Raw genomic sequence first — 192,854 nt, 5'->3', positions numbered from 1 at the left:
CTTGGTGAGCCGTTACCCCACCAACTAGCTAATGCGCCGCAGGCCCATCCTCAAGTGACAGATTGCTCCGCCTTTCATTATCTCACAATGCTGCAAAATAAATTATCCGGTATTAGCTACCGTTTCCGGTAGTTATCCCAGTCTTGAGGGCAGGTTGCCTACGTGTTACTCACCCGTCCGCCGCTAACCTTCAGGAGTGCAAGCACTCCATCAAGTCCGCTCGACTTGCATGTATTAGGCACGCCGCCAGCGTTCGTCCTGAGCCAGGATCAAACTCTCCAATAAAGTTTGACTTGCTCATTTCAAAGCTAACGTATTAACGTTTGCTTGTATTACATTGACGTGATCCATTTGTTCAGTTTTCAAGGAACTTGTTGGCTGCTTTGCCGATCAAATCTCAATCAGCAGCGCAGGTTTATATCTTATCAAGTATTTAACTTGATGTCAACACATTTTTTCGACGCCGTTCGACAAGCTTCAAAAGCTTTCGTCAAAAGCGACAGTTAGTAATATACCACGACCCAAAAGATATAGCAAGCATTTTTAAAAGAAAATATGTAAAGTTTCGCATAACATCATTGATGACATGATTAATGCCTGTTGTAGATCAATATTCATTCGAGTCTGTCTACCTCACCCGTATAAATTTGCTTCATCATGGAGCTCATTTTGATTTAATTATCATCTCGAAATGTAATTGATTTCCTATTCAAAAGGTTTTAAGGTTAGTTCATCGCTTTTTGCAGACCGACTATATCTATTAAGAAAGGAGTTCGCCGCATGGCAGACAAAAGCATCGCTCTCCAAAAGCCCAAAGACACACCAAGTCCTGCACATGGAGAGGCTAATCAGGCTACAGTATACAAAATTCTAATCGCCATCAGTTTCGTGCATTTGTTTAATGATTCGATTCAGTCCGTGATCCCTGCTATCTTTCCCATATTAAAGGATAATCTGCTGCTTACCTTTACTCAGATCGGTTGGATCTCCTTTGCTATCAACTTCACATCATCTATCATTCAGCCGGTTATCGGGTATGCCGCGGATCGAAAGCCGACACCGATTTTGCTTCCGATCGGTATGTGTTTCACGTTTGCAGGCGTATTTATTCTTGCATATGCACATACATATCTCCTGGTTCTATTCGCGGTCGTTCTGATCGGATTAGGCTCGGCGACCTTCCACCCTGAGGGAATGCGGGTCGCTCATATGGCTGCAGGTATGCGAAAAGGGTTATCCCAATCGATCTTTCAAGTAGGGGGCAATGCCGGACAGTCACTTGCTCCGCTACTAACAAGATACATTTTCGTACCGTTCGGACAGTTTGGCGCGATCGGTTTCACCTTCGTTGCTGCGGCTGGTATCATCGTGCAATCCTATGTTGCGCATTGGTATCACGGCATGCTGAAGGCTGGTTACACATTTAAAAAGAAAGCTGCCGGGCGCATGCTCGATCCCGCCCGCCGCAAGAGCGTGCGCAATGCAACGCTGGTGCTCGTCATTCTCGTGTTTATCCGCTCCTGGTATGGCGCAGCCATTAGCAGCTATTATGCCTTCTACCTCATGGATGCATACAAGATCACGATTGATAATGCTCAGATTTATATTTTTCTGTTTCTCGCTTCCGGAGCTGTGGGCACCTTCTTCGGCGGTCCGCTGGCCGACCGCTTTGGCCGCCGCAATATGATCATGCTCTCCATGATCGGTACGGCACCCATTGCGTTGATTCTGCCGTTCGCCTCGCCATTCTGGGCGGCTGTATTGCTGCTCATCGGCGGATTTGTCCTATTATCCAGTTTCTCGGTCACCGTTGTGTATGCTCAAATGCTGCATCCGGGCAATATCGGTACGGTATCCGGGCTGATCACCGGGTTTGCTTTTGGCATGGGCGGGGTCGGTTCGCTTGTGCTCGGTAATCTCGGGGATGCTTGGGGAATCGGCAATGTGATGATCGCCATCGGCTTCTTGCCGCTGCTAGGTCTGCTTGCCCTGCTTCTTCCGGGTGATGACAAGCTGGATCAGTGGGCACGGGATTAACTGTCTCCGCCAGGTCTCTGTAATCGATCAGGTTGTTTGTATGCTTTAAACATAGTTCTGGTCCTCATAAGACAGGCGCCCAAATCATCCCGCACCGTACGGATCGACTGGGCGTCTGTCTTTTACATTTACATAAAACGGATATCTGCGTCTGTATCGCTAACCTTTCATTCCTTTGATAATCCCAGTCTATAGACATGATATACTAAACAAAATACAAGCCATAGTACGACATGCCAGATACGAGCATACGAACAGGCTAGACCAAAGGAATGTGCGATATGTTGAAAATCCCAGGATATACGATCACCGGCATCGTCTATGAGGATTCATATATAACGGTGGCGTATGCCCGTTCCGAGCGAACCCGGAGAACGATGCTCCTAAAAATTGTAAAAGAAGGTAGCCGTACAACGATCGAGAATGCGAAGCTCATCCACGAATATCATTTCCTCAATGATTTGAATGTGGACGGGCTGTTCAAGCCTGCATCCTACTTATCGTTCAAGACAATGATCGTATTGGAGTTTGAACCCATTCACGCTATAACCTTAAGGGAATATGTACGAATCCACGGCTCCTCGCCCTCGGTATTAATCCCAATGCTTGAGCGTGCTGCCCGCAGGCTGCAGGATCTGCATACCCACGACGTTCTGCATTTAAACATCAGGCCAGATACCCTTCTTGTTCAGGAAAGCACGCAGGACATTTATTTAACAGGCTTCGGATACGCCGTTCGCCGGGATCAATTGAATTTACAGGGGCATGGCAGTCTGGAAGCCAATCCTATCTATATGTCTCCGGAACAAACCGGGAGAATGAGCCATCGCCTGGATGGCAGAGCCGATATCTACTCGCTTGGCGTGACATTCTACGAGCTATTCGCTCATAGACTTCCCTTCACCGCGAACGGTGCACTTCCTTGGGCTCACGCCCATCTTACCATAAGGCCTGATCCCTTCCATGATATTCAGCTGCCTCAATGGATTTCAGAACTTATCCTGAACATGCTGGAAAAAGACCCCGATGACCGCTACCTCGACATGAGGAGCATTGCTGAGAAAATAACTCGGCATCGATTAGCTGCTGAATCAGATCCGGATGCCAAGCGCTGCAGGTATGAAACCAGGCAAAATCCTTCCGCTTCCCATTCATTTCAGCAGCATGAAACACTCACTGATAAGGACGAGGGGGATAAGTCCTTCCAGGAAACCATTCCCTCCATGTCGCTTTCGGGCCATATCGTCAACTATCCGCAAGTGTTGGATTTGGCCGCCATCATGCAGGCATCACATATTTTTAACTCGGAGATCGCAACGGGGCGAGTAGCTGAACGTTTCATGCAGCTCCTGGTCATGAACGCCGGCGCCCATCGCGGTCTGATGCTAATGTTGCAGGACGGCAAATGGTATGTAGAAGCTGCGGCAAAGATGGACGGCAGGCGATGGACAGCTTCTTCTCAACGAACTCTCCTGGAGGATGCCCATGGAGTCAGCCGTCGTTTGCTTATTCAGACAGCGGAATCCCAAGCTGCCCTTCACGGGCCGACTGCCACACCAGGGATGGTTGAGTTGAACTCAACTTCTTCCGCTCAATCGACAGAAGGTTCCGTGCTTTATTTTCCTATCGTTATTCAGGATCAATTGCTAGGAGTATTGTTTCTGCAAAATGAGATGAGCAGAAAAGCGTTTGCCCCCGATCGTTTTCATGTGTTGAGCACCATTGCCTCCCAAGCTCTATTTGCCGTTCATGCGAAAGTCCGCTCCCGTACCGAGCTGCCGCTTTCCGAACATGGCCTCCAATCGGCAAAAAAGCGTGCGGGAGGAGTGCATGATTTAACAGGACGGGAGAAGGAAGTGCTTCGCCTGATCTCGAAGGGTCTCTCGAATAAAGAAATCGCCGCGGCACTTACCATTACCAATGAGACAGTAAAGACCCACATCAAGAAAATCTTCGAAAAACTGAAGGTTGACCGAAGAGGAAAAGCCGCAGCCATCGCTAATACGCTCGGTTTGCTTCACGAGGACCATCCCTTTCCTGAGTAGCCCCTATATCCAGAAGGGACTAAACGCCAGCTATAAGCTGCATTTCTTCGCCTCTACGCTTCTGTTCCACGATCAGTATGCTTGGGCAGCATGTGAATGCTCTTATAATAGATCTAAAAAGCTTACTTAAGGAAGAGACCTTAAGTAAGCTTTTTCGTTTATATGCTCTGTTCAATTACATTTTTAAAACGGTATATAACCGCTGCTACCTCTGCTCGTGTTGCCAATCCTCGAGGCAAGAACCTTCCTCCGGGGTACCCGTTCATCAGCTCGTTCTCGACCACGTCGGATACCTGTTGCTTTGCCCAGGCGGATATGGAGCCTTGGTCTTTGAAGGAAGTTAAGTTTGTACCGGAAACGCTGGAGGAAAGACTCACAAGCTGGCTCGAGTTGGCCAGCATGACAGCCATTTGCTCACGTGTGATCGGATCATCGGGGCCAAAAGCTCGGCTGCTGTACCCACCAATAATTCCATGGGCTAGAGCAGTACGAATCGCGTCGCCAGCCCAGTGATTTTTAATATCCTGGAATGCAGCGCTGTATTGCCCCTTTAATCCCAGGCTCCGTATCAGCAGCGCGACAAATTCGGCCCGGGTCACCGGACGGTCTGGTTTGTAGCTTCCGTCAGGATAACCTTTTACCAGCTTCAGATCATATAGCGCCTGGATGTCAGACTCGGCCCAGTGTCCGGTAATGTCGGTAAGGGCAGGAGTCTGTTTGCTAGGGGGCGGCTGTGCAGCAGACGAACCGCCGTCATTTCCTGGAGCTGGTGTTGTTGGGGTTGAAATCGATCCTGGAAGTCCTTCGTTCTTATCCCCCTTATCTACTGGAGCAGGATTCGGCTCGCTCCCGCCGCTTCCCGGTGTAGGATCAGTCGATCCTGTATCTCCACCACCTGGCCGAGGCGTAACGTTAACCGTTCGAACAACCTCTTCCGCCTCATTGCCGGCACGATCGGCTACCGAATAACGGAGCGTGTATTGTCCCGGTCTGGAAGTATCGACTTTACCTTCAACCTCGATACGATCCGTTAGATTTCCGTCTAGATTGTCATTGGCCATGGCCCCCGGATCCATATAGTCAGAACCTTGCACCAATGAGATTCGAGATTCGCCAAGCAGGGTAATTACCGGCTTTTCACGATCGATATTCGTGATTTCCACCAGTTTCACCGACTCATTGCCTGCATGATCCCGGACATAATAAGTAATCCAGCCATTGTCATGGACCTCCAGCCTATCACTCCAAGGCTCGCCGCCACCGTGTGCGAAATAGGAAGCATCCTGTTGCCCGAAGGCAAGCTTACTCTCAACCAACGGATTCGGAGCATAGACCGAGGCGGTCACCGTGACGTCGGTTTGCGTCGGAACAGACGGTGACACCGCAACCTGAATGACTGGCACCTCTTTAAAAATGTTCATGATTTCAATGGTCTCAATTGTTTTGTTGCCCGCTGCACTCTCGGCGTATACGGTATACCATCCATTCAACTCCGCTTCGAAGGTTCCGTTAAAGTCGTTCCCTTCCGCGTCAAAATAGGACAACGGCTGGATTCCCGGCGCCCACTTCGTAGACATAATCGGACTTAACGTACCGTACACATCAGCCGTTACGGCCACATTCTGGTTTGTCGGATCCTTGATAGAAGGCTGCAGGTGGATGATCGGTTCTTCCCTATCGATGTTGCTTACATGGAAGGATCTAACATTCCCGTTACCGGCACCGTCTTTTGCATATACCGTGTATTCTCCGTTCGCATCCACCGTAAATACATCCTGGAACACGGTGCCCCTTCCTTGCTCGAAGTAAACTTCGTCCTGCACACCGGCGCTCCATTTCATAAGTGAGATCACGCCGGAGTTGTCCATGCCGGATACCCACACTTCGACATCCTGACTCGTCCACGTACCGGGCGTTAGCTTGGGCTCCGATATTATCGGTCTTTCGTTATCCATTCGGGTAACCTCAATGACGGCCACGGCCTCGTAACCAGCATTGTCTTTGATATAAACGGTATACATTCCATTGCTGTCAACGGTAAAGCTGCTATCGGTAAACGGAGTGCCTTCATTGTTGAAATAATCGGGATCATGATGTCCGGCAGCCCATTTCTGCACCGCGATCCCGCTGCCGTTGTCCGTTACATCAAGTTGTATTCGAACGGGGCTGTTCGCCCAATCGGGGTTGTCGAGTGACAGCCGGAGGTTTGGGCCGCTTTTATAAATATTGGTGATTTCTACAGTCTCGATCTGTTCGTTCCCGGCCTTATCCTTGGCATAGACTGTGTATATACCATTCTCTGAAACCGTAAAGCCTGTCCCTTGCAAGGTGTTCCCCTCTGCCGCAAAATATGAGGCCGGCTGCTTGCCCACTGCCCATTTGACGATCTCGGTGCCGCTTTCCTGATCGGAGGCGTCTACAGTAATAGCGATATCCGTCTGCGTCGGCTCTGTCGTGAAAGGCGTCAACGAAATCGCAGGGGGGATATCGTCCAGATTGTCAATCGTGATCTGCTCTGTTACCGCATTCCCCGCTTGATCTTCTGCATAAACGGTGTAGATCCCGTTATCCGTCACTGTAAAAGAATCGCTAAACATAGTTCCGCCGCCATTCTTGAAAAATGCAAGCGGCTGGTTGCCGGCAGCCCACTTCGTGAGCTTAACCCCGCTGAGATCATCTACGGTTGATGCGGTAATTTGGACAGACCCAGCTGTCCACCCCGTCGGCGATGACGTCAGGGTAAGCGAAGGTGATACTCGATCAATGTTCCCGATTTCAATGAACTGCACCATTTCATTCCCTGCACGATCCTTTGCATACCAGGTATACCATCCGTTATTGAACGCGGTGAACATGCTGCCGCCTTGCGGCAGATGGCCGTTATTATGGAAAAGGGACACCGGTTGGCGGCCTTCCGCCCATTTCTCAATCTGGACCCCGCTACCCGTATCATATGCTCGTCCGTTAACAATAACGTTGCCCTGTGTCCAATCTGACGTAGATTGCGACAGAGATACCGATGGCGGGCTATTGTCGAAAAATACGGAGCTTCCATCCGTGGTCGCCGATACGGTCATAGGAATCCCTTCGTCTTGGTATGCAATGCTGAAATGGATCTCCCCTTCCGGATGGTTAGCATCCAGCGTCACAAAGGCCCTCCATTCGTTTCCGACCGCGTTCGGTATAGCGATTGCTTGCATTTGCTGTCCAGCCAGTGTGACACTTGGGGATTGGAGCGCTCGAAGCGATGAAAAGGATAACGTAACCGTATCGCCTGCCCTTGCATAACGCCGATCTGCCCCATGGGACTGAATCGAAGTGCTGCGGATGAGGTCGGCATTCAGGTTGTAACTCACCCGGGAAAGGCTGTAGTTTAATGCCTTGTTTTCGCCGCTCCAAGTTGTCGTATAATAGCTTATTGTAGCCCATAACGCGTTAGCCGGCACCTCTGGACCGCTTAAAATATTGACGCCGTCCACACTGTACGTATACTGCTGATTATCGATGGGTTGATTCTCAAAGACCGCTCCATCAAAGTTACTTAACGTCAGCCACCTCACATCGGCAGGCAGGTCATTCAACCCTCTAAGATTCATCAATTTCTTCTCGGTTGTAATCCCGTCTCGGCTGTAGTAAAGCTCCACCCCGTCAAAATTGATCGGCATGAACGTGACCCAGCGCGCGTTAAAAGGGACTTTATTAAAGTCGTCCAGAACCCTGACGGTGGTACCATCGCTATAGATAGAATGGACTCCGGCAAATCCTCTTGGATCATAAGCGATGGTACCAATCGTCTCGGCCTGCACCTTGAATGCGGAGGCCTGATCTTTCACTGGAATGACCAGGCTGCCTAATAGAAGCGGTACGATCATGGCCATCACAATGAATGTTTGTGCTACACTGCGCTTAATGGCTCTTATCCTCCTTTTTTTCATTTTTTAAACATACAAACTTAGTGAAATAGGAATGTATACCTATATAAAATAGTAGCTTTTGCCTGGGTTGATATGTATCCCCCGTATGAGGGATCTTTGGCGAAAAATGAAAAAAAGACTCGGGTAATCACCTGAGTCTTTTTTGGTATTTCATATGAGTTTGTTTTCACTTTATTTTACGAACCAGCTTAATAAACCAATAAAGGAAGATCCACGGCAAAATATAGGTCGTTAACCATTCGACGCTTCGCTGGATCGCACCGCCTTCCGTCTCTTTGGCAATCCCCCCAACACGGTGAAGATGATGAATAGAGGTACGAGTGCTATGGTAAAATAAATGACGGCTTTTTGGGCTTTCATCTTGGTTCGCCTCCCCGTTTGGCTCATCCATTTCCTTTATATTACAAACGTTCACGCAGCACGCTGTCAAGAAAATAAAAAAGGACTCGGTTGCTAACAGCCGAGTCCTCTATAGTTAAAGCTCTGTCTCTGCCTATCCTTGATTAGATTTTATTCAGATAATCCAGCAAACGGTACACAATTACGGATACCTGTGCCCGAGTGGAAGTCTCGCCCGGTGCGAAGCGGTTGCCACTCACTCCCTTCACCAGTCCTTCGTTTACGGCAAAGGCTACAGCCGCACGCGCATCCTCCGAAATCAGGTTCGTATCGTTAAATGACAAGGAGCCTGCGTCGGAATCCATCTTCAACGCATCCGCGATCATGACTACCATGTCCTCACGTGTCAGCGGATTCTTCGCCCCTGCTTCTTTGCTGCGTGTTTCCCAATCGATGCCTGTCTCGAAAATGCGATCAAGCAATGTAGCAAATTCAGCACGGGTCACCGCATTGTTTGGAGAGAAGCGGCCAGCACCTGTACCATTCGTGATATGCTGCGAGGCGGCAACCTCGATCTCATCCTTAGCCCAGTGGCTGACGATGTCGTTAAAGGTCACGTTATTCTCGGCGGCTGCATAAGAACCCGGTCCGTTGATACGGAACGTGATCGATCCGCGTGCGGCCGATTGCAGCAATCCTGCGGATTGCAGATCGCCTTTGTCCGACTGCACGTAGGCACCCACCTTGCGGGCATCCTTCACTTTGGCCGGATCGTAGTTCAATGTCAGTAAAAGCGGATGTTTGAACTTGTCCCCATGTTTGACTGAAACGATTGGGGATACAGCGTTCAAAGTGTTCCCGGATCCCGCTTTGCTTGCAGCTACGGAAACCGTCAAACTGAATCCGCTGCTTGTCGTGAAATCATCCAAGGCATCGGCAGGCACCGTCAAGGCAAAGCCGTTACCCGTGATAACAAGCGGTTTGCCTGATGCTTTCAGTTTATCGATAGCTGACTTGCCAAGGGTAAGAGCTACGTCGCTGTATTTGCTGAAATCCAGCTTCGATACGTCCAGTTTTACTTCCTTGCTGTCACTAGCAATTCCAGACGCAACCACTGCTTCCGACAGAGCCGCCGTTGCGGACTCGGTGCCATCCGCATTTTTCTTCGTCGTTACTTTGGCATCTCCCGATACTTCGGGAGCCGGAGTGGACGGAGTTCCTGTGGAGCCGCCGCCGGAGGACGAGCCGCCACCGCCTCCTCCGCCGGATCCGCCACCTGGGTTACCTGGGTTACCTGGGTTACCTGGATCCGGGTTCCCTGGTCCAGGCGCGCCTGTCAGCTGCAAGGATACGGAAGCCGTTCCTTGGAGTCCTTGACGGTCTTTGACGGAAAGCTCAACGGTATAGTTGCCTGAAGACAATCCGTCTAAGGCAATGTTAAATGCACCATCCTGCCCGACATCAAAGCTGCCTTCCTTCGCCACTGTTTTATTGGCTCTCTTAATCACATAAGTGGCATCCAGCCATTCGCTGACGTCAAAATCGATGGCCCATTCATCCCACAATGCTGGAACAGCCGTTACGTAGAGATCTTCGATCGTACCGGTAAGAGCTGGATTGTTCTTGCCGGAGATTTTGACATCTGTATTCGTTTGAATCGAAGGTGCTGATCGCTTCACAAAGAAAGGAATCGTGGCATAATCCGAGTGAACCACGAAATTCGTATCCAAGGAAAGAAGCTCGATTGAATATAATCCATCCTGAACCTCTACCTCTTGCCCAGTCGCATAGTCGGCATACTTCCCGTTCCAACCGATCGTAAACGAGGTGTTGGCATCAAAATAGGCTTCTCCCCCAAATATTTGACCGATAATCCCGTCACCGTCAACACCTGCTTCCGGATTAAGGCTGTCATACAAGTCCACGATGACGATCTGCATCGGATTGTAGAATTCAAAAGCCAGGTTGAGCTTGCCCAGCTCACCGGTCTCGGTTAACGGAACATGCGGCAAGTAGGTTTCGGTGTCACTATAGGCTTTTGTATATTTCACGCCCTTGATTTCAAGATTAAAGTACGCAACGTAAGGAACAGAATAGGTATGGGTTCCATTCGAAAACGTGATGTAGCCTTGCTGTTCCGATATCCCGTCTATCCCTTCCGGTACTTGAAGCGTTACGATAATCTCCTCTTGACCGTTGAGGGTGAAGGTGCTTTTATCGGTTGTAACACTTACTCCCGGCGTGACCTGCGTGTTATTGATTTGCACATTAAACGTGCCGCCCGCGTTTCCAATGCTCTCTACCTTTATTTTTTTCTGAACGGTCTTGGCAGACTTGCCGGTAAAGTTGCCGAAATTTATGCTTCCAGTGATGTTTTCCTTTTGGTTGGAAGTTCCGTTCTCTTGATACGAAGTCTTGTCCAAGACCTTCACCAGCGCCTCCGCCTGGATGGTCTGGAGCGCCTGGACGCGTCCGGCCCCTTGATCAGTCACATCGTAGGATTCGGTATTCAGCACTTTGGCGTTATTCATCAAGGCGACTTTGACATCGAACGGAGTCCAGTCGTTGTGCTTCTCCAGGATGAGAGCCGCAAGCCCTGCCACATGCGGGGACGCCATACTGGTGCCTGTTAATCGGTCATAGGACTGACTGTAGTCCGCATCTGCAATGTCCTTCCCGTATGCCGGAACGGATGACAAAATGCTCGTTCCCGGCGCTACCACGTCAGGCTTGATATCCAGCGTCTTTTTGGCTGGGCCTCTGGAGCTGGAATCATTAATCTCATCGCCTGCGGTTCGGTTTTTAATAAAATCGGTGAAATTCACTTTCAGATCCGGGTTGGCATCGAGCAGCGATTTGATATAATCGCCGTCTTCTTTGCTCATACTAAAGGTTGGAATGAAGGCAAAGCTGTCTCCGAGCAAGACGCCGATCGGGCCAGGGTTCTGGTTGAATACGATGGCACCCGTCGCGCCTGCTGCCTTAGCATTCGCAATTTTATCGACGAAGGCGAGTTCGCCGCGTTTAATCAATGCGATTTTGCCCGCTACGTCTTTGCCAGCGAAATCCTCTGGTTTTCCCAGATCCGCATAAATCAGTCCGAAATCCCCATCCAGGACGACTTCCGGGTCCTCGGCGAGATTCCACGCCATTAATTCAAGCTTATACGTAGCATCTACCACGGTAACCGGTGCGGCATCGTCAGCCTGAGGGGCTGCTTCATTGTTGGCAGATTCAACAGGCACTTCATCAGTGGCTGGCTCTTCTGCTGCGCCGTCACTCAATTGAACTGACTCCTGCTCCGGATTGACGGAAGGTGCTGTCTCATCCATAGCAGCCGCGTCGTCGGTCGATGCCGCCTGGGCAGCTTCATCGAGCTGTGCTTCTGCCTGCTCGTTAGGCGTGACAGATGGTGTTGGCCCTGCTCCAAGCTCAACCGTGCCATCATTGTTTTCAATGGGCTCGCCCGGCGATTCCGCGTCCGTGAAAAAGTGCGATGTTGCCGCCATTTCGTCGCTTGGCCCCGTGGAGTTTCCTACCGTAATCGGAAAAGCCGCCGCCCCCGGCGATCCAACCGTCCAGCGGTTTGGCCCTGTATTGCCGCTTGCAACGACTGGCGTGACGCCAGCCAGCGCAGCATTGTTAAGTGCTACGGACGTTACATAGTCCGGATCATTTCGGGAATTGCCCAGGGAGAGGTTGATTACATCCATTCCGTCCTGAACGGAACGGTCAATACCTCCCAGCACCCAGCTGGAATAGCCGCTTCCGTACGGCCCAAGAACGCGGTAAGCATAGATATCCGCTTCGGGTGCAATGCCCACGACTCCATATTCGCCGGCATCGCGTGCTCCGATGGTACCCGCTACGTGCGTTCCATGATCGGTCCAGTACGTGCTCCCCCTGTCATCGACCTGTGGGGGATTGGAAGGATCATTCTCCCAGTCGAGCGGAGTCGTCTCATAGGGATCATTATCATTGTCAACAAAGTCGTACCCGCCTTTATAAGCATCCTTCAAAACCGGGTGAGCGTAATCAATACCTGTATCAATAACGCCGACTTTAATGCCTTTGCCCGTATATCCGAGATCCCAGACATCGGGAGCACCGATGAAAGGCCCCGTGTCTTTCATGTATGGATTCACTTCGCCCTTCGGGCCAACCGTTACCTCCAGATCGGGATAAACGCCTAGAACGCCAGGGATATCCAGCAGCGCTTCAACCTTGCTGCCGTCGATCTCCATGGACACCCCGTTGAATGCGTAGCTATATTGATCGGAGATTTCATGCGTGATGTTCTTCGTGTTCAGGCTGCGTATAAAAGTCTGCTGCTCCAACTCTACCTGTGCCTCGACCTTCGCCTCTGCGGAAGAACTAAAGGATTGGCCCTGTATAGAGGAAAGCCCTTTGGCCAAAGCCACTGGTTCGGTCGACAATTCTACGATGACCCTTGTAGGACCCCCGGCCGATTTTTGCAAGCTTTGATCAAGCGTGGGAAACTCCGCAAGCTTAGCTCGCTGTTTCAGCATATCCTTTAACTGCCTAGCTTCTTCGGCACTGAGCGGATTGTCCAGCTCGATCTGCCGTTCAGACGGAGCCGCCCCGGCCGCTGGTGCAACCAATGATAACGTTAAAACAAAACTTAGTAGTGCAGACCACAACTTTTTACTCAAGGCTTTGCCCCTCCCATAAGGTAGATTTCCCAATCAAATCAGGGTCCGGGATGTCATCAGCATATCTGCGCTGCCTAACGATGGTATCCACTCCTTTCCGCATAAGACTGACCCGTGGTAAATTATTCTAGAATGCAAAATTAGATTCCTTCATCCTTTTCTGTATGTTTTTGTTAAATTCAGTCGAAAGTTTAGGAGCTTTTGACGAATGATCGAAAACGTCATAGATTCAAGGAAAATATGGCTTACATCGCAAGTAAGGGAGGAGAAAGGAATTCAGGAAAAAGAAAGAACCGAGGCTATCGATAGCCTCGGTTCTTAGGGAGTTGCAACTAATATTGAAAATATATCCAGGGTGTGCTGTTATTCGTTCAGCAACCGCACGAACTCTTCTTCATCCTCCAGGATGTCGATGCCGAGCTGCTGGGCTTTGGCCAGCTTGCTGCCGGCTTTTTCGCCTGCTATGAGGAGGTCGGTTTTCTTGGACACGCTGCCGGTGACTTTGGCCCCGAGCGCTTCCAATCGTTCGGTTGCCTCTTCGCGGGTCAGCAGATGGAGGGTGCCTGTCAGCACGACCGTTTTGCCGCTGAAGTAGGAATCCGTGCTGACCGGCTTCGGCGCTTCCGGCGCTTTTGCTTGGACGCCCAGCGAGAGCATCTTCTGGATGCTCGCTTGGGCAAACGGGTCGGCGAAGTATCCCGCGATGCTGTCGGCCACGATGCCGCCTACGTCCGGCAGCTCCACCAATTCTTCCGCGGACGCTGCCATCACGCGGTTCAGATCACGGTAGTGATCGGCCAGCATTTTGGTTGTGGATTTGCCGGTGTTCGGTATCCCCAGCGCAAAGAGGAACGATGCAAGATCCCGCTCCTTGCTCTTCTCGATGGCATCCAGCAGATTCTGGGCTTTTTTCTCGCCGAAGCGCTCCAGCTTCAGCAAACTTTCAAAAGATAGCGTGTAAAGATCAGCAGGTTCTCTCACGCCCAGTTCATCATATAACTGGATCGCGGTTTTATCGCTGAACGTCTCAATGTCCATGGCGTCCCTGGAGGCAAAATGCGTGATCCGGGCTACGATTTGCGGCTTGCACCCCGTCTTGTTGTTGCAGAAGAGGTGGGCGCCGCGCTGCTCCAGCGGAAACCCGCAGGATGGACACTGTTCCGGATACAGGATCTCTTCGCCATCCTGCTCCTCCGTCACTTTGCCGAGGATCTCGGGAATGACGTCATTCGAACGGCGAATGAAGACCCGCGAGCCCAGCGCGAACTTGAGATTTTTGCGCTCAATATCCCCGATATTGTTCAGCGTGCAATTCTGCACCGTAACTCCGGCAAGCTCAACAGGCTCTACACGGGCTAGTGGCGTGATTTTTCCGGTCCGTCCCACATTCCAGGTAACCGACTGCAGCACAGTCGTGGTTTCTTCCGCTTCAAATTTGTAAGCGACCGCCCAGCGCGGGAACTTGTCGGTATATCCGAGCACATCGCGGATGCGGAAATCGGTCACCTTCACAACCGCCCCGTCAATGAGGTAATCGAGCTCGGAGCGGCGTTTTTCGATATCGGCCAGCTGCTCCATCACATCATCAAACTGCTCGAAATAGAAGATGTACGGGTTGACCTTGAGCCGGTTCTCGCGCAGGAAATCCATCATTTCCTTGTGGTCGGCAAAAGTGATTCCATCCGAGTAGCCGACATTGTAGAAGTACGCGTTCAGCTTACGCTCGGCCGTCACCTTCGGATTCAGATTGCGAAGCGCTCCTGCAGCAGCATTGCGCGCGTTCTTGAGCGGCTCGGCCGCGGTTTGATTGTATTGTTCCAGCACGGACAGGTTCATGATGCCCTCGCCCTGCACTTCGATCGTGCCTTCCGTATATGGGATCGTCATTGGCACCGACTTGATGGTCTTCACCTGAGCCAAAATGCCTTCGCCTACCGTTCCGTTCCCCCGTGTCGATGCTTGAACCAGCTTGCCGTCCTGATAGGTCAGATTCAGCGTCAGCCCGTCAAACTTCAGCTCCAGTGCATAACAAGGCGCCTTGAGAGGATTGCCGGGATTCTTCGTATTATAGTCATTGACCAGCCTGACCACGCGATCATGCCAGGTACGGAGCTGCTCGATGTTCTGGGCTTTATCGAGACTCCATAACGGAGCCAAATGGCGGTGCGGGGCAAACCCCTTCAGAATCTCCCCGCCCACCCGCTGGGTCGGAGAATCCGGGAGCGTCACTCCGGTCTCTGCCTCCAACGCTACCAGCTGGTCGTACAGGGCGTCATACTCCTTGTCGCTTACAAGCGGCTGATCCAGCGTGTAGTAATGGTAATTGTAATTGTTCAGCTCCGCAATGAGCTTCTCCATCTTTTCCTTGAAATCCATGCAGGGGCAATCCTCCTTCAATATAATAAGGCCATCATGGGTTGTGTTTCGTTATGCATATTCTCCTAGTTCTATCCCTTATTCCACCTTCGTAATCGGCGCAAAGCCGGCAAGCAGGCGTTTCACGCCCACAGGCGCCGGGAATGCAATCTGCAATTCCATGTCGTTGCCGCTGCCCTTCACCGCTACGATCGTACCGGTTCCCCATTTGCCATGGGCGACTTTGTCGCCGGCCTTAAAAACGCCGCTGCCCGAGGCAGCAGCGGGACGGGATGACCCACCGGTTGTCATCGTCACCCGGCTCTTCGGCGCGGCTTGCGCGGAAGCGGTCGATCCGCTGAGGGAGAGGTCCACGCTGCGGCCGCCGCCAAAGTTGCTGCCTCCACCGCCGCCGAAGCCGCGTCCCGCATAGGATCCGCCCACATTGCTTCCGCCGCCTCGGCGGTAGCGGTCATGCGCCATCTGGGTGTCTTCCTTCAGCTCTTCCGGAATCTCCTCCAGGAATCGCGATGGCATATTCGCCGTCGTGCGGCCAAATAAGGTACGCATGCGCGCACAGGACAGGAACAGCTGCTTCTCTGCACGCGTAATCCCTACATAAGCAAGCCGGCGCTCCTCTTCCAGCTCCTCGTTATCCATAAAGGCACGGCTGTGCGGGAATACCCCTTCCTCCATGCCGATGATGAATACCACCGGGAACTCCAGGCCTTTGGCGCTGTGCATGGTCATGAGCACGACAGCATCGTCGCGGTCTTCCTCGTCATCGTTCATCGAGTCGATGTCCGCGATCAGCGCAAGATCCGTGAGGAAGGAGACGAGCGACTTATCTTCGTTGTTCTTCTCGAACTCTTGCGTCACCGACAGGAACTCGTCGATATTTTCGAGGCGGGATCTGGATTCGATCGTATTCTCGTTCTGGAGCTCGAGGCGGTACTCGGACATCTCGAGTATTTTTTCCGTAAGCTCGGTCACCGACAGAAACTCGACCATTCGGCTGAGCGCGGCGATCATGTCGTAGAAGCCCACCAGCGCATTGCGCGTCCGTCCGGCAAAACCAAGGTCGTCCACGATTTCCAGCACGCGGAAGATCGAGATGCCCCGCTCTCCGGCTGCTGCAGCCAGCTTCGCGACGGTTGTGTCGCCGATGCTTCTTTTTGGCACGTTAATGATCCGCGTCAAGCTGATATCGTCGTCCGGGTTGGAAATCAGGCGCAGATAAGCAAGCAGGTCCTTGATCTCTTTGCGATCGTAGAACTTGATGCCGCCGACGATCTGGTACGGAATATCCGACTTGATCAGAATTTCCTCGATCACCCGGGACTGCGCATTGGTCCGATACAGAATCGCGTGGTCCTGATAGCTCTTGCCGTCCTTGATATTCTTGCTAATTTCCGAGGTGACAAAATACCCCTCATCATGCTCCGTATCCCCACGGAATACCTTGATCTTCGGTCCTTCGCCCTGCTCGGTCCACAGATTCTTCGGCTTGCGGCCCGTGTTCAGGCCAATAACATTGTTGGCAGCGTTCAAAATGTTCGCTGTCGAACGGTAATTCTGCTCCAGCAGAATCGTGCGCGCCTCCGGGTAATCCTGCTCAAAATTCAGGATGTTCGTGATATCCGCGCCGCGCCAGCGGTAGATCGACTGGTCGCTGTCCCCGACAACGCAGATGCGGTGATGGCTGTCCGCCAGCATGCGACAGAGCATGTACTGCGCTCGGTTTGTATCCTGGTATTCATCCACGTGGATGTACTGGAATTTGCGCTGGTAGAAGTCTAGAACCTCCGGCACTTCCTTAAACAGCTGGATCGTGGTCATGATCAGATCGTCGAAATCGAGCGAATTGTTGCTCTTCAAGCGTTTCTGGTATTCGGTGTAGACTTTGGCTACGAGGGTTTCAAAATAGTCCCCGGCTTTCTGTTCATACTGCTGCGGGGAAATCAGCTCATTCTTGGCCGCGCTCATGGCCGCTTGGATCGCCTTCGGCTCGAATTTCTTCGGATCGATGTTGTGTTGCTTCATCACGTTCCGAATTACGGACAGCTGGTCTGTCGAATCCAAAATACTGAAGTTCGAAGTAAAGCCGATCCGCTCAATGTCTTTGCGCAAAATCCGTACGCACATGGAGTGGAACGTCGATACCCAAATGTCCTGGCCTTCCCGGCCGACCAGCTTGGATACACGCTCCTGCATCTCGCGGGCTGCCTTATTCGTAAACGTAATCGCTAGGATGCTCCATGGTGCGGCTTTGCGCGTGGCGATCAGGTAGGCGATCCGGTGCGTTAGCACCCGTGTCTTGCCGGAACCGGCTCCGGCCATAATGAGCAGCGGTCCGTCGGTTGCTTCAACGGCCTGGCGCTGCTGCGGATTGAGACGTCTGACGGCGTCGTGTATGTCAATGGAATGCATAAACATTGCCTCCTAATAGGTGTAGATTTGATAAGGGGAAACTTGAGTAAAAGTAAAAATCCAATAAAAAATGGGATATAGTCTAGCAGATGGATTTGATTAAAGATGATGAATCGCACTGAATGCTGCCTGTCTATGGCACGTTACGTTCTGCATGGATATTCAATGAACCATATATGCTTAAAAAAGCGACTATAGAGCCTGAGCTGGCCGGCTTAACGCGACTCTATATTTTTCAGCAGATCAGTTAATAGTTCCATCAGCCCTTCACGGCCTTGACCGTCTCGAGCGCCTGCTCCAGATGATCGTACACCACGTTGCCCACAACGATCGTGTCCGAAATAGCTGCAGCCGCCAACGCCTGCTCGGCATTGGTTATTCCGCCACCGTAGAACAACCGGGCGTTATCCAGCGACCTTCGAACCGTACGGACCGTTTCCATGTCTCCGAACGCGCCGCTGTATTCCAGATACACGATCGGCAGATTCATCAGCTTGTCTGCAATCTGGGCATAAGCGGCAGCCGCACTCGCTTCAATCGAAGTCTCTGCACCGGTCAATTTCGCCACTGCAGCGTTCTCGTTCAACACGATATACCCCTCGGTCACGACCAGATCCCACGGGATCATGTACCCGTAGCGTTCGATTCCCTCGCGATGCCGGCCCATGATCCAGGTCGGATCCTGCGTATTCAAAACCATCGGGACCATATATAGATCAAATCCGGGTACAACGGCTTCCAGATCGGATACTTCCTGCACGCACGGCAGCTCGTAACGCCGAACTCGGGACAGCAGATCCACGGTATTTTCATAAGTGACTCCGGTTGAGCCTCCGACCATAATGGCATCGGTTCCTGACAAGCATACCGCATCAAGGGTCTCGTCATCGATCTCCTTGTCGGGGTCCAGCTTAAACACATGCCTCCAGGATTGTATCATCTCTTTCAAGCGTCATTCCTCCACGTTCACGGGTTACTATCATACTAAAATAAGTCTATGCTAGCACGGTAAGCAAGTCAATTTATGTTCGTATAAAATGCGAACATTTTTTTGGTAATTGCGGTTTATCGGATCAGCCGATATACGTACCGCGCCGCTGGAAAGGGATCCGGGCGGATGCCTCGTTAAGAAAAGCGTCTACCGACGTACTATCCCAGACATATAAATGGTGGCTTTCTGTGATATCAAGTAGGCCAAGCTTCGAAGTTTATACTTTCTGATAGCTTGAAAAAGCCCGCGATCTCTTATGGAGATCACGGACTTCCATCCCAGCATTATTATGGATGCAAACAAACTTTTCCGCAGACAGACGCGATATGAGGCGTGCCATGTAAGGTACGTCTACTCCAGTCGCTTTGTCATGGTATATCTCAGGCTGTTCCGCTCCAGTTCCGGCTCCGTCAGCAGATCCGAGTAGACTCCGTAAACGCCCCATTTTTCATAATTGTTCACGGTGTTCGTGTCATTGATGGTGTGGACATAGGTCACGGCTCCCGCTTGCCTTAGTTTGGCTACAAAATTCGGGCTGACCTTGTACTCCGGCATGGTAACCGCGTCAATGTGGTTATCCCGGACGAAGGCTGTGATCTCAGCAGGTGAGTCCTGCGTGGCATACAGCGTATATATAATCGATTGAAACGGGTAGATGTCCTGAACCATATCAAGCATCGGCTCATTGTAAATTTGGACGACGACCCGATCCAGGAGCTTCGGATCCCGTTCTTTAGCAGCGTTTACAATCTCCGCGAACAGGTACTGTATATCCGGGTCCTTCTGCTCCTTCGTATCCGTCACGATGTAGATATCGGGATGACGCTCCATCATATCCATAATCCCCTCAATATCCATCGGCTGGTATTGTTCCAAAATCGGCGTGTTAATGAATTCCTCATGGCTTAAGCGGGCGGCCTGCTTATCGTCCGGAAGCTTCTCCTTCTGACCCAGCTGCTGCGTCATGCTCTCCGTCCACTCATGCCTGGCTACGACTTTGCGATCCTCCGTCAGCATCAAATCAATCTCGAACACCCTGGTGCCTTTCTCATAGTTAACAACCATGGCTTCATAAGCGTTCGTATAGGACTGTTCGCCGATGCTTCCCATGGCATGGGCAATCAAGCGATAGGCCGCGAATCCTTGCGGCGCTTCCTCTTCCATCTCCAGATGGGTCAGAAGCAGTATCATAATGGCGGAAAATAATAGTAGGACAGCTGCGATCCGTTTCATGGTATCCCCACCCTTTGTTTCGTTCATTGCTGTTGCTAGGTAAATACCCGGTTAATGGAGGGGCCAAACAAAAAAACGCCACTTGGCGGCTGCCAAATGACGGAACGATTTTTGTAAATACTACGGATCACTAGCTCTTGGCCTTCAAAAGGTGAATATACCATTTCAATCCCGCGTTGTGGTTAAACACGCTGACTTTATCTACGACGTCAAACCCATCACAGCTCTCGATTTCGCCGATCTTATGCTCTACCATGAGATAATCGGGATCCTGGATGTTCTTATGTGAATATAGGGAAGAGATGATGACGCCATCCGGGGTCAGATAACGGGCATATTCCAACAGCTTGCTAGCGGTATTGGGCACGTACTGCAGCGATTCATTAAAAACGATGACGTCGTAGCTTTTATGAGGAACATAATGATTGATGTCCGCGCGCTGAAATAAGTCCCTTGACGTTTTGCCGGATGCGATTCTGATCGCTTCCTCGGACAGGTCTACACCGGTATAATTCGATTTCTCATCTTCCAAGAGCATGTCATACAACAGGCCGGCCCCGCATCCCATATCCAGAATGCCCTCTTCCCCAAGATACTTTCGGATGTAACCGTACACGACCGAGTATCTGGCATATTCCGTGATATCCGATAAATAATCCCACATGCGGGATCTGTATTCTTCGTCCCATTGCTCTTGGCTGCTTTCGATGAAATCCTGGACCTTGGCGTTTTCCATATCAATTCCTCCCCTAATGCGTATTGGATGTGATCCTTCCGTTAGGCAAATGAAGCGGCAAGATAAAAACACGGTTATTTTGAATACATTAGAAATCTCCATAACACTGAGATTGGACCATCATAACCAACCTGCGACTCTAGTAATGAACAAACTCTAGCAACACATTGACGAGCCCATTATTTCATTATAATAGTGTTATAGTTATATTTTGTAAATCATTCCAGACTACTATTGTCCGCTGTGTTGTACATGCATACTTTAGTGAGAGGAGTGGATCGAATGTCCGAAGTTTTTCTCGGGTATGTCACAGACTTACAGGAAGCGACAACATTCGGTATCTCTACAAGAGGCGAGGGGGACTTGGTAAGCAGCTTTAGTCGAAATATGCTTCTAGGACAGGTAGATAAAAGACGCCATCCGGCTCATGCCGGATGACGTCATCATAAATTACTATCAGTATGCGTTTTTGAATCCGTTGCGGATCGTGCGCAGAATGATTTTGATATCAAACAGAATGGACCAATTCTCGATGTAGAAAATATCGTGCTTGATCCGCTCCTCTATCGAAGTGTCCCCGCGCAGGCCGTTGCTCTGCGCCCACCCCGTGATGCCCGGGCGTACGTGGTGTTTCACCATGTACTTCGGAATCTCCTCTTTGAACTGTTCAACGTAATAAGGTCGTTCCGGTCTTGGGCCCACCACGCTCATATGTCCGAACAGGACATTAAAGAACTGCGGCAGCTCATCCAGACTGGTCTTCCGGAGAAACGAGCCGAACTTGGTGCGGCGCGGATCATTCTCCACCGTCCAGCCCGTATCCGGGGCCCCTTCCGGCAGCGGCTTCATCGAACGGAATTTATACATATAAAAGTTCCTGCGGTTCAGCCCGACCCGCTCCTGCTTGAAAATGACAGGGCCCCGGGAGGTCAATCGGACACCAAGGTAAATCCCGATCATCACCGGCAGGGTGAGGATAATCGCCACTAACGAGAATACGATATCAAACGCCCGCTTGAACAGTCGGTTTGCCGCTAGATCCAGCGGGATATCGCGCACGTTGATCATCGGCATGCCCGCAAAGTTATCAAACACCGGCCGTGCCGGGAGATAATCGAAAAAGTCCGGGATGATTAGCGTTCGGACACCGGCTTTTTCACAAGCAGCAATGATCTCCGGATACTTGTGATGCGCATTCAGAGGAAGTGCTAGTACGACCTCATCGACAAGCTTTTCGTTTAGCACCTTATGTAGATCGCCGACCGAGCCCAAAATGGGTTTAAGCCGTCTCGCCTCGATGTCGTCCCACTTCTGGTAATCATCCAGGAAACCGATGACTTCATACCCCAGCTCCGGGTATTGCTTCAGATTTTTGAAGAAGCGCTTGCCCAGCGACCCTGCACCCACGATGAGCACAAATTGGCGGTTGTAGCCTTTTTCCCGAAAATGCTTGAGGGATTTCTTGAGGAAATAACGGTATAGGATGATGAATGCTACGTTGAGAATCATGTAGATGGCGAGATACCAACGGGAGATATTAATCTCCTTCACATAGAACATCAAACTTAACAATATAAACATCCCAATGAAATGTGTCTGGAATATTTTCAGAAACTCATCTGCAAAGCGTTTTTTCCGTTTGGGTGAATACATCGAAATCATGGTACCAACTACCACTGCTATCGCACCATAAACAATACTCCATATTGCATAAATACCAATTGGAAGCGGGTTATGGAACATGAGCCATCCACTCTCGAATTTAATCCACCACGCAAGCAAAAAAGAAAGTTGAATAAAAGCAAAATCAGTGATCATGTATAGTTTTGGCAGGAAGGCTTGATTCTTACGGATCATGATTTCACCTCCACTCCACCTGAAGATTGCGCTATCGTTGCTGGACGAATGGGCTTAAGCCGGTTCGTAAGCAGGGATAAGAGCAATTTCAGACCAACGCCCGCATACACGGCTCCATTAACGAATATGTTGTATTTCTGCCGGTAATGCTTCCGATGAAAAAGAATCATCGCCCGATGGAACTCATAAATGATTTTGAACGGCCGGCGCCGGGCGCTGCCGCCTTTATAATGGATAATCGTCGTCCGAGGATAATAGTGAATGCCCCATCCCGCCTGCTTGATGCGATAGCACCAGTCGATATCCTCCCCGTACATAAAAAACGTCTCGTCCAGCCCGCCCACCTGCTCAATCGTCTCGCGGCGTACCAGCATGAACGCACCGACCAAACAATCCACCGGATACTCTACCTCCGGATTCAAATACCCCAGCTGATACTGGTTAAACTCCGGCTTGTTCGGGAACAGCTTGCTGAACCCAAAAGCATAATAGAAGGACGCCGAAGGCGTTGGGAACCCTCTTTTGCAGGCCTTATCCAGCGAGCCGTCCGGAAGGACGATTTTGCAGCCGGAAGCGCCTATGATCGGATTGTAGTCCATAAAAGCGACCATCGTCTGGATCGTATCCTGCTGGATAATCGTGTCGGAATTTAGCAGCAGCATATAGCGGCCTTCCGCCACTTCCATCCCTTGATTATTCGCTTTGGCAAAGCCGGTATTCTCCGTGTTCTCGATCAGCTTGACCTGCGGGAATAACTCACGGATTATCTGAACGGACTCGTCCTTCGAGTGGTTATCTATCAGAATCACTTCGTATGTATATTCCGTCTCTGATGCAAACACGGATCGCAAACAGTCCACCGTCAGCTGACAGGTATTGTAGTTCACGATTAAAATGCTTAAATCCATTGAATAACGTCTCCTGACAAATATAGTAATCTATCGACATTATAACATATCATTCTTAAAGATGTGTGCATATCCTAAGGAAAGGATGAGAACTGAACTCCCCGTTAAAACGGGAAGATTTGGAGTTTTTCTGCATATATATCGATGAGGGACCATCCCGCGCTGAACGCTGCATAGCAAGGCACTAATCCTAACGACTGTAAAGAATACTATGTCATCGTTGGGTAAGGGATATCGCCGACACGCCAAATTCGTTCTATCAAGTTATCCACGGCAAATTAACCGAGACCTTTCGGCACCCGAAGTTCCCGAGCCGGGATTCCTCAGGGATCCGAATATTTTTATGGAGTACATGATCTGGAAAACGATCCGCTTTTATACGAAGGCGAAGTCGTTTTTCATTACGGACTGTTCTGGGAAGCCTTGTAGTGGATCCAAGGACAGGAACCGGGGATTACCGAGAAATATGGGGCCATGGAGGCTGATTCGGGGGACGCCGCCGGGATTAATCGGTTTCGTTACAATAGTTACATATGGTATGATAACAGTACTTAGGGACCGGCAGCGATGATCCGAGCGCAATCACCGCGAATGAAGCGGTAGCAATACACAGAAATAGACCGCTGTCCTGACGAAAGCGGTCTATTTCCATTAGTATACAGAGAGAACTGTACAAAGAACCCGGGGGGCTTATTCTTTGAAAAAAACAACATGTCTCGTACTTTTATCCACCTATAACGGCGAAAAATACATAGCAGAGCAATTGGATAGCTTGCTGAAACAAGAAGGAGTTGAGTTTCATATCCTCATTCGGGACGATGGCTCACAGGATTCCACGGTTAATGCCATTAGTAATATAAGAGAACATGTATCCGTGCCCATAAAAATGCTTGAAGCAAAGAATTCAGGAGCAAAGACCAGCTTTTTCGAGTTGCTAAGAATCGCTTCCAACGAGTATTCCGAATTTGAGTATTTTGCTTTTTGTGATCAGGATGATGTATGGAAGCCCAATAAGTTACAAAGAGCCGTCACTTTATTGAGCCAAGAAGATTCGAATAGTCCCTTAATGTACTGTTCAGCAACCCAAATGGTAGATGCTAAACTCTCTCCTCTGAAGGTCTGGCCATCGCCCCCCCGGAAAAAGTTAACCATGTACAATGCTCTTGTTGAAAATGTAGCCGTCGGCTGCACGACCGTTCTGAACAAAAAGGCTTTCGATCTCATCGCCTCATCCCTTCCTTCCAACACAGATAAAGTTATCATGCATGATTGGTGGGCTTACTTATGCGTTTCTACATTCGGAAAGGTGATATTTGATGAGGAGCCGTTTATCCTATATCGACAGCATTTAAGTAACGTGCTTGGCGGTCAGACCGACAACTGGATCACAAAATGGAAAAAAAGATTCCGACGCTATTTCCAAGGACAAAATCACTATATTATTAGCAATCAGGCCAAAGAATTTTTTTACAACTTTCATAATCAGCTGGATGAGGACAAACGCATTAATTTGCAAAATTTCATTCAAATGAATGCAAAACATAGATTAGCAAGACTTATCTACGCAATACACACGCCTTTTTTCAGACAAACAACAGCCGATGATTATATACTGAAGCTTATAATTTACACGGGTAAAATTTAGTTTGCATGTAATAAAAAGCACTGTAATGAACAGTGCTTTTATAGTTAACCCGTTCTCATAGGCAATAGTTCCATATAACGAGCCCTTGGTTGTATGTTGCCCTACTAAGCTAACTTTAATCTTTGAGAAAGTTTACTAGATGCCCTGTACAAATACATAGATAACCAAAAAATAAGAATAGAAACTATTGTAAACAAAGCATACGTCTCGATCTGCGAGAGGGACAGCGTATCAAATCTAACCAAAAACTGTCCTATTAGATTATGATGAATGATAAATGCTGCAAAAGAGTACTTGCTTATAAAACTAAATGACTCTTTTAGTTGATTCATCTTTATGAACTGTGTAAGGTAAGCAAGAACAATAAAGAGCGAAGATCCCAATATAAACGTCACGTAGATATGAGGAATGTCTACCTTAACGATAAATAATAATAAACTAACTATTATAGCAGGAATGAGATACCAAAGTCGTTTTAATTTTTCAGAGTACTGAATATACATCATACCTAACAACATTTCTGGTAATCGCGTTAAGGGGTTGTGTACTACATCAATTCTGAAAAGAGTATTATAGTTCTCCACTGTTAGAATATAGATTACTAAGGTTACAATAGTAGTAAGTACAGGATATTTAAGAACTAAGTACCTTAAGACAGGGAATATTAAATACATAATAATAATAAATCCTAAGAACCATTCCCCTACTAGATAAAAATTCGGAATCTTATAATATAAAAAACCGTCAAAACCAATTAACGTAAAAATCATTTTCCATGGCTCCACATTATGGTGAAGCCCCTTATTAATAACAAACAAAACAAAGAAAGTAACAATATAACCTATCCAAAACAATGGGAAAATCGATAAAAATCTCTTTACAAGGAATTTTTTTAATGAAAAATTTTCTTTGTAACTATACATCAGTGACGCACCGGATAAGATAATGAATAAAGTTATACCTAGTGAACCAATATTATCATTCTTAAAATTTTGAATAAAAACTCCTGATGAATTGATAGCATGGAAACCCAATTGTTGATTGAAATGATAAATAATAATCATGAAAATCGATATTGCTCTTAAAAAATCAAGATAGAACAACCTTTTATTCTTGTGGGACATTCGATAATCACCTTTCAGATATGGTTTATCTTTTATATTTTCAACAATAACATATTATAGATGAAAAGAGCTCTGTTTCAACAGAGCTCTTCTAAATGACTACCCTTTTGAGGTAGACGAAAAATCCCTCAAAAAGTCACGCAACCCTTCACGCCAGGGGCGCAAATCCGTTAGCCCATTCGTTCGAATTGATAAATGATCCATTATGGAATTCCGGGGGCGGCGAGCAGGCAAAGGAAATTCCTCAGTTGTACATGGATTTACTCTAACAGAATAGCGCTTTTTGGAGGTTGACTCCAACTCGACAAAAATGGCCTTGGCAAACTCATACCAGGTACATGATTCCGTATTGGATGTGTGATAAATCCCGTATTTCTCCGTCTGAATCAGCTCGAGCAAAAATCCTACTAAATCCACTGTATAGGTAGGCGATCCCTTTTGGTCATTCACCACATTAATAACAGGACGTTCTTCAGCTAACTGCAACATTGTTTTCACAAAGTTTTTACCGTGCATACCATACACCCACGAGGTTCTCACGATAAAATAGGCCGACGACAAACTCTGAACCAGAATTTCGCCAGCTCGCTTAGACTTACCGTAAATTGTCTGAGGATTCGTATTATCATATTCATGGTATGGGCTTTCGGAATTTCCATCAAATACATAATCAGTGCTGATATAACAAAATTTGGCCCCCACCCGTTCACTGGCAAGTACCATGTTTCGTGTTCCCGTCGCATTTACAGCGTAGGCTGCATCCACCTCTTGCTCTGCCAAATCAACAGCGGTAAATCCCGCACAGTGAATAACAGCTTCTGGCTTATGTTCATTCAATGTCATTAAACATGCGGCTTCATCTGTGATATCCAGCAAATTCCGGTCGCAGGCAATAACAGTATGCCCCACTTTTCGAAAAAGCGAGACCACATCCGATCCAAGTTGTCCTGCCGCCCCGGTTACCAGCACTTTCATTCTTGATCACCCAATCGCTCTCCATACTGTTTCACGAAGTAATCTAGATAGGCCCCGGTTTGTATCCGTGTCCACCAGTCTTTATTATCTAAATACCAGCGAATCGTCTTCTCAATCCCGGTCTCAAAAGAATGCTTTGGCTTCCAGCCAAGTTCGGTCATCGTCTTAGTCGGGTCTATCCCATAACGGCGATCATGACCTGGGCGATCCTTGACATGAGTAATTAGTGATTCAGGCTTGCCAAGCTGCACCAAAATTGTTTTCACAATCTGCAAATTTGTCCGCTCGTTATTTCCGCCAATGTTGTACACTTCGCCATTACGCCCTTCATGGATAACAAGATCAATCGCACTGCAGTGATCTTCGACATATAGCCAGTCACGGATATTTAATCCATCCCCGTATACAGGAAGCTGTTCATCCGCCAACGTTTTAGAAATCATCAGGGGTATTAACTTCTCAGGGAATTGAAACGGTCCGTAATTGTTGGAGCAGCGCGTAATATTGATTGGTAGTCCGAAAGTCTCGTGATAGGCGCGAACCAGCAAATCTCCACCCGCTTTGCTTGCAGAATAAGGACTGTTCGGGGCCAGAGGTGTTGTTTCGCTGAATAACCCTGTTTCACCAAGTGTCCCATAAACTTCATCCGTTGAAATCTGTACAAACTTCTTAATGTTATGCTTCCGGGCAGCATCCAGCAACACTTGGGTACCCAATACGTTCGTCTTAACAAATATATCCGGTTCCAGAATGCTTCGGTCCACATGGGATTCAGCAGCAAAATTAACTACAATATCAACTTCTTGACCGATTAACTCCTCCATTGCCTTGGCATCAGTAATATCTGCTTTAACGAACGTATGATTTTTATTATTTTCGACCAATTTCAAATTCTCCAAATTTCCTGCGTATGTTAAAGCATCAACATTAATAATCTGGTACTCAGGGTGCTGCTTAAGCATATAAAGTACAAAGTTACTTCCTATAAATCCGGCACCGCCGGTAACAAGCAATTTCATGAAATATTTCCTCCTGATTAAAGACATATGGTTTCCACAAACCATTTAAAAATTCAATTCTGCCTTCGCTAAAATAGGTTGTTTCTCGTCTTTTACCGAAAGTAAAGGATCACTCACAGGCCAATCGATGTTTAAGTCAGTATCATTCCAAAGTATGCCTCTGTCATGTTCAGGTGAATAATACTCATCAACTTTATAGAACACTTGAGTGTCTGGCACCAACGTACAGTATCCGTGTGCAAATCCTTTAGGCACCAATAATTGTCGCTTATTTTTCTCGGAAATAATGACACCGACCCATTGGCCAAAGGTAGGTGAAGAGCGGCGTAAATCAACAATTACATCATATATAGCCCCAGTTAGTACCCGGATAAGTTTTGTTTGGGCCCTAGGATTTAATTGATAATGTAGTCCTCGCAATACCCCTGCTTCTTTTGACAATGCTTGATTGTCCTGAATAAACGATATTGATATTCCGTTCTTCTTCATAACATTTTCATTGTAACTTTCCATAAAAAAGCCCCGATGATCTTCATGTACTACCGGTTCAAGCAGATAGGCCCCTTCTAGTTTTAAAGGAGTTACATTCATTTACGTTCCCTCCTTTTATCTTTACTGAGCGATTAAATTTTAATCCCCAGTAAATCGGCTTATGCGCTACTTATAGATAAATTATATGCCTTAGATTAGGTTTAATCTCTGGTCTTTTCCTATGCCCCTCATCATTATTTCACTGATTTTGAATTAGCAACGCGAATTAAATACTGACCATAATTGTTCTTTTTTAAAGGCTCGGCTAATTTCAGTAATTGCTCTTTTGAAATATAACCCATGTTATATGCAATTTCCTCCAAGCAGGCTACCTTCAAACTTTGACGTTTCTCTATAGTCTCGATAAATTGAGAAGCTTCCAATAATGACTCATGAGTACCTGAATCAAGCCAAGCAAATCCTCTTCCAAGCACTTCTACACTCAACTTGCCCATATCCAGATAAATTTTATTTACATCGGTGATTTCAAGCTCCCCCCGGCTTGATGGAGAAATTCCCTTAGCAATACCAACTACATCGTTATCATAAAAATACAATCCTGTTACAGCATAATTAGATTTTGGGGTTGGCGGCTTCTCCTCGATGGAAGTAACCGTACCATCCTTCCCGAAATCTACCACTCCAAATCGTTCAGGATCACTGACGTAATACCCGAAGACAGTAGCTCCCGATTCTTTTTCCCGGGCTTTTTTCAATAGTTTGGTAAAGCTTTGACCGTAAAAGATATTATCCCCTAGAATCAGAGCAACCTTATCGTTTCCAATGAATTCCTCACCGATTATAAAAGCTTGAGCTAACCCTCCTGGATGGGATTGCACTGCATATTGCAATTTGATTCCGAAGCTAGTACCGTCACCTAATAAATCCTTAAAACGAGGAGTATCTTCTGGTGTTGAGATAATTAATATATCCTGAATCCCTGCTAACATCAGAACAGAGAGGGGATAATATATCATTGGTTTATCGTACACTGGGAGCAATTGCTTGGACACGGCTAATGTGAGCGGATAAAGCCTTGTCCCGCTTCCTCCTGCTAATATAATTCCTTTCAAGGCAGTTCTCTCCTATCCTAGCTAAGTAAAAATGATTAAGCAGGCTCTGACTTCATTGTCTCTCTTCATCAGTTCATTTTTGGATAACACAATCGGTTTTAATAACCGAATCCTTATCATTCCGAATGACAATAGAAACCTTATATTTATCTTCATCATTCATTTCATTGTAAGGAATCCTTGTGACAAAACCGGTGTGATCCAAATTTTCATGTTTATATTTCTGTTTTACATCATCTCTAATGATTTTAATTGTATCAAAAATTAATTTTTGATCCTTGCCATTGTCCAGAAGAATGAAAATGGAAGAGTTTTTCATATCAATATTCTCAGCAAATGACCAACCTACCAGTTCTATTCCGAACTTTTTTTTCTCTGCAGCATCGATAGAATATTTCATATCGCGCTTCTCAAGATTCAATGTTAAATCTACTTTGCTGGATAAATGCTCCAACTCAACCCTACCACCATTTTTATACATGATAGATCCTGTATCGATAAATGCAGTTCTATCTCCATTCTCCAAGTAAACACCGACCTTATAAATACTATCCTTTAACTTGGAGGGTTTAAATTTAACTAAAAATCCAGAATCATCGTAATTGACTTTGTTATCAAAAGATTGCGTCACATCTTTTCTTTTAATCGAACGCGCAAACAGGTATTGGGTGTCATCATCGGACTGAGCTAAAATAACCATTTTCTGTTTAATGGCCGGCACTTCATTTATAAATGCCCAGCCCGTCAGTTGCATAGTACCATCGTCAGTTACTGAGAGGTTATCGAGACTAAATGATATACCCTTATCCAACTTGCTCATTTCAAGCGCCTCTAATTTATTTTCAAACCAAATATTTTTAAAATGATACTCGTAAGAATACATGCATACTAAAGCAATAAAGTATATAAAGGAGAATAATATAACAATTTTAACTTTCTTATTCCGAAACATAGAATACCTCATTCCTCAAAACAAACTTGCTTACTAAGGAGTAACTTCGATTAACGCTTGGCAGACTTTGTCAACCTGCTCCTCTGTCATACCAGGCCACATCGGTAAACTTAGCACTTCGTTTGACAAGGTTTCCGTCAACTTCAATTCACCTTTTAAATAGCTGTATTCTTTATACGCTTCTTGCAAATGAATCGGAATAGGGTAGTGCACTAAAGTTTGTACACCTCTATTTTTAAGATCAACTTGTACTTTTTCTCGGTTAGAAACTCGGATTATATATTGATGCCATACCGGCAATGCCCATACAGGTACTTCAGGGAGTATTAATCCAATACCGGCAAGCTGGCTATTATACCGTTGTGCAATCATATTCCGCTCTTTATTCCAACCATTTAAATATTGCAATTTAATTCTTAAAACTGCCGCTTGTATTTCATCTAACCGAGAATTTGTGCCTTTACTTGTGTGGGTATATTTTATTGATGAACCATAGTTCCTTAACTCTTTTATACGATGGGCTAGTTGCTCGTCATTTGTTGTGACCATCCCCCCATCACCAAGAGCACCAATATTCTTGCCGGGATAGAAACTAAATCCAGCCGCATTACCCAGTGAGCCTACCTTCCTTTGCTTATAATGGGCTCCCTGAGCTTGCGCAGCATCTTCGATAACCACAAGCCCGTACTTTTCGGCGATTTCATTAATTTCATCCATATCTGCCGGCTGACCATACAAATGCACAGCTATAATTGCCTTTGTATTACTCGTTATACTTTGTTCAATTAGTTCGCTATTGATATTATAGGTTCCCACAATTGGCTCTACTAGAACAGGAGTTGCTCCAGCGTAATTTACCGCTAATGCTGTAGCAATAAATGTATTGGATGGAATAATTACTTCATGGCCCGTTCCAATACCATAAGCCTTAAGTATTAAATATAAAGCATCTAGTCCATTTCCTACACCAATCGCAAATTTACTACTGCAGTACTCAGCAAACTCAGCTTCAAACTGTTCTAACTCACTGCCCATAATAAACCAATTAGAATCGTAGACCTTTTCCAAAGCACTTAAAACTTCATTTCTAATCGCCTTGTGCATAGGTTCCAAATTTAGAACTGGTATCATAACCTACTCATCCTTTTATTCATATTCATATCTCATAAGCTGGCTTATGTTATCAATCACATGGATCTTTGAAATAGCCTCATCTTCTGAAAAACACTTCTTTAATATCCATTCTCTTCGTATTCCGGATTTTACAAAAAAAGTTTTCGCACCTAATTTTAATCCAGCCCTTATATCGTCTTCCGTATCCCCAACAAAAATATCTTTCGAGGAAACTTCGAACTTCTCCAGGATCTTCACTGATTTACATTCATTACCTTTGTGTTTAATTACAATGATTTCTTTGAAGTATCTGGAAATACCATTATCATTAATTTCTTGGATCAAATTTCCCAGATTGCTCCTCCTAGTTACTAAAAAAAGATCAAACTCTGACGTAAGTTTCTCCAATACTGGAATCGAGTACGTGAACAACTCATTGTGTTTCAAATATTTCATTTCTTCTATATTCTTTGCTTTACATTCATCAAAATCACGTTTATCTATACTTAAATTAAAATTTCTGTTTATCCAATCTATTTCGTGAACACCTAACACTTTAAGATGCCAAAATTCTTCTTCGGTTAGAACATTTTTGTAATCCTCTGGTAAATGGTCGATAAAAAAACGAAATAACCTCTTTTGATTGGATACGATCGTTCCGTCATAATCCATAAATATTTTAGTCTTCATCATAAAATATCATTTCCTCATAATACCTTGTCACCACAGAATTCCATTTAACCATTTTCATATACTCACTCATATCGGATAATGATTCATGCTTAACAAAATGATCCACAAAGAGCTGCATTACATTAACACTTGCCAGAGAACTGGATATGCTCATGCCTCCATATCTAGGGTTTAATTCAATAAAAAATGCCCCCTTTTCATTAACTATAAATTGAACATTACAAAATCCGGGTATAGGGTACTTGTTCAATATTTTTTTCGTCAAATATATAAGCTCTTGCTGATAGACTATTCTTACTTTTGTCGCAACTCCCGCCTTAACCTCAATACGGGAACGAGGAATGATAAATTTAGGAGAGCCTGATCTATCCGAAAAAACATCTACTGTATATTCATCTCCAGTAATAAACCGCTGTACAAATTTCTTGTTTTCATCCAATCCATTCGAAACTTGTAGATAATCTGCTCCGCTTAATATCTGTATTCCTGTGCTTCCGACGCCAACACGATCACGTATAATAACTTTTTCATGATTTTCAGCTAATGGGGAATCTAATTTGATGATTGGCGGAACGGTAATTCCTATTTCCTGCATTGACTTGGCTGAGAGAAGTTTATCTCTAAACAACCCAACAGTCGCTTGATCTGGAAGAACCATGTTAACATCTAATTTTTGTTTGGAAAGTCTATATATTTCATAATCATGAATAGGAATTAACATATCTACTTTCTCATTCGCAATTACGTTTTCCATGAATTGAAAATATCTTTCTTCAGAAGCTAATGGGGATTGGATAAATTGATCAACTAACAGGCTGCCGCTTGTATATCCGAAATGATTGGAATCAAGTCCAATGATTTCAACATGATACTTCGTTTGCTTCCTTAGCAATTTTATTAAATTTAACGCTGTAGCAGATCCGATTGAAGTAATACATATTCTCAATATTTTCACCCCTTTTTAAGACTACTTAAAGGTATTCCTCTGACTTCTCTCACAAACTCGTCATAATCATAAATATAATCGGCAGTATCGTAATGTTCGCTTGCTAGAACCATTAATACACAATCATCTGAAAAATCCATCATTTCTCTCCATACCAATCCTTTAATATAAATAGCTTTTGATGGACGGTCAATTTTTATCATTTGCTGTTCAAATCCATTATCAACATAAAAATTGCACTCACCACTTACAGCTATCACAAGTTGCTCTAATTTTTTATGAGCATGTTTTCCTCTTACCACATCTTCTTTGGTATCAAAAATATAATATACTCTCTTTACGTCGAACGGCACGACTGCACTATTTTCCTCTAATGAGATTAATGAGCCTCTATGATCACCGAAAACATTAAGGTCTATAACTTCAACAAATTTCATAATTCCTCCTAATTCTTATCTCATAATCCTTCTCAATGAACTATCGATAAGGTTAACAAACCTAAGCAATTTATATTTATGAACAAAATTCTTAAGTTTTAGCATATAGCGGTATGAACGCGAATTAACGATAGCATGATATTCTATTTCCATAAAGGAATTATGTTGATATGGAACTACGTTGCTATATATATTTGATGAATAATAAGAAAATGGTACATAAACAGGGATAAATTCGCGGTTATATTCTATATTATCTAAAATATACAATTGATTATTAACAATGATCTTTTGTCCAAGTTCCATGCCCTCTTTAATTGACATATAAACATCACCTTGTGGGGTGGATTCAAGGATATAAATATTATTATCATTAGATAGAATATCTATATCTTCATCGAACGTCGAGAAAGTACAGTTTAGTTTAGATGGCAAATCCAAAATTTGTACTTTCCGAACTTGTTCACCGCTACTTGGACTTATTTTAATTTTTTTATATAATTGACTATCGATACTGCTGTTAAGTGTTTCATAATCAAAGAAAAAACCCGTTGCGAACATATTCGTTTTATCTTCAATATAGTTTATAATTTTCCGTTCTAATTGTTTTTTCGGTTCTTCATCAGAGATAATTAGCAGTTCTGGATGCTTTGTCTTTAACTCCTCTATTTCCTCTTCTTGGCAAAAAACAACAACCTTACCTTCTGTCCACTGCTGCATTAATAACCCATTATTCATAGCATAATCTATCAATGATGCCTCGATAAAACATATTGTATTAACATCAATATTAAAAAGATCAGAGTGACACTCAAACATCTCACTTTTCATAAGAAATTGTAAACTCGGATTATGAAAAGGTCTTAAAACATAAGCGTTAATTTTATGGTATAAATCCCCGTAATTTGAAATACATTTACTAAGAAGGCCCATCCTATTATAATAATCAGCCATAACAAATCTAAGGAGTTCGATTTCGAACCCTAAATTTAATAAGTACTCACACCACTCCACCAATAGCATAAAGAGCAACTTGGAATAGGCGATATTCAACTGAATCTTTATAATAATTGCTTTGAGGAGTTCTTCCTTCTTCTCCTCGTTTTTCAAAAATCGTAGAAACCCATCGGAGAACAAAACTCTTTTCAACGTAGCATAGAATTCATACTTACCCTGTACTATACGCTTTTCTTCTTTACTAAAATTATTTTGATGAATTCTATAGTTACAGATAGCCTTCTTATTAAAGCCAAATTTATAATAGCAAGCTAAATTCAGCCACAATTCAAAATCCTGCAATCTATCATTGTTATATCCCCAGAATTGTAAAACGACAGACGCTATTTCTTTATCGATCTTAAAAACAGAGGAAGGAGCACACAAAAAATTCCCCCCGATTAGTTCAGCAAAAAACTCACTACGATTTAGTGTCTCAATATTCTCATGTCTAAACATGGCTATATCTTTTAATCTTTGGCCATATTCATCTATGTATCTCACTCTGGAGAAAACTACGTTGCAATCACTGCTCTCAATATATTGAATTTGACTAGTCAAGTAATCCATAGACCATATATCATCTTGACCAATTTGCGCAATATAAGTCGAATTCGTTTCCTTAAACGCTTTTAATAATGCAAGTCCTACACCCCCGTTTTTCTCATTCTGTATAAAATTAATTTTTCCCTCGTATCTTTGTTTATACTCCAAAATAATATCTCGGGATGAATCTGAAGAGCAATCATCTATAATAACCAAATCAAAATTCGGATAATCTTGAGCCATTACTGAATCCAATGCCTCTCTCAGAAAAGCTTCTCCATTAAATACCGGAAGTAATACAGAACACTTATTCAACAAAAAAACCTCACTTTATAACTATTATATTTACTTGACTTTCATTTATATCCGGATTTGTTTTTACTATCAATCCATTTAAGTTCTTCATTGCAAAATTTAAATCTCGTTTCAAAATAAAAGGTACGTTGGACAGATGCTTTTGATAGCTTGGATCCGACTCAAGATGTTTATAACAGCATTTCGGCACTATTATTGTAGGTAATGTCGTATATTCTTCTAAATATTTAAATGGAAGTCTGTGTATTATATTCAAAACTTCAATTATTCGTTCAAAAGCAACTGGTTGATTTCCGAACCATGAAACGTTCTTATCATTGGATAACGATCCAAACCATCTTTCAATACCTTCTCGATTATTCGTAAGGGGGATATTATACAAGTCATGTCCGGAGAAAAACTCCGAACAAACCAAATATTGAATGCTTTGATCAATTGATACAATAGGAGTTTCCCCGAAACTCTTAAAAAACTCCTCCGTTTTTTTAATTCTTTCCATATGAGCTGTAGGCTTCTGATCTATATTTAAAGCGGTACTATTCTGATGCACTCTCCAACCATATGAAAACGAATCAATATGAGCGACCTTCATTTCGGAATTCCTAAACTCATTGATATAATCCAACATGAGACAAATATCAAAAATCGAACTGTATTTCCCTAAACTTCTCTCTTTAATGACACGTTTTACAATCGCTGTTTTCATCAGAGTAATATGATGACTGTAAAAATAAAATGCTGCACTTAAAATATCCAATTCAGGCTTATCAAAAAAATCAAATTTACGCTGCTCATCAAATTTATACTCATTCGAGTACAAAAGATCATAATCGTCTTCTTTTTCCAAACAGGCCAAAACCGCTCTCAAATCCATGTGATCATCATGATCTAAAATCCCGCAATAAACTCCGGACGCTAGTTCATAGCCAGCAACATAGCTTTTGTATATACCTAAGTTTTTCTTGTTTGTATGGACCTTAATAAATTTTTGATCAATCTTTAACTTTTCCACATAACCTACTAGTTCCTCATTAAAAGGAGAGTCGTTTACCAAAACCCATTCAGTTTGTTCACTATATGGTATAAGTTGCTCCTTAAGTTCTTCCAGGTAATTTATTGGAGTATTGTAGAGTGGAGTAATTAATGATAATATTTTACGCACGTAAGTCCTCCTACATATTGTTTCACTACTTACAGAACTTTGGGCAGGGAGGCGGAATACATATTATTTCCCGAAAATTTTTGATATAATCCCTTTCCTACTATTCATTAATTGAATTAATTGGTTGTTAATTTGATCATACCGTTGCTTTACACTTTGCAGTTCTTCTTGTAATACAGTCACTTCCTCTTCCTTGGAAGTTAATTTGGCCACAACATTTTCTTTCGATTGTTTAACTTGTTCTAACTCCAATCGAAGATCACTTAATTTAATGTTACTTTGTTCCATACTATCATTTAGTGCTCTTACTTGATTAGATAATGCTGAGATAGTATTATTCTTATCCATCAATACTTGTTCTTGTTCCGTAAAAAAACTACTACAATACTCAACAAAATGAGAAATCAAACTCGTGAAATCCGGGTTGTAGGCAAATAGTTCAAAAGCGATTTCTATTTTGAACACCTCACCTATCTGGGAAGTATCTATTAGTATTTGCGAGTCGTTTGTATCAAATACAAAAACTTGTCCCCATTCAATTGCTGAATTTGTTTCCCAATTATTTATTTCAATCTCGTTATTTATAACTATAGTTTTCAATTTTAAAATACACGGGGAATTCAGTGGGTCAATTCTTATTTGAGCAATATTATTGAAATTTGATAGATCAAATGCCATATCCAATTTTTTTTCGGTGTAGTTTACATACTGAACGATTGATTGAGATTCATTAAAACCGTTTCCATCATTTACAAATAACTGGGTGAAGTAATAGTTAGGAGTTGTTTGTATATTTCTTTCAATCAACTCCTCATTACTGGATCTCTTCAGTTCAAATACAAATTGATAAACCTCTCCAAATTGCTTATTCTTCAATAAAAACTTCAGCATTTCATTATCCAAAAAATCGTAATTGTTATTTAATTCAGTATCATGAGGACGATTATAAGTAGCCAAACTTTTGACCGGCTTCAAATAAGCCCTTTCAAACATTTCCATTAAACTATAGTAAGTAAAAAATCGGATATGAGTATTATCAAGCAGACCAATTTCTTGGTAATTAAATCTATTATTAATCAAATCAATGATAATAGAATTATGTGCAACATTTGGAATTGATATAAATATTGAACCGTCGTCCCTTAAAAGTCTCTTCGATTCTAGCAGAACCCTTTGGGGATAATATAAATGTTCCAACACATCAGCAAAAATAATATAATCAAATTTAACTCCATCAAAATATTCAAGCCAACCGAAATCTTCTATGTTCCCTATTAAGCAATCCTTTGAATATTGAGAAGCGGTTTTTGCGGATTCCGGATCTAATTCTACAATATAGACATCACAATTTAATTTTTCCTTTAAGTATTTCGTCATTCTTCCTGTCGCAGGTCCAAACTCCAATATCACCGAATTCCTCTTAACATTCCTTAATATTAGTGACAAAGAATTATCAGAGTTTTCATTTAAGTCGACATCATACTTCAGCATAATCTCACCCTTCCTTTATAAATTCGTCAACAACCTCTTCAGAAGGACCAATACGTCTAACGTAACCTTTTTGAAGCCACATAACTCTACTACACAAACTTTTAACCTGGTCAAGATTATGAGACACCAAAATGACTGTAGTACCATGATCTATCAACTGCTTAATCCTACTCATACTTTTTTCCTGAAACTTGATATCACCGACAGATAAAATCTCATCCACAATTAATATGTCCGGCCGAATTGACGTTGCAATTGAAAAACCCAGTCGTGCATACATACCTGAGGAATAATTCTTCACGGCGATATCAACAAAGCTTTCTAATTCAGAAAAATCAATTATGTCCTGGAATTTCCGATCCATGAAGTCTTTAGAATACCCTAGTACCGCACCATTTAGATAAATATTCTCTCTTGCTGAAAGTTCCGGATCAAATCCAGCACCTAACTCAATTAAGGGTGCAATTGAACCGTTAATTTTCACTGCACCTGTTGTGGGTTTCATTATTCCTGATACAAGTTTCAGCAGCGTACTCTTTCCTGCCCCGTTGTATCCGATTATTCCAAAAATCTCTCCTTTATGAATAGTAACCGACACCTCGTTTATGGCCCAAAACTCCTCATAACTCATCTTTCCTTGAAGCCTTTTAACAAAGTATTCTTTGAAAGAATTCACCCTTTCTTTATATAAATTGAATTTCATCGATACATTTTCTACTTCAATCATTTCTGTCTTCATATACTTTTTCCCCTTGCTTTTACAAGTGTAAAATGAACTTATCTTGACGTTTATAAAAAATAAACAAGCCAATAAGTAACGCAGTTACAGACATAGCAGAACATATCATTATTAAATCCAGCGACGGAAGTCTTTGCTCAAGAACAATCTCACGGAATGACAAAACGTAGTAGTATAAAGGGTTGTAATCATGTATAAACTTAAACTTCTCCGGTACAATACTTGCTGGATAAAAAATAGGGGTCATATACATCATCATCATCGTTAATACAGAATACAAATGTGTCATATCCCGGAAGAATACTGCTACAGAGCTAAGAATCAAAGAAATTCCAATAGAAAAGACCAGAATTAATGTGAAAACTAGAGGAATTGCAAAAATCGTATAGTTAATATTAATACCTGTTATAAGCATGATGATAAATAAAGCCACGAAACTTAAAACAAAATGCACAAATGAGGACAGACATTTTGAAAGCGGGAATAAATATTTTGGAATGTATACCTTACTAATTAAACTTGCTCCGCCAATTACTGAGGTCATTGCCACGCTTGTCGCTTCGCTAAAAAATGAGAACATCAAACTACCGCTCATAAAATAAACAGCAAAATTATCTATGTCGAATCTAAACAAGTTGCTAAACACAATGGAGATCACAACCATCGAAAGAAGAGGATTAAGTATACTCCACAGTATTCCCAATATAGAATGTCTATATTTTACTTTTAGATCACGAACGACTAGTTGCTTTAACAGCTCAAAGTATTTTAGAAAGTTATAAATGAAATTCAAAATAATCACCGACTTCTTCATTTTCTTAGTGTTTCCAATTAAATTATTTTGTGAAAATAATTAGTTAAGTTTTCAATCAAATAAATAATCCGAAATAGTCAGCAGCATACTTACCTCCATATAGGAATTCAAAACATCAGAATATCTTAGTTGATAAATGGTTTAGTCCTATCGATTTATGCTAAAATAATTCACGTATCATACGCAGATGAAGCGGGACATCTTTTTTCAATACAAGTGGTCTCTGTTACTAGAGTTATGCTAAAATATTGTCGTATCAACACGAAAAGGAGCAAATTACGTTGTCGAATCCAGTATACGGTAAAAAGACCGTTGAGTCGAGACAAGGGGAGACGAGAGCATCGGCTTTATTTTGGGTATTGATCTCAGGAATTATTCTGTTTCTAGCTTGGATCCCTTTCCAAACGGCTCTATTCAACGGACAAAAGTTAGAATATGAGAAACCGATTTTCTTGGCTGCGATCTTAGCATGTCTAATAATATTTCTCTGGATTGCTCATTCCTATAAAAGCATCCAATTAAAAGATCAAAGAGATTGGTTCGCTATAGGTGTGCTTTTACTTCCCTTAACTTACATACTCTCGCTCATTAGCGCTGCCTCCCATGTTCTTGCCATGAATATGGTTATCATTAATTGTATCTACGCCATTATGTTTATCATTGGACTGTACGTACTCCGTGACAAGTTAGGGAACCGAATCATTCAAAATACCATTATGACTGTAGCATATCTTATTGTTGGATTCGGGTTGCTCCATTGGTTTGGGCAGGGCAAGACTGCTGGTACCATTGCAAAATGGTTTTCCAATACCGTATCAAACGGCATATACACCCATGCGGTCATGACTGATTCTAACGGTCTTCGTTTGACTTCCGTATTCCAGTACGCGAATACTTATGCGGCATTTCTAATGGCATTCCTTTTCGCGGCAGTCTTTTTTGTTACGACGTCACGGAAATGGTACGGGCAAGCCTTTCATAGCTTCATGTTGGTACCCATCATAGTATCGCTACTCTTGACATTGTCTCGAGGCGGTCTGGTGATGTTACCTGTTGTGTTTGTTTTGTTACTCCTATTTCTGAAGCCAGCTAAACAATTATTATGGATCCTGTACTGCGGTATAGCAGGCGTGGTTTCGCTGATTATCTCTAAACCGGTTACTGAGCTAGGATTGAGTTTAAATGAAGCCTTCAGCGGCAGTAGTGCCCTTAAGGGCTGGGGAATTTTGCTCGGTGCGTCCGCTATTGTAGGACTCCTCGGATGGGTTATGCAAAGTTTTATCGCTCCTAAACTTGAACAAGCTTTAGACAGTTGGTCCTCTAAAAAGACATCCAACCTATGGATTCCGCTTGGTTCCGTTATAATTGGAGGACTGCTGATCTTCCTATTCATTGGTACTGGTTTGAAAAATATATTGCCACAAAACATTAGCGTCCGATTAGAGAATATTAACTTTAATCAGCACAGCGTTCTGGAGCGCTTTACGTTCTATAAAGATGCTATGAAGGTGCTTGCAGATTACCCAATCATCGGAGCTGGTGGCGGAGCGTGGGCTTCACTCTATGAGCAGTATCAGAACAACCCGTATACAAGCCTCCAAGCGCATAACTTCTTTTTACAGTATTTGATCGAGGTCGGAATTGTCGGATTTTTGATATTCATGTCGTTTATTCTGTATACTTTCTATAAGTATATCCGAGGTTATATCAAAGGCAGTGAGGAAGAACGCAATAGTCACTTCCTGTATCCCATAATCGTCCTTTCAATTTTAATTCATAGTATCTTGGACTTTAACTTGAGTTACGTGTTCATGGGAATTCTTGTATTCCTGGGACTTGGCGGAATGGCTGCGGTAATGGATAATAAACCAATGAAAAAATGGAGCGTAAAAGATTCTACGGCCAGAGGTACTTACAGTACAATCGTCGGTCTTTGCGCTATTCTCGTTATGATTACATCCATCCGGTATATACAAGCTGTAGACTCGGGGATGGAAGCACGTAGAGTCGTTCAGGTCAGCACTTCCTTTAAGGAAATTAAAGCTCCCCTTGATAAAGACCTGAGCATACGCCCAAGCCATCCTGACTCGGTACTGTTAACCGCAGCTCTCTATCAGAGTGTGTTTAAGCAAAATCAAGACGATAATTTTTATAACGCATCGGTTGCATTGCTTAACAAAGCATTAAAAGATGAGCCTTATAACAAATCGATGCTCAAGAGCCTAATCGAAAGTTATGAAATGAAACAGGAACCGGAACGGGCTTATGAAGTACTTATCAGCAACGCTCATAAATTTAAATGGGACATTAATTGGTACGAACAGATTATCAATAAAGGATACGATCTGGGAACTAAAGCTCTCGGTACAGGTGATACAGAAGCGAAGGACAAATACTTCACGCAAGCAACTAAGGCATTCACTGATGTCCAAGCCGGCATTCAACACCTTACCACACTACCGGAAGGGCAACTACAAGGTAATCCTTTTGAAAACACACCCGATATGATTCTCCATGCAGGCAAAATGTACTTCATGATGAATCAGCCCGAACAAGCTTCGGAAGCACTTAAGCTTGGCATACAAGAAGATCTCTCGCAAACAACCCAACAAGAAATTGTTCGTTGGTATCTGGCAGCATTGCAAAAGCAAAACTTAAGCGATGATGCCCTTATGGGGAAACTAACTCAAGTTGATCCGAATGCGAAGCAAAATGTTCAACAGCTTGCTGATCTTCAATTCTAATTAAAAAGGGACAGTTCGTGGTAGAAAACCTCTACCTAACTGTCCCTTTTTTCATATGTTATGTCTTATTAGGATACTCTACTCTACTGCACCTTCGCCAAAACCCCACTCAAATAAGCAATTAAATCATCTCTTAACTCTTCTCGCTGCAATGCATAATGAATGCTGGTCTCAATAAAACCTAACTTCTCGCCGACATCATGGCGCATCCCGTCAAAGTGATATGCATAGATCGGACTCCGATGAGCTAAGGTGGAAAGCGCATCAGTCAGCTGAATTTCTCCGTTCTTCCCAACCTCTTGATTCTCCAGCAAATCGAAGATATCCGGCGGCAAAATATAGCGGCCCATAATGGCTAGGTTGGAAGGAGCCTCGGCACGGGATGGCTTCTCTACCAGTCTCGATGTTTCATAGATTCGGTCTGATTTCTGAAGTCCATCTACGATCCCGTAACGATCGACTTCATTCCAATCGACGGGCTGAACGCCCACAATGGCAGATTGGTAGGAGTCGTAGACCTTCATCATCTGTTTTAGGCAGGGTACTTCCGACTCCACGATGTCGTCGCCGAGCAGCACCGCAAACGGCTCGTCCCCGATGAATTTGCGTGCGCACCAAATGGCATGGCCCAGCCCCTTGGGCTCTTTTTGCCGAATATAGTGGATATCCGCCATGTTGGAGGGTTTACGCACCTCTTCGAGAAGTCCCCACTTACCCTTCTCCGCTAAATTATGTTCCAGCTCAAAGGAAGAATCAAAATGGTCCTCAATCGCCCGCTTCCCCTTACCCGTTACAATGATAATGTCCTCTATACCGGAAGCGACCGCTTCTTCGATAATGTATTGTATGGTCGGCTTATCCACAATGGGTAGCATTTCTTTGGGCATCGCTTTCGTAGCCGGCAGGAACCTCGTACCAAGCCCTGCAGCCGGTATGATCGCTTTACGAATGTTCATCCTATCTTCTCCATTCCCATAAGTCTCCCAATATATTGATGCCATTGTACCATGAGTCCGACCAACCTTCGATTAAAATCGGTTATTGTCAAAATTAGACGACTTATGATTCGTGACTTTGCCGCTTTGGCCGCGTTGCCCTCTCTTCGCCAAGTTTGACGTTACTACAGTCGGTAAATTGGTTATTGGAACAGAAGATGCCAAACGCCTGCGAAGAAGGCGCTATTGAGAATCTGGAATTAGTATCGGCCATAACCTCCCTAGTAATCAGCGGTACGCCGGACATCAGCCGTTTGTGTCTTGCAAAATCCCTCTTCCATCTCGAGTCGTTATTCGGGAAACCGGGAATGGCTCTCTCGTCTTTTATCGGTTGTCAGTACAGCTTTAAACAAGTTAAATTCGATAACCCCAGATAACAAAATCCAGTTTTATCCATGGAAATGACCAAGACCCCTCCGATATACTAGTACGAAACTTCGATGGACCAAAAAGCCAAAGGAGCTGGTTGCTGATGAAAGCGAGAGACGCCTATTTCGATAACCTCAAATTCATACTGATCCTGTTGGTGGTCGTGGGGCATCTCATCGAGCCGTTTAACGGCGAAGCAGCGATGGGAGCGATCTATCAGTTCATTTACTCGTTTCATATGCCGCTGTTTATTTTTGCGGCCGGTTATTTCGCCAAGTGCATTCAATCCCCCAAACAATACGTCGGCCTGCTGTCGGGACTGGTCGTGCCGTATTTCATATTTGAGACGCTCTATACCCTGTTCGACTACTACATGCAAGGCTTGGATCGGCTCGACTTCACGTACTTTTACCCCAATTGGATCCTGTGGTTCCTGTTCAGCATGATGCTGTGGAAAATGCTTCTGCCGTACCTGCTGATGCTCAAATACCCACTCGTCGTCTGTTTCGCGATGTCCATCATGCTCGGGTACTCGATCGATGTCGACTATTATGCAAGCATTTCGCGCACGCTGTACTTCCTGCCCTTTTTTCTCATCGGATATGTTTTCAAAAGGGAATGGCTGGAGGCCATCAAGGCCCGGCCATTTCAACTGCTATCGATCATCCTGCTCTCCGCCGGATTTGTCCTGCTGTATGTCGTGTCGCGGATCCTGCCAACTAACTGGTTCTACGGGGCGATGCCTTACCTGGAGTTTGGCCTGAACTCGTGGTATGCAGGCCTCTACCGTATGATCACTTACGGGTTCACCGTCATCATGGGACTATGCGTCCTCTCCCTCATTCCGAGATCGGATACGCCCTTCACGGACCGTGGGGTGAATACCATGTACGTCTTTTTGCTTCACGGGTTCATCGTCAAAACAATGCAGCATCTGGGCTGGTTCGAAGCGTTCCGGTCCACGGGAGGCAAGCTGCTGCTGATTCTGCTCGGCGCAGTCATAACCTGGCTGCTATCCTCGTCCTGGATCAAACGCGGCTTCGGGTGGGTCGTCGAGCCGAACGTCGGGTTTCTATTCCATTACCGATCCAAGCACCGCCATGAACGAGCCGAAACGAAGCGTTCCGACGCAAAAAGGAGTGATGCCTAACTTGGCATCACTCCTTCATATTATCTCGATATAAACGCAATACGCGTGCTGCTTCCTTACTTCACCAACTGCCCCCGCGTAACGCCAAGCTGGTTGGTCGCCTTCAGCTTCTTCCACACCTGGGTGCCGCTGATCTCGCCGCGCAAGGCGCGGTTGTAGAGATCGATGACCTCGTGGACTTGCTCCGGCGTTTCCTCGAGGAACTCCACGCGGTAGCTGGATACGCCCAGCTCCATGAAGTTGGCCAGGTACTCGGCGCCGGATTGCTCAATGGCATTGTACACGGTGTTACGGCAGCCTTCGTCGACCCGTACCGGGTGGGACATGCCGATCCGGTCCTGCAGGGATACACGGCTCTCTTCACAAGGACGTCCACAGTTCGTGAAGTCCGTCCCTTCGCTGAGGAACGTACAGTACACGCAGTGCTCCGTATGGAACATCGGCAGATGCTGATGGATGACGATCTCCATCTTGGATGTGTCGGCCTTCCCGAGAAGATCCACCATCTGCTGGATGTTCAGGTCATAGGAAGGCGTGACGGCGTCGCATCCGGCTTCGACGAACAGATCAACCGCCTTGTGGTTGGCAATGTTCAGGGAGAAGTCGCCGATCAGCCGGGGATGCTTCGCCCCCGGGTTCTCCATCCGGTGGCGCAGGTAGAAATACAGCGCACCGGTATTGCGCACCAGCACAGCGTCCGGCTGGAGGCGCAGGATGTTGTTGTGGTAGCCGTTCTCGCCCGGCATGTGAATGCGCGGCGTTGCCAGCGCAATCTGTTTGCCGGCTGCACGCACGGCTTCCACCGCTGCCGGGAACTGCTTGATGAACTCGAAGTCGGCGTAGATCATCTCGACGCCGGCCTCAAGCGCAGCCTCAACCTGCGGGAGGCTGCGGCACAGCGCGGTGAGCTTCGCCTCACCGCGGGCCACGGGCGCTGCGGGCGCAGCCGCATCGCCATACACCGACACCGCCCGTTTCACGTACACGGGCGGCTTCGGCCGCTCGCCGGCGAGCAGCTCCACCGCACGGCGGCGGATGCTGTTGAGCTCGCGAATCGGCACGATGACGTCGCCGTACAGGTCGACGTCAAGTGCCTCAAGCTGGAACACCGTTCCGCCCAGGCGGCCAAGCTGCTCCTCCAGGATTTCCTGGCTCAGCGGCCGCTTCTGGGCAATCTCCAGTTCCAGCTCCGAATCCACCTGGACCGTCGTGCCCTTCTGCACATCGGTCCACCAGGTCGACAGCGGCTGCCCAGGACGGCCGCTGACGCGCACATGTACCGGGAATACCCGGTACGGCTTCTCCGTCTCGTACGTCTGACGAAGGCGCTTATCCAGCGCCGGATCATTCGTCTTCCAGATCCGATCGCCGACATGCAGCTTGCGCAGGTCCACGTCGCTCCGGCCGGGAACGATATCGACGATCCAGCCTTCCTGCGCCTCGCCCTCCAGCTTGACGCCTTTGCGGCGCACGTCGTAGACGCGTCCGCCTTCTTCTTTTTTCGTTGGGTCCCCGGCATCAAACACGATGCCGTCCCCGCGCTTCAGCGGCGCATCCAGCTTGCAGACGACCCCGTCGCGCAGAATCTGCTCCACCCGGCCGAGGTACACGCCGCGGCTTTTCGGGAACGTGCCTTCAACCAGCTTTTTATTGTTCGTTCCATCCAGGAAACCATGGGTAAAGCCGCGGGAGAAGCTCTGCTGCAGCTCACGAACCTCTTCCTTGCTCGGTCTCGCATCCTCGCCGTCAAAATACCGGTCGATCGCCTTCCGGTACTTGCTCACGACGTTAGCCACGTATTCCGGGCTCTTCAAACGGCCCTCGATCTTGAACGAGGTCACGCCCGCTTCAATCAGCTCCGGCATGAGATCGATCGCTGCCAGGTCTTTTGGCGAGAGCAGGTAGGCAACGTCGCCCATCGGCTTCTGCTCGCCATCCACGATCAGATCGTACGGCAGACGGCAGGCCTGGGCGCACTCTCCGCGGTTGGCGGACCGGCCGCCCCACATTTCGGAAGTCAGGCATTGGCCCGAGTAGGACACGCATAGCGCACCATGCACGAATACCTCCATCGGCAGCTTCGCCTGCTCCCCGATCTTCTGGATTTGCTTCAGATTGTTCTCTCGTCCCAGCACGACGCGTTCCATGTTGAACGGCTTCGTAAACTCGACGGCCTCCGGCGACGTAATCGTCATCTGCGTTGAGCCGTGGATCGGGAAATCCGGGGAAATCTCGCGAATCATTTTCACCAAACCCAGATCCTGCACGATCACCGCATCCACGCCGGCATCCACGCACGCATCGATCAGCTCCTTGGCATCCTCCAGCTCGTTCTCGAACACCAGGATATTGAAGGTCAGGAACCCCTTAACCCCGTAACTGTGCAAGAAGGCCATAATTTCGGACAGCTCGTCCATCCGGAAATTGTTCGCCCGTGCGCGCGCATTAAATTTTTCGACCCCAAAAAAGATCGCGTCCGCCCCGTTCGCCACCGCGGCCCGCATGCAATCCCAATCCCCTGCCGGCGCCAGCAGCTCCACGTCTTCTCTTCGTAGTGCTTTCGTGTCCATCTATATCCTCCCAGACCGGTCCAAGCCGGCGTGCTGTGTACTACTATTCTTCCATTGAAACCTGCTAGCCATACTCTATGTTCCTAGAACAGGGCATCCGACATCTATATCAATTGTTTGTAAACCATTTGAAAGCTTTTCAACTTATCTAGTGTACCAAAAGTCCGGCTTCTCTTCTACCTGCTAACTTGATTTCCACACATTTGATAGTGTTGCCATAATCCGCATGGCACTCGGTTTTGTGCAAAACAAAAACAAGCCCTCCCATCGGAAAACTTGCCTCACATTATCCTCTGTGGCTGTTACTGGCGCATGATCACCGTGCGGGGCTATTGCTCTTAACTCTCTTTTCTTTGCCTAAGGAGATTACTTTCCCTTACCTTTATGCCAGGGATACCGCATTGGGATTTCAAAATCCTGTGGTCAGAACCTCCTTAACATCTCAGCGGTCGACAGCCATCCAGGAACGCCCCAACGACCACGCACCGTGCGCACAGGGAGCAGTGCACACGATGTACAAAACTTTAAAACGGAATCGTCCCAATCCTTCAACTGGTTCCAGGATTCCTCCATTACAGGTTTGTCTGTGCACGACCTGCCCCCAGGTTTGCCACTACATCGTCCTGCACCACGCCCCTACTCTTACTCCGCGCCCTCCAGCACAAAATCCATGCTCGCCAACCGCTTGCCGTTCACGACGATGTGAAGGCGGTGATCGCCGGAATAGAAACGGCGGGTGGAGATCGGCTTAAACGATTGCTTCTTCTCGACCTTCCAGCATCCCGGCGCATAAATCTTGTCCGAGCATTTATAGCGTTTCGGCGCAAGCTTGCCGCTTGCCTTCATATAATCGATCTCGTAATCGATGCGGAGCGCCATCGGATAGCCGGTTTCGTTGACTACCTGAAAAGCGAACTCCAAATTGTCCCCCATCGTAATCACGGAACGTTTGATGCGCAGCTCGCGCACCTCCAGTCCTTCCAGCTTCTCAAGCTCCTCGTATCCGAAAATGGCCAGTGCCCGGATATCCCCTTTACGCAGCAGCGAACGCAGCGCATGACGTACGATCCAATCCGTTAGCGGATGCTTGCCGTACCATTTGGCGGCGATCTCCAACACAAGCTCCGGGTGATCCTTGGAGATGTCGTTCAGGTGATTGGCGACGCTTTTTCTAACATACAAGGAGGAGTCCTCTTTCAGCTGCTCCAGAATCGGCAGCGCCGGGCGCGGATCCTTAATCAGGGCCGGCAGCTGCGGCGCCCAAGGCAGGCGCGGTCTGCAGCCTTCGCTCGCCAATCGGCGCAGATGCTCGTCATCGGACTGCGCCCATGCCATCATCTGGGCCAGCATCCGATCCTGGTCCCGGATGATAAAAGGCCGGACGGCAAACTCCGCCGTGGAAGAATGCGTGAATACCGCCAATGCTTCCATCGACGTCTCCAGATCATCCATGCCGTTCACCTCGACATAGTCGGGAAAAAACACGTATTCCACGCCTCTGAAATGCGGAGCCACCTGCTTCAGGATCCCGACGGCTTCCCGGTAAGAAGCAGGCAGCGTGTCCGTTAAGGCCAGCGTAATATGCCGAATGCGCTGCTTGAACTCCTCCTGCTCCCAGGCTTCATTATGAATCAGCGTCATGAACCGGTCCGCATCGAATGCCGGATAAGCCTCCTTCAGCCGGTCGGTCACTTGTTGGAACAATGTATTCGAATATAGATCCTTCAGCGTTTCTCTCATATCAGATCTCCCCAAAAAATAATTTTTACTATCTTGCATCCACGTCTCATGGAATCCTGAAAGCCCTTTATTTATGCGATAAACCGGCGGTTCCGCCTCATCCCCAAATGAGTCGCCGACCGCTCTAACCCCATTCCCCGCCTCTTCCCAATCCAAAACATGTGGTGTAGGATGAAGTTGCACGCCTTTCGCTTTAGTGCGGTAGTCTGGTTGATTCCAGTTTACCAAATTGGGGGGGCGTTTTGCTTTATCCCCATCCGGATTGCCCTGTTGGGACCTCAACCGATGCACGGATGGACTGAACACCAATCGAGACCGCAAAGTCATACGTTTATCGACGTACTTACCCCAATGAAAGATCCACATGTAAAGGAAGCGGTTCTTCCAAAAATAAGGTGGGTAAGCCCATGAAGCTTACACTTTCTTTATTTCTGATACATGTAATACATACACCATTACTTATTTAAACAAGACAGGAGGCGAAGCTCGAAGGAGTACAACAAATCGCACATCAGGAGATGAAGAAGACATGGAAAGTTGGAAAAAGAATTTATGGATACTATGGTTCGGCTCATTTATCGTTTCATCAAGCTTCTCGATGGTCATACCATTTCTCCCGCTTTTTCTGATTGAGCTCGGCGTTACCAAGCATACGGAATTGTGGTCGGGACTGCTGTTCAGTTCCGCTTTTTTTGCGGGCGCCTTGTCCTCTCCCTTCTGGGGAGCCGTCGGCGATAAATATGGACGCAAACCGATGATTATCCGCGCGGGCTTAGTGCTCTTTGTCATCTATGTACTGATGGCATTCGTCACGAACGAGTATCAAGTGCTGATTCTCCGCCTGCTGCAAGGCCTGCTCTCCGGCTTTATTCCGGGCGCGATCGCGATCGTAGGCACCAATACCCCCGAGAAAAAAGTCGGCTACGCCCTCTCCATGATGTCCACGGCCACCGCAACCGGCGGCATCATGGGCCCGATGATCGGAGGCACCCTGGCCTCCCTGTTCAGCAACCGGATGGCATTCGGATTGGCAGGGATGCTGTGCTTCGCAGCCACGCTGCTCGTCATATTCTGGGTCAAAGAAGAGAAATTCGTACCCAGCAAAGAGCGCGTCTCCGTCATGAACACGTTTAAGGTCGCCGGGCACAACAAGGCGCTGATGACCGTGCTCATGCTTACGGTACTGACGCAGTTCTCCGTCATGACGATCGAGCCCGTACTGCCGCTGTATATCGCTCAGATCGGCGGCTCTTCATCGCATACCTCGATGATTGCCGGCTTTGTGTTCTCCATCGTCGGGATCGCCAGCATCCTGTTTGCGGCCCGCTGGGGACGCCTGGCCGATAAAATCGGGTTCCAAAAGGTGCTGCTGATCGGCCTGCTCGCCAGCGGAATCGGATCGCTCGCCCAGATCCTGTTCAGCAACATTTGGGCATTCTCGGCCATCCGCTTTGCTTATGGCGCGTTCTTTTGTGCCGTGTTCCCGGCACTTAACGGCCTTGTGGTCAAACATACGCCAAGCGAATTCCGCGGGCGCGCGTTCAGCCTCAACCAAACCGCCAACCAAATCGGCGGGATGGCCGGGCCGCTCGCGGGCGGCATGATCAGCGGCATCTTTAACATTCACTCGGTATTCTTAATGACAGGCGTCTTGATGCTGATTACGACCGCCATTACGTATTGGACGATGCGGCCATCGCGCGGTCAGCCTGTAGAAAAAGGCTCCCTCTCTTCATAAACGCCTCCCGTATGCGCACGCGTTAAGTTTTGATATGACGCGTGCGTTACTCATTACGGATATCAATAAACCCTCTCCCCGGTTCTTTTCGAGAAGATCCTCTTCATGAACCAGCATGTACATACACGAATCCCACAGCTATTCTCAATCACACCTTATTGAATGAATCCTCCAACTCCCTTACAACCGCGAATCTCTTGCCTCTACTTAGTCTCTTCCACCGCATCACACATGCATGTGGCGATCCGCTTCATCCCAAGGCACCGCATAACCGCTTCCCTTGGCGCAGAATATCGAAGAGGAGCTGTATTCCGGGTCTGCGTTCTTGTCGTATCCTTTGCGTTCAATGACCTCTGCCTCGTTATGGCACCGGTCATATCCGCCGTATACCAGCGATATCGTACCTCTTCCTTTGGTATACGCCGCTAATTCCATTCCATATTTCATCATGGTGGATACGGGTGCCGATCCCGTGACCGTTACCTTGTCTCCCACCGTTTCCGGAGGATCGAAGCTTGCTTTGGCCTGGGTCAAATCCGACATTAACCGTCCGATAAACTCGGCATCCACCTTTACCTTGAAATGATAGTATGGCTCCAACAGCAGACTGGTTGTTTTCTCCAGCCCCTGTCGCAAAGCGCGATACGTGGCTTCCCTGAAATCGCCGCCATGCGTATGCTTGTTGTGCGCCCGTCCCTTCAACAGGGTAATCTTGAGATCAGTGACAGGCGAACCTGTAAGCAGCCCGTGATGATCCCTCTCGCCAACATGCTGGGCAACCAGATGCTGATAATTGACCGGCAGCATATCCGGATGGCACGCATTGGCAAACACGATGCCGCTGTTCCGCTCTCCCGGCTCCAGCCGGAGGTGCACCTCCGCGTAATGCTTCAGCGGTTCAAAATGGCCGCTTCCCACAACAGCCTCCGTTATGGTCTCTTTATATAAAATCTCCGGCTCGCCGAAGGCAATGCGGTAACCGAACCGCTCAAACACGATTCGTTCCAGCACTTCAAGCTGAATGATGCCCATCACATGAATATGAATCGCCTGTGCCGGCTCGTCCCACTGCACGGACAGGGAAGGATCCTCCGCATCCAGCAGCCGGAAGCAGCGCAGCATATCCTTGGGATGAATCGAGGACTCGAATTGCACCTTGGACTTCAGCGTCGGCACCAGCTCGTACACCGTCCGGCCGCTAAGAGCCCCCATCCCGACTCCTGCCGCAGCAGCGGAAATGCCGGTAATCGCAAATAGGTCGCCCGCATGCACACGGTCGACAGGGGTTGCCCGCCCCCCATTGATCAAGCGGATATGCGTCACCTTCTCCGTGATCGTCTCCGTTCCGGAGACATACGTGATTTCATCCCGCACCTGCAGCGTGCCGCCAGTGGCTTTGATATAGGTCAGCCGGGCGCCCTGTTCATCATGGCGAATCTTATAAGCCCTCCCGGCAAATGCTGCCTCGGGATCGTAATCCGTTACCGTCAGCAGATCCAGCTGATGCATGAAATGGGTTACGCCCACGTTCTGCAGGGCGGATCCGCTGAAGCACGGAAACAGCTCCCCCTTCCGTACCATTGCTATCATTGCATCCAGCCACCGCGAAGCCTCATACCCTTCTTCCATATAAAGCTCCAGCAGCTTCTCGTTCCGCTCCGCAATAAACTCAATGAGCGAAGACTGCATCAGGCCTTCCTGCAGCACATCCTCCTCGGTGATCAAACAGACGTCTTCGGCAAGCTCGCTGCGAATCTCCGCCAGCACGCGCGGCACGTCTGCGCCTACCCGGTCGATTTTATTGATAAACAGGAACGTCGGTACGCCATGCTTGCGCAGTAACTGCCACACCGTCTCCGTATGCCCCTCGACACCTTCCACGGCACTGATGACGACAACGGCGGCATCCATGACTTGTATGGCCCGCTCCATTTCCGGCGAGAAGTCGACGTGACCCGGCGTATCGATTAAATAATACGTGGAACCGTTAAAATGCATGGTGGCCTGATCGGCAAATACGGTAATGCCCCGTTCTTTTTCAATGTCATGACGATCAAGATATGCGCTCTGGTGATCCACCCGGCCGCGCTCCTGAATCGTATGGGTCGTATATAGCAATTGCTCCGCCAGCGTGGTCTTGCCCGCATCCACGTGGGCGAACATGCCTATCGTTTTTTTCATCCGCTTATCCCTCTTCTGCAAGCCGGTTTCATGAATGATCCATTTGCTCTCACTTTTTAATTTTAACATATCAGGCTACCTGATCGGCACATATGTTCTACATTATTCGGATGAGGGCCCGTTATTCCGCTGCCTAAACCAAAATAGCTGCCCATCCGCACCCCATGAGTGCAGAAGGACAGCTATCGGTGTTATCAAACGTTCGCTTTAATCCATATGATATGAGTTCATAATCCCATTTATTTCACCAGCTCAAACGAGGAGAGCGTGCGCGCCAGCGCCGCTTGCTGCACTTCCGTTGCATTGGCGTCATTCAGCGTGGTCATGATCGTGTACGCGATATCCCCGCTTTCAAAGACAATCTCCTCGGTCGTATAACCAACGCCGTTCTTCACCTGATGCACCTTGAACGACACGGCAGGCACGCCGGCAAACGTGATCTTATCGACGCCCAGCAATTTCACCGACGAAGCCGCGCTGGCTTCGTTATAATACCGTTTCAGATTGCTGACGATGACTTCAGCTGTTGTATCCTTTTGGGCGGTAATTTCAAAGCCGCCCCCGGCAAAGCCGTATTCCACGATTCCCTGCTCGAACTGATCGTTCAGCGGCTCCCAGTACCTCGGAATATCGATATGATAGCGGTACGTCTCGGAGCTTTTGCTTCTCATCTTGGTTTTATCGGTCAGGTAGCCCTCTTCGCCGATGCGGCCGAAATTCGCCGGTACCACATCGTAATCGATCTCGATTGATTCGAGAACCTTTTTCCAGTTGGAAGCCGTCCGTTCCTGCCCATCCGGTATCGCATACTCCAGATAATAGCGGTAGCCGTTCTTCTGGACCATCACCTCATATTCCGTTATCCATTTATTCCCGAAGTTGTAGCGAACCTCTTGAATCTGCCCTTTGACGCCGGAAATCTCCACAGGCGTAAGTCCGATGTATTCGTACGATTCCTCGACAAAGGATTCGGCCAGCCAGTCTTTGAGGCGCTGCCCCCAAGCGGCGAGGGTACCATCGGCCCCCGTCGGAGCGGATGTCACCGAGACGGACAGATAGCCCTCTCCTTCGCTGCCGTATAACATATCCTTGTTGTTGATTTCCCAGCCTGCCGGAATGCCGAACCATATGCCGTATTCTTCGTTTCCTGCTTCGCGGAACCCATCCACGATGGAGGATACGTCTTTTACCGATTTGTCTCCTGCCCGATAGGCCGTTCGGAAAGAGCCCAGAAAGCTTGCGTGTTGGTCCATATCTTTATAGTGAACCGCTTCGGCATCGGCAAAATACAGTTCATAAACGCGGTCGTTGGCATAGTACTGCCGACCTTCCCACAAGACGCCGTCGACATCGCGGGAGATCACTCTGGCATACGGAACCGCTGCGCTTGTGACCTTCTCTTGGTGCAGCACAACGTCTCCGGAGTCGCCCACTTCCTTCAGGAGCCGTTCCAGCAGATCATCGGGACTCAGCTTCACCTTGTGGGAGGATGCGTGCACCTCCAGGTAATAGCGGCCCGTAGCATCATTGAAAGCCGAACCGCTCTCATCGTCCGTGCCTCTTCCAACCATCATCCAGGAGGGATAATTCAAACTCCATTCATAATAGCTGTTCCCGATTCGGGTCTTCCCGGTCGTGTTGTTGATTTCGCCCTCGTCCTGCTTCTCTTCCTTATCCGTGACCATGAGGCTGATGGCCAGCTTGCCCTGGGAGGAGCTTACCTTGGCGCCGATTCCCGCCGCAACCGGGCGCAGCGGCACCATCAGCGTACCGGACACCATGGTCGGTTCCACCGGCAGCTGCACCTTTTTCCCGTCGATCCATGCCGTCTTGTTGTCCATGACGAGCACGACCGTATGCGGTCCTTGCAGCAGCCGTATCCGGTTCTCGCCCTCCAGCCTGATCTCGCTGCCAAACGCTTTCTTGAATACGCCCAGCGGTACCATCAATACGCCCTGCTTCAGCTGCGGCTTGGCAATCGTGTAGGAAGTGCCGTTGACCGAGGCTGTGCTGCTGCCGTTTTGCACGGTCAGTATACGCTTCTCCGGCACAACCGCTTCATCTCCCCATGCGGGAAGCGACAACGTCGTAAATAACATCAGAGCCGATAAGGTTCCGGCTGTCACCTGCCGTAGGCGCCGACTAGTTTCCGTTCTTTCTCTCTTTTCCATTACTCGGCCTCCCCAACGCTTGACGAAGCAGCTCCGTTACCGTCCTGGCTGAGCGTCAGTTTTACGTTCACGATATCCCCATCCCGCTGCATCAGCAGCTGGACCTGCTGACCGGGCATATAGGGCTTTAACCGTTCGTTGATATCAACAACGGAATAAATGCGTTTGCCGTTAATCGCATATAATACGTCATCCTCTTGAATGCCGGCCTGCTTGGCCTGCTCGGACAACACCTTCGTTACGGTCAACGGATCGTCCGAAGGGAGACCCACGATGGCGGACCAGCTTTCCTCCAGCTCCAATCCGAGTCCGGCTCTAATCACCTCGCCGTATTCCAATAAATGACCCACCACATAGCGGACCGTTTCCGCAGGTATGGAGAAGCCCATATTTTCAATGCCGACGGCGGCGAACTTCTTGCTGTTGATTCCGATGACCTCGCCCTTCAAGTTGACGAGCGGGCCCCCGCTGTTGCCCGGGTTAATGGCGGTATCGGTTTGAATCAGGCGATAAGAGCCGTCTACGCTCCGGTTTAGCCCGCTTACCACGCCTACCGAGGCCGAGTTTCGCAGCGAGAACGAGATCGGCGTGCCAATGGCAACAACCGTCTCCCCGACAAGCGCATGCTGCGCTGTTGCCGCAAATTTGGCCGGCTTCAGGGACTTGGCATTGATTTTGACCAATGCAATATCGCTCTTGGGATCGCTGTATACGCCCTTGGCTTTATAGGATTTGCCGTCTGCGGTCACGACCGTGATTCCGGTAAGCCCGTCCACCACATGGGCGTTCGTCACGATCCAGCCGTCCGACTTCCAGATGACTCCTGTGCCATGCGCCAGGTTGTATCTGTCGTCCACTTCGCCGCTTCCTTGAGCGGCCTTCCCGATAATGCCGACCACCGACGGCGACATCCGGCTGATGACTTGAGGCACTTCGTTTTGCTCATATGTATTCTTAGGCTTCGCGCTTGCTGCACCCGCAACCTCTGCCTGTGTGAGCATGCCGCTGCTTCCTGCCAAAATGACGGTCCCCAGCAGTATGGCCGCGGATCTTTTTTGCCATTGTACGTTTTTCAATTGGTATGTTCCTCCCCCGGTTCCATCCTCTACCCAACTTGTACTCCTCAATTTATCATGTTTTTCCATTTGTAACCATTGCTTATAGACCTATTTCTTTTACGTTTTTCCTGCGGATCGTGTAACTTGCCCTCGAAGAAACAAAAAGACGCCTTCACACTGCAGGTAGCAGAAGGGCGTCTTGTTTGTATGTATTTCATTCCATTCGTCATGAAGCCGCTTTAATAGCGTGCATCACGCCAACCTAATTGTTAAACCATCCTGTAATCATGGCATAGTCAGAATACAAGAACACAAATAAGCTGACGAGACCGAAAGCGATTGCGAATTTATTTTTTTGACGGGCCATCAACAGGCGAACCACGCCAACAAAGATCAGAATCGTAAACAAAATCATGAAAATATCAAATGTCTTAAATGTCGCGGTCGCATCCGATGCTGCTGCAAGGATCATGAAACGTACCTCCTCGTGGGTTTCTTCTCGGGCAAATTTACATATCTTCTTCTATGTTATCCATGTGCCCGTCCAGATGCAAGCCCTCCGCCCCTAAAAATGAAAAAAAGTCATAGAAATTTCTCATTTTTAACCAAATTGTCAGACATTAGCATGACTTTCATCATGGCAGGGACTAGATCAAGCCTACGAAATGGAGCCTAACACAGGTTGTTCCGTTTATTCCAAGAGGTACCCGGGTTGGATCAAGAATGGGATCCTCATACTCCTCCTGATCCTCCTGATCCTTTTGTTCCTCTGGAGCCGACTCCTGCTCGGTTACCGTCTCCTCCGCCAGATCCTCGCTTGGCAAAGCCACGGAAGGATCCATGATTGTGATCCGATCCACGGGGTCCTTTCTGACATCCAAAGTTACCTCGTTGGACGTTTCGCTGCGGATATGCCATTCGTTCACGGCGACCACATGAATTGTATACCGGCCGGGCAGACCTGCCAGCATATGGAGATTCGGAATGAGATAAGCCGGGCTCTCTAACGGTTCATCGTTCAAACGTGCCCCCGTTCCGTCAGGTCCTGTGTAGTATACATGATAGGTTACGCCTTCCTGTGCATCTGACCAGGTTAAAGCAATGGATTCATCTTCCTCATTTAGGATGGCCTGAAGGCCCGACACTTTATTCGGGCGGCTCGAAACTTCGTTAGAATAACCGCTCTTGCCGAAGCTGTTCACAGCCTCGATCACATAGTAAGAGGGTTCTTGAAAATGTACATCCGTAATGGCATAAGAACCTGCGTCCACATTCGATCCCTCAGCCAATAAGGCATACCCCGCTCCCGATTGTCCGCTGGAATAGATATTGTAGGTCACGCCCTGCTGATGCGTCCAGGTTAATTGAGCCTGCCCCTTCACATGGTGGAACCTCAGATCATTCGGAGCTGATGGTGCCGTTGTCGGCAAAGCCTCCGATACGGTAGCTGAAGGTCCCGTCTCTGTCGGAGCTTGCGTTGGTCCGGAATGAACAGGAGTTGCCGAGGTTGATCCCGATGAAGAAGCAACGACGCCATGAATGACCGGAAGAGGGCTTTTCGGCGGTGTTTCCGTTTCGCCCACGGCAGCATTCAAATCGATTGACTCCACGGATTCCAGCCATTTGGCTGTAGCCCCGACAGCTTCTTCCCGAGTGACGATACCCTTGGGGTTCAAACCGTCAATGCTGGATTCCCGAAACAGTCCTAATTCCAAGGCCAGTGCCATAGCTTCCTTGGCATCATTGCTGGAGGATCCCTCCTGTAAGTTCTGCTGTGAAGGTTCCGCGCCGGATCCGATCTTATCGGAAATCCCTTGCAGAGCTCTTTGATACAGCATAGCCATATCCTGACGCGTCAGCGGCAATCCAAGCCCGAATCTCCCGCTGCCGACCCCTTTTACCAGCCCTTCCTGAACCGCAGTTTCGATCGCCGTGAAGGCATAATGATCCTTAGGCACATCCTTAAAGGTAATGACTTCCGGAGGACTATCCGCATTCAGGTTTAACGTTTCGACGATAAATATGACAAAATCCTGCCGGCTTATAGCCTCTGTCGAGCTAGACTCCCCCTGCCCGTCTAGGGGAAGGAACCCTTTATTTAATCGGGTAAGGGCTTCCTGTGCATCGAAGTGTTTCACATCCGAAACGGATACCCCCATCTCTGCCTGCTCGCGATCCGAAACGGGTACCCCTACCTCTGCCTGTACGCCGTCGGTTGAGTTTATGTATAAAGCACTTGCTGCCAAAACGATCAGAATGGAACAGGTGATCCTCTTCATACAATCCCTCCGTTTTAACGAAATCACCAAGATCATACCATATCCTGGAATGCGAAGATATTGGAGGATAGCATGAAAATAACGCCGGGGATAGGTGCATTCCTTGAAGGTTTCTCTAAAATTGCTTGGCACCGCTCCATGTCCGCAGGGTTCGTGATCCGGGGCATGCTTCGATGGCTGTCGACCATCACAAAAAGGAGCCCCTGGCAATTCCACCAGGGACTCCCTCTCATTTTCTTACCGATGCCGGCATTGAAAATGGCAACGCGCCATTCCATGGCTAGGCAATTCCCATGCCGACAAGGAACAGATTCACGTCCGCTAACACTTATTAGCGGGTTGCTTCCACCTTGTTCAATTCCTCGGTTCGCTTAGTATCGCGTTCCAGAATCGGCTTCAGATACTTGCCTGTGTAAGACTCAGGCACCTTGACCAGATCCTCAGGCGTTCCCGTAGCGATAATGGTACCGCCGCCGCTGCCGCCCTCCGGACCCAGGTCGATCAGATAGTCCGCGGTCTTAATGACATCGAGGTTATGCTCGATGACGAGGACGGACTCCCCGGATTCCACCAGGCGGTGAAGCACGACGAGCAGTCGATCGATATCGTCCACGTGCAGGCCGGTGGTCGGCTCATCCAGGATATACATCGTTTTGCCTGTGCTGCGGCGGTACAGCTCGGAAGCCAGCTTCACGCGCTGCGCCTCGCCGCCGGACAGCGTGGTGGCAGGCTGACCCAGCGTAATGTAGCCCAGGCCCACATCCATCAGCGTCTGCATCTTGCGGTGAATTTTCGGAATGTTCTGGAAGAACTCCGTTGCATTCTCCACCGTCATCTCCAGGACTTCGGCGATGTTCTTGCCTTTATATTTGACTTCCAGCGTTTCGCGGTTGTAACGCTTGCCCTTGCACACTTCGCAAGGCACGTAGATATCCGGCAGGAAGTGCATCTCAATCTTGATAATGCCGTCACCGCGGCAGGCCTCGCAGCGTCCGCCCTTCACGTTAAAGCTGAAGCGGCCCTTCTTGTATCCGCGAATCTTCGCTTCATTCGTCTGGGAATAGATATCCCGGATATCGTCGAAGACGCCTGTATAGGTTGCCGGGTTGGAACGAGGCGTACGCCCGATCGGAGACTGGTCGATGTCGATGACCTTCTCGATGTGCTCCAGACCTTTCATTTCACGGTATTGCCCAGGCCGTACCTTCGCCCTGTTCAAATCCCGAGCGAGCGTCTTGTACAGGATCTCGTTGACCAGCGTCGACTTGCCGGATCCGGATACGCCCGTTACCGCCGTGAAGACGCCAATCGGAATTTTCACGTTAATATTTTTCAGATTGTTTTCCTTCGCGCCCTTAATCTCCAGCCAGCGTCCATCGGTCTTGCGGCGCTTGCTGCTGACCGGAATGAACTTACGGCCGCTCAGGTATTGGCCCGTCAGCGAGTTGGGGTCGTTCATAATCTCCTTCGGCGTTCCTTCCGCAATGACCTGGCCGCCATGAATGCCCGCGCCCGGGCCGATGTCGATGATATAGTCCGCGGCCATCATCGTATCTTCGTCATGCTCGACCACAATCAGCGTGTTGCCCAAATTCCGCATATGCTCCAGCGTCGAGATCAGGCGGTCGTTATCCCGCTGATGCAGTCCGATGCTGGGCTCATCCAGAATGTACAGCACGCCCATAAGGCTCGACCCGATCTGCGTGGCTAACCGGATCCGCTGCGCTTCGCCGCCGGACAGCGTTCCCGCCGAGCGGCTAAGGGTCAGGTAATCCAGCCCGACATTAACGAGGAAACCCAAACGGCTGTGAATCTCCTTCAAGATGAGATTGGCAATCTGTTTTTCTTTCTCGCTAAGCTCCAGATGATCGAAGAATTTCAGGGATTCTCCGATCGACAAGCTGGTAACATAGGCCATGTTGCGATCATTGATCGTAACGGCCAGGCTTTCCTTGCGGAGACGATGGCCTTTGCACACATCGCACGGCTTGCTGCTCATATAGCCTTCGATGTATTCGCGTATGCCCTCGGAGTTCGTATCGCGGTAGCGGCGTTCCAGGTTCGGAATGATGCCCTCGAAGGTGACGTGCGCTTCCTTCCGCTGACCGAAGTCATTCTCATAACGGAAGTGAACCTTCTCTTTGCCCGTGCCGTACAACAGCTTGTTCATCTGTTCCTGGCTAAAGGTACTGACTGGCTTGTCCAGCGGAATGCCGAAATGCGCGCAGACCGATTTCAAAAACTGAGGATAATACGTGGATGTGCCCCCGCTCCATGCGGCAAAGGCGCCTTCCTCGACGCTTTTGCTCATATCCGGCACAAGCAGCTCTGGATCCACGATCATCTCCACGCCCAAGCCGTCGCAATCCGGGCAAGCACCGAATGGCGTATTGAAGGAGAACATTCTCGGCGTCAGCTCTTCCATGCTGAAGCCGCAGATCGGACAGGCAAAGTTGGAGCTGAACCGCAGCTCCTCCTGACCCATGATATCGACCAGAAGCTGGCCGCCTGACAGGTTCAATGCCGTTTCGATCGAATCGGCGAGGCGTGCTTCGATATCTTCCTTCACCACGATCCGGTCCACTACCACCTCGATCGTATGCTTCTTATTCTTCTCAAGCTCGATGCTCTCCGACAGATCGCGGAGCTCCCCATCGACGCGCACCCGAACGAAGCCCTGCTTCGCAATGTCGGCAAACAGATTCTTGTGCTCGCCCTTGCGGCCGGAAATGACCGGCGCAAGAATTTGCAGCCTCGTCTTCTCGGGATACTGCATGATGCGGTCTACCATCTGCTCGACCGTCTGGGAGGTAATTTCCACCCCATGATCCGGACAGTGCGGGTGTCCGACCCGGGCGAACAGCAGACGCAAATAATCGTAAATTTCCGTCACGGTGCCTACCGTCGAGCGCGGATTGCGGCTCGTCGTTTTCTGGTCAATCGATATCGCCGGCGACAGGCCTTCAATGGAATCGACATCCGGCTTCTCCATCTGTCCGAGGAATTGGCGCGCATAAGCAGACAAGGATTCCACGTAACGGCGCTGACCCTCGGCATAAATCGTATCGAATGCGAGGGAGGATTTGCCCGAGCCGCTAAGCCCCGTCAGAACGACAAACTTGTCACGCGGTATCGTGACGTCGATATTTTTCAGATTGTGTGCGCGGGCGCCTTTGATCACAATTTTTTCACTGGCCAAACGATATCATCTCCTACTCCATATGGCATGCATGTGGTGCTTATATTTCACAAAGAGAACGACCGCATAGGCCGTCCCCCTTGTCATTCGTCTCTCGATATTACTCGGCTTGCAGTTCCAGCAGCGCATCACGAAGCTCGGCCGCACGCTCGAATTGCAAATTCTTCGCCGCTTCCTTCATCTCGGCCTCGAGGCGCTGGATCAGCTTCTGACGCTCTTTCTTCGACATCTTCTGTCCTTCGCCCACCAGGTAATCCGCCTTGCCCTCGGCGACCTTCGTCGCTTCGATGACATCGCGTACCTTCTTGCGGATCGTCTGCGGCGTGATGCCGTGCTCCTCGTTGTAAGCAACCTGGATGCTGCGGCGGCGCTCGGTTTCCTTGATCGCCCGATCCATCGAATCGGTGATCTTGTCGCCGTACATGATAACCTTGCCTTCCGAGTTCCGGGCCGCCCGTCCGATCGTCTGGATGAGCGAGCGGTCGGAGCGCAGGAACCCTTCCTTGTCCGCATCCAGAATCGCTACGAGGGAAACCTCCGGCAGGTCAAGACCCTCCCGTAGAAGGTTAATACCCACCAGCACGTGGAATGTACCAAGCCGCAGATCGCGCAGGATCTGCATCCGCTCCAGCGTCTTGATATCGGAGTGCATGTAACGGACCTTGATTCCGATTTCCTTCAGGTAATCGGTCAGATCCTCGGCCATTTTCTTCGTGAGCGTGGTCACGAGCACGCGCTCGTCCCGGTCCACGCGGTCATGGATCTCGCCGATCAAGTCATCAATCTGCCCTTCGGTCGGGCGCACGTCGATGATCGGATCAAGCAGGCCTGTCGGCCGGATGATCTGTTCAACCATCGTATCGCAGTGCTCCATCTCATACGGTCCCGGCGTGGCCGATACGTAGATGATCTGGTTCACCTTCTCCTCGAATTCCTCGAACTTCAGCGGCCGGTTATCGAGCGCGGACGGCAAGCGGAAGCCATGATCGACCAGCACCGTTTTACGCGCCCGGTCACCGTTGTACATCGCGCGGATTTGCGGCAGCGTAACGTGCGACTCGTCAATGACGAACAGCATATCGTCCGGGAAGTAGTCGAGAAGCGTATAGGGCGTAGCCCCAGGCTCCCTGAAGGTCAGGGGACCCGAATAGTTCTCGATCCCGGAGCAGAATCCGACTTCCTTCATCATCTCGATGTCGTAACGGGTGCGCTGCTCCAGCCGCTGAGCCTCCAGCAGCTTGCCTTCCGAGCGCAGCAGTTCAAGGCGCTCTTCCAGTTCGCGTTCGATATTCACGAGCGCTACCCGCATCGTCTCTTCGCGGGTGACGAAGTGAGACGCCGGGAAGATGGCGATATGCTCGCGTTCCCCGACCAGCTCGCCCGTCAAAACGTCGATCTCCGTGATCCGTTCGATCTCGTCGCCGAACAGCTCGACGCGGACGGCATGCTCTCCCTTCGAGGCCGGGAAAATCTCGACGACATCCCCGCGCACGCGGAACGTGCCACGAACGAAGTTGATATCGTTCCGCTGGTATTGGATATCGACCAGCCGCGACAGAATCTCGTTGCGAGGCTTCTCCATGCCCACCCGGAGCGAAAGCAGCATTTCCCCATACTCGTGCGGCGAACCCAAACCGTATATGCAGGATACGCTCGCCACGATGATGACGTCGCGCCGTTCGAACAGCGAGCTCGTGGCGGAGTGGCGAAGCTTATCGATCTCTTCATTAATGCTGGAATCCTTCTCGATATACGTATCGGAGGAAGGAATGTAGGCTTCCGGCTGATAGTAATCGTAATAACTCACGAAATAATCCACCGAATTGTTCGGGAAGAATTCCTTAAACTCGCTGGCCAGCTGCGCCGCCAGCGTCTTGTTATGCGCGATGACGAGTGTGGGACGGTTTACCTTGGCGATTGTCTGCGCGATCGTAAACGTCTTACCCGTTCCTGTTGCACCTAACAGCGTCTGATGTTTTTTCCCTTGGCGGAGTCCTTCGACCAACGCATCAATAGCCGTGGGCTGATCGCCCTGCGGCTGGAATTCAGACTGGATCTCAAAGGATTTGGTACTGACAACTAAATCGCTCATTGCCCTTCATCACCCTCATACTCTAAAATGAAATTCATGCTAAAAGATATGTCGAAACTTCCCGATGATATACTATGGGAAATTAGTGGTGTCTGCGTAAGGAATAAGAATATTTGTTCCCGTCTCATTATACCCCTTACGTTTTTTTGATGCAAACAGTTTAATGAAAATATCAATAAGTTCCAGGGCAAATGTCTAAGTCCCAGGCTTCCGCGACATCGGGAGCCTTCAGCGTTCATGTCGAACTTGCGGCATATGAACCGATGATCTTAAATACTTCCTTAAGGAGATGATACAGCGTTATGGATATTACGATTATTCTTGGCATTCTCGCCGGTCTGGCCGCGTTGATCGGAGGGTTTTTATGGGAAGGCGGGCATCTGAGCGGCCTGCTGCAAGGCGCGGCTGCGCTTATCGTATTCGGCGGGACCATCGCCGCCGTCATCGTCAGTTTCCCCGCCACCCGGCTCCGTACGATCCCCGCTGCGCTCAAGCTGGCCTTCGGCCGCAGCAACCGTTCGACGGACGAGCTGATTGATGCCATCGTCGATATGTCGGTAACGGCCCGAAGAGACGGGGTGCTGGCGCTCGAGCGCATCTCGGCCGAACACGAGGATCCGTTCCTGCGGGAAGGCATGCAGATGGTCGTGGACGGCAACGACCCGGAAATGGTGCGTCAAATCCTGGAGCTCGATATCAATGCCGCCGAGCAGAAGCACGAAGGCTATGCCAAAATTTTCGAATCCGCCGGAGGCTATGCCCCTACCATGGGGATCATCGGTACCGTCATGGGATTGATCCACGTGCTGGGCAGCCTGCAGGACCCGACCGGTCTCGGCCCGTCCATCGCTGTCGCGTTTACCGCCACCTTATACGGCGTCGCTAGTGCCAATATTATCTTTTTGCCCATTGCGTCCAAGATTAAAGCACGTTCCGAAGAAGAAATTGTAAAAATGGAGCTGCTGCTCGAAGGAATCATGGCCGTTCAGAACGGAGAGCACCCGCTGTTGGTTCGCAAAAAGCTAGCCTCTTTCGCTTCAGCAGGCACCACGGACATTCCGTCCTCAAGGGGGATCGCGCATGAGACAGCCGAATAGACGGCGGCGTCAGCGCAAACAGGCCGAAGGCGAACAGCGCGACCGCTGGATGATCACTTATGCCGACCTGATTACGCTGCTTCTGATCTTTTTTGTTGTGATGTATGCCATGAGCCGGCTCGACACGGAAAAATACAAGCTCGTCACCCAATCCCTGCAGGCTACCTTCCAGAGCGGGGACAGCTTCCTGGAGATGGGCTCGGGGATTACCGGAACTGCCGATACCGAGAATCATAAAAATCCTCCGCCGAAGCCTGCTGCCGACGAGGAAGGCGAGGACAAGGATAACGGGCAGGAACCGCTAACCGAGCGCGAGCTCGCTTTCCGGGCCCAGGAGGAAGAGCTGGCCAACTTTATGGGGCTCATTCAGCAATACGTGAAGGACAACCAGCTCGAAGAGGACATCTTCATCTCGGACGAGCCGCAGGGGATTGCCATTACGTTAAGCGACCGCTTCCTGTTCGATGTCGGCAAGGCCGAGCTTAAACCTGGAGCCGCTCCGGTTCTGGGCAAATTAGCCAGCCTGTTCGGCGATTTAAACACCACGGTGAGCATCGAGGGGCACACGGACAACGTGCCGATCGGCCGCTACTCCAGCTACAAGGACAACTGGGAGCTTTCCGGCGCCCGCGCGATGTCGGTGCTGCGATTCTTCCTCGAGCACAGCAAGCTGGACCCGGAAGGCTTCCAGTATGCAGGCTATGCCGATACGAGACCGGCCGCGGATAACGCGACCGCCGAAGGCAAGCAGAAGAACCGCCGGGTTGAAATCACGGTGTTACGGCAGCTTAAGGAGTAGGCAATTGCTGCAATGACCACCCCATGAACTTCCATGCTTTGCGTTGAAGGCATTCCGCAACACATCCGGATAAACCGAATAAGCGCCCGGCAGACTGAATCAGCATGGATTCAGATCTGACCGGGCGCTTTTGTGTGTAAAAAGGGGGCGATCACTGACGGCATTCCTGAGCGTCGCAAGGTTTACGGCAAATTCGATTTACAACTTCCGGTCGAAGCTCCAAGAGCTTTACTCCGGAGGAAACCCTGGAGTGGAGCGAATAATTTAAGCGCCGTGCCCAACCCCGCTCTCGCTCGGCCGCAGGACAGCGGAACCGACGGCCAGCAGAATGACCGCCATCAGGCCCAGCACGGCCAGCGGCAGTGCGATATCGGATAACGTGCCGCCCGTAGCCGCGGTCTCCACCGCCTCAATGGCCCATTTTTGCGGGATGAAATTAGCGATCTTCTGCATGAATTCCGGCATGATGGCAAGCGGCCAGAAGCACCCGCCCAGCATGCAGGTCGGCGTGACGATCATGGAATTGATCATGGCAGCATTTTGCCCGTTCCGGATCAGCCCGGCGACCGTGCTTGCCACGCCTAACGATACGAGCATAAAGGCCATCAGAATAAGGAAATGCAGCACGAACGGAACTCCGTAATCGTAGCGAAGGACATACCGGCTGAGCACGAGGACGATGATCACTTGCAACGAGCCGACCACCAGGCTGCCCAGAAAATTACCTAAAGCGATCTGATAGGCGCGCACCGGCGCCGTATACATGCGGGACAGCGTTCGCTGCCTGCGGTCATCAATCATCATCGACACCACGCTGGAGATAAGGGTCATCATGAACATCAGGGTAAATCCCGTTACGTTCGAGAGCCCCGGCTTCGCATACAGATTCAAATCCGTGACCTCGGTGTCCACCCGATTCAGCGCGGATTGCTTGAGCACCGTTTGCAGCGCCAGCATACGATCCGCGTCCGGCTCCGAGGTCTCCCGGATCAAGGCAGCTGTACCGCTTAGTCTCGTAACCGCGGAGTCCGCCGTCATTCGGATCATTACCGAGGCCTCCGAGGTGGAGACTTCGTATATTTTAACCGCCGGCCGTTGGCCTTCTATTAATCCGTCGCTGAACCCCTGCGGAATATAAACGCCCACCGTGCTTTTATTCTCCACCAGGTCTTCCCTCAGCATATTCTCGGACCCGGACTCCTTGAGCACGTATTGGCCGCTTCGCTCCAGTTCATTCATCAAGTACCGCCCTGCAGGTCCCTCATCCTCGTTCACGTAAGAGACCAGAATGCTCGCGGCCGTGGTCTGCCCCAGAAGAAACACCGTCAAGGTAACGACCACGCAAGGAACCAACAGATAGACGATCCAGCCTCTTTTCCGTCCCAGCGTGCGTCTCACCATATGCCAGGCAATGGTTAAGCTATGCATGGTATCCCACCTTCCTGTACGTAATCATGGCTGCAGCCGACAGGGCCGCGGTAATGGCCGCCAGCATGCACACGCAAGTGACAATCAAATGCACGTCGCTGTCCAGCATCATCCGCAGCATGCTCTGCATCGCCCAATGGTTGACGGTGAAGGCGCCGAGCTTCTGGAAGAACTCCACGGGCAGCGGCATAAACCCTCCGCTGACAAACGTCATGGCGATAATGATCGCCTGCATCAGCCCTCTGGCTCCTGCTGCCGTGGAGGAGACCAGGGTTATGAACGTGGCTATGGTCATGGACGATAACGTGATCAATACGCAGACCATGATGAGCAGCAAGGGGTGCGGCCCCCATTTGACGCCGTACAGCCACATGGATCCAAGGACGATAGCGGCGGCCTGTGCCAGCGTGATCAGGCTGCATCCGATAATTTTTCCGGCAAACACGGTTCCGGGGTGAACGGGCGCGCTTTGCAAGCGATATAAAGTCCGGCTTTCCCGCTCGCCCAGCAGGCTGCTGCTGGCCATCAGACCGGAATACAACAGGAACATGATCAGCATGGAGGCTGCATAATATTGGGCTGCGGAGTACGTCGCTCCTTTCTCGCTCAGTTGCCCGATCGTAACGTTAGGTCCGTCCGACGCATCGACAGGCGCTGCCGCTTGAGCCGCAAGAACTTGGTCTCCGCCTATAACGACTACCTCCGCCTGTTTGTGATTCGCATCTGCGATAAAGGTCTTGAAGACAGTGTCTGCCACGAGGTTTAGATCACGGTCTCTTCCAGGCAGCAGCTCAAGCTTCACGTCCGCTCCCTGGCCCATTCGTTCATCAAAGGAAGCCGGAATCACCACCGCGTAATCGACCTCGCCCCGGCGCAGCTTTTCTTCAGCCTCTTCCCGGCTGGATACCACCTCAGGTTCCAGTAGGTCCTGAATCTCCGGCAAGCCGGTCAGCGCCTGCATGCTCCCCGGCAGCTGTCTTCCAGCCTCGGCATCTAACACCATTCCCACTCGGACCGACGGCTGTTTAAATTCCTGATCATTGCCAAACCAGCCCGACAGCGCGTTACCCAATATGAAAATAAGGATCAGCGGCAGCACAAATTGGTTGATCAGCACCGATCGGCTGGTGGCCATCCGCTTCAGCTCGAACCAGGCGATAATCATCGTATTCATCTTCGGTATTCCTCCTTCATGGATTCCTCTGCTCGTGTCCGTTATGATCAATCGCGAAGCGTTCGCCCAGTCAGGCTGAGAAACAGCGTTTCAAGCCCCGGCTCCTCGCACTGCAGGGAGCGAAGCGTCGTATGGTGTTTACTGCAGATGAACAAAATATCCTGCAGTTCATCCTGAGCTGACGGTACGTAGACTTCGACTTCGTTATCATTCTGCGCAACGCGCCTAACGCGCGGGTGAATGGTCAGTTCCTCCACCAGCTCCGGTGTGATCCCATCAGCAGTAAGAATGATTTTCTCCTCATGCGCCACGCGTGCCCGAAGCTCCTGCTGCGTCCCGCAGGCGATAACATGGCCTTGATCCATGATGGCCACCCGGTCGCTGATCGCGGCAACTTCCTCCATGTAATGACTTGTATAAATAACGGTAGAACCCATGCGGTTCAACGTCTTCACCGATTCCAGGATATGATTCCGGGACTGCGGGTCAATCCCCACCGTCGGCTCATCCATAATGATCAGCTTCGGACGATGCGTAATCGAGCATGCAATATTCAGTCTTCGTTTCATCCCCCCGGAGAAGGTGGACGGCCTTTCTTTTGCCCGATCCTGCAAACCGACAAACGCCAGCGCCTCCTCCACCCGTTCCTTCAGCAGCTGGCCGCGCAGCCCGTACAATTTCGCGAAAAAAGCGACATTATCCCAAGCCGTCATCTCTTCATACAGAGCCAGATCCTGTGGCACCAGCCCGATTCTCCGCTTGACTTCCAGCGGCTGCTCCTCGATGGAAATACCGTCTACCTTGATGACGCCCTGATCCTTGGGAAGAAGGCCACAGATCATATTGATGGACGTGCTCTTGCCCGCTCCGTTCGGTCCCAATAATCCAAAAATCTCGCCTTCGTGCACTTCCAGGTTCATATGATCCACCGACAGCTTGCTTCCATATCGTTTTACGACATCCTTCATCTCCAGAAAGACCGCCATAATCATCATCTCCATTTCCCTCGTATCCATCTGTTGATTACATTCTATCTGGAATCGCCGGATTTTTAAGGTAGAGGAAGTCACCTTATAGGGTGACGAAAGTCATCTCCTTGCCGAAAACATCCATGTGCTATAATGAAGCCAATCGTTTGAACGGTTTGACTTCACAATGGAAAAGGGTTGGATCGCACGTGACATCTCCACTTGCCTATCTCAGGTACGGCCTCATTCTCCTGCCCGCCGCAGCGGATATCTTTTTGCAGCAGCTCGACGATTACGGGGAATATATGGTGTACACCCTGCTTTTTCTGGCGATTGCGGTGCTGAGCCGCTTCCTGCCTTCGCCTGCTTACCTTAAAGCAGCCATACTGCTGGAAATCCCGTTGTCCCTATGGCTATGCCACCAATACGGCTTCATGATGGTATTCCTGTCCATATCCTCTCTATGCGTCTATTTGCCCTTGTTCGAGCGGACTGTTAGGCTGTGGCTGGCATTCGGTCACCTTGGACTGCTCAACATCGCGATTACCGATTACGATGCGCTGCTGCATACGACTGCCAATCTGCTGTTTCTGTTCTTGGCTGTGACATTCCACCGCATCCATGAAATGAACCAGAAGGAATTGGATCATATTCATTTATACGACGAGCTGAAAAGACTGCATTTCCAGCAGGACGAGGCAGGCAGACAGCTGCTGCAGTTCGCCCATCAGGTGGAAAGCGCGGCCCAGGCCGAGGAGCGTAACCGCATCTCCCGCCAGCTGCATGACGATATCGGCCATCGGCTGATTCGCGTCAAAATGATGATGGAAGCCGCTCTTCATATCGTGCCGCAGGATGCCGCCCGGGGCATGGATATGCTCCATCAAGTCCGCGACCAGCTGGGGGAGAGCATGGAGCAGATGCGGACCGCCGTGAAACAGATGAATCCGTCAAGGCGGATCATGGACGATTATTCCCTGGATCGGCTGCTGGAGGAGACCGGCAGGGAGACCGGAATCGAGACCGAGCTTGTGCTGCAGGGGATTCCTTATCCACTTTATCCAAGCCAACAGGTGGTGTTATACAAAAATGCCCGCGAAGCCATCACCAACGCCATACGTCACGGCGAAGCCAAGCAGGTCCAAATTTTTCTCCAGTACGGAGACGAGGAAGTTCGAATGGAGGTCTCCAATGATGGCACGGTCCAAGAGGAGGCGAACCCGATCGCTGCGGCAGACCGTCATGGCATCGGGATAAGCGGCATGCTCGAACGAACCAAAGTGGTGGGAGGAACGCTGGAGGTCAGAAAATCCGTGCCTTTTACCGTCATCACCCGGTTGCCTGTCTACCGGAAGCGGGAGATTATGTAACTGACATGACGGCAGCATCCTAATTTATAGAAAGGATCGTGGCTATCCATGATATCCGTATTGATTGCAGATGATGACCCGTTCATCCGGGAAAGCTTGAAACTGTTGGTGGGGATGGATCCGGATATCGAAGTATCGGCTGTCGCGGAACACGGGGAGGAGGCTCTATCGTTATTGATGGACGGACTTCAGGCCGACGTCGTGCTCATGGACATCCGGATGCCGGTATGCGACGGCGTGGAAGGAACCCGGCGCATTCGCGATCGATACCCTGATGTACGGGTGCTGATGCTGACTACCTTCGATGACGATGATTATATCGTGGAGGCGCTGCGGAACGGGGCCAGCGGTTATCTGCTGAAAAACATTCCGCCCGATCGCATCATCCAGGGGATCAAAACGGTGCATGACGGTAACATGCTGATACATCCCGATATCGCCCGCAAGCTGACCGGCATGCTTCGTCCAACCTCGCAGCCAGTCCCGAGATCCGCTGAGCTGGAACAGTTCGGGCTCACCCCTGCCGAGAAAAAGGTCGTCGCCCTTATCGCGGAGGGCCTATCCAATAAGGAAATTGCCGGGCAGCTTTACCTAAGCGAAGGCACCGTCAAAAACTACGTCACCGATATTCTGGGCAAGCTGAATCTTCGGGACCGGACGCAAATCGCTATCTTTTATTTAAAAAAGGTGCAGGGCTAGTCCCGCCTATCCATTACATAACGGCATGAAGCTAAAAAACGGGCCCTTGTCCATGTTGGACAAAGGCCCGTTTGCCGTATCACGATGAAGGGAATCCCGCTTCTTCGGAACCGCCGGACGTCTTGCTGCCGGAAGCCCCCCGCTTGCTGCGAATATGAAGTTTATTCGCCAGCAGCGTGATCAAGCTTACCGGCTTCAGCCCCACCGCGATGCCATCCCTCGGGTCTGGCGCCACGATAGCTCCCAGCTGATGATGGTCCCCGGCGTAAATCGCACGCTGGAGAAATTTGCTCTCCCCTTGATGGTTCTGAACCTCCAGCTTGCAGAAGGCCGGATTCTGGCGCAAGGCGCTGTGCAGCTGCTCCTTGCTGTGAATCAGCTTACCGTTCACCTTGAGGATCGTCTCCCCTGCCAAAATGCCGAGCTCGCTCGCCGGACTGTCCGGCAGCACGGCGAGAACGCGTAATCCGCGCACCGGATGCACAAACATCGGGCTGCGCTGCTGTTCTTCGTACCTGCTGTACCATACCAAGCCCTCATGCAGCAGCAGCGCCGCTAATGCGGCCGCGATGGTAAGCGGCGACCACCACTCGGCCAGCAGGCTCAATGCCAGCACAATCGCCCCATAGAATATGAGACGCTTCCACGTAATCCCCGCTTTCTCCTGCGGGAGCATGCTCTGCGTCATCTCCCCGAAGCCGATTACGACCGGCAGTGCCATCATGGTAAAGCCCGTACTCCAGGCATCGCCGCCAAAGAACGGTGTCCATGGCAGCACGCTGCCTCCGCCAACCGCCGGAACGAGCAGGAACAACGGCAGCGGCCAGAAGCTCTGCATATGATAGCCGCCGACAAGCTTGCCACGCTTGCCCTCCAGGAACAGCGGCGTGGCAAATCCCGACCCTTGTATCCTTACCAGCAAAGCTTCCGCAAAATGCAGAACGGCGGACAACGCCAGCAAGGCCGGGATGTCCAAACCAAGGATCGTTGCCGTTACCTGATGAATCCAGCCTTCCGGCTGCCAATTCGGAAACCAGCCCAACACAAACTGAATGATCCCGAGCAGACCGATGGAATAGGCAAAGCATAAGTACCGGATATGAAACAGCATCAGGATCAGCGAAGTCACCCATATGCATATAATGGCTTCCAAGCTTAATGATATCCCCAAGAAGGCCACCACGATGGACACGCTAATGCCTGCCGCCAGTCCCCCCAGAAACGTGCGCCAGGTCTGCAATCCCCAGGAATGCAGCTTCACATGGAACAGCTTGCGCTCCACCAACACCTGCCTTCGGTAAAACAGCATGACAAACAAAATCGAAATATAATAAAAGGGCTGCGTCAGCAGTTGTATGCCTGCATCTATCCCATACATCAGCAGTTGTTTCAATGTCTCCAACGGCTTGCCACGCTCCTTTCAGTTCCAAGATGCTTCGAAGTGTACGCTTTCTGATATCTCCTAAGAAAAAAGAAGGCTAACGTTCAGCCTTCTTACTTGTTCGACGCCTTAGCGGCGATTTCCTTCCGAACCTCGGCAATTCCGCGATTCATTTGGTTATCCTCTTTCGGATCCTGAATCTTCTCGATCAATGCCCCTTCCAATGCCTCGGCTGTAGCGCTGTTAATGATGCCGTCCGCTTTCAGCTTGTGCTTGCTCTGGAAGCTCTTGACCGCCTTCTCCGTATTCCGGTCGAAGTAACCATCGGTACGTCCTGCCGCGTAACCAACCGCTTCAAGCATAATCTGCGCGTTCTTCACATCCGTGCTGTTCGTGTCGTACGCATAGGTTTTCTTCTTATCGATCGGCGCAACGGTAAAGTATTCAGGCTGCGACACCTTAATATCCGGCTCGATTCCCTTCTCATGGATCCAGGTACCGTTTGGTGTCAGCCATTTGGCAATGGTCACCTTGAGCAGGCTTCCGTCGCCAAACTGCTTGTCAAAGCTCGTTTGCACGGTCCCTTTTCCGAAAGAGTGCTCGCCCATTAGGGTAGCTCCGGCGGACTGCTGCAATGCGCCTGCCAAAATCTCGGAAGCGCTGGCGCTGCCCTTGTTCATCAGCACCGTAATCGGGTACGATTTGGCCACGCCATTGGATGGATGCTTCTCCCGCTTCTTATTCTTGTCCTCGACCTGAACGATCAGCTCGCCTTTAGGCACGAACTGCTCTGCGATGTCGATGACAACGGACAGCACGCCGCCGGGATTGTTCCGGACGTCGATCAGCAGTCCCTTCATGCCTTGGCTTTCCAGCTTCTTGAGCTCTTCCTTAAAGCGTTCGCCCGTATTCAGCGAGAATTGGGAAATCTCGATCACGCCGATTCCGCCCTTCTCCATCCGTGCCGACACGGTTTCCAGATCGACGTCATCCCGAACGATAACATACTCGATCGGCTGCTCGGATCCTGCCCGCTTGATCTGAAGAACGGCCTTGGAGCCCTTCGGACCGCGAATCTTGTTAACGGCCGCATTCAGCTCAAGGCCCTGCAAGGATTCGCCATTGACGGAAAGGATGGTATCCTTGGCCCGAATGCCGGCTTTGTCTGCAGGCGATCCCTTGATCGGGGATACAACGACGACGCTGCCGTCTACGGAGGACACTTCCGCGCCAATCCCCGTGAAGGAGCCCTCAATGCTTTCTTCAAACTGGGCCGCCGTTTCTTTGCCCATATAGTTGGAATACGGATCTTCCAGCGCTTCCATCATCCCGTTGATGGCGCCGTCGATCAGCTTCGACCGATCGATATCCTTGTAATAATTGCTTTCGATGAGGTCAATCGCTGTCCCCAGTTTCTTCGCTTCAGACTGCTCCAGTCCATTCCTGTTCGCGATGCTGGCCAGCAATCCCTCGCCGCCGTCTCCGGTCTGACTTGGAGCAGGCAGCTGGGTCAAAGCCATCGTTAACAGCCCGCCGCACAGCATGGCAGCGATGACCAGAAAGACAGCCGTTCGTTTTTTCAGCAAGTACTTCACCGCCTTTGTACGTTTCAACTGCTACACACAGGGGAATCCCGTCCACCTAGTATATGATTGGCTTGCCGGGGATATTTATACAGCGGTATTGAAGGTTATATGGTTTGCGTCATCATTTATGTTACAGATAAGGCGAAGGATTCACCGGCGATCCGTTGACCCGAACCTCAAAATGAAGATGCGGTCCCGTGCTCTGACCCGTGGAGCCTACTTCGGCAATCTTCTGCCCTCTGGACACCTTGTCGCCTTCGCTGACTTTAATGCCGCCGTTGCGGATATGCCCATACAAGGTCCATACGCCGCCCCCATGATCAACAATAACACAGTTTCCGTAACCGCTCCACCACTCGGCCAAGATGACGGTGCCGCTCTCAGCTGCCCGGATCTCGGTCCCTTGCGGAACCGCGAAGTCCTGACCCGTGTGCATCTTGCCAACCTCGCCCGTTACCGGATGGACGCGCGGTCCGTAACCGGAGGAGAGTCTGGCTCCGGAGACCGGTATCGCAAACGGTCCGCCGTTGCCGGTATACCCACCTCCGCCTTTGCTGCCGCCCAGCGTCGTCGCCTTGGCTGCTCTCTTCGCGGCAGCCGCTTTGGCAGCCGCCGCTTTACGGGCCGCTTCTTCGGCAGCAAGCTTATTCTTTTCCTTCTGCAGGGCCGAACGCTTGCTTGCCAGGGCAACCAGCATTTTATCCTGCTCTTCGGTCAGGATTTCCGCATCCTCGATATCTTGATCGTACTGGGCCAGCAGAACGCGCTTCTCCTGTTCCTTCTCGTTCAGGATGCTCTTGCGGTCCTCCATCTGGCCGTACAGGTCCTTGGCGGTTGCGTACTGCCCTTCAAGTTCTTTCTTCTTGTCGATAACCAGCAGCTTGTCCTGCTTATGCTGCACCAGCAAATCCTGGTCCTGATCGACGATGGTCTTCAAGGAATCGGCACGCTCAATAAAATCGCTGAAGCTGGTTGCGGAGAGCAGCACATCCAGATACGATACTTGACCATCCATATAGATAAGGCGAATCCGGGATTCCAGCAGCTTCTCGCGGGATGCGATGCGCTCCTCCGCCGCTTCAAGCTCCTTGGTCGTTGTTCTCAGCAAATCCTCCGTCTCCTCGATCTTGACGGAAATCTTGGTCAATTCATTGCTGACGATGTTGATTTGCTCCATTACGTATTTCAGGTTCTTCGTCGTTTTATTCTTATAATGCTGGGCTTCTTGTTTATCATCCGCTGCCTTGCTCTTCTGCGCCCGCGCTTTCTTGACCTGCTCCTGAAGCACCCTCAGCTCTTTGTCTACATCGGCTGCGGTCTTCTTCTCGGCTTGTCCGACGGTCGGTTGGATCATAACAGTGGCCAGTAATAAGGCTGCTACTCCTGCGGCGATTTTCTTCAAGTTTCGCTCCCCATCCTTTACCTTGTTTTATACTTTCAAAAATTTACGTATCGACATGGTGCTGCCCCAAATGCCAATGACGATGCCAAGGGCCACGATGATGGTCCCGAGCAGCAGCCACAGATCTCCCAATGGAATCAGGCTCTTCGCCAGCGTCAAATCCGTCTGCGACGCGGCGTACAGGCGATTGTAGCCTATAAACAGCAGCGTAACCGTAATGATCGAGCCCAGAAGGCCGATCATGGCTCCTTCCACGAAGAACGGCCAGCGGATGAAGTTGTTGGTCGCGCCGACAAGCTTCATGATGCCGATCTCGCGGCGACGGGCCAAAATCGTTACCCGAATGGTGTTCGAAATCAGAAACATGGACATCAAGCCGAGCCCCGCTACGAAAATAAAGCCGATATTCCGCACCGTTTTCGTAATCTTGAACAAGGTTTCTACCGTGCCCTCCCCGTATTTGACGCGCAGGATCGGCTCTTCCGCATACTTCTCGTTCAGCGCGGTAATCTTGTCGGCAACAAACCCGACCGTGGTCGGTTCGATAACGGAAACCTCGAATGCGTCCGGAAGCGGATTCTGGTCCGCTTCGCTGAAGCCTTCCACCCATTCGGAGCCGAGGCTTTCCTCAAGCTCCTTCATGCCCTCTTCCTTGGACACGAATTTGATGGCGCTGACTTCCGGCATGGCCTCGATCTCGCCTTTGATGGTTTCGCGCAGCTTCTCGTCCACATTGAGATTCAAGTACGTATTGATTTGCACGTTGCTATCTGCTTTATCGGCTAATGCGTTCACATTCATGACTAACAGCATGAAAACGCCCAGTATAAATAATGACACCACGATGGACGTAATCGATGCGACCGACATCCATCCATTCCGGAAAACGCTCTTCGCCCCTTCCCGCAAGTGCCGCAAGAAGGTTCTAAAATTCATACCCGTACTCTCCTCTCTGCTGGTCGCGGACGATCTGTCCGTGCTCAATCGCAAGTACGCGCTTACGCATCGTGTTCACGATATCCCTGTTGTGGGTAGCCATCACGATGGTGGTTCCCCTGAAATTAATTTCGTCCAGCAGCTGCATGATGCCCCAGGAGGTTTCCGGGTCCAGGTTGCCCGTAGGCTCGTCCGCAATAATGACGGACGGGTTGTTCACGATCGCCCTGGCGATGGCGATCCGCTGCTGCTCCCCGCCGGAGAGCTGGGAAGGCTCGCGGTTCGCCTTGGCTTTCAGGCCCACCAGATCCAGCACCTCCATAACCCGTCTCTTGATGAGACGCTGCGGCGCTTCGATAACCTCCATGGCAAAAGCAACATTTTCGTAAGCAGTCAGCTTGGGCAGCAGACGGTAGTCCTGAAAAATAACCCCGATATTTCGGCGAACATAGGGGATTTTGCGCTGCTTCAGCTTCCCGATATTAAATCCGTTAACGGAAATTTGGCCTTTGGTCGGCACTTCTTCTCTATAGATAAGTTTCATGAATGTCGATTTGCCGGCACCCGACGGTCCGACAACATAGACGAATTCATTGCGGTTAATGGTAACGGAAACTCCTTGAAGCGCATGGGCGCCGCTCGGATAAGTCTTCCATACGTCCTGCATTTCGATCACTTCATCACTTCCCAATCCATAATTAGCCATTATACTTTCGACAGTTTCCATCGAATTCCTTTAAAATCCAAGAAAAATCCTCACGACATCGTCTATTGTAACAAATTTGTTACCTTTTGAGTACCCGAAAGTTTAAGCCCACCGTGACATATACATGAACAAGTGCATGTACTGCGGCCAATACGAAGTTAAGAAGGTGGTTTCAAATGAAAAAAATTCATCTCGGTCTCATCTTTGTCATCAGTATCGGTCTTCTCCTCTCCGTCGGTTTCGGTCTATTGACGATGTACGCAAACCAAAAGGAGCTGCCGAAGGGAGTCGTTCTCTCCGGCTGGCAGGTAGGAGGGCTACCCGCCGACGAGGTATTGTCCGAGCTGGAACAGCGGCTCCACGCCATGACAAGCATCAAGGTGACGCTGGAGTCGGAGGCCCTCAAAGGGCACACGGAAAACTTCAGTCTCCAAGAAGCCGGCGTTCGGTTCAGCGCAGCCGAATTCAAGGAAGCCATCGCCAAGCTGTCCGAAGGATCGCTATGGGAACAGGTTCTTTACCGGCGGCAGTTTCAGCTGGAATGGCATATATCCACCGACTGGAATCGCGACGTATTGAAAGGGCGGTTAAACGAAGACTGGCAAAAAGAACGCTTTGGAGAGCCTGTCAACGCAGTGCGGAGCATTTCCGAAGATGATGTGGTCCGGTATACCCCGGAGAAAACCGCGTACCGCATCGATTGGCCTGCTTTCTATGAAGGGTTCAGCGCAGCGTTTCCGAACGAGTCCCACTTCACGGAACCGTATCCTGAAGAAGCCATTGCGGTGCAGCTGCCTCTTATCCGTCAAAAGCCTCCCGTTACCGTAAAGTCGCTGCAGGACGAGGGCATTGAGCGAAAAATCATTGAATTCTCCACCGGTCTCGGATCCAGCGGGCCCGGGCGCGTACATAACGTGACCGCTGCCGCCAAAGCCGTGGACGGCATGATTCTGAAGCCCGGCGATGAGTTCAATTATGCTCATATCATTGATGTTGCGAAGAAGGAGTATGGATTTGAGGAAGCTCCCGTTATCGTAAACGGCAAGCTGGTGCCCGGTATCGGGGGCGGGATCTGCCAGGTATCCAGCACGGTATATCATGCCGCCCTGCTGATCGGGCTGGAGATCACCGAAAGGCGGAATCATTCCCTTCCGGTCAGCTACTTGCCCAAGGGACAGGACGCCACCTTTGCCGAAGGGGCGATCAACTTTCGCTTCCGAAACAATACAGGCAAGCATCTGCTGATCCTGTCCGAGGTATCGCACGGCAATTTAACGCTGAAGATGTTCGGCACCTTCCCGGAGAATACGGAATACGAGCTGGTATCAACCACGATCGAAACCCTGCCGTCCCCGGAAAAGGTCATCCACAACAACTCGCTGCCGCCGGGATTGAAGCAGGTGGTTCAGAACGGGAAACCAGGTTATGTGGTTGAAACCTACCGAACCAAGAAAGTGAACGGGAAGGTCGTGGAGAACGTGAAAATATCCAAGGATACCTACCGTCCCCAGAACAGCATCGTTGCCATCAATCCGACCAACGAGGTCCCGCTGCCGGATGCGAACGAAACGCCCAAAGAGGAAGTCGTTGAGGACGGTATCAGCGCCCCGTAAATCGAAGCTGACACGAAACAGCCCGCATTCGCGAATCGAACCGCGAATACGGGCTGTTTTCCTTGCCGTTATTTTAATGTCGTGCATCGATTTTATAATAGCTTCCGATTTCCGCCTGGGCATCTGCGCTGAACGTCTCGGTATATTCCACCCGGCCGATAGAGCAGCCCTTTCCGATACGGACTCTACTGCCCCTGACAATGGCCGCGCTCGTATTCTCCAGACGGATATCCTCGCCTTCAACCAGCTCGGCGTTCAGATATCCGATCCGTGAGGAACGGAACCATTTGGCCAGCACCGTAGGCGCTACGGAGACCGTTCGACTCCGGAGTTCGTTGACGCGCGAGGCTTGCGTAACGAGCCTCAGCGTCAATTCCCGAGCTATCACGGACCCGCTCACGCGTAGTATGCCGCGGACCGTCATCTCTTCGGCTTCCAGATTGCCGCCAACATCCAAGGTACCGTTCACGACGCCTTTGACCGCAAACAGATCGGCTCCCGTGCTCAAGCCGCCATTGATTCCGATGCGGCTGATCCTAACGCTTCCGCCGGCATCCAAGCTTCCATTCACCCGGACGTGCTCCATCTGGACATGATGGGACACCTTCACATGGCCGTTCACTCTAGCCTGCCTTCCGAGCAGGCTTCCGTTTATGACCGCGCTCCCGTTGCAGCGTAGCAGATGGCAATCCGTGTCGCCATGAATGACGCCTTCACCGTTTATCCGAAGCTTGCCGATAATACCGCCGCCAACGACACCGTCACCCGTTATGGAAACACCGGGTCTTTCTACAACTGTTCCGTTATGCGCCATATCGCTGCCTCCTTGCCATCTATTCGGCCTATGCCCGGATGTTTGACCCGATGTCGCCCTTAAAACCGCCGGGATGCTCTGACCTGGGCTTCCGGGTGCTGCGTCAATTCATCCCGGTATTCCACTTGCCGAATCTCGCAACCTGGGCCGAGAATCACCCGGTTGCCGCGAACGATATCGGCTTCGACATACTCTAGATCCAGGACATCGCCCTCAATAATGCGTGCCTCCAGCCGCGTTCCCCGTAATGGAAGGGACAGCATCTCCCAGAGACGCTTTCCTTTTTTGCGGATCGTGATCCGGTCTCCGACGATTTCCTGCGCAAGGCAGCGGCCCAACAGCCGAATATCCGCTGTTCCTACATGCAGGCGGCCATCGATCTTGAAGCCCCCATGAAACGTGGCCGTTTCACTCCGCACGTCACCCTGGCTTCTCAGGTTTCCGGTTACATCAAGCCTCTTCGATTCGGAATCACCGTGAATGCTGCAATGCCCCCCGATAAAAATGGACCGGCTGCGCACGCCTCTCTTCACGCTCAGGCTGCCGGCTACATGCAGCTCCTCCGCGTCCACCGTCCCCTTAACGGTTCCCGAACCGTTCACGCGAATCTTGTCGGCAGCTACGTCGCCGTTCAAACTCATCGTTCCGTTGCCTGTTAATTCCCGGCAGTCCAGATCTCCATTCACCTGACCGGCACCATCGATTCGCACCTTGCCGTATTGGCCGCCGCTTGAGCTGCCGGTTCCCGTAATCTTCAGATCGGACAGTTTATCGTCATGTGGTATCATGAGCATACTCCTCCAGATTCACAAATAGGATCATCATGCTATATCTTAACTGGACACTCGCTGAACTTCTAAATCTATGCTATTGAATCCTTCACCAGATGGAGCCATAATCTCCCTCTAAGATAACACAACGCAGCGCATCATAGAACAGCCCGATGGCTGAACCCCGCCTCGGTCTGAAGACCGAGGCGTTTTATGCACTGATTCATTCCATCCGATTCAATTCGGTCGCTGACCGCCTTTATGCTCCTGGAGAATGGCGAAGCTTCCGAACGCAGCAGACTTTAAATCCGTTTTCGCCCGCCGCAGACGATGACTTAGATTTACTTGGAGCAAGGGAGATCGATTGTGATATGATCCTAATAGGCTCGTCATTTTGATCTCTCAATTTCAAAAATGAAAGGGGATACATAATCCATGGCACTTATGCAATGTCACTTTTACTCGGAGGTGCTCGGTCTCAGTACGTCCATGACCGTCATTCTCCCTCAGCAAACCTCTTCACAAATCGGCATGACGAATCATGCCAAAAGCGGTCTGCACCCGACGCTCTTTCTCCTGCACGGCCTGTCCGACGACGATTCCATCTGGCTGCGCAGAACCTCCATCGAACGCTACGTGGCCGAGATGGGCATTGCCGTCGTTATGCCGCAAGTGCATCGCAGCTTCTATACCGACATGGAATACGGCGGCAAATACTGGACCTTTATCAGCCAGGAGCTGCCGACCATCGCCCGTTCCTTCTTCCCGTTATCCCACGCGAGGGAAGATAACTTCGTCGCCGGGTTGTCCATGGGCGGCTACGGGGCGTTCAAGCTTGCCCTTCGCTGTCCCGAATCCTTCGCCGCTGCTGCAAGCCTGTCGGGCGCGCTCGACATGGCGGGTCATATTAATAGAAACGAGGCTTTGTTTGAGCATCGTTTAGTCTACGGAGATCGGGACATTACCGGCACCGACAATGACCTGTTGTGGCTGCTTCAGGAAGTGGACCGCTCCGAGGGACCGAAACCGCTGCTGTATCAATGCTGCGGAACGGAAGACTTCCTCTACCAAGACAATCAAGCGTTCCGCAAAGCCTGCGAAGCAACCTCCCTGGATCTCACGTATCAGGAAGGGCCGGGCGGCCACGATTGGGGATATTGGGATACCCATATCCAGGATGTTCTGAAATGGCTTCCGTTGAAAGCCTGATGAACCCATAATATGCACGCCATGAACGTGTTTGCGGTTCATTCGCGGTTCCATGGGGTGTACTTGGTGTACTTCTCTTCGCGAGAGAATTTTAGGCCATCCCGCATTCAACGGATCTCATCGTTACACAACAAAAGGTGGATCAGCAAATGTAACATTTGCCGGTCCACCTTTATTTTTGCTATGTCAGGTTTTCTGTATCCTTACTCTACATTCCCCTGGCGGAGACTCAGCCATTCTTCCGTGACCTGCAGGGTTTGGACGCTGCGGTCGATCGCCGCTTTCACCTGCTCGGTTGCCGTGCCGCCGTAAACGTTACGCGCATTGACCACCGTCTCGGGTTGAAGCACGCCATAGATGGAGTCGTCGAACAGCTCAGAGAACTGTTTGAATTCGTCCAGCGTCAGGTCCAGCAGATATTTGTTGTTCTGGATGCAGTACAATACGGTCTTGCCGATCACTTCGTGCGCCTGGCGGAAAGGAAGCCCTTTGCCGACCAGGAAGTCCGCAATGTCGGTTGCATTCGAGAAGTCGGTGTTCACTGCTTCGCGCATGCGGCCTTTGTTGACCTTCATCGTGGCGATCATCGGCGCGAACAGCTGCAATGCGCCTTCCAGCGTAGCCACCGTGTCGAACATGCCCTCTTTGTCTTCCTGCATGTCCTTGTTATAAGCAAGCGGCAGCGACTTCAGCACGGTGAGCAGACCCATCAGGTTGCCGTATACCCGTCCGGTTTTGCCGCGGACAAGCTCCGGCACGTCCGGGTTCTTCTTCTGCGGCATAATGCTGCTGCCCGTGCAGAACGCATCATCCAGCTCGACGAAGTTGAACTCGGTGCTGCTCCAGAGCACCAGCTCCTCGCTCAGGCGGGACAAGTGCATCATGATGATGGAAGCATCCGAGAGGAATTCCAGAATGAAATCGCGATCGCTGACCGCATCCAGGCTGTTCTCGTAAACGCCGTCGAAACCGAGCTGCTCGGCCACGAAATGGCGGTCGATCGGGAACGTTGTGCCCGCAAGCGCGCCTGCCCCGAGCGGCAGCACGTTAATCCGCTTATAGCTGTCGATCAGGCGGTCGATATCCCGCTGGAACATGGACACGTAAGCCATCAGATGATGCGCGAACAGAATCGGCTGCGCACGCTGCAGATGCGTATACCCCGGAATAATCGTATCCAGGTTATCCTTCGCTTGCCCGATCAATGCGGTTTGCAGCTCGTGCAGCATGCCGGTCAACGCCACGACGCGGTTGCGCAAATACAAGTGCATGTCCGTTGCCACCTGGTCGTTGCGGCTGCGGCCCGTGTGGAGTTTGCCGCCGACAGGTCCGATTTCCTCGATCAGATTCTTCTCGATGTTCATATGGATATCCTCATCCGATACGGAGAACTCGATGCTGCCCTCACGGATGCGTTCCAGCACTTTGCCCAATCCTGCCTTGATCGTCTCCACGTCTTCTGCCGGCACGATGCCGCATTTGCCCAGCATGGACACATGCGCAAGGCTTCCCTGGATGTCCTCCTCGGCCAGTTGCTTGTCAAAACCGATGGATGCCGTATATTCCTCTACCAATGCGTTGGTCTGCTTCGTAAAGCGTCCGCCCCATAACTTGCTCACAACACTTGCCCCTCTCTGATTTAAGGCAGAGGGCCGCTTCCCGCTTAAGAGGTTCCGTTCATCCCGTTGCACGAGAATCGACGGAGCTCTCCAGCATGAAAACGGCCTTCAGCCTGTTCATTACTAATACGTTCATACCCTTACGCTTCTATTCGATCTATTACCGTACCAGTTATAAGACATAAGACTTCATATCGTGTATCCTTCGGCCGCGTTCGGTTACTGCGCTCTATCCGATGCACTTGTTCCGTTACACGGGCCCTCAGACTGTTTTATTGGTTCTGATTCACGCCGGTTGCCACTTTCAAACGCAATGCATTCAAGCGGATAAAGCCGGTAGCGTCGCCTTGATCGTAAGCTTGAGTGGGATCGGCTTCCATCGTGGCGATGTCCGGGTTGTACAGGCTCACCGGACTCTTCACGCCTGCGCCGATGACGTTGCCCTTGTACAGCTTCACGCGCACCGTACCCGTAACGTTCTTCTGGCTCTCGGTCACCAGCGCCTGCAATGCCAGACGCTCTGGCGCAAACCAGAAGCCGTTATAAACCAAGGTGCTGTAGCGGGTAATCAGGCTGTCGCGCAGGTTCATCACTTCGCGGTCCATTGTGATGGACTCCATTTTGCGATGAGCGGTGAACAGGATCGTACCGCCTGGTGTCTCATAGACGCCGCGGCTCTTCATGCCGACGAAACGGTTCTCCACCATATCCACGCGACCGATGCCGTGCTTGCCGCCCAGCTCGTTCAGCTTCTCCATCACTTGCAGCGGACTCATCGATTCGCCGTTCAGCGCAACGACATTCCCTTGCTCGAACGTAAGCTCGAGGTATTCCGCCTCATCCGGCGCATCCTCAGGCGATACGCTGAGCAGGTACATATCCTTGCTGTCCTCCGCGCTTGCATCGAACCAAGGGTCCTCCAGCACGCCGCTCTCGTAACTGATATGGAGCAAGTTGCGGTCCATAGAGTAAGATTTCGCAGCGGATGCCGTTACCGGAATGCCGTGCGCTTCCGCGTAAGCGATCATCTCCGCGCGTCCCGGGAAGGAGTTACGGAACTCCTCGATGCGCCAAGGCGCGATCACTTCAATGTCCGGTGCCAAGCCGGCAACGCCCAGCTCAAAACGAACCTGGTCGTTCCCTTTGCCCGTAGCGCCGTGCGCAATCGCCGTCGCGCCTTCGGCACGTGCGATATCCACCATGCGTTTCGCGATCAACGGGCGCGCGATGCTGGTGCCGAGCAGGTACTGCCCTTCGTACATGGCACCCGCTTGGAACATCGGGAAGATGAAATCATTCGCAAATTCGTCGCGCAGATCGTCGATGTATACTTTGGAGGCGCCGGTCGCCAGCGCTTTTTCCTCAAGTCCGTCCAGCTCTTCCTTCTGGCCGATATCGGCCGTGAAGGCAATGATCTCCGCATCGTAGGTTTCTTTCAGCCACTTCAGAATGACGGACGTATCCAAACCGCCGGAATACGCCAGTACGATTTTTTGTTTTGCCATGGTTTAACTCCCTCTCTTTGTTACTAACAACCCTGTCCTTCATTATACTAAAGAAAACGTCCATTGACGCATTTTCATAGAGAATGTTCCTTGCCAACAACGGCTTTATGCCATCAAAGCAACCATCAAAGCCTTCTGGGCATGGAGACGGTTCTCGGCCTGATCGAAAATGACGGAATTGGCACCGTCGATCACGCCTTCGCTGACCTCTTCGCCGCGGTGGGCCGGGAGGCAATGCAGGAACAAGTAATCCGGCTTCGCCGCTTTCACCAGCTCCTCATTTACCTGGTAGTCCGCAAAGGCGGCTTCCCGCTGTGCCTGCTCCTCTTCAAAGCCCATGCTTGCCCATACATCCGTGTAGATCACGTCCGCATCCTTCGCGGCTTCGAGCGGGTCTTGGGTAATCGTGATTTTGCCGCCCGTTTGCGCCGCGATTTCCTCGCTCAGCTTCACGATGCTGGCATCTGCCTCATAGCCCTTCGGACTGGCCACGGCCACATGCATGCCCATCTTGGCACCGCCGATCAGGAGCGAATGCGCCATGTTGTTGCCATCGCCGATAAAGGCCATTTTGAGGCCTTTCAGCTTGCCCTTGTGCTCCAGCACCGTCTGCAAATCAGCCAGCACCTGACATGGATGCGCCATGTCGCTCAGGCCGTTGATGACCGGAATCGAAGCATATTTTGCAAGGTTGACCACGTTGTCGTGCCCGAAGGTACGGATCATCAGGCCGTCCAGATAACGGGACATCACCTGAGCCGTATCGCTGATCGGCTCGCCGCGTCCGAGCTGAATATCGTTTTTGCTCAAAAAGAGTGCATGTCCGCCCAGCTGGAACATCCCAGCCTCGAACGACACCCGCGTCCGCGTGGACGACTTCTCAAAAATCAAGCCGATCGTCTTGCCTTTCAGCGGCTGATAGACTTCGCCTTTCTTCTGCTTGCGCTTGATCTCGATTGCCGAATCGAGCAAGAACTGAATCTCTTCCGTCGAGTATTCGTCCAGCTCGATCATATCCCGCCCTTTCAGGCTTAATTCCTTCAATTGTCCGCTAGCGGCCATATTCTTCAGTCCTCCTTAACCATGCTGTTATTGTCCATAATGCTGCTGTACGATTCTTCTATGCTTGGCTAACCGCCGTATGCTCATGTATAAGTTCCGTAACGATCGACACCGCCTGGTCGATCTCTTGTTTCGTGACGTACAGATTCGGAAGCAGCCGGATCACGTTCGGTCCTGCGGTTACGAAGAGCAGCCCGCGGCTCTGTCCTTTCAGCACCAGCTCGCCAACCGGTTCGACGCATTCGATGCCGATCAGCAGGCCTTTCCCCCGGATCGCGTTCACAAAAGGATGACTGCCCAGGCTCTCATTCAGCTTCGTCATCAAATATTCTCCGGCTTCGGCCGCGCGCTGCGGCACGTTGTCCTCCAGCATCGTCTCGATGGTGGCCTGGATGACGGCGCTGGCAATCGGCGTGCCGCCAAACGTCGTAGCATGGCTTCCCGCCGTGAAGGCTTCGCGCAAGTAAGCTTTGCCCAGCATCGCGCCGACCGGGAACCCGGAGCCGAGCCCTTTGGCCACGGTGAAAATATCCGGCTCGAGGCCGTAATGCTCGTGCGCAAACAGCTTGCCGGTCCGGCCCATGCCCGTTTGCACCTCGTCCACGATCAGCAGCAGTCCGTGCTTCTTGCACAGCCCGGTGACGGCTTGAAGGAATTCCGGTTCCACCGGATGCACGCCGCCCTCAGCCTGCACCATCTCGATCATGATGGCTGCGGTATTGTCGTTAATGGCTGCTTCCAGCGCCGGAAGGTCATGCAGAGGAACGCTCTTGAAGCCTGCCGGAAGCGGAAGGAAGCCTTCCTTCACCTTATCCTGGCCGGTGGCCGTCAGCGTAGCCAGCGTCCGACCATGGAAGGACTGGGTAAACGTAATGACCTCGTAGCGTCCCGTTCCCTTCACCTTCTGATGGTAGCGGCGTGCCAGCTTAATGGCAGCTTCGTTCGCTTCGGCCCCGCTGTTGCAGAAAAAGACCGCATCCGCGCAGGTGTTGGCTGTCAGCAGCTCGGCTGCTTTTTCCTGGCCCGGAATGTGGAACAGGTTGGAGACATGCCACAATTCATCCAGCTGGGCTTTCAGCTTCTCTTTCACTTTTACCGGGGCATGGCCGAGATTCGTTACCGCCAGACCGGCCATAAAATCAAGATACTTGTTGCCTTGATCGTCCCATAGCCAGCTGCCCTCCCCTTTGACCAGGGCGATTGGGTATCTGGCGTACGTTTGGAACAACGAGCTTTCATTAGCTGCTTTAACACCGCCTGCTGCTTCTTTTCCCATAGCCTTCACACTCTCCTTTGCATTTGGCATAGCTTCGTGGTTCACATTTGAACCGTCCTACGATATGAACATCCATTAAGCTTAACCAGCACTGCGAATTGGGATCATTCCTCCGATCCCTGTTGCCCACAGATTTTCATGGAATCATGTAATCAAGGATAAATTCCGTGGACAAAGGGGCCCGCTTCGCTTCTCCGGAATGATGCCGCCTTCTCCGTTGAAGTTTCATAAGTTCTGGTATATCAAACCTGCCTGATTACATCCGCACGATACGCGTGCCCAGCACTTCGCCTCCAAGCACCCGGCTCAGCACGTTCGGCTCGCTTCCGTCCACGATGACGACCTCGCTCACTTTGCCGTGAATGCAGCTGATGGCTGCTCTTACCTTCGGTATCATGCCGCCATAGATTTCGCCCGTTCCGATCATATCCTCGATCTCCTGCACCGTCACGGTCGGGAGCACCCGCTTCTCGCCGCCCGATCCCTTCATGATCCCCGGCACGTCGGTGACAACGATCATCCGGTTAACGCCCAGATGAGACGCCACGGCACCAGCTGCCGTATCGGCATTGATGTTATAACGCTGACCGGATGGATCCACGCCGATCGGCGCAACCACCGGCATGTATCCCATCTCCAGCACGCCGCTCAAGATCGATGACTTCACCAACGTAACGTCGCCGACCCAGCCCACCTCCGCATGGTTCGTCACCGGTTTGGCCTCGATCAACCCGCCGTCCGAACCGGACAAGCCGATGGCAGAGCCGCCCACGCTTTGAATGCGTCGTACGATCTGCTTATTGATGGTGCCCGCGAGCACCATCTCCACGACGTCCAGCACATCCTCCGTCGTCTTGCGCAGCCCGTTCACGAACTCGGTCTCGATGCCGAGTTTCTCCAGGTTGCCGGAAATTGCGGGACCGCCGCCGTGCACGATAACAGGGTTAACCCCCTTATCCTGCAGATTCTTCAAATCCTCGAAGAAGCTGTCCGGAAGGGCCGCGAGCGTGCTGCCGCCGCATTTCATCACAAACGTATCCGCGCTTGAGGTTTGAACCGGCTGCGAATTCTCCTGATCGATCGTGCTCTTCATATCCATCTCCTCCGTCCTGATTTTTTAGTTATCTAAGTACGATAAGCCGCATTAATGCGGACATAGTCATAGGTTAAATCACAGCCCCAAGCCGTAGCCGACCCGCTGCCGATATGCAGCTTCACGTCGATATCCACGGCGTCGCCTTGAAGGTAAGCCAGCGCCGCATCTTCATCAAAAGCAACGGGCCTTGACTGCTCCAGCACCGAAATCGGGCCAATGGCAATATCCACCGTCTCCGGATTGACCGGACGGCCTGCGCGGCCCACAGCCGCAATGATCCGTCCCCAGTTGGCATCCGCACCGAACACCGCCGATTTGACCAGGCTGGAGCCGATGATCGTCTTGGCGATCGCTTGCGCGTCATCATCGCTTTCGGCGCCGTCCACGCGAACCTCGATCAAGCGGGATGCTCCCTCTCCGTCACGTGCAATCGCTTTTGCCAGCTGCTGGCACACATAGTGGAAGCCGGCTGCGAATGCATTCCAATCCGGATGCTCCGGCGTTAATACGTCATGCCCCGCCAGGCCGCTGGCCATCGCAACCAGCATATCGTTAGTGCTTGTATCGCCGTCCACCGTAATCATATTAAAGGTCAGGTTGGTCGTTTGGCGCAGCAGCAGCTGCAGCGCTTCCTGGCCAATGACCGCATCCGTCGTCATGAATCCGAGCATGGTCGCCATGTTCGGATGAATCATCCCCGATCCCTTCGCCGTGCCGGCGATGGTCACCTTCGTGCCGTTAACCTGTACGGTAACGCAGGCTTCCTTTTTTACCAGATCGGTTGTCAAAATCGCTTGGCTGAAGCTTTCAGCCCCTTCGCTTTCGCCGCTGAGCCGTGCAGGCAAGCCTGCAATACCGGAGGATACTCGGTCCATCTTCAGCAGCTCCCCGATGACACCCGTCGAAGCAACAGCCACATCGTTCACGTCCAGGCCGAATTGCGCAGCCGTGCTGGCGCGCATCGTGTAAGCATCCTCTTCGCCCTGCTTGCCCGTGCAGGCATTGGCATTCCCGCTGTTCACGACAATCGCGCGAAGTTTGCCGTCCTCTAAGCTTTCACGCGTTACCTTCAGCGGTGCCGCTTGGAACAGGTTCGTCGTATAGACGGCAGCCGCCACGGCAGGCACATCGCATACAATGACGCCCAGGTCGTTACGGTCGGTCTTTTTAAGTCCACAATGGAGCCCGGCAGCCTTGAAGCCTTGCGGCGTTACGATGCTGCCCCCATCGATAATCGCAAACGTATTCTCTCCCATGTCTGTATCCCCAGCCGCTTACGGATAAATCGGCGTAAACGTAAGTCCGAGGCTCTCCTCCCATCCCATCATCAAATTCAGGTTCTGGATCGCCTGCCCGGCTGCACCCTTCACCACATTATCAATGACCGATATAATGGTCACCCTGTTCGTACGCGCATCCACCGCAAAGCCGATATCGCAGAAGTTCGACCCGCTGACTTCTTTGGTTGCAGGCCATACGCCCAGGTCGCGGATTCTCACAAATTTGCGATCCTTGAAATACTGGCGGTACAGTTCAATGAAATCCTCTTCCGTGTAAGGACCGTTCAGCGTGGCATACATGGTGCTCATGATCCCCCGCGTCATCGGTACCAGATGCGTCGTAAAGGTGACCGTGATCGGTTCGCCCGCTACCTGCGTCAATACCTGCTCGACCTCGGGAATATGCTGATGCTTATTCACCTTGTAGGCTTTGAAGTTCTCGTTGATTTCGGCATAATGCGTCATCAGGCTCGTTCCCCGTCCTGCACCGGACACGCCGGATTTGGCGTCGATAATAAGGGATGAAGCATCGATCCAGCCCGCGCTGATGGCCGGAATCAGGCCCAGCAGCGTCGCGGTCGGATAACAGCCCGGATTGGAGATGAAATCCACATCGCGGACCTCTTCGCCAAACACTTCGCACAGGCCGTATACGGCCTTTTCCAACAGCTCCGCGCTTGGAGCCGTATGTTTATACCACTGTTCATATACGGCTCCATCTTTCAAGCGAAAATCGCCCGAGAGATCAATGACCTTCAAGCCTGCATCCAGCAGCTCCGGTACCAGCTTGGCACTGACGCCCGAAGGCGTAGCCGCAAATACCAAATCGGCAACCTCGGCGATTTCCGCCGGGTTAACGCCATCCAGGTTGCGTGTGATGATATTGGTCAAATGCGGAAATCCGTCCGATATCGGTACGCCTGCCGTCGATGAAGAGATTACCGATGTAATCTCAACGCGCGGGTGCGCTTGCAGCAAGCGGATCAGTTCCACGCCACCGTAGCCGGTAGATCCAACAATAGCAACTCTTACTGTATTTGTGTCCGTCATATTCTCATCCCTCTCCCCAAGGAACAGCTGAAGGACCTTATGCAAGGTCCCATTCATCCATCCTTCATCTCTACGCCATGCTCTTCCGTTTCCTTCTTCCGATCGATCCATGCCGCCTAAATTCCCTCTTCATCCTATGTTGGGTATCAAAAACCACGCGTGTCCGCTGATGATTCTTGGTATCGTTTTGCTGCAAGAAGCAGTCAGGCTGGTCATGAACTTCTACGGAAGCGTTCCGTTTCCTGCGTCAAAAGCGATATGTGCTTCCAAGGTATTCATTGACTTTATCCGTCTCATAAATATGTATTATTATACGACCATATTCATATAAATACAATGGATTATTCAAATTTGATCCAAACTGCTAACGGGCTCTAGGGCAATGTCTATCGAGAAGGATCGAATTCTTCTTTCAAAATGGAATAGAGCTTGAGGTCCCAATGCTGCCCCTTCACCTTGATCCCCTTCCTCACCGTCCCCTCATAGGACATGCCGATCTTCTCCATTACGCGCTGAGAGCCGATATTCTCCACCAAACATCGAGCCTGTACGCGTACAAGCTCCATACGGCCGAAACCAAGCTTGAGCAGCGCAGAGGCCGCCTCGGTCATGATGCCTTGCCCCCAACAATCCCGCGCCAGCACATAACCGATCTCCGCGGTCTGCTGCTCGGGCTTCCACCATACAAAATCAACCGTCCCGACCAGTCTCCCGCTCTCCTTCAGCTCGATCCCCCACGGGGCAATATCATGCTTGGCATACTGAGCCAGTATGAATTGAATAAACCGCTTGCTGTCATCGATCGAGCGATGGGTCTCCCAAGTGACGTATTTCGCCACCTCATCGTCTGAGGCATAGGCATACATCTGATCGGCATCCTGCATCGATACTCTGCGAAGTCGCAGACGGTCGGTTTCCAGCACCGGCAAACTGCCGTAGATCTGTTCGATTTCCATTCGTAAGTCCCCCTTACTTGTTCTATAAACTAAGACTTCACGCTCCCTATTACTTTTAACCTAATAAATATGTCTATCGACCTAAACTGCACTTTGATATAATCCTCTTTAGGAAATATGTTCCTACAACTTAGATTCCCGGAGGTAAAACCATGATATTCAAAAGAACGATGGGCCTATTATGTCTTCTCTTACTGATCTGCCTAACGTGGCAAGCTCCTCATCCCAGTTTCGCTGCCGCTTCAACCACCCAAGCCAAAACCAAACCTGCGCCCATGTTAATCCTCAACAAAAACACGGCGGCTTATTTGAAGAAAGGAGTCATCCCGGGCTTTGGCGGCGTCCAATTCGGCATGACCCAAAATCAGATCGCCTCGAAATTGGGAAAACCTGTGAGTTCATTCTACCACTACGGCGGCGAGTTTTGGAAATTCAAAAATATTTCGTATGCCGGATTTAATTTCGAAAACCCTTATACAGACTCTAACGGCATGTGGTGCTTGTTAATAGGTAAAGAAGGCTTGCCGAACCAAACCTTTGCGGACGTCAAAAAGCATTTAGGCGGCGCCTACGAAATGTATTATAACGACATGGAAGAGGCATACGAGATGGTCTATACTTTCGGCAAGACCCGCATCTCCTTCATGGCGGACACTTCCAAGGCAAAGATTACGCTGGTTCAGATCAGTCGGTAACGATCCCATTACAAAAAAAGAAGTAACCCATGTTCAGACTACGCCGTCTGACGAATGGGTTACTTCTTTTTTTATAGAGAGTATGCTGACGAGCCGCGAGGCTACGCCTTAATATTGCGGAATCCTTCGCCCAATACCTCACGGGCATTGCTAATGATGACGAAGGCATTCGGATCCACCGATTGGACCACCGTTTTGAGACGGGGAATTTCGCTCTGTCCGACGACAACCATCAGGACCGTCCGGTGTTCGCCCGTATAGCCTCCCTCTGCGGTAAGCTTGGTTAAACCGCGGTCAAGGTCCTCAAGAATGGCCTTGGTAATCGGCTCCGTATGATCGGATATAATGTAGGCCACCTTGGTAAAGCTAAAGCCCAGCTCAATGGCATCAATCACTTTGCCTGTTACGTACAGTCCAATCAGCGCGTATAACGCCTGCTCCAGCGACAATACGAGGGCTGCCGATGAAATTACGATCGCATCCAGCAGTACAACGCAGACGGAAAAGCTGAGGCCGCTGTATTTTTGCAGGAGCTGCGCCACGATGGTCAACCCGCCGGTTGACCCCCTGCCGCGATAGACCAGCCCCATGCCGATACCGACGCCGATACCGCCATAAATGGAGGCCAGAAGCGGGTTAGAGGTTGGAATCGGCCAGTCCTTGGTCAAAAAGACGAACAGCGGCAAAATCACGCTTCCCAGCAGGGAGCGGATGCCGTAGTCGCGTCCAAGCAGCCAAAAGCCAAGCACGAACAACGGAATGTTCAGCGCCCACTGCGTAAAGGCCGGTTCAATGCCGAGCCACGCTTGCGCAAGAACGGACAAACCCGAGACGCCGCCCGAGGCGATGTGATTGGGCAGGAAAAACAGATTAAACGACAGCGCCATAATAAAGGAGCCGACGATAATAAAGATTGCGTCCACCGTCTGCCGAAGCGGACCGTTGATCGGAATCAAGGGTTCTCTTTTTCTTTTGTTGATCGATGGATTGCCAGCGGATTGCGCCATAGTTCTATAAATCTCTCCTCAACGTCCTACTCGACTTCTTGCTTGATCTGGCTGCGCAAGTACCCGTCGATAAATCCATCCAGATCCCCGTCCATAACGGCTCCAATATTACCGGTCTCCACCTGTGTACGATGGTCTTTAACCATGCTGTACGGATGGAAAACATACGAACGAATCTGGCTGCCCCATGCGATGTCGGACTGCTCGCCGCGGATTTCCGCCAATTCCTTCTGCTGCTCCTCGATTTTGCGTTCGTAGAGCTTGGAACGAAGCATCGTCATCGCCCGCTCGCGGTTCTTGATCTGGGACCGTTCATTCTGACAGGTTACGACCACACCCGTTGGCAGGTGAGTGATCCGTACGGCCGAGTCCGTCGTATTGATATGCTGACCACCGGCACCGCTCGCACGGTAAGTATCAATCTTCAGGTCCTCCGTGCGGATGTCCAGTTCAACCTCATCGTTAATCTCAGGAACGACGTCACAGGACACGAAGGACGTATGCCGTCTGCCCGAAGAATCGAACGGCGAGATCCGAACCAGTCGATGAACCCCTTTTTCAGCCTTCAAATATCCGTAGGCATTAAAGCCTTTGATCAACAGGGTTACGCTTTTGATTCCCGCTTCATCGCCAGGGAGATAATCCAGCGTCTCCACCTTGAAGCCGCGCTTCTCGGCCCATCGCGTGTACATGCGGTGCAGCATTTGGCCCCAGTCTTGAGACTCGGTCCCCCCCGCGCCGGGATGCAGCTCAAGAATCGCATTCATTTTATCGTAAGGCTGGTTCAGCAGCAGCTGAAGCTCAAATTCCTCCACGCGCCCAACCAGGTCCTTGATCGTCTCTCCGATCTCTCCCGCAAGGGAGTCATCGCCCTCTTCATCCGCCAGCTCGATCATCACGACGGCATCATCGTAATCTGCCTGCAGCTTCTGATATTGATCCACGGATGACTTCACGGCATTCATCTCGGCGATGAGCGCCTGAGCTTTCTCATTATCGTCCCAGAAATCCGGAGCCGCCATCTTCTCCTCAAAATTCTCAATCATTTCCTGTTTGAGATCTAAGTCAAAGAGACCCCCTAAGATTGGTTAGTTTCTTGCTGATTTCACGCAGGTCCTGCTTCACACTTGGATCGATCATGAGTCCTCGTCCTTTCTTATCTACACGTAATAATTTCAGTATACCCTCTCCTCCATGGAAAACGTTCCATTTCAAGAGAAATTTACTTTGCTGTACCAGTAATTTCGCTGTTTATTCAGATAAACTCCCTTAAGCGCGGCAGGGGTATTCGGATCACCGTGGAAAAGACCACCATCACCCGGTTCATCTGCCGCTCTTAAGGGAGCTAGAAAAATCCTCGCCCATCACCTGGACGGGCTATTCTATATACGATTCATCGCCTTTGGGACGGATCGCTTACGCGTTCTGTCCATGGCAATGCTTGTACTTCTTGCCGCTGCCGCAAGGGCATGGATCGTTCCGGCCGATCTGCTCAGCCACCTGGACCGGTCGCTTCTCGGCGGGTTCGCTGCTGCTGTTCGTGGAGACTTTGTTCTCGTCCACGACCGCTTGACGCTCCTGGTTTGTTGCGATTTGAGCCTTCATGATGTAGGTCGCCACTTCTTCCTGGATCGTAGCGATCATCGCATTAAACATTTCGAAGCCTTCGAATTGGTATTCGCGAAGCGGATCGGTACCGCCGTATGCACGAAGGTGGATACCCTGACGCAACTGGTCCATCGCATCGATGTGATCCATCCACTTGCTGTCTACCGCGCGCAGCACGATAACCTTCTCGAACTCGCGTACCATTTCTTCGCCGATGGCTTGCTCGCGCTCTTCGTATTTCTTCATCACGCGATCGAAGAGATACTCGGTAAGCTCTTCGGCTTCTTTGCCCCACAGATCCTCGCGGGTAACGGCACCCTCGTCCAGCAGCTTGCTGTTCACGTAGTCTGCCACTTCCTGCAGTTCCCAGTTCTCCGGAATGTCATCGCTGCAGTGAGCCTGCACGACGCGGTCAATGACCGGCTTGATCATCTCTACAACGATTTGCTTGATGTCTTGGGATTCCAAGATCTCGCGGCGCTGCTTGTAGATAATCTCGCGCTGCTGGTTCATGACGTCATCGTATTGGAGAACGACTTTACGCATATCGAAGTTGTTGCCTTCTACCCGCTTCTGTGCGGATTCAACCGCACGGGTAATCATTTTGCTCTCGATCGGCTGATCTTCTTCAAAGCCAAGGCGCTCCATCATGTTCAGCACGTTGTCCGTACCAAAACGCTTCATCAGCTCATCGCCGAGGGACAGGTAGAACTGGGTAGACCCCGGGTCACCCTGACGACCGGCACGGCCGCGCAGCTGGTTATCGATCCGGCGCGATTCGTGACGCTCCGTACCGATAATGTGAAGTCCGCCAATATCCTGTACGCCTTCACCAAGCAAAATATCCGTACCGCGTCCCGCCATGTTCGTCGCGATCGTTACCGATCCCGGCTGACCGGCGCGAGAAATGATCTCCGCTTCCTCCGCATGGTATTTCGCATTCAGTACTTTATGCTGGACGCCTTTGCGTTTCAGCATTTCAGACAAGCGCTCGGAGTTCTCGATGGAAACCGTACCCACCAGAATCGGCTGGTTCTTCTTATGGCGTTCCACGATCTCGGCTACTACTGCCTTAAACTTGCCATCTTCGCTCTTGTAAACCACATCCGGCATGTCGACACGCTGATTCGGTCGGTTCGTAGGAATTTGAAGCACTTCAAGACCATAGATCTTCTTGAATTCTTCTTCCTCCGTCTTCGCCGTACCGGTCATGCCTGCCAGCTTGCGATACATCCGGAAGTAGTTCTGGAAGGTAATCGTCGCAAGAGTCATGCTCTCGTTCTGAACCTCAATGCCTTCCTTCGCTTCGATCGCCTGGTGGAGACCGTCGCTGTAGCGGCGTCCAGCCATCAGACGGCCCGTAAATTCGTCAACGATGACCACTTCGTCGTCGGTAACAACATAATCCACATCGCGGCGCATGATCACGTTCGCTTTCAGCGCTTGTACAATGTGGTGGTTTAATGTTACATGATTGTGGTCATACAGGTTTTCGATCCCGAAGGAACGCTCCGCCAGCGCCACGCCTTTCTCCGTCAAGGCTACGGATTTGACCTTAATGTCCACCGTATAATCCTCTTCGGCCGTCAGACGCTTCACGAACCGGTCGGCTGCAAAATACAGCTCGGTCGATTTCTGAGCTTGTCCCGAGATGATGAGCGGTGTACGCGCTTCGTCAACCAGAATCGAATCCACTTCATCAATGATACAGAAATAAAGAGGACGCTGAACCATCTGCTCTTTGTAGAGGACCATGTTGTCCCGCAGATAGTCAAAGCCGAACTCATTGTTCGTTCCATACGTAATATCGCAAGCATAGGCCTGCTGTTTATCCGGGTGCTCCATGCCGCTCAGGTTAACCCCGACCGTCATTCCCAGGAAGTTATATATTTGCGCCATCTCTTGGCTGTCACGCTGTGCCAGATAATCATTGACCGTTACAACGTGAACGCCTTTGCCAAGCAGGGCATTTAAGTAAACCGGCAGCGTACCTACAAGGGTCTTACCTTCACCGGTCTTCATCTCTGCAATTTTGCCTTCGTGGAGAGCCATCCCCCCGACCAACTGCACGTCATAGTGACGTTTGCCAAGCGTCCGTCTGGAAGCCTCGCGAACTGTCGCGAACGCTTCGGGAAGCAATTCCTCCAGCGTCTCACCTTTCTCGATCCGCGCACGGAACTCCTCGGTTTTGGCTTGCAGCTGCTCATCGGAGAGCTTCTCAAAATCCGGTTCCATTTTGTTGATTACATCGACCGTTTTCATGAGACGTTTGACATCACGCTCGTTGGTGTCGCCGAAAATCTTTTTGACAAGTCCTAGCATGGTTAACCCCTTTCGTGCAAAACAAGTGATAGAATCAACTTCATTAAATGCCAAAGGGTTAAATGATGAAATCGATTCATTGATTCCTTATGATGGTCCCATTTCATGCAGGCTAAAAAGCCCGTCCCATAAAATGAGGGTTTGCATAAATTGTAACAGTTTGTAAGGGATGCCGCAACAATATGTGCTATTACAAGAGATGTCTGTTACGCGAAGCCTTACTCTATAAAGACGCGGAGAGGCAGAAAAAAGTTGCGTGGAGCATTTCCCCAGCGCGCAACAATGGAATTATCTTCATCTCCTAAATGAAATTCTAAATCTAATGAGGACAGAAACATCGATGTCCATTGTAAGGAATAAGCAGAGGATGAAGCCTGAAGCCGTCGTCTGGAGTTATCGCTGAACAAGCGGCCAAATCGGCCGCGATCCGGCTATATAGGAAGTCCCTCAACGTGGTTGTGTCTGGTGCTGTTTAAGGTGGCCCCGTAGTCCCCTAAGAACTCCTTTATCTTATAAAAATGCACTATTCGGCATACTCCGATGGGCTTACCATCAAATCCCACCCTTTTTAAGATCCTTACGCGTCTCATAGCCGCATATCCAAATAAAGAGCCCCACCCGCTTACACGGATGAAGGCTCATCTTACATTTCGATTTCATTTTAAAATTCGAACCGGGCCAGCTGCCTCCGCATTCCCTTAGGAATACTGCCGCTTAAAATTTAGTCCCGCTCGATCAATCCGTACTTGCCGTCATCACGCTTGTAGACGACATTTACTTCTTGTGTGTCAATGTTGGAAAATACAAAGAAATTATGGCCTACCATGTTCATCTGCAGGATCGCTTCTTCCACGTCCATCGGCTTCATGGTAAAACGTTTCGTACGGACGACTTCGTATTCGTCCTCGTCATACTCCACTTGCTCGGCATCCACCTGACTGGTGGCCGCTGCCCCGTTCTCCGCAATGAGCGTCTTCAGTCCGCCCTCTTGCTTGATCTTGCGGTTCAGCTTGGTTTTGTGCTTGCGAATCTGACGTTCCAACTTGTCCACAACGGCGTCAATAGAAGCGTACATATCATCGCTTCGGTCTTCCGCACGAAGTACCACACCGGTAAGCGGAATGGTCACTTCCACCGTGTGCAATCCTCGAATGACACTCAGGGTGACGTATCCTTCAGAGGTGGGGGGTGCATCAAAATACTTATCTAGCCTGCTGAGTTTCTTGTCAACATAGTCCTTCAAAGCATCGGTCACTTCAATTTGTTGACCTCGGATAGTGAATTGCATTGGGCACTCCTCCTTTGCACCCTCATTATACCATTTTGTTATGGCTATGTAAAAAGACAGAATTGTGAATTTTAGCACAATATTTTTAGAAGGTCGGATACAAAAAAAAGACCCCGGAAGTTCCGGAGTCTTGGGCTAGCGAATCTCCAATTGTTAACCATCGATTACCGTTTATGTAGGTCGGCTATGCCGGGATGATTATAATTTGATTACGTTAGCTGCTTGCGGGCCACGAGCGCCTTCAACGATCTCGAATTCTACGGATTGTCCTTCTTCCAGAGTCTTGAAGCCCTCGGATTGGATCGCGGAGAAATGTACGAATACGTCGCCGCCGTCCTCAGTCTCGATGAAGCCATAACCTTTCTCTGCGTTGAACCATTTCACTTTACCTTGCATGCACTAACATTCCCTTCATTGTCAAATAAAGTGTGACACTAATTGTCCACATTTCCGACTATAGCACCCGACTTATCCAGTGTCAATTACCAAGGAAAAGGTTTTCTTTTGCAGAAAACCGGGAAAAATGTCGACTTGGCTTCACGACTGAGTTGGCGGGCGAAAATAGTTTGCGGACAAAATAGGTTTATGGATATTTAACCAGGGAGGGAAGGGGCTGAAACAGGGAACACGGATTTTTTATTGAACGAAATCCTTTATCACATCCAGGAGCTGATTATACGATTTTTCGTTAACTTCCTTCAGACGATCTATAAATTGGCTCGCATTCGAAGACTCACCAACGAAACATAGAAAATATGAAATATTATACAATATCTCATCATTATTATTGTCTAAATAAAATGCATTTTCAAAGAACGGCAATACTTTTTCATATGAACCTACAGAAAAGTGAGATACCCCAATGGTGTTTAATAATTCCGCTTGATTCTCATTTACCGATAGTAATACGGACTGAATAACTTCATCTGCAGTATAAGCACTAACCCTATTAACTATGGCTTGCGTCTCCTCAGTATGATCCATTATATACTCAAATGTTTCCTCTAGATCATGTTTTTTTGCGCTTACTAAGTATTGATAAACATTAAACTGCTCCATAACTGCTGGGCTCACTATCCCAGACAATCTATCAGTTGTGCCTTTGTTTTTATTAGGCAGAGTCTTAGCAGCTATATCAAGTTTATAATACCCCGACTGTAATATCATCTTCTTCAACTCTTGAAGCGTAAAGAATCTTAAATGTGTTCGATCAAGGATACCTGCATCTGTATAAGTAAAGGAGCCTTCTAGTAGACCATTGATTACAGTGTAATGCATAAGATTCGGAATGCTAACCAATATCTTGCCATCTGTTTTCAGATATCTTTTCAGATTCTTCAATACTTTCCATGGATCATAAAGGTGTTCAAGTACATCCGCAAGAATGATATAGTCGAAGAAGTTATCATCATATTTCATCACTCCTCTTTCAACATCATAATTCCGAACATCAGCTATAATAGACGCAACCGACGAAGCAGCCTCGTCTAGCTCGATACCATATAGATTGCTATTTGGGTATCGATGCTTGATATTCATAAGTGTTCCCCCACAAGCACATCCAACTTCCAAAACATTTAATGGAGCTTCAGTATAGCTATCCATCATATTTATGATGTCAAATCGAATACGTTGTGAGTAGATCGGATTAAATCCCCATTTCTCTTCAAATTTCTTGGCATTTTCTTTCATTAATTTGCTATATGAAGAATCTTCTCGAAAAGATACGCTTCCATAATGGTGGATGAAGGTATCTTTACACAATACTAGTTCATACCCTGCTATACGGATTCTAAGTGAATAGTCGTCATCTTCATAGTTGCCAGGGGTAAAACGTTCATCCAATAAACCAATCTCATCTACGACGGATCTTTTGATAAGGTAACAAAAACCGATTAGTTTAAGTCGTTGTTCCCACTTACTTTGGTCTGAAACGTTATGACTCGCTGCAAATGCATGCATCTCATGTAGATTGTTATAAGTTACAGGAATGGTTTGTGCATACGAACAGTTGTTAGTAATACAACTAACCGCTCCGAATCGCTCATCACTGTTTATGCAATACAACAAATTATTCAACCAATTCTTTGTAACTACTGTATCGTTGTTCAATAGAAGTATATAATCGCCTGTTGCTACTTCCATGCCTTGGTTGCATCCCTTAGGAAAACCTAAATTACTATCATTAAGAATAGTAATGATGTCCGATTGTTGCGATAACCAATGTCTTGTTTCATCTGTGGAATTATTATCTACAATAATAATTTCATAAGTATCTGGAGTCGTATATTGACGAATACTTTCTATACATTGAATTGTATAGTTAAGTTGGTTATATGTTAGTATTATTATGCTCGTTTTCAATCGGTAATCCTCCATCTCATATGCTCCCTCATCTACTTAAGAAATTATAATGTTCAAGTTTGTTTGCCCATTTTGATTTTGGTGTAAATTGTTTCATCGCTTGAATTAAATCAAACCGCTTATAATTGTCATTAATTTTTATGCATATTTGATACATGCTCTCAAGTACATTGAATGAAGCTCCTTGTTCATTTGCAAATTCATAAAAACGCATACTCTCGTTGTAATTTCCCATCATAGCTAATTGGTCTGCTATCCAAACTAATGCTTCCCTGTCAACATTCGGCAACTGTATGTCCATTATATTAATAGCAATATCAACAAACCCATAACTTGCCAAAGTTTTAGCAAAACTGAACTGTAGATTATATGAGGTCATCTGACTAACAAAATAATCTATCGTATCGAATTCATGCAACTGTATTAGTTTTTCAAAAAATTTAACTAATAACTGTTCTATATCTTTAGTCCAATGATTATTATTTAGTTCTTCTCGTTCAAGGCATCGAATAATAAGTTTATAGTCTTTCTCCCGTAAAGATAAATTATGTTTATATTTTTGAATTAATGTTTTGTCTTTTGTAAGAATAGAATAGAGTATCACATCTTCTAATTCATCTTCATCCACAATGCGCTCAATTTCATACCATATACTGGCTGCTTCATTATAACGTTTGCTATATAAATAGCCAGCAGCTAATATAGACTTGTCAACATTGTTGTTGTATAACTCACAAAATCCATAAAGAAATGGATGGCGTAATTTATATAGAACACCTATCAACTCTTTTAAATCCTCTATCGAGGTTATCCCCCATGTTTTAGAAATGAACTCAAACGCATCCTTAAATGGTGTATTCTTTGTAATATCTAACAATAACTTGATTGACGGCATATAATGTTTGTTAATTCTTAATGAATCCGTTAACTTCTGAACGGCTTGAGCCATATCTCCTTTTCTTAGAGATATTCCTGCCAAGGAAGTTAAAGCCATATAACTCCCTACTCCATGAAAAGTCATTAACTCATGGTTCTTTACATCACCCATCTTAAGGCAATGGTTAAAACTCTCACTTGCATCGTTAATATAATGAAGCGACTCATAGATTTGTCCTTGCAAATAATATAGGTCAGTATAATTCGGGTAAGCTTCAATCGATTCATGACATATAACTAGGGCTTTATCGAATTGTTCTAACTCCATGTAACACTGTATTAGACTAGTGATTAACTTGCACATATAACTATATTCAATACTTAGTGGAAATGCCCTTTCAAACATTTTAATAGCTTGTTCATATTCCGCCATCATTTTATACTGAATACCTAGGTTAAATAATCCAAATCCCGTTTCTTGCTCTTTCAAATCCTCTAGCAATATTTTCAAATTCCGTTGCTCTTTATTTTTCTCAGTTATAACATCCTTCATATATCCATCATGATTGATCGTTACTTCTAAATAATCTTGTGTAAAAAGAGAGTCTCCCGGAATTATAATTTGCTCATGTATTTTTCCGATAAATTTTAATTCTGGTACATTTCTAAACAAACGAATTACAGGATGTATTGTACTGATACCACCTCTTAAGAAACTTTTTATACTTAAGAAGTATACATCCTTTTGAAGAGACTCTAAAAGTAACAATAATTGATCCCGACTTTCTAAATATTCATCCGCATCTAAAACTAAAATATAATCACTCTGTGCATATTTTAATGCTTCATTGCGAGCCTTTGAAAAGTCATTTACCCATTCAAATGCATATATTTTAGCGCCAAAAGACTCAGCGATCTCTTTTGTGTTATCTGATGATCCTGTATCTACAATAATAATTTCTTCAACCAGACCTTCTACACTCTTTAAACAGCGTGCTAGAAATCTCTCCTCATTTTTGACTATCATACACAGGCTTATGGATGGTCTACTCATATCTTCTCCCCTATTTTGACAACAATTTCAACCTGACAGCCGCATTTTGATACCCTTGCTGAACGGCAAATAAATAATGAGAGTAAGCTTTATCAATCTCACCGATAATTTCCCAATATATCCCTAGGTTATAATGCGCTTTGTAACTGCCAACTCCCATTGTCGTCTCATATTTAGTCGAATCAGCTTCTCCCAGTTGTAAACAATAATTAAATACCAACGGCACCATTTTAATAGCGTCTGGATGGTTCATAGAAGTTAACGATAAACCATATATAAAGTATAAATCGGTATAATCATTGAAAAATTCAATGCCTTCTTCTATATATTTATTCAAAAGCTTAAAACTTTTCATATAATACAGGGAATAACATAAAGTAAGCCAAGCACTTGAAGCAAAAGTAGAGCTTGTTAAAGAATTCGAGGGTATAGATTTTATTACTTTTTCCAAATATTTAACTGCTTCAGGATAGTTTTTTGCTACAAAGTGGGTCTTTCCAATCTGATAAATTACATATAGATCATGCGGTGATGATTTTTCGATTTCCGTCAATATGGATAAATTTCGTTGGATTTTATTTCTCTCAGTTACTATTCCATCTTTATAACCTAAATGATCGATGATTATATTAGTTTGAAGACTTTTGGGTGTCCTCCCTTGATATTGAAGCTGTTCGTGTACTCGTCCAGTATAACGGTAATCTGGTAGGTTGGGAAATATCCGCGTAGCTTGTCCAAATGTTATATCATTATCACGAACCATATTTTTTATAACAACTTTGCCAGGATTAGTAGTTTCGTACTCAAAGAATTTTATGAGTTGATCAGAACTAGATTGATTTAAACGTTCATCAGCATCCATCACCAAGACGTACGGCATAGAGGCCCTCTCCAATACTGCATTCCTAGCATCTCCAAAATCATTCTTCCAATTCACTCTGAATACTTCGGCGCCATATTCCCTAGCTATACTTTCCGTCATGTCAGTGGATCCAGTATCTCCTATTACTATTTCTGAAACAAATTCCTTTACGGAGTCTAGGCAATCTTTAATGAATTTCTGTTCATTATTTACAATCATACATAGTGATAAGGGAAGCTTCATTAGATATACCTCCTTAATTTTAAAGATAATCAGGGTGCCTAAAAGGCACCCCGATGTTTTAGAGATACTTTGATATAAAATTCTAGTACATTAACGAACTCATCTGGCAACAAAGACCAAACCACAGATAGAATATTATAATTTAATGGGGAAATATCAGAGTTTTATATCATTCATAAATGTAATTAATAGATACCGATTGTTGATCTGTGTTGATCAGCTTGAGTTCGACAGGACCAGGAGCAGTCCCAGCCGGTACTCTAAATCGAATGGATCCCGTACTAAGATACGAGATGGTCAAGTTTGTTCCCCCCCATGTTGCAGTGATACCTGCGCGGAAATTACTTCCGTACACATATACGAGAGCTCCTCCTGACAAAGGCCCATGATCAGGGCTAATAGAGGTTATTGTAGGCGCTGGGAGTTGTGGTGGGGCTTCGTAAGTATAAGTAGTAGAGGCTGTTAAGCCACCGGAGCTTGTCAATACGATTGGAACATCGCCAGCAGTTGTACCTGCAGGTGTTCTGAAACGTATCGAACCAGCACTTAACAGTTCAAATGTTTGAGACTTACCATCCAATTGCATCGTCATTCCTGATTTAAAATTCGAGCCATAAATATAAATCAGTTGACCTCCAGCTAACGGTCCTTTATTTGGCGAAATACTACTTATCGTAATAGGTGCTTCCTGATAAGTGTATCCATTCGTAACAATTGCAAATTGTCCATCTGGATTTGTTACTTTGACATCAACAGAACCGATAGCACTTACAGCTGGAGCCAATACACGGATTTGAGTAGCATCAAGCAATGTAACACTTTTAGCTTCTACACTTCCGAATGTCACTTTTACACCCGCCTGATAATGTTCACCCTTGATATATACATAGTTGTTTCCATCTAATGGACCGGCATTTGGACTAATACTAGCTATAGTAGGTGCTGCTGGCTTTGGAGGTTCCGTGAATGTAAATGCTTGTATTGCGACTGCTTCCTGAAGATCTGGATTTATAACCTTCACATCTACTGTTTCGGCAACAGACCACGCAGGAGCGCGGAAACGCAGCATTTTATCAGATAGTAAGGAAACCGGCACCTCTGTACTGTTCAAATACAATTTAACACCTGATTTATAATCACTTCCATTAATGTACACCAATGTACCACCAGTCAACAGGCTTGTATTCGGATCTACACTCGTTATTTTTGGAGGATTTATTACAGGCTTTTCGAAAGTAAATCCATCTACTAAAATAGCTTCCCCTCCATCAGGATTCACTACCTTAACATCTACACTCTCAGCTAGGTTCCATACCGGAGTTCTGAATCTTAATGTGGTATTCGATACGAATGAAGTTGATATTAACGTATCATCAAGATAGATTTTAGCACCATTTACAAAATTACTACCTGTTACTGATATTAACTCTCCACCAGTAGTGAGGGCTTTACTTGGGCTAGCGCTTATCAATGTAGGTGCTGGAGCTTTGGCGGGCTCTGTATAAGTGAACCCTTGCATTAAAATAGCTTCCTGTTGGCTAGGAGTTACAACCTTTACATCTACCGTTTCAGCTGATGGCCAGGCTGGTGTACGAAATCTTAATTCCGTACTAGACATATAAGAAGTCGAGATCTCGATATCATTCAGAAAAACTTTCGAGCCAGCAACAAAATTTGTACCTGTTACAGTTATTAAGTCACTCCCTTTGATTTCCCCTTGATTAGGAGTGATTGCTGTTATAGTCGGTGCCTCTGGCAACGCTGGTTTAATATAAGTGAATCCATTATTCAACATAACCTCTTGCCCATCTGGATTCAAGACTCTTACATTCACTGTCTCATCCGTGCTCCAAACTGGAGTCTTAATCTTGAGCTCAGTATCTGAAACAAATGTGGTCGAAATCTCTTTAGTATTAAAGTATACTCTTGCTCCATTAACAAAATTGGAGCCTTTAATCGATACATTCAACCCACCCTCGATTAAACCTTCATTTGGCGTTAGACTTGTTACCTCTGGTCCTGGGGGTGAAAGATAACTGTACCCTTTTACCAATGATGCCTCTTGAAGATCAGGGTTAATAACTTTAATATCTACTGCCTCAACAACAGCCCATACTGGAGTACGGAAACGCATTTCAGTTTCAGAAACAATTGTCGCTCCTACCTCAACATCATTAAAATATAATTTAGCACCTGTCTTAATATTAGTACCTGTCAAGGTTACCAATTCATTACCCTTCAGTTGACCACTATTCGGAGTCACTTTTTCAATTGTTGGTGCTGGAGGTGCAGGTGGCTCCAAGTAAGTATATCCTTCCGGAAGCAACGCTTCTTCTCCGCTAGCATTTACTAATCGTACATCCACTTTTTCTGCAACAGGCCAGGCTGGTGCACGGAATCTAGCCTCAGTGTTATCTACAATAGTCAAATTAACCAATACATGATTAAAATAAAGTTTCGCACCAGCCTCAATATTCGTTCCTTTTAGAACAACACTTTCGCCACCTTCAAGCTGCCCTTGATTTGGTGAAAGACTTTCTATTGTTGGCTTTGGAGGAGCAATATAAGTATAACCGTTCTGAACTGTTACACTTCTACCATCAGGATTTTCAATTTTAACATCCACTGGTCCCGCTAGCGAAGATTTTGGCACAGTAACAGTTAGACTTGTACTGCTTTTATATATCACGGATTTGGCTTCATTTTCACCGATTTTTACTTTTAAACCATTCAGAAAATGTTGACCGGAGATTGTTATTTTCTCTCCCCCGCCCATTGTTCCACTTGAAGGGGTTATGGCAGTGACAATAGGGTCAGCATAGTATAAATACTTTGCTTTTACTTGTTGTCTGTCATCGTTTATTACCGTAAGATCAACTATTCCTTGATTACCAGCTGGTGCCTCAACTCGAATCTCTGTCGGACTAATATACTGGATATTCAAGGCATCCGCCACTCCAAACTTCACATTTGGATTCGGTCTAAAATTTGTACCTGTAATAACGATAGTTTCGCCACCATTAACATGTCCAGACTCTGGTTCAATCTTATTTAAAGTTGGTTTAGGGTATGTAACGGTAACATTCTCAGATGGTACACTAATCTTTCTTTCTGCTCCAGTATAATCTTTATATACTATAGAAGAATCCGGAGTCGAAACTCTAAATGTACCAACGGGTTTGTCTACTTTATGTCGAATTTTGTAAGTAAATGTTAACGTATCCGTTTTAAGTTCTAAAAAGTCCCATCGCAATGTATTCCCGCTCACTGTTGGCTTCGGAATATTGGAATCATAGGATCCTGGAATAATTTCAAATTCAGGAGAAACGATATCCTTTACGACAACATCGTAAGCACTTGCTAACCCGATTTCTTGGACAATAGCTGCATAAATATCAGCTAACCCTACGGATCCAAGGACAAAATGATGATGATGGGAAGTGGTCGCCATTTCCTTCAGAAGCAAGTTAGGGCCACTGGTATCAGGATTTGCATTCGCATTTAGAAGAGCGATAGTATAAAAAACAATACCTTCTTGTTTTGCCTCGTTAGAATTTAAAAGTGCATAGTTATATGCATTTCCACTAGGCTCCGTTGCATCACCATCCGTTAGCAAAACAATGACTGGCTGAGCATCAGGACGGTGATCTGCTAACAATTCCCTTGCTTTTTTGATAGCGTCACCTGTTGCTGTCCCACCATTTGCTCTTAAACCATTCACATAGTTTTTAACTGCATCTTTATCCGTACTCAGAGGATAAGAGCTAATATTGCTAGCTGAACTATAGTCTACGATACCTACACTATGCTTGCTAAGATCCATAAGATCTATGAACCCTTTGGCAGAATTTATTGCACTCTGCATTTTATTCTCGTCACTCATACTACCTGATCTATCAATAATCAAAATAACGTCATTAGGCCTGATAACATTTACTGGTGGTGTTCCTTTAATATTTAGGGTCACTAACGCTTCTTCTTCAGTAGTTATCGTTGTAGGACTAACTGATTTGGTTACGGATACATAATTATCAGCAGCTTGAGCTCCTAGCGGATATACACCCATCAGTATAAAAAGCACCAAGAGCAAAGAAGTTAATTTGCTTGCCTGTTTCTTCACTTGCGTTCCTCCTATATTTAGTTTTCTTTAACTTCTCTTATCGATAAAATAAGACTCATACTGCTGTACGGCGGAGCTGGAATATTGTTCGACACCAGCTTTTTGTCTTTCAAATGATCTTTTCTCCTGAGCTAAAAGCTCTCTCTCAATGGTAATTTGCTGAACCAACGATCGATTGAGTAGCTCCAATTCCTGCAAAAGAGGTTTCGCATTATCCTCAATTTCATGACCTTGAATACGGGTGAATAACGCATCCATTTCATTCTGTCGGGTTGAATAAAGTTCGAGAGAGTTCCCCTTCGTTACATCAATATAGAGTTCTTTCAATTTCTGAAGTAATTCCAGCACATTCCCACTCATTCTGCACTCCCGCCTTTTACAATCTGAAGCGCTTGTTTCCATGTTTCAAACATACCCTTTGCAAAATCAATCACTTCATCTAGCATATCGATTTCATGATTAATAATGACTTCAGCAATGCATTTTGCATAGAACTCATACAACGCATACAAGTCTTTTGAAATTTCGTATTTCATATCCAGAGTAGACATGAGTTCAAATAAAATGCTTCTACCCTTATGGAGAAGCTCATTACTTATTTGATAATCCTTTTGGATAACCATTTGTCGAGCCCTCATTAGAGTACGAACCAACTCTTGATACAATAGATGAGTGAGTTCTCCTGGTGAAGCTGTCTCAACTTGAACCTTTAAATACTTATCTTGTATGTTAGTTTGCATAAGTTCTATCATTCCATTCTTTACTATTATTCTTTATTACAATGATGAAAGCTGTGATGATAGCCATGAACCTTGATTATTTAATTTTTGTAACGCTTGTTCCATCATAGTAAATTTTTTATAATGGCGATTCTCAATATCTGTTAATCGACGTTGCAGATCTGCTACCCGATCGTTAATTCTTTTTAAGTCTTTACCTAGAATACTGTCATCAATTGATTCGACAGACCCCATACCTATTCTTTTATTAATCTTGTTTATCTGATTATTTATTGATTCGTATAACCGTTCTGCAAAACCAAGTTCCGATAATCGTTGTTTCTTGTTCTCAGGAGTATCACCAACGGTACTAGACGGCTTAGTGAATAGATCTTTAACTGCATCAGGATTTGTTGTCAATGCCTTCTTTAACTTTTCTTCGTCAATTTCCAACTTACCATTCTGCCTTGGGTCAGACATTACCTTTATGCCTATATCACTAAGAAACTTAAAAGTAGATCCCTCTAAGGGTTCCCGGAATGCAACACGGAAATCATCCAAAGCTCCTTTTAGAGTAGAATCATTATAAAGTGAACCTTGACGAGCTTTTGTCTCCCATTGTTCGATTTGCTTATCAGTCATTTGCGACTTTTCTTCTTCCAGAAGTGGCTGGTAAGAACGGTCCTGTTTTGTGCTAGTCACCGAATAAAACTGATCTACAATAGTATTATACTGATTGACAAACTCTTTAATTTTATCAAACGCTACTTCGTTAGATTTCGATACTGTTACAGAAACTGGCTCTGTAGTTGGAGATTTCAAGTTTATAGTAAGCCCATTTAATGTGAAATTATTCGTTTCACTCTCGAGTGCGTTAACACCTACAGCATCGTTAAACTCAAATTTCGCATTAACACCATTACTAGTTAATGAATCCATATTGAATATTGATTTAAAAGCATTGCTATTATCAGTGACAGTAATTTCTGACTTAGCGCCTGTAACATCGGTAGTTAGAAATAGTCTCTTAGTATTGGTATCATAGTTGGCTTTCACACCAGTTACCGTTGTTTGAGCATTAATGTCTTTAATGATTGAATCAATGGATGAGCTCCCAGATGTTATTGATATCGTTGTGGAAGTACCCTTCGGCCCCTTAATGGTGATATCTCCACCTGTACTCACTACCGCGTCCGTCTTTGTGTCTGCAGCTAATGCTTTGCCAGTGAGCGATGCAGAAGTTGCTAAATTCAGCACCTTGATTGTATTAAACCCCTCAGAAGCGCCACTAGATCCAGTTACATCCACAGCATTTGGATTGCTTGACACGACTTGCTTCGTTTCGAAAGAACTACCAAAGCGTAGACCTTCAGCCGCTTTTCGAAAGGAAGTTAACGCTGTGTTCATCGAACGGTAGTCTTCGCGTTGCCATATTAGACTGGTTTTTTGACGTGTTAACTTTTGAAGAGGCAGACGTTCAACCTGCATTAGATTCTTAACAATGCTGTCAATATCCATACCAGAGCTTAAACCTGTATACCTTATTGGGTTGTAAAGACTGGAAATGTTGCTCATCTTTTAAATTCAACCCCTTTCATGCTTTTTTATCAATGAAAATCCCCAGATTCTCACACAGGTTATATACCAAATCTATTATTTTCTCAGGAGGGATTTCCCTTAGCACTTCTTCTGTCTTGATATCAACGACCTTAACAACAATTGAGCGAGTTTTGTCATGTATACTAAATTTCAACGCAGTCCCATTCTCTTGCAGCGTTTGGTTGTACTTTTCCACAAGCTGATTTAATTCCTTGTCCTGAAATAGGCCAGCATCTACACTAACAGTGTCCAATTGCTGATGCTCTGCTATCTGATTAGGAATTTTATTCTCCGAGCGTCTATAAGAAGAAAAGGAAGGCTGGGTTGAATCCCCTGATATTCTCATATCTATTCCCTCCAATAAATATTAAAAAGCCAGCCGGAAAACCGGCCGGCCCATCCTAATTTAAGAGATTAGCGAAGCAACTGCAGTACACCTTGAGGTTGTTGATTAGCTTGCGCCAACATAGCTGTAGCTGCTTGTTGCAAGATATTATTCTTCGTAAATGTGCTCATTTCTTTAGCCATATCTACGTCACGAATGCGAGATTCTGCTGCCTGTAAGTTTTCAGCAGTTGTACCCAGGTTGTTGACTGTGTGCTCGAGACGATTTTGAACAGCACCCAGATCGGAACGAATTTTGGATACCTCGTTAATGGCATCCTGAACTTTAGTCAATGCTGTGTTAGCTGTGGCATTGGTAGGAGTAGTAGCCAAAGAACCTAATGCAGTAAAGTCAACTCCAAGTGTTGTAGCATCAGCTTTTTGCAAAGCAACAGTAATTGTTTCGCCAGCATTCGCACCTACTTGGAAAGTAAGGTTACCAGTTACGTCAGCAGCAATTAGTTTCTTACCGTTGAATTGAGTTTGGGTAGCAATGCTGTCGATTTGAGCAGACAATTGAGCGATTTCAGAGTCAATTTTCTCTGCATCAGAAGTAGTCAGGGTCTCGTTACCACCTTGAACATACAATTCAGCCATACGTTGCAGCATAGCATGAGTTTCATTCAATGCGCCTTCTGCTACTTGGATCAGAGAGATACCATCCAGAGCATTCTTGTTAGCTTGTTCCAAACCACGGATTTGGTTACGCATTTTCTCAGAGATTGCAAGACCTGCAGCATCGTCAGCAGCACGGTTGATTCTGTAACCTGAAGACAACTTTTCAAGAGATTTACCTTGTTGTGTGTTGTTAAAAGTCAGTTGACGCTGTGTGTTGTAAGAACTGATATTGTGGTTAATACGCATTTGAGAATTCCTCCTTGGAATGTGTTGGTGATTGCATCCTTGCTTCACCCTATTGTGATCGGGACATAGCATGCGGCCGTCACTACCATGTCTTCCGAACCATATTATATATATCGGCGTTCTGATGATTATGTTTATAGCAAATTATTAATTTCAATAAAAATTATTTGGTCTTTTGTGTTGTAACCTCCTGAAGGATATTTTGTATATCCTCAGTAAATTCAACAGCATCTTTATTTTGGCGCTGTATCGCATCATAGATCTCTTCACGGTATATGGTTACATTAGGAGGCGCTTCAATCCCAATTCTAACTTGATCGCCGTTTATTTCGATGATTGAAAGTACGATGTTATCGTTTAGCATTATCTTCTGGCCTTTATTCCTCGATAGGATCAGCATCGCTACCTTCTCCTTTCGCTTTTTCGAACAATGGGTGTCGGGTAGAATATTCCCTATGATCCAAGATAATCTGTGCTGCAAGTCGGTTTTTATTGTTCAACAAAATTGGAGCCTTCAGATTGCAAGTTATATCCTCTGCATTGCGTACGGTAACAATGACCAATATATCAACATCTCTATCGTTCTGGATGTCTAAAGACTCTAACCATTTAGAATCAAGATTAATTTCATAGTCCTCAAAAAAATGAAACGGGTTTATTACAATGAATGTCAAATTCTCATTTTCAGTCGATTGTAAAAAATCAAAAGGACTCTCATCATCCTGCTTATGCAAAACTACATACTTTGTTTCTGAAAAACCCAGTATAGGTCCTGTAAATGATATGACCTGTTTCTCTTCTATCTCAATTCGACCAAATCTCTTGGTGAGTATAAACATTATTATTCCTCCTCGTCTAACAATAATAGCTATAATGAATTCTCATTATAGCTATTGTATCTGCTACACTAGACAACTGCATCCAGTTGTCTGCCCGTAGCCGACATAAATATAAAGTTTTGTCTGATAAGATAAGGATTCACCTTCCCAGGATAATAATCAATCACCGGTTTGTGAACCTCAGGATTAATAATAACATTACCTGGAATGTACTCTACTTGTACCTGACCTGGATTATATGTCACATCTACGTTGTCATAGTTAGGTTCTCCCGCGATTTCTATAGGACGTTCCTTAAAAACATTTTGCCGAGCTATATCTGCAAATACATTGCCACCCTTGTGAAAAGCCATCATGCGATCTCCGTTTTGAGCCACCTCTGCAATATTCTCCATGGAGATCTGAAGTGACACTTGAGCAATCCTATCAGTGACTTCTTCAAATCTAGCCTTTCCAAGCGCGGACCAAGCTTTACGTGAATCAATCTCCAGCTTACCATTAAGTTGTTTCACTTCTAAAGACGCCTGTTTTTGCGACATATTAAGCACAGGCCGAGACTGCTCAATGCTTTGCTGTCCTTTTGAGATTTGCAGACCCACTTGGGAATAACCCTGTTGAATCTGAATTCGAGGAAAATTCATCCAACCACCCCTATCTCAAAAAGTCAAGTAAACTAGGTCGAATGATACGAGCCATCGTATCCAATGATGCCTGATATACACTCTCGGAGGTTTTCAAATCAATAATGACCTTAGAAATATCCGCATCCTCCACTTTAGATTGCAGATCCATATAGTTAATGTTTAGATCACCTAATCGACTCAACGTGAACTCAAGTCGATTTTGTTTCCCACCCATTTCCGCTTGCGCTGTAATAGTCGTCTCCAAATTTTTCTGAAGATCAGTTATGGAATTCTGTATAGCGTTAGTATCATTTGCCAGTAATGCCTTCTTGAAATTGTCAACGACTGCAAATATCCCGGATGCATCCCCAAATGCTCCAAACACTTGCTCTCCTGGCGTATTCACGGACACCGTAATTCCAGCTCCAACTTGATATCTCACTTCCCCATTATCTAAGGAATAATTAGTTGCAGTAGGGTCTTCAGGAAATGGCTTCTCATCGGTTCTCTCGCCATTAAAAATATACTTCCCCTTAAATTGGGAGTTTCCAAGAGAAACCAACTGCTGGTATAGCTGATCCACCTCAGCCGCAATATTCTCCCGGGCATCTTTCGGCACGGTATCCGTTCCGCCCTGCACAGCCAGCTCCGAAAGCTTTTGGATAATCTGTGTAACTTCGGTCATAACCGTATCTCCATACTTTAGCCACGCGTCCGCATCATCCGCGTTTTGCTCAAACTGCGTTGTAGCCGTAATCTGACCACGGTATTGGAGAGCACTTGCAACACCCACCGGATCGTCGGAAGGACGGTTAATCCGGCGCTGGGTCATCATTTGCTCCTGATATTTATCCAGTCTCTTATAGTTGCCTTGAAGACCGCTCATCATGGAGCTCGTCATCATGGATTGGGTTATGCGCATGATTTATTCCTCCTATCTGCCGACAATGCCGGTACCGTTAATTAATTTGTCTAGCATCTCGTCAATGGTAGTGACAACACGAGATGAAGCGCTGTAAGCATGCTGGAAACGAATGAGATCTGACATCTCTTCATCAAGTGATACACTGCTAATCGATAGGCGGAGTGTATCTGCATGTTCAACCAGCAACGTGCCGTTCTCCACCATCTTGATGGCATTACTGCTGTCCGTACCTAATTTGGAGATAACGGAATTAAGATATCCACCAAAGTCTGTCACGTTCGTTATAGCGCCATTGTTGTTATTCGGATTGAAATTAAACGTACGTTCTGACAGTTGCGCGATCAAAAGCGCCATGCCGCCGTTTCCTTTCAATACCACCTCGGAGGTCGTACCGTTCACCGGATCAGTCTTCATTTCGGTCCGCAGGGAGGCCCCGATGTTTTTCAGATCGGATTGAATGGTCTGGCTTAGCCTCATATTCCCCGCCGTAATCGGCCCTCCGTTAGCAGATACAAAGAAGTCGCCGCCGGTCGTCGCCGGCTCATTCAGAGTGTAACCCAGCTTATGCAGCCCATTGAGACCGTCTACGGTATGCTTGGTATCGTTGGCGAGTTTACGCGGATTATTCGCATCCATAACCGCATTCGGTATGTTCACGCCTGGAGGAAGAATCGTTCCAGCGGGCAGTGTCACTTCCACTTTTCCTGTAGCCAGTGTATTGGCCATAATGTTCAGCTGGGTGATATACCCTTGAACATGCACATCTCGAGAGGTCACATAACCGGCAATCTCCCCGCCGGTCAATGCCCCGGCAATGGCGTTAGTAATCGGGGTAAACGTCATATCATCAACCACAACTTGGTTGCCAAACGTCACTTGATAAACGTCACCGGTCTCCGTGACATTGACGTTTCCGAGCAATGAGAGCTGATCAACGAGCAGATCCCGCTTATCGCGCAAATCGTTTGCGTTATCGCCAAGACCCTCAATCCGTTTAATGCTTTGCGTCAATTCCGCCACTTGCTCAATATAGTTATTAGCTTCCGCTACCTTGGTGTCGATGCGGGACGTCAAGTTGTTGCTGAGCGTATCCAATTGGGAGTATATATGGTTAAACGTCTCCGTCAAAGCGATCGCTTTCTGCTGAACCGCCATCCGGGCGGACAAATCGGTGTCGCTTGGATTCTTGCTCAGCGTCTGCCAAGCCGTCCAAAACTCTGCAATGCTTGCGCTCAAACTGCTGTCCGAAGGCTCATTAAAAATTCCTTCAATATTTGAAAGAGTCTCTTGCTGAACGCTCCATGTCGACAAATTCGTGTTCTGATTGCGGTATTCGATATCCAGCAGGAAATCCCGAACCCGTTGAATACTCTCCGCTTCTACACCCATCCCGAGCTGACCAGCCGCTTGAGAGCGCTGCAATCCCGGAAAAGCGATCGGGTTAGCTGCAACCAGGCGGGTTGTCTGGCGGGAATATCCCGGCGTATTCGCATTCGTAACGTTATGACCAGCTGTGTTAAGTGCAGCTTGCTGGGCAATCAAGCCCCTCTTTCCGATTTCGAGCAAATGAAATGTGGATCTCATCTACATTTTCCTTTCTGCTTATGCCCTGGTATCAAACATGCTTCGGCCTTTGCCCGCCGGATTCTGATGTTGCGGATGCTGGTAAAGCATATCATCCTCCGGACGGCTGACTAATAAATTCAAACTATAATCTATAAATGCCAGAGACTGCTCAATCAATTCCCGGTTCATGGCATTCAGTTCTTTGAGCTCCATAAGTCTGTCCATCAATTGCTGTTGCACATCCTGCAGCTCTATTTTTTCATCCGGGTTAAATACAAGACGAGTCATTTCAGTAACCGTCAGCTGAAGCTGGGAGCGGATGCCCTTCTCACGCAAAAAATCATCTGCGGCACCTTGACGCAGCGCTTCCGTTTCCGCCACCTGCTTCAGCAGGCGGTTCTCCTTGGTCATGACCGCTGTAAGACGTTCCACATCATTATCCAGAATGGCTTGCCTTTTATCTTTCCCTGCCTCTATGAGCTGCTGATGCAGCTCATCCTGACGCTTCATATATTCGATTATGGATCTAGCACTCACTTGGACTCACCTGATTTATTGTAGGATTGAAAATACGGGAGTAATTTGTCTGCCAAACGATCAACCGGCACTTCATATGTGCCGTTGGTTACAGCTTCCTTCAAACGCTGAATTTTCTCCGCGCGTTCCGGATCCTGTACTTTACTCTGTGCACTCAGTTCCATCGCCTCCGGGGAGATTGATACTTCATCCTTGCGGCGTTTCTTCTTATCGATATGCTGCATCTCCCGAGATTCAATATTCCGTTGATACGAATTGATGCCGTTCACACGTCCCGATTCGTTAATCTTCACGCCCTATTCACCTCACTTAAAATAAAAGACCGATAAGCTTTACTAAGTTTATCGGCCGGATATGAAACATTGTTAATAGTTCAAAAGTTAGTATTTGCGCAGTTTATCGACTGCACTGTAAGTCTCTCTGTCTTTGCGGGACCCAGGCTGATGTTCCTGGTCGCCAGCAGCCGCCTGCCTTAGCTCCCTCGTTAATCGGGTCCGGCAGGACTCGCACATATTGCTCTCGCGAATCAACGTTCCGCACACTTCGCAAGGATACGCCAGGTTCGGCGCGTTCGCAATCGAGATCCGGCCTTCCTTGATAAACTTCGTAATCTGCCGCACGGATACTTCCGTAGCCTCAGATACCTCATGGATGGTTGCGCCTTTTTGCTCACGCAGGAAGGTTGCGCATTTCTCGTATTCCTTCTCAATTACTTTCATGCATTCGGGACACATTTCCCGAATATTCACCGTATATAACTTGCCGCACCGAGGGCAATTCCCCAAATTCATGCTCAACAACCTCCATGCCACATAGATCCTTTGATACCCCTAGATTACATTATCTGAGGGCTTACGTCTATCATTCGAAAGGAGAATCCACATATTTTTCCTATTTCGGTTGTTTATGAGCGGGCCCAGGTTAAACTATAAATCTCGATGGGCATTTCCAAGAAAGATTCATATCCTCGCAAAACCCGCGCGCAAGCGTTAATCGTACTCCCGGTGGTATAGATATCATCGACGAGTAATATACGAAGAGGCCCTATGATCGGTAAGATCTCCTCTGGAGAACCGGTATTCGCTGCGCCCCGCTTACTTATAGACGTCAACACTTCGGGTGCATGCTGTAACGCGCCAAAAACGCCCTCCATATCCTTTAGCCGGTCCATCCGGCTCTTAAAACTCTGTTTATCTGTGTGACGGTTACGTTCCAGCAACGGAACGTAAGGAGTTTTTATGCTAGCCGCAAGCCCCTTAGCCAGCACTTCTGCCTGGTTAAACCCCCTCTCTCGCAGCCTTTCCTGGCTAACCGGAACCGAAGTAACCGCATGTATGCTCCAGGGTACACTATGCGCGTTCCGCAAACGATGATCACCCATACGGACGTTCGCCTCTCGATGGAACATCGTAAAGGCTCGAAGCATCATCTCGACCAAAAGAGGCGCGTACCGTTCATTCCCTCTATATTTATACTGGGCTAACCACTCCCTCATCTGCGCGTCATAGGTTACCGCACTCCGATTCAAAACAAAACTTCGATCGTTCACGCCTAAACGAGTACAGTCAGGACAACCGATTCCCCGTCCGCATCGCAGGCATCGAGGTCTGTTGATCCATGGAATCTGCCGATAACAGGCATGGCATATCCCCTGAAGTTCCTGATTACATGAACCTATTTTCCCGCAAGTGAGGCAGATCTCGTCCATCGGTTTTAGCAAACGATGCAAGTGCCCGAGAAGTTGGCTTAAGACGTTGGATATCAAATACAAACTTCCTTTCTAGGATAGATTAAAAAATAATGCTGCTCTGCGGATAAAAGACTAAAGAGTAAACCGTGCGTTCATATCGCCAATTGTGGACCACTAAAATAACCTATTAGCATTTTTATTTCATTTATATTGAGTGAGCTATATGATTTAGGATTAATATTTACTGCGCTTTGACCGCGAACTCTCGATTCGGATGAAAATCAGTCACTACATCCTCCATGCCAGAAGCTGTTGAAGCACTCGATCCATTACCGTATCTCCATCAGTCATCTATGATCCTCGTGATGTAAGGATGATCTGGAATTATAAGAATCTGAGAACGATGAGAGACACTGGGTATCTAAGAGAATCTAAGAAATCCAATAGACTATAAGAATCTATGGAAGACTGCGAGTATCTGTGAGAGGCGAGAATGTATGGGAGCTAAAAGTATCTATGTGAATCTATTAGATTCCATAAGGTACCATGAGATTAACATCAGGAGGACGAGAACTATAATTAACGCTCATACGCTGGCTCACAGTCACCCTCTTATTTGCCCGACAGTTCTTGAACTGTTCGTAAATACCCACCCTTACCAGCAATTCGGTTCATCGCCTTGATTTGCCGAACTGCCGAGCTTTGGCACCTGGTCCATTGCGGCGCAGCAAACACTACACGTCCTGCCGGATCATCCTTGGATCGGCCCGCACGACCGGCCATCTGTATCAAGGCTGCTTCATCAAATAACTCGCTATCTGAATCCAAAATAAAAACATCACTCTTGGGAACCGTTACCCCGCGTTCAAGAATGGTTGTTGTCACCAGCAAGCGAATCTCGCGGTTTCGGAAGGACATCACTTTGCCCGCCCGCTCCGGGTCGATGGATGAAGTACCTTCAATCGGCATATGGGCAATCGCCTTGCGGAGCAGTTCCAGAATAGGATCAATATGCTTGATCCGGGAAACGAACAAGAACACCTGAGCTCCACGTCTCAGAGAGGCACTCAGGCTGCGAACCAGGAGTGGGGGAAGCTTTTTTTCTTGAAGACAGCGGTTCACCGCAAACATCTTCAATTTTTGAGGAACGGGTAACGGATGACCATGGAAGCGGGCGGGAACTTTCGCATGTGGCAATCGGCCAGCCGCTGCTTCGCGCTGTAGAGGCGTAGGCGGAGTAGCTGACAGATAGATATATTTCCCCCCTGGTTTGCAAGCACCCTTGGCCGCGTAATCCAGCACCGGATCGTTATGATAGGGGAAAGCATCAATCTCATCGATCACGACCAGATCAAAAGCTCCCCTGAAACGCAGCAGCTGATGCGTCGTTGCCAGCGTGATGCTTCCCCGCTTCCAACGGTCCGGACTTCCGCCATATAACGTGACCACTGTTTCCTCGGGAAAAGCCTTGGAGAGCCGAGGTGCCAGCTCCAGCACCACATCCCGTCTTGGAGCGGCAACCAAGACGCGCCCACCCGCATCCAGAATGGACTGCAGCAGCGGAAAGATCATTTCGGTCTTTCCGGCACCGGTCACCGCCCAGATGAGAAACCGGGCGGCGGACATCGCGGAGCCCCCTGCGGGCGGCTCCGCCAAAAACCGCAGCGCAGCGCCAGCGGCGGCGCTTTGCGCTGCGCTAAGCCCCCACCGGCCCAAGGCCGCGGTGGGGGAACCCCCAGCCGTGCTCCGCACGGCCGACCCTGCTGTGCCATGCAGCAGCAGGGCACAAGCGCGGCTGCGCCCCATCGCGAGGCAGGCCTCGCAATAGGCGCAAGCCGCCGAGCCGCACGCGGCGCATGCCGTGCGGCTCTTGGCCTCGCTGCCGCAACGCCGGCAGCGGGGGGCCATGGCCCGGCGGCGGAGCCAGCCAGGCCCACCGCGCGGGGCGGGCTGTGCCAGCCCCGCTTCCAAGCGCAGGCGGCCCAGCAGGACGCCGAGCTGGGCCGCAGCGCGCCAGTCGCCGGTGCCCACGGCGACCTCCCCCAACAATGCCTCGACCTCGCCGGCAAGCAAGGCTCGTCCGGACATGCACTCGATCAGCAGCTCCGCCTGCTGCACCAGTGCATCCAAGCCCACTAGCACGGTTTCCTTTTCGATCAGGGAACTTAGGTAAGTCCCATCCAACAATTGGGTTTCCTGCAACAAGGCGCTCCATTTCGACCTGCTGCTCTCCGGCTCTTGCAGTAAAAACGGGCTTAATGCCTGATACATATATCTCTGCCAATCTGGCCTCTCCCATCGATCCATGTCTGGAATCGGCTGAAATCTCGCTTGGATTTCAACGGCCCATCCCAGTGGTACTCGAGAGGACAGCAGCACCAATAACGGTGTACCAGCCCTTTCATCCTCCAGTCCCATTCTTCCATACCACCATTGAAGATCCACCCTCATATCCAGCGAGAGATAGCAATTCCATTTCTCTGCTTCCGGAATGGCATAAATGGCAATCTGCATGACATCAACTCCAATATCGAGACATATAAACAACTTTAAGGATCATGTAGGGGTACTGGAACTAGGTAGTTCACAACATGCTTCAGTTGCTTTTAAGATCCTCGTTTAAAAAATTGGGTAGATCTAATACCAGTCGGGGAAGCATTATATGAAAGATTCGATAGAGTTCCGTGAATAACAATTTAATTAGGTTTCTTTCTCAAATACCTATCGTCCATTATCCTCAACCACTCCAAACCATTAGCCCGCACTGCTAATAGAAGATAGATTTTCAAGCCAGAGTTTGAGTTAGTTCCAAATCAATATAGATGCACAATCGTCCTGATCTAACTGCAGTGACTTCCATTTCCTATTTGTTTCTCTCCTCAACGCTCAGATCGTCCAACTTAAAACATCTCCGTTTCACAACACCTTTTGTCGAATACTGTCATAGTTGCAATTTTAAAGAATCCGATCTCTGCATCTTCCACCCCAATACACCAATAAACGCAAAAAGCACACCCCTCGCTATACGCTCGGAGTGTGCTTCACGCCTTCAACAATATGAGTGTCATCCCGGGAACCAAAACAACTTGCCGATGTTTATCCCTGTACATATGGAATCTGAACAGCCTCCATCGGGTTTCTCAGATCGACCCGTATGACTTCGTCTTCATTCGGATCGACATCCGTTTCTTGTGACGCCGGATCACCGGATCTCCAAGTCCCGTATACCAGTTCAATTCCGGACAAATGAGTCAATCTCTTGACAATCTTTAACGTATCATCATACGACTGGTCATCAAGGACGGTGACGCGCACGCGCGTCCCGCTCAGCAGGGCATACCAGGAAAGGGCTCTCAAATACCATTCCACCTGCCGCTCATGGTTGGACGTGATCAGCACATAATGCCTGCGCCGCCCCGTGCCTTCACTAGCTCTTCGGAGATGACGGGCATGCACGATATGAACCAGAGCAACAGCGATCCCGTACACCGCGAGTATCCACAGCAATTGGGCAACCATGAGACTCACCTCCTTCTCTTATCAACAATATATGCTGACCAGGAAAGGACGGTGACAGTTATGTAACCGTCGCCCACACGGAACTTGTCGGGAACGGCTTATTGCCATAAGGAAGACGTTTATCGACATTCCCTCTACAAGATAGTCCGCCCGTTCTTGCGATATCAAGAAAGCCCTCGCACTCTAATCAAAAAAAGCAGCGTATAAGCAGTTATTTATTATGTATGCTTGTTAGCGAAAGGTTCAACCATGCTATAAATCCCTAATGATCATAACAAAAAGGAACCGCCCTTGGCAGTTCCCTCCCTATGTAAGACGCGTCCGTGCATTCGGATCGGCGATTACAACGTCACCCAGCCATACTTGATCGAGTTGATAACCGCTTGCGTACGGTCGTCCACTTCCATCTTCTGCAGGATGCTGCTGACGTGGTTTTTTACAGTTTTTTCACTAATGAACAGGTATTCTCCAATCATCTTGTTGCTCTTGCCTTCGGCCATCAGTCTAAGCACTTCCGCTTCGCGCCTTGTCAATGGGTTGTTCTCGCCTGCCACAAACTTGACTCCAGCTTCACGCGAACCGCTCTCCGCCATCGCGCCTGCCTCGTTTACATACGTCATCCGGCGGAGCTGGTGGATCAGCTTGCCCGTAACTTTCGGATGGATAAATGCATATCCCTCATGTACCGAACGAATCGCATTAATCAGTGACTCGGCTTCCATATCCTTCAGGAGGTAACCGTTCGCTCCCTTACGGAGCGTTTCAAACACATAACTTTCGTCGTCATGAATCGACAGAATAATAACTTTGATCTCAGGAAACATTTCACGTAGTTTCTCAGTCGCTTGAACGCCGTTTTCGGTCGGCATGTTGATGTCCATCAGCACGATATCCGGCTTCACTTCATTGCAGAACTCAAGCACTTGAATGCCGTCGCCGCATTCGCCGATTACGTCAATGTCATCCTCCATATTCAGTATGCGTTTCAGACCCTCCCTAAACAGCTGGTGGTCATCCGCTAATAATACTTTGATAATCGTGTTCTCTTTCTCCAAATGTTCCATCCGATTACTCCTTTCTCTTTTCTACGTTCGTCGGGATATGAATCACGATCTTGGTTCCTTGATTCTCGGCTGAATCGATCTCCATTCTCCCTTCGAGCAGCTCAACCCTCTCCCGCATGCCAATTAACCCAAAGTGGTCCTTGCTTTTCTGCTCCAGCAAATCGACATTGAATCCCAGGCCATTGTCCTGTACCACGATTTTGACCAATTGCGCCTGGTACGTGATTTCAACAAGCACATAAGTCGGGTAAGCATGTTTTGCAGCATTCGAAAGTGCTTCCTGCACCAACCGGTAGATGGCCGCCTCCATCGCAGAAGAGAGACGATGCTCTTTCCCCCGTGTCTCGAAGATCGTGCGGATTCTCGATTTTTCTTCATAATCATGCACATATTTACGCAGTGTGGGGATTAATCCTAGATCATCGAGTGCCATTGGACGCAGATTGAAGATGACTTTTCGCATTTCCTCCAGGCTCGAACGCACTTGGCCCTTCAAATCTACTATTTCGTCCTGCACCATCTTAAATTCCTGCTTTGCCAGCATTCTTTCTACAATTTCCGTCCTAAGAACCAGATTCGCCAGCAATTGCGCAGGTCCATCATGAATCTCTCTGGATATGCGCTTCCGTTCCTCTTCCTGCGCCAGAATAATTTTGAGTCCAATGACCTGTCTGTTCTTCGCAGATTCGATAATTCGGGATACCTGGCCCAGCTCGCCGGACAAGTATTCCAACACCACGCCCATCTGAGATCCGATCGATTCTGCGCGCTCCACCGAGTTCTCGACATTCCGAACCCGCTTCTGCAACTCATCTCGTCTTGCCTTCAGATACATTTCCTTCTCCCGGTAGATCATGAGGTCAAGCTGAAGCTGCGTTGCTTTCTCATACGCCTGCTTGATGTCCTCTTCCTTGTACCGGACGAAATCCCGGCTGACCTCGGTCAGCCGGATCCGGGAACGGCGGTAGTTCAGCTCCAGCTGATCCACCTTCTCTAAGGTTTCCGTCGTTTCTTTTAATGTCCGCTGCAGTTCATGATTGAGAGACGCGAGCTCCTGCCGCGACGCCTCCAATATTTCGAACATTTGGTATTTGCTGTCCTCCATCACTTTGATGGCATTTTTTATGACACGGTCGATGGCATCGGCTTGATAATCCACGCACTCTACTCCATTTCTAACGTTTCATATACATATCATACCATATCATGATTCGATCGTAACGGTCTTCGTGTTCTTGTCCCATTTTACTTTAAGGCCTAATTGCTCGGAAACGAGACGAAGAGGGACCAAAGTCCTACCGCCTTGAACCATAGGTGCCACAGCCGCCGAACTGCGTTTACCGTTGAGGATGAATTCCTTTTTGCCTACCGTCAATTCCATGAGCATGCCGCCTCTCAGGACGCCTACCCGCTGTGCGGATTGGTTCCAGGTCGCTTGCCCGCCGAAGGCGTCGAGCACATGCTTAATCGGAACATAGGTCGTTCCGTTTTTCAGGATTGGCGCGGAATCGATTGCCACCTTCGAACCATTCAGCATGAGCGATTTTTGCCCGATGGTCATGACCGCTTTACCTGTTGGAAGTCCTTCATTTCCTGACAGGGACGGCATCGTGAAGCGAATATCGTCAAAAGACACAGCCCCGGTCAATGCACGCTCGTCCTGACCCTCTTCCACGTTCACGACATACAGCCGCTTCATCTGAGCCGGGAACGCAATGTTATATCCGCTCAAATCGATGCTCAGCGTCCTCCAGCCGCTCCAATCAATTGCCTTAGCCAGATCGACGTACACGGTTTTTCCGGTATTGTCCTTGAGCTCGGCACGCAGCCAGTTCAGGCTGTTATCTCCCTCCACGTCAATCGTCATGGACGTTGCCTGTGCAGGAATCGTTTTGCCTGTCGTGCCATTCAGCTCGGCATAAGCGTACATTTTTTGTCCCAGCCCGCCTGTCATATCATAGGTTAGGTTCAAGACTTTGGAGGTTGCCTTTGTTCCGCTGCCGTTTTGGATCGTTGCCGTCCCGGTAACTGCAGGCACGTTGGTCGTGAACTTCACCGGGTAATTCACATTCTCGAAGTTCTCCCACGTACTCTCGCCTGCTGCCGACAAAATAACGACCGTGCTAAATCCGTCATAACGTGCGATGGCATAGCCGACTTTCGTATTGCTGTTCACGGAGGATACGGTCAGGCGGCCGTCTTTGACGCTGCCTTTGAATCCGATAAACTCCCATTTCAGCGCACTGCTCGGAACCTCCAAACTTTGGCCGTTGCTCGTTACGGCAGTCACCGGCACGGAAACGCTTGTTCCAGCCTGCAGTGGTGCACTGGATACTCCTGTAGTCAAGGCAACGAGATCATCCGCTCCCAGCACCTTGACTTGCATCGTCGCTTTCGTGCTGCCGCTTACCGCCGTCAGGGTCGATGTGCCCGGCTTCGTTGCTTTTATGCTTTGGCCGTTAACCGCAAGGTTGCCATTGCTGGATTTCCAGGTCGGTTTAATCGAGCCAGCCTCAATGGGATTATAGTAAGTATCATAGCCCTTGAGTTGATATGTTCCGATCTGCCCGATCAACAGTGTGTTGCTGCCGCTTACCTTCAAGCCCTTCAAGCTGCCTTTTGGTGCCGTGGAGAACACGCCTAGTGCATTAACGATGCTTCGCTGCGTCGTTCCGTATTCCGTGTTGAAGGTCAGCTGGGTATTCATCTCGGCTAACGGTCGGTTGACCATCGTGGTCGATCCGCCGCCGTCGAGGTTCATTCCCTTCCACACGCCAACCTTCGTCATGAAATCCTGAAGCTGCTGCAGCGTCATCCCTTTGCTGTTATCGTTGCTCTCCGTAGCGATCAGGTAGGCGTAACGTCCGTCTTTGGAGTAACCAACCGCTGTACGCGCCCTACTCCCTCCAATCGAATTCACGTTCCGAGAGAATGACGTTGCCTTGCCGTTATCCACCAGAATCGTATGGCCGCCAATCATCATTTGAAGTGTTGATGGGTCCAGCTTCTTTCCTGATTTTTTGTACACCAGAGCATAATCCGCTTCCAGCCTTTGACCGACAGACAGATTATTTTTCACGAACTCTGCCGCAGCCCCATGGGTTCGCAAAATGTAGCTTCCCTCCGGTATCGCTGTTGGCAATCCTGCCATCACTGAAATATCGGTTATGACCCCATCCGTTACCATAACCTCCGTTGGCGTTGTCGAGCTGTTCTTAGGACGCTCAATAGCCTTCCATGCGCTGGTGTAGATATAGGCTGAATTCGCATGGCTGTACGTAGATCCAGTACCCTCTGGCGCATAGGATGTTTTGTTCATACCCGAGAGCGGGAATGAGGCCCCATTTTCTGCCGTAACACTCCCCGAGAATGCAAACTCATCCAGAATTGGCGTTCCATCGTTCGTCACTCCAAAGGCATACATACCTTTCAGATCAGATGGGGTTGACATCAACAGACCATTCGATACTTGAGCACCCATCGGAGCCCCTTCGCTGCCGGTGTTAAAGAAATCCCCGTTAATCGCTGCGACCGCACCGTTTTCCTTCGCCATTCCGCCCGTGCTTTGTCTTGTTGTAAATTGATTGCCTTGTCCTGTCATGACATCAAGCTTCACATATTTGTTGTTGAGATCCACCCGGATGACATTCGCCAGCGATTTCGCGCCGGCACTGTTGATATACTGATACTTCATCAAAACCGCGCCGGACGTAATGATTTCCTCACCCAGCTTCTTCGCTGATGTGGTTGCCGCGTATGCTACCGAAGAAGTTGATAGATTCCCTATCACCGGTATACCGCTGCTAAGCACAGGGCCCACCCAGATGACCCCGGCCAATGTGATAATCAACCATTTCTTGCCCACGCCTGATTTTGCAGACTTCAGTGTTTTCCCCTGACTAACCATGTAATCGTAACTCTCCCATCTCTCGTTCAACACGGATGCCGAACATATAAAGTCTCTATTTAATAGACTTCATTTTTGAGGAAAAGTTACGAATTTGTTATAAAAAAAACACTTTCGCGTATCGTACACCAAGTCTTAGCAAAATTGTAGCGGCATTTTTTAGGAGCCTATGTAAATCAATCCTATGTTACTATATTTTCATCTAAAAGTAACTAGTTTGTCATAAAGTATATTCCTTTATTACCAATTATTAGTCGAAAACAACCGATACCTACACTAGGCATCGGCATTATAATTATTGCATTTTTGTCATAAATTCAAATCCTTCTCCTGTTTCATCCCTACATCTTAAGAGGATTTTAAACACAAAAAAGCATGTGCCTTTTTCAAAAGAAAAATGGAATCGGCACATGCCTAAACTTTATATCCGGAACATATCTTAAAAATACCTTAGTTTACGCCAGCTTGTTCTTTCAGCGCTTCGGCTTTGTCAACGCGTTCCCAAGGCAGATCCAGGTCGGTACGTCCAAAATGTCCGTACGCCGCCGTTTGCTTGTAGATCGGGCGACGAAGATCCAGCATGCGGATGATTCCAGCCGGCCGCAGGTCAAAGTTGTTACGAACAAGCTCAACCAGCTTCTCTTCGCTTACTTTACCTGTACCATAGGTGTCGACACTGATCGACACCGGGTTAGCGACACCGATGGCGTAAGCCAATTGGATTTCGCACTTGTCCGCGAGTCCAGCGGCAACCAGGTTTTTAGCCACGTAGCGCGCCGCGTAAGCAGCGGAACGGTCGACTTTTGTAGGATCCTTACCGGAGAATGCACCGCCGCCATGACGAGCGTAGCCGCCATAGGTGTCCACGATGATTTTGCGGCCAGTCAGACCAGCATCGCCTTGAGGACCACCGATAACGAAACGGCCGGTAGGGTTGATGAAGTATTTGGTTTCTGCGTCCAGCAATTCAGCCGGTACGACAGGAAGAATGACTTGTTCTTTAATATCCTTCTGGATTTGTTCCAGCGTTGCTTCTTCGGCATGTTGAGTCGATACCACGATCGTATCCACGCGGACCGGCGTATTGCCGTCATACTCGATCGTTACCTGGGTTTTACCGTCCGGACGCAGGTAATCCAGCGTACCGTCTTTACGAACCTCGGACAAACGACGAGCGATACGGTGAGACAATGCAATTGGAAGAGGCATCAGTTCTGGTGTCTCGTTGGTTGCAAAACCAAACATCAGACCTTGGTCACCAGCACCGATGTTCTCGGTTTCCTTGTCCACTTGGGAAGGATCACGATTCTCCAGTGCAGCGTTTACCCCCTGTGCAATATCGGCCGATTGCTCATTCAGCGATGTCAACACCGCGCATGTATTGGAATCAAAACCGTATTTAGCACGGGTATACCCGATTTCCTTCACGGTATTGCGTACGATGGATGGAATATCCACGTATTCAGATTTAGTGCTAATTTCACCAATGACCAAAACAAGACCTGTCGCAACGGAAACTTCACAAGCTACGCGTGCGTTCGGATCGTTAGCTAAAAAAGCATCGAGTACCGCATCAGAAATCTGGTCACAGATTTTATCCGGGTGTCCTTCAGTTACGGACTCAGATGTAAATAAACGTCGCCCTGTTAAAGACATGAGATCAACCTCCCATATGAATAGTATGTGATATATCAAGAGGTCCTACACAAAAAATGAACCTTTTCCGACAGGAAAAGGTTTGAAATGTACAATCCTCAACATGCATATTAACTTATTTGTTACCAGGTGTCAATCCAGTTAGTGAGCTGTTTTTCAAGGATTTTCTTGGGTTTTTCAATCGGAGGTTAATCAAGAATAAGTTCCGTCTTATATCGAAAAATAACTACAGTCTGCCGAAGAGGCTTTGCTCGGCGTTCTGAACCAAACGCTTCGTGATTTCTCCGCCAACGGATCCGTTCTCACGGGATGTCAGATGCCCCCATCCAGCACGACGGCTGGAGGAACCTCCTCCGATGGCTCCAAGCTCAGAACCGAATTCCGTATCCGCTCCATACGAGCTGCTGCCATACCCCACCGGTAATCCAAACTCTGCTGCGATTTCGTATTTCATCTGCTTCAGCATTTCACGACTCTCCGGAACCACTTGACGATTACGACTGCTGCGTGCCATTGAAAATACACCTCCTGTATTGGTTTTTACAGAAGTAGTATGTGTCGATTTCAAAGCACTCACACGTATAAAACGTTGTCACAACTGGCAATAATTATAAGAGGATTATACCGGACAAAAGTTATTCGCAATGCCGTCGGTGGAAGAGGCAATATTAGCAGGGGCTAACGCCCCTAATTGCTGACACTATTTAATGGTGTAACCGCCGCGTACCATGACAATCAGATTGCTTGTCTGGCCTTCTTTTACCTGAATGCCTCGGCCTTCACGCGGGAAGGAAAGCAGATGGTTCTTAGGCGCCGTTTCGCCGTTTAACAGGTCTTTACCATCGGTAAGATCCGCAACGCCGCTAGCGACTTCTGTGTAGATCACAGCGTTACCTGAACGCACGATGAACTCGGTTCCGGCATCAGCGATTAGAATTTTGCCTGGCTTCAGCGCTACGTTCTTCACTTCATCGGCACCTTGTGATGGTTGTGTAGGATTGGTTGGGTTTGTATTCCCTCCACCACCGCCATTCAGTGCTTGCTGGATTTGCTGGTCTACATAGCTTTTGGTGACAACCGGATCGTCAGTTGTGCCGGGGGTTGTGCCTGCGCCAGTGGCGGTGGTGTTATATATTGAGCCGATCCATATGCCAGCGCCTACAGCAAGGGCAGCAAGGGATACTTTCCAATATGATTTCATAAATAAATTGTTCCTCCTTAGAAGTCTCCTGCTTCTTATATTAATTCTATTGAACTTTGATAGGAAGATCAAGCTATAGCTGGTTTGGAAGGTTCTTATTAACCTTAAGTTAATCTTGAATACAAAAACACACCGGAGAACTAAATGTTCCCCGGTGTGAGTTGGATTTGATTATTTGTACGGGTTAAGATTACTTCGCAATTTGTACAGAAATTGCTTGCTCTTTACCTTTGTACTCAACCTTGCCGATCAGTTGCTCACCAACAACATCAGCATCTCCCGTTGTTACAACAATGGTGTTACTGTTATTAGCAGTTGCTGAATATTCTTTTCCAGCAATAATGACTTTACCATCAACAACTTTAGTTACAGTGTTGTTAAGATTAACAGTCAATTGTCCTTCTACTACAGCTTTACCACCATTGAACTCATATGATGCTGAATCAGCAATTGAACCAGTAGTAGAACCTTTTTGAGCTTCGTAGTTCACATCAGCGGTAAGAACTGCTGCAATGATATCAGAAACTGTTGCATCGTTATTCACAGTGATGTTAAGTCCATTGACTTTAACTTTGTCTGTTTGTGCAGCATTTTTTGTAATAACGACGGAGTTACCATTAAGTCCGGTACCAACAGATTTAGCGACAAACTTCAGGCCATTTTGATCTGCAGTTTGGGCAAGAGCACCCTTATCAGCAACAGTGACTTTTGTACCCGTTACAGATACAGAGTCAGTGCTTTGAGCTGGTGGTGCAATTTGATACTCACTGGATTTAGTAACATAAACCCGTGGACTGGAGTTTGTTGCATACAAGTAACTTGCATTATCTGCAATTTGGAACTGAACAGGGTTGTTAAGAGCTTCCGGATCATAAATATCCACTCTGATCACACGGTCCGAAACTCTCTCAACTGTATAACCGGCTTTGTTGATTACTGGACTGTTAGTCTTACCAACATTTTTAAGAATGATATCATTCTTAACGTCAGCATAGTCAGCTGCTTCAACATCAACAGAGAAAGTTACTTCAAAGGAGTTATATACAGCCCCGGTAGCATTCACTCCATTCTTTCTTGTATCGTCCACTTTTACTACTCTAGGAGCTGCAGCATTGTTCACTGGCATTGTAGCATTGGTAGTTAAGTTAAGTTTGTTATTAGAGTAAGTTTCAATGGAGTTGTTTGCAAAGATAGTGATGTCGCCACCATTAAATTCACTGCTTGTTTTCAAAGTAACAACACCATCACTGATGCTGACACTTGATGGATATTGACCATTCACCAGGAAGTCGCCTGTGCTAGCATTAGCAATAACATGGTTAAATGTCAGTTCAAATGTTTTAGCATCTTTTTGTGTTGCTCCAACCCACTTCAAGGAAGCTCCGGCTTCAGTCAATACTTGGTTATCCAAGGATACATATTGACCAGTTTTGGATTTCAGACCGGTAGTCCATACTTTCGAAACAGATCCGCCTGGTCCAAACGTTACGCGAGTTCCATCGATGTACTCTGGGAATTGAAGGACAACAGACTTACCGCCGTTAACTGGATTCACAGTCACATCAGCTGGAATAGCGATGTTCTGTGCGTCAGTATAACCATTCTTCTTAAAGGCAATGAAATAGTTTCCTCTGGTTTGCAGATCAGCCAGATCCATTTCTCTACCGAAGTTCAGAGTAAGCTTGCGGTTTGTATTGTTGTAATCAACGGAGGAAATCATTGGGTTCGCAGTGTCGTTAGCTACGAATGTTCCTTTGTATTCCACCACTGTATTACCCAAAGCTGTACGGTCTTTTACGTCTTTAACTGTCAGATCGTAAGTTCCGTAGTCAAGCTTGCTGAAGAAGTTAACGTAGAAGATTTTGTTGGAAGCATCAGCTGCAACAACATCTTTCACAGGAATCGTATCGTTACCTTTTTTAACTGTGTAGTATTTTTTGTCAGCTGCATATACAGCTTTGTCAAAACGTACTGTCAGTGTATTAGGTCTGTCAGCACCGAAACTTGTTTCAACTACGTGCGGTTGTACCAAGTCAACACTTGCCGTAATTTTATGTTCTTTTACTGGGTTAGCGTTACCGGAATAGTCTTTAACTTCAACAAACAGAGTTGTTTCATATCCAGGCAGACGGTTTTCAGTAAAGTCAATCTCATAAACATTACTGGAGATTTGAGTTACTTTACCTGTCTTTTTGCTGTCACCAGACTTCCAGTAGAAGCTGTCATTAGTTACAGTATCTGGATCGATCTCTTCGTCAAATGTTACTGTTACTTTTTCCAAAGTAGCGGAGACTTCAGTAACCTTTGGACCTTCAGAGTCTACTGCAACTGTGAATTCTTTAGTATCAGCTGGAGACTTCAGACCAGCATAGTCTTCGATCAGGGAAGTTGTCAATTTGTGAGTTCCCACAGAAATATTACCTGTGTAGTCTCTCAGGATAACTTCTCTTTGGTCCGGACCAAGCTTCACGTTGCCAACAAATGCTTTGTCATCCAGTTGGAAGTTGCTGCTCGAAGGCGAAACGATTGGCTCGGAGAAAGTCACTTTAATTACTTTCGTGCCAAGAGCCTTCACTTCGGTTACAGCAGGCAGAGTGTTGTCGGAAACAGTGAATGACAGCTCGCCTTGTGGCAATACAGTACCACTATCGTTTTTCACGTTTTTAACAATTGCTTTATAAGTAGTGCCTTGCGTAAATTTGCTGGATTCGTTCAACAAGATGCGGGCAGTTTTGCCGTCTGCCAGCAACGTGATCGATTTAATTCCTTTGGAGTTGGAATCGATGACGTAGTTGTTTTTGTCAGTAGCAGTCACTTTATCAACTTTACCGTCGAATACAACTTCAACCTCTTTCAGGTTTTTAGCACTTGCGGATTCAACTTTAGTCGCAGATGTAACAGTCCAAGTTACACTTTCAGTGTACTCGTAGTTGTTATGTGTAAACTTAACTTCAGTTGCAGTGTTAGCTTTCAGAGGCGTTTCCAGTTCAACTTTCACGCTTTCGTTGTTAGCAAGTTTGAAAGTTACAACTTTACCACTCTCAGTTACATCATAAGAAACCACTTTTGGTTTTTGTTGCGACAAGTAGATTGTGTAAGCAACTTCAACCAATTGGGAACGGGAAGCGTTAGCTTTAGGGTTTGTTTTAGCATCTACCAAACCAGCGTTGATTGCTGCTTGAACATAACCTTTAGCCCAGTCAGAAGCGTTGTTGTTCGTTTCTGTTGGAATATCAAGTTTTTGAGCAACAACGAGAACCTTCGCCATTTCTTGAACGGTGATTTTACCGTTGAAGTCGAAGATCATTTTCGTTGTGTTTTTACCTTCCATGATGCCTGCAGCGTATACTGCTTCTACATAAGGAGCTGGCCATTTGTCAGCTTTGTAATTTTTGTCTTTGAAAGACGCTTTGCCTTGGATTGGCTCAAGACCCATGATGCCTACCAAAACTTTCGCGAACTCAGCGCGAGTCATTTCTTTGTCAAGACCAGCAGTTCCATCTGGATAGCCAGTAAAGATCCCTTTTTCTTTCAGTACATCAAATTTCTGTTGTGTGTTAAGCGCATCGTCACCGAATGCAACAGAAGCAAACATGGAGAATGCCATTGCTGTAGACAGTGCTACGGATAAAATTTTCTTCATAACCTTTTTTTCTCCTCCTTGAATCATCACTTGATTGTTTTCTTTAATTTGGTAGCTCTTATCACTCATTGTCCTGCACCTCCTTTCCCGAGTTGAGCATAAATCATAAATGATGTCTGTGACGATATCACAGAATCTTGTTAGCGAGAGAACACTACAAACTAGAATAGATTCCTAATCCTACCTAGGTATTATACAACGAGTCCCATACTCCGTAAAGAACATTTTTCTAATTTATAGACAATCTTCTTGCATCGGATAATCTTGGGTTCCTCATTGGGTTCTACATTATAAACGTTTGATTTCTCAAAAAGTTGCGGCAGTTGCAAAGTTTTTTTGAAAATATTTTCGAAATCATTATCGATTCGCCTAACATTGGGTTGATTACATATTGCGACAACAAAAAAGACGCCCTGTGGGCGCCCTTTGTAGAATCCTAGCGAATCTTCATAGCAAGCTGGATAATTCGTGCACGCATCTCTGGATTGCTATGCAGTGTTTCGTACATCAGATCAATCTCCGCTTTATTCGTACGATATGTTTTGTCATGTTTTATTGTTGTATGAGACCACTGGATCAACGCATTCTCTGCTGCTGTCATTTCGTTAAATGAATCATGAAAGCCTGTCTCAACAACGAGTCCCTCCATGACTTCCTGAGTTATCTCATCATGAGCGGCACGAGCCAGCTCAATCTTCTTCTCCATCACTTTGGCTTTTTCCTCGAACTTGGTCTTCGCCTTCATGTAGTCGAGCTGCGCTTTTGATAATATCGGCTTCATAAATTCATCTTCACCCTCTAAAAATAGTATGTGCTTCCGCTATTGTAGCGTATTCTACATGAAATTACAAAACATTAGATATTGGTAAACGGTTTCTCAGGCTATAATACTGCCCTTAAGATCTTGTTAATTATGTTATATATAACCTTATCCATCATAATTTGCACATAAGAAAACGAGAGCTCTGCCACTAGAAATTCAGGCATCGGCTCTCGTTCCTTTTTTTCATGCAGTTTCTTCTTAATATATAGACTACAGCATTTTGAGTTTGTTCATCATGCGTTTCACGATCGTCGCTGTATCCGCACGATTCAGAACAGCATCCGGGTTGAAGTTATACGTCGGTTTCTTCTCGCCTTCCTTCAAGCTGTTGGCAACGCCAGTGATGATGCCGGCTTTACTTACAGCAAGAATGGCTGGGTAAGAGTAATTCGATTTGATTTTGCCAACATCTTCAAACTGCTTCTGAAGTGTGGCCTTATCTTTTTCGATATCGCCCATCTTCAGGTTGAGCGCACGTGCGATCATGTTGGCCGCCTCTTCACGAGTCAGTTCCATATTAGGAGCAAAGCTTCGTGGCGCGATGCCGCGAATGATTCCTTTTCTGGCGGCTGTCTCAATGTAACGGTAATCCCATTGCATGCTGTTGACAACACTTTCCTGATAAATGTCGTCAAAGGTCAGCTTGTTCTTATCGGTATCATAATCCAATGGAATATCCAGCAGCTTCACGATAATCGTAGCCAATTCACCGCGAGTCATTGGATCATACACGCCAAATGCATCCGTCTTGGACGCCTTCATGTATCCTCTGGCCAGCATCAATTCGATATCGTTGCGGGCCGTCTTATGCGAGATCGCATCGGAGTAGCTATAACGCAAGGATTTAACGGCGTAATAACCAAATCCCTTAAATGGAGCCGTAACAGTTTTCTTCTTAGGGTCTACTTTCCCGCCGATGTTGATCCAAGTTCCTTGGGATGGGTTGTACCACCAGATGCCCAGGTTGCTGGAAGCCGAGTTCACCAGTGCAGAATCATATTTTAAGGTGATTGTACCCTTTTGGGATAACTCCATCCAGTTCTGCGGAATCAAGCGCTGATGGAATTCATTCCCTTTTGCGTACGGATGCGTTGCCGCTTTTACATTAAAGTCTTCCACGTTGCTGCTGTAGGCATTAAGCGATCCGGCATCCAGCCAGTAAAGAGGGGATGAATAGCCGTAATGGGCTGCCGGAGTGAAACGGAACGCATTGTTGTTATCCCCTGGAATGAGGGACAGGCGTCCATCCATTTCTACACCGTTCTCAATTTCGCCAATTCGATTGTAAGCCTTAACGGTCCGTCCATCGATCTGGTTGGCAATACCAAACAGGATGTCATGTTCACCAAGCAGATTGATCGTAGGCACTTCAGCCGTAGGGCTTGATTTCGCCTGTTGAAGCACGGTGCCTTTCGGCAAGGAAAGCGATACGCCGCCTTTAAATACGGACACTTTACCGGACTTCGAAATATTGGTTTTAAACTGGGAGCCTTCCGTTGCATCGTCGGTGTACGTTACGACGAATTGGCCGTTTGTCTTTTTGGTGCCTTGTTCAATCGTGAACTTGATCGTATTTTTTCCGTTTTTCAGGTTCTTGACCTCGAGACGGAAAATATCGCTGATTTCGGATTTCACCATTGGCGTTTTGCCAATCAGAATGGAATCAGCTCCTTCAGCCTTGATGCTTACCTCTACAAAATTCTGTTTCAATACGCCTTCGTTAGGGAGCCTAGGAGAAAGAACTTCGTACGGCGCACGCTCACGAGTAATTTCAATGGTATCTGTGGTCGTAACCGACTGATAACGCGAACCGATGCTGATTGCCTGTAATCCTACCTCAGGAAGTGCCAGCTCTTTAAACACAACGCGGGCAGAGCTGGAGCTTGAACCATTAACAATGGAATAGTACAGGCTGTGATCTGCTTGGTTAATGGCATCCAATTGCGTCTTCAGAGCCCCGCCAGAAAGAGTCCAGGTTCCTGTATTGTCTTTGGTAAAGACAGCAAAGATGGATGGCGTAGGATGGCTGAGGTTCACCGTAATCTCATCCGTGTATTCCACTTCAAAGCGAAGGCCCAAAGCTTTTTCATATGTGTTATAAGCATTCTCAGCCGTTTCTCTGAACAATCCGTCCGGATCGGATTCCGTAGCGGAACCAACCGGGAATGGAATCATATTCTTGATTACTGAACGCGTATCGCTAAAATACAGCAGGGTCAGCTTCGTCGAGATTTTTCCACTCTTGTCAGCGACCACCAGAGTATTTGGACCAGGGATCAGCTGCAGGAACGTCGTATCTGTAAAGCTGAACTCGCCATTTCCGTTCACTGTCAAATCGCGAGTGTTACCATTCAAGGAAATCGTAAGTCCTGATGTTCCCGTGTAGTTCACAATCCGACCCGTTACCTGATTGAAATCTGTGCTATTCTTAAACACCTGATTGTTATACAAATGATAAATATCAATGTACGTGGATGACAGGAACGTTACCGGGATCACCTTGGTATCGGAAACGCCCGAACCATTGCTGACCTTGATGATTAAGTTTTGTTGTCCTGAAGGCAGGTTTGTGATTTTAAAAACCGTGTTGCCGTTATAGGTAAACTTCTGGGCAATCGTGCCGCCGCCCTTGCTGGACTCAATCTCCACATTGCCTGCGTTGACTTGCTCGACCATCAAATAAATCGGCAGTTCATTCAGGACGGTGTTGTTACTGCTTGGGAAAATGGATTGGGAGGTAGCCGATACCGTTCCTCCGCTCTCCGTTACACCGTACAATTGATACACCTGCTTGATGGTAGGCGCATTGACATCGCGATAAGTAAATGAATTCTTTACATCGAAACCAGTAGTAGAATCCTTAGTGAGTACAAAGTAATCCCCACTCTGAGTGATGCTAGTTGACCCGGTCGTTGTAAAAGGGTACATCAAGGTATTGCCCAGCACGCTTGCCGCACCTACGGTGGCAGGCGAGGTCGTGATCGGATTTGTGGATCCTACCGGAAATACGGATACTTCAAGAATCGGGGGAACCGCCGGGGTACCAGCCGGAGGAGCATCCACGATCACATAACCGGAGATGACGCCGTTAACTGTACCGGTTACAACCGCCTGTCCATCGATATTTGTGCCGCCAATCTGCAATTGATTGACTGTTATGGATCCTGTCGGATGATAGACGACCTGTCTATTGATGGTCTGGGATTTCGATTCGGAGTTCACGACGATCACCAGATCGTTGACACCCTTCTGCAGCAGGATCCCTGCGGAGTAATACGTATCGCCGCCGCCGGCATACATATTCTGCCCATTGACGGTAACACCCTTGGATCCATTCGTCGCTTTGACGGAAATGCTGATGGTCTGCGTAGTAACGACAACCGGCTTGGAAGCATTCTCTTCCAGAACGCGTCCATCACTGAGCGCTACTTCGTACACAGCCGGTACATCGGAGAACTTCACATAGGCCGTAGCACTCATCTGCTGGCCTTGCGTGCTCATGCCGGACACGATGATTTTGTTCACGCCTTGGTTCAACTGCACACTCAGGAACTCGAACGTATTTGCCGCTTCGTCCAGGATCGGCTTGACGCCGGTGCCGCCCGTGGTCGTGTCATCAAAGCGTTTGATTTCATACTGAATGGTATTCGGATTAATGCCGTTGTAGGTACCCGAAACCGAAATCGAGCTTCGGTTCTCCGGCGTGGGAGAATTCGGATCCGTACTTAGATTGGAAAAGTGAAAAAACAAGGCTCCATTCGCAGCTGAAGCCGGTAATGCCGGAATAAGGGAAAAGAACATAGCAATGGCCAATAACAGGCTTGCTATTGTACGGAAATTTTTCTTCAACGGTTGTGCCTCCTTGATCGTTCGGACGTTGTCGTCCGTTTTGGGTGTTGCGTCGTTCACTGGGTCCCCTCGCTTTCACTGACAGATTGGTACTTGCGCATAGTTCATATATCGGTCCCAGACATTCAATTATTTAGAAAAAACACAAAAAAGCCTCACCCTTTTTGGGCGAGGCTGGCATGTCCATACCGGACGCATAATGAAAAAGAATAAGTTCTATTTGGTGCGGCTTTCGGGATTTGCCTTCATCCGCATCCGGTTAATCAGCCCGAGAATCGGCCGTTTGGTCTTGCCGACCAGTCCGATGACTTCGGCACCGATCTGCATGAAACACATCATGACGCAGATAACCACAAACGTCACCCAGTTCGCTTCATACATGGCAGCCGATGATTGAATGACGGCCAATACGCCGAAAAACGCGGCAATGACGTAAATGATCAACACGGTCTGGCGATGGCTGAATCCAAGCTCACGCAGGCAGTGATGCAAATGGCCCTTGTCCGGAGCAAAGATTGGTTTCTTCTGGATTTTGCGGCGAATGATCGCGAAGAACGTATCCGAGAGCGGAACGCCGATAATGATCAGCGGCGTAATAAAGGATACAATCGCAATCTGCTTAAATCCAAGCAGGGACAGCATGGCCAAACTGAATCCAAGGAATAATGACCCCGTATCCCCCATGAAAATCTTCGCCGGATGGAAGTTGAAAAACAGGAAACCGATAATGCTGCCAAGCAGCAGCAGGCAGAGCAGGGCTACGGTCGTGTTGCCCATCAAGACGGCCATGACCAGGATCGTCCCGATTGCAATGCCGGATACGCCTGCTGCAAGTCCGTCAAGCCCGTCAATCAAATTAATCGCGTTCGTTACGCCGACGATCCAGAAGATCGTGAGCGGAATCGATACCCAGCTCTCCAGCATGGAGTACCGGTCCTGGAACGGTATATTTACAAAGTCCACGGTAATATTAAATCCGAATACAACTACGCAAGCAGCTGCAATCTGTGCCAAAAACTTCACTTTGGCCGAAAGTTCAAATCGATCATCCAAGGCTCCGATCAATACGATCATGGAACCGCCGATCAGAAATGCCTTCATGAAGTTGGCATCACGAGGCGACAGGCTATCCGGCAAAAAAGGAAGAACCGCAATCAGTCCAAGAATAAAAGCCAGATAAATGCCGAGTCCCCCGAGTCGGGGCATGATCCGGGTATGAACCTTGCGGGCATTAGGAACGTCAACGGCACCAATCTTAACCGCAAACTTCTTTACAAGCGGCGTTAAGAACAGAGCGAGCGCCAGCGATACGATAAACCCGATGATGTATATCATTAACATGTAATCATTCGACCCCCAATAAAAGTCTACCGGTTGAATTATACTCCCTTCGGGTCCGAAAACCAATGCCAATTTCCGGTGATTTCCCGGATTTTACCCACAGAAATGAGCCATTTAGCTCGATTTCGTTACGTTTTCTTTCTCACGCAGCACTTTCACTACGAATTTCGGCAGCGCAAGCATTCTTTTGTAACGGGTGGGCTCCTTAAGAAGGCGATAAAACCATTCAAGACGCAGCTTTTGGAACACCTTCGGTGCCCGCTTCAGTTTGCCGGAGATAATATCGAACGATCCCCCGACGCCCATCACGACCGGAACCTGGAGCGCCTGTTTATGCTGGGCAATCCAAGGTTCCTGGTTATCCGCACCGCGCGCCACAAACAAAATATCCGGTGAAGCCGCCCGTATCTGTTCGATGACGGCAGCATCTTCATCAGGCCCAAAAAAACCGTCCCGGTAGCCGCATATAATTGCAGCCGGATATTGCATTTGTAACCTTTCGGCAGCTTCCTGAATCACTTCGGCGGTAGTTCCCAGCAGAAAGAACTTCCATCTATAGGTTTCCCCGACCTTCAACAATTCATGTAAAAGCTCGAAGCCGGTCACGCGTCCCTCCAACGGATCGCCGCCCACACCGGCGGCCCAGACGATTCCGGTGCCGTCCGGAACGATGATTTCAGCGCTTTGCATCATCTCTTTATACTCCGGATTGTTGACGGCCGTCATCACCATGATCGGATTCGCCGTGATCACATGGTGGGGCTGCCCCGACTGCACAGCCTCTGTCAGGTATTTCACCGTATCCTTCATGCTTAGCTTGGAAAACGGAATCTCGAATACCGATACGGTAGGAAATGGATAGGTCTGTTTCATGTTTATCATCCTCTATGGCGTAAATATTGGGCAATGTGGCGTGCAGGCATGGCAGCCTCGCGTTTCAGCACGGCAATCTGCTCGCCATGCTCCGCCCTCCATGCCGCTGCGTCGTCCAACAGCTTCAGCATCTGATCCTTTAATACGCTCGGATCAAGGGATTCACTGCTTCCGACAGGCTCGCTGCCAAGCCGCTTCAAGAAGTGGTTGATTTTCGGATCATAAGAAATTCCGAGCAGCGGCACGCTCTGATTCGCGGCATAGATCAGGCTATGCAGGCGCATGCCCAATATCATATCACAACGGCTAACCTCGCGCAGCATGTCCTGCGGCTGCTTCTCCTCACGGTAGAAGCTGATACTAGAGCCATTCTTGAAAATATCGCCCACAGCATCCGCTATAAACTGCGAAGCCTCAAGATCATCCGGCTGATGAAAAGGAAGAAAGCGAAGATGCACCGGTCGTTGTTCGGCCAACGCCTTTAAACCTTCCGCTACTGCCTTCAGCTCTTTTCGCTCCGGATGCCAATACCGAACCGAAATACCGATGACCGGAAGTGAGCCCTCCGTCTCACCGCTTGATAACGAGGATGCCTTTACAGGTCCTTCGGATGATTCGCGCTGCTCTTCTATAGAAGAAACTGGTGCAGCTTCATTCTTTTTCAACGCTGATCCCGGGTGGGAATCCCGATGGACACCCTCTCCGGCTCGCAGCGGCAACCCCATTACCGGGTCTGGCACGACGTGCACGGCTTCCCCCGATAATCCCATGGACTGAAGCAGTTCGCCCGACTGCATGTCCCGCACCGAGATATACGTGCATTTACGGAAGATCGAGCGAATCATCGGATAAAACAGTTTACGGTTCACCGGGCCAACGCCCTGGGCATAAATGAACGTCGGTTTACCGAGCCACTGCGCGATCTTGAGAACGCCCAGATAATAAGGAATGGTCTTCGGACTGGTGGCATCCTGCAGCAGGCTTCCTCCGCCGCTGATCAAGCCGTCGCTGTCCTTGATCGCCTGTCGAACCTCGCCGAGCTTCATCCGATGTACGGATTTAACCCCATAGGCAGCCGAAGTCCATTCCGGGTCGATGGAAAGCACAACGGGGTTGATATCGACCCCCGCGGCCTGTCCTTCCTGCTCTAATGCGGTCAGAATCGATTTCAGCACCGCTTCGTCACCGCTATTTTTAAATCCGTAATATCCGGAAATGACTATTGTCTTAGAAGTGGAGACCATCGTTTCCAGATCCTTTCTGCCACTTGCCATACCAATATCGCGATCAATCCGATGATCAGGCCGAGTCCAAGGCCCAATACGACGCGAATCGCCGAAATATAGAGAGGCGTGTGAATATGCGTGAATGTTCCGACCATCGACAGCTGCCCCATCACGCCGATAATGAGAAGGTATACGGCATGACGGTACTTAAATGACAGGAACACGCCGAGTACCATCATCGGATGAGCAAGTAAAAATTCCTTGTTACGCGGACGCACGCCAAACGTATTTTCCAGGAATGTACGGAATGTCATTTCGATCGAAGATACGGAACCTGCATTACCTGTACGGGTGAGATAGTACCAGCCAACAATGGCCACAATCCCTGCTGCGATGACCCATGTCAACGAGATCGGTGCTTTAAGCAGCTTGAGAATTGCGCTGTAAGTCGATCCCCCGCGATACAGAACCACGTAGATCGCAATAAGCCCAATCGGAGCTGCTGCGAGCAAGTTTACGCCACGGAACTGTTCCAGTACGAGCATATACGTCACATTGTTCAATAACGCGACAACGATCGGTACGGCCGCAAGCGACAAAATCGAGGTTTTGACCAGCAACACGATCGAATGGGTCACTCTTCTGCCAGGACTCATGTCCGGAATGCTTTTCTGCGTTTCATTGACTTTGCGGATGGCCAATATGACGGCAACCGTTGGAGCGCTGATCGCGGCAAATAAAGCCAAGGCCTGTTCAAGCAATGTCGGCTTTAGAACATACAATCCGGCGCTGCCCACGAGCCCGATCAGGAAGGCTGCAATCGTCAAAAACGGAATGTAATAGGAAATCATGAGCGAAATCAACGCGATGGCTCCGACGACCGCCCCAAGCTTGAAGTAACGCTGCAAGGACGAGTCGGTTACTTTAAACGGCTCTGCAGGACCCATGGTAAATCCATTGTCCTCGATCTGCTTGATGGCTTGTCCCGATCCGGTCAAACTGTCAATCAGATTGTCGAGCGGATGAGTAACGGTAGCCTTGGTCATATCCCGGCTCGGCTCTGCATTCAAATAGAACATCCGAATGTTACGGTCTTTGGATGCCAGAGCAAAGCGGTCCCCGATAACCTCGGGCTCCAGATTAGCATCCCGCTCGCTTAAGGAATAAATACGGGTTACGTTGTAATCCGTTAAATAGGCAAGTTTCGTAAAGCCTTTTTGCGGACGCTTGATATTCTCAATCGCCACGAGGCCGATCCCATGTTCGTTCAACAGCTGGCCAAAGGAATCCAGGCTTTTCATGTCGGCTTGCTCATTGAAACCTCTGGCGGAATCCCCTTCGAACAGAATGCGTTTCACGCCGTTATCCGCGAAGTACGCCATCAGCTTCTCCATATAAGCCTGGTCATACGGAAGACTGTCCGACAGACGCGGCACAATGTTAAAGCCCTTCTCCCTCAGCATGCTGATCGTAATCGGGTCTGGAGACAACGGTTTGATGACCGCATTGGAACGCGGGGTTTCCAGCACCAATCCGTCCACTGCGCGATCGAACTGCCATGATCTTACCGGAATCCCCAGTCTCGTGAACGTGTCTTGAATGATAGGTTTAATTAAAGCTGCGCTTTCCTCGTTCAGGAATGCAACATACGTAAAATTCTCGTTCGGGGAGACCGTCGTACCTGTCAGATCGGCGACCTGCTGCCCGTCATATACCGATATCCGCCGCGATTTCGCCAGCTCGTCCAGCGTGCTTTCATAAAGCGCCATACTGATCACGCCGGCCTCTTTCAGGCGATCCAGCTGCTCGGATATAAAATCCTGCGGCTTGGATTGATACACCGCGACATCCAACAAATCCCGATAATCAAACACCAACTCAACGTTCTTTGATGTTGATTCTGTTTGCAGTCGGTCATAACCTACAGGCAGGGCCGCTGCAACGCCAAGAACAACCAGAATCCACAGCCACTTGCGGGCTGCCGTGTTCCAGCGTTTCCATTTCTGAACCACGAAAGTACCTCCTCATCGAACCTGCGGGAATTTACGATGGAGGGCAACAGCTACATTGATGCCTTGCAGCAACCATCGTAAATCCCCTTCGTTCTCTTCTCTCATTAAAATATATCTATGGTTAAGCGTCTACCCGGGCCATGACTTGATCCGAGAGCGATTGAATTTTGGCCTTCGCATCGGCGAGAGATTCACCGCGCACGGCAAAATATACTTTGATCTTCGGCTCGGTGCCCGAAGGTCTCAGGCAGAACCATGAACCGTCTTCCAGCAAATATTTTAACACGTTTTCCTTCGGTAATCCGTCCAGGCCTTCTGCGTAGTCAAGGACCTGCTTAACCGATACACCTCCGACCTTCTGGGGCGGATTGTCGCGCCAATCGGACATCTTGGCTTGAATCTGGGCAACGCCATCCTTGCCTTTGAGCGTCCGGGATTCCAGCGTCTCGAGGAAATAACCGAACTGCTCGTAAAGCTCCTGCAGCACATCGTACAGCGTCTTGCCTTGTCCTTTATAGTAGGCGGCGGCTTCGCATATCAGCATCGAGGCCAGCACGGCATCCTTATCGCGCGCATAGTTGCCTGCCAAATAGCCGTAACTCTCCTCATAGCCGAACAGATACGTATGGCTGCCGGACTCCTCGAACTGGGTCATTTTCTCGCCAATGTACTTAAATCCCGTCAATGTATTCAACACGGCGGCACCATAATGCTCCGCAATCGCCGCTCCCATCTCGCTCGTAACGATGGTCTTGATAACGGCACCGTTATGAGGCAGCTTGCCCGCTTCCTTCAATTGACCGAGCAAATAGTGGATCATAATCGCGCCCGATTGATTGCCTGTCAGCACGACGTATTCGCCCTGAGCGTTCTTCACGACGGCCCCCATGCGGTCTGCGTCCGGATCCGTTCCGATCAAAATGTCGGCTCCCACTTCCTCGCCAAGCTTCATCGCAAGCGTAAACGCTTCCCGTTCCTCCGGATTCGGAGATTTCACCGTGGAGAAATTGCCGTCCGGCTGGGCTTGTTCAGGAACGACATGGATATGCTTAAAGCCGATGTTCCGAAGCACCCGCTCGACCGGGGCTTGACCTGTTCCATGCAGCGGCGTGAATACGATTTTGAAATCCTCGCCCAGCTTGGACGCGATAAGCTCCCGATTCACGCTGACATTGGTCACCGTATCCACAAAAGCCTGATCTTCCGCTTCGCCCAGCCAAACCAGCAGACCCTGAGCCTCGGCATCCGCCTGCGACAGCCTTTTCACGGCGGAGAAAGAATCCACCTCCTGAATCCGGGCAATCACGTTCTCCGCTTCATCCGGCACCAGCTGGCCGCCTTCACGGTTGTACACCTTATAGCCGTTATATTCCGGCGGATTATGGCTTGCCGTGATGACAATCCCGCCGGTAGCGCCCAAGTGACGCACGCTGAATGACAATTGCGGCGTAGAACGAAGGGAAGGGTACAGCTTGGCTACAATCCCGTTGCCGGCCAGAACCAAAGCAGCCTCCAACGCGAACTCCGGCGAGAAATGCCGGGAATCATGCGCAATGACAACGGAAGGCTTGCCTTCCGCATCACCGTGAGCCTCCAGAATATACTGCGCAAAGCCTTGCGTTGCGCGACCAACCGTATATTTATTCATCCGGTTGCTGCCTGCACCAATGACGCCGCGCAGACCGCCCGTTCCAAATTCCAGATCACGATAAAACCGCTCCTCCAGCTCTTTGGCATCGTGCTCGAGTGAACGCAGCTCCTGTTTCGTCTCCTCATCTACATAAGGATCATTCAACCAGCGCTGTACCGTATCGATTGTTCTCTGACTCATCTCTGACATGAAAAAAAGTCTCCCTTCCTCATCCAAACAAGAATAGTCTGAAAATTACTCCTTGTCCGCGAGAGCAAACATAATTTCTCCCTCGGCCACTACGCGTCCATCCACCGTTGCAGTCGCTTTCCCTTTGCCGATCATGCCCTTCAGGCGAATGATCTCGACTTCCAGGCGCAGCGTATCTCCCGGCACCACTTGTCCACGGAAACGGAAACCGTCAATGCCCGCCAAAAAGCCGAGCTTGCCCCGATTGCTCTCTACGTTGAGAATCGCCACAGCGCCGACTTGCGCCAAAGCTTCTACAATCAGGACTCCCGGCATAACGGCATATTCAGGGAAATGCCCGACAAAAAACGGTTCATTGATCGTCACGTTCTTGATACCGACCGCCCGTTTGCCATCCTCGATCTCCACGATCTTATCGACGAGCAAAAACGGGGGACGATGCGGAATAATCTCTTGGATCTGTTTGATGTTCAACATAGTATTAAATCCTCCTTATGTACGTACCCGCCAAGCATAGCGTTTGAAAAGGGGAGTTCGTTCCAGTTGCGCCGCTATGCCGCTTTCTCAAGCAGCGGAAGGTATTGCCGATGGTTTAATCAAGTTTCATCTTCGAGGTTCTTTAACGAATTTCGGATCATTTGCATAAAAAGAAGGAGTTGCGGAAAAAATGATGGATATCCTTCACCGCTGCAGAAGTGAAGGTTTCAGATAAGGGGCTTTCTCCTTCGGACATTCCGTGTACGAGGAGAGGGCCCTTTTACAAGTTTTTTGGGGTCCCCGCAAAGTATTTGGAATAAGCATCGCAGCATAGGCTCCACTTTGTGGGGTTATTTTATATACATCCGTCCATTGTCATGAAATGACAAAGTTAATACGCAAGTCCCATCCCATTATACCGTTTAACCCTAAAAAAAGAAAACTCCCTTACAGGGAGTTTGGCATCTTATCAACGACGTTGTATGTCACCCCGACCTTCGTCACGGTGCGAAAATCAAATCAAAAACATGCTTCCATGTGCCCCATTCAAACACTTCACCAAGCTCCTGATCCCCCAGGACAACATATCCGAAGACCATGCCCCCGAATAATGCCATTACGAGCAATACAGGAATCATGATACGGACGGCGATTTTCCATCCGGATGTCTTGGAGCGTTTTTTGGTGTTTGATTCACTCATGATGCCCACCTACCCTCGCATTGTGTTGGCAAGGTTCATCATGGTATCGCTGGAACTAAGCGCGCGTGCCGTCAGCTGGTAGGCCCGCTGAACTTCCATCATCTTGGTCAATTCATCGGTCAGGTTCACGTTGGATTGCTCCACAAATCCGGACAGCACCTTGGATTTAGGAGGCTCGCCCGGAGCAGGCGGCGTCGTATCGAATACGTCGCCTTCCGCTAAACCGTTCCCTAAGACAAACAGGTTATCCCCTACAGCAACCAGTCCCTCCGGACGCTCAAGCTCAACCAGCTTCAAGGTGGCATAAGGAGCCGTACGGCCGCCCGTTGGGGTCTCCACGATAATCTGACCTCTCTCATTGATGGCAACTTTCCCTTTGGCCGGAAGAGAGATCGGATTATCGTTCACGTCAAGCACAGGATAGCCTTGTGAATTGACCAGCAGCAGGTTGTTCGGATTACGGGCGTCCGGGGATACATCGAATCCGCCTTCGCGGGTATACCCGATCGCGCCGTCTCCCTGAACCGCAAACATGGCTTGCCCGTCAATCATCAGATCGAGCGGGTTGCCGGTTTCCTTCATGGCGCCCTGCTCCATGTTTGGCACAACGGAAGATAATCTCATGCCGTACCCGAGTGTATAGCCAAGCGGCGTCGCACGGCCCGTCCGGTCGAAATCCTTGTGATGGCCCTGAACCTGTGTCAGCACATCCTCGAAGGATGCCTCCTTTTTCTTATAACCAGCCGTGTTGACGTTTGCCATATTGTCCGCAATGACATCCAATCGCTGCTGGAGGGCATTCATCGACACCATGGCGCTAATCATCGAGTTGTTCATTACTTACCTCCCGTGGGCTCACATTATTCCGGCAGCAGTGTGCTGCCTACCTGCTTACAGACGTTAGCTTAGACGCGGCCAATCTCATTGACCGCCTTCTCCAGCGTTCTGTCGTAATATTGAACGATTTTCTGATTCGTTTCATACGCGCGCAGCGCAGCGGTCAATTCCACCATCGACTGCGTTGGATCCACGTTGGACCCTTCGATGAATCCCTGTCGGACCACTCCGTTATCGGCCGGAGTCATAAAACGCACTTCACCGTCCGGATCAGCCATGCGGAACACGCCATGCCCTTCTCGAATCAGTCCATGAGGCTGGCTCACGATGCTGACGCCGAGAATGATGCCCGTCCCTCTGCCAGCGGCGTCCATGATTTCTCCTTGCTCATTCACTGTAAAGTCACTCGCCGGACCTGTCAATACAATCGGTCTGTTATTGTTATCCAGAACCTGATAACCGCTCTCGCTCAACAGGTTGCCTTCGGGGCTGACCCGGAAGCTGCCGTTGCGGGTGTACCGGACATCTCCATTCTCGTTCTGAACCGTGAAAAATCCTTCCGGCCGGTAAATCACCTCGCCGTTCTCGTCCACATATCTGCCCGAAGCATCAAACGGATAAGCCTGGCCCGTTGCCGGATTCTGTACCGTGAACGAGGATACCAACGCAAAGTCCGTTGTCTTGTTCGTTTCCCGAAGCGCGCCTTCCGTATAGAGCGAAATGCTCTCCTCCGCGTATACGCCCGTGTTGAACTTGCCGAGCTTCCGTCCCGCATTCGACGACTCGTTGCCGCCGATCATCGAGACCAGCACTTCAGGAAACGAGCGCTGTACGCTGTTCGTTGCCTTATAGCCTGTCGTGTTAACGTTGGCGATGTTCTGCGTCACCGTATTATGTCGCTGCTCCTGGGTCATCATCCCTGAAGCCGCTGTATATAGACCTCTTAACAATGAAGGCACTCCCCTTCCAAAATAGATCCGTGAATGGCCGCTTCGCTGCTGTTTTAGCATGACCATTGTTATACTGCAGACTTATGTAGCTGCATCGTATGGATACAGATTTAAAATCAAATATCACGTTCCTATCATCTATATCGGAAGGTTAGAACTTTTTCTTAACGACCTTGTCCAAATTATCCAGCATAATTCCCGTTCCCTTAACCACACAGTGCATCGGATCTTCAGCGACAAGCACCGGCACCCGAAGCTCGTCCGTCAACAGCTCGTCCAATCCGTGAAGCAGCGCGCCGCCGCCCGTTAGGATAACGCCGCGATCGATGATGTCCGCCGACAGCTCAGGCGGAGTGCGCTCCAATACGGATTTGGCTGCGAGTACGATCGATGACACGGGATCCCACAGGGCTTCCTGCACTTCCTCTGACGACACCGTGACGGTAAACGGCAATCCCGACACCATATCGCGTCCGCGAATGTCCATCTCAGCTTGTCTGCCGCCCGGACGAACCGTTCCGATCGCCATCTTCAAATCTTCTGCCGTCCGTTCCCCGATCAGCAATTTATATTTATGCTTCACGTACTTCGTGATCGCCTCGTCGAACTTGTCCCCTGCCATTTTAATCGAAGAAGCGGTAACCACATCGCCCATGGACAGGACGGCCACATCCGTGGTGCCGCCCCCGATGTCCACAACCATGTTACCGCTCGGTTGGAAAATATCCATACCTGCGCCAATTGCCGCCGCCTTCGGTTCTTCTTCCAGGAACACATCCCTTGCGCCGCTGCGCTCAGCCGCTTCCCGGATCGCTTTCTGCTCCACCGAAGTAATGTTCGTCGGTGCACAGATCAGGATTCGAGGCCGGCTGTGCCAACTGCGCGCGCCCACGCGATCAATAAAGTACTTCAGCATCGCTTCCGTAATTTCGAAGTCGGCGATGACCCCGTCCCTCAGCGGGCGGATCGCCGTAATGTTGCCGGGAGTACGCCCGACCATGCGCCGTGCTTCCTCACCGACGGCAAGGACTCGTTTGGTGTCGGTCTCAATAGTGACAACGGAAGGTTCGTCTAACACTACCCCCTTCCCCTTTACGTGAATGAGCACGTTCGCCGTTCCGAGATCGATTCCAATATCCTTGCTCAACATCATGAAAAGCCCCCAAAGTGTTATTTTATGGTAAAAGAGTCTGTTCGCTGTACCGTCCCACCCTTCGACATAATCTAGCAATCGATGATGATCTTCGGCAAAACAGGTCCCATATTTCGATCCTATACCAGCTTTTAACATATCATACTTTAGGGGAGGGATTCAACGCCAATCTAGCGACCAAAGCCCTAAAAAATCAGGATTTTGCCGTGGCCACCGGTTCACGGTTGCTGCCGGTTTTTTTGTACTTGATCTTGGTAGCTTCTCCGCCTCTCAGATGGCGGATGGATTTGTGGTATTCGAGAATGTGCTTTACCTGATCCGCCAGGTCCGGGTTGATCTCCGGCAGACGTTCGGTTAAGTCCTTATGCACCGTGCTCTTCGACACGCCAAATTCTTTGGCTATAGTTCGAACCGTATGCCTCGTTTCCACGATACAGCGTCCGATCTTAATGGTCCGCTCTTTGATGTAATCGTGCACGCTCCCGCCTCCCTACTGTGTGGATAGTTTGGTACATTATATGAGGGGCCTGACGGGATATTCGCGGTTTCAAGTGCTGACAAGCTTACTTGGACCCATTTATTTTCTGGACATGCCGGTCGCGGACAAGCTGAAAAACTCCACAAAACAAGGCGCGGCAAGGGTTGGACTTGCCATCCGAACCCGCAGCAAAAAAAAGACAGGATCCCAAGATCCTGCCTCTTCAAGTGCGCGGTGGGCGCATATGACGAAGAAATGAAATTATTTTTGCGGAAGCACGCTCACAGGGTTGACCAGTTTCCCGCCCTCATACACTTCAAAGTGCACGTGGTTGCCGAGATCCTTCTCAAGCTCGCTGCGTCCGGCCGTCGCGATGGAATCGCCCTGCTTCACTTCAGCGCCTTCCTTCACTTTCACTTCGTTCAAGCTTTGGTACACGGTTTTCGTATCGCCGGAGGTAATCTCCACGACGTTGCCGTTGACCGGATGATTCTCGACCCGGGTCACTTTACCCGTAAGCGCGGCTCTGACTTCGAACATCGTGTCATCGGCGGCAGCCAAGTCGATTCCCAGATTCGGCGTGAAGGTGTCGTTATATTGCACCATCGCCTCTTGATGGGTCTCCGGGTTCGTCTCGTCAAAGTAAGGTTTGACGATGCTCACCGCCACGTCGTCTGCTACCGGCCAGATCATCGCTTGCGCATTAGCGGTCACTTCTACAGCTTCTCCGTCATTGCCTTCGGTTGCAGCAGGCTTCTCCGAGCCTTGAACCGATTCTGATACGGTTGTTGCTTCCTCTTGTGGGTTCAGCGTCTTTTGGCTGGCGTCCTGGTAGACCCACACGAGGGTTAGTATAATTGCCGCTGCTGCTAAGTATGCTGCCGGGAACACCCACCGTTTGGATAATGCTTTCTTCCACGAAGATGACGTTACCGCCGAATCTCCTTGCACAGTTTTAGGAGTTTCTTCGTGGGGTTTACTATTTTTGTTCTGTTCATTCATTTGCAATCACCTCAGTAACCATTGTTACCGGGGCCAACTCTTTTATACGTTATCTCACTATTATTTTTTTGAGAGGTTGTTCCAAAAGTCGTCATTTGATCACGGAGTGAATCAAGGGGCAACTCGGCATCGAATCTTGAATTCAGCCGGTCCTTCCAATGCTCACGTACCCAAAACGTACGCTCCGCTTCTCAGTCCCTGGCTTTATTCAACCTTCTGGGTGTTGTAAAGCCGATTTTTTGAACTTGTATTTAAAGAGAGAAGATTTGAAGTTTTGTCAAAAGAAATATTCGTATAATAGTGCTCCAGGATCGCTTTCGCTTCATATCCCTCGCGGGCCATGCCCTCTGCTCCGTATTGGCTCATGCCGACTCCGTGGCCGTTGCCGTAGGTCGTAATCTCAATCTCTCCGTCTTTCATATGAAGGGTGAATTGGCTGGACCGGAGCCCCAGCTTCTCTCTCACCTCGCGACCGGTGAACTTTTTGCCGCCGACCCGTACGCTCTCAATGCGATGGCCTTGCGTATACGAGAGCACTTTCAAAAAAGAATAACCCCCTTCCCCGCCTGCCGATACCGGTACGGCTCCATCCGCCAGTCCAAGCTTCCCGATAAACTCCGATCTTGGCATCGTGACCGTTGTCTTGTATTTGGGCGAAATCTTTTTATCCCATGGACTCTCCACGCTGCGCAGGTAGGGAATCTCGTTCTTCCAATAATCCTCTGAATTTTCGGTATACCCGTTGCTGGTGGAGAAAAAAGAAGCCGTAATCGGCTTACCTTCATACGTCATCACCACACCCGCCGTTTCCTTAACGGCCTGCCGCAGCTTCGCCAGCTCGGCTTCCTTCCCCAGCCGACGCCATTCCTTCGTCAGCTCGTCTCGGGCGATATAAGCCTGGTGACTGACCGTGTCGGTCACCAGGGCCTTGCCGTCCGGCACGCCGCTGTGGTCGCCGGATGCCAGCCGCTGCACGATATAGGTTCGTGCCGCGATGGCCTGGGCCTTGAGCGCCTCCAGCTGGAACTCGGCCGGCATCTCGGCGGCCAGGACGCCGACGAGGTATTGTTCCAGCGGCAGCTCCTCCACGGTATCCGTCTTGGTTACATAAACGGATACCGTGGGCTCTTCCGCCGCCTGCGGCTCGGCGGAAGGCAGCGGGGCCGGCCCGGGCGGCAGCGGCTCTGGTGCGTTGTTGCCGGGGGCAACCACCAGCAGAGGCAGCGCCAGCGCCAAGGCCAGCAGCCCGGCCACCGCCCAGACGGCGGGATGCACCCGCACCCGCCGCTTCCCGGCCGGGCGCCGCGCGGCAAAGCCGCGGCGCCCCCAGCGCGCAGGCCGCACACGGAACGTGCGGCCGCCGCGCGGCACGCGGCCCGGTGCCGCTTGCGCGAAGCGCTGCGGCTCGGCCGCGGAGTGCGGGCCCTGCGGCATGGCCGCCGGCCCGCCGGGGGCTGGCGCGGCGCCATGCGCAGCCGCGCCGGCAGGGCGTTCGGGCGGCGGCGTCTGTGCCGCCCGCGTGCCTTGGCCGGACTCGCCGAAGGCGTCCGGCCTGCTCCCCGGGCCGCGGTGCCCGCGCGGCCCTTCCTGCATATCCTCTGTATCCGGTATCGAACGTCGGCTTTGTTCTTCTGTCAGCCCGCCTTTCTTCTTAAGCCCCTCAGGAAATTTCCACTTTAACACGGGAGCCGCCGATCCTTCGGACGCCACCTGATAAGGCTCAGCACTTCCTTCTTTCCGAACGTCTTTTGAATCGACCGCTCGTTTGTTCCCTCCGGTGCTCACATTCACCCGAACCTTCGAATCTTTCATTGCGTTTCCCTCCTGTGCCTTTTCCCTGGTATAGGCTCTCGTTCGTGCTCCATCGCGCTCTACTTATACTTATGAGATACGGGCATTTGATAGAACTATTCTAAGAGAACGGGAAAAGTCATATGGATGAAGAAACGCTGAGGCTGACTGCAAGCAAGCTAGCAAAGAGTCTCCTATTCATCCGGAATCCCAACATAAGAGAGGAGGGATAGCTGCCATGATGATGGCATACCAAAGAAAGAAGAGACCTTGCCTCCATCGGCAAAGCCCCTTCTATGACTTAATGCATCATCTATTCTGAATGAACAGATCCAGCCTCCCGGTTATACCCAGGTTGGCTGCACTTTAAAATGTTTGGCATCCTCTGCTTCAGTTGCCACTTTCTTCGAAACCTTCTCCGTGCTCGGCTCCTCCGTCGAAATACGCCAAATATCCGCGCCAAGTCCGGACAGTTTCTCCGCCAAATGAACATAACCCCGATCAATATGCTGAACGCCGCCAACTTCGGTAGTCCCCTCAGAGACAAGACCGGCTAAAATCAAGGCAGCCCCTGCTCGCAGATCCGTTGCCGTTACTTTGGCTCCTTTCAGCTTCGCGCCGCCGGTCACGATGGCAGAACGTCCTTCCACCTTGATCTCCGCATTCATCAACTGGAATTCGTCCACGTGCATAAAGCGGTTCTCAAATACGGTTTCGGTCACGACACTTGTACCTTCCGACACCAGCAAGAGCGCCATCATCTGGGATTGCATGTCGGTTGGGAATCCAGGGTAAGGCAAGGTTTTCACATCCACCGACTTTAATGGCTTGTCAGCGATAACGCGAATCCCGTTCTCGTCCGGCTCGACGGTGATCCCCATCTCCTCCATCTTGGAGATGACAGGGCCGAGATGATCGGCAATGGCGCCTTCCACGTATACGTCCCCGCCGGTAATCGCAGCAGCAGCCATGAAGGTGCCTGCTTCGATCCGGTCAGGAATCACGTTATGCTTCACGCCATGCATTTTCTCAACGCCTTCGATGCGGATCACGCCCGTTCCCGCACCGCGAACTTTGGCTCCCATCGCATTCAGGTAATTCGCTAAATCGACAATTTCCGGCTCTTTCGCCGCATTTTCGATAACCGTAGTCCCTTCAGCCAATGTGGCAGCCATCATAATATTTTCAGTAGCACCTACGCTGGCAACGTCCAAATAGACCTTTGCCCCGCGCAATCTGCCATTGCTCTTAGCTTCAATATATCCTTGTCCGAGGCTGATCTCCGCCCCGAGAGCTTCAAATCCTTTTAGATGCTGATCGATGGGTCTTGTGCCGATAGCACATCCCCCGGGAAGCGAAATCCGGGTTCGTCCACAACGTGCCAATAAAGGTCCCATGACCAGAAAAGACGCCCGCATCTTCCGCACCCATTCATAAGGCGCTTCACATGTCGTTATGTGCTCTGCATTCACACGTATCACTTCATCCTGATATGTAATGCCCGCACCAAGCGACTCCAATACTTTGCTGATAGTAATTACATCGTCAAGAGGAGGTGCGTCAATAATAACACTTTCCCCAACTTCCCCTAGTAGAGAGGCAGCGATGATCGGAAGAACTGAATTTTTTGCTCCGCTGACTTTGACGCTTCCGGTCAGTCTTTTGCCACCGCGGACGATAAATTTGCTCATCATGGTTTCCCTCCGCGTCCATAATTTTCCTGATTGCGTGTGTTAGTAATTAGGTGTTGCTAATTCCCTAACTTTCATCTTAACACTAGTGTTTTCCGCTAAACAAGCGATTTTTGAACTATTTATGACATCTGATACGGTGTCTACATCAGGAATTGAACCATCCATGATGCCACCTTATGAAGCATCTGTTATCCGCAGTATGGACCTACGAAAGGTACCATGACCGACCAGCACTTGTCAATGCGCAACAATTACCGGGTGAACATTATAGTCCGGAAGTCATAGCGTCCGCCCGATCCGTTTCTTGATTTAAGTGTTAACATAATAAAATACGTTTATTCGACATCTTCTTCCGAAGCAACCTAACAGAGATATAACCATTCATACCGCAATTAAAACAGACACGTAAAAGATTGCTGAACACATAACCATCCTACAACCGATGTCTGTAAAACAAGCTGCTCCAACACGCGTTATGTACCACGCCCTTCTTACGCGTTTAAAACATATATCGGATCATTTGACTCCATGTAATATAGTCAATTAGGAATTCAGCAACGAATCGTCCAAGCACCACCGCCAGCAGCAAATGCAGCAGCTTTCCCTGCGGCCCTTTCGGATGACGGACAACCAAATCCAGCTTTACTTGTTGTAATGCCCACCAAGCCAGTGCGATACAGACCAGTGAAACAACAATCGATATCAATCCGTTAACACCGACGGCACCGATTGAATTAGATACATCCTGACTCATACTCCCTCCTCCTTCGTGAATTTGTCAGCCCTATTCAGGACCGACTCTTCTATAATACTTGGCTGGAGGCTAAGAATCCAGCACTTTCTATACGACATTTCCTCGGAAATAATAAAATTTATCGACATTGCCCAAAAACGATCAGGAACACGCCATTAGCTGAAGTCCGAAATACTGTTCTTATCGCAATCATAAACCAATGAAACATCAGGAATGGATATAGTTTCATACCCCATGCTCCTATTTATACTAATTATTTTACAAAAAATTACCGGACCCTAACTTAGCGACCGATAAAGCTTATAGCATCGTCAATTCTTGGAATGACCTTTCTCTCTTAGATGCTATATGCTGTGCGACGACTCTATGAAAGTAATGGTTAGAATACTTAAAATAACCCTACATTCATAGAGTCGCAGGCCATCGAGAGCCTCATATGACGCCATTAGAGAGCTGCTTTAACGAACTAACCCTACTATTCTGTCTATAAATAAAAAGAAAAAACAACCATAAATCAATGCTGTTTCAAGAAAACAGCCCGCGTTTCTCCAGTTTATAGAAATTTCTTGCGATTCACAGCAACAGGATTCAGCTTCTCTGAAATTCTATCCATGCTGTAAACAAAAAACAGCTTGGCTGCAATCTTGCAGCCAAGCTGTTTTGGTTCAACGATTAGTTCCGCGTCACTTTAATCCGGTTCATCGCTCTTTGCAGAGCCAATTCCGCGCGACGATGGTCAACTTCATCTTGTCTTCCCTTCACATTCAGGCGAGTCTCTGCTCTTTCCTTCGCGGCTTCCGCACGCTCCAGATCGATTTCTCCCGCTCTCTCTGCGCTTTCCGCCAGGATGACAATCTTATCTTTGCGGACTTCGACGAAACCGCCCTGTACCGCAAACGGGGTTCTCTCGTTGCCGATCTTCACAAAGACTGGCGCTATTTGAAGCGGCGTAACGAAGGAAATATGACCAGGCAAAATGCCCAGCTCTCCCTCGACGCCACGCACCGTAACACTGTTCACCTGCTCCGAGTAAACCAAGCGGTCCGGCGTTACGATTTCCAACAAAATGGTGCTCACTTCCATCCCTCCTCACCGTTTTCCGCAGAAAACTCGCGCAGCAGACCTCACAGTCCCACTGTGAGGTCTGCTGATCACGGAGCGTCAGCTTACAATGTTTTTGCTTTTTCAACTGCCTCTTCAATCGTACCTACGAACAGGAAAGCGGCTTCCGGAAGGTGGTCGTGCTTGCCTTCCAAGATCTCTTTAAAGCTGCGTACGGTTTCTTTAACTGGCACATATTTACCAGGGATGCCGTTGAACTGCTCGGCAACGTGGAAAGCCTGGGAAAGGAAACGCTGAACACGACGAGCACGTCCAACGATCGCTTTATCTTCCTCGCTCAGCTCATCCATACCGAGGATTGCAATGATATCTTGAAGCTCGTTGTAGCGAGCCAAAATTTTCTTAACGCCTTGAGCTACATTGTAATGCTCTTCACCAACGATTTCCGGAGCCAAGATACGGGAGCTGGATGCCAGCGGATCTACCGCAGGATAGATACCCATCTCGGAAATTTTACGCTCCAGGTTCGTCGTTGCATCCAAGTGAGCAAACGTCGTAGCAGGAGCCGGATCCGTATAGTCATCCGCCGGTACATAGATAGCCTGGATGGATGTTACAGAACCTTTTTTCGTGGAGGTAATCCGCTCTTGCAAGCGTCCCATTTCGGATGCCAGCGTTGGCTGGTAACCTACCGCGGAAGGCATACGTCCCAGGAGGGCGGATACTTCGGAACCCGCTTGAGTAAAGCGGAAGATGTTATCGATAAAGAGAAGCACGTCTTTACCTTCTTGGTCACGGAAATATTCCGCCATCGTCAAACCGGTCAACGCTACGCGAAGACGGGCACCCGGAGGCTCGTTCATCTGACCGAATACCATCGCGGTTTTGTTGATAACGCCGGAATCGCTCATCTCGTGGTAAAGGTCATTACCTTCACGGGTACGCTCACCTACGCCCGCGAATACGGAAATACCGCCGTGTTCTTGAGCGATGTTGTTGATCAATTCCTGGATCGCAACGGTTTTACCTACGCCGGCACCGCCGAAGAGACCGATTTTACCGCCTTTTTGGTATGGAGCAAGCAAGTCGATAACTTTAATCCCCGTTTCAAGCATTTCTGCTTGCGTGGAGAGTTCATCGTATGCAGGAGCTTCACGGTGGATCGGGTTATTAACTTCGGACACTACGGCACCTGCATTATCGATCGGCTCACCCAATACGTTAAATACGCGTCCGAGTGTAGCGGAACCTACAGGAACCGTGATCGGTCTGCCCAAATCCACAGCTTCGATACCGCGAACGAGACCGTCCGTGGATGACATCGCGATACAACGAACCAGGTTATCACCCAAATGATTGGATACTTCCAAAGTCAAATCAACCGAGCGGCCGCCTTCCAACGTAGCTTCAATCTTGACAGCATTAAAAATCTCGGGAAGATGACCGCGCTCAAATTCAATGTCAACTACAGCACCTGTAATGCTGACAACGCGTCCTTTTTTCATTGATTCGTTTTCCCTCCTACCCGTTCACCTCTGACGGTGAACGATGATCGTAAAAGCGGCTGTTCATCACATCGCCGCATATCCGTTAAATACTAAGTTAAGAATTCAAACGTGCATTATTGCTGAGCGTTGGCTCCGCCAACAATCTCGGAAATTTCCTGCGTGATGGCAGCCTGACGAGCACGGTTGTAAGTCAGGTTCAACTCGTTGATCAACTTGCTCGCATTCTTCGTTGCTGCTCCCATCGCCGTCATCTTCGCTCCAAGCTCACTTGCCTTCGCATTGAGCATTGCGCTGAAAATCAGCGTTTCCGCGTATTTCGGAAGCAGAACCTCCAGCACGCCTTCCGGAGACGGCTCATACTCATAACCAGTCAGGTTCTCCCCGCCGCCAATGTTCTCCATCGGCAGAAGTTTGGAGATTTCCTGAAGCTGAGTCAAGGCATTCACGAATTGGTTATAGCACAGGTATAACTCATCGATCTGACCCAGTTCGTATTGGTGAACCGCCGCGTTAGCGATGGTCTTAATATCCGCATAGGTCGGACTGTCGGATAAATCGGTAAGCTCCTCAACAACCGGAAGTCCACGACGGCGGAAATAATCCCGTCCTTTACGTCCGATCACAAACAGGCAATACTCGTCCTTGGACTGATGGCGTTCTGCGATAAAATTCGATACTTTACGCAAAATATTGGAGTTCGAAGCACCCGCAAGACCACGGTCTGAAGTGATCACCAGATAACCGGTTTTCTTCACTTCGCGCTTCTCCAGCATCGGATGGCTGATTCCCTTGGTTCCAGCAGCGATGCTGCCTACCACTTCTTTCAGCTTCTCGGAGTATGGAAGCGCGGAGGTCGCCTTCTCTTGAGCTCTTCTCAGCTTGGCAGCAGCAACCATTTCCATCGCCTTGGTGATCTGCCTTGTGTTCTGAACACTCTTGATCTGCCGCTTAATATCACGTAATCCTCTTGCCATGTTTTCACCACCTTAAAACTTTGGCGGAGCCAAAGTTACTTCGTAAGCATCAGCCTAGCTTTGGCGAAGCCAAAGCTAACTTCGTGAGCAATCACCTAACTTTGGCGGAGCCAAAGTTACTTCGTAAGCAATTCGCGCTTTGGCTGGGGCCAAAATTACTTCGTACGGGTAGATTAAGCTTTGGCTAGGACCAAAGCCACATCTGTTGTAAAAACCACTTTGGTCACAGCCAAAGCTACATTCCATATGATGAAAGAGGATGCCGGGCTTACCCCGGCTCCCCTCCTATTACTTGCCTGAGGAGCTTAGACCGAAGCGGCAAAGCCCTTCTTAAATTGATCGATTGCCGCTTTCAACGCGTTTTCGTTGTCGGACGTCAAATCCTTCGTATCCGTAATGGATTGAAGAATTTCCGGTTTATTGCTTCCAATAAACGCGAGGAACTCGCTCTCGAAACGACGCACGTCAGCAACCTCGATATCATCGATATATCCTTTAACGGCTGCGTACAAGCTAACCACCTGTTGTTCAACGGACAACGGCTGGTTTACGCCCTGTTTCAGGATTTCCATCAATCTTGCACCACGGTTCAAACGAGCCAAGGTTGATTTGTCCAGATCGGATCCGAACTGGGAGAACGCCTGGAGCTCACGGTATTGCGCAAGATCCAGCTTCATGCCGCCCGCAACCTTTTTCATCGCCTTGATCTGCGCGGAACCACCGACACGGGATACCGAAATACCGACGTTAATCGCTGGGCGTTGTCCGGAGTAGAACAGCTCGGACTCCAGGAAGATCTGTCCATCCGTAATCGAAATTACGTTGGTTGGAATGTAAGCAGATACGTCAGAAGCCTGCGTTTCAATAAATGGCAGTGCGGTTAATGAACCACCACCAAGCTCATCGTTGAGCTTCGCTGCACGCTCCAGCAAACGGGAATGCAGGTAGAAAACGTCACCCGGATAAGCTTCCCGACCCGGAGGACGACGGAGGAGCAAGGACAATTCACGGTATGCTGCCGCTTGCTTCGACAAGTCATCATAGATGATGAGTGCATGCTCGCCTTTGTACATGAAGTACTCGCCCATTGCGCAGCCTGCGTATGGAGCGATGTACTGCAGCGGAGCCGGCTCGGAAGCCGAAGCCGTAACAACGATCGTGTACTCCAGTGCGCCATGACGGCGAAGAGTTTCAACAACCTGTGCTACAGTGGACTGCTTTTGCCCGATGGCTACATAAATACATTTAACGCCGCTGCCTTTTTGGTTCAGGATTGTATCGATGGCAACGGTGGTTTTACCTGTTTGGCGGTCACCGATGATCAGCTCGCGTTGACCTCGGCCGATAGGTACCATCGCGTCGATCGCTTTAATACCGGTTTGCATCGGCTCATGAACGGATTTACGGTCGATAACCCCTGGTGCACTGCTCTCAACCGGACGGAATGCACTCGCTTCGATCGGGCCTTTGCCGTCAAGCGGCTGACCCAGCGGATTCACGACGCGTCCAAGCAGAGCTTCGCCTACAGGAACCTCCATGATACGTCCTGTACGCTTTACCTGATCGCCTTCCTTGATTTCGGAGTAAGGTCCCAGGATAACGACACCGACATTGCTCTCCTCAAGGTTCAGCGCCAGACCGAACACGCCGTTTTGGAACTCCAAAAGTTCCCCGGACATCGCGTTCTCCAGGCCGTACACGCGAGCAATACCGTCACTTACTTGAATTACCGTACCTACTTCAGAGACAGTGATATCGGATTTATATTCTTCAATTTGACTTTTGATTAAAGTACTGATTTCTTCAGGTCTGATACTCAACGTTTTCACCCCTATCTACTATGCTCGTCTATTAAAAGACTTTTCGAGACGTTCCAGCTTCCCGGCAATGCTTCCGTCATACAGCTTGTCGCCAATGACAACTTTCAGGCCGCCGAGCAAACTTTCGTCCACAACATTGGTCACACGGATCTTCTGATGTGCTAACTGTCCGAATTCCGAAGCAACCTGTTCTTTTTCCTGATCGCTAAGCGGGTAGGTGGAGTACACAGTGGCGTCTGCCAATCCCAAGCTCGCACCTTGTATCTTCACATAACTGTTCAGCAGTTCTGCGAACATTTCTGCACGCCCTCTGTCGAGAAGCAATTCGATCGTGTTCAATACAGGCTGCGATACCTTCCCTGCCAACGCCTGGCTGATTACGTTCATCTTCACGGACTGGGGAACATTCGGCGTGGCGATGAATTTCTGGATGTCGGCATCGCCTTCAATGGCGTGCACGACAGCCCGCAATTCCTCTTCCACTTCCAGACCCTTCTGCTGCTGAGCCGCCACTTCGAACAGCGCCCGCGCATACCGCTTGGCTGCTACCGTATTTTGGCTCATGGTCTGCCTCCTACCTCTTTAAGGTATTGATCCACCAGTTCTTCTTGAGCTTGGTCATTCTTGACTTCACGTTCGATCAGCTTGGTCGCGATCTTCACGGAAACGCTGCCGATTTCGCTGCGAAGCTCTTCGACGGCTTTCTTCTTCTCATTCTCGATATCACGAACAGCCTCGGATTTCAGGCGAATTGCCTCTTCCTTAGCTTGTTCCATAATTTGCTCTGCTTGTTTGTTGCTAGTTTGTCTGGAACGCTCGATGATTTCGTGAGCATCTTGACGCGCTTGATCCAGTGCCTTCTTCTGCTCTTCTACATATGCAGTCGCCTGCTGGCGGGTCTGTGCCGCTTCGTTCATCTGGCTCATGACCAGCTCACGACGCTGCTCCATGATGCCGAACAATTTGCTGAACGCAAACTTTTGAAGCAAGAGGTAAAGAATAACAAACGCAATAATAGTGATTACCATATTTTCCCAAAGAATTGCCATTGAGGTCACTCCTTTCATCAACACGAAGTGCGGTGCCTAACAAAACGAAGGCGCGGATGGCATCGGCCCTCCCCGCCAAACCGTTGTATTGTTATTAAGAGAACATGATCAAGAACGCGATTACAGTAGCCGCCAAAGGAATAACCTCTACGATACCAACACCGATAAACATCGTTGTTTGCAATTGACCACGTGCTTCTGGTTGACGAGCGATAGACTCAACTGTTCTGCTTACGATCATACCGTTACCCAAACCTGCGCCAAGGGCGCCAAGACCTACTGCAATAGCTGCTGCCAAAAATTCCATTGTTAAATATCCTCCTTAAAATTGTTTCAAAATTGAAATTTGGTGAAACTATAGAAAATATCTCTTTCGAAAAACACCGCTGTAACGGCGGATTCGTCCGAGTTGATCAATGCTCTTCGTGAATCGTAGTTTGCGAGATGTATACCATTGTCAAAATCGTAAAGATAAACGCCTGCAATGCACCAATGAAGATACTGAAACCTTGCCATGCGGCCATGAACGGAATGCCCCAGAAGCCGGTTTTCAGAATCACCGTGATCAGTACCTCGCCGGCAAAAATGTTGGCGTAAAGCCGGATTGCCAGAGCGATAGGTTTTGCCAGGTTCTCAATGATATTGAGCGGCAGAAAGATCGGGAACGGTTCGATGTAATGCTTCAGGTAATGCTTGCGATTCAGCTTCAGACCCAGGTAGTTCATGAGCACGAATACAACGATCGCAAGACCGGCCGTAACGGAAATGTCCGCTGTTGGCGACTTCCACCACAATACGTGAGCATAGTGGCCATGTTCAAGTCCGAGTGTAGCCAGGATTGGCTGACCAAAGACTGTGAAGTTCTCCGGCAAGTCGGTGATAATTGAGAACGGCAAGCCCAGCAAGTTGGCTACAAAGATGAACAGGATCAGAGTAAGCCCCAACGATATGTAAGCTTTCCCTTTCTTCAGATCCATCGCACTCGCTACGACGCCTTGCACAAATTCCACTACCCATTCCATGAAGTTTTGCAGTTTGGAAGGGTTTTCGACAGATAGATTACGTACCGCCAGCCGGCATAATACGAACACCACCACACAGGTGACAAGAAGCATTATGACCGCTGAAAGGTCAATATTCAATCCGCCAAGTTTGATAATCGGTGAATCATGCATATAATTGTTTTCACCCCTTTCCAAGTTAGCGCTGATCAATGATTGTTTCTCAAACTGAACACAATGCTGACAGGAATGGTCAACAATTGGGGTATGAACAGACCGGCGATAGCACCGCCGAGGGATACCTGTTCGAGTTTTACGGCGAAGATCACAATCAGAAGCCCGATGCACAATCTCGTAATGAAGCCGAAGTTGTACTTTTTCGGTTTCGGATCGACAGCCAATTGCGCCAGCTGCTGCACTTTCATGGAGAGGAAGCGTACATTAAACAAGCCCGCCGCCATGCCCATGATCAACCCCATAATTATCGGGCGGAATACCGGATAGAGAGCCCATCCGAGAAACAAGGCAGACAATAAGAGTAACGATACTCTAAATACAGCGTTCACAATGGAAGTCAAATCATTCACGCCTGCGCCCCCAAAAACTTTTTAATGAGAAGAGCGATATTCAAAATCCCTACAAAGAGCCCCGAAAGCGTACCAATGGCAAGCCACACTCTGGGCCCGTCCAACTGATTCATGAGCCATCGCCCGGTAAAAAAACCGATGAGAATGTAAGCGGCAAGCAAACCGCCTGCCCCGCTAATGTATAGCGCTATCAACCAAGGGTTATCTTGACTTTTCGGATTTTTCATATGAACCTCTAATCCCAACTCATTTTACTGAATATAACAAGAGTTTGTCAATGAATCGATTTGATGGATTTCCCGTGTAAAATCGGCGTTTTGAGCAGTCTAAATTGCGCAAAACGCCGCGGTAACCGTACAGTTCAACTGTATGCTGTCCCCTTGCCAATCAGAATACGGTAAACTATGCCTTTGTGAACATTCTGTGAAATTCCTCGGGACGTTCTTTTCGAATGCCAAAATGGTGCAAAATCGCATTGACAATTCGCTGGGAAGCTTGTCCATCCCCGTAAGGATTAGCGGCTTTGCTCATCTTGTCATAGAGCTCCTGATCGGTCAGCAGAACCTTAATGCGTTCGTACACATTCTCTTCCTGGGTGCCTACCAGCTCCAGGGTGCCGGCTTCAATGCCCTCCGGACGTTCCGTCGTGTCCCGAAGCACCAGCGTCGGTACGCCGAAGGACGGAGCCTCCTCTTGCATGCCGCCCGAATCCGTAATGATGAAATGCGTACGGGTGTAGATATTGTTCATGTCCACGACATCCAGCGGTTCAATCAGTTTGATGCGCGGATGGTTCCCCAAAATGCGGTGAGCCGGCTCCTTGACGGCAGGGCTCGGATGCACAGGGTAGACGATGGCGATATCCTCGAACTCGTCGGCAATGCGCTTCACCGCTTCAAAAATCTGACGGTGCGGCTCCCCTTGGGATTCGCGGCGGTGCGCCGTCATCAGGATCAGGCGCTTGCCCTGTGCCCAATCCAGAACCGGGTGGGTATATCCTTCCCGCACCGTATACTGGAACACGTCTGTAGCGGTGTTGCCCGTCACGTAAATGCGGGATTCCGGCTTGTTCTCCTTGCGGAGATTCTCGGCAGACCAGTCCGTCGGCGCAAAGTGCAGATCGGCCAGCACGCCGGTCAGCTGGCGGTTCATTTCTTCAGGATAAGGATTCAGCTTGTTCCATGTGCGAAGACCCGCCTCTACATGGCCAACCTGAATCTGCTGCAGGAAGGCTGCATAGCTGGCCAGGAACGTTGTCAGCGTGTCGCCGTGCACCAGCACGATATCCGGCTTAGCCTCGCGCAGGACAGGCTCAAGCCCCTCCAGAACGCGAACGGTGATCTCGTTCAGCGTCTGACGGTCCTTCATCACGTCCAAGTCGTAGTCCGGAACAATCTTGAACACGTCAAGCACCTGATCCAGCATTTGCCGATGCTGCGCAGTTACACAAACCACCGATTCGATATGCTCCGGATGGCGCTGAAGTTCCAGAATAAGCGGCGCCATCTTGATCGCTTCGGGGCGGACCCCAAATATCGTCATCACTTTCACTTTTGACATGTTTGAAATTACCCCTCTTTGCATGCTTGTTTTTCAATTCAAGTCGTCGAATGGCTGGCACGGCTCTTATTTCGTGCCGTACAGCCGATCTCCTGCATCACCCAGGCCCGGTACGATGTAGCCATGGTCGTTGAGCCCTTCATCCAGAGCAGCAACGTAAATATCCACGTCCGGATGAACGTCATGCACGGCCTTCACGCCTTCCGGTGCAGCCACGAGATTCATCATCTTGATCTGGGTGCAGCCGCGCTTCTTCAGCACGTCGATCGCAGCGATGGCCGATCCGCCCGTCGCCAGCATCGGATCGATGACGATCAATTCCCGCTCCGTCACGTCGGTTGGAAGCTTCGTATAATATTCCACGGGCTGAAGCGTTTCCGGGTCGCGGAACAATCCGACATGCCCTACCTTGGCAGCGGGAAGCAGCTTGACCACGCCGTCCAACATGCCGAGACCCGCGCGCAGGATCGGCACGAGGCCGAGCATCCGGCCGGAAATGACTTTCCCTTGGGTTTCGGCTACCGGCGTCTGAACAGATATCGATTCAAGAGGAACCTCCCGCGTAATTTCATAAGCCATCAAAGTCGCGACTTCGTCTACCAATTCGCGAAAGTCTTTTGTGTTAGTCCGCATATCGCGTATAAATGTAAGTTTGTGTTGAATCAACGGGTGATCACAAATCACCAATTTTCCCATGTCTGGTCCCTCCGGTTTGAATGCAAATGTTATTTCAATATGGGCGTAAATACTTGTGAGCTCCATAAATCCTGTCTATTATATCATTCCCTCTAGTCAATTGACACCTGCACGAGTCATGTTTATTTCCGTGAGTTTTGACCTTATAACCGGATCTTTGTCAGCCCTGCACCTAGGTTTTCCATTTTCGCCTATATTGATCCTTACCGCGAAGCGACCCGACTGGGAGCATGCGAGCATAGCAATCTGGCCAGAATGTGACAGCTCCTAAAAGAGGACCCCACCTTCAGGCGGGATCCTCTTATCATAGGCTTCTTATGCCGACGAAACTGTGATTAATATTTCATTTCAGGATATAGCGGATATTGATCCGTCAGCTCAGCCACCAAACGGCCCGCTTTTTCCAGCGTTGCCTCGTCTTTAGGCTGCTTCAAGGTCATGGCAATAATCTTCGCGATTTTCACCATCGCCTGCTCATCCATGCCGCGGGAAGTGACCGCCGGCGTACCGATACGGATACCGCTCGTGACGAACGGGCTCGTCGGATCGAACGGGATGGCGTTCTTGTTGACGGTAATTCCGATGGAATCCAGCACCTTCTCTGCGTCTTTGCCGGTGATGTCCAGATTGCGGGTATCGACCAGCATCAGATGGTTATCGGTTCCGCCGGAAACGATGTTCAGGCCTTCCTCGATCAGGGTGTCAGCCAGCACTTTTGCGTTCTTCACGACGTTCTCTGCGTACGTCTTGAAGGACGGATCCAATGCTTCGCCAAGCGCCACGGCCTTGGAAGCAATGACATGCATGAGCGGTCCGCCCTGGGAGCCCGGGAATACCGCTTTGTCGATCGCCTGTGCCCAAGCTTTCTTACACAGAATCATGCCGCCGCGAGGTCCGCGAAGGGTCTTGTGCGTCGTGGTGGTTACGAAATGGGCATGCGGAACCGGATTCGGGTGAAGACCCGCGGCAACGAGACCGGCAATATGAGCCATATCGACCATGAACAATGCGCCTACATCGTTCGCGATGGCAGCAAGCTTCTCGAAATCAATGATGCGAGGATATGCACTTGCACCCGCCACGATCAGACGAGGACGGTGTTTGAAAGCCGCTTTGCGCACTTCGTCGTAATCGATAAGGAACGTGTCTTCCTGCACGCCGTACGCAACGAAATTGTACAGAAGGCCGGACGCGTTAACCGGGCTTCCGTGAGTCAAGTGGCCGCCGTGGGCCAGGTTCATGCCCAGCACGGTATCTCCTGGCTTGAGCGCAGCCAAATACACCGCCATGTTCGCTTGGGCGCCGGAGTGCGGCTGAACGTTGGCATGCTCGGCACCGAACAATTCCTTTGCGCGGTCACGGGCGATATCCTCCACGATATCCACTCGCTCACAGCCGCCGTAATAACGCTTGCCAGGGTAGCCTTCCGCATATTTATTCGTCAGCACCGTCCCCATGGCTTCCATAACCGCTTCGCTGACGATGTTCTCGGAGGCAATCAGCTCAATGTTGCTGCGTTGACGCTTCAGTTCCAAATCCATCGCTTCCAATACAGCCGGGTCATTCTTCCGCAAATGTTCCATCATGTTCATATCCTCCCATAATCAATCGTTATTTTCTCTTGCCAAGTCAAGACTACAAGTTTACCTAATGACTAAAGCGGGCTCTCATTCGAATCAATCGCACAGCGTGGAATCATCCCGCTGCTCAAGCCGGTACACGGCGCGTTCTCCGCCGATCAGCTTCGGCCGGGTGTAAGCCGCCGTTACGCGCGCATCGCCGATATAACGCTCGCTCGGCCTGAACGGAACCGCCACTCTTCGCAAATGCATGCCGATCAGCGTCTCGCCGATATCGACACCCGCATGGGCCTCAATGGATTCCGCAAGGCAGGGCTCCTTCATACTCCGATACGCCGCCGAGGCCATGGAGCCTCCCGCCCCCGGAAACGGTACAGCCGCCACTTCCGTCAGGCGCAGCTCTTCAAGCAGTCCCCGCTCCATGACTAGCGCCCGGTTCAAATGCTCACAGCATTGATAGGCTACAGCGAAGCCGAATTCCGCTTGAACCTCGGCAATGCCCTGAAGAAGCTGCTGCGCCGTTTCAAGAGCGCCGCCTGTACCGATCCGGCGTCCGACCACTTCACTGGTGCTGGCTCCGATGACCAGCACCTTGCCCGGTCCTAAGGCTGCCGCTTCGGCCAGCTCGCGGACGATCCGCGCCGTCTGTTCGCTCAAGGAAACCTTGGAGATATCCGTCATGTCACAGTCCTCCCGATGAATTTTTTCACAGAAGATGCTTCATTCCATACGCAATAACCGCAGCAGCTTACGCGTTGACCTAACGCGATTCGCTCTTCAGGTAACGCTCCTCGATGGCCTTGATCTTGTTCACGCGGCCGACATGGCGTTCGCCCTGGCTGAAATCCGTTGTCAGCCATGCACTGACGATCTCGGCAGCAAGCCCGGGGCCGACGACGCGCTCGCCCAGCGCAATCACGTTGCTGTCATTATGCTCACGCGTGGCTTTGGCCGAAAATACATCATGCGTCAGCGCGCAGCGGATGCCCGGCACCTTGTTGGCGGCAATGCTCATGCCGATTCCCGTTCCGCAGATCAGGATGCCCCGATCCGCTTCACCCGAGACCACCTTCTCGCACACCGGAAGCGCGTAATCGGGATAATCCACGGAATCGGAACAGCCGCAGCCAAGATCCTCCACCTCGTGTCCAAGGCCCCGAATGACCTCCACGATCTCCTCTTTCAGACGAATGCCGGCATGATCGGTACCCAATGCAATTTTCATCTATGAAAAACCCCCTCGAATGTTCGCTTTTGCGTTTTAGCTTGTTTCATTATAACCCAAACTCCACGCAAAAGACGAAAAAAGAGCAGTCGGCGCACGTATTGTGCTCCAAATGCTCTTTGCCCAGGCGACCGGCCGTATATTCCGATGCTCCATCGTGGTTTCATCCACTTCGTCGCCAGTTACATCGGATCATGTTTTTCACCTTCATCTTAAAGCAATACCCTGCGAAAGGCAAGCGGCTTTTTTAGCCATATTGAGCCCGGATCCAGATTTACTCTTCGCTTCCGTGGAAGCCGATCCTATTTATGCTGATCCGCTTCCAGCTTGTCCAGCAGGCGGAAGAGCGCCGTCCGAATCTCCGCCGCCGTCGCCTCGTATTCCTCCCGCGAGCCGCCGAAAGGATCGGAGATATCGAAGCTCGGAATGCGCTGGCGCAGCTCGATCAGACGCTCCCGGTCGCGGTCGCTGACATCGCGGCCCAGCGATCTGGCCAGCTCAAGCGTCGCGTACAGGCTGTCCTGCTCCCGCAGATCATCCAGCACCCGCCGGTCATCCTCCACAAACTCCTTCAGCGTGTGCATCTTGTCGGCGGCATGCGGGAACTGCCGAATCGCATACTGCTTATGCGACTGGGTCAGCGTCAGAATCAGGTCTGCCCATTCCACCAGATTCGCCGTCAGCGGCTTAGATACCAAGCGATCTTGAATATCCTGATCCCGCAGTATCGATTCCGCATGACGGGATACCGGCATGCCGTCTACGGCCGAGACGCCGGCGGATTGCGTTTCTAGCGGAATGCCTCGCTGTTTGGCGAGCTTGCGCAGCATCCCTTCCGCCATTGGGCTGCGGCACGTATTCCCCGTGCAGACAAACAATATATTTTTCACGGTCCCGTACCTCCCCGTTGATAGGTTGTTTTGGGATTATTGTAACAAATATTGCGTCAAAAGATAAACATCACGCCAAAGATGATCAAAATCAGTCCGCCCAGCATTTCGCCGTACTCTCCCAGCTTGTTACTCACCTGACGGCCGAGCAGCAGGCCGAGAATGGACAGCAAACCGCCCACGACACCGAAGGAGATCACGATCAGCAGCACATCATCCACGAACATCCCGAGCGAAACGCCTACCGAGAAGGAGTCGATGCTGACGCTGAGCGAAAACAGCAGCATGCCCAAGAACGCGGTAGGATGAATTCGCTGACCTTCCCCGCCCCGCCAGGCATTGTACAGCATATGTCCACCCAGCAGGAGGAGCAGCCCGCCTGCCGCAAACCCTGTGACGTGCCCCAGCAGCATGCCTACATAGCGGCCGGCAAATAAGCCCGCCAGCGGCATAAGCATGTGAAACAATGCGATCATGAAGCTGATGCCCAGCATATGGCCTAAACGCATGCCGCCTCTCATTCCGACTCCGATGCCAAGCGAAAATGCGTCTAGCCCGAGTGCAACCGCCATCAGCAGAATCGCCGCAAGCTGTCCCGATTGGACAGACGCCTCCAACATCCCCATTCCCCCAAGTCCCATGGTCTTGTACACCATATGCGGACAAGGGGGAAATCATGCTAAAACCGTTCAATCAGCATCTTCATTGACGTGGATGATGTGATGTCCCGCGGCCTTCAGCAGCCGGTTCATGACGGCTGCGCCAAGCCCCTGTTCCGGGCACGCTTCGGCCAGGATGAAGGTCGCGCCTTCTTCATCGAAGCGGCGCAGGCCGGCGTACAGCCGGCGGGCCGCTTCCTCCGGCGCGGCCAGGCTGCCGAGCGAGACGGCAACGTCCGCGCGGTAGTGACCCATGTGCTCGTCGAACGACAGCACGCCGGTCACCTCCCCGCGCCGTGCCGCCGCCTCGAGCTCGGCCGCGATGCGTGCCGACACGGCGTCGGCACGCGGGCCCTGCACCACGCACATCGCACCCTTCGGTGCGTAGTGCGTGTACTTCATGCCCGGCGAGCGCGGCGCCGGGCTCTCCGCCTCCCCGGCGGCGCGCTGCAGCGCCGGGTCCTGTCTCACGCTTGCCGCCACCGCGGCAAGCTGCTCGGCCGTGACGCCGCCCGGGCGGAGCACCGTGACGGCCCCGTCTTCGCCGACCTGCACCACCGTCGACTCGACGCCCACCCCGGCCGGGCCGCCGTCGAGCACGCCGTCGATCGCCCCCGCCAGATCCTCCAGCACATGGCTGGCCAGCGTCGGGCTTGGCCGGCCGGAACGGTTGGCGCTCGGTGCGGCGAGCGGACAACCGGCGGCGCTGATCAGAGCCAGTGCCACACGGTGATCCGGCATCCGCACGGCAACCGTATCGAGTCCGGCCGTCACGCGAGGCGATACGGCGCCCGGTTTCACAGGCAGCACCAGCGACAGCGGTCCGGGCCAGAACGACGCCATCAGCGCCCGTTCCGTCTCGTTCACCTGCTGGACCAAGCCGTCAAGCTGAGCCAGCTCCGAGATATGCACGATTAATGGATTGTCCGATGGCCGACCTTTGGCGGCGAAGATGCGCTCGACCGCCTCTGTATTGCCCGCGTCAGCACCAAGTCCGTACACCGTTTCCGTCGGAAAAGCCACCGTACCGCCCTGTGCAAGCACCTGTCCTGCTTCGTGCAGCGCCTGCTTTGCTTCCTTCCCGGACCCGAGGTTCTCCTTGGAGAGGGAGCTTAAGACGTGCCACACGTTGGTTGATTTCGATGCAGCATTCCGGGAGCCTTGTTCCCGCTGCAGGTTGCGTTCCTTGTCATTCCCGTTCTGTTCCATACCTATCCCAAGCTTTCTGTATATGAAATATATAAACATCCAAACGCGTTTTGCCTATACTCCAAAAGAAAAAGCGCTTCTCGTTCTTCAGTCCCGTGCCGGTTCCCATGGAAACCGGTCGCGCCAAAGAGAAAGCACTCTTCTTCATCCAAATTTATTATACCCTGTCCGTATTGGAAATCAATACGCGGGATCATCCTAGAATAAGCTCGCCACCCAATTCCAGAGGCCCAGGAACATATCCCACAGGAAGAAGCGGACCTCCGGCTCGCTTTCGCTTGCCTTCTTCGGCGCTTCCTCCGGAGAAGCGTCGCCCGCATCGGCGGACACCGTTTGGATCCCCGTCTCGACAGGCTGGGCTGCCGCATCCCCGCTGCCGCCGTCGATGAAGCAAAGCGGCGGGAACAGGACGCACCACCAGTTTTGTCCTTGACCTTCCCCTAGCGTAATCCGCAGCGCATCGTAATCACCCGCCGGATACACCGTGCCCCCGTACAATTTGGTGGGGAACGGCACGACGCCGAGCTCAACTTGGTAGTTGTAGGTAATTCCTCTTTTTCTCAGCTCTTCACCCACCAGCTGGCGGATTTCGGGAAGATGCTGCCGGGTTAATGTCTTGGCGTCTTCCAGGCTTTGCGGGTTCTCCAGCTGCAGGACCCACAGCTGCATTTGCTCAACGACCGCGTCACGAATCTCTCTTTTGACGAGCTGATCGGACGGATTATCTGAATTCGCAAGAATGCGAAGCCGAATCGATTCTTGAGGGATCGGACCGCCGACAACGGAAGCATCGATCTGCTGTCCCTCCCAAGCCATGATGACCATAAACATGCAGGATAAGAGCACAATCATTTTTTTTACGATAATACGGAAGGTTTCGCTATAATTTTTCATCTCGGACAACCGCCTCTCTATGAACGAAACTCTATGATGCTATCAGTATGTCCGGTATTGAGAGATTCAAACGTAGAATACTTTATTTTTCATTTTTGAATCTCATATACTCAATAAATAATAGAATCAAAAACAATATATAGAATTAATTTAATAATGTATAAAATTTGACAACAGTAATATTAGTTGTTACTATTTATATATAAAGTAATTATATTCCAAATAAGGAGGATAGTTCTTTATAATTAAAATTCCTTATAAGGAAAGAGGTAGATTTGTATGAATACAAAAAAAATTATAGTTGCTACTATGATGGCTCTTTCAGTGACGTCCGTCTCTACTACTTTTGCCGCTGAAGTTGAGTTGGTTAACCACCAGAACACTCCTGTATCAACAGAAACTACTATAAGTCAATCTATTACTGATATTGTTCCTTACGGAACTAGCGCCCCAACTTCCCACTGGAATTTGGGCAACGGCCCTTATGATGCACAGTTCTCTTCTTTGTATAATATTTTATATACTAATTATTATTTTACTCCTAATTCAAATGGCGAATTGTTTATGAGAGGGCGCATTTGGGAAGAAACAGGTAATCCAAGTGGTAGCTACAAATATAAAATTATATGTTTTGACGCCTCGACTAAAAAAGCTGTTACTGAAACAAATGGAACGACCAACGGAAACGGTTCAGACGTAAATATCCGTTTCTATAACCTCGACAAATCTAAGAATTACTACTTTGGGTATCAAAATCTTGATGGTTCCTGGTCAACTCTCGGGGGTTATACGACGATCTCACGATAGCAAAAAAACGAGCAAAAAAACGTTTAACTATACTTACATTAACTAAAATAAACAAAGACCCGAAAACAGGCCTAACTAAACTGTTTTCGGGTCTTTGTTATTTATAATACATTGCTATTATAGCTTATATAACTTGCTGGTTGCGCTGAAAAATTTATAGCCATATTACCCGCCCATTTGAGAGCGTAAAATATCTTGTGTAAATAGTAAATAGAAAAAGGAAGACCTTTTCTTGTAGAATTGAGTTACCACAACGCCATTGCGCCAACGGAATCGGCCTAAGTATGGAAAGAACTTATGCAAGATGTTCGGGAACGTGTGGTACACAAGAAGTGCTTCTCTTTATTTCAGATGGGCTGAAGGGCATTGTAGACGCCATTGGAGAAGTTTATCCAATGGCCAAATACCAAACTTGTTGTGTTCATTTAGCACGTAACATTTTAGAACTGTTCCACTACCGCTAAGACTTCCATCTTTGAACCAAGGACATTCTCGTTTTTAGATGCTGGTCAGGCTGTAGAGGGATTTGGTCGGATCGGCGGACACTATAAGTAGAGGTATTATATTACTAGGTTCAGCGTATACTATTAGCAAAACCGTCAATAAAAACTGCTATAAACAGGTTATTTCCTTCAGGATGTGACTTGTTCGCTCAAAATTTTTGCAGCTCATTTTGTTAACAAATATGTAACGTTCCTCTACTCCAAGCTCCCGGAACTTCACGAGCTGCCGTTCCGGATTATGATCTTTCGCCGAGGCCAGAGCATAAGCAAGCTCCATCATCTTGCCCTCCTAGTAATTACCTTCTCAAAAAATAATGATTCATTTTGGATATCTTATTAAAGATGGGGTTTAGATACGTTTTTACAAGTTTTTATCCTATCTCAAAAAGCATGCTTAATGACACATTATTAATTTTATTTAATACGATTCGTTTTGCCTTCGGCTCCAATAGATTACAATCAGAGAGGGTGTCTCAAAGTTTACTTTTGGGACACCCTCATCTTTTCACATCAATGATGATTCGGTTCTTCGTAACGGCTTACAGCCATGCTTATTCGATCGACGCTTGGCTACGCCTCTGGAGCACTGCATGTAAACCGCTACGCCTGCTTAGCGGGTGCCGGACGATATGCATGCGGATCCGGCATATCTTCCTCCACTTCCTGTCCATGCAGCTTCACGCTCATGGCGACCCCAAGGCTCGCCATGCTGATCACAAGTGAGGTTCCCCCGTAACTGATAAAGGGCAGCGTAATCCCCGTCAGCGGCATCAAACCGATAAACATGCCGATATTCTCGAAGATCTGATATAAGAACATGGAGACGATCCCAATTATGAGAAACGGACCGGCACGTTCGCGAGACTCGAGAGAAATCAGTATCATGCGGTGAATTAGAATAAAATACAGCAGGAGTAATATAGAAGAACCAATAAATCCATATTCCTCCGCTATCTGCACGAAAATTGAATCCGAATAGGTGTACGGTACTCGGCCCGATTGCACCGATGACCCCTGCATATACCCCTCTCCACTCATCCCACCGGAAGCAATAGCCAATTTAGCATTATGTGTATGATAACCAGCACCAGCTTTATCAGACTGTTCAGGCATAAGCCACGGATCAATTCGATCCAGCCAGTGAGAACGGCTCCCTTCCCTCATGAATGCTGAAATTTCGTCATGATAATGAATGTATGCTTGTATTCCACCGAAGGCTGAACCAGATAGGAGTACCAAACCAATCAAGGAATGGGAAATTTTAACATTTCCAATCCAAAGCAATCCAAGCAGAATAATGACGTAACTGAGCGCATTTCCGAGGTCATTGATCCCCATAACGAGCACAAAAGGGATGAATGCAAGCAGACCGATCGGGATCACATCCCGTAAAAAAGACAGCTGCGATTTATTTCTACGAACCAATATATAGGTTAAAAAAATGATCAAGACTAGCTTGAACATTTCGGCGGGCTGCAAGCTCGTAAAACCGAGTTTAATCCATCCCTTTGATCCATTTATTTCAGCCCCAAAGAACATTACAAACACCAGTAATGCCAATCCTCCAAGATAAATATACAGAGCATACTTCGTAAGAATCCGGTAGTCCAGCAAGCTCATCCCAAAAAATGCTATAAACCCCACGATATAAAACAGAATCATATTAATATGATAGCCATCCCATTTCGTTCCCTGGGTCGCACTGTATAGTGACGTAATGCTGATACCCATCAATAAAACCAGTACGAAAACAATAACGTAATCCATCTTCTTAAATTTCTGAAGCATTCTTTATGGTCCCCCTGTGCCCGGAGCAGTTAGCTCCGGTTTGCCTATACTGACATATAACGATTATTCGAAAAGAAAGTTTGATGTTACTTATCGTTGATGCAGACGATATCCGTTAAATAGTATAAAGACAGCATTAAAATGGATTGTTTTAAAGAACATACTGCCGCCCTTAATGAACTATTCTAAAAGATCTCCGCCTTTACCGGCCTTCCTATAGATACCAATAAAAAATACAAAAGAGATGCTGCTGTCGATAGCATCTCTCTGATTCTTATAATCCGAATCAAGCCTGTTTGGGTGGTGCGGGACGGTACGTTTGAGGATTAGGCATATCCTCCTCCACTTCCTGTCCATGCAGCTTCACACTCATGGCAACCCCGAGGCAAGCCATATTAATGATGAGTGAGGTTCCGCCGTAACTGATGAAGGGCAGCGTGATCCCTGTCAAAGGCATCAATCCAATAAACATGCCGATATTCTCAAATAGCTGATACAAAAACATGGAGATAATGCCAACGATTAAGAACGGCCCTGCCCTATCTTTACATTCAAGAGCGATTAGAATCATTCTGTGAATTAGAACAAAATATAGCAAAAGTAGTATAGAAGAGCCAATAAAACCGTACTCCTCCGCGATCTGGGCAAAGATAGAGTCTGAATAGGCGTAAGGTACAAACCCCTTCTGGACATAACCACCTTCCATAAAGCCCATTCCCTTCATCCCGCCAGAGGCTATCGCAAGCTTCGCATTACGTGTATGATAACTAGAATCGGAAGGTGCACTATCAGGAAGAAGCCATGAATCAATTCGTCCTATCCAGTGGGGCTTCAATAACTTCGCTTCAATAATTTCATCGTGAAAATGGATATACGCTTGTGTACTACCGAAAATTATACCACCCATAAGAGTCAAACCGACCAGAGCATGAGTGTATTTAATGTTACCAATCCAAAGAAGACCAACCAAAATCACAAAATAACTGAGAGCATTACCGAGATCATTCTGAAGCATAACAAGCGCAAACGGTAAAAACGCAAGCATCCCAACCGGGACAACATCCTTCCAAAAGGAAAGAAGAGGTTTATTTTTCTTGCGATAAAGTACACAGGACAGAAAAATAATGAGAACCAACTTAAATAACTCCGCAGGCTGAATGCTTAATGAACCAATATAAATCCATCCCTGAGCACCGTTAATATCTTTCCCAATAAATATTACCAGTATGAGGGTCACCAGTCCGCCTAGATAAATATACCATGCATATTTAATAAGAAGACGATAGTCTAATAAACTTATCCCTATGAAAGCAACGAAACCTACGATATAGTATCTAATCATCATAAAATGTGAACCATCTAGCTTGGTCTCTTTTGTCACACTGTAGATAGATGTAATGCTGATTATCATCAACATTAACATAACAAATACAATCAAATAGTCCACTTTTCTCAATTTTCTCAAAATATCAACTAACATACTCTTCCCCCTGTATAGGGAGCCATCTTCCCTATTGGCCTGTTCCCAGGTAATATAACGATCGAAACGGAACAAAAGTTTATTTCACTCCGCCATCCTCTATTTTAAAAGAAATCGGACCCGAATACAATTAACGGAAAATTCCCAGAACATGCCGGTCAATCCCCGCCAAATCGGGTACCGTGACGATTTCCTCCCAGTGTCCTGCCTTCCGCAGCAGCTCTGCTACCTCCCCGGCCTGGCCCATGCCCAGCTCAAAAGCGATTAGGCGCGGCGGCGCCGACAGCAAGGGCAGCTGCGCCATCATGATCCGGTACGGATTCAATCCGTCCGGCCCGCCATCCAGAGCCGTACGCGGTTCATAGTCCCGGACTTCCGGCTGAAGTTCTTCGATATCCTCCGCCGGAATGTACGGCGGATTGGAGACGAGGATGTCCGGCCCCGTGCCGGCAAACGGCTCCAGCAGGTTCCCCTGCCGGAACTCAACCTGGGCGCCCAGCTTCTTCGCATTCCGCGCGGCAACTTCTAGCGCATCGGGCGAAATATCACTCGCAAACACATCCCATCCCTTTGACTGCAAAGCCAACGTAATGGCAATCGCCCCGCTTCCTGTGCCGATGTCGACGACCTTCAGTCCTCCATCCGGTCGCGGGGTGAGCTCCCGTCCATACGTCAGCACCGCTTCCACGAGCAGCTCCGTTTCCGGGCGCGGAATGAGCACCGCCGGCGTAACTTCAAACGGCCGGCCGTAAAACTCCTGCTCGCCGATAATATACTGCGCAGGAACGCCTTGCGCTTTGCGATTGATCGCTTCTTCCAGGGCGCGGCGACGGTCCGCCGGAAACAGCTCCGCGAGCGCCATATAATATGAGGTTCCCGACAATCCCAGCACATGCTCCAGCAGCAGCTGCGCATTCCGCTGCGGCTCCATCACCCGCATGCCGTCTAAAAAAGAAGAAGCCTCCACAAAGGCTTCTCTTACGCTGCGCTGCGGCGTCAATTCAAATATCGTCCGCTTCAAAGCGTTATACTCCTTTTTCCATCATTTCCGCCTGCTCCGCCAGGGTCAGCGCCGAAACGATCTCTTCAATCTCCCCGTTCATCACTTGATCCAGCTTATGAACGGTAAGTCCGATCCGATGGTCGGTCACACGGCTTTGCGGGAAGTTGTAAGTCCGGATCCGCTCGCTGCGGTCACCGGTGCCGACTTTGCTCTTGCGCTCCCCGGCGTACTTCGCCTCTTCCTCTTGGCGCATCATATCGAAGATACGGGCCCGAAGCACCTGCAGCGCCTTCTCCTTGTTGGAGTTCTGCGATTTGCCGTCTTGGCATGTAGCCACGATGCCGGTCGGAATATGCGTTACGCGCACCGCCGACTTGGTAGTGTTAACGGACTGGCCGCCTGCGCCGCTGGAGCAGAAGGTATCTACGCGAATGTCCTTGTCATGGATTTCGATATCCACTTCTTCCGCCTCCGGCATGACCGCCACGGTGGAGGTGGAGGTATGGATACGACCGCCGGACTCCGTGGTCGGAATACGCTGCACGCGGTGCGCCCCGCTCTCGAATTTCATTTTGCTGTAAGCGCCGCGGCCGTTGATCATGAAGATCACTTCCTTAAACCCGCCCAGATCGTTGGTGTTGACGTCCATCAGTTCAACCTTCCAACCCTGGGTATCGGCATAACGGGTATACATCCGGTACAGATCGGAAGCGAACAGTGCCGCCTCGTCGCCACCGGCTGCGCCGCGAATCTCGATAATGACGTTTTTATCGTCGTTCGGGTCCTTCGGCAGCAGCAGAATCCGAATTCTCTCCGCCAGCTCTTGCTCGCGCTGGGTGAGCTCCTCGATCTCCATTTTCACCATTTCGCGCATGTCGTCATCCATCTTTTCGCCCTGCATGGTTTTGGCAGCTTCGAGTTCTTCAATGACGTTCTTATATTCAACATAAGCCTCATAAGCAGGCTGTAAATCGGATTGTTCTTTGGAATAATCCCTGAGCTTCTTGGAGTCATTAGCGACATCGGGATCGCACAACAGCTCGCTTAACTTCTCATAACGGTCTGCAAGGGATTGTAATCGGTCCAACAAAGGAATTCACCTCTCTAAGATATATTCCTGAAGATATGCCATTTCGCACTCCAATTTCGTAGGGAACATGAAGTGTAAACGACTTTTTATTTTACCATGAAACGACACGTTTGACTAGCAGGCAGTTGACCGAAGAAAGGGTTCTCGCCTTTCCCGTTCGCTTCAAAAAAACCACGGTCCCATGCACAAAGCGACATGGAGCCATGGCCTTTGAAACCTTCATCAATTACACGTTAAAACGGAAGTGCATAACATCGCCGTCATTCACAACGTACTCTTTGCCTTCCAGACGAAGCTGTCCGCGTTCCTTCGCGCCGTTCATCGAGCCCGCCGCAACCAGGTCATCGTAAGCAACGACTTCCGCACGAATGAAGCCGCGCTCGAAGTCGGTATGGATGACGCCGGCCGCTTGCGGCGCTTTGGTTCCCTTGCGGATCGTCCAGGCACGCACTTCCTGCACGCCGGCCGTAAAGTAGGTATACAACCCTAAAAGACTGTATGCCGCCTTGATCAGACGGTTCAAACCGGACTCTTCCAGTCCCAGCTCCTCCAGGAACATCGCTTTATCCTCGCCTTCAAGCTCGGCGATCTCGGCCTCAACCTTCGCGCTGATCGGCACCACGATCGCGTTCTCAGCGGCCGCGAAATCGCGAACCTGCTGGACGTAAGGATTGCTGTCGGCTTCCGCAACGCCGTCTTCGCTCAGGTTCGCCGCGTATAATACCGGCTTCAGCGTCAGCAGGTGCAGATCGCGCACGATCAATTTCTCATCGTCGCTCAGCTCCACGCTGCGTGCCGGCTGGTCATTGTACAGGGCTTCCTTCAGGCGCTCCAGCAGCTCCACTTCCTGAGCATACTGCTTGTTGCCGCCCTTCATGTTCTTCTTCGCGCGTTCGATCCGCTTCTCGACGCTGTCTAGATCAGCAAGGATCAGCTCCAGATTGATCGTCTGGATGTCGCTGACCGGGTTTACTTTACCATCGACGTGGGTAATGTTCTCGTCTTCAAAGCAGCGGACTACATGAACGATCGCATCCACTTCCCGAATATGGGCCAGAAACTTGTTTCCGAGACCTTCCCCTTTGCTCGCGCCGCGAACCAAGCCCGCGATGTCGACGAATTCGAAAGCGGTCGGTACCGTCTTGTTTGGCTGAACCAGTTCGGTCAATTTGTCGAGGCGCTCATCCGGCACTTCCACGACGCCCACGTTAGGATCAATCGTACAGAACGGGTAGTTTGCCGACTCGGCGCCCGCCTGCGTAATCGCATTAAACAATGTAGATTTGCCGACGTTCGGCAAACCGACGATTCCAGCTTTTAAAGCCATTTATGTGACAACTCCTTATCAGGTTTACTCTTATTTATAAGTATACGAAGCTCGGGTTCTATACGCCGAAGCCCCTATCACCAGCTAAACAATCTTATTAATTATAGCAGATACCCCATAGACTTCAACACGAATATACTGCCATCGCGAATTCCCGTTCTTCGGTGTTCTGCGCGCCGTTTCAGGCACGAATCAGCCGCTTGGTCGACTTCAGGGCCTCGATATTCCCCGCGCCGATACCGAACATGGCCGTCCGCAGCTCCAGTTCCACCTGGGCAAGCCGCTGATCGAGCGCTTCAACCGAATCGACCGCCGAGCCCAGGAGTCCGCGGCCGAAGCCTGCCAGATCGGCGCCAAGCGCGAGCGCTTTGGCCGCGTCGACGCCGCTTTGCAGCCCGCCGCTGCCGATCAGCGCACAGGCTGGCGCGGCTTCGCGCACCTCCGCGATGCATTCCGCGGTAGGATTGCCCCACCCGGCAAAAGCCTCGGCCGCGGCGCGGCGGACCGGATCCGGGCTGCGGAATTTCTCGACCTGGCTCCATGAGGTGCCGCCCGCACCGGCCACGTCGATGAATGCCGCCCCGACGTCCAGCAGAGTTCGCGCCGTTTCGCCATCGATTCCCCAGCCCACTTCTTTAATCCCGACTGGTATCGAAAGCGTGCGGCACAAATCCTCGATACGACCCAGAAGACGTCCGAACCGGGTGTTCCCTTCCGGCTGAAACACCTCTTGCAGCCCGTTTAGATGGAGAACCAGCATATCCGCGCCGGCGATATCCACCGCCCGTTGACAATCGTCAAGTCCAAAGCCATAGTTCAACTGCACCGCTCCTAGGTTCGCGATCACCGGCACGCTCGGCGCGCTCTCCCGCACGCGGAATGTTGAAGCAAGCTCCTCCTTCTCCACCGCAGCCCGCACGGAGCCCACACCAAGCGCCCAGCCGCGCCGTTCCGCCGCTTCCGCAAGACGCATATTGATCTCTCCGGTGGCCTTGCTTCCGCCAGTCATCGAGCTGATCAAAAATGGCGTGCGTACGGAAAAATCAAGAAACGTCGTATCCAGCTTAATCTCTCCAAAGTCGATCTCCGGCAGTGCGGCGTGACGAAAACGGTAACGTTCAAAACCGGTGGTTATCCCCACAGAGCCCACTTCTTCGTCCAGGCATAATCGAACATGCTCGATTTTCCGCTCGCCGGTGGGCACTTCCGGCATCAGTCTGCCCCCAAATCTTCCTGATCCTCCGCCTGAAACGGTTGCGGGTTTGCCCGCAGTCTGTTCATGTTCTGAGTTCATTCCGTGCCTCCTTATCCGATTCACTCATCCTTAATAAAACCGTATCTAAAGCATATCATTGACGTCGCAGGTTGTCCCAGCTGCATGATATGTGCATCCTTTGACAATTTTAATACCGATGTTCTCACGATCTCCCGTATGTTCGAAACCCAGCAACCTTCCCAAATAGCATTCTGCCCCGGCTTCCCGGGATCATCCCCAAACGCGGTGCTTGCGGAATTGCAAAAACTGGAGTGCGTCAGGGCAGTACTTTCATGTTAATTAACGTTATACGACCTACGAATAGAAAAGATAGGAGGATGGGCGATCTTGGATTTCCGACGTTTGTTCCATAACCGCAATTCAGCTGAACCACCTGCACCGGGTCCAGGCACGCAGCCCCTGACAGAAAATCCTCATGCCAAAAGCTCCCGAATGCGAAAAACAATATTCATGGGTCTTGTCCTTCTCATGCTATGGCTTATCGGCGTGATGATCTATCAGACTCATAAACCGCTTCCGAGTGGAATTTCCTATGAAAGTCCGGTCTACCGGAGCGACGTGAAGATGTGGATCGACCTGACCTATCCCGGACCGGACGGCCAGCCTGTCCACGATCAAGAAATCGGACCGCGCATCGGCCAAATTATCGACGAATCGCGAAAATTCCTGGTGATCGATATGTTTCTGTTCAACGGATATGCCCATAAAGACCAAACATTCCCGAAAGTCAGCGAAGAGCTTGCCCGTCGCCTGGTTACCCATAAGAAGAACCATCCCGATATGGATATCTTCTTTATCACCGACGAAGTGAATACCGGGTACGGCTCCTATACGCCGCCGGAGTTCGAGTCCATGAAGGCAGCAGGCATTCATGTGATTGTGACTGATGTCAACCGGCTGCGGGACTCCACGCCCGCCTATTCCGCCGTATGGCGCACGTTCATTCAGTGGTTCGGCCAGTCCGGCAAAGGCACGCTCCCCAATCTGATGGCAACCGAAGCACCCGATATTACCGTTCGCTCCTATCTGAAGCTGCTGAATGTGAAAGCCAATCACCGCAAAGTCGTGATCAGCGAGAACACCGCGCTGGTGACTTCGGCCAACATGCATGACGCCAGCGCCTTCCACTCGAACATCGCCTTCGAAACGAGCGGGGACATCATCGGCGATATGCTTGCGGCGGAGCAAGCCGCCGTTAACCTTACAAGCCCAATCAAGCTGCCGGAATACGAGCCCGGCTCCAAGCCGGCGGTGCAGCCTTCAGGTCAACCCAACGGTCTCGATGTTCGTTATTTGACGGAAGGAAAAATCTATAAATATGTGCTGGAGGGCATAGAGCAGTCACAGCCCGGGGATACGCTCTGGATGGGGATGTTCTACCTGGCCGACGGTAAAGTCATGGAACGGCTTCTGCAAGCCTCGGACCGAGGCGTTGACATCCGTCTCATTCTGGATCCGAACCAGAACGCCTTCGGCAGGGACAAAATCGGCATCCCCAACCGTCCGGCTGCCGCCGAGCTCATCCAGAAATCCAAAGGAAAAATCTCCATTCGCTGGTACAACACCGGCACCGAACAGTATCATACCAAGCTCATGTACATTGCCAAACCGACAGGCAAATCGATTATTACCGGCGGGTCAACCAATTTCACCCAGCGGAATCTGGACGATCTGAATTTGGAGAACAATCTGTGGATCGCTGCCCCTCAGAATCATCCGCTCACCCGGGATCTGGACCGTTACTTTCATCGGATATGGTTCAACGAAGATGCCCCGTTCAGTCTCGGCGTCGACGCTTACTTGGGAAAAACCACATGGATGAAGGACATCCTGTTTAAATTGCAAAAAAGCCTGGGTTTCACTACCTTTTAAAATTCTTACAAATAGATGGAACGAACGGGCTTAGGAAAAACGGCCTGTCCCGTCGGCTTCTTCTGCTGCGATTACAGCAGGGGGGACATCAGCCGGGCTGCGGATTCAAGCAGCCGTGTCATGATTCTCTTTTTGCGGGTATGATGGCGGTCATATACGATAGCGGATTCCAGGTCATGTTCGAAATCGGATACCAGCTTGTTTACGCTGTCCGTGTGTACGAGCAATGCGTTGACTTCAAAATTAAGATGGAAGCTCCGCATGTCCATATTGGCCGTTCCGATAGTGGCCACCTCCCCGTCGACAATCAGCAGCTTGGAGTGCATGAACCCTTTTTCGTATTCATAGACCCTTGCCCCAACATCCAGCAGGGCCGGAAAATAGGAATGGGACGCGAGGAAGGGCAGCCACTTGTCCGGTTTTGACGGAAACAGAATACGCACGTCAAGGCCCGATAAGGCGGCAACCCTGAGCGCGGTAAGAATGTCCTCATCCGGTATAAAATAAGGCGTAGCCAGCCACACCGACTTACGAGCCGACACAATCATGGAGAAAAAAATGTTCTTGAGGGCTCTCCGTTCATTATCCGGACCGCTTGCGATAATCTGTACGGCGCCGCTGCGGTTCTCCAGCAAATCCGGGGAGTAATAGATCGGCTCGTTCGGCTGCTCCCCCGTCATATACTGCCAATCCTGCAAAAATACAACCTGGAGCGTCCGGACCGCTTCTCCCCGGACAAGCATATGGGTGTCGCGCCAGAAACCGAATGCTTTGCTGCGGCTTAAATACTCGTCTCCCACATTCAAGCCGCCAACGAACCCGACGCTGCCGTCGATCACGACGATTTTGCGATGATTGCGGTAATTCACGCGGCTCGTGAAGAAGATCGTCTTGGGACTTCCGAATACGGCGACCTGCACGCCCGCATCCCGCATCTCCTGCAGGAAGGAAGGCGGCAGCTGCAGGCTGCCGACGGCGTCCACCATAAATCGCACGGCAATCCCTTGCCTCGCCTTCCGTATCAAAATTTCCTGGATCTGCGTTCCGATCGCATCCGGGCGGTAAATGTAATATTCCATATGAATATGGTGCGCTGCTTGCTCCAGCTCCGCAATCAATGCGGCAAAGGTCTCTTCCCCATCGGTCAGCACCTTCGTGTCGCTTGAGAACGATATCGGCGTGCGCGCAAGCCGGGTGGACAGCTGAAGCAGCTGCTGCACTTCCGGCTTGAAGCAGGAGACGTCGGGGGTGTTCTTGCGCAGGACCTCGCTGGTGTAGACCAAGCCGTCCTTCCTCGCCTTTTTATCGTATTTCCTCCGTTTGAAATAGTTCTGTCCGAACAAAAAATAAAAGACGAGCCCGACGATGGGGACGAGCGCCAGCAGCAGGATCCAGGCCATGGTGCTGGAAGGATGGCGATTCTCCATAAAAATCATGAACCCGATGGATACGACGGTCAGCGTAGAGAATATCCCGATAACCGTCCCTGTCGTCTTCCCGAAATAATGCATGCCAAAATAATAAAACGCGAACAATAGCGCGGTGATCAGTACAGCCTCTATTCCCTTTCTCATATCTATATACCCCTTGTTCTTCATCATTTCTGTCTTTGTATGCACGATGCTGGTCACACCATATTCTACATGATCTCCCCCAGGAACTAAAGACTGTTCTCCTTGGGCCGGCAAGGGCTCAATGCATCAAAAAAAAGATTGACAATGCTGACGTCATTTGTTAGAAATATAACTAACGATCGTTAGTTAGGGGGAATTCAATGAGTGCCGCCGATATTAAACAGTCCGCTCTTGCCCACTTTGCCAAAAACGGTTACGAAGGGGCATCGCTAAAACATATCGCCGACGATTGCGGTATCAAGAAACCGTCGATATACGCCCATTTTTCGAGTAAGAAGGATTTGTTTCTGCAAGTGCTCCAGGACGTATTCCATCGTCAGGAGGAAATGATGGTAGCCTATTTCCTTGACCATTCCGATTGGCCGCTGGAGCAGCAGCTGCACGGATTTCTTGAGAATCGTCTCCAAGCTTACCAAATGGATGACGAGGTCCAGTTCTTCATGCGGATGGCCTTCTTCCCGCCTAGCACGCTGTATGACGAAGTGATGGCGATGGTGTATCCGCTGCTGGATCAACAGGAGCAGAACCTGTCGAAGCTGCTTGCCGCGGGCTGCCCGGAGCAGGGCCGCATCATCCGTCATCCGCGCAATGCGGCGATAGCCTTTATGACCTTGGTGGACGGAATCCATCTGGAAACCGTCTACGGCGGGGAAGAGCGGGCCTCAAGACGCCTTGCAGCTGCTTGGCCTGTGTATTGGTTAGGGGTAACGAAGCAAAGATATAACCACAAGAGTTAAATCCTGATGGAATGACGCATCATAAGCAGGAAGTTAAAGTCGAAAGAATTTGTAAGGTAAGGTTACCGTTCTTTTCATAAAAGGAGTGACAAACATAATGAATCGCAACTGGGGTTATGTGCTGCTGGCTGGATTGGTTGAAATCATATGGGTGATGGGGTTGAAGCATTCCGCCAACCTCTGGGAATGGCTTGGAACCTTGGCCGCCATCGCAGCGAGCTTCTATCTTATTATCGAGGCGGCCAAACGGCTTCCGGTCGGAACCGTATATGCCGTCTTTACGGGAATCGGTACCGCCGGGACGGTCGCGTCCGAGATGCTGTTCTTCGGAGAGCCGTTCAAACTGGTCAAGGTGCTTCTGATCTGCGTGCTGCTTGCCGGCGTTATCGGCCTTAAGCTTGTTACGGCTGATCACGCCGAACCGGAGGTGAGTAAATAATGGCTTGGATTGCGCTTATATTCGCCGGATTATTCGAAATCGGCGGCGTCATCGGCATCAAAGGCGTGTCGGATCGCAAAGGCTGGCGTTATGTACTGATTTTGGCCTTATCTTTTGCCGCCAGCTTCTCCCTCCTCTCCTACGCCATGACCGAACTGCCCATGGGGACCGCTTATGCGATCTGGACGGGTATCGGAACGGCCGGCGGGGCCTTGACCGGCATGTTTCTGTTCGGGGAGCCCAAGGAATGGCGGAGAGTGCTGTTTATCGCCATGATCCTGTGCTCCGCCGTGGGCCTGAAATTGATCAGCTAATATTTTCTCAAGAAAAATCGCAAGTTTTCAGAACCTAACGAAAAGGACGACCGTAGTAAAGTTGAAACGGTCGTTCTTTTTCATATATAATATTTCTTGACCTTATGGTCAATCTAAGAACCGATAAGTTCTCAAGCGAGGTGAGCTATTGATTGGCTGATAAAACGGCAGAAAAACGACAGCAAATTCTCATCACTGCGATGCAGCTGTTTTCCGCGAAGGGCTCTTCGGTTACCTCCATGCAGGAAATCGCCGAAGTATGCGGGATGTCGAAAGGCAGCCTCTATCTTCATTTCAAGTCCAAAGAGGAACTGGAAAAGAGCATTTACAAGCATATCGCAGGCCGGATTAAAGACGAGATTCTCCGGGTCGACCACGATCCGTTGCTTGCGCCTAAGGAAAAGATGCGTAAGCAGACGGAAGTGCTCCTGATCCATTTTCTGGAGATCCGGGAATTTCTCCTGAAGCAGTTCCATGATCAGACGCCGGGAAAACCGCCTTTTGACAAGGAAAACATGCGGCAGGAAATGCTCGCTGCGTTGCAGTGGTTTAACAATAAGCTCAAAAGCATCTATGGACCGGACGTTGAGCCGTATACGATGGAGATCGCCATGTTTATGGGCAGCATGCTGGGCGCGTATATCCGTTTCCTGTTCATGCCGGGATTCCATTTGAATGTGGGAATCACCGCTGATCACCAGATCCAGCTGCTTGATGATATCGTAGCCAGCATACTTCGCAGACGTCCGGAGCCGCTGATCCCAATGGAGGCGGTTGGCCAATTGGGCCAATTATGCCAGACCGACGTTCCCAAACAGCGCCATCCGCTGATCGTCATTAAGGCAATGAAAAGCGAACTGAAGAAGGTTCAGGCCGAGCCGGAAGAGCGGGAAGATGCGATGGAGTCCCTCAATATTATGGAGAAAGAGCTGCTTGGCCTCCAGCCCAGCCGGGCCGTTCTGAAAGGAATGCTTGCTAACTTGGAGGGGATCGAGGAAATCGAAGCATTGTATACCGAGCTCAAAGGCACCATTTCGACTGTGCTTGAAAGCTATCTTACGCCCGGCGGCATGATGCAGGGGAATTCGTTCAAATTAGAGACATAGAGTTTGGAGAGGAGAGAGAATCGCCTAATGAAAGGAATTATCAATTTCTCGCTGCGCAACAAGTTTGCGATCTGGCTGCTGACCATCATCGTCAGCTTCGGTGGATTGTACGGCGGACTGACGATGAAGCAAGAAACCATTCCGGATATTAACGTTCCGTTCTTGAGTGTCACCGCCATTTATCCTGGTGCATCTCCCGAAGGCGTTGTGGAGGATGTAACCAAACCGCTCGAGACGAGACTCCGCAATATCGACGGCGTCAAAACCGTAACCTCCACTTCCATGGAGAATGCAGCGAATGTCATGGTTGAGTTTGATTATGGCAGTGATCTGGACAACGCTACGGCGGCTGTTCGCGAAGCCATCAACGAGGTAAAGCTGCCTGACGACGCCCAGAAACCTACCATATCCAAATTCAGCATGAGCTCCATGCCGGTTGTCTCGTTAAGCATTGCTAACAAGGACAATATGGAATTGGATGAATTGACCCGCATCACGGAGAATGACATCGTTCCCGAGCTGGAGGATTTGGACGGAGTTGCTTCCATCCAGGTAGCCGGCCAATTCGTGAATGAGGTACAGCTTAAGTTTAACCAGGACAAAATGAGCGAGCTTGGCCTGACCGAGGATACCGTCAAAGGTATCGTGCAAGGTTCGGCGCTGTACGCTCCGCTCGGCATGTTCGAAATGGAGAAGTCCCAAAAAGCCGTTGCCGTTGATGGCGGCATCATCGGCATCGACGATCTGAAGAATATCGCCATTCCCGTCATTCCGGGTGGCGGCGGGGCGGATGCGTCTGCCGGCGCCGGTGCTCCGAATGCCGGTGCAGGCCAGCAGCAACAGCCGCCTGGCGATGCTGCAGGTGCCGGTCAGCAAGCCGTGCCTGGCGCTGGCGCTGAAGCCGCTGCCGGTGCTGGCGCTGGTGGACAAAATAGTGCTCCTGGTATGCCAACCGGCATTCCAACCGTCAAACTGAGCGAGATTGCCAACATTGAAGTGATCGGCTCCTCGGAATCCATCTCCCGCACCAACGGGAAGGAATCGATCGGTATTCAAATCGTAAAAGCAAACGATGCCAACACGGTTGACGTCGTGAACCAGGTCAAAGACAAGGCCGAAGAATTGAGAGGCCTGTATCCGGGCATGGATCTGACGATCATGCTGGACCAAGGCAAGCCGATTGAGGACTCTGTCCATACGATGCTTTCCAAGGCATTATTCGGTGCGTTGTTCGCCGTTCTGATTATTATGGTCTTCCTGCGCAACATCCGTTCGACGATTATTTCGATCATTTCGATCCCGCTGTCCCTGCTGATTGCGGTTCTGTGCCTGAAGCAAATGGATATCACCTTGAACATGATGTCGCTCGGTGCCATGACCGTTGCCATCGGCCGGGTTGTCGATGACTCCATCGTGGTTATCGAGAATATTTACCGGCGCATGTCCCTCTCGACCGAGAAATTGAAGGGCCGAGAGCTCATCAGCGCCGCTACGCGCGAAATGTTTGTGCCGATCATGTCCTCCACCATCGTGACCATCGCAGTATTCCTGCCGCTTACATTGGTCAGCGGCATGGTAGGAGAGCTGTTCATGCCGTTTGCATTGACGATGGTCTTTGCCCTGCTTGCTTCCCTGGTCGTGGCGATTACGCTCGTACCTGCCATGGCGCACAGCTTGTTCCGCAAAGGCTTGAAGAACACACATGATCATGAAGAGAAGCCGGGTGCCATGGCCCGCGGTTATCGCTCCATCTTGAAATGGACCTTGAATCACAAAGCGATTACCTTCCTGGCAGCCATCGTGCTGCTCGTTGGAAGCTTATTCTTGACCAAGTACCTGGGCGTAAGCTTTATTCCGGAACAGGAAGACAAATACGCGATGGTCACCTATTCACCTGAGCCTGGCGTAATGCTGGAGGATGTTGAGGATCGAGCCTTAAAAGCCGAGAAGTTGATCCTGGATCAACCAGGCGTGCAATCGATGCAATACTCCATCGGCGGAAGCAATCCGCTGGGCATGGGCTCCGCCAATTCAGGATTGTTCTACGTTATGTATGATCCGGATACGAAAAACTTCGAAGATGTCAAAAAGACGCTCATCGAAGATCTTGCCAAGGAAGTGCCGGACGGCACTTGGTCCAATATGGACATGGCAGCCGGCGCCTTTGGCGGCAGCCAGTTGACGGTGAACGTCTTCGGCGACTCGCTGGAGCAGATCAAGCCGGTGGCCGATCAAATCGCAGAGCTTGCGAACAAGGATACCGCAACGTTTGAAAATGCGGAAACCAGCTTGTCCGAAGCGTTTGAGCAGTACACGCTGGTAGCCGATCAAGAGAAGCTCAGCTCACTGGGCCTGACGGCCGGACAACTAGCGATGAAGCTGGCCCCGGTACGGGAACGTCCGGTCTTGACCGAAGTCAAGATCGAAGACAAAACCTACAATGTTTACATTGAAGCGGACAGCAAAACCTATAAGAGCATTAAGGAAATCGAGAACGAAACCGTGACCTCTCCGCTTGGCATCGAAGTACCGATCAAGGATGTGGCCAAGGTGGAAAAAGGAACCACTCCGGATTCCATTACGCGCATCGACGGTAAAATGGTTGTGAGTGTCACAGCCGACATCCTGTCCAGCGACGTAGGCTCGGCTTCGACCAACCTGGAGACCGAAGTGAACAAGCTTGAGCTTCCAGACGGCGTGTCCGTCCAATTCGGAGGCGTCACCGAGCAAATTAACGAAACCTTCGGACAGCTTGGGCTCGCCATGCTGGCGGCCATCGCTATCGTATACTTTGTACTCGTGGTTACGTTTGGCGGGGGACTCGCTCCATTCGCCATCCTGTTCTCGCTGCCGTTCATTGTCATCGGCGCTATCATAGGCCTGCTCGTCACAGGCGAAACACTGAACGTGTCTGCACTGATGGGCGTACTCATGCTGATCGGTATCGTTGTGACGAACGCGATCGTGTTGATCGACCGTGTGATCCATATGGAACGCGAAGGAATGAGCACGCGCGAAGCCCTGCTCGAAGCCGGCGCCACCCGTCTTCGTCCGATTCTGATGACGGCACTGGCAACCATCGGCGCGCTCCTGCCTCTCGTATTCGGCTGGGAGAGCAGCGCAGGCATTATCTCGAAAGGACTCGGCATCACGGTTATCGGCGGCCTGATCAGTTCCACACTGCTGACGCTCGTGGTTGTACCGATCGTGTACGAGTTCCTGATGAAGTTCAGCAAGAAAAGAATCGAAGATTAATTAGAACACCAAACGCCCCGGCCTTCCTAATACAAGGAAGCCAGGGCGTTGTTTGTGTTTGGTGGTGATGATATGATTCTGGCGCTAATGCACCAGTATGGCTTCTTTGGAATGCTTCCAGGTCTTCAGCATGTTCAGATCCTGCGCGAGGAATTCCTCCAGCAGGCTGAATAACGACTGGTATAGCGGGCTTTGCGTGGACCCCTTCAGATCCTTGCAGAGGGATGGCACCCATGACAACAGATGCTCCTCCAGAAATTGCTCTTGTACCTCCATTAATTGCAACATGCTATCTTCACAATACGTATTGTTCAGCATACGGTCATGAAGCAGCGTCATAAATTCCAGTTCAATGGCTATATGATCGTCCGCTTCGCCATGCAGTTTATTAAAGGCAACACCGGCGGATGCATAACAATCGGCCAAATCCTGAGCGCATCCATCCTTCGTATAATGGGATTCCGCGGCCTGGCGAGGTTTGGACTGCTGAAGCAGCCGGCGGTATTCCGCCCCCTCATATTCGCAAATCCGAACTAATTCCTCAGGCGAGCGTCCGCATAAATATTTCATTAGATCCGTACCGGCCTTCGAACACTCCGCCGCCTTGCTAATTCCGCTCCCGCGGCTCCATTCCGCAATCATAGACAAGCTGGGCCAATTGCCCAAAAAATCAATCAGCAGCTCATAGACCGTCCCCCGGTTTTCAAGCCACCTGTGACAGACGTCAGGCACCTCCAAAGTTTGAACAGGTGATATCGCCATATCGAACCTCCTATTGGTAACCTTTCTTGTTGGATGTGATATCCTTGACAGTATATCTTAGATGAACGTCTAATGAAAGCAGTTTGAAATGATTTCCGAAAATTTCGGAAAAATCAGGAAACTTTCGGAAATCTAGAATGTCACTACTCGCTTTCAAGGGGAGAAAGCTTTGGTCCACAGGTCCAATATACATGATTTAGAAAGCGTTTTCTGTGATACTTCTCACAAATCCTTGAACTTATCCGTGCGGCTTGTCCGGCTAACATGACCCTTACAATGCATTGACTCCTGTTCGGGGAATGGCTACAATGTGACCATGCACGCTAGTAAAAGGGGGATTTCCATGATCGAACCGCTTAAAGATTCCTTCGGTCGTGTTCATGATTATATTCGAATCTCGGTGACGGATCGGTGCAATCTTCGTTGTGTATATTGTATGCCGGAAGAAGGGATGGAATTCCAACCTCACGATCAGATAATGAGCTATGAAGAGATCGCCGCAATCATGCGCGTTCTGGCCCCCATGGGCGTCTCCAAAGTACGTCTTACCGGCGGCGAGCCGCTTGTGCGCAAGGATCTGGAAACCTTGGTCCATCAAATTGCTTCCATTGAAGGAATTCAAGATATATCCCTCACCACCAACGGGATCATGCTCCCATCCAAGGCCCGCCTGCTGAAGGAAGCGGGACTCACCCGCATCAACATCAGCCTGGATTCGCTTCAGGAAGAGCGTTACGCTCGCATCACGCGCGGCGGCCGGGTGCATAAAGTGCTTGAAGGCATTGAAGCCGCTTATGAAGCCGGCCTGAATCCGATCAAGCTGAACATGGTGTTAATGAAGGGCTTCAATGAGGACGAGATTCGCGACTTTATCGCCCTGACGCTTGATCGTCCCCTTCATGTCCGCTTTATTGAATACATGCCGATCGGCCAAGCGTCCGATACCTGGCGGGATTCGTACCTGCCGCTGAGCCGGGTATCCGAAGTGTGCCAAGAGGCCGGCTGGGCCATTCAAGAAGAGCAGGGCCCTTCCGGCAATGGTCCTTCGCGCAACATGAAGGTGGTTGGAGCAACGGGAACGTTCGGTTTGATCCATCCGGTCAGCGATCATTTTTGCGATTCCTGCAACCGGCTCAGGCTGACGGCCGACGGCCATATCAAGGCCTGCCTGTACTGGTCGGACGAATTTAACGTGCGCCGCGTCATCGATGACCCTTCGGCGGTGGCGAACCTGTTCCGCAAAGCGCTCGGCGCCAAGCCGCTGAATCATGAAATGGCGCTCGCGCTGGAGAAAAAGGCCCAAAGCCATACTCCTACGGTCCGGCGCATGTCGCAGATCGGCGGATGAGCTTCTGCTCCGAGCATGAGAGCAGAATCAGCATAGCCAAAGCAAACCGCCTTATATATACTAGAAAGCCCCGCCAAGCATTTGAATGGCGGGGCTATTTTTATAGAATGCATGCAGGGGATCGATCATTCTTCCGTATTCAGCAGACCGCCTGCGGCCTCGTAATCCACGGGCGTATTCATGTTAAATAAGATTCGGCTCGGATCAAGGCCGGTCACTTCCGCTAATTCC

151 protein-coding genes, 1 rRNA gene, 1 pseudogene and 1 riboswitch (1 of these 154 cut by a window edge) are annotated in these 192,854 nt (G+C 49.3%); of the genes and pseudogenes, 22 read left to right on the top strand and 131 right to left on the bottom strand.

Going from position 1 to position 192,854, the window contains the following annotated elements:
- Positions 1-285, bottom strand: a 16S ribosomal RNA gene (locus tag BMX45_RS12735); the annotation flags it as partial.
- 495 nt (positions 286-780) lie between these two features.
- Here BMX45_RS12735 and BMX45_RS12730 point away from each other — a divergent pair.
- The gene (locus BMX45_RS12730) at positions 781-2,037 is read left to right on the top strand and encodes an MFS transporter (RefSeq protein WP_090909985.1); all 1,257 of its coding nucleotides are present in this window, start codon (positions 781-783) and stop codon (positions 2,035-2,037) included.
- Positions 2,038-2,318: 281 nt separating this feature from the next.
- Positions 2,319-4,082: a protein kinase domain-containing protein gene (locus BMX45_RS32115; protein WP_175495094.1), complete on the top strand. Its 1,764-nt coding sequence runs from the start codon at positions 2,319-2,321 to the stop codon at positions 4,080-4,082.
- A gap of 158 nt (positions 4,083-4,240) precedes the next feature.
- Here BMX45_RS32115 and BMX45_RS12720 read toward each other — a convergent pair whose 3' ends face one another.
- The 10 genes from BMX45_RS12720 to BMX45_RS12675 form a co-directional block, all read right to left on the bottom strand.
- The gene (locus tag BMX45_RS12720) at positions 4,241-7,960 is read right to left on the bottom strand and encodes an S-layer homology domain-containing protein (protein WP_175495093.1); all 3,720 of its coding nucleotides are present in this window, start codon (positions 7,958-7,960) and stop codon (positions 4,241-4,243) included.
- Between the two features lie 288 nt (positions 7,961-8,248).
- On the bottom strand, positions 8,249-8,377 hold the full coding sequence (locus tag BMX45_RS32110) for a hypothetical protein (protein WP_302847900.1): 129 nt from the start codon (positions 8,375-8,377) through the stop codon (positions 8,249-8,251).
- Positions 8,378-8,520: 143 nt separating this feature from the next.
- Entirely contained in the window at positions 8,521-13,029 is a 4,509-nt protein-coding gene (locus tag BMX45_RS12710) for a S8 family serine peptidase (RefSeq protein ID WP_090909982.1), read from the bottom strand.
- 363 nt (positions 13,030-13,392) lie between these two features.
- Positions 13,393-15,405, bottom strand: a complete 2,013-nt coding sequence (ligA, locus tag BMX45_RS12705) for an NAD-dependent DNA ligase LigA (protein ID WP_090909981.1) — start codon at positions 15,403-15,405, stop codon at positions 13,393-13,395.
- Between the two features lie 78 nt (positions 15,406-15,483).
- The gene (gene pcrA, locus BMX45_RS12700) at positions 15,484-17,814 is read right to left on the bottom strand and encodes a DNA helicase PcrA (RefSeq protein ID WP_090909980.1); all 2,331 of its coding nucleotides are present in this window, start codon (positions 17,812-17,814) and stop codon (positions 15,484-15,486) included.
- A gap of 259 nt (positions 17,815-18,073) precedes the next feature.
- A complete protein-coding gene (locus tag BMX45_RS12695) occupies positions 18,074-18,763 on the bottom strand; it encodes a heptaprenylglyceryl phosphate synthase (protein WP_090909979.1) in 690 nt (229 codons plus the stop codon).
- Between the two features lie 393 nt (positions 18,764-19,156).
- On the bottom strand, positions 19,157-20,038 hold the full coding sequence (locus tag BMX45_RS12690) for a phosphatidylinositol-specific phospholipase C/glycerophosphodiester phosphodiesterase family protein (RefSeq protein ID WP_090909978.1): 882 nt from the start codon (positions 20,036-20,038) through the stop codon (positions 19,157-19,159).
- Positions 20,039-20,168: 130 nt separating this feature from the next.
- Positions 20,169-20,774, bottom strand: a complete 606-nt coding sequence (locus BMX45_RS12685; RefSeq protein ID WP_090909977.1) for a class I SAM-dependent methyltransferase — start codon at positions 20,772-20,774, stop codon at positions 20,169-20,171.
- Between the two features lie 456 nt (positions 20,775-21,230).
- A complete protein-coding gene (locus tag BMX45_RS12680; protein ID WP_090909976.1) occupies positions 21,231-22,631 on the bottom strand; it encodes an undecaprenyl-phosphate glucose phosphotransferase in 1,401 nt (466 codons plus the stop codon).
- Positions 22,628-23,539 carry a glycosyltransferase family 2 protein gene (locus tag BMX45_RS12675; RefSeq protein ID WP_090909975.1) on the bottom strand — a complete coding sequence of 304 codons (912 nt, stop codon included), beginning with the start codon at positions 23,537-23,539 and terminating at the stop codon, positions 22,628-22,630. The genes BMX45_RS12680 and BMX45_RS12675 overlap by 4 nt, the downstream gene beginning before the upstream one ends.
- A 697-nt stretch (positions 23,540-24,236) precedes the next feature.
- On the opposite strand from BMX45_RS12675, the gene BMX45_RS12670 reads away from it, so the two are divergent.
- Entirely contained in the window at positions 24,237-25,184 is a 948-nt protein-coding gene (locus BMX45_RS12670) for a glycosyltransferase family 2 protein (protein WP_090909974.1), read from the top strand.
- A 104-nt stretch (positions 25,185-25,288) separates the two neighbouring features.
- Here the strand turns inward: BMX45_RS12670 and BMX45_RS32230 are convergent, their stop codons facing one another.
- The 15 genes from BMX45_RS32230 to BMX45_RS12595 all read right to left on the bottom strand — a co-directional run bounded on the left by BMX45_RS32230 (position 25,289) and on the right by BMX45_RS12595 (position 40,110).
- Complete coding sequence (locus BMX45_RS32230) at positions 25,289-26,308, bottom strand: acyltransferase family protein (protein ID WP_090909973.1); 1,020 nt, start codon at positions 26,306-26,308, stop codon at positions 25,289-25,291.
- A gap of 99 nt (positions 26,309-26,407) precedes the next feature.
- Positions 26,408-27,283: a dTDP-4-dehydrorhamnose reductase gene (gene rfbD / locus BMX45_RS12660; protein WP_090909972.1), complete on the bottom strand. Its 876-nt coding sequence runs from the start codon at positions 27,281-27,283 to the stop codon at positions 26,408-26,410.
- Complete coding sequence (gene rfbB / locus BMX45_RS12655) at positions 27,280-28,302, bottom strand: dTDP-glucose 4,6-dehydratase (RefSeq protein WP_090909971.1); 1,023 nt, start codon at positions 28,300-28,302, stop codon at positions 27,280-27,282. Before rfbB ends, rfbD begins: the two co-directional genes overlap by 4 nt.
- Positions 28,303-28,347: 45 nt before the next feature.
- Entirely contained in the window at positions 28,348-28,893 is a 546-nt protein-coding gene (rfbC, locus tag BMX45_RS12650; protein WP_090909970.1) for a dTDP-4-dehydrorhamnose 3,5-epimerase, read from the bottom strand.
- Positions 28,894-29,027: 134 nt separating this feature from the next.
- Positions 29,028-29,906 carry a glucose-1-phosphate thymidylyltransferase RfbA gene (rfbA, locus tag BMX45_RS12645; RefSeq protein ID WP_090909969.1) on the bottom strand — a complete coding sequence of 293 codons (879 nt, stop codon included), beginning with the start codon at positions 29,904-29,906 and terminating at the stop codon, positions 29,028-29,030.
- A gap of 73 nt (positions 29,907-29,979) precedes the next feature.
- The gene (locus BMX45_RS12640; RefSeq protein ID WP_090909968.1) at positions 29,980-30,858 is read right to left on the bottom strand and encodes a hypothetical protein; all 879 of its coding nucleotides are present in this window, start codon (positions 30,856-30,858) and stop codon (positions 29,980-29,982) included.
- A 33-nt stretch (positions 30,859-30,891) separates the two neighbouring features.
- Positions 30,892-31,989 (bottom strand): DegT/DnrJ/EryC1/StrS family aminotransferase, encoded by a 1,098-nt coding sequence (locus tag BMX45_RS12635; protein WP_090909967.1) that lies wholly within the window; start codon positions 31,987-31,989, stop codon positions 30,892-30,894.
- A 15-nt stretch (positions 31,990-32,004) separates the two neighbouring features.
- Positions 32,005-32,664 (bottom strand): HAD family hydrolase, encoded by a 660-nt coding sequence (locus BMX45_RS12630; protein ID WP_090909966.1) that lies wholly within the window; start codon positions 32,662-32,664, stop codon positions 32,005-32,007.
- Positions 32,651-33,619 carry an ATP-grasp domain-containing protein gene (locus BMX45_RS12625; RefSeq protein WP_175495092.1) on the bottom strand — a complete coding sequence of 323 codons (969 nt, stop codon included), beginning with the start codon at positions 33,617-33,619 and terminating at the stop codon, positions 32,651-32,653. Before BMX45_RS12625 ends, BMX45_RS12630 begins: the two co-directional genes overlap by 14 nt.
- Positions 33,616-34,047, bottom strand: a complete 432-nt coding sequence (locus BMX45_RS12620) for a sugar 3,4-ketoisomerase (RefSeq protein ID WP_090909964.1) — start codon at positions 34,045-34,047, stop codon at positions 33,616-33,618. The genes BMX45_RS12625 and BMX45_RS12620 overlap by 4 nt, the downstream gene beginning before the upstream one ends.
- A 15-nt stretch (positions 34,048-34,062) precedes the next feature.
- Complete coding sequence (locus BMX45_RS12615) at positions 34,063-35,904, bottom strand: glycosyltransferase (protein ID WP_175495091.1); 1,842 nt, start codon at positions 35,902-35,904, stop codon at positions 34,063-34,065.
- A 10-nt stretch (positions 35,905-35,914) separates the two neighbouring features.
- A complete protein-coding gene (locus BMX45_RS12610; RefSeq protein WP_175495090.1) occupies positions 35,915-37,066 on the bottom strand; it encodes a glycosyltransferase in 1,152 nt (383 codons plus the stop codon).
- Positions 37,067-37,129: 63 nt separating this feature from the next.
- Complete coding sequence (locus tag BMX45_RS12605; RefSeq protein ID WP_090909961.1) at positions 37,130-38,557, bottom strand: class I SAM-dependent methyltransferase; 1,428 nt, start codon at positions 38,555-38,557, stop codon at positions 37,130-37,132.
- 4 nt (positions 38,558-38,561) lie between these two features.
- Positions 38,562-39,296: an ABC transporter ATP-binding protein gene (locus tag BMX45_RS12600; protein ID WP_254778047.1), complete on the bottom strand. Its 735-nt coding sequence runs from the start codon at positions 39,294-39,296 to the stop codon at positions 38,562-38,564.
- Positions 39,297-39,315: 19 nt separating this feature from the next.
- Positions 39,316-40,110, bottom strand: a complete 795-nt coding sequence (locus BMX45_RS12595; RefSeq protein ID WP_175495089.1) for an ABC transporter permease — start codon at positions 40,108-40,110, stop codon at positions 39,316-39,318.
- 281 nt (positions 40,111-40,391) lie between these two features.
- Between BMX45_RS12595 and BMX45_RS12590 the strand changes: the two genes are divergently transcribed.
- A complete protein-coding gene (locus BMX45_RS12590) occupies positions 40,392-42,854 on the top strand; it encodes an O-antigen ligase family protein (protein WP_090909960.1) in 2,463 nt (820 codons plus the stop codon).
- Positions 42,855-42,937: 83 nt separating this feature from the next.
- Here the strand turns inward: BMX45_RS12590 and galU are convergent, their stop codons facing one another.
- Entirely contained in the window at positions 42,938-43,810 is an 873-nt protein-coding gene (gene galU, locus BMX45_RS12585) for a UTP--glucose-1-phosphate uridylyltransferase GalU (RefSeq protein ID WP_090909959.1), read from the bottom strand.
- A gap of 511 nt (positions 43,811-44,321) precedes the next feature.
- Between galU and BMX45_RS12580 the strand changes: the two genes are divergently transcribed.
- Positions 44,322-45,368, top strand: coding sequence for an acyltransferase family protein (locus BMX45_RS12580; protein WP_090909958.1), 1,047 nt, complete (start codon positions 44,322-44,324; stop codon positions 45,366-45,368).
- A gap of 56 nt (positions 45,369-45,424) precedes the next feature.
- Here BMX45_RS12580 and BMX45_RS12575 read toward each other — a convergent pair whose 3' ends face one another.
- Positions 45,425-47,938: a U32 family peptidase gene (locus tag BMX45_RS12575; RefSeq protein WP_090909957.1), complete on the bottom strand. Its 2,514-nt coding sequence runs from the start codon at positions 47,936-47,938 to the stop codon at positions 45,425-45,427.
- Between the two features lie 642 nt (positions 47,939-48,580).
- Positions 48,581-49,678 carry a DNA alkylation repair protein gene (locus tag BMX45_RS12570; protein WP_090909956.1) on the bottom strand — a complete coding sequence of 366 codons (1,098 nt, stop codon included), beginning with the start codon at positions 49,676-49,678 and terminating at the stop codon, positions 48,581-48,583.
- Between the two features lie 529 nt (positions 49,679-50,207).
- On the opposite strand from BMX45_RS12570, the gene BMX45_RS12565 reads away from it, so the two are divergent.
- The gene (locus tag BMX45_RS12565) at positions 50,208-51,416 is read left to right on the top strand and encodes an MFS transporter (RefSeq protein ID WP_090909955.1); all 1,209 of its coding nucleotides are present in this window, start codon (positions 50,208-50,210) and stop codon (positions 51,414-51,416) included.
- A 225-nt stretch (positions 51,417-51,641) separates the two neighbouring features.
- On the opposite strand, the gene BMX45_RS12560 is transcribed toward BMX45_RS12565, so the two are convergent.
- From BMX45_RS12560 to uvrB, 7 genes are all read right to left on the bottom strand, one after another.
- The gene (locus BMX45_RS12560; RefSeq protein ID WP_090910000.1) at positions 51,642-53,597 is read right to left on the bottom strand and encodes a GTP-binding protein; all 1,956 of its coding nucleotides are present in this window, start codon (positions 53,595-53,597) and stop codon (positions 51,642-51,644) included.
- A 239-nt stretch (positions 53,598-53,836) separates the two neighbouring features.
- A complete protein-coding gene (locus BMX45_RS12555) occupies positions 53,837-55,768 on the bottom strand; it encodes a stalk domain-containing protein (RefSeq protein WP_090909954.1) in 1,932 nt (643 codons plus the stop codon).
- A complete protein-coding gene (locus BMX45_RS12550) occupies positions 55,768-56,844 on the bottom strand; it encodes a S1C family serine protease (RefSeq protein WP_090909953.1) in 1,077 nt (358 codons plus the stop codon). Before BMX45_RS12550 ends, BMX45_RS12555 begins: the two co-directional genes overlap by 1 nt.
- A 244-nt stretch (positions 56,845-57,088) precedes the next feature.
- Positions 57,089-57,298, bottom strand: coding sequence for a hypothetical protein (locus tag BMX45_RS12545; protein WP_009594213.1), 210 nt, complete (start codon positions 57,296-57,298; stop codon positions 57,089-57,091).
- Positions 57,299-57,473: 175 nt separating this feature from the next.
- Complete coding sequence (locus BMX45_RS12540; protein WP_090909952.1) at positions 57,474-59,105, bottom strand: S-layer homology domain-containing protein; 1,632 nt, start codon at positions 59,103-59,105, stop codon at positions 57,474-57,476.
- Between the two features lie 331 nt (positions 59,106-59,436).
- Positions 59,437-62,304 carry an excinuclease ABC subunit UvrA gene (uvrA, locus tag BMX45_RS12530; RefSeq protein WP_090909950.1) on the bottom strand — a complete coding sequence of 956 codons (2,868 nt, stop codon included), beginning with the start codon at positions 62,302-62,304 and terminating at the stop codon, positions 59,437-59,439.
- A 100-nt stretch (positions 62,305-62,404) separates the two neighbouring features.
- A complete protein-coding gene (gene uvrB, locus BMX45_RS12525; protein WP_009594250.1) occupies positions 62,405-64,396 on the bottom strand; it encodes an excinuclease ABC subunit UvrB in 1,992 nt (663 codons plus the stop codon).
- Between the two features lie 302 nt (positions 64,397-64,698).
- Between uvrB and BMX45_RS12520 the strand changes: the two genes are divergently transcribed.
- Positions 64,699-65,493 (top strand): flagellar motor protein, encoded by a 795-nt coding sequence (locus tag BMX45_RS12520; protein WP_090909949.1) that lies wholly within the window; start codon positions 64,699-64,701, stop codon positions 65,491-65,493.
- Complete coding sequence (locus BMX45_RS12515) at positions 65,477-66,292, top strand: flagellar motor protein MotB (RefSeq protein ID WP_090909948.1); 816 nt, start codon at positions 65,477-65,479, stop codon at positions 66,290-66,292. Before BMX45_RS12520 ends, BMX45_RS12515 begins: the two co-directional genes overlap by 17 nt.
- A gap of 264 nt (positions 66,293-66,556) precedes the next feature.
- On the opposite strand, the gene BMX45_RS12510 is transcribed toward BMX45_RS12515, so the two are convergent.
- The 3 genes from BMX45_RS12510 to BMX45_RS12500 are packed head-to-tail and all read right to left on the bottom strand — an operon-like array spanning position 66,557 to position 69,910.
- Positions 66,557-67,720 carry an ABC transporter permease gene (locus tag BMX45_RS12510; RefSeq protein WP_090909947.1) on the bottom strand — a complete coding sequence of 388 codons (1,164 nt, stop codon included), beginning with the start codon at positions 67,718-67,720 and terminating at the stop codon, positions 66,557-66,559.
- A complete protein-coding gene (locus BMX45_RS12505) occupies positions 67,713-68,894 on the bottom strand; it encodes an ABC transporter permease (RefSeq protein ID WP_090909946.1) in 1,182 nt (393 codons plus the stop codon). Before BMX45_RS12505 ends, BMX45_RS12510 begins: the two co-directional genes overlap by 8 nt.
- A gap of 47 nt (positions 68,895-68,941) precedes the next feature.
- Positions 68,942-69,910, bottom strand: coding sequence for an ABC transporter ATP-binding protein (locus tag BMX45_RS12500; RefSeq protein ID WP_254778046.1), 969 nt, complete (start codon positions 69,908-69,910; stop codon positions 68,942-68,944).
- A 161-nt stretch (positions 69,911-70,071) separates the two neighbouring features.
- Here BMX45_RS12500 and BMX45_RS12495 point away from each other — a divergent pair, with 161 nt between their 5' ends.
- Together BMX45_RS12495 and BMX45_RS12490 are read left to right on the top strand one after the other, a co-directional pair.
- Positions 70,072-71,232 (top strand): sensor histidine kinase, encoded by a 1,161-nt coding sequence (locus BMX45_RS12495; RefSeq protein WP_254778045.1) that lies wholly within the window; start codon positions 70,072-70,074, stop codon positions 71,230-71,232.
- Positions 71,233-71,280: 48 nt separating this feature from the next.
- Positions 71,281-71,931: a response regulator gene (locus tag BMX45_RS12490; RefSeq protein WP_090909944.1), complete on the top strand. Its 651-nt coding sequence runs from the start codon at positions 71,281-71,283 to the stop codon at positions 71,929-71,931.
- Between the two features lie 79 nt (positions 71,932-72,010).
- Here BMX45_RS12490 and BMX45_RS12485 read toward each other — a convergent pair whose 3' ends face one another.
- The 5 genes from BMX45_RS12485 to ftsE form a co-directional block, all read right to left on the bottom strand.
- Positions 72,011-73,333, bottom strand: a complete 1,323-nt coding sequence (locus tag BMX45_RS12485) for a PDZ domain-containing protein (protein WP_090909943.1) — start codon at positions 73,331-73,333, stop codon at positions 72,011-72,013.
- A 92-nt stretch (positions 73,334-73,425) separates the two neighbouring features.
- Complete coding sequence (locus tag BMX45_RS12480) at positions 73,426-74,898, bottom strand: S41 family peptidase (RefSeq protein ID WP_090909942.1); 1,473 nt, start codon at positions 74,896-74,898, stop codon at positions 73,426-73,428.
- Between the two features lie 130 nt (positions 74,899-75,028).
- A complete protein-coding gene (locus tag BMX45_RS12475) occupies positions 75,029-76,300 on the bottom strand; it encodes a murein hydrolase activator EnvC family protein (protein WP_090909941.1) in 1,272 nt (423 codons plus the stop codon).
- 27 nt (positions 76,301-76,327) lie between these two features.
- Positions 76,328-77,236, bottom strand: a complete 909-nt coding sequence (gene ftsX / locus BMX45_RS12470; protein WP_090909940.1) for a permease-like cell division protein FtsX — start codon at positions 77,234-77,236, stop codon at positions 76,328-76,330.
- Complete coding sequence (ftsE, locus tag BMX45_RS12465) at positions 77,226-77,912, bottom strand: cell division ATP-binding protein FtsE (RefSeq protein ID WP_015737694.1); 687 nt, start codon at positions 77,910-77,912, stop codon at positions 77,226-77,228. The genes ftsX and ftsE overlap by 11 nt, the downstream gene beginning before the upstream one ends.
- A 206-nt stretch (positions 77,913-78,118) precedes the next feature.
- On the opposite strand from ftsE, the gene BMX45_RS12460 reads away from it, so the two are divergent.
- Positions 78,119-79,555, top strand: a complete 1,437-nt coding sequence (locus BMX45_RS12460; protein WP_090909939.1) for a VanW family protein — start codon at positions 78,119-78,121, stop codon at positions 79,553-79,555.
- A 73-nt stretch (positions 79,556-79,628) separates the two neighbouring features.
- Here BMX45_RS12460 and BMX45_RS12455 read toward each other — a convergent pair whose 3' ends face one another.
- Both BMX45_RS12455 and BMX45_RS12450 read right to left on the bottom strand, forming a co-directional pair.
- The gene (locus BMX45_RS12455; RefSeq protein WP_090909938.1) at positions 79,629-80,369 is read right to left on the bottom strand and encodes a hypothetical protein; all 741 of its coding nucleotides are present in this window, start codon (positions 80,367-80,369) and stop codon (positions 79,629-79,631) included.
- Between the two features lie 59 nt (positions 80,370-80,428).
- Complete coding sequence (locus BMX45_RS12450; protein WP_090909937.1) at positions 80,429-81,157, bottom strand: polymer-forming cytoskeletal protein; 729 nt, start codon at positions 81,155-81,157, stop codon at positions 80,429-80,431.
- Positions 81,158-81,574: 417 nt separating this feature from the next.
- Between BMX45_RS12450 and BMX45_RS12445 the strand changes: the two genes are divergently transcribed.
- Positions 81,575-82,348 (top strand): alpha/beta hydrolase, encoded by a 774-nt coding sequence (locus BMX45_RS12445; protein ID WP_090909936.1) that lies wholly within the window; start codon positions 81,575-81,577, stop codon positions 82,346-82,348.
- Between the two features lie 203 nt (positions 82,349-82,551).
- Here the strand turns inward: BMX45_RS12445 and argH are convergent, their stop codons facing one another.
- From argH to BMX45_RS12405, 8 genes are all read right to left on the bottom strand, one after another.
- On the bottom strand, positions 82,552-83,967 hold the full coding sequence (gene argH, locus BMX45_RS12440) for an argininosuccinate lyase (RefSeq protein ID WP_090909935.1): 1,416 nt from the start codon (positions 83,965-83,967) through the stop codon (positions 82,552-82,554).
- A 272-nt stretch (positions 83,968-84,239) separates the two neighbouring features.
- Entirely contained in the window at positions 84,240-85,472 is a 1,233-nt protein-coding gene (locus tag BMX45_RS12435) for an argininosuccinate synthase (RefSeq protein WP_015737700.1), read from the bottom strand.
- A 105-nt stretch (positions 85,473-85,577) separates the two neighbouring features.
- Positions 85,578-86,534 carry an ornithine carbamoyltransferase gene (gene argF / locus BMX45_RS12430; protein ID WP_090909934.1) on the bottom strand — a complete coding sequence of 319 codons (957 nt, stop codon included), beginning with the start codon at positions 86,532-86,534 and terminating at the stop codon, positions 85,578-85,580.
- A gap of 58 nt (positions 86,535-86,592) precedes the next feature.
- Positions 86,593-87,810, bottom strand: coding sequence for an acetylornithine transaminase (locus BMX45_RS12425; RefSeq protein WP_090909933.1), 1,218 nt, complete (start codon positions 87,808-87,810; stop codon positions 86,593-86,595).
- A gap of 256 nt (positions 87,811-88,066) precedes the next feature.
- A complete protein-coding gene (gene argB, locus BMX45_RS12420) occupies positions 88,067-88,903 on the bottom strand; it encodes an acetylglutamate kinase (protein WP_036660318.1) in 837 nt (278 codons plus the stop codon).
- 32 nt (positions 88,904-88,935) lie between these two features.
- The gene (gene argJ, locus BMX45_RS12415; RefSeq protein ID WP_090909932.1) at positions 88,936-90,162 is read right to left on the bottom strand and encodes a bifunctional glutamate N-acetyltransferase/amino-acid acetyltransferase ArgJ; all 1,227 of its coding nucleotides are present in this window, start codon (positions 90,160-90,162) and stop codon (positions 88,936-88,938) included.
- An 18-nt stretch (positions 90,163-90,180) separates the two neighbouring features.
- Entirely contained in the window at positions 90,181-91,236 is a 1,056-nt protein-coding gene (gene argC, locus BMX45_RS12410; RefSeq protein WP_015737704.1) for an N-acetyl-gamma-glutamyl-phosphate reductase, read from the bottom strand.
- Positions 91,237-91,622: 386 nt separating this feature from the next.
- Positions 91,623-92,192, bottom strand: coding sequence for a GNAT family N-acetyltransferase (locus BMX45_RS12405; protein ID WP_090909931.1), 570 nt, complete (start codon positions 92,190-92,192; stop codon positions 91,623-91,625).
- 152 nt (positions 92,193-92,344) lie between these two features.
- Here BMX45_RS12405 and BMX45_RS12400 point away from each other — a divergent pair, with 152 nt between their 5' ends.
- Positions 92,345-92,887, top strand: a complete 543-nt coding sequence (locus tag BMX45_RS12400; RefSeq protein WP_090909930.1) for a hypothetical protein — start codon at positions 92,345-92,347, stop codon at positions 92,885-92,887.
- 101 nt (positions 92,888-92,988) lie between these two features.
- Here BMX45_RS12400 and BMX45_RS12395 read toward each other — a convergent pair whose 3' ends face one another.
- The 67 genes from BMX45_RS12395 to spoIIR all read right to left on the bottom strand — a co-directional run bounded on the left by BMX45_RS12395 (position 92,989) and on the right by spoIIR (position 171,882).
- Entirely contained in the window at positions 92,989-93,894 is a 906-nt protein-coding gene (locus BMX45_RS12395; protein WP_090909929.1) for a YitT family protein, read from the bottom strand.
- 26 nt (positions 93,895-93,920) lie between these two features.
- Positions 93,921-95,034, bottom strand: a protein-coding gene (gene prfB / locus BMX45_RS12390; RefSeq protein WP_139212449.1) for a peptide chain release factor 2 whose coding sequence is annotated in 2 segments (ribosomal slippage) — positions 93,921-94,961 and positions 94,963-95,034 — 1,113 coding nt in all. Because the reading frame shifts where the segments join, the coding sequence is not laid out codon by codon here.
- Between the two features lie 276 nt (positions 95,035-95,310).
- A complete protein-coding gene (gene secA / locus BMX45_RS12385; protein WP_090909927.1) occupies positions 95,311-97,824 on the bottom strand; it encodes a preprotein translocase subunit SecA in 2,514 nt (837 codons plus the stop codon).
- A gap of 721 nt (positions 97,825-98,545) precedes the next feature.
- The gene (raiA, locus tag BMX45_RS12380; RefSeq protein ID WP_009594286.1) at positions 98,546-99,112 is read right to left on the bottom strand and encodes a ribosome hibernation-promoting factor, HPF/YfiA family; all 567 of its coding nucleotides are present in this window, start codon (positions 99,110-99,112) and stop codon (positions 98,546-98,548) included.
- Positions 99,113-99,310: 198 nt separating this feature from the next.
- Complete coding sequence (locus BMX45_RS12375; protein ID WP_009594275.1) at positions 99,311-99,508, bottom strand: cold shock domain-containing protein; 198 nt, start codon at positions 99,506-99,508, stop codon at positions 99,311-99,313.
- Between the two features lie 240 nt (positions 99,509-99,748).
- Entirely contained in the window at positions 99,749-101,476 is a 1,728-nt protein-coding gene (locus BMX45_RS12370) for a bifunctional glycosyltransferase family 2 protein/class I SAM-dependent methyltransferase (RefSeq protein ID WP_217648114.1), read from the bottom strand.
- Positions 101,477-101,504: 28 nt separating this feature from the next.
- Positions 101,505-103,406: a tetratricopeptide repeat-containing glycosyltransferase family 2 protein gene (locus BMX45_RS12365; protein WP_090909925.1), complete on the bottom strand. Its 1,902-nt coding sequence runs from the start codon at positions 103,404-103,406 to the stop codon at positions 101,505-101,507.
- 10 nt (positions 103,407-103,416) lie between these two features.
- The gene (locus BMX45_RS12360; protein WP_090909924.1) at positions 103,417-104,511 is read right to left on the bottom strand and encodes a glycosyltransferase family 2 protein; all 1,095 of its coding nucleotides are present in this window, start codon (positions 104,509-104,511) and stop codon (positions 103,417-103,419) included.
- A gap of 169 nt (positions 104,512-104,680) precedes the next feature.
- Positions 104,681-108,631 carry an IPT/TIG domain-containing protein gene (locus BMX45_RS12355; protein WP_090909923.1) on the bottom strand — a complete coding sequence of 1,317 codons (3,951 nt, stop codon included), beginning with the start codon at positions 108,629-108,631 and terminating at the stop codon, positions 104,681-104,683.
- A 27-nt stretch (positions 108,632-108,658) separates the two neighbouring features.
- Positions 108,659-108,991, bottom strand: coding sequence for a hypothetical protein (locus BMX45_RS12350; protein ID WP_090909922.1), 333 nt, complete (start codon positions 108,989-108,991; stop codon positions 108,659-108,661).
- Complete coding sequence (fliS, locus tag BMX45_RS12345; protein ID WP_254778044.1) at positions 108,988-109,383, bottom strand: flagellar export chaperone FliS; 396 nt, start codon at positions 109,381-109,383, stop codon at positions 108,988-108,990. Before fliS ends, BMX45_RS12350 begins: the two co-directional genes overlap by 4 nt.
- A 24-nt stretch (positions 109,384-109,407) precedes the next feature.
- Positions 109,408-110,925 carry a flagellar filament capping protein FliD gene (gene fliD / locus BMX45_RS12340; protein WP_090909920.1) on the bottom strand — a complete coding sequence of 506 codons (1,518 nt, stop codon included), beginning with the start codon at positions 110,923-110,925 and terminating at the stop codon, positions 109,408-109,410.
- Between the two features lie 19 nt (positions 110,926-110,944).
- Positions 110,945-111,295 carry a flagellar protein FlaG gene (locus BMX45_RS12335; protein WP_090909919.1) on the bottom strand — a complete coding sequence of 117 codons (351 nt, stop codon included), beginning with the start codon at positions 111,293-111,295 and terminating at the stop codon, positions 110,945-110,947.
- A gap of 68 nt (positions 111,296-111,363) precedes the next feature.
- A complete protein-coding gene (locus BMX45_RS12330) occupies positions 111,364-112,197 on the bottom strand; it encodes a flagellin N-terminal helical domain-containing protein (protein ID WP_090909918.1) in 834 nt (277 codons plus the stop codon).
- 163 nt (positions 112,198-112,360) lie between these two features.
- Entirely contained in the window at positions 112,361-112,597 is a 237-nt protein-coding gene (gene csrA / locus BMX45_RS12325; protein ID WP_090909917.1) for a carbon storage regulator CsrA, read from the bottom strand.
- Positions 112,575-113,036, bottom strand: a complete 462-nt coding sequence (gene fliW / locus BMX45_RS12320) for a flagellar assembly protein FliW (RefSeq protein ID WP_090909916.1) — start codon at positions 113,034-113,036, stop codon at positions 112,575-112,577. The genes csrA and fliW overlap by 23 nt, the downstream gene beginning before the upstream one ends.
- Positions 113,037-113,104: 68 nt before the next feature.
- A complete protein-coding gene (locus BMX45_RS12315) occupies positions 113,105-113,677 on the bottom strand; it encodes a DUF6470 family protein (protein ID WP_090909915.1) in 573 nt (190 codons plus the stop codon).
- 10 nt (positions 113,678-113,687) lie between these two features.
- On the bottom strand, positions 113,688-114,581 hold the full coding sequence (flgL, locus tag BMX45_RS12310; RefSeq protein ID WP_090909914.1) for a flagellar hook-associated protein FlgL: 894 nt from the start codon (positions 114,579-114,581) through the stop codon (positions 113,688-113,690).
- 12 nt (positions 114,582-114,593) lie between these two features.
- Complete coding sequence (gene flgK / locus BMX45_RS12305; protein WP_090909913.1) at positions 114,594-116,168, bottom strand: flagellar hook-associated protein FlgK; 1,575 nt, start codon at positions 116,166-116,168, stop codon at positions 114,594-114,596.
- 18 nt (positions 116,169-116,186) lie between these two features.
- On the bottom strand, positions 116,187-116,687 hold the full coding sequence (locus tag BMX45_RS12300) for a flagellar protein FlgN (RefSeq protein WP_090909912.1): 501 nt from the start codon (positions 116,685-116,687) through the stop codon (positions 116,187-116,189).
- Positions 116,684-116,980: a flagellar biosynthesis anti-sigma factor FlgM gene (flgM, locus tag BMX45_RS12295; protein ID WP_015737724.1), complete on the bottom strand. Its 297-nt coding sequence runs from the start codon at positions 116,978-116,980 to the stop codon at positions 116,684-116,686. The genes BMX45_RS12300 and flgM overlap by 4 nt, the downstream gene beginning before the upstream one ends.
- Before the next feature lie 87 nt (positions 116,981-117,067).
- Entirely contained in the window at positions 117,068-117,478 is a 411-nt protein-coding gene (locus BMX45_RS12290; RefSeq protein ID WP_009594229.1) for a TIGR03826 family flagellar region protein, read from the bottom strand.
- Between the two features lie 1,511 nt (positions 117,479-118,989).
- Complete coding sequence (locus tag BMX45_RS12280; protein ID WP_090909910.1) at positions 118,990-120,891, bottom strand: helicase-related protein; 1,902 nt, start codon at positions 120,889-120,891, stop codon at positions 118,990-118,992.
- 582 nt (positions 120,892-121,473) lie between these two features.
- Positions 121,474-121,896: a hypothetical protein gene (locus BMX45_RS12275; RefSeq protein WP_015737728.1), complete on the bottom strand. Its 423-nt coding sequence runs from the start codon at positions 121,894-121,896 to the stop codon at positions 121,474-121,476.
- 341 nt (positions 121,897-122,237) lie between these two features.
- Positions 122,238-122,960: a response regulator gene (locus tag BMX45_RS12270; RefSeq protein ID WP_009594205.1), complete on the bottom strand. Its 723-nt coding sequence runs from the start codon at positions 122,958-122,960 to the stop codon at positions 122,238-122,240.
- Positions 122,961-122,964: 4 nt separating this feature from the next.
- Complete coding sequence (locus tag BMX45_RS12265; RefSeq protein ID WP_090909909.1) at positions 122,965-124,119, bottom strand: sensor histidine kinase; 1,155 nt, start codon at positions 124,117-124,119, stop codon at positions 122,965-122,967.
- A gap of 45 nt (positions 124,120-124,164) precedes the next feature.
- Positions 124,165-126,867: a stalk domain-containing protein gene (locus tag BMX45_RS12260; protein WP_090909908.1), complete on the bottom strand. Its 2,703-nt coding sequence runs from the start codon at positions 126,865-126,867 to the stop codon at positions 124,165-124,167.
- 450 nt (positions 126,868-127,317) lie between these two features.
- Positions 127,318-128,523, bottom strand: a complete 1,206-nt coding sequence (metK, locus tag BMX45_RS12255) for a methionine adenosyltransferase (protein ID WP_009594211.1) — start codon at positions 128,521-128,523, stop codon at positions 127,318-127,320.
- A 226-nt stretch (positions 128,524-128,749) separates the two neighbouring features.
- The gene (locus BMX45_RS12250) at positions 128,750-129,037 is read right to left on the bottom strand and encodes an alpha/beta-type small acid-soluble spore protein (protein WP_015737730.1); all 288 of its coding nucleotides are present in this window, start codon (positions 129,035-129,037) and stop codon (positions 128,750-128,752) included.
- A 186-nt stretch (positions 129,038-129,223) separates the two neighbouring features.
- Positions 129,224-129,724: a hypothetical protein gene (locus BMX45_RS12245; RefSeq protein ID WP_090909907.1), complete on the bottom strand. Its 501-nt coding sequence runs from the start codon at positions 129,722-129,724 to the stop codon at positions 129,224-129,226.
- Between the two features lie 190 nt (positions 129,725-129,914).
- Entirely contained in the window at positions 129,915-133,436 is a 3,522-nt protein-coding gene (locus tag BMX45_RS12240; protein WP_090909906.1) for an S-layer homology domain-containing protein, read from the bottom strand.
- Positions 133,437-133,803: 367 nt separating this feature from the next.
- Complete coding sequence (locus BMX45_RS12235; protein ID WP_071219815.1) at positions 133,804-134,148, bottom strand: hypothetical protein; 345 nt, start codon at positions 134,146-134,148, stop codon at positions 133,804-133,806.
- A gap of 252 nt (positions 134,149-134,400) precedes the next feature.
- On the bottom strand, positions 134,401-138,039 hold the full coding sequence (locus tag BMX45_RS12230) for an S-layer homology domain-containing protein (RefSeq protein WP_090909905.1): 3,639 nt from the start codon (positions 138,037-138,039) through the stop codon (positions 134,401-134,403).
- Between the two features lie 216 nt (positions 138,040-138,255).
- Positions 138,256-139,380 (bottom strand): glycosyltransferase family 4 protein, encoded by a 1,125-nt coding sequence (locus BMX45_RS12225; RefSeq protein WP_041622067.1) that lies wholly within the window; start codon positions 139,378-139,380, stop codon positions 138,256-138,258.
- Positions 139,381-139,494: 114 nt separating this feature from the next.
- Complete coding sequence (locus BMX45_RS12220; RefSeq protein WP_090909904.1) at positions 139,495-140,253, bottom strand: WecB/TagA/CpsF family glycosyltransferase; 759 nt, start codon at positions 140,251-140,253, stop codon at positions 139,495-139,497.
- 5 nt (positions 140,254-140,258) lie between these two features.
- Positions 140,259-141,497, bottom strand: a complete 1,239-nt coding sequence (gene csaB / locus BMX45_RS12215; RefSeq protein ID WP_090909903.1) for a polysaccharide pyruvyl transferase CsaB — start codon at positions 141,495-141,497, stop codon at positions 140,259-140,261.
- Positions 141,473-143,491: a DUF5693 family protein gene (locus BMX45_RS12210; RefSeq protein WP_090909902.1), complete on the bottom strand. Its 2,019-nt coding sequence runs from the start codon at positions 143,489-143,491 to the stop codon at positions 141,473-141,475. Before BMX45_RS12210 ends, csaB begins: the two co-directional genes overlap by 25 nt.
- Before the next feature lie 121 nt (positions 143,492-143,612).
- On the bottom strand, positions 143,613-145,331 hold the full coding sequence (locus BMX45_RS12205) for a phospho-sugar mutase (protein ID WP_090909901.1): 1,719 nt from the start codon (positions 145,329-145,331) through the stop codon (positions 143,613-143,615).
- Positions 145,332-145,376: 45 nt separating this feature from the next.
- Complete coding sequence (fabZ, locus tag BMX45_RS12200; RefSeq protein WP_007133270.1) at positions 145,377-145,808, bottom strand: 3-hydroxyacyl-ACP dehydratase FabZ; 432 nt, start codon at positions 145,806-145,808, stop codon at positions 145,377-145,379.
- A gap of 500 nt (positions 145,809-146,308) precedes the next feature.
- The gene (locus tag BMX45_RS12195; protein WP_090909900.1) at positions 146,309-146,509 is read right to left on the bottom strand and encodes a DNA-directed RNA polymerase subunit beta; all 201 of its coding nucleotides are present in this window, start codon (positions 146,507-146,509) and stop codon (positions 146,309-146,311) included.
- Positions 146,510-146,518: 9 nt separating this feature from the next.
- Complete coding sequence (locus BMX45_RS12190; protein ID WP_090909899.1) at positions 146,519-147,346, bottom strand: flagellar hook-basal body protein; 828 nt, start codon at positions 147,344-147,346, stop codon at positions 146,519-146,521.
- Between the two features lie 68 nt (positions 147,347-147,414).
- Entirely contained in the window at positions 147,415-148,296 is an 882-nt protein-coding gene (locus BMX45_RS12185; RefSeq protein ID WP_036660349.1) for a flagellar hook-basal body protein, read from the bottom strand.
- Between the two features lie 151 nt (positions 148,297-148,447).
- On the bottom strand, positions 148,448-149,446 hold the full coding sequence (locus tag BMX45_RS12180) for a rod shape-determining protein (protein ID WP_036660372.1): 999 nt from the start codon (positions 149,444-149,446) through the stop codon (positions 148,448-148,450).
- A gap of 196 nt (positions 149,447-149,642) precedes the next feature.
- Positions 149,643-149,927, bottom strand: a complete 285-nt coding sequence (gene spoIIID / locus BMX45_RS12175; RefSeq protein ID WP_009594246.1) for a sporulation transcriptional regulator SpoIIID — start codon at positions 149,925-149,927, stop codon at positions 149,643-149,645.
- 261 nt (positions 149,928-150,188) lie between these two features.
- Positions 150,189-150,929 (bottom strand): M23 family metallopeptidase, encoded by a 741-nt coding sequence (locus BMX45_RS12165; RefSeq protein WP_015737742.1) that lies wholly within the window; start codon positions 150,927-150,929, stop codon positions 150,189-150,191.
- A gap of 204 nt (positions 150,930-151,133) precedes the next feature.
- Entirely contained in the window at positions 151,134-152,741 is a 1,608-nt protein-coding gene (spoIID, locus tag BMX45_RS31775) for a stage II sporulation protein D (RefSeq protein WP_254778042.1), read from the bottom strand.
- A 323-nt stretch (positions 152,742-153,064) separates the two neighbouring features.
- Positions 153,065-154,411, bottom strand: a complete 1,347-nt coding sequence (gene murA / locus BMX45_RS12155) for a UDP-N-acetylglucosamine 1-carboxyvinyltransferase (protein ID WP_175495088.1) — start codon at positions 154,409-154,411, stop codon at positions 153,065-153,067.
- 502 nt (positions 154,412-154,913) lie between these two features.
- Positions 154,914-155,168 carry a DUF1146 family protein gene (locus BMX45_RS12150; protein WP_090909896.1) on the bottom strand — a complete coding sequence of 85 codons (255 nt, stop codon included), beginning with the start codon at positions 155,166-155,168 and terminating at the stop codon, positions 154,914-154,916.
- Positions 155,169-155,840: 672 nt separating this feature from the next.
- A complete protein-coding gene (locus tag BMX45_RS12145) occupies positions 155,841-156,245 on the bottom strand; it encodes a F0F1 ATP synthase subunit epsilon (protein ID WP_090909895.1) in 405 nt (134 codons plus the stop codon).
- Between the two features lie 89 nt (positions 156,246-156,334).
- Complete coding sequence (gene atpD, locus BMX45_RS12140) at positions 156,335-157,735, bottom strand: F0F1 ATP synthase subunit beta (RefSeq protein ID WP_009590553.1); 1,401 nt, start codon at positions 157,733-157,735, stop codon at positions 156,335-156,337.
- Between the two features lie 116 nt (positions 157,736-157,851).
- A complete protein-coding gene (gene atpG / locus BMX45_RS12135) occupies positions 157,852-158,712 on the bottom strand; it encodes an ATP synthase F1 subunit gamma (protein ID WP_009590544.1) in 861 nt (286 codons plus the stop codon).
- A gap of 305 nt (positions 158,713-159,017) precedes the next feature.
- A complete protein-coding gene (gene atpA, locus BMX45_RS12130) occupies positions 159,018-160,532 on the bottom strand; it encodes a F0F1 ATP synthase subunit alpha (protein ID WP_090909894.1) in 1,515 nt (504 codons plus the stop codon).
- An 18-nt stretch (positions 160,533-160,550) separates the two neighbouring features.
- Positions 160,551-161,096 carry a F0F1 ATP synthase subunit delta gene (locus tag BMX45_RS12125; protein WP_015737747.1) on the bottom strand — a complete coding sequence of 182 codons (546 nt, stop codon included), beginning with the start codon at positions 161,094-161,096 and terminating at the stop codon, positions 160,551-160,553.
- Positions 161,093-161,581 carry a F0F1 ATP synthase subunit B gene (gene atpF / locus BMX45_RS12120; protein WP_090909893.1) on the bottom strand — a complete coding sequence of 163 codons (489 nt, stop codon included), beginning with the start codon at positions 161,579-161,581 and terminating at the stop codon, positions 161,093-161,095. Before atpF ends, BMX45_RS12125 begins: the two co-directional genes overlap by 4 nt.
- Before the next feature lie 94 nt (positions 161,582-161,675).
- Entirely contained in the window at positions 161,676-161,888 is a 213-nt protein-coding gene (gene atpE, locus BMX45_RS12115) for a F0F1 ATP synthase subunit C (RefSeq protein ID WP_007128780.1), read from the bottom strand.
- A gap of 106 nt (positions 161,889-161,994) precedes the next feature.
- Positions 161,995-162,756: a F0F1 ATP synthase subunit A gene (gene atpB / locus BMX45_RS12110; protein WP_009590537.1), complete on the bottom strand. Its 762-nt coding sequence runs from the start codon at positions 162,754-162,756 to the stop codon at positions 161,995-161,997.
- 35 nt (positions 162,757-162,791) lie between these two features.
- Positions 162,792-163,169, bottom strand: a complete 378-nt coding sequence (locus BMX45_RS12105; protein WP_090909892.1) for an ATP synthase subunit I — start codon at positions 163,167-163,169, stop codon at positions 162,792-162,794.
- On the bottom strand, positions 163,166-163,396 hold the full coding sequence (locus tag BMX45_RS12100; RefSeq protein ID WP_009590543.1) for an AtpZ/AtpI family protein: 231 nt from the start codon (positions 163,394-163,396) through the stop codon (positions 163,166-163,168). Before BMX45_RS12100 ends, BMX45_RS12105 begins: the two co-directional genes overlap by 4 nt.
- Positions 163,397-163,571: 175 nt before the next feature.
- Entirely contained in the window at positions 163,572-164,729 is a 1,158-nt protein-coding gene (gene wecB / locus BMX45_RS12095) for a non-hydrolyzing UDP-N-acetylglucosamine 2-epimerase (protein WP_090909891.1), read from the bottom strand.
- A gap of 66 nt (positions 164,730-164,795) precedes the next feature.
- Complete coding sequence (gene upp / locus BMX45_RS12090) at positions 164,796-165,425, bottom strand: uracil phosphoribosyltransferase (RefSeq protein WP_009590550.1); 630 nt, start codon at positions 165,423-165,425, stop codon at positions 164,796-164,798.
- Positions 165,426-165,760: 335 nt separating this feature from the next.
- On the bottom strand, positions 165,761-167,011 hold the full coding sequence (glyA, locus tag BMX45_RS12085) for a serine hydroxymethyltransferase (RefSeq protein WP_090909890.1): 1,251 nt from the start codon (positions 167,009-167,011) through the stop codon (positions 165,761-165,763).
- A gap of 90 nt (positions 167,012-167,101) precedes the next feature.
- Positions 167,102-167,686: a TIGR01440 family protein gene (locus tag BMX45_RS12080; RefSeq protein ID WP_090909889.1), complete on the bottom strand. Its 585-nt coding sequence runs from the start codon at positions 167,684-167,686 to the stop codon at positions 167,102-167,104.
- A 79-nt stretch (positions 167,687-167,765) separates the two neighbouring features.
- Entirely contained in the window at positions 167,766-168,230 is a 465-nt protein-coding gene (gene rpiB, locus BMX45_RS12075; protein ID WP_009590548.1) for a ribose 5-phosphate isomerase B, read from the bottom strand.
- A gap of 114 nt (positions 168,231-168,344) precedes the next feature.
- A riboswitch (ZMP/ZTP riboswitch) is annotated at positions 168,345-168,426 on the bottom strand.
- Positions 168,427-168,532: 106 nt separating this feature from the next.
- A complete protein-coding gene (locus tag BMX45_RS12070; protein WP_009590545.1) occupies positions 168,533-169,120 on the bottom strand; it encodes a low molecular weight protein arginine phosphatase in 588 nt (195 codons plus the stop codon).
- 56 nt (positions 169,121-169,176) lie between these two features.
- Positions 169,177-169,740 carry a manganese efflux pump MntP gene (locus BMX45_RS12065; protein ID WP_015737752.1) on the bottom strand — a complete coding sequence of 188 codons (564 nt, stop codon included), beginning with the start codon at positions 169,738-169,740 and terminating at the stop codon, positions 169,177-169,179.
- A gap of 69 nt (positions 169,741-169,809) precedes the next feature.
- The gene (locus tag BMX45_RS12060; protein ID WP_254778041.1) at positions 169,810-170,988 is read right to left on the bottom strand and encodes an L-threonylcarbamoyladenylate synthase; all 1,179 of its coding nucleotides are present in this window, start codon (positions 170,986-170,988) and stop codon (positions 169,810-169,812) included.
- 198 nt (positions 170,989-171,186) lie between these two features.
- Positions 171,187-171,882 carry a stage II sporulation protein R gene (spoIIR, locus tag BMX45_RS12050; protein WP_090909887.1) on the bottom strand — a complete coding sequence of 232 codons (696 nt, stop codon included), beginning with the start codon at positions 171,880-171,882 and terminating at the stop codon, positions 171,187-171,189.
- Between the two features lie 279 nt (positions 171,883-172,161).
- On the opposite strand from spoIIR, the gene BMX45_RS12045 reads away from it, so the two are divergent.
- The gene (locus tag BMX45_RS12045) at positions 172,162-172,689 is read left to right on the top strand and encodes a hypothetical protein (protein ID WP_090909886.1); all 528 of its coding nucleotides are present in this window, start codon (positions 172,162-172,164) and stop codon (positions 172,687-172,689) included.
- A gap of 240 nt (positions 172,690-172,929) precedes the next feature.
- A pseudogene (locus tag BMX45_RS12040) lies at positions 172,930-173,129 on the top strand (transposase); the annotation flags it as partial.
- A gap of 172 nt (positions 173,130-173,301) precedes the next feature.
- Here the strand turns inward: BMX45_RS12040 and BMX45_RS12035 are convergent.
- The 7 genes from BMX45_RS12035 to fni form a co-directional block, all read right to left on the bottom strand.
- The gene (locus BMX45_RS12035) at positions 173,302-173,469 is read right to left on the bottom strand and encodes a recombinase family protein (RefSeq protein WP_175495087.1); all 168 of its coding nucleotides are present in this window, start codon (positions 173,467-173,469) and stop codon (positions 173,302-173,304) included.
- A 323-nt stretch (positions 173,470-173,792) separates the two neighbouring features.
- Entirely contained in the window at positions 173,793-174,980 is a 1,188-nt protein-coding gene (locus BMX45_RS12030; protein WP_090909884.1) for an FtsW/RodA/SpoVE family cell cycle protein, read from the bottom strand.
- Between the two features lie 286 nt (positions 174,981-175,266).
- Positions 175,267-176,448: an FtsW/RodA/SpoVE family cell cycle protein gene (locus BMX45_RS12025; protein WP_090909996.1), complete on the bottom strand. Its 1,182-nt coding sequence runs from the start codon at positions 176,446-176,448 to the stop codon at positions 175,267-175,269.
- 142 nt (positions 176,449-176,590) lie between these two features.
- A complete protein-coding gene (gene prmC / locus BMX45_RS12020; RefSeq protein ID WP_090909883.1) occupies positions 176,591-177,481 on the bottom strand; it encodes a peptide chain release factor N(5)-glutamine methyltransferase in 891 nt (296 codons plus the stop codon).
- Between the two features lie 4 nt (positions 177,482-177,485).
- On the bottom strand, positions 177,486-178,553 hold the full coding sequence (prfA, locus tag BMX45_RS12015) for a peptide chain release factor 1 (RefSeq protein WP_090909882.1): 1,068 nt from the start codon (positions 178,551-178,553) through the stop codon (positions 177,486-177,488).
- Positions 178,554-178,779: 226 nt separating this feature from the next.
- Entirely contained in the window at positions 178,780-179,880 is a 1,101-nt protein-coding gene (gene ychF, locus BMX45_RS12010) for a redox-regulated ATPase YchF (RefSeq protein WP_090909881.1), read from the bottom strand.
- Between the two features lie 181 nt (positions 179,881-180,061).
- Positions 180,062-181,174 carry a type 2 isopentenyl-diphosphate Delta-isomerase gene (gene fni, locus BMX45_RS12005; RefSeq protein ID WP_090909880.1) on the bottom strand — a complete coding sequence of 371 codons (1,113 nt, stop codon included), beginning with the start codon at positions 181,172-181,174 and terminating at the stop codon, positions 180,062-180,064.
- A gap of 414 nt (positions 181,175-181,588) precedes the next feature.
- Between fni and BMX45_RS12000 the strand changes: the two genes are divergently transcribed.
- Entirely contained in the window at positions 181,589-183,028 is a 1,440-nt protein-coding gene (locus tag BMX45_RS12000) for a phospholipase D family protein (protein ID WP_254778040.1), read from the top strand.
- Between the two features lie 71 nt (positions 183,029-183,099).
- On the opposite strand, the gene cls is transcribed toward BMX45_RS12000, so the two are convergent.
- Entirely contained in the window at positions 183,100-184,602 is a 1,503-nt protein-coding gene (gene cls, locus BMX45_RS11995; RefSeq protein ID WP_090909878.1) for a cardiolipin synthase, read from the bottom strand.
- A gap of 200 nt (positions 184,603-184,802) precedes the next feature.
- Between cls and BMX45_RS11990 the strand changes: the two genes are divergently transcribed.
- From BMX45_RS11990 to BMX45_RS11970, 5 genes are all read left to right on the top strand, one after another.
- Positions 184,803-185,399 (top strand): TetR/AcrR family transcriptional regulator, encoded by a 597-nt coding sequence (locus BMX45_RS11990; RefSeq protein WP_090909877.1) that lies wholly within the window; start codon positions 184,803-184,805, stop codon positions 185,397-185,399.
- A gap of 97 nt (positions 185,400-185,496) precedes the next feature.
- Positions 185,497-185,838 carry a DMT family transporter gene (locus BMX45_RS11985; RefSeq protein ID WP_090909876.1) on the top strand — a complete coding sequence of 114 codons (342 nt, stop codon included), beginning with the start codon at positions 185,497-185,499 and terminating at the stop codon, positions 185,836-185,838.
- On the top strand, positions 185,838-186,152 hold the full coding sequence (locus BMX45_RS11980) for a DMT family transporter (RefSeq protein WP_009594524.1): 315 nt from the start codon (positions 185,838-185,840) through the stop codon (positions 186,150-186,152). The genes BMX45_RS11985 and BMX45_RS11980 overlap by 1 nt, the downstream gene beginning before the upstream one ends.
- A 152-nt stretch (positions 186,153-186,304) precedes the next feature.
- Positions 186,305-187,258 carry a TetR/AcrR family transcriptional regulator gene (locus BMX45_RS11975; RefSeq protein ID WP_090909875.1) on the top strand — a complete coding sequence of 318 codons (954 nt, stop codon included), beginning with the start codon at positions 186,305-186,307 and terminating at the stop codon, positions 187,256-187,258.
- Between the two features lie 27 nt (positions 187,259-187,285).
- Positions 187,286-190,513 carry an efflux RND transporter permease subunit gene (locus BMX45_RS11970; RefSeq protein ID WP_090909874.1) on the top strand — a complete coding sequence of 1,076 codons (3,228 nt, stop codon included), beginning with the start codon at positions 187,286-187,288 and terminating at the stop codon, positions 190,511-190,513.
- 84 nt (positions 190,514-190,597) lie between these two features.
- On the opposite strand, the gene BMX45_RS11965 is transcribed toward BMX45_RS11970, so the two are convergent.
- The gene (locus tag BMX45_RS11965; RefSeq protein ID WP_090909873.1) at positions 190,598-191,275 is read right to left on the bottom strand and encodes a TorD/DmsD family molecular chaperone; all 678 of its coding nucleotides are present in this window, start codon (positions 191,273-191,275) and stop codon (positions 190,598-190,600) included.
- A gap of 343 nt (positions 191,276-191,618) precedes the next feature.
- On the opposite strand from BMX45_RS11965, the gene moaA reads away from it, so the two are divergent.
- Positions 191,619-192,623 (top strand): GTP 3',8-cyclase MoaA, encoded by a 1,005-nt coding sequence (gene moaA / locus BMX45_RS11960; protein ID WP_090909872.1) that lies wholly within the window; start codon positions 191,619-191,621, stop codon positions 192,621-192,623.
- 125 nt (positions 192,624-192,748) lie between these two features.
- On the opposite strand, the gene BMX45_RS11955 is transcribed toward moaA, so the two are convergent.
- Positions 192,749-192,854, bottom strand: the end of a protein-coding gene (locus BMX45_RS11955) for a molybdenum cofactor guanylyltransferase (RefSeq protein ID WP_090909871.1). The gene runs 539 nt beyond the window's last position; the window shows 106 of its 645 coding nt (coding positions 540-645); the start codon falls outside the window, past its right edge; its stop codon occupies positions 192,749-192,751.

Source organism: Paenibacillus sp. cl141a, from assembly GCF_900109305.1.
Lineage (GTDB): Bacteria > Bacillota > Bacilli > Paenibacillales > Paenibacillaceae > Paenibacillus_AQ > Paenibacillus_AQ lautus_A.
The sequence above is the reverse complement of the archived record's forward strand: the minus strand, read 5'-3'. Positions and strand labels throughout refer to the sequence as shown.

What these genes read in the sequence shown, in the direction of transcription:
- BMX45_RS12605 (WP_090909961.1), bottom strand. Translation starts at nt 38,557, where the DNA reads ATGCTGAAGTATGATGTCGACTTAAATGAAAACTCTGATAATTCTTTG.
- BMX45_RS12270 (WP_009594205.1), bottom strand. Translation starts at nt 122,960, where the DNA reads ATGGAACATTTGGAGAAAGAGAACACGATTATCAAAGTATTATTAGCG.
- atpE (WP_007128780.1), bottom strand. Translation starts at nt 161,888, where the DNA reads ATGGAATTTTTGGCAGCAGCTATTGCAGTAGGTCTTGGCGCCCTTGGC.
- murA (WP_175495088.1), bottom strand. Translation starts at nt 154,411, where the DNA reads ATGAGCAAATTTATCGTCCGCGGTGGCAAAAGACTGACCGGAAGCGTC.
- BMX45_RS12490 (WP_090909944.1), top strand. Translation starts at nt 71,281, where the DNA reads ATGATATCCGTATTGATTGCAGATGATGACCCGTTCATCCGGGAAAGC.
- BMX45_RS12575 (WP_090909957.1), bottom strand. Translation starts at nt 47,938, where the DNA reads ATGGACACGAAAGCACTACGAAGAGAAGACGTGGAGCTGCTGGCGCCG.
- BMX45_RS12330 (WP_090909918.1), bottom strand. Translation starts at nt 112,197, where the DNA reads ATGCGTATTAACCACAATATCAGTTCTTACAACACACAGCGTCAACTG.
- BMX45_RS12620 (WP_090909964.1), bottom strand. Translation starts at nt 34,047, where the DNA reads ATGAAATTTGTTGAAGTTATAGACCTTAATGTTTTCGGTGATCATAGA.
- BMX45_RS12460 (WP_090909939.1), top strand. Translation starts at nt 78,119, where the DNA reads ATGAAAAAAATTCATCTCGGTCTCATCTTTGTCATCAGTATCGGTCTT.
- BMX45_RS11985 (WP_090909876.1), top strand. Translation starts at nt 185,497, where the DNA reads ATGAATCGCAACTGGGGTTATGTGCTGCTGGCTGGATTGGTTGAAATC.
- glyA (WP_090909890.1), bottom strand. Translation starts at nt 167,011, where the DNA reads ATGATGGAACATTTGCGGAAGAATGACCCGGCTGTATTGGAAGCGATG.
- BMX45_RS12395 (WP_090909929.1), bottom strand. Translation starts at nt 93,894, where the DNA reads ATGGCGCAATCCGCTGGCAATCCATCGATCAACAAAAGAAAAAGAGAA.
- BMX45_RS12000 (WP_254778040.1), top strand. Translation starts at nt 181,589, where the DNA reads ATGCGAAAAACAATATTCATGGGTCTTGTCCTTCTCATGCTATGGCTT.
- fni (WP_090909880.1), bottom strand. Translation starts at nt 181,174, where the DNA reads ATGAACTCAGAACATGAACAGACTGCGGGCAAACCCGCAACCGTTTCA.
- fliD (WP_090909920.1), bottom strand. Translation starts at nt 110,925, where the DNA reads ATGAGCAACATTTCCAGTCTTTACAACCCAATAAGGTATACAGGTTTA.
- ligA (WP_090909981.1), bottom strand. Translation starts at nt 15,405, where the DNA reads ATGGATTTCAAGGAAAAGATGGAGAAGCTCATTGCGGAGCTGAACAAT.
- BMX45_RS12235 (WP_071219815.1), bottom strand. Translation starts at nt 134,148, where the DNA reads ATGAAGCCGATATTATCAAAAGCGCAGCTCGACTACATGAAGGCGAAG.
- BMX45_RS12180 (WP_036660372.1), bottom strand. Translation starts at nt 149,446, where the DNA reads ATGTTGAGCAAGGATATTGGAATCGATCTCGGAACGGCGAACGTGCTC.
- BMX45_RS12450 (WP_090909937.1), bottom strand. Translation starts at nt 81,157, where the DNA reads ATGATACCACATGACGATAAACTGTCCGATCTGAAGATTACGGGAACC.
- argC (WP_015737704.1), bottom strand. Translation starts at nt 91,236, where the DNA reads ATGACGGACACAAATACAGTAAGAGTTGCTATTGTTGGATCTACCGGC.
- BMX45_RS12405 (WP_090909931.1), bottom strand. Translation starts at nt 92,192, where the DNA reads ATGGAAATCGAACAGATCTACGGCAGTTTGCCGGTGCTGGAAACCGAC.
- BMX45_RS12220 (WP_090909904.1), bottom strand. Translation starts at nt 140,253, where the DNA reads ATGAAACAGACCTATCCATTTCCTACCGTATCGGTATTCGAGATTCCG.
- metK (WP_009594211.1), bottom strand. Translation starts at nt 128,523, where the DNA reads ATGTCTTTAACAGGGCGACGTTTATTTACATCTGAGTCCGTAACTGAA.
- BMX45_RS12510 (WP_090909947.1), bottom strand. Translation starts at nt 67,720, where the DNA reads ATGCATAGCTTAACCATTGCCTGGCATATGGTGAGACGCACGCTGGGA.
- BMX45_RS12545 (WP_009594213.1), bottom strand. Translation starts at nt 57,298, where the DNA reads ATGATCCTTGCAGCAGCATCGGATGCGACCGCGACATTTAAGACATTT.
- BMX45_RS12570 (WP_090909956.1), bottom strand. Translation starts at nt 49,678, where the DNA reads ATGAGAGAAACGCTGAAGGATCTATATTCGAATACATTGTTCCAACAA.
- BMX45_RS12065 (WP_015737752.1), bottom strand. Translation starts at nt 169,740, where the DNA reads ATGTTGGAGGCGTCTGTCCAATCGGGACAGCTTGCGGCGATTCTGCTG.
- BMX45_RS12445 (WP_090909936.1), top strand. Translation starts at nt 81,575, where the DNA reads ATGGCACTTATGCAATGTCACTTTTACTCGGAGGTGCTCGGTCTCAGT.
- BMX45_RS12635 (WP_090909967.1), bottom strand. Translation starts at nt 31,989, where the DNA reads ATGATACCAGTTCTAAATTTGGAACCTATGCACAAGGCGATTAGAAAT.
- BMX45_RS12720 (WP_175495093.1), bottom strand. Translation starts at nt 7,960, where the DNA reads ATGGCCATGATCGTACCGCTTCTATTAGGCAGCCTGGTCATTCCAGTG.
- BMX45_RS12360 (WP_090909924.1), bottom strand. Translation starts at nt 104,511, where the DNA reads ATGAAGCTTCCCTTATCACTATGTATGATTGTAAATAATGAACAGAAA.
- moaA (WP_090909872.1), top strand. Translation starts at nt 191,619, where the DNA reads ATGATCGAACCGCTTAAAGATTCCTTCGGTCGTGTTCATGATTATATT.
- ychF (WP_090909881.1), bottom strand. Translation starts at nt 179,880, where the DNA reads ATGGCTTTAAAAGCTGGAATCGTCGGTTTGCCGAACGTCGGCAAATCT.
- BMX45_RS12195 (WP_090909900.1), bottom strand. Translation starts at nt 146,509, where the DNA reads ATGAGTGAATCAAACACCAAAAAACGCTCCAAGACATCCGGATGGAAA.
- BMX45_RS12730 (WP_090909985.1), top strand. Translation starts at nt 781, where the DNA reads ATGGCAGACAAAAGCATCGCTCTCCAAAAGCCCAAAGACACACCAAGT.
- BMX45_RS12565 (WP_090909955.1), top strand. Translation starts at nt 50,208, where the DNA reads ATGGAAAGTTGGAAAAAGAATTTATGGATACTATGGTTCGGCTCATTT.
- BMX45_RS12365 (WP_090909925.1), bottom strand. Translation starts at nt 103,406, where the DNA reads ATGAGTAGACCATCCATAAGCCTGTGTATGATAGTCAAAAATGAGGAG.
- BMX45_RS12225 (WP_041622067.1), bottom strand. Translation starts at nt 139,380, where the DNA reads ATGTTAATGATATACATCATCGGGTTTATCGTATCGCTGGCGCTCGCT.
- BMX45_RS12560 (WP_090910000.1), bottom strand. Translation starts at nt 53,597, where the DNA reads ATGAAAAAAACGATAGGCATGTTCGCCCACGTGGATGCGGGCAAGACC.
- BMX45_RS12240 (WP_090909906.1), bottom strand. Translation starts at nt 133,436, where the DNA reads ATGAGTGATAAGAGCTACCAAATTAAAGAAAACAATCAAGTGATGATT.
- ftsX (WP_090909940.1), bottom strand. Translation starts at nt 77,236, where the DNA reads ATGAATTTTAGAACCTTCTTGCGGCACTTGCGGGAAGGGGCGAAGAGC.
- BMX45_RS11965 (WP_090909873.1), bottom strand. Translation starts at nt 191,275, where the DNA reads ATGGCGATATCACCTGTTCAAACTTTGGAGGTGCCTGACGTCTGTCAC.
- BMX45_RS11990 (WP_090909877.1), top strand. Translation starts at nt 184,803, where the DNA reads ATGAGTGCCGCCGATATTAAACAGTCCGCTCTTGCCCACTTTGCCAAA.
- BMX45_RS12335 (WP_090909919.1), bottom strand. Translation starts at nt 111,295, where the DNA reads ATGAGAATATCAGGGGATTCAACCCAGCCTTCCTTTTCTTCTTATAGA.
- BMX45_RS12165 (WP_015737742.1), bottom strand. Translation starts at nt 150,929, where the DNA reads ATGAATGAACAGAACAAAAATAGTAAACCCCACGAAGAAACTCCTAAA.
- BMX45_RS12100 (WP_009590543.1), bottom strand. Translation starts at nt 163,396, where the DNA reads ATGAAAAATCCGAAAAGTCAAGATAACCCTTGGTTGATAGCGCTATAC.
- atpB (WP_009590537.1), bottom strand. Translation starts at nt 162,756, where the DNA reads ATGCATGATTCACCGATTATCAAACTTGGCGGATTGAATATTGACCTT.
- BMX45_RS12080 (WP_090909889.1), bottom strand. Translation starts at nt 167,686, where the DNA reads ATGACGGATATCTCCAAGGTTTCCTTGAGCGAACAGACGGCGCGGATC.
- flgL (WP_090909914.1), bottom strand. Translation starts at nt 114,581, where the DNA reads ATGCGCATAACCCAATCCATGATGACGAGCTCCATGATGAGCGGTCTT.
- BMX45_RS12150 (WP_090909896.1), bottom strand. Translation starts at nt 155,168, where the DNA reads ATGAGTCAGGATGTATCTAATTCAATCGGTGCCGTCGGTGTTAACGGA.
- rfbD (WP_090909972.1), bottom strand. Translation starts at nt 27,283, where the DNA reads ATGAAAGTGCTGGTAACCGGGGCGGCAGGACAACTTGGATCGGATGTG.
- pcrA (WP_090909980.1), bottom strand. Translation starts at nt 17,814, where the DNA reads ATGCATTCCATTGACATACACGACGCCGTCAGACGTCTCAATCCGCAG.
- secA (WP_090909927.1), bottom strand. Translation starts at nt 97,824, where the DNA reads ATGCTAGGACTTGTCAAAAAGATTTTCGGCGACACCAACGAGCGTGAT.
- BMX45_RS12520 (WP_090909949.1), top strand. Translation starts at nt 64,699, where the DNA reads ATGGATATTACGATTATTCTTGGCATTCTCGCCGGTCTGGCCGCGTTG.
- BMX45_RS12580 (WP_090909958.1), top strand. Translation starts at nt 44,322, where the DNA reads ATGAAAGCGAGAGACGCCTATTTCGATAACCTCAAATTCATACTGATC.
- atpF (WP_090909893.1), bottom strand. Translation starts at nt 161,581, where the DNA reads ATGGCAATTCTTTGGGAAAATATGGTAATCACTATTATTGCGTTTGTT.
- BMX45_RS11970 (WP_090909874.1), top strand. Translation starts at nt 187,286, where the DNA reads ATGAAAGGAATTATCAATTTCTCGCTGCGCAACAAGTTTGCGATCTGG.
- raiA (WP_009594286.1), bottom strand. Translation starts at nt 99,112, where the DNA reads ATGCAATTCACTATCCGAGGTCAACAAATTGAAGTGACCGATGCTTTG.
- rfbC (WP_090909970.1), bottom strand. Translation starts at nt 28,893, where the DNA reads ATGAATGTAACTCCTTTAAAACTAGAAGGGGCCTATCTGCTTGAACCG.
- BMX45_RS11980 (WP_009594524.1), top strand. Translation starts at nt 185,838, where the DNA reads ATGGCTTGGATTGCGCTTATATTCGCCGGATTATTCGAAATCGGCGGC.
- BMX45_RS12125 (WP_015737747.1), bottom strand. Translation starts at nt 161,096, where the DNA reads ATGAGCCAAAATACGGTAGCAGCCAAGCGGTATGCGCGGGCGCTGTTC.
- BMX45_RS12690 (WP_090909978.1), bottom strand. Translation starts at nt 20,038, where the DNA reads ATGAAACGGATCGCAGCTGTCCTACTATTATTTTCCGCCATTATGATA.
- atpD (WP_009590553.1), bottom strand. Translation starts at nt 157,735, where the DNA reads ATGAAAAAAGGACGCGTTGTCAGCATTACAGGTGCTGTAGTTGACATT.
- wecB (WP_090909891.1), bottom strand. Translation starts at nt 164,729, where the DNA reads ATGTCAAAAGTGAAAGTGATGACGATATTTGGGGTCCGCCCCGAAGCG.
- cls (WP_090909878.1), bottom strand. Translation starts at nt 184,602, where the DNA reads ATGAGAAAGGGAATAGAGGCTGTACTGATCACCGCGCTATTGTTCGCG.
- BMX45_RS12350 (WP_090909922.1), bottom strand. Translation starts at nt 108,991, where the DNA reads ATGAGTGGGAATGTGCTGGAATTACTTCAGAAATTGAAAGAACTCTAT.
- BMX45_RS12555 (WP_090909954.1), bottom strand. Translation starts at nt 55,768, where the DNA reads ATGGAAAAGAGAGAAAGAACGGAAACTAGTCGGCGCCTACGGCAGGTG.
- BMX45_RS12515 (WP_090909948.1), top strand. Translation starts at nt 65,477, where the DNA reads ATGAGACAGCCGAATAGACGGCGGCGTCAGCGCAAACAGGCCGAAGGC.
- argF (WP_090909934.1), bottom strand. Translation starts at nt 86,534, where the DNA reads ATGGCCGCTAGCGGACAATTGAAGGAATTAAGCCTGAAAGGGCGGGAT.
- BMX45_RS12500 (WP_254778046.1), bottom strand. Translation starts at nt 69,910, where the DNA reads ATGGATACGAGGGAAATGGAGATGATGATTATGGCGGTCTTTCTGGAG.
- BMX45_RS12435 (WP_015737700.1), bottom strand. Translation starts at nt 85,472, where the DNA reads ATGGCAAAACAAAAAATCGTACTGGCGTATTCCGGCGGTTTGGATACG.
- argB (WP_036660318.1), bottom strand. Translation starts at nt 88,903, where the DNA reads ATGAAGAGCACGATCGATCAGGAGAATTCGCAGCCGGTTCAAACCTCA.
- BMX45_RS12260 (WP_090909908.1), bottom strand. Translation starts at nt 126,867, where the DNA reads ATGGTTAGTCAGGGGAAAACACTGAAGTCTGCAAAATCAGGCGTGGGC.
- spoIIR (WP_090909887.1), bottom strand. Translation starts at nt 171,882, where the DNA reads ATGAAAAATTATAGCGAAACCTTCCGTATTATCGTAAAAAAAATGATT.
- BMX45_RS12060 (WP_254778041.1), bottom strand. Translation starts at nt 170,988, where the DNA reads ATGGAACAGAACGGGAATGACAAGGAACGCAACCTGCAGCGGGAACAA.
- BMX45_RS12540 (WP_090909952.1), bottom strand. Translation starts at nt 59,105, where the DNA reads ATGAAGAGGATCACCTGTTCCATTCTGATCGTTTTGGCAGCAAGTGCT.
- BMX45_RS12375 (WP_009594275.1), bottom strand. Translation starts at nt 99,508, where the DNA reads ATGCAAGGTAAAGTGAAATGGTTCAACGCAGAGAAAGGTTATGGCTTC.
- BMX45_RS12505 (WP_090909946.1), bottom strand. Translation starts at nt 68,894, where the DNA reads ATGAATACGATGATTATCGCCTGGTTCGAGCTGAAGCGGATGGCCACC.
- BMX45_RS12455 (WP_090909938.1), bottom strand. Translation starts at nt 80,369, where the DNA reads ATGGCGCATAACGGAACAGTTGTAGAAAGACCCGGTGTTTCCATAACG.
- BMX45_RS12030 (WP_090909884.1), bottom strand. Translation starts at nt 174,980, where the DNA reads ATGCTTCAGAAATTTAAGAAGATGGATTACGTTATTGTTTTCGTACTG.
- BMX45_RS12675 (WP_090909975.1), bottom strand. Translation starts at nt 23,539, where the DNA reads ATGGATTTAAGCATTTTAATCGTGAACTACAATACCTGTCAGCTGACG.
- BMX45_RS12245 (WP_090909907.1), bottom strand. Translation starts at nt 129,724, where the DNA reads ATGAAATCATATTGGAAAGTATCCCTTGCTGCCCTTGCTGTAGGCGCT.
- spoIID (WP_254778042.1), bottom strand. Translation starts at nt 152,741, where the DNA reads ATGAAAGATTCGAAGGTTCGGGTGAATGTGAGCACCGGAGGGAACAAA.
- BMX45_RS12595 (WP_175495089.1), bottom strand. Translation starts at nt 40,110, where the DNA reads ATGAAGAAGTCGGTGATTATTTTGAATTTCATTTATAACTTTCTAAAA.
- rpiB (WP_009590548.1), bottom strand. Translation starts at nt 168,230, where the DNA reads ATGAAAATTGCATTGGGTACCGATCATGCCGGCATTCGTCTGAAAGAG.
- BMX45_RS12640 (WP_090909968.1), bottom strand. Translation starts at nt 30,858, where the DNA reads ATGTTTCGGAATAAGAAAGTTAAAATTGTTATATTATTCTCCTTTATA.
- BMX45_RS12315 (WP_090909915.1), bottom strand. Translation starts at nt 113,677, where the DNA reads ATGAATTTTCCTCGAATTCAGATTCAACAGGGTTATTCCCAAGTGGGT.
- galU (WP_090909959.1), bottom strand. Translation starts at nt 43,810, where the DNA reads ATGAACATTCGTAAAGCGATCATACCGGCTGCAGGGCTTGGTACGAGG.
- csrA (WP_090909917.1), bottom strand. Translation starts at nt 112,597, where the DNA reads ATGCTGATCCTATCGAGGAATAAAGGCCAGAAGATAATGCTAAACGAT.
- BMX45_RS12280 (WP_090909910.1), bottom strand. Translation starts at nt 120,891, where the DNA reads ATGCAGATTGCCATTTATGCCATTCCGGAAGCAGAGAAATGGAATTGC.
- BMX45_RS12205 (WP_090909901.1), bottom strand. Translation starts at nt 145,331, where the DNA reads ATGTCAGAGATGAGTCAGAGAACAATCGATACGGTACAGCGCTGGTTG.
- BMX45_RS12600 (WP_254778047.1), bottom strand. Translation starts at nt 39,296, where the DNA reads ATGAAGACAGAAATGATTGAAGTAGAAAATGTATCGATGAAATTCAAT.
- BMX45_RS12290 (WP_009594229.1), bottom strand. Translation starts at nt 117,478, where the DNA reads ATGAATTTGGGGAATTGCCCTCGGTGCGGCAAGTTATATACGGTGAAT.
- BMX45_RS12190 (WP_090909899.1), bottom strand. Translation starts at nt 147,346, where the DNA reads ATGAACAACTCGATGATTAGCGCCATGGTGTCGATGAATGCCCTCCAG.
- fliS (WP_254778044.1), bottom strand. Translation starts at nt 109,383, where the DNA reads ATGATAGAACTTATGCAAACTAACATACAAGATAAGTATTTAAAGGTT.
- upp (WP_009590550.1), bottom strand. Translation starts at nt 165,425, where the DNA reads ATGGGAAAATTGGTGATTTGTGATCACCCGTTGATTCAACACAAACTT.
- csaB (WP_090909903.1), bottom strand. Translation starts at nt 141,497, where the DNA reads ATGGTCTCCACTTCTAAGACAATAGTCATTTCCGGATATTACGGATTT.
- BMX45_RS12275 (WP_015737728.1), bottom strand. Translation starts at nt 121,896, where the DNA reads ATGGTTGCCCAATTGCTGTGGATACTCGCGGTGTACGGGATCGCTGTT.
- atpG (WP_009590544.1), bottom strand. Translation starts at nt 158,712, where the DNA reads ATGGCAAGAGGATTACGTGATATTAAGCGGCAGATCAAGAGTGTTCAG.
- BMX45_RS32110 (WP_302847900.1), bottom strand. Translation starts at nt 8,377, where the DNA reads ATGAAAGCCCAAAAAGCCGTCATTTATTTTACCATAGCACTCGTACCT.
- fabZ (WP_007133270.1), bottom strand. Translation starts at nt 145,808, where the DNA reads ATGTTGAACATCAAACAGATCCAAGAGATTATTCCGCATCGTCCCCCG.
- BMX45_RS12045 (WP_090909886.1), top strand. Translation starts at nt 172,162, where the DNA reads ATGAATACAAAAAAAATTATAGTTGCTACTATGATGGCTCTTTCAGTG.
- BMX45_RS12400 (WP_090909930.1), top strand. Translation starts at nt 92,345, where the DNA reads ATGATATTCAAAAGAACGATGGGCCTATTATGTCTTCTCTTACTGATC.
- BMX45_RS12250 (WP_015737730.1), bottom strand. Translation starts at nt 129,037, where the DNA reads ATGGCACGCAGCAGTCGTAATCGTCAAGTGGTTCCGGAGAGTCGTGAA.
- rfbB (WP_090909971.1), bottom strand. Translation starts at nt 28,302, where the DNA reads ATGAAATTGCTTGTTACCGGCGGTGCCGGATTTATAGGAAGTAACTTT.
- flgK (WP_090909913.1), bottom strand. Translation starts at nt 116,168, where the DNA reads ATGAGATCCACATTTCATTTGCTCGAAATCGGAAAGAGGGGCTTGATT.
- BMX45_RS12680 (WP_090909976.1), bottom strand. Translation starts at nt 22,631, where the DNA reads ATGATCCGTAAGAATCAAGCCTTCCTGCCAAAACTATACATGATCACT.
- BMX45_RS32115 (WP_175495094.1), top strand. Translation starts at nt 2,319, where the DNA reads ATGTTGAAAATCCCAGGATATACGATCACCGGCATCGTCTATGAGGAT.
- BMX45_RS12035 (WP_175495087.1), bottom strand. Translation starts at nt 173,469, where the DNA reads ATGGAGCTTGCTTATGCTCTGGCCTCGGCGAAAGATCATAATCCGGAA.
- fliW (WP_090909916.1), bottom strand. Translation starts at nt 113,036, where the DNA reads ATGTTTATACTCACCAAGAGATTTGGTCGAATTGAGATAGAAGAGAAA.
- argJ (WP_090909932.1), bottom strand. Translation starts at nt 90,162, where the DNA reads ATGGGAGAGAATACGTTTGCGATTATCGATGGGGGCAGCATCGTAACG.
- uvrB (WP_009594250.1), bottom strand. Translation starts at nt 64,396, where the DNA reads ATGAGCGATTTAGTTGTCAGTACCAAATCCTTTGAGATCCAGTCTGAA.
- BMX45_RS12685 (WP_090909977.1), bottom strand. Translation starts at nt 20,774, where the DNA reads ATGGAAAACGCCAAGGTCCAGGATTTCATCGAAAGCAGCCAAGAGCAA.
- BMX45_RS32230 (WP_090909973.1), bottom strand. Translation starts at nt 26,308, where the DNA reads ATGTCCCACAAGAATAAAAGGTTGTTCTATCTTGATTTTTTAAGAGCA.
- BMX45_RS12425 (WP_090909933.1), bottom strand. Translation starts at nt 87,810, where the DNA reads ATGGGAAAAGAAGCAGCAGGCGGTGTTAAAGCAGCTAATGAAAGCTCG.
- BMX45_RS12630 (WP_090909966.1), bottom strand. Translation starts at nt 32,664, where the DNA reads ATGATGAAGACTAAAATATTTATGGATTATGACGGAACGATCGTATCC.